Source organism: Nonomuraea sp. NPDC049607 (genome assembly GCF_040675375.1).
In the GTDB taxonomy this organism is placed as follows: domain Bacteria; phylum Actinomycetota; class Actinomycetes; order Streptosporangiales; family Streptosporangiaceae; genus Nonomuraea.
In genome coordinates this window covers 166,903-390,524 of record NZ_JBFAOV010000003.1, presented here as the reverse complement: position 1 = coordinate 390,524, position 223,622 = coordinate 166,903, and the positions used below count along the sequence as shown (strand labels likewise).

Annotated in this window: 216 protein-coding genes (2 of these 216 only partly in view); 91 read left to right on the top strand and 125 right to left on the bottom strand. The window is 71.4% G+C overall.

Annotation, left to right across the window (positions count from 1 at the left end):
• Positions 1–1,063: the 5' portion of an adenosylhomocysteinase gene (locus AB0J97_RS09140; RefSeq protein ID WP_357702714.1), read on the bottom strand. Its footprint begins 173 nt before the window's first position; 1,063 of the gene's 1,236 nt are visible here — the first part of the coding sequence; its start codon is at positions 1,061–1,063; its stop codon lies beyond the left edge, outside the window.
• Between the two features lie 65 nt (positions 1,064–1,128).
• Entirely contained in the window at positions 1,129–2,556 is a 1,428-nt protein-coding gene (gene ahcY / locus AB0J97_RS09135; protein ID WP_364086403.1) for an adenosylhomocysteinase, read from the bottom strand.
• 102 nt (positions 2,557–2,658) lie between these two features.
• Here ahcY and AB0J97_RS09130 point away from each other — a divergent pair, with 102 nt between their 5' ends.
• Positions 2,659–2,994 carry a MerR family DNA-binding transcriptional regulator gene (locus AB0J97_RS09130; protein ID WP_357702710.1) on the top strand — a complete coding sequence of 112 codons (336 nt, stop codon included), beginning with the start codon at positions 2,659–2,661 and terminating at the stop codon, positions 2,992–2,994.
• A 3-nt stretch (positions 2,995–2,997) separates the two neighbouring features.
• Here AB0J97_RS09130 and AB0J97_RS09125 read toward each other — a convergent pair whose 3' ends face one another.
• The 5 genes from AB0J97_RS09125 to AB0J97_RS09105 are packed head-to-tail and all read right to left on the bottom strand — an operon-like array spanning position 2,998 to position 7,002.
• The gene (locus AB0J97_RS09125) at positions 2,998–3,924 is read right to left on the bottom strand and encodes a cation diffusion facilitator family transporter (RefSeq protein WP_357702708.1); all 927 of its coding nucleotides are present in this window, start codon (positions 3,922–3,924) and stop codon (positions 2,998–3,000) included.
• A 48-nt stretch (positions 3,925–3,972) separates the two neighbouring features.
• Entirely contained in the window at positions 3,973–5,079 is a 1,107-nt protein-coding gene (locus AB0J97_RS09120) for an SIS domain-containing protein (RefSeq protein ID WP_364086400.1), read from the bottom strand.
• Positions 5,076–5,243 carry a Trm112 family protein gene (locus AB0J97_RS09115; protein ID WP_352323388.1) on the bottom strand — a complete coding sequence of 56 codons (168 nt, stop codon included), beginning with the start codon at positions 5,241–5,243 and terminating at the stop codon, positions 5,076–5,078. Before AB0J97_RS09115 ends, AB0J97_RS09120 begins: the two co-directional genes overlap by 4 nt.
• The gene (locus AB0J97_RS09110) at positions 5,240–6,592 is read right to left on the bottom strand and encodes a phosphomannomutase/phosphoglucomutase (protein ID WP_364086398.1); all 1,353 of its coding nucleotides are present in this window, start codon (positions 6,590–6,592) and stop codon (positions 5,240–5,242) included. Before AB0J97_RS09110 ends, AB0J97_RS09115 begins: the two co-directional genes overlap by 4 nt.
• Positions 6,593–6,633: 41 nt before the next feature.
• Entirely contained in the window at positions 6,634–7,002 is a 369-nt protein-coding gene (locus AB0J97_RS09105) for a DUF3499 domain-containing protein (protein ID WP_352323386.1), read from the bottom strand.
• 207 nt (positions 7,003–7,209) lie between these two features.
• Between AB0J97_RS09105 and AB0J97_RS09100 the strand changes: the two genes are divergently transcribed.
• On the top strand, positions 7,210–7,509 hold the full coding sequence (locus tag AB0J97_RS09100) for a metalloregulator ArsR/SmtB family transcription factor (RefSeq protein WP_357702702.1): 300 nt from the start codon (positions 7,210–7,212) through the stop codon (positions 7,507–7,509).
• A gap of 133 nt (positions 7,510–7,642) precedes the next feature.
• Positions 7,643–8,002: a metallopeptidase family protein gene (locus AB0J97_RS09095; RefSeq protein ID WP_357702700.1), complete on the top strand. Its 360-nt coding sequence runs from the start codon at positions 7,643–7,645 to the stop codon at positions 8,000–8,002.
• Between the two features lie 24 nt (positions 8,003–8,026).
• Here the strand turns inward: AB0J97_RS09095 and AB0J97_RS09090 are convergent, their stop codons facing one another.
• From AB0J97_RS09090 to AB0J97_RS09075, 4 genes are all read right to left on the bottom strand, one after another.
• Positions 8,027–9,331 carry a DUF5719 family protein gene (locus AB0J97_RS09090; protein ID WP_364086394.1) on the bottom strand — a complete coding sequence of 435 codons (1,305 nt, stop codon included), beginning with the start codon at positions 9,329–9,331 and terminating at the stop codon, positions 8,027–8,029.
• Positions 9,328–12,138, bottom strand: a complete 2,811-nt coding sequence (locus tag AB0J97_RS09085) for a glycosyltransferase family 2 protein (RefSeq protein WP_364086391.1) — start codon at positions 12,136–12,138, stop codon at positions 9,328–9,330. The genes AB0J97_RS09090 and AB0J97_RS09085 overlap by 4 nt, the downstream gene beginning before the upstream one ends.
• Before the next feature lie 104 nt (positions 12,139–12,242).
• On the bottom strand, positions 12,243–12,503 hold the full coding sequence (locus tag AB0J97_RS09080; RefSeq protein ID WP_020546325.1) for a WhiB family transcriptional regulator: 261 nt from the start codon (positions 12,501–12,503) through the stop codon (positions 12,243–12,245).
• Between the two features lie 321 nt (positions 12,504–12,824).
• Positions 12,825–15,485, bottom strand: a complete 2,661-nt coding sequence (locus tag AB0J97_RS09075) for a hypothetical protein (RefSeq protein ID WP_364086388.1) — start codon at positions 15,483–15,485, stop codon at positions 12,825–12,827.
• 182 nt (positions 15,486–15,667) lie between these two features.
• Here AB0J97_RS09075 and cofD point away from each other — a divergent pair, with 182 nt between their 5' ends.
• From cofD to AB0J97_RS09055, 4 genes are all read left to right on the top strand, one after another.
• Entirely contained in the window at positions 15,668–16,606 is a 939-nt protein-coding gene (gene cofD, locus AB0J97_RS09070; RefSeq protein ID WP_364086386.1) for a 2-phospho-L-lactate transferase, read from the top strand.
• Complete coding sequence (locus AB0J97_RS09065; protein ID WP_357702690.1) at positions 16,603–17,874, top strand: coenzyme F420-0:L-glutamate ligase; 1,272 nt, start codon at positions 16,603–16,605, stop codon at positions 17,872–17,874. The genes cofD and AB0J97_RS09065 overlap by 4 nt, the downstream gene beginning before the upstream one ends.
• Positions 17,875–17,974: 100 nt before the next feature.
• Positions 17,975–18,712, top strand: a complete 738-nt coding sequence (locus tag AB0J97_RS09060; protein ID WP_364086383.1) for a lytic polysaccharide monooxygenase — start codon at positions 17,975–17,977, stop codon at positions 18,710–18,712.
• Between the two features lie 15 nt (positions 18,713–18,727).
• Positions 18,728–19,153: a DoxX family protein gene (locus AB0J97_RS09055; RefSeq protein WP_364086381.1), complete on the top strand. Its 426-nt coding sequence runs from the start codon at positions 18,728–18,730 to the stop codon at positions 19,151–19,153.
• Positions 19,154–19,194: 41 nt separating this feature from the next.
• Here AB0J97_RS09055 and AB0J97_RS09050 read toward each other — a convergent pair whose 3' ends face one another.
• From AB0J97_RS09050 to AB0J97_RS09020, 7 genes are all read right to left on the bottom strand, one after another.
• Positions 19,195–20,907 carry a substrate-binding and VWA domain-containing protein gene (locus AB0J97_RS09050; RefSeq protein ID WP_364086379.1) on the bottom strand — a complete coding sequence of 571 codons (1,713 nt, stop codon included), beginning with the start codon at positions 20,905–20,907 and terminating at the stop codon, positions 19,195–19,197.
• Positions 20,908–21,023: 116 nt separating this feature from the next.
• Positions 21,024–23,576 (bottom strand): bifunctional FO biosynthesis protein CofGH, encoded by a 2,553-nt coding sequence (locus tag AB0J97_RS09045; protein WP_357702682.1) that lies wholly within the window; start codon positions 23,574–23,576, stop codon positions 21,024–21,026.
• Positions 23,577–23,627: 51 nt separating this feature from the next.
• Positions 23,628–24,521 carry a DNA-3-methyladenine glycosylase 2 family protein gene (locus AB0J97_RS09040; protein WP_364086669.1) on the bottom strand — a complete coding sequence of 298 codons (894 nt, stop codon included), beginning with the start codon at positions 24,519–24,521 and terminating at the stop codon, positions 23,628–23,630.
• A gap of 74 nt (positions 24,522–24,595) precedes the next feature.
• Positions 24,596–25,687, bottom strand: a complete 1,092-nt coding sequence (locus AB0J97_RS09035; protein WP_357702680.1) for an NDP-sugar synthase — start codon at positions 25,685–25,687, stop codon at positions 24,596–24,598.
• A gap of 20 nt (positions 25,688–25,707) precedes the next feature.
• Positions 25,708–26,826 (bottom strand): glycosyltransferase family 1 protein, encoded by a 1,119-nt coding sequence (locus AB0J97_RS09030; protein WP_357702678.1) that lies wholly within the window; start codon positions 26,824–26,826, stop codon positions 25,708–25,710.
• A gap of 95 nt (positions 26,827–26,921) precedes the next feature.
• A complete protein-coding gene (locus AB0J97_RS09025; protein ID WP_364086376.1) occupies positions 26,922–27,830 on the bottom strand; it encodes a lysylphosphatidylglycerol synthase domain-containing protein in 909 nt (302 codons plus the stop codon).
• Entirely contained in the window at positions 27,827–28,654 is an 828-nt protein-coding gene (locus AB0J97_RS09020; protein WP_357702674.1) for a methyltransferase domain-containing protein, read from the bottom strand. The genes AB0J97_RS09025 and AB0J97_RS09020 overlap by 4 nt, the downstream gene beginning before the upstream one ends.
• Positions 28,655–28,798: 144 nt before the next feature.
• On the opposite strand from AB0J97_RS09020, the gene AB0J97_RS09015 reads away from it, so the two are divergent.
• Positions 28,799–29,758: a lysylphosphatidylglycerol synthase transmembrane domain-containing protein gene (locus AB0J97_RS09015; protein WP_357702672.1), complete on the top strand. Its 960-nt coding sequence runs from the start codon at positions 28,799–28,801 to the stop codon at positions 29,756–29,758.
• Here the strand turns inward: AB0J97_RS09015 and AB0J97_RS09010 are convergent.
• The 4 genes from AB0J97_RS09010 to AB0J97_RS08995 are packed head-to-tail and all read right to left on the bottom strand — an operon-like array spanning position 29,659 to position 34,600.
• Positions 29,659–30,723: a glycosyltransferase family 4 protein gene (locus AB0J97_RS09010; protein ID WP_364086372.1), complete on the bottom strand. Its 1,065-nt coding sequence runs from the start codon at positions 30,721–30,723 to the stop codon at positions 29,659–29,661. The two genes, AB0J97_RS09015 and AB0J97_RS09010, sit on opposite strands and share 100 nt — an antisense overlap.
• 3 nt (positions 30,724–30,726) lie before the next feature.
• Entirely contained in the window at positions 30,727–31,656 is a 930-nt protein-coding gene (locus AB0J97_RS09005) for a glycosyltransferase family 2 protein (protein ID WP_357702668.1), read from the bottom strand.
• Between the two features lie 58 nt (positions 31,657–31,714).
• Complete coding sequence (locus tag AB0J97_RS09000; RefSeq protein ID WP_364086369.1) at positions 31,715–32,542, bottom strand: hypothetical protein; 828 nt, start codon at positions 32,540–32,542, stop codon at positions 31,715–31,717.
• A 33-nt stretch (positions 32,543–32,575) separates the two neighbouring features.
• Positions 32,576–34,600, bottom strand: a complete 2,025-nt coding sequence (locus tag AB0J97_RS08995; protein WP_364086367.1) for a glycosyltransferase family 39 protein — start codon at positions 34,598–34,600, stop codon at positions 32,576–32,578.
• 65 nt (positions 34,601–34,665) lie between these two features.
• Here AB0J97_RS08995 and AB0J97_RS08990 point away from each other — a divergent pair, with 65 nt between their 5' ends.
• The 5 genes from AB0J97_RS08990 to AB0J97_RS08970 all read left to right on the top strand — a co-directional run bounded on the left by AB0J97_RS08990 (position 34,666) and on the right by AB0J97_RS08970 (position 41,158).
• Entirely contained in the window at positions 34,666–36,255 is a 1,590-nt protein-coding gene (locus AB0J97_RS08990) for a hypothetical protein (protein ID WP_364086365.1), read from the top strand.
• Between the two features lie 143 nt (positions 36,256–36,398).
• Positions 36,399–38,021 carry an LCP family protein gene (locus tag AB0J97_RS08985; protein ID WP_357702660.1) on the top strand — a complete coding sequence of 541 codons (1,623 nt, stop codon included), beginning with the start codon at positions 36,399–36,401 and terminating at the stop codon, positions 38,019–38,021.
• A gap of 172 nt (positions 38,022–38,193) precedes the next feature.
• A complete protein-coding gene (locus AB0J97_RS08980; protein ID WP_357702658.1) occupies positions 38,194–39,393 on the top strand; it encodes an acyltransferase family protein in 1,200 nt (399 codons plus the stop codon).
• Between the two features lie 56 nt (positions 39,394–39,449).
• Positions 39,450–40,412, top strand: coding sequence for a glycosyltransferase (locus tag AB0J97_RS08975; protein ID WP_364086361.1), 963 nt, complete (start codon positions 39,450–39,452; stop codon positions 40,410–40,412).
• Between the two features lie 38 nt (positions 40,413–40,450).
• Positions 40,451–41,158, top strand: coding sequence for an acetoacetate decarboxylase family protein (locus AB0J97_RS08970; protein ID WP_357702654.1), 708 nt, complete (start codon positions 40,451–40,453; stop codon positions 41,156–41,158).
• Here the strand turns inward: AB0J97_RS08970 and AB0J97_RS08965 are convergent.
• The 6 genes from AB0J97_RS08965 to AB0J97_RS08940 form a co-directional block, all read right to left on the bottom strand.
• Positions 41,155–42,039 (bottom strand): glycosyltransferase, encoded by an 885-nt coding sequence (locus AB0J97_RS08965; RefSeq protein ID WP_357702652.1) that lies wholly within the window; start codon positions 42,037–42,039, stop codon positions 41,155–41,157. The genes AB0J97_RS08970 and AB0J97_RS08965 overlap by 4 nt on opposite strands.
• Positions 42,040–42,225: 186 nt before the next feature.
• Positions 42,226–42,993: a CDP-alcohol phosphatidyltransferase family protein gene (locus AB0J97_RS08960; RefSeq protein ID WP_357702650.1), complete on the bottom strand. Its 768-nt coding sequence runs from the start codon at positions 42,991–42,993 to the stop codon at positions 42,226–42,228.
• Entirely contained in the window at positions 42,971–44,011 is a 1,041-nt protein-coding gene (locus AB0J97_RS08955; RefSeq protein ID WP_357702733.1) for an iron-containing alcohol dehydrogenase family protein, read from the bottom strand. Before AB0J97_RS08955 ends, AB0J97_RS08960 begins: the two co-directional genes overlap by 23 nt.
• Before the next feature lie 29 nt (positions 44,012–44,040).
• A complete protein-coding gene (locus tag AB0J97_RS08950) occupies positions 44,041–44,775 on the bottom strand; it encodes a phosphocholine cytidylyltransferase family protein (protein ID WP_364086357.1) in 735 nt (244 codons plus the stop codon).
• A gap of 77 nt (positions 44,776–44,852) precedes the next feature.
• Positions 44,853–45,476, bottom strand: coding sequence for a DUF5941 domain-containing protein (locus tag AB0J97_RS08945; RefSeq protein ID WP_357702646.1), 624 nt, complete (start codon positions 45,474–45,476; stop codon positions 44,853–44,855).
• A gap of 52 nt (positions 45,477–45,528) precedes the next feature.
• Positions 45,529–46,944 (bottom strand): CDP-alcohol phosphatidyltransferase family protein, encoded by a 1,416-nt coding sequence (locus AB0J97_RS08940; protein ID WP_364086355.1) that lies wholly within the window; start codon positions 46,942–46,944, stop codon positions 45,529–45,531.
• A 91-nt stretch (positions 46,945–47,035) separates the two neighbouring features.
• On the opposite strand from AB0J97_RS08940, the gene AB0J97_RS08935 reads away from it, so the two are divergent.
• Together AB0J97_RS08935 and AB0J97_RS08930 are read left to right on the top strand one after the other, a co-directional pair.
• Complete coding sequence (locus AB0J97_RS08935) at positions 47,036–47,770, top strand: IspD/TarI family cytidylyltransferase (RefSeq protein WP_364086353.1); 735 nt, start codon at positions 47,036–47,038, stop codon at positions 47,768–47,770.
• Positions 47,771–47,839: 69 nt separating this feature from the next.
• Positions 47,840–49,573: a CDP-glycerol glycerophosphotransferase family protein gene (locus AB0J97_RS08930; RefSeq protein WP_364086351.1), complete on the top strand. Its 1,734-nt coding sequence runs from the start codon at positions 47,840–47,842 to the stop codon at positions 49,571–49,573.
• Here the strand turns inward: AB0J97_RS08930 and AB0J97_RS08925 are convergent, their stop codons facing one another.
• Positions 49,574–50,590, bottom strand: a complete 1,017-nt coding sequence (locus AB0J97_RS08925; RefSeq protein WP_357702639.1) for a glycosyltransferase family 2 protein — start codon at positions 50,588–50,590, stop codon at positions 49,574–49,576.
• 81 nt (positions 50,591–50,671) lie between these two features.
• Here AB0J97_RS08925 and AB0J97_RS08920 point away from each other — a divergent pair, with 81 nt between their 5' ends.
• The 5 genes from AB0J97_RS08920 to AB0J97_RS08900 all read left to right on the top strand — a co-directional run bounded on the left by AB0J97_RS08920 (position 50,672) and on the right by AB0J97_RS08900 (position 55,122).
• Positions 50,672–52,114: an LCP family protein gene (locus tag AB0J97_RS08920; RefSeq protein WP_364086348.1), complete on the top strand. Its 1,443-nt coding sequence runs from the start codon at positions 50,672–50,674 to the stop codon at positions 52,112–52,114.
• 35 nt (positions 52,115–52,149) lie between these two features.
• Positions 52,150–52,497, top strand: a complete 348-nt coding sequence (locus AB0J97_RS08915) for an STAS domain-containing protein (protein ID WP_357702635.1) — start codon at positions 52,150–52,152, stop codon at positions 52,495–52,497.
• A gap of 112 nt (positions 52,498–52,609) precedes the next feature.
• Positions 52,610–53,440, top strand: a complete 831-nt coding sequence (locus AB0J97_RS08910) for a GNAT family N-acetyltransferase (RefSeq protein WP_364086345.1) — start codon at positions 52,610–52,612, stop codon at positions 53,438–53,440.
• Positions 53,437–54,276 carry an LLM class flavin-dependent oxidoreductase gene (locus tag AB0J97_RS08905; RefSeq protein ID WP_364086343.1) on the top strand — a complete coding sequence of 280 codons (840 nt, stop codon included), beginning with the start codon at positions 53,437–53,439 and terminating at the stop codon, positions 54,274–54,276. Before AB0J97_RS08910 ends, AB0J97_RS08905 begins: the two co-directional genes overlap by 4 nt.
• Before the next feature lie 153 nt (positions 54,277–54,429).
• Positions 54,430–55,122 carry a DUF4097 family beta strand repeat-containing protein gene (locus tag AB0J97_RS08900; RefSeq protein ID WP_364086341.1) on the top strand — a complete coding sequence of 231 codons (693 nt, stop codon included), beginning with the start codon at positions 54,430–54,432 and terminating at the stop codon, positions 55,120–55,122.
• A 144-nt stretch (positions 55,123–55,266) separates the two neighbouring features.
• Here the strand turns inward: AB0J97_RS08900 and AB0J97_RS08895 are convergent, their stop codons facing one another.
• Positions 55,267–55,971: a hypothetical protein gene (locus AB0J97_RS08895; protein ID WP_364086339.1), complete on the bottom strand. Its 705-nt coding sequence runs from the start codon at positions 55,969–55,971 to the stop codon at positions 55,267–55,269.
• Between the two features lie 471 nt (positions 55,972–56,442).
• Here AB0J97_RS08895 and AB0J97_RS08890 point away from each other — a divergent pair, with 471 nt between their 5' ends.
• Positions 56,443–56,679, top strand: a complete 237-nt coding sequence (locus AB0J97_RS08890) for a hypothetical protein (protein WP_364086337.1) — start codon at positions 56,443–56,445, stop codon at positions 56,677–56,679.
• A gap of 170 nt (positions 56,680–56,849) precedes the next feature.
• Positions 56,850–57,305: a hypothetical protein gene (locus AB0J97_RS08885; protein ID WP_364086335.1), complete on the top strand. Its 456-nt coding sequence runs from the start codon at positions 56,850–56,852 to the stop codon at positions 57,303–57,305.
• Positions 57,306–57,828: 523 nt separating this feature from the next.
• Here the strand turns inward: AB0J97_RS08885 and AB0J97_RS08880 are convergent.
• Positions 57,829–58,494, bottom strand: a complete 666-nt coding sequence (locus AB0J97_RS08880) for a DNA alkylation repair protein (RefSeq protein WP_364086667.1) — start codon at positions 58,492–58,494, stop codon at positions 57,829–57,831.
• Positions 58,495–58,645: 151 nt separating this feature from the next.
• Between AB0J97_RS08880 and AB0J97_RS08875 the strand changes: the two genes are divergently transcribed.
• Positions 58,646–59,299, top strand: coding sequence for an ankyrin repeat domain-containing protein (locus AB0J97_RS08875; protein ID WP_364086333.1), 654 nt, complete (start codon positions 58,646–58,648; stop codon positions 59,297–59,299).
• Between the two features lie 57 nt (positions 59,300–59,356).
• Here AB0J97_RS08875 and AB0J97_RS08870 read toward each other — a convergent pair whose 3' ends face one another.
• Entirely contained in the window at positions 59,357–60,520 is a 1,164-nt protein-coding gene (locus AB0J97_RS08870; RefSeq protein ID WP_364086331.1) for an acyl-CoA dehydrogenase family protein, read from the bottom strand.
• 123 nt (positions 60,521–60,643) lie between these two features.
• On the opposite strand from AB0J97_RS08870, the gene AB0J97_RS08865 reads away from it, so the two are divergent.
• Complete coding sequence (locus AB0J97_RS08865; protein ID WP_357702612.1) at positions 60,644–61,957, top strand: UDP-glucose/GDP-mannose dehydrogenase family protein; 1,314 nt, start codon at positions 60,644–60,646, stop codon at positions 61,955–61,957.
• A 180-nt stretch (positions 61,958–62,137) separates the two neighbouring features.
• On the opposite strand, the gene purE is transcribed toward AB0J97_RS08865, so the two are convergent.
• From purE to AB0J97_RS08850, 3 genes are read right to left on the bottom strand one after another with little or no spacing between them, the layout of a single operon-like run.
• Positions 62,138–62,614 carry a 5-(carboxyamino)imidazole ribonucleotide mutase gene (purE, locus tag AB0J97_RS08860; RefSeq protein ID WP_357702729.1) on the bottom strand — a complete coding sequence of 159 codons (477 nt, stop codon included), beginning with the start codon at positions 62,612–62,614 and terminating at the stop codon, positions 62,138–62,140.
• A 20-nt stretch (positions 62,615–62,634) separates the two neighbouring features.
• Complete coding sequence (locus AB0J97_RS08855) at positions 62,635–63,783, bottom strand: 5-(carboxyamino)imidazole ribonucleotide synthase (RefSeq protein WP_364086328.1); 1,149 nt, start codon at positions 63,781–63,783, stop codon at positions 62,635–62,637.
• A 42-nt stretch (positions 63,784–63,825) separates the two neighbouring features.
• Positions 63,826–64,599 carry a hypothetical protein gene (locus AB0J97_RS08850; RefSeq protein ID WP_364086326.1) on the bottom strand — a complete coding sequence of 258 codons (774 nt, stop codon included), beginning with the start codon at positions 64,597–64,599 and terminating at the stop codon, positions 63,826–63,828.
• Positions 64,600–64,826: 227 nt separating this feature from the next.
• On the opposite strand from AB0J97_RS08850, the gene AB0J97_RS08845 reads away from it, so the two are divergent.
• Entirely contained in the window at positions 64,827–65,303 is a 477-nt protein-coding gene (locus AB0J97_RS08845; protein ID WP_364086323.1) for a GtrA family protein, read from the top strand.
• Here the strand turns inward: AB0J97_RS08845 and AB0J97_RS08840 are convergent.
• The 10 genes from AB0J97_RS08840 to AB0J97_RS08795 form a co-directional block, all read right to left on the bottom strand.
• The gene (locus AB0J97_RS08840; protein ID WP_357702604.1) at positions 65,287–66,564 is read right to left on the bottom strand and encodes an ATP-binding protein; all 1,278 of its coding nucleotides are present in this window, start codon (positions 66,562–66,564) and stop codon (positions 65,287–65,289) included. The genes AB0J97_RS08845 and AB0J97_RS08840 overlap by 17 nt on opposite strands.
• A gap of 4 nt (positions 66,565–66,568) precedes the next feature.
• Positions 66,569–67,237, bottom strand: a complete 669-nt coding sequence (locus AB0J97_RS08835; protein ID WP_043620820.1) for a response regulator transcription factor — start codon at positions 67,235–67,237, stop codon at positions 66,569–66,571.
• A gap of 318 nt (positions 67,238–67,555) precedes the next feature.
• On the bottom strand, positions 67,556–68,095 hold the full coding sequence (locus tag AB0J97_RS08830) for a hypothetical protein (protein WP_357702602.1): 540 nt from the start codon (positions 68,093–68,095) through the stop codon (positions 67,556–67,558).
• Positions 68,096–68,230: 135 nt separating this feature from the next.
• Positions 68,231–68,716, bottom strand: a complete 486-nt coding sequence (gene bfr / locus AB0J97_RS08825; protein ID WP_357702600.1) for a bacterioferritin — start codon at positions 68,714–68,716, stop codon at positions 68,231–68,233.
• Positions 68,717–68,741: 25 nt separating this feature from the next.
• Positions 68,742–68,918, bottom strand: a complete 177-nt coding sequence (locus AB0J97_RS08820) for a (2Fe-2S)-binding protein (protein WP_125632481.1) — start codon at positions 68,916–68,918, stop codon at positions 68,742–68,744.
• 120 nt (positions 68,919–69,038) lie between these two features.
• Positions 69,039–69,659: an MBL fold metallo-hydrolase gene (locus AB0J97_RS08815; RefSeq protein ID WP_364086319.1), complete on the bottom strand. Its 621-nt coding sequence runs from the start codon at positions 69,657–69,659 to the stop codon at positions 69,039–69,041.
• A complete protein-coding gene (locus tag AB0J97_RS08810; RefSeq protein WP_364086317.1) occupies positions 69,660–70,745 on the bottom strand; it encodes an S-(hydroxymethyl)mycothiol dehydrogenase in 1,086 nt (361 codons plus the stop codon).
• Between the two features lie 15 nt (positions 70,746–70,760).
• Positions 70,761–71,678 carry an adenylate/guanylate cyclase domain-containing protein gene (locus tag AB0J97_RS08805; RefSeq protein ID WP_364086664.1) on the bottom strand — a complete coding sequence of 306 codons (918 nt, stop codon included), beginning with the start codon at positions 71,676–71,678 and terminating at the stop codon, positions 70,761–70,763.
• A gap of 83 nt (positions 71,679–71,761) precedes the next feature.
• Positions 71,762–72,280, bottom strand: coding sequence for a PH domain-containing protein (locus tag AB0J97_RS08800; RefSeq protein ID WP_357702594.1), 519 nt, complete (start codon positions 72,278–72,280; stop codon positions 71,762–71,764).
• A gap of 46 nt (positions 72,281–72,326) precedes the next feature.
• Complete coding sequence (locus tag AB0J97_RS08795) at positions 72,327–73,148, bottom strand: biotin--[acetyl-CoA-carboxylase] ligase (protein WP_364086315.1); 822 nt, start codon at positions 73,146–73,148, stop codon at positions 72,327–72,329.
• 84 nt (positions 73,149–73,232) lie between these two features.
• Here AB0J97_RS08795 and AB0J97_RS08790 point away from each other — a divergent pair, with 84 nt between their 5' ends.
• Both AB0J97_RS08790 and fdhD read left to right on the top strand, forming a co-directional pair.
• Entirely contained in the window at positions 73,233–75,437 is a 2,205-nt protein-coding gene (locus tag AB0J97_RS08790) for an FdhF/YdeP family oxidoreductase (RefSeq protein ID WP_364086312.1), read from the top strand.
• Entirely contained in the window at positions 75,434–76,276 is an 843-nt protein-coding gene (gene fdhD / locus AB0J97_RS08785; protein WP_364086310.1) for a formate dehydrogenase accessory sulfurtransferase FdhD, read from the top strand. Before AB0J97_RS08790 ends, fdhD begins: the two co-directional genes overlap by 4 nt.
• A 64-nt stretch (positions 76,277–76,340) precedes the next feature.
• On the opposite strand, the gene AB0J97_RS08780 is transcribed toward fdhD, so the two are convergent.
• On the bottom strand, positions 76,341–78,155 hold the full coding sequence (locus AB0J97_RS08780) for a hypothetical protein (protein ID WP_364086308.1): 1,815 nt from the start codon (positions 78,153–78,155) through the stop codon (positions 76,341–76,343).
• Between the two features lie 161 nt (positions 78,156–78,316).
• On the opposite strand from AB0J97_RS08780, the gene AB0J97_RS08775 reads away from it, so the two are divergent.
• Positions 78,317–79,396, top strand: a complete 1,080-nt coding sequence (locus AB0J97_RS08775) for an epoxide hydrolase family protein (RefSeq protein ID WP_364086306.1) — start codon at positions 78,317–78,319, stop codon at positions 79,394–79,396.
• A gap of 50 nt (positions 79,397–79,446) precedes the next feature.
• Here AB0J97_RS08775 and AB0J97_RS08770 read toward each other — a convergent pair whose 3' ends face one another.
• The 3 genes from AB0J97_RS08770 to AB0J97_RS08760 all read right to left on the bottom strand — a co-directional run bounded on the left by AB0J97_RS08770 (position 79,447) and on the right by AB0J97_RS08760 (position 84,571).
• Entirely contained in the window at positions 79,447–82,023 is a 2,577-nt protein-coding gene (locus AB0J97_RS08770) for a phosphoenolpyruvate carboxylase (protein WP_364086662.1), read from the bottom strand.
• 113 nt (positions 82,024–82,136) lie between these two features.
• A complete protein-coding gene (locus AB0J97_RS08765) occupies positions 82,137–83,768 on the bottom strand; it encodes a hypothetical protein (protein ID WP_364086304.1) in 1,632 nt (543 codons plus the stop codon).
• Complete coding sequence (locus AB0J97_RS08760; protein WP_357702580.1) at positions 83,765–84,571, bottom strand: ABC transporter ATP-binding protein; 807 nt, start codon at positions 84,569–84,571, stop codon at positions 83,765–83,767. The genes AB0J97_RS08765 and AB0J97_RS08760 overlap by 4 nt, the downstream gene beginning before the upstream one ends.
• Positions 84,572–84,607: 36 nt before the next feature.
• Between AB0J97_RS08760 and AB0J97_RS08755 the strand changes: the two genes are divergently transcribed.
• The 3 genes from AB0J97_RS08755 to AB0J97_RS08745 all read left to right on the top strand — a co-directional run bounded on the left by AB0J97_RS08755 (position 84,608) and on the right by AB0J97_RS08745 (position 87,443).
• Positions 84,608–86,197 carry an acyl-CoA carboxylase subunit beta gene (locus AB0J97_RS08755; protein WP_364086300.1) on the top strand — a complete coding sequence of 530 codons (1,590 nt, stop codon included), beginning with the start codon at positions 84,608–84,610 and terminating at the stop codon, positions 86,195–86,197.
• The gene (locus AB0J97_RS08750) at positions 86,194–86,394 is read left to right on the top strand and encodes an acyl-CoA carboxylase subunit epsilon (protein WP_357702576.1); all 201 of its coding nucleotides are present in this window, start codon (positions 86,194–86,196) and stop codon (positions 86,392–86,394) included. The genes AB0J97_RS08755 and AB0J97_RS08750 overlap by 4 nt, the downstream gene beginning before the upstream one ends.
• Before the next feature lie 107 nt (positions 86,395–86,501).
• Complete coding sequence (locus tag AB0J97_RS08745; protein ID WP_352321648.1) at positions 86,502–87,443, top strand: NYN domain-containing protein; 942 nt, start codon at positions 86,502–86,504, stop codon at positions 87,441–87,443.
• Here the strand turns inward: AB0J97_RS08745 and AB0J97_RS08740 are convergent.
• A complete protein-coding gene (locus tag AB0J97_RS08740; protein WP_364086297.1) occupies positions 87,401–88,399 on the bottom strand; it encodes a DUF5937 family protein in 999 nt (332 codons plus the stop codon). The two genes, AB0J97_RS08745 and AB0J97_RS08740, sit on opposite strands and share 43 nt — an antisense overlap.
• 60 nt (positions 88,400–88,459) lie before the next feature.
• Between AB0J97_RS08740 and AB0J97_RS08735 the strand changes: the two genes are divergently transcribed.
• The 5 genes from AB0J97_RS08735 (at position 88,460) to AB0J97_RS08715 (ending at position 93,226) form a co-directional block, all read left to right on the top strand.
• On the top strand, positions 88,460–89,716 hold the full coding sequence (locus tag AB0J97_RS08735; RefSeq protein WP_364086294.1) for an MFS transporter: 1,257 nt from the start codon (positions 88,460–88,462) through the stop codon (positions 89,714–89,716).
• Positions 89,717–89,793: 77 nt separating this feature from the next.
• Positions 89,794–91,197, top strand: coding sequence for a DNA-3-methyladenine glycosylase 2 family protein (locus AB0J97_RS08730; RefSeq protein WP_364086292.1), 1,404 nt, complete (start codon positions 89,794–89,796; stop codon positions 91,195–91,197).
• On the top strand, positions 91,194–91,700 hold the full coding sequence (locus AB0J97_RS08725) for a methylated-DNA--[protein]-cysteine S-methyltransferase (protein WP_364086289.1): 507 nt from the start codon (positions 91,194–91,196) through the stop codon (positions 91,698–91,700). Before AB0J97_RS08730 ends, AB0J97_RS08725 begins: the two co-directional genes overlap by 4 nt.
• Positions 91,701–91,736: 36 nt before the next feature.
• Complete coding sequence (locus AB0J97_RS08720; protein WP_364086287.1) at positions 91,737–92,660, top strand: hypothetical protein; 924 nt, start codon at positions 91,737–91,739, stop codon at positions 92,658–92,660.
• Positions 92,661–92,794: 134 nt separating this feature from the next.
• On the top strand, positions 92,795–93,226 hold the full coding sequence (locus AB0J97_RS08715; protein ID WP_364086285.1) for a MarR family transcriptional regulator: 432 nt from the start codon (positions 92,795–92,797) through the stop codon (positions 93,224–93,226).
• Here AB0J97_RS08715 and AB0J97_RS08710 read toward each other — a convergent pair.
• The 12 genes from AB0J97_RS08710 to AB0J97_RS08655 form a co-directional block, all read right to left on the bottom strand.
• Complete coding sequence (locus AB0J97_RS08710; RefSeq protein ID WP_357702563.1) at positions 93,223–94,164, bottom strand: hypothetical protein; 942 nt, start codon at positions 94,162–94,164, stop codon at positions 93,223–93,225. The genes AB0J97_RS08715 and AB0J97_RS08710 overlap by 4 nt on opposite strands.
• Positions 94,161–94,781, bottom strand: coding sequence for a hypothetical protein (locus AB0J97_RS08705; RefSeq protein WP_364086280.1), 621 nt, complete (start codon positions 94,779–94,781; stop codon positions 94,161–94,163). Before AB0J97_RS08705 ends, AB0J97_RS08710 begins: the two co-directional genes overlap by 4 nt.
• Positions 94,778–97,510, bottom strand: a complete 2,733-nt coding sequence (locus AB0J97_RS08700) for a hypothetical protein (protein ID WP_364086277.1) — start codon at positions 97,508–97,510, stop codon at positions 94,778–94,780. Before AB0J97_RS08700 ends, AB0J97_RS08705 begins: the two co-directional genes overlap by 4 nt.
• Positions 97,511–97,580: 70 nt before the next feature.
• Positions 97,581–97,967: a pilus assembly protein TadG-related protein gene (locus AB0J97_RS08695; RefSeq protein ID WP_364086275.1), complete on the bottom strand. Its 387-nt coding sequence runs from the start codon at positions 97,965–97,967 to the stop codon at positions 97,581–97,583.
• A 20-nt stretch (positions 97,968–97,987) separates the two neighbouring features.
• Positions 97,988–98,383 carry a TadE family protein gene (locus tag AB0J97_RS08690; protein WP_364086273.1) on the bottom strand — a complete coding sequence of 132 codons (396 nt, stop codon included), beginning with the start codon at positions 98,381–98,383 and terminating at the stop codon, positions 97,988–97,990.
• The gene (locus AB0J97_RS08685) at positions 98,380–98,802 is read right to left on the bottom strand and encodes a TadE/TadG family type IV pilus assembly protein (RefSeq protein WP_364086271.1); all 423 of its coding nucleotides are present in this window, start codon (positions 98,800–98,802) and stop codon (positions 98,380–98,382) included. Before AB0J97_RS08685 ends, AB0J97_RS08690 begins: the two co-directional genes overlap by 4 nt.
• Complete coding sequence (locus AB0J97_RS08680; RefSeq protein ID WP_364086269.1) at positions 98,786–99,013, bottom strand: hypothetical protein; 228 nt, start codon at positions 99,011–99,013, stop codon at positions 98,786–98,788. Before AB0J97_RS08680 ends, AB0J97_RS08685 begins: the two co-directional genes overlap by 17 nt.
• The gene (locus tag AB0J97_RS08675; RefSeq protein WP_357702549.1) at positions 99,013–99,933 is read right to left on the bottom strand and encodes a type II secretion system protein; all 921 of its coding nucleotides are present in this window, start codon (positions 99,931–99,933) and stop codon (positions 99,013–99,015) included. Before AB0J97_RS08675 ends, AB0J97_RS08680 begins: the two co-directional genes overlap by 1 nt.
• The gene (locus AB0J97_RS08670) at positions 99,926–100,774 is read right to left on the bottom strand and encodes a type II secretion system F family protein (RefSeq protein WP_357702547.1); all 849 of its coding nucleotides are present in this window, start codon (positions 100,772–100,774) and stop codon (positions 99,926–99,928) included. The genes AB0J97_RS08675 and AB0J97_RS08670 overlap by 8 nt, the downstream gene beginning before the upstream one ends.
• Before the next feature lie 2 nt (positions 100,775–100,776).
• On the bottom strand, positions 100,777–102,072 hold the full coding sequence (locus AB0J97_RS08665; protein WP_364086266.1) for an ATPase, T2SS/T4P/T4SS family: 1,296 nt from the start codon (positions 102,070–102,072) through the stop codon (positions 100,777–100,779).
• Positions 102,069–102,785 (bottom strand): hypothetical protein, encoded by a 717-nt coding sequence (locus tag AB0J97_RS08660; protein WP_352361875.1) that lies wholly within the window; start codon positions 102,783–102,785, stop codon positions 102,069–102,071. Before AB0J97_RS08660 ends, AB0J97_RS08665 begins: the two co-directional genes overlap by 4 nt.
• A 1-nt stretch (position 102,786) precedes the next feature.
• Complete coding sequence (locus AB0J97_RS08655; protein WP_364086264.1) at positions 102,787–103,464, bottom strand: hypothetical protein; 678 nt, start codon at positions 103,462–103,464, stop codon at positions 102,787–102,789.
• Positions 103,465–103,813: 349 nt separating this feature from the next.
• Here AB0J97_RS08655 and AB0J97_RS08650 point away from each other — a divergent pair, with 349 nt between their 5' ends.
• Entirely contained in the window at positions 103,814–108,499 is a 4,686-nt protein-coding gene (locus tag AB0J97_RS08650) for an FtsK/SpoIIIE domain-containing protein (protein WP_364086262.1), read from the top strand.
• A gap of 30 nt (positions 108,500–108,529) precedes the next feature.
• Here AB0J97_RS08650 and AB0J97_RS08645 read toward each other — a convergent pair whose 3' ends face one another.
• The gene (locus tag AB0J97_RS08645) at positions 108,530–109,093 is read right to left on the bottom strand and encodes a helix-turn-helix domain-containing protein (protein ID WP_357702537.1); all 564 of its coding nucleotides are present in this window, start codon (positions 109,091–109,093) and stop codon (positions 108,530–108,532) included.
• A 79-nt stretch (positions 109,094–109,172) separates the two neighbouring features.
• On the opposite strand from AB0J97_RS08645, the gene AB0J97_RS08640 reads away from it, so the two are divergent.
• Together AB0J97_RS08640 and eccB are read left to right on the top strand one after the other, a co-directional pair.
• On the top strand, positions 109,173–110,795 hold the full coding sequence (locus tag AB0J97_RS08640) for a prolyl oligopeptidase family serine peptidase (protein ID WP_364086259.1): 1,623 nt from the start codon (positions 109,173–109,175) through the stop codon (positions 110,793–110,795).
• Between the two features lie 55 nt (positions 110,796–110,850).
• Positions 110,851–112,254, top strand: coding sequence for a type VII secretion protein EccB (eccB, locus tag AB0J97_RS08635; protein ID WP_364086257.1), 1,404 nt, complete (start codon positions 110,851–110,853; stop codon positions 112,252–112,254).
• Between the two features lie 91 nt (positions 112,255–112,345).
• On the opposite strand, the gene AB0J97_RS08630 is transcribed toward eccB, so the two are convergent.
• A complete protein-coding gene (locus AB0J97_RS08630) occupies positions 112,346–113,083 on the bottom strand; it encodes a hypothetical protein (protein WP_357702531.1) in 738 nt (245 codons plus the stop codon).
• 13 nt (positions 113,084–113,096) lie between these two features.
• Positions 113,097–114,176 (bottom strand): hypothetical protein, encoded by a 1,080-nt coding sequence (locus AB0J97_RS08625; protein ID WP_364086254.1) that lies wholly within the window; start codon positions 114,174–114,176, stop codon positions 113,097–113,099.
• Positions 114,177–114,306: 130 nt separating this feature from the next.
• On the opposite strand from AB0J97_RS08625, the gene AB0J97_RS08620 reads away from it, so the two are divergent.
• Positions 114,307–115,227, top strand: a complete 921-nt coding sequence (locus tag AB0J97_RS08620) for a M23 family metallopeptidase (RefSeq protein ID WP_364086252.1) — start codon at positions 114,307–114,309, stop codon at positions 115,225–115,227.
• Between the two features lie 140 nt (positions 115,228–115,367).
• Here the strand turns inward: AB0J97_RS08620 and AB0J97_RS08615 are convergent, their stop codons facing one another.
• The 9 genes from AB0J97_RS08615 to AB0J97_RS08575 form a co-directional block, all read right to left on the bottom strand.
• Positions 115,368–116,648, bottom strand: a complete 1,281-nt coding sequence (locus tag AB0J97_RS08615) for a hypothetical protein (protein WP_357702525.1) — start codon at positions 116,646–116,648, stop codon at positions 115,368–115,370.
• Positions 116,649–116,655: 7 nt separating this feature from the next.
• Positions 116,656–117,114: a hypothetical protein gene (locus tag AB0J97_RS08610; protein ID WP_357702523.1), complete on the bottom strand. Its 459-nt coding sequence runs from the start codon at positions 117,112–117,114 to the stop codon at positions 116,656–116,658.
• A 10-nt stretch (positions 117,115–117,124) separates the two neighbouring features.
• A complete protein-coding gene (locus AB0J97_RS08605) occupies positions 117,125–118,561 on the bottom strand; it encodes a hypothetical protein (protein WP_364086250.1) in 1,437 nt (478 codons plus the stop codon).
• Positions 118,562–118,570: 9 nt separating this feature from the next.
• A complete protein-coding gene (locus AB0J97_RS08600) occupies positions 118,571–118,975 on the bottom strand; it encodes a hypothetical protein (protein WP_364086248.1) in 405 nt (134 codons plus the stop codon).
• 52 nt (positions 118,976–119,027) lie between these two features.
• A complete protein-coding gene (locus AB0J97_RS08595) occupies positions 119,028–119,342 on the bottom strand; it encodes a WXG100 family type VII secretion target (protein ID WP_364086244.1) in 315 nt (104 codons plus the stop codon).
• Between the two features lie 13 nt (positions 119,343–119,355).
• Entirely contained in the window at positions 119,356–119,682 is a 327-nt protein-coding gene (locus AB0J97_RS08590; RefSeq protein WP_364086242.1) for a WXG100 family type VII secretion target, read from the bottom strand.
• A 126-nt stretch (positions 119,683–119,808) separates the two neighbouring features.
• Positions 119,809–120,252: a YbaB/EbfC family DNA-binding protein gene (locus tag AB0J97_RS08585; RefSeq protein WP_364086240.1), complete on the bottom strand. Its 444-nt coding sequence runs from the start codon at positions 120,250–120,252 to the stop codon at positions 119,809–119,811.
• 46 nt (positions 120,253–120,298) lie between these two features.
• Positions 120,299–121,213, bottom strand: a complete 915-nt coding sequence (locus AB0J97_RS08580; RefSeq protein WP_357702511.1) for a hypothetical protein — start codon at positions 121,211–121,213, stop codon at positions 120,299–120,301.
• Positions 121,210–121,524 carry a hypothetical protein gene (locus tag AB0J97_RS08575; protein WP_357702509.1) on the bottom strand — a complete coding sequence of 105 codons (315 nt, stop codon included), beginning with the start codon at positions 121,522–121,524 and terminating at the stop codon, positions 121,210–121,212. Before AB0J97_RS08575 ends, AB0J97_RS08580 begins: the two co-directional genes overlap by 4 nt.
• A 125-nt stretch (positions 121,525–121,649) precedes the next feature.
• Here AB0J97_RS08575 and AB0J97_RS08570 point away from each other — a divergent pair, with 125 nt between their 5' ends.
• The gene (locus AB0J97_RS08570; protein WP_364086237.1) at positions 121,650–122,078 is read left to right on the top strand and encodes a YbaB/EbfC family nucleoid-associated protein; all 429 of its coding nucleotides are present in this window, start codon (positions 121,650–121,652) and stop codon (positions 122,076–122,078) included.
• A gap of 28 nt (positions 122,079–122,106) precedes the next feature.
• Here AB0J97_RS08570 and eccD read toward each other — a convergent pair whose 3' ends face one another.
• On the bottom strand, positions 122,107–123,543 hold the full coding sequence (gene eccD, locus AB0J97_RS08565; protein ID WP_364086234.1) for a type VII secretion integral membrane protein EccD: 1,437 nt from the start codon (positions 123,541–123,543) through the stop codon (positions 122,107–122,109).
• Positions 123,544–123,645: 102 nt separating this feature from the next.
• Between eccD and eccCa the strand changes: the two genes are divergently transcribed.
• Genes eccCa through AB0J97_RS08550 form a run of 3 tightly spaced genes read left to right on the top strand, consistent with a single transcriptional unit; the run spans position 123,646 to position 128,998 of the window.
• Entirely contained in the window at positions 123,646–127,635 is a 3,990-nt protein-coding gene (gene eccCa / locus AB0J97_RS08560) for a type VII secretion protein EccCa (protein ID WP_364086232.1), read from the top strand.
• On the top strand, positions 127,635–127,919 hold the full coding sequence (locus AB0J97_RS08555) for a hypothetical protein (protein ID WP_364086230.1): 285 nt from the start codon (positions 127,635–127,637) through the stop codon (positions 127,917–127,919). The genes eccCa and AB0J97_RS08555 overlap by 1 nt, the downstream gene beginning before the upstream one ends.
• A complete protein-coding gene (locus tag AB0J97_RS08550) occupies positions 127,916–128,998 on the top strand; it encodes a transglycosylase SLT domain-containing protein (RefSeq protein ID WP_364086228.1) in 1,083 nt (360 codons plus the stop codon). Before AB0J97_RS08555 ends, AB0J97_RS08550 begins: the two co-directional genes overlap by 4 nt.
• Positions 128,999–129,001: 3 nt before the next feature.
• Here the strand turns inward: AB0J97_RS08550 and AB0J97_RS08545 are convergent, their stop codons facing one another.
• The 3 genes from AB0J97_RS08545 to AB0J97_RS08535 all read right to left on the bottom strand — a co-directional run bounded on the left by AB0J97_RS08545 (position 129,002) and on the right by AB0J97_RS08535 (position 132,917).
• A complete protein-coding gene (locus AB0J97_RS08545) occupies positions 129,002–131,314 on the bottom strand; it encodes a protein kinase (RefSeq protein ID WP_364086226.1) in 2,313 nt (770 codons plus the stop codon).
• A 91-nt stretch (positions 131,315–131,405) separates the two neighbouring features.
• Positions 131,406–132,554: a S8 family serine peptidase gene (locus tag AB0J97_RS08540; RefSeq protein WP_364086224.1), complete on the bottom strand. Its 1,149-nt coding sequence runs from the start codon at positions 132,552–132,554 to the stop codon at positions 131,406–131,408.
• 90 nt (positions 132,555–132,644) lie between these two features.
• A complete protein-coding gene (locus AB0J97_RS08535; protein ID WP_364086222.1) occupies positions 132,645–132,917 on the bottom strand; it encodes a WXG100 family type VII secretion target in 273 nt (90 codons plus the stop codon).
• A 123-nt stretch (positions 132,918–133,040) separates the two neighbouring features.
• On the opposite strand from AB0J97_RS08535, the gene AB0J97_RS08530 reads away from it, so the two are divergent.
• The 5 genes from AB0J97_RS08530 (at position 133,041) to AB0J97_RS08510 (ending at position 138,757) form a co-directional block, all read left to right on the top strand.
• On the top strand, positions 133,041–133,760 hold the full coding sequence (locus AB0J97_RS08530; protein WP_364086219.1) for an SDR family oxidoreductase: 720 nt from the start codon (positions 133,041–133,043) through the stop codon (positions 133,758–133,760).
• Positions 133,761–133,787: 27 nt separating this feature from the next.
• Positions 133,788–135,539: a biotin carboxylase N-terminal domain-containing protein gene (locus AB0J97_RS08525; protein WP_364086216.1), complete on the top strand. Its 1,752-nt coding sequence runs from the start codon at positions 133,788–133,790 to the stop codon at positions 135,537–135,539.
• Between the two features lie 106 nt (positions 135,540–135,645).
• Positions 135,646–137,049 carry a hypothetical protein gene (locus AB0J97_RS08520; RefSeq protein ID WP_364086213.1) on the top strand — a complete coding sequence of 468 codons (1,404 nt, stop codon included), beginning with the start codon at positions 135,646–135,648 and terminating at the stop codon, positions 137,047–137,049.
• Between the two features lie 101 nt (positions 137,050–137,150).
• Positions 137,151–137,645: a SigE family RNA polymerase sigma factor gene (locus AB0J97_RS08515; RefSeq protein WP_364086210.1), complete on the top strand. Its 495-nt coding sequence runs from the start codon at positions 137,151–137,153 to the stop codon at positions 137,643–137,645.
• Complete coding sequence (locus AB0J97_RS08510) at positions 137,642–138,757, top strand: hypothetical protein (RefSeq protein ID WP_364086208.1); 1,116 nt, start codon at positions 137,642–137,644, stop codon at positions 138,755–138,757. The genes AB0J97_RS08515 and AB0J97_RS08510 overlap by 4 nt, the downstream gene beginning before the upstream one ends.
• 79 nt (positions 138,758–138,836) lie before the next feature.
• Here the strand turns inward: AB0J97_RS08510 and AB0J97_RS08505 are convergent, their stop codons facing one another.
• From AB0J97_RS08505 to AB0J97_RS08490, 4 genes are all read right to left on the bottom strand, one after another.
• Positions 138,837–139,856 (bottom strand): CU044_5270 family protein, encoded by a 1,020-nt coding sequence (locus tag AB0J97_RS08505; protein WP_364086206.1) that lies wholly within the window; start codon positions 139,854–139,856, stop codon positions 138,837–138,839.
• Entirely contained in the window at positions 139,846–140,499 is a 654-nt protein-coding gene (locus tag AB0J97_RS08500; protein ID WP_364086204.1) for an RNA polymerase sigma factor, read from the bottom strand. Before AB0J97_RS08500 ends, AB0J97_RS08505 begins: the two co-directional genes overlap by 11 nt.
• A 201-nt stretch (positions 140,500–140,700) precedes the next feature.
• Positions 140,701–140,907, bottom strand: a complete 207-nt coding sequence (locus AB0J97_RS08495; RefSeq protein WP_364086199.1) for a DUF397 domain-containing protein — start codon at positions 140,905–140,907, stop codon at positions 140,701–140,703.
• Positions 140,895–141,710 carry a helix-turn-helix transcriptional regulator gene (locus AB0J97_RS08490; RefSeq protein WP_364086197.1) on the bottom strand — a complete coding sequence of 272 codons (816 nt, stop codon included), beginning with the start codon at positions 141,708–141,710 and terminating at the stop codon, positions 140,895–140,897. The genes AB0J97_RS08495 and AB0J97_RS08490 overlap by 13 nt, the downstream gene beginning before the upstream one ends.
• A gap of 209 nt (positions 141,711–141,919) precedes the next feature.
• Here AB0J97_RS08490 and AB0J97_RS08485 point away from each other — a divergent pair, with 209 nt between their 5' ends.
• Positions 141,920–142,366 (top strand): ATP-binding protein, encoded by a 447-nt coding sequence (locus AB0J97_RS08485; protein WP_364086195.1) that lies wholly within the window; start codon positions 141,920–141,922, stop codon positions 142,364–142,366.
• Here AB0J97_RS08485 and AB0J97_RS08480 read toward each other — a convergent pair.
• A complete protein-coding gene (locus tag AB0J97_RS08480) occupies positions 142,344–142,943 on the bottom strand; it encodes a dihydrofolate reductase family protein (protein WP_364086193.1) in 600 nt (199 codons plus the stop codon). The genes AB0J97_RS08485 and AB0J97_RS08480 overlap by 23 nt on opposite strands.
• 179 nt (positions 142,944–143,122) lie before the next feature.
• Between AB0J97_RS08480 and AB0J97_RS08475 the strand changes: the two genes are divergently transcribed.
• The 7 genes from AB0J97_RS08475 to AB0J97_RS08445 all read left to right on the top strand — a co-directional run bounded on the left by AB0J97_RS08475 (position 143,123) and on the right by AB0J97_RS08445 (position 150,481).
• Positions 143,123–144,373 carry a 6-phospho-beta-glucosidase gene (locus tag AB0J97_RS08475; RefSeq protein ID WP_364086190.1) on the top strand — a complete coding sequence of 417 codons (1,251 nt, stop codon included), beginning with the start codon at positions 143,123–143,125 and terminating at the stop codon, positions 144,371–144,373.
• Entirely contained in the window at positions 144,367–145,323 is a 957-nt protein-coding gene (locus tag AB0J97_RS08470; protein WP_364086187.1) for a BadF/BadG/BcrA/BcrD ATPase family protein, read from the top strand. The genes AB0J97_RS08475 and AB0J97_RS08470 overlap by 7 nt, the downstream gene beginning before the upstream one ends.
• A 113-nt stretch (positions 145,324–145,436) precedes the next feature.
• Complete coding sequence (gene ngcE, locus AB0J97_RS08465) at positions 145,437–146,864, top strand: N-acetylglucosamine/diacetylchitobiose ABC transporter substrate-binding protein (protein WP_357702468.1); 1,428 nt, start codon at positions 145,437–145,439, stop codon at positions 146,862–146,864.
• Between the two features lie 3 nt (positions 146,865–146,867).
• Positions 146,868–147,749: a sugar ABC transporter permease gene (locus AB0J97_RS08460; RefSeq protein ID WP_357702466.1), complete on the top strand. Its 882-nt coding sequence runs from the start codon at positions 146,868–146,870 to the stop codon at positions 147,747–147,749.
• Position 147,750: 1 nt separating this feature from the next.
• On the top strand, positions 147,751–148,572 hold the full coding sequence (locus AB0J97_RS08455) for a carbohydrate ABC transporter permease (RefSeq protein WP_357702464.1): 822 nt from the start codon (positions 147,751–147,753) through the stop codon (positions 148,570–148,572).
• Positions 148,573–148,574: 2 nt separating this feature from the next.
• The gene (locus AB0J97_RS08450; RefSeq protein ID WP_357702462.1) at positions 148,575–149,711 is read left to right on the top strand and encodes an ROK family protein; all 1,137 of its coding nucleotides are present in this window, start codon (positions 148,575–148,577) and stop codon (positions 149,709–149,711) included.
• Positions 149,712–149,719: 8 nt separating this feature from the next.
• Complete coding sequence (locus AB0J97_RS08445; protein WP_357702460.1) at positions 149,720–150,481, top strand: PIG-L family deacetylase; 762 nt, start codon at positions 149,720–149,722, stop codon at positions 150,479–150,481.
• A 9-nt stretch (positions 150,482–150,490) separates the two neighbouring features.
• Here the strand turns inward: AB0J97_RS08445 and AB0J97_RS08440 are convergent, their stop codons facing one another.
• Positions 150,491–150,991 carry a carboxymuconolactone decarboxylase family protein gene (locus tag AB0J97_RS08440; RefSeq protein WP_364086181.1) on the bottom strand — a complete coding sequence of 167 codons (501 nt, stop codon included), beginning with the start codon at positions 150,989–150,991 and terminating at the stop codon, positions 150,491–150,493.
• A 65-nt stretch (positions 150,992–151,056) separates the two neighbouring features.
• Positions 151,057–151,950 (bottom strand): RNA polymerase sigma factor SigJ, encoded by an 894-nt coding sequence (gene sigJ / locus AB0J97_RS08435; RefSeq protein ID WP_364086179.1) that lies wholly within the window; start codon positions 151,948–151,950, stop codon positions 151,057–151,059.
• A 167-nt stretch (positions 151,951–152,117) separates the two neighbouring features.
• On the opposite strand from sigJ, the gene AB0J97_RS08430 reads away from it, so the two are divergent.
• Positions 152,118–152,495 (top strand): hypothetical protein, encoded by a 378-nt coding sequence (locus AB0J97_RS08430; RefSeq protein ID WP_357702455.1) that lies wholly within the window; start codon positions 152,118–152,120, stop codon positions 152,493–152,495.
• On the opposite strand, the gene AB0J97_RS08425 is transcribed toward AB0J97_RS08430, so the two are convergent.
• The 3 genes from AB0J97_RS08425 to AB0J97_RS08415 all read right to left on the bottom strand — a co-directional run bounded on the left by AB0J97_RS08425 (position 152,470) and on the right by AB0J97_RS08415 (position 154,334).
• On the bottom strand, positions 152,470–152,781 hold the full coding sequence (locus tag AB0J97_RS08425; RefSeq protein ID WP_357702453.1) for a hypothetical protein: 312 nt from the start codon (positions 152,779–152,781) through the stop codon (positions 152,470–152,472). The genes AB0J97_RS08430 and AB0J97_RS08425 overlap by 26 nt on opposite strands.
• Positions 152,782–153,023: 242 nt before the next feature.
• The gene (locus tag AB0J97_RS08420; protein WP_364086176.1) at positions 153,024–153,413 is read right to left on the bottom strand and encodes a VOC family protein; all 390 of its coding nucleotides are present in this window, start codon (positions 153,411–153,413) and stop codon (positions 153,024–153,026) included.
• A gap of 105 nt (positions 153,414–153,518) precedes the next feature.
• Positions 153,519–154,334, bottom strand: coding sequence for an AraC family transcriptional regulator (locus AB0J97_RS08415; RefSeq protein ID WP_364086173.1), 816 nt, complete (start codon positions 154,332–154,334; stop codon positions 153,519–153,521).
• A gap of 73 nt (positions 154,335–154,407) precedes the next feature.
• Between AB0J97_RS08415 and AB0J97_RS08410 the strand changes: the two genes are divergently transcribed.
• Both AB0J97_RS08410 and AB0J97_RS08405 read left to right on the top strand, forming a co-directional pair.
• Entirely contained in the window at positions 154,408–154,854 is a 447-nt protein-coding gene (locus tag AB0J97_RS08410; protein ID WP_357702447.1) for a hypothetical protein, read from the top strand.
• A 75-nt stretch (positions 154,855–154,929) separates the two neighbouring features.
• Positions 154,930–155,271, top strand: coding sequence for a DUF5713 family protein (locus AB0J97_RS08405; protein WP_364086170.1), 342 nt, complete (start codon positions 154,930–154,932; stop codon positions 155,269–155,271).
• Between the two features lie 14 nt (positions 155,272–155,285).
• Here AB0J97_RS08405 and AB0J97_RS08400 read toward each other — a convergent pair whose 3' ends face one another.
• Positions 155,286–156,113, bottom strand: a complete 828-nt coding sequence (locus AB0J97_RS08400; RefSeq protein WP_364086168.1) for a helix-turn-helix domain-containing protein — start codon at positions 156,111–156,113, stop codon at positions 155,286–155,288.
• Between AB0J97_RS08400 and AB0J97_RS08395 the strand changes: the two genes are divergently transcribed.
• Positions 156,112–156,657: a TIGR03086 family metal-binding protein gene (locus AB0J97_RS08395; protein ID WP_364086166.1), complete on the top strand. Its 546-nt coding sequence runs from the start codon at positions 156,112–156,114 to the stop codon at positions 156,655–156,657. The two genes, AB0J97_RS08400 and AB0J97_RS08395, sit on opposite strands and share 2 nt — an antisense overlap.
• Positions 156,658–156,740: 83 nt before the next feature.
• On the opposite strand, the gene AB0J97_RS08390 is transcribed toward AB0J97_RS08395, so the two are convergent.
• The 3 genes from AB0J97_RS08390 to AB0J97_RS08380 all read right to left on the bottom strand — a co-directional run bounded on the left by AB0J97_RS08390 (position 156,741) and on the right by AB0J97_RS08380 (position 159,708).
• Complete coding sequence (locus AB0J97_RS08390) at positions 156,741–157,247, bottom strand: hypothetical protein (protein ID WP_364086164.1); 507 nt, start codon at positions 157,245–157,247, stop codon at positions 156,741–156,743.
• 184 nt (positions 157,248–157,431) lie between these two features.
• Positions 157,432–158,286, bottom strand: a complete 855-nt coding sequence (gene vph / locus AB0J97_RS08385; protein ID WP_364086161.1) for a viomycin phosphotransferase — start codon at positions 158,284–158,286, stop codon at positions 157,432–157,434.
• 27 nt (positions 158,287–158,313) lie between these two features.
• On the bottom strand, positions 158,314–159,708 hold the full coding sequence (locus tag AB0J97_RS08380; RefSeq protein ID WP_357702436.1) for an NAD(P)H-quinone dehydrogenase: 1,395 nt from the start codon (positions 159,706–159,708) through the stop codon (positions 158,314–158,316).
• A gap of 247 nt (positions 159,709–159,955) precedes the next feature.
• Between AB0J97_RS08380 and AB0J97_RS08375 the strand changes: the two genes are divergently transcribed.
• Entirely contained in the window at positions 159,956–160,381 is a 426-nt protein-coding gene (locus AB0J97_RS08375) for a gamma-glutamylcyclotransferase (protein ID WP_364086158.1), read from the top strand.
• Here the strand turns inward: AB0J97_RS08375 and AB0J97_RS08370 are convergent.
• On the bottom strand, positions 160,378–161,682 hold the full coding sequence (locus AB0J97_RS08370; RefSeq protein ID WP_357702432.1) for an MFS transporter: 1,305 nt from the start codon (positions 161,680–161,682) through the stop codon (positions 160,378–160,380). The genes AB0J97_RS08375 and AB0J97_RS08370 overlap by 4 nt on opposite strands.
• 113 nt (positions 161,683–161,795) lie before the next feature.
• Between AB0J97_RS08370 and AB0J97_RS08365 the strand changes: the two genes are divergently transcribed.
• The 4 genes from AB0J97_RS08365 (at position 161,796) to AB0J97_RS08350 (ending at position 166,647) form a co-directional block, all read left to right on the top strand.
• Positions 161,796–162,776, top strand: a complete 981-nt coding sequence (locus tag AB0J97_RS08365) for an Lrp/AsnC family transcriptional regulator (RefSeq protein WP_364086155.1) — start codon at positions 161,796–161,798, stop codon at positions 162,774–162,776.
• Positions 162,773–164,077 (top strand): M20/M25/M40 family metallo-hydrolase, encoded by a 1,305-nt coding sequence (locus AB0J97_RS08360; protein ID WP_357702428.1) that lies wholly within the window; start codon positions 162,773–162,775, stop codon positions 164,075–164,077. The genes AB0J97_RS08365 and AB0J97_RS08360 overlap by 4 nt, the downstream gene beginning before the upstream one ends.
• A gap of 3 nt (positions 164,078–164,080) precedes the next feature.
• A complete protein-coding gene (locus AB0J97_RS08355) occupies positions 164,081–164,884 on the top strand; it encodes a purine-nucleoside phosphorylase (RefSeq protein WP_357702426.1) in 804 nt (267 codons plus the stop codon).
• Between the two features lie 119 nt (positions 164,885–165,003).
• Positions 165,004–166,647: a phospho-sugar mutase gene (locus tag AB0J97_RS08350; RefSeq protein WP_364086660.1), complete on the top strand. Its 1,644-nt coding sequence runs from the start codon at positions 165,004–165,006 to the stop codon at positions 166,645–166,647.
• A gap of 76 nt (positions 166,648–166,723) precedes the next feature.
• Here the strand turns inward: AB0J97_RS08350 and AB0J97_RS08345 are convergent, their stop codons facing one another.
• Positions 166,724–167,092 (bottom strand): YciI family protein, encoded by a 369-nt coding sequence (locus tag AB0J97_RS08345; protein ID WP_357702424.1) that lies wholly within the window; start codon positions 167,090–167,092, stop codon positions 166,724–166,726.
• A 156-nt stretch (positions 167,093–167,248) separates the two neighbouring features.
• Between AB0J97_RS08345 and AB0J97_RS08340 the strand changes: the two genes are divergently transcribed.
• Positions 167,249–168,754: an MFS transporter gene (locus AB0J97_RS08340; RefSeq protein WP_364086149.1), complete on the top strand. Its 1,506-nt coding sequence runs from the start codon at positions 167,249–167,251 to the stop codon at positions 168,752–168,754.
• 96 nt (positions 168,755–168,850) lie between these two features.
• On the opposite strand, the gene AB0J97_RS08335 is transcribed toward AB0J97_RS08340, so the two are convergent.
• From AB0J97_RS08335 to AB0J97_RS08325, 3 genes are read right to left on the bottom strand one after another with little or no spacing between them, the layout of a single operon-like run.
• Complete coding sequence (locus AB0J97_RS08335; RefSeq protein WP_364086146.1) at positions 168,851–169,336, bottom strand: GyrI-like domain-containing protein; 486 nt, start codon at positions 169,334–169,336, stop codon at positions 168,851–168,853.
• A gap of 14 nt (positions 169,337–169,350) precedes the next feature.
• The gene (locus AB0J97_RS08330) at positions 169,351–170,271 is read right to left on the bottom strand and encodes a sigma-70 family RNA polymerase sigma factor (RefSeq protein WP_364086144.1); all 921 of its coding nucleotides are present in this window, start codon (positions 170,269–170,271) and stop codon (positions 169,351–169,353) included.
• Positions 170,271–171,089 carry a MerR family transcriptional regulator gene (locus AB0J97_RS08325; RefSeq protein ID WP_364086142.1) on the bottom strand — a complete coding sequence of 273 codons (819 nt, stop codon included), beginning with the start codon at positions 171,087–171,089 and terminating at the stop codon, positions 170,271–170,273. Before AB0J97_RS08325 ends, AB0J97_RS08330 begins: the two co-directional genes overlap by 1 nt.
• Positions 171,090–171,206: 117 nt before the next feature.
• On the opposite strand from AB0J97_RS08325, the gene AB0J97_RS08320 reads away from it, so the two are divergent.
• The 3 genes from AB0J97_RS08320 to AB0J97_RS08310 are packed head-to-tail and all read left to right on the top strand — an operon-like array spanning position 171,207 to position 174,050.
• Positions 171,207–171,878: a TetR/AcrR family transcriptional regulator gene (locus AB0J97_RS08320; RefSeq protein ID WP_364086140.1), complete on the top strand. Its 672-nt coding sequence runs from the start codon at positions 171,207–171,209 to the stop codon at positions 171,876–171,878.
• Complete coding sequence (locus tag AB0J97_RS08315; protein ID WP_364086138.1) at positions 171,838–173,325, top strand: AMP-binding protein; 1,488 nt, start codon at positions 171,838–171,840, stop codon at positions 173,323–173,325. Before AB0J97_RS08320 ends, AB0J97_RS08315 begins: the two co-directional genes overlap by 41 nt.
• Positions 173,322–174,050 carry an enoyl-CoA hydratase/isomerase family protein gene (locus AB0J97_RS08310; RefSeq protein WP_364086136.1) on the top strand — a complete coding sequence of 243 codons (729 nt, stop codon included), beginning with the start codon at positions 173,322–173,324 and terminating at the stop codon, positions 174,048–174,050. The genes AB0J97_RS08315 and AB0J97_RS08310 overlap by 4 nt, the downstream gene beginning before the upstream one ends.
• Before the next feature lie 39 nt (positions 174,051–174,089).
• Here the strand turns inward: AB0J97_RS08310 and AB0J97_RS08305 are convergent, their stop codons facing one another.
• From AB0J97_RS08305 to AB0J97_RS08290, 4 genes are all read right to left on the bottom strand, one after another.
• On the bottom strand, positions 174,090–174,716 hold the full coding sequence (locus AB0J97_RS08305) for a PH domain-containing protein (protein ID WP_357702409.1): 627 nt from the start codon (positions 174,714–174,716) through the stop codon (positions 174,090–174,092).
• Entirely contained in the window at positions 174,713–175,786 is a 1,074-nt protein-coding gene (locus AB0J97_RS08300) for an adenosine deaminase (protein ID WP_357702408.1), read from the bottom strand. Before AB0J97_RS08300 ends, AB0J97_RS08305 begins: the two co-directional genes overlap by 4 nt.
• Before the next feature lie 91 nt (positions 175,787–175,877).
• On the bottom strand, positions 175,878–176,228 hold the full coding sequence (locus tag AB0J97_RS08295) for a cupin domain-containing protein (RefSeq protein ID WP_364086133.1): 351 nt from the start codon (positions 176,226–176,228) through the stop codon (positions 175,878–175,880).
• 5 nt (positions 176,229–176,233) lie between these two features.
• Positions 176,234–176,833, bottom strand: a complete 600-nt coding sequence (locus AB0J97_RS08290; protein ID WP_364086131.1) for a hypothetical protein — start codon at positions 176,831–176,833, stop codon at positions 176,234–176,236.
• A gap of 124 nt (positions 176,834–176,957) precedes the next feature.
• Between AB0J97_RS08290 and AB0J97_RS08285 the strand changes: the two genes are divergently transcribed.
• A complete protein-coding gene (locus AB0J97_RS08285; protein WP_364086129.1) occupies positions 176,958–178,613 on the top strand; it encodes a hypothetical protein in 1,656 nt (551 codons plus the stop codon).
• A gap of 49 nt (positions 178,614–178,662) precedes the next feature.
• On the opposite strand, the gene AB0J97_RS08280 is transcribed toward AB0J97_RS08285, so the two are convergent.
• A complete protein-coding gene (locus AB0J97_RS08280; RefSeq protein ID WP_357702400.1) occupies positions 178,663–180,021 on the bottom strand; it encodes an MFS transporter in 1,359 nt (452 codons plus the stop codon).
• 135 nt (positions 180,022–180,156) lie between these two features.
• Here AB0J97_RS08280 and AB0J97_RS08275 point away from each other — a divergent pair, with 135 nt between their 5' ends.
• On the top strand, positions 180,157–180,543 hold the full coding sequence (locus AB0J97_RS08275) for a MarR family transcriptional regulator (RefSeq protein WP_357702398.1): 387 nt from the start codon (positions 180,157–180,159) through the stop codon (positions 180,541–180,543).
• Positions 180,544–180,617: 74 nt separating this feature from the next.
• On the opposite strand, the gene AB0J97_RS08270 is transcribed toward AB0J97_RS08275, so the two are convergent.
• The 6 genes from AB0J97_RS08270 to AB0J97_RS08245 all read right to left on the bottom strand — a co-directional run bounded on the left by AB0J97_RS08270 (position 180,618) and on the right by AB0J97_RS08245 (position 187,482).
• Positions 180,618–181,889: a thymidine phosphorylase gene (locus AB0J97_RS08270; protein ID WP_364086127.1), complete on the bottom strand. Its 1,272-nt coding sequence runs from the start codon at positions 181,887–181,889 to the stop codon at positions 180,618–180,620.
• A gap of 2 nt (positions 181,890–181,891) precedes the next feature.
• Positions 181,892–182,287, bottom strand: a complete 396-nt coding sequence (locus AB0J97_RS08265; protein WP_364086124.1) for a cytidine deaminase — start codon at positions 182,285–182,287, stop codon at positions 181,892–181,894.
• On the bottom strand, positions 182,284–183,573 hold the full coding sequence (locus AB0J97_RS08260) for an ABC transporter permease (protein ID WP_357702392.1): 1,290 nt from the start codon (positions 183,571–183,573) through the stop codon (positions 182,284–182,286). Before AB0J97_RS08260 ends, AB0J97_RS08265 begins: the two co-directional genes overlap by 4 nt.
• Positions 183,570–184,712 carry an ABC transporter permease gene (locus AB0J97_RS08255; RefSeq protein WP_357702390.1) on the bottom strand — a complete coding sequence of 381 codons (1,143 nt, stop codon included), beginning with the start codon at positions 184,710–184,712 and terminating at the stop codon, positions 183,570–183,572. Before AB0J97_RS08255 ends, AB0J97_RS08260 begins: the two co-directional genes overlap by 4 nt.
• Complete coding sequence (locus AB0J97_RS08250; RefSeq protein WP_357702388.1) at positions 184,712–186,319, bottom strand: ABC transporter ATP-binding protein; 1,608 nt, start codon at positions 186,317–186,319, stop codon at positions 184,712–184,714. The genes AB0J97_RS08255 and AB0J97_RS08250 overlap by 1 nt, the downstream gene beginning before the upstream one ends.
• 95 nt (positions 186,320–186,414) lie before the next feature.
• Positions 186,415–187,482 (bottom strand): BMP family ABC transporter substrate-binding protein, encoded by a 1,068-nt coding sequence (locus AB0J97_RS08245; RefSeq protein WP_364086122.1) that lies wholly within the window; start codon positions 187,480–187,482, stop codon positions 186,415–186,417.
• 289 nt (positions 187,483–187,771) lie between these two features.
• On the opposite strand from AB0J97_RS08245, the gene AB0J97_RS08240 reads away from it, so the two are divergent.
• Positions 187,772–189,652, top strand: coding sequence for a Xaa-Pro dipeptidyl-peptidase (locus AB0J97_RS08240; protein ID WP_364086120.1), 1,881 nt, complete (start codon positions 187,772–187,774; stop codon positions 189,650–189,652).
• Between the two features lie 47 nt (positions 189,653–189,699).
• On the opposite strand, the gene AB0J97_RS08235 is transcribed toward AB0J97_RS08240, so the two are convergent.
• Entirely contained in the window at positions 189,700–190,926 is a 1,227-nt protein-coding gene (locus AB0J97_RS08235) for a M20 family metallopeptidase (protein WP_357707707.1), read from the bottom strand.
• Positions 190,927–191,415: 489 nt separating this feature from the next.
• On the opposite strand from AB0J97_RS08235, the gene AB0J97_RS08230 reads away from it, so the two are divergent.
• On the top strand, positions 191,416–192,807 hold the full coding sequence (locus tag AB0J97_RS08230) for a peptide ligase PGM1-related protein (RefSeq protein ID WP_357707709.1): 1,392 nt from the start codon (positions 191,416–191,418) through the stop codon (positions 192,805–192,807).
• On the opposite strand, the gene AB0J97_RS08225 is transcribed toward AB0J97_RS08230, so the two are convergent.
• Positions 192,779–193,009 carry a hypothetical protein gene (locus AB0J97_RS08225; protein WP_357707710.1) on the bottom strand — a complete coding sequence of 77 codons (231 nt, stop codon included), beginning with the start codon at positions 193,007–193,009 and terminating at the stop codon, positions 192,779–192,781. The genes AB0J97_RS08230 and AB0J97_RS08225 overlap by 29 nt on opposite strands.
• 198 nt (positions 193,010–193,207) lie before the next feature.
• On the opposite strand from AB0J97_RS08225, the gene AB0J97_RS08220 reads away from it, so the two are divergent.
• On the top strand, positions 193,208–194,194 hold the full coding sequence (locus tag AB0J97_RS08220; protein ID WP_364086116.1) for a D-alanyl-D-alanine carboxypeptidase: 987 nt from the start codon (positions 193,208–193,210) through the stop codon (positions 194,192–194,194).
• 48 nt (positions 194,195–194,242) lie between these two features.
• Here the strand turns inward: AB0J97_RS08220 and AB0J97_RS08215 are convergent, their stop codons facing one another.
• Positions 194,243–195,256: a YihY/virulence factor BrkB family protein gene (locus AB0J97_RS08215; protein ID WP_364086114.1), complete on the bottom strand. Its 1,014-nt coding sequence runs from the start codon at positions 195,254–195,256 to the stop codon at positions 194,243–194,245.
• A 30-nt stretch (positions 195,257–195,286) separates the two neighbouring features.
• Positions 195,287–196,564, bottom strand: a complete 1,278-nt coding sequence (locus tag AB0J97_RS08210) for an amidohydrolase family protein (protein WP_364086112.1) — start codon at positions 196,562–196,564, stop codon at positions 195,287–195,289.
• A gap of 61 nt (positions 196,565–196,625) precedes the next feature.
• Between AB0J97_RS08210 and AB0J97_RS08205 the strand changes: the two genes are divergently transcribed.
• Complete coding sequence (locus AB0J97_RS08205) at positions 196,626–197,132, top strand: MarR family winged helix-turn-helix transcriptional regulator (protein WP_357707717.1); 507 nt, start codon at positions 196,626–196,628, stop codon at positions 197,130–197,132.
• Here the strand turns inward: AB0J97_RS08205 and AB0J97_RS08200 are convergent.
• A complete protein-coding gene (locus AB0J97_RS08200; RefSeq protein ID WP_364086109.1) occupies positions 197,129–197,992 on the bottom strand; it encodes a haloalkane dehalogenase in 864 nt (287 codons plus the stop codon). The genes AB0J97_RS08205 and AB0J97_RS08200 overlap by 4 nt on opposite strands.
• A gap of 93 nt (positions 197,993–198,085) precedes the next feature.
• Between AB0J97_RS08200 and AB0J97_RS08195 the strand changes: the two genes are divergently transcribed.
• From AB0J97_RS08195 to AB0J97_RS08185, 3 genes are all read left to right on the top strand, one after another.
• The gene (locus AB0J97_RS08195; protein ID WP_364086107.1) at positions 198,086–198,559 is read left to right on the top strand and encodes a MarR family transcriptional regulator; all 474 of its coding nucleotides are present in this window, start codon (positions 198,086–198,088) and stop codon (positions 198,557–198,559) included.
• A gap of 134 nt (positions 198,560–198,693) precedes the next feature.
• Positions 198,694–199,884 (top strand): helix-turn-helix transcriptional regulator, encoded by a 1,191-nt coding sequence (locus AB0J97_RS08190; protein WP_364086106.1) that lies wholly within the window; start codon positions 198,694–198,696, stop codon positions 199,882–199,884.
• 96 nt (positions 199,885–199,980) lie between these two features.
• A complete protein-coding gene (locus tag AB0J97_RS08185) occupies positions 199,981–200,187 on the top strand; it encodes a hypothetical protein (RefSeq protein ID WP_357707724.1) in 207 nt (68 codons plus the stop codon).
• Between the two features lie 35 nt (positions 200,188–200,222).
• Here AB0J97_RS08185 and trpS read toward each other — a convergent pair whose 3' ends face one another.
• Positions 200,223–201,227 carry a tryptophan--tRNA ligase gene (gene trpS, locus AB0J97_RS08180; protein WP_357707725.1) on the bottom strand — a complete coding sequence of 335 codons (1,005 nt, stop codon included), beginning with the start codon at positions 201,225–201,227 and terminating at the stop codon, positions 200,223–200,225.
• 14 nt (positions 201,228–201,241) lie between these two features.
• The gene (locus AB0J97_RS08175) at positions 201,242–202,555 is read right to left on the bottom strand and encodes a hemolysin family protein (RefSeq protein ID WP_364086103.1); all 1,314 of its coding nucleotides are present in this window, start codon (positions 202,553–202,555) and stop codon (positions 201,242–201,244) included.
• Between the two features lie 86 nt (positions 202,556–202,641).
• Here AB0J97_RS08175 and galE point away from each other — a divergent pair, with 86 nt between their 5' ends.
• A complete protein-coding gene (gene galE, locus AB0J97_RS08170) occupies positions 202,642–203,592 on the top strand; it encodes a UDP-glucose 4-epimerase GalE (protein ID WP_364086101.1) in 951 nt (316 codons plus the stop codon).
• A 219-nt stretch (positions 203,593–203,811) separates the two neighbouring features.
• On the top strand, positions 203,812–205,044 hold the full coding sequence (locus AB0J97_RS08165) for an MFS transporter (protein WP_364086098.1): 1,233 nt from the start codon (positions 203,812–203,814) through the stop codon (positions 205,042–205,044).
• A gap of 34 nt (positions 205,045–205,078) precedes the next feature.
• Here the strand turns inward: AB0J97_RS08165 and AB0J97_RS08160 are convergent, their stop codons facing one another.
• Both AB0J97_RS08160 and AB0J97_RS08155 read right to left on the bottom strand, forming a co-directional pair.
• Positions 205,079–206,053, bottom strand: coding sequence for a malate dehydrogenase (locus AB0J97_RS08160; RefSeq protein WP_357707730.1), 975 nt, complete (start codon positions 206,051–206,053; stop codon positions 205,079–205,081).
• A 55-nt stretch (positions 206,054–206,108) separates the two neighbouring features.
• A complete protein-coding gene (locus AB0J97_RS08155) occupies positions 206,109–208,262 on the bottom strand; it encodes a transporter substrate-binding domain-containing protein (RefSeq protein WP_364086096.1) in 2,154 nt (717 codons plus the stop codon).
• A gap of 467 nt (positions 208,263–208,729) precedes the next feature.
• On the opposite strand from AB0J97_RS08155, the gene AB0J97_RS08150 reads away from it, so the two are divergent.
• Positions 208,730–209,110: a hypothetical protein gene (locus tag AB0J97_RS08150; RefSeq protein WP_364086093.1), complete on the top strand. Its 381-nt coding sequence runs from the start codon at positions 208,730–208,732 to the stop codon at positions 209,108–209,110.
• On the opposite strand, the gene AB0J97_RS08145 is transcribed toward AB0J97_RS08150, so the two are convergent.
• Entirely contained in the window at positions 209,085–210,113 is a 1,029-nt protein-coding gene (locus AB0J97_RS08145) for a polysaccharide deacetylase family protein (RefSeq protein ID WP_364086091.1), read from the bottom strand. The two genes, AB0J97_RS08150 and AB0J97_RS08145, sit on opposite strands and share 26 nt — an antisense overlap.
• A gap of 214 nt (positions 210,114–210,327) precedes the next feature.
• On the opposite strand from AB0J97_RS08145, the gene AB0J97_RS08140 reads away from it, so the two are divergent.
• Both AB0J97_RS08140 and AB0J97_RS08135 read left to right on the top strand, forming a co-directional pair.
• Positions 210,328–210,510: a hypothetical protein gene (locus AB0J97_RS08140; protein WP_364086089.1), complete on the top strand. Its 183-nt coding sequence runs from the start codon at positions 210,328–210,330 to the stop codon at positions 210,508–210,510.
• Between the two features lie 100 nt (positions 210,511–210,610).
• Positions 210,611–211,126 (top strand): pyridoxamine 5'-phosphate oxidase family protein, encoded by a 516-nt coding sequence (locus tag AB0J97_RS08135; RefSeq protein ID WP_364086087.1) that lies wholly within the window; start codon positions 210,611–210,613, stop codon positions 211,124–211,126.
• A 16-nt stretch (positions 211,127–211,142) separates the two neighbouring features.
• Here AB0J97_RS08135 and lysA read toward each other — a convergent pair whose 3' ends face one another.
• Positions 211,143–212,378, bottom strand: coding sequence for a diaminopimelate decarboxylase (gene lysA / locus AB0J97_RS08130; RefSeq protein WP_364086084.1), 1,236 nt, complete (start codon positions 212,376–212,378; stop codon positions 211,143–211,145).
• Positions 212,379–212,500: 122 nt separating this feature from the next.
• Between lysA and AB0J97_RS08125 the strand changes: the two genes are divergently transcribed.
• Genes AB0J97_RS08125 through AB0J97_RS08105 form a run of 5 tightly spaced genes read left to right on the top strand, consistent with a single transcriptional unit; the run spans position 212,501 to position 217,312 of the window.
• Complete coding sequence (locus AB0J97_RS08125; RefSeq protein ID WP_357707736.1) at positions 212,501–213,367, top strand: ABC transporter substrate-binding protein; 867 nt, start codon at positions 212,501–212,503, stop codon at positions 213,365–213,367.
• Positions 213,364–214,194 (top strand): amino acid ABC transporter permease, encoded by an 831-nt coding sequence (locus tag AB0J97_RS08120; RefSeq protein ID WP_364086081.1) that lies wholly within the window; start codon positions 213,364–213,366, stop codon positions 214,192–214,194. Before AB0J97_RS08125 ends, AB0J97_RS08120 begins: the two co-directional genes overlap by 4 nt.
• 1 nt (position 214,195) lies before the next feature.
• On the top strand, positions 214,196–214,948 hold the full coding sequence (locus AB0J97_RS08115) for an amino acid ABC transporter ATP-binding protein (RefSeq protein ID WP_357707809.1): 753 nt from the start codon (positions 214,196–214,198) through the stop codon (positions 214,946–214,948).
• Between the two features lie 31 nt (positions 214,949–214,979).
• Positions 214,980–216,563, top strand: coding sequence for an amidohydrolase family protein (locus AB0J97_RS08110; RefSeq protein ID WP_364086079.1), 1,584 nt, complete (start codon positions 214,980–214,982; stop codon positions 216,561–216,563).
• Complete coding sequence (locus AB0J97_RS08105) at positions 216,560–217,312, top strand: serine hydrolase (RefSeq protein WP_364086077.1); 753 nt, start codon at positions 216,560–216,562, stop codon at positions 217,310–217,312. The genes AB0J97_RS08110 and AB0J97_RS08105 overlap by 4 nt, the downstream gene beginning before the upstream one ends.
• Here AB0J97_RS08105 and AB0J97_RS08100 read toward each other — a convergent pair.
• On the bottom strand, positions 217,281–218,204 hold the full coding sequence (locus AB0J97_RS08100) for a LysR family transcriptional regulator (RefSeq protein ID WP_357707743.1): 924 nt from the start codon (positions 218,202–218,204) through the stop codon (positions 217,281–217,283). The two genes, AB0J97_RS08105 and AB0J97_RS08100, sit on opposite strands and share 32 nt — an antisense overlap.
• A 52-nt stretch (positions 218,205–218,256) precedes the next feature.
• Here AB0J97_RS08100 and AB0J97_RS08095 point away from each other — a divergent pair, with 52 nt between their 5' ends.
• On the top strand, positions 218,257–218,838 hold the full coding sequence (locus AB0J97_RS08095; protein WP_364086074.1) for a GNAT family N-acetyltransferase: 582 nt from the start codon (positions 218,257–218,259) through the stop codon (positions 218,836–218,838).
• Positions 218,839–218,887: 49 nt separating this feature from the next.
• Here the strand turns inward: AB0J97_RS08095 and AB0J97_RS08090 are convergent, their stop codons facing one another.
• Together AB0J97_RS08090 and AB0J97_RS08085 are read right to left on the bottom strand one after the other, a co-directional pair.
• Positions 218,888–219,193: a hypothetical protein gene (locus AB0J97_RS08090; protein ID WP_364086072.1), complete on the bottom strand. Its 306-nt coding sequence runs from the start codon at positions 219,191–219,193 to the stop codon at positions 218,888–218,890.
• 355 nt (positions 219,194–219,548) lie between these two features.
• Complete coding sequence (locus AB0J97_RS08085) at positions 219,549–220,355, bottom strand: LysR family transcriptional regulator (protein WP_364086070.1); 807 nt, start codon at positions 220,353–220,355, stop codon at positions 219,549–219,551.
• Positions 220,356–220,499: 144 nt separating this feature from the next.
• On the opposite strand from AB0J97_RS08085, the gene AB0J97_RS08080 reads away from it, so the two are divergent.
• Positions 220,500–221,003, top strand: a complete 504-nt coding sequence (locus AB0J97_RS08080) for an SRPBCC family protein (protein WP_364086068.1) — start codon at positions 220,500–220,502, stop codon at positions 221,001–221,003.
• Positions 221,004–221,254: 251 nt separating this feature from the next.
• Here AB0J97_RS08080 and AB0J97_RS08075 read toward each other — a convergent pair whose 3' ends face one another.
• The 3 genes in view from AB0J97_RS08075 to AB0J97_RS08065 are tightly spaced (at most 53 nt apart) and all read right to left on the bottom strand, a layout consistent with a single transcriptional unit that may run on beyond the window.
• Positions 221,255–222,472: an NADP-dependent isocitrate dehydrogenase gene (locus AB0J97_RS08075; protein WP_364086066.1), complete on the bottom strand. Its 1,218-nt coding sequence runs from the start codon at positions 222,470–222,472 to the stop codon at positions 221,255–221,257.
• 53 nt (positions 222,473–222,525) lie between these two features.
• Positions 222,526–222,825: a DUF3017 domain-containing protein gene (locus tag AB0J97_RS08070; RefSeq protein WP_357707760.1), complete on the bottom strand. Its 300-nt coding sequence runs from the start codon at positions 222,823–222,825 to the stop codon at positions 222,526–222,528.
• Positions 222,822–223,622 carry the 3' portion of a citrate/2-methylcitrate synthase gene (locus AB0J97_RS08065; RefSeq protein ID WP_364086063.1) on the bottom strand. Its footprint extends 321 nt past the window's final position, so only the last 801 of its 1,122 coding nucleotides appear in the window; its start codon lies beyond the right edge, outside the window — the gene reads right to left on this strand; its stop codon occupies positions 222,822–222,824. The genes AB0J97_RS08070 and AB0J97_RS08065 overlap by 4 nt, the downstream gene beginning before the upstream one ends.

Below are 223,622 nucleotides of genomic sequence, written 5' to 3'. Positions count from 1 at the left end.
CCAGCGCCTGCGCGGAGAACGACATGTCCATGACGGCCGCCGGATGCCCCTCGGCGGCGGTCAGGTTGACCAGACGGCCCTCGGCCAGCAGCAGCAGTCGGCTGCCGTCGGGCATGACGTACTCGTCGGTGTTCGGGCGCACCCCCCGGTGCACCTCGTGCGCCATCTCGTCGAGGGCCCGTACGTCGATCTCCACGTCGAAGTGGCCGGCGTTGGCCAGGATCGCGCCGTCCTTCATGACCGACAGGTGCTCGGCCCTGATGACGTCCCGGTTGCCCGTCACGGTGACGAACAGGTCGCCGACCATCGCCGCCTGGGCCATGGGACGCACCTCGTAGCCCTGGAGGGTGGCGTCGAGGGCCTTGACCGCGTCGATCTCGGTGACGATGACCCGGGCGCCGAGCCCCTTGGCCCGCTCGGCCACGCCGCGCCCGCAGAACCCGAACCCGGCCACCACGACCGTACGGCCGGCGAGCATGGTGTTGGTGGCCCGCATGATCCCGTCGAGCGTGGACTGCCCGGTGCCGTACCGGTTGTCGAACATGCGCTTCGTACGGGTGTCGTTGACGGCCACGACCGGGAACCGCAACGCCTGCTCGGCCGCCATCTGCCGCAGCCGGATGATGCCGGTCGTGGTCTCCTCGCAGCCGCCGCTCACACCGTCCAGCAGGTCGGTGCGCTCGGTGTGCAGGATGTTCACCAGGTCGCAGCCGTCGTCCAGCACGAGGTCGGGCCCGAGGTCGAGGGCCCGGTGGATGTGCAGGTAGTAGGTGGCGCGATCGACCCCGGCACGGGCGTGCACGGCGATCCCGTACGCGCGCAGGGCCTCGGCCACGTCGTCCTGGGTGGACAGCGGATTGGAGGCGGCCAGCGCGATCTCGGCGCCGCCCGCCTTCAACGCGCCCATGAGCACGGCCGTCTCGGCCGTGACGTGGAGGCAGGCCGCGATCTTCAGCCCGTCGAGCGGCCGTTCGAGCGCGAACCGCTCGCCGATGGCGGTCAGCACCGGCATCGAGCGCGCCGCCCAGGAGATCTGCCGCTCGCCGCTTTCCCAGAGATCCATGCCCAGCCCCTCGCGAAAGAAGCGGCTCCGGGAGGGACCAGGCCCTCCCGGAGCCGCCCTGCGGATCAGTAGCGGTAGTGGTCGGACTTGTACGGGCCCTCGACGTGCACGCCGATGTAGGCCGCCTGCTCCTTGGTCAGCTCGGTGAGCTTGACGCCGAGCGCGTCGAGGTGAAGGCGGGCGACCTTCTCGTCGAGGTGCTTGGGCAGCGTGTAGACGCCGGTCGGGTATTCGGCCGTCTTGGTGAACAGCTCGATCTGCGCGATCACCTGGTTGGTGAAGGAGTTGGACATGACGAAGCTGGGGTGGCCGGTGGCGCAGCCCAGGTTCATCAGGCGGCCCTCGGCCAGCACGATGATCGAGTGACCGTCGGCGAAGACCCACTCGTCGACCTGCGGCTTGATGTTGTTCTTCACGATGCCGGGCTGCTTGGCCAGGCCGGCCATGTCGATCTCGTTGTCGAAGTGGCCGATGTTGGACACGATCGCCTGGTGCTTCATCTGCGCCATGTGCGCGGCGGTGATGATGTTGAAGTTGCCGGTGGTGGTCACGAAGATGTCGGCGATGCCGACGACCTCCTCCAGCGTGGTGACCTGGAAGCCGTCCATGGCCGCCTGGAGGGCGCAGATCGGGTCGATCTCGGTGACGATGACCCGGGCGCCCTGGCCGCGCAGCGCGTCGGCGCAGCCCTTGCCGACGTCGCCGTAGCCGCAGACCACGGCCACCTTGCCGCCGATGAGCACGTCGGTGGCGCGGTTGAGGCCGTCGATGACGGAGTGGCGGCAGCCGTACTTGTTGTCGAACTTCGACTTGGTGACCGAGTCGTTGACGTTGATCGCCGGGAAGAGGAGCTGGCCGTTCTTGTGCATCTCGTAGAGACGGTGCACGCCGGTGGTGGTCTCCTCCGTCACGCCCTTGATGCTCTCGGCGATGCGGGTCCAGCGCTTGTCCTCGCCGACCGTGCGGGTGAGCAGGTCGATGATGACGTGCCACTCCTCCGGGTCGTCGGCGCCGGCGGGGGGCACGGCCCCGGCCTTCTCGTACTCGGCGCCCTTGTGGACGAGGAGCGTGGCGTCGCCGCCGTCGTCGAGGATCATGTTGGGGGCGTCACCGTTCGGCCAGGTGAGGGCCTGCTCGGTGCACCACCAGTACTCCTCCAGCGTCTCGCCCTTCCAGGCGAACACGGGGACGCCCTTCGGGTCCTCCGGGGTGCCGCCGGGGCCTACGACGACCGCGGCGGCGGCGTGGTCCTGGGTGGAGAAGATGTTGCAGCTCACCCAGCGGACCTCGGCGCCGAGCGCGACCAGCGTCTCGATGAGCACGGCCGTCTGGATCGTCATGTGCAGGGAGCCCATGATCTTCGCGCCGCGGAGGGGCTGGGAGGCCGCGTATTCCTTGCGCATCGCCATGAGGCCGGGCATCTCGTGCTCGGCGAGCCGGATTTCCTTGCGGCCGAAGTCGGCAAGTGAAAGGTCGGCGACCTTGAAGTCCATCGGGATTCCCCTCGCGTCACGATTGGTGTCGCGGACGAGTTTAGGCGGCGCTCGGGCGGCCTCGCATCTCCGAGACGGCGAAACTGACGTAAGAATGTAAGGATGCGCATCACGGAAGCAGCCAAGCGGCTCGGCATGTCCCCACGAATGCTCCGATACCGGGAGGCTCTGGGCCTGCTGCCGCCCGTCCGGGAGCGCGGTGCGCACCGCAGATTCGGTCCTGACGAACTCGCCGCCGTGGCCCAGGGGGTGGAGCTGGAGAAGCGGTTCGACGTCTCGCCCGCCGAGCTGGCCTTCGCGTTGCGCGTGCTGAGCGAGCCCCAGGTGGCCGCGGCCGTGCGCGAGCTGGGCGTGCGCATCGGCCGCATCCAGGTACCGCGCAGGGCCCTGGACTTCGAGAAGGAGAAGGCCCTGAGGCTGCTGCGGCCCCGGGGCTGAGCGTCAGCCGGCCGTCGTACGCAGCCGGTCGAGGTCGGGCTCCAGGTAGATCACCCGCGCGATCGGCACGGCGTCGCGGATGCGTCGCTCGGCCTCGTCGATGCCGCGGGCCACCTCGCCGGCCGTGTCGTCGTGCGCGACCGCGATCTTGGCCGCCACCAGCAGCTCCTCGGGGCCGAGGTGCAGCGTGCGCATGTGGATGATCCTGGTCACCTCGGGGGCGCCCTCCAGCGCGACCCGGATCTGCTCCTCGACCTCGGGCGACGCGCCCTCGCCGAGCAGCAGCGACTTGGTCTCGACGGCCAGCACGATCGCGATGACGGCCAGCAGCACGCCGATCATGAGGGTGCCGATGCCGTCCCAGACGCCGTCGCCGGTGACGACGGCCATCGTCACGCCGAACAGCGCGAAGACCAGGCCGAGCAGCGCGCCCAGGTCCTCCAGCAGGATGACGGGCAGCTCGGGCGACTTGGAACGGCGGATGAAGGCGAACCACGACTGCTTGCCGCGCAGCGGGTTGGACTCCTTGACCGCCGTACGGAACGAGAAGCCCTCGGCGATGATCGCGAAGATCAGCACCGCGAACGCCCAGATCGGCGCATCGACCTCGGCCGGCGAGGAGATCTTGTGCCAGCCCTCGTAGATCGAGAAGACCGCGCCGATGGTGAACAGCACGACGGCGACCACGAACGCGTAGAAGTACCGCTCGCGCCCGTAGCCGAAGGGATGGGCCTTGTCGCTGGCCCGCTGGGCCCGTTTGCCGCCGATCAGGAGCAGGAGCTGGTTGCCCGAGTCGGCGACGGAGTGGATGCCCTCGGCCAGCATCGAGGACGACCCGGTGAAGAACGCCGCCACGAACTTCGCCACCGCGATCGCCAGGTTGGCGCTCAGCGCCGCAATGATTGCCTTGGTGCCACCACTCGCGCTCACCGGTCGTCTCCGCTCATAAGATCACCTGCATGGACCTGACATGGGATCCTATTGCGAAACCCTTGCCCGAAGCTCAGTGATCGTGGCCACAGGCGTCGGATCGAGCGCGTAGCCGAGGGCCAGGTAGGTGGCGGCGTAGTCCGCCAGGCCGACGAGCGCGGCCAGCCGTTCGAGCGGATGCAGCCCCTCCGCGGCCAGCTCGCTGACCGGCACGTCCCGGTCGCGCGCGAGCCGCAGCGACGCCTCGCGCTGCCGCGTCACCTGAGGATGCTCCTCGACGTCGCGCAGCATGACGAGCCTGAGCGTCGGCCCGGCCGTGTCGGCGAAGATGTCCCGCTCGGCCAGCGGCCCCTCCAGGGCGGCCACCTGGTTGTGGCCCGCCTCGGGCAGCTCGCCGAAGACGGCGGGGTACTTGCCGGTCTCGTTGAGCTGGCAGGCCAGCCGGTACGCCGCGGCACGGGCCACGGGCGAGGAACCCCAGATCATCGGGATGCTCTCGGCCAGATCCATGGCGAGGGACTTGCCCGGGTTGACGAAGGACTCGCTGGAGGGACGGCAGCGGTTGGCGATGTCCTCAAGGGTCGCGGCCACCCGCTCGAACACCTCGGGCCCTGCCGTGACCAGCCCGAGCGCGGACGCGGCCACGATCACCGGGATCGTCAGCAGCCACAGGGCGGCCCTGGGCGGACCGTCGGGCCGCACCGGGACGTGGATCGCCGACGCCTGCACGGCCACGGCCTCCAGCGGCGAGCCCGGCGGGCACACGGCCAGCAGCCCGCACCCCCGCCGGACGGCCTGGACGGCGAGGGAGACCGTCTCCTCCTCGTCGCCGGTGGCGGAGACGGCGATGACCAGGTCGGTCGCGCCGATCCAGCCCGGGAGCTGGTAGGACCGCAGCGTCATGATCGGCAGCGGCACGCCGTTGCCGCACACCGCCGCGAGGATGTCGCCGGTCAGGCCCGCCGTGCCCATGCCCGCGACCACGACGGCCCGCGGGCGGCCCTGGCCGACCAGCCGGTCGACGCCGGCCTCGACCGCGGCACGGCGACCCGTGCGCACCTGGGCGGCCGAGGCCGCGACCGCGAGCAGCATGCCGCCCGGATCGGCCTCGGTGAGGTGATGCTGGTCATCGAGCCGCCCGGGCTCCCAGGTCACGGCTTCCTTGCCTCATCGACCAGCAGGACGGGGATGTCGTCGCGCACGGGGTAGATCAGACCGCAGTCCGTGCAGACCAGTTCCTCGGTCTCGGCCTCGGCGCGCAGCGGCGCCTTGCAGGCCGGGCAGGCCAGGATCTCCAGCAGCCAGTCGTCGATCTTCACAGTGACACCCTTCCCACGATGGCGAGGACCTCGTCCTTGATCGCCTTCATCTTGCTCTCGTCGGCCGCCTCGGCGTTCAGCCTGAGGAGCGGCTCGGTGTTGGACGCGCGCAGGTTGAACCACCAGTCGGGGCCGGTGATCGTCAGGCCGTCGAGCTCGTCGACCTCGCCGCGGCCCGCGAAGGCCGCGCGCACGAGCGCCAGCGCCTCGCCCTGGTCGGCGACCGCGCTGTTGAGCTCGCCGGAGGCGTGGTAGCGGGAGTAGGCCGCCACCACCTGCGACAGCGGGCGGTCCTGCTCGCCCAGCGCGGCCAGCACGTGCATCGCGGCGAGCAGGCCCGAGTCGGCGAACCAGAAGTCGCGGAAGTAGTAGTGGGCCGAGTGCTCGCCGCCGAAGATCGCGCCGGTGCGGGCCATCTCCGCCTTGATGAAGGAGTGGCCGACGCGCGTGCGCACGGGCTCGCCGCCGTGCTCGCGGACGATCTCGGGCACGCCGAGCGAGGTGATCACGTTGTGGATGATCGTGCCGCCGGGGTCTTTGGCCAGCTCGCGGGTGGCCACCAGGGCCGTGACGGCCGACGGCGAGACGGACGCGCCGCGCTCGTCGATCACCCAGCAGCGGTCGGCGTCGCCGTCGAAGGCGAGGCCCAGGTCGGCGCCGCTCTCGACGACGGCCCGCTGCAGGTCGAGGAGGTTCTGCGGCTCCAGCGGGTTGGCCTCGTGGTTGGGGAAGTCGCCGTCGAGCTCGAAGTAGAGCGGGACCAGCTCCAGCGGCAGGCCCTCGAACACGGCCGGGACCGTGTGGCCGGCCATGCCGTTGCCCGCGTCGACGACGACCTTGAGCGGCCGGATCGCCGACAGGTCGACGAGGGAGCGCAGGTGGTGGGCGTAGCCGGACAGCAGGTCCTTCTCGATCAGCGACCCGGTCGGGGCGGCGGTGGCGGCGCCCACCAGCTCGGCCGCGCGGTCGCGGATCTCGCTCAGCCCGGTCTCGCCGCCGATCGGCACCGCGCCGCCGCGGCACATCTTCATGCCGTTGTACTGGGCCGGGTTGTGGCTGGCGGTGAACATCACGCCGGGCAGGCCCAGGCTGCCGCTGGCGTAGTAGAGCAGGTCGGTGGAGCCCAGCCCGGCGAACACGACGTCGGCCCCGCGCGAGCGGGCGCCCCTGACGAACGCCTCGGCCAGCGGCACGGACGACTCGCGCATGTCATGGGCGACGACGACGGACACGGCCCCGGTCACCTCGACGAACGCCGCCCCCACGGCCTCGGCGATCGGCTCGTCGAGCTCGCCGGGAACCACCCCGCGAACGTCGTACGCCTTGAAGATCTTGGCGAGGTCGCCCACTCTTCAGCTCCGCCCTAGGTCGTTTGTCGTGTGAAACGAGCCTACCGGTCGCGGTGCTGCTGGGCCGACCGAAGAACGCGCAGGTGGCCCCTGCGCCCGACCTCGACCCCTTGGCCGACCGGCTCGCCGCTGCCGGACGGTGTGGGCCTGGCGGCCTCCCTGACCGCGTTGGCCAGCGCCTCCAGGTCGTCCGAGCTGGGGGAGTTGCCGTCGGTGGGGAGCCGGACGACCTCCCAGCCGCGGGGAGCGGTCAGCCGCTCGGCGTGTTCGGCGCACAGGTCGTAACAGTGTGGCTCGGCGTACGTCGCCAGAGGGCCGAGAACTGCGGTCGAGTCGGCGTATACGTACGTGAGCGTGAAGACGGCAGGCTGGCTGCAAGCGGTGCGGGAACAGCGGCGGACGGGGCTCACGGAGGGACCGTATCTGCTAAGAGTGCGAGGCGCCACTATCTGAGCGCTCTTAACGAGCGTGTCGCCACAATTCGGACACCTGTCGCAGGCTTTCCACCCACATGCACCGATGCGCGCGCCTGAGGGACAACCTTGCCCCGTCGCCGTTGACGCCACACCGGTCGCCTTGTACTTTCTCCATCGGTTAATTAACCACCAAGGAAAGTGATGAGCCGGGACGATCAGCTGAACGCCGTCTTCGCGGCCCTCGCCGACCCGACGCGGCGGGCGATGCTCGCCCGGCTGACCGAGGGCGAGGCGACCGTCGGCGAGCTGGCCGAACCGTTCGACCTCACGCTGCCGGCCGTCTCGAAGCACGTGAAGGTGCTGGCCCGCGCGGGGCTCGTGGAGCAGGGCCGGCAGGCGCAGTGGCGCCCGTGCCGGCTGCGTCCCGAGCCGCTGCGCGACGTGCTGACGTGGATGGAGCAGTACCGCGAGTTCCTCGACCCCCGCTCCGGACCGCGATGACGCGGGGCGGGGGTTCCGGGGGTTCGCGGGCGGGTGCCCTTACACTTGGTCGGTGACTCCAAAGCGCGGTCCCAGACGGCGCGATCGCCACGGTCGTGGCCTGCGCGGCCCCCTCGCCCCCTCCCACGTCCCCATGGCCCGTTCCCGCAGCGAGCGCTTCGACGACCTCGTGCTCGACGCCGTCGACCGGCTCCGGCCGCGATGGGACAAACAGCTGTCGGCCGTGGAGTTCGCGGTCGAGGAGGTGCCGCCGCTCAACGAGCTGGGCGACGGCCCGAGCATGGGCACCGAGCCCATCCCGTTCGGCCGCGCCGACGCGGCCAGCGGCCAGTCGCCCGCCTCCGTGGTGATCTACCGCCGCCCGCTGGAGGCCCGTGCCCGCGACCGCGACACCCTGGGCGCGATGGTGCACGACACGGTGGTCGAGCAGGTCGCCACGCTGCTCGGCCTCGCCCCTGAGACCGTCGACCCGGGCTACGACGACCGCCGCTGACCCGTCCGGCCCGGGTGACCCGGGTCAGGGCAGCACGGCGAGGGGGCTGTCGGTCAGCGCGGGCAGCATCGTCCACATGCGCGCGGGCGCGAGCGGCTGGGCCGTGACGAGCAGCCCGTCCTTCTGCCGCTCCTCGATGACCCGGCCGCCGTAGACCTGGCCCGACACGGGCGTGACGACCACGGCGAACTCGCCCTTGCCGCGCAGCCGCACCTCCTTGGTCCGCCCGGCGGGCACCGCCACGTCGTACGGCCTGCCCGGCTCGCCCTTCACCGGCACCTCCTGCACCCGGACCTCGCCGGGACCGCCGAGCGCGGTGAACAGCAGCCGCGTGCCGGGCCCGTTGCCCGCGACCGCGCTGCCCAGGTCGAGCGGGGGCGTGCCCGCCGTGAACGCCACGTCCTGCCGCACGCCGGTGCCGGCGACGACGAGCCCGGCCACGATCGGCTCCGGCGCGGTGAGCACGAGCGCGGCCGACTCGCCGCCGATCCCGGTGGTCACGTCCATCGCGACCACGCTGCCCGCCGGCACGTCGATGGTCTCGCGGCCCTTCATCGCGTACTCGGCGTCCTGGCTGACCGCCTTGACCTGCACCGACACGTCGTTCTCGCCGGGGGCGGCGACCAGCAGCTCGCGCCTGCCGCCGCCGCCGGGGATGCCGGGCACCACCACGCGGGTGGCCGGGGGCGCGGCGAGCGGCAGCCAGTCCACGCCGCCGGCCTGCATCGACGCCCTGGCCGCCACCGCCAGTCGGCCGAAGACGGTGGTGACGCCGACGGCCATGACGTCCGCCGAGGGCGCGAGCGTCCTGAGGTCGATCTCCTTGTGCTCGCCCGGCGCGAGCTCCAGGCCGCGGCCCTTGTCGCCGGAGACCAGGCCCTCGGCCGCGTACACCTCGACGTCGGCCTGGGCCGGGGCCTTGTCGGCGTTGGTGAGGTGCAGGACCACGTCGGCCACCGCGGGACCGGGGCCGACCAGCCAGGCGGCCTGCGCCGGCTCGGTGCAGCGCACCCCGGACAGCCCGCGGGCCGCGCCTGAGGTCACCCGGGTGGTGTATCCGGCTTCGAGCGCTCCCGGGCCGTTCGTCACGTACGGCTCGGCGTTCTTCATGACCTCGCGGGACAGGCGTCCGGGCAGGTAGACGTTCATCTGCGCGCCCTTGGCACCGGGGCAGACGGCGGTCACCGACTCGACGGCCACCTTCCTCGGCCCCTCCGCCTTGGCCGGGGCGGGGGCCGGACGGGTGACGAACGCGACGCCGTACAGGGCCGACAGCGCCACCACGACCAGCACCAGCAGGCCGAACCTGTTCTCCACGAACGCCTTCATCGCACCCCCGCCGGCGCGGGCACGGGCGCTTCGACGCCCTCGACCGCGCCGCTCTCCCGGCGTCCGGGCGTGGCCAGGGCCAGCACGATCAGGGCCAGCGCCCCCTGGGCCCACAACCAGGGCGTGTGCAGGACGTCGGCCGGCTCGGCGGCCACGCGGGTGACCGGCTCGGCCAGCCGCCACAGGCCGCCCGCCTCCGACAGGCTCATGCGTTCCAACGACGGCTGCGAGTCGAGCGACCTGGCGAGCTCCGGCGGCACCGGCGCGGCCACGGCCACCATGGCGATCCCGTGCTCGGCCAGCGTCGCCGCGTCGGTCCCGCCGCGCCCGCCGACCAGGCCCTGCGCCGCGACCGCGACCTTCGTACGGCCTTCGGACGCGACCGGCAGCTCGGCCTCGCCGATCAACGGGGTACGGCCGTGCAGCACGGTGAAGGCGTGCCCCTTGATCAGCAGCGTGCGCTCGCCGTGCCGGGTGCTCCAGGTGGCCAGCGCGGGCAGCGTATCGGGCGCGTCGCCGGTCAGCGGGCCGCGCACCCCGTACGCCATCCAGTAGCCGGCGGCCAGGATCGGCGTGCTCACGGCGGCGGCCACCACCAGGGTCGCGCCCAGTCTGCGCAGCCCGCCGCCGGCCCGCAGCTCGGCCAGCCGGTGCGCGGTCAGGCCCACGAGCACCAGCAGCCCGGTCCCCGCGAACGCCAGCGGCACGCCGGGCCAGGCCCGCGCCCCTTCGACGCCGATCCGGCTGACCAGGATGGCCGCCAGCACGCCGTACAGCGTGACGCCCCAGCCGATCGCGACGATCATCCGCTGGCGGCGCATGAGCAGCGCGGCCAGCGCGGTCACCACCAGCCCGGCCGTCACCCAGAACGGCGGCAGCCCCGGCCCTCCCGGGCTGAGCGCGAGCAGCGACTCCGGCGCGAGCCCCGCCTCCACCAGGGCGGGATCGTGCAGGCCCGCCTCCAGCAGGATGCGGCCCGGGTCCGCGACCAGCCCGGCCAGCCAGGGGAACAGCAGCACGACGGGCACCGCGAGCGCGACCGCCATGGAGGTCACCACGCCGCGCCGCACCCCGCCGTACGCGACGGCGGCCAGCACGCCGAGCACCGCGAAGAGCGGGTACACCAGCGGGACGAACGCGGTCCCCACGGCCAGCAGCAGCCCGAGCGCCCAGGCCGCGCGCCTGGCGCGGCGCCGCTCGCCGGACAGCAGCGTGGTGCCGAGCGCGGCGTACACCGGGACCAGCACGAACACCACCGCCGTGCCGAGCCGCCCGGCCGCGATCGCGCCGGTGGCGACGGGCAGCAGCGCGTACGTCCCCGCCGCCCAGGCCCGCGCGGGCACCGCCGGGATGATGTGCCTGGTCGCCAGGTACGCCGACGCCCCGGCCAGCGGCACCGAGCCGAGCAGCAGCACGGACACGGCCAGCCACGTCTTGCCCAGCGCCAGCGTCGAGGCCACCGCCAGCAGCGCCACGTACGGCGGCGCCCAGTCGGTGGAGCCGAGCCCGATGTCGTGGAAGCCCTCGGTGTAGAACCGCCACAGGTCCCCCGCGCCGCCGGTCACCGGGACCAGCGCGCCGCCGCCCAGCCGGTCGCCGCCGAGCAGCGACCGTTCGGCGACCAGCGAGATCACGGCGAGGGCGAGCATGAGGACGACGCCCGGACGCCGGAGGAAGCCCTTGACCGCGCCGGTGTCCGCCGGTGTGCTCGCCTCGTCGTCCTCGGTGGCGGAGTGGTGGTGGTGGCGGCCGGTGGAGTCCACGGGGGTCTCGCCGGCGAGGAAGCTCTGCACCATGTCGGTCAGCCGCCGGTAGGCGCCTCCCGGCGGCGTCAGCAACCGCTTTATACGGATAAATCCCTTTTTACGGCCGTCGCGGCGAGCCCTGCGCGCCTTCAGCAGCCGGAACGGGTGCACCAGGATCGACCCCAGCGCCACCATCTCGTCCAGCGCGTTCGCCGGCTGCTTGCCCAGCAGGAACAGCAGCGTGCGCAGGGCCGACCCGGCCAGGTTCCGGACGAGTGCCCACAACATCACGCGGAACGGCAGGTTCGCCATGATGACGAACATCGCGTTCCGCCGGTCGAGCCTGCGCGGATGGTCGCCGCTGACCGTGATCCGCCGTCGCCTGCGCGCCGCCGCCTCGGCGTGCCAGGCCACCGCCGAGGTCACCGCCAGCACCCTGTGGCCGGCGTTGCGTACCTGCCAGCACAGGTCGAGGTCGTCGCGGAAGAGCGGGAACAGCGGGTCGAGGCCGCCGAGCCGCTCCCAGACGTCGCGGCGGACCAGCATGCCCGCCGTGGAGACCGAGAGCACCTCCCGGGTGCCGTCGTGCTGCCCCTGGTCGAACTCGCGCGGCTCCAGCCCGGTGTCCCTGCGCCCGGTGAGGCCGACGGTCACGCCCAGTTCGAGCAGGCGTCTGCGGTCGAGCCAGTCGCGCAGCTTCGGGCCGAGCACCGCCGCCTTGGGGTCCTGCTCGGCCGCCGTGAGCAGGGCCTCCAGCGCCCGCCGGTCGGGGGCGCAGTCGTCGTGCAGCAGCCAAAGCCACTCGTTCTGGCCGCACGGCGGCAGCTTGTCCAGCACCTCCGCCACCGCGTCCCCGAACGAGGCCGAGCGCGGCAGCGCGAGCACGTTGGACGGGCCGAGCGTCTGCGCGAGCAGGTCGCCCGAGCCGTCCCTGCTGCCGTTGTCGACGCCCGCGACGCGCTCCGGCCTGCGGCTCTGACCGGCCAGCGCACGCAACGTCTCCCCCAGCCAGCGCCCGCCATCATGGGCGACGACGATCACGGTGACGAGGGGACGTGTCATGGTCGGGCGACTCCAGCGTTGATCAGGCGCGCCCACCCTACAGGTGTGACCACACGCGAAAAAGGGTCACGCGGGCTACCGCGTGACCCTTTCGCTCATATCCCCTAAACGGCCTGGCGCTTGATCCGTCTGCGCTCCCGCTCCGACAACCCACCCCAGATGCCGAATCGCTCATCGTGTTCGAGTGCGTATTCCAAGCACTCGGCACGGACCTCACACGATCGACAGACCTTCTTGGCTTCTCGGGTGGAGCCGCCTTTTTCCGGGAAGAACGCCTCCGGATCGGTCTGCGCGCACAACGCACGCTCCTGCCATCCGAGTTCTTCAGCGTCAAGCTGATCCTGTGCGATGACCGGATCGGTCACTGCACACCTCCCTGCCGCCCGCCCGCAATGGAGCCCCCCATGGACGCCTTCCTCCTACCCACCCAAGGGAAGGCGTAACAACATGGTTGTAATTACACGCGCGTGCCGTACGTGACGTCAAGCGGCATGACGGTATCCGGGGAAAGACCGACTCTCGCCCCGGTGTGCTCGGCATGTGGTGTTCGCACCAGGCCGAGACCCCCTGCACAGCAAGGCTTCGACCCGGTTCGTTCAACGCTGTCAGCGGTCGGAACCGTAGCAGGGCGGGGTAGACGCCCGCCCTTTGGGCCACCTTCTCTCTAGCCGTCGTTTGCCGGTCCGTTACCTGCGTGGCTCGTTGGGCGTGTATATGGCCGTTGGGTCGATTGGGTCGTCACCCGGGCGGTTCTGGGCGCCGAGGGCGTCCCCGAACTGCGAGGGGTCGAGCCGCATCGTCGACTCGCCCTGCGCCTCGGTCCACCCGGCCGGGGCCTGGTGGGTGGGGCGGTAGGTCTGGGGCTCGTACTGGCCCTGCTGCTGGGGCTCGTACGCGTTCTGCTGCTGCGGGTACGGCTGACCCTGCTGCGGGTGGCCGAACGGGTCGTCGTACGGCCTGGCCGGCTGGCCGCCGTAGTCGGGGACCCTCAGGTCGGGCTGGGTGCCGGAGGCGGCCGTCGAGCTCTGGTAGGTCTCGGCCTGCTGGTAGGCGTCCAGGAGCTGCTGGGAGCGCGGGTCGACGGGCGGGTCCGGCTCCTGGTAGGCGGGGGTGGCGTACTCGTGGCCCGAGTAGCCGGTGAACGGCTGGCCGCCCTGCTGGTCGAAGGCGCTCTGGCGGTCGAGGTACGGCTGCTGCTGCTCCGCCTGCGGGTACGGGACGCTCGGGCTGGTCTCGCCGCTCGGGTACGCCTGGTCGCCGAAGGTGCTCTGGGAGCCGTCCCTCGGGGCGTACGGGTTGTCGGGGGTGGGGTAGCCGGCCTGGCCGTACGCGCTGGGCTGGCTGTCGGCCGGGACGTAGGGCGCGGGGGTGTACTCGCCGGCGGGCGGCTGGTAGCCGGAGTCGGGGAGCGTCTCGGACGGGGTGTAGGCCGGTGGGGCGTACCCCTGGTCCTGGCCGAAGCTCTGCGGCGGGAAGCCCTGGTCTTGCTGCGCGCCCGGCTGCGTACCCGGCTGTGCGAACGGCTGTCCGGCCGGGCCCTGGGGGTGCCCGAAGGGCTGGTCGGCCTGGCCGTACGGGCGCTCGGGCGCCGGGGGGAACGGGGAGTCGGGCTGGCGTCCGGGCTGGTCGGTGGACGCGGCGGGGAGCGCGGCCCTGGCCGGCTGGTAGGGCTGCTGCTGGTACGGCTCGGGCTGCCTGCCCTGCGACGGCCCCTGCGACGGCTGGCCGAACGGCGTCTGGCCGGGCTGCCCGTAGGCGGGCTGCTGGCCTTGAGGCTGGGCCTGGCCGTAGGCGGGCTGTCCCTGAACCTCGCCCTGGCCAAAGGCGGACTGCTGGCCTTGAGGCTCGGCTTGGCCGTAGGCGGGCTGCTGGCCCTGGGGCTCGGCCTGGCCGTAGGCGGGCTGGGCGCCGGGGGGCTGGGGGGCGTAGGGGGACTGGGCGTCGGCCGCCTGCGGGACGGGGGTCTCGGGCTGGTGACCGTAGCCGGGGGCGGTGGCGTCGTGCTGGCCGAAGCCGGGCGCGGGCTGGCCGTAGCCCGAGGGGTCGGACTGGCCGAAGGCGGGCGCGGCGGGGGCGGGCCGGCCGTAGCCGGGGGTGGAGGGCTCGGGCTGGCCGTAGCCGGAGGGCTCCGACTGGCCGCCGTAGCTCGGGGGCTGGTGGCCGTAGCCTCCGCCGGGCTGCCCGCCGGGGTTCGTCGCCTGGGCGCCGTAGCCGGGCTGCTGACCGAAAGCCGACTGCTGGTCCTGCTGACCGAAAGCCGACTGCTGGTCCTGCTGACCGAAGGGGGCCTGCTGGTCCTGCTGACCGAAGGCCGACTGCTGGTCCCGCTGGCCGTAAGGGGCCTGCTGGTCCTGCTGGGCGTAGGGCGCCTGCTGGTCCTGATGGTTGTTGGCCGACTGCTGGCCGAAGGCGACGGTCGACTGCTGGCCGGACGGCGGCTGGGGGGCGTACCCGTTGGAGGCGGGCTGGGGCTCGTAGCCGGAGGAGGGGGGCTGGGGGGCGTAGCCCTGGGTCTGCTGGCCCGAGGGGGGTTGGGGGGCGTAGCCCGGAGCTGCGGGGATCTGGCCCGACGGCGGCTGGGGGGCGTAGCCGGAGGAGGCGGGCTGGGGGGCGGGAGCGGCGGACTGGGCGTCCTGGCCCGGGGGGAGCTGCGCGAGCGCGGGCTGCTGGCCGTAGGGGGTCGGCGCGGCGTGCGGCTGTGCGTACGCGGGCTGGGACGGCTGGTCGGAGCCGTGGCCGGGCTGGTCGGACTGGCCGTAAGCGGGCTGGTCCGGCTGGCCGTAGGTGGGCTGGTCCGGCTGGCCGAACTGCTGGGGGCGGCCGTACTGGGGCTGGTCGGACTGGCCGAACTGCTGCGGCTGGCCGTAGTGGGTGGTCGGGCGGCCGTACCCGTCGAGGGTGGGGATGGCGGAACGGTCGGACATGACCTCGGGGAGCAGGTAGGCCAGGCCGACGACGGTCAGCGCGAGCGTGGGCACGCCCGTGAGGACGTACTCGACCACCCCGCGGAAGCCGCCTCCGGCGAACAGCCCGACAATCAGCGCCAGCGCGCCGAACACGGCGGCGAGCCCGAGGCCGGCGGCCGAGCCGTAGGCGATGGTCCTGGCCTTGGGCGAGCGCTCGCCCGCCCTGGTCACCAGCAGCACGGCACCCACGAACAGCCCGGTCACGACCGGGCTGGTCAGGCCCGGCAGGTTCGCGGCGGCACGGCCGGCGAACCCGCCGTCGAGCGAGCCGCCCGCGCCGATCAGGATGTGGCCGATCGTCAGGACGACGTCCAGCAGCCCGGTGACGAGCATGATCCAGGCTGCCGGCTCCCGTAGTCGGGCGGCATTGAGTTTGCTCATGAGTAACCCCCATCGGACCCTTTGGCCCGAAGGGAGTTTGCCACATTGCCGACTTTCGCGGCGGGCGTCCCAAGAACCTCTTCCATCCCATTTACCCCCATACCTGGAACTTCTCTGCCATGAAGTAGGACAGAACCACTCCCCCCACGGGGATGTCAGAGGCCGGTGGAAGACTGGGACACATGCACATCGTGTCCCTCGCCGGCGGTATCGGCGGCGCCCGTTTCCTGCGCGGCCTGCGCGCCACCGCACCCGACGCCTCGATCACCGTCATCGGCAACACGGGTGACGACATCACCCTGTTCGGCCTGCGCGTCTGCCCCGACCTCGACACCGTCATGTACACCCTGGGCGGCGGCATCGACGAGGAGCAGGGCTGGGGCAGGGCCAAGGAGTCCCACGTCGTCAAGGAGGAGCTGGCCGCCTACGGGGTCGAGCCGCAGTGGTTCGGGCTCGGCGACCGCGACTTCGCCACCCACATCGTCCGCTCGCAGATGCTGGAGGCGGGCTACCCGCTCTCGCAGATCACCGAGGCCCTGTGCGCGCGCTGGCAGCCGGGCGTGCGGCTGCTGCCGATGACCGACGACCGCTGTGAGACACATGTGGTGATCTCCGACGAGCGCGGCAAACGGGCCGTGCACTTCCAGGAGTGGTGGGTGCGCCTGCGCGCCTCGGTCCCGGCCGAGTCGTTCGCGCTGGTGGGCGTCGAGACGGCCAAGCCCGCGCCGGGCGTGCTGAAGGCGATCGAGCAGGCCGACGTGGTCATCCTGCCGCCGTCCAACCCGGTGGTGAGCATCGGCACGATCCTCCAGGTCCCGGGCATCCGCGAGGCGGTCGCGGCCAAGACCGTGGTCGGCGTCTCCCCCATCATCGGCGGCGCGCCCGTGCGCGGCATGGCCGACGCGTGCCTGACGGCCATCGGGGTGGAGACCTCGGCCCAGGCCGTGCTCGACCTCTACGGCTCCGGCCTGGTCGACGGCTGGCTGGTGGCCGAGGAGGACTCCGGGGTGGCGCTCGACGGCGTGCGCGTGGTGTCCCGTCCGATCCTCATGCACGACGCCGAGGCGACCGCCGACATCGCCCGTACGGCGCTCGACCTGGCCCTGGAGCTGGTCCGATGAGCACGCGACGGATCGAGGTCATCGCCGTCACCGGCATCGGCGAGGTCCGGCCGGGCGACGAGGTGGCGGCCCTGCTCAAGGAGGCCGACCTGCGCGACGGCGACATCGTGGTGGTCACCTCGAAGATCGTGAGCAAGGCGGAGGGGCGCGTCCGCCGGGCGCCCGACCGGGCCGGCGCGATCGAGGAGGAGACCGAGCGGGTGGTCGCCAGGGTCGGCGACACGGTGATCGCCCAGACCCGCCACGGTTTCGTGATGGCCGCGGCCGGGGTCGACGCCTCCAACACCGAGCCCGGCACCGTCCTGCTGCTGCCCGAGGACCCCGACGCCTCCGCGGCGCGGATCAGGGCCGGGCTCGACGCGCGGGTGGGGGTGATCCTGTCCGACACGTTCGGGCGTCCGTGGCGCAACGGGCAGACCGACGTGGCGATCGGCGTCTCCGGGGTGCGTCCGCTCGACGACTTCCGGGGCACCTCCGACTCCTACGGCAACGCGCTCAGCGCCACCGTCACCGCGCTGGCCGACGAGATCGCGAGCGCGGCCGAGCTGGTCAAGGGCAAGCTCGACGGCGTTCCCGTGGCGATCGTGCGCGGCCTCGGCCATCTGGTGACCGACGACGACGGGCCGGGGGTCAGGCCGCTCGTCCGTCCGGCCGACGAGGACCTGTTCCGCTTCGGCTCCCGCGACGTCGTGTTCGCCCGCCGTACGATCAGGGGGTTCTCCGACCGGCCGGTCGACGGCGGGGCGGTGCGCAGGGCGGTGGCCGCGGGCATCGCGGCGCCGGCGCCGCACCACACGACCCCCTGGCGGTTCGTGCTGGTCGAGTCGGCGCGCACGCGCACCGAGCTGCTCGACGCCATGCGCGAGGCGTGGATCGAGGACCTGCGCGGCGACGGTTTCACCGAGGAGTCGATCGCCAAGCGGGTCAGGCGCGGCGACGTCCTGCGCGACGCCCCCTACCTGGTGGTGCCGTGCCTGGTGATGGAGGGCTCCCACACCTACCGCGACGACCGGCGCAACGCCGCCGAGCGGGAGATGTTCGTCGTGGCGACGGGCGCCGGCGTGGAGAACTTCCTCATCCAGCTCGCGGTCGAGGGGCTGGGCTCGGCGTGGGTGTCCTCCACGATGTTCTGCCGTCCTGTGGTGAGGCGGGTGCTCGACCTGCCGGAGTCGTGGGACCCGATGGGCTGCGTGGCGATCGGGCACGCCGCGGCGCCGCCGCGCGAGCGCGCCCCCCGTGACCCGCGCGATTACATCGTGACGCGCTGAGCCTCTGACGAGAGTCCGGAATTCTGGTAAGCCGACCGTTTACCGTTAGGAAACTTTCCTTTACATTTGGACTATCCCCCCATGTAAAGGAGCCGCTTCAATGCGAAGGACTCTCACGTTAGTCGCCGTGGCGGTGATCACCATCGCCACGGCGGTGTTCAACACCTCTCCCGCGTTCGCCCACGGCTATGTGAACTCACCCCCCAGCCGGCAGGCGAACTGCGCCCAGGGCAAGGTGGCCGACTGCGGCCAGATCGTCTATGAGCCGCAGAGCGTGGAAGGCCCCAAGGGCCTGCGCAGTTGCAACGCCAACCTCGGCCAGTTCGCCCAGCTCAGTGACGAGAGCAAGCCGTGGCCGGCCACCTCCGTGGGCAGCTCGGTGACCTTCACCTGGACGTTCACCGCCAGGCACGCCACGCTCAACTACGAGTACTACATCGGCGGCACCCGGGTCGCCGTCTTCAACGGCAACGGCCAGCAGCCGCCGTCGACCATCTCGCACACGGTGAACCTGTCCGGCTACTCCGGCCGCCAGAAGGTCCTGGCGATCTGGAACATCTCCGACACCTCCAACGCCTTCTACTCCTGCATCGACCTGCAGATCGGCGGCGGCGGTCAGCCCACCCCCACTCCCACCCCGACCGTGACCCCCACGCCCACCCCGACCCCGACGCCGACGCCGACCACGACGGCCTCGGGCACCTGGAAGGCCGGCACGGCCTACACCACGGGCAGCACGGTCACCTACAACGGCGTCTCCTACCGGTGCCTGCAGCCCCACACGGCCATCGCGGGCTGGGAGCCGCCGAACGTCCCGGCGCTCTGGCAGCGGGTCTGAGGTCTGGACACGTCGATGACCAAGCTTCGTGACGCCGCGCTGTCGCTGTTCCGCATCGTGGTGGGCCTGCTGTTCGCCTGCCACGGGGCCGCCACTCTGTTCGGCGTACTCGGCGGTCCGTACGGCGGAACGACCCCCTCCGTAGGCCAGTGGCCCGACTGGTGGGCGGGGGTGATCGAGCTCGGCGCGGGCGGCCTCGTCCTCATCGGGCTCGCCACCCGTATCGCCGCCCTGCTCTGCTCGGGCACGATGGCCTACGCCTACTTCACCGTCCACCTGCCCAAGGGCTTGTTCCCGTTGCAGAACGGGGGCGAGACCGCGGCCATGTTCTCGTGGTCGTTCCTGATGCTGGCGCTGCTGGGCAGCGGCGCGTGGTCGTTGGACAAGCTCGTGTCCCACCTCCACCATCGCGGCGAGAACGCCACCGTGCAGCACATCTAGGCCAGATCCAGGCCGGGGGGTGCCGGGCGACCGGCATCCCCTCAGGCGGCCGACTTGCAGGTCGGGTGGCAGAGCCTGCGGGCCAGGGCGCCGAGGAAGACGTCGATGATCTCCCCGGGCTCCTGCGCCACGTGCAGCGAGCCGTTCGTGACCGCCGCGATCTGCGACAGGCTGCCGCGGTCCACGTCCTTGCCGAACGCGATGATGACGATCTGGATGGGCTTGTCCGGGTCCCACTCGTTCCGCAGCGTGCCGAGAAGCCGCGGGAGCTTGACGCCCTTGCCGTCGTCCTGGCCGGCCGTGATCACCAGCAGCGTGTTGTTCATGTCGTCGCGGTAGTCGCCGCCGACCCTGCGGAACCCGCTCAGTATCGCGTCGTAGAGCGAGCTGTCCAGGTCGGGGTGGGGGGCGATCGTGCTGGTCAGCTCGTCGAGGACGCTGCGCCGCAGCACCTGGCCCGACTCCGGCTCGCTGATCGGGCCCAGCCTGACGCGCTCCCGGTAGTTCCTGGTGTTCCCCACCTTGTCGGCGAACTCCCACATGCCCATGTGCGTGGAGTTCGGGAAGAGCTGGAGCCCGATCTTGGCCGCGGCCAGCGCGATGCGCACCTTGGTGCTGCCGTTCAGCGGCTCGGCCATGTGCCTGGAGGTGTCGGCCAGGACGAGGATGTTGGTCGGCGGCGCCAGCCTGCTCCAGGCGCGCAGCGCCTCGTCGATGTCCTGCTGCGACACCGACGGCCTGGTCCGCGGCGCCTGCGACGGGATCTGCGGGCCCGGCGAGAGCGGCCCCAGCCTGCCGTCACCCGACCTGAACCCGGCCCGCCGGACGATCTCCTGCGCCTGAGCGCCCTTCAGCCAGTCGGCGAAGGCCGTGGACGCCTCCGCGACGGCCGGATCGGCGGCCGTGACGACGTAGGGGTAGTCGAGGTCGATCGTGCCCTCGCGCGGATGCAACGCCACGACCGGGTCGGACGAGGGCACCCGGTTGTGGTTCCACACCGACTGCTCCGGGACGATGACCACCGGCCGCTGCCAGAACCCGCGGTCGTCCACGGCGTCGAGCATGCTGCGGTAGTCGGGGGCCGACCCGGCCTGCGCCCACCGGACGAACGCGGTCAGCGCCTTGTCGGCGGCCGGCCCGGTGCCCACGACGTCCCTGGCCGCGGCGACGGTCGCGATCCCCGCCCCCACCAGGGACGGGTCGGGCACGCGTACGACGTCGGGCTCGTCGGAGTTGGGCGTCAGCCGCCCGCGCAGGGTCGGCGGGAAGACCATCCGCCAGTTCATCTCGGTCCCGCCCACCGAGAAGCGCCGGGCCAGCGACGACCGCGTGGCGAACACCAGCGGCGAGGTGGCCACCACGGTCTCCCCCGCGGGCAGCGCGCTCGCGCCCTGGCTACGGGCCAGCCTGATCCAGGCGGAGGAGTCGGCGATCCAGCCGTCGGGACGCTCGTGCAGCACGCCGGCCCGGTCGCCGATCAGCGTGCGCAGCACCGTGGCCGACGGCTGCTCGGTCACCTGGACCAGCACGCACCGCCCGCCGACCGACGTCTTGGTCTCGTTGAAGCGCCCGGCGGCCTCCATGACCGCCGGCGCGACGTCCACGGCGGCGGCCACGCTGACCAGAACAGGCTCTCGTGACACGCACAGGGCGGGACCGCCGCCGAGGACCACGTAGAGGCTGCCGGCGGCGACGACCACGGCGGCGAGGCCGGCCAGCAGGCCGCGTTGGAGCGCCTTCCTGCGTCGCTGCACGGGAGGCAGCGCGGCACGGTGTCGACCAAACCGCACGATGAACCTCTCTCCAGTGGAGTGATGATTCTTCCAGTGCCTCCCGTGCCGGGCGCAAGCCTTGTTAGAACTTGTTATAACTACGCCATCGGCAAGATTCTTCTCACGCTCTGGCACACCCCGTCGCTCGCCTGCGCGGCGGCCAGCCGCTCGGCCGTGGGGCTGCCGTACTCGGTGGTGCGCTGGCGCACCGGACGGCCGGTGACCTCGACCATCTCGCGCAGCTCGCTGATCGTCTTGTACGAGCCGTTCTCCGACCCCGCCATCCGGCTGATCGTCTCCTCCATGAGGGTGCCGCCGAGGTCGTTCACGCCGCCCTGGAGCACCTGGCGGCACAGGTCGTCCTGGAGCTTGACCCACGAGCACTGGATGTTGGAGATCGCGCCGTGCAGCAGGATCCTGGCCAGGGCGTGCACCGCGCGGTTCTCCTGGGCGGTGGGGCCGGGACGGGCGATGCCGGCCAGGTAGATCGGCGCGCTGGTGTGCACGAACGGCAGCAGCACGAACTCCGAGAACCCGCCGGTCCGCTCCTGCAACTGCCTGATCAGCTTGATGTGCCTGACCCAGTGCAGGTGGTGGTCCACGTGGCCGTACATCATCGTGGACGTCGTCGGGATGCCGACCTCGTGGGCCGTGGTGATGACGTCGATCCACTCCTTGGCCGGCAGCTTCCCCTTGGTCAGCACCCAGCGCACGTCGTCGTCCAGGATCTCGGCCGCCGTGCCGGGCAGCGAGTCCACGCCGGCCTCCTTGGCGGCCTCCAGCCAGTCGCGTACGGACAGGTTCGTCCGGGAGGCTCCGTTGATGACCTCCATCGGGGAGAACGCGTGCACGTGCATGCCGGGCGTCCTGGCCTTGACCGCCTTGGCGATGTCGAAGTACGCGGTTCCCGGCAGGTCGGGATGGATGCCGCCCTGCATGCACACTTCGGTCGCGCCCGCCGCCCACGCCTCCTCGGCCCGGTCGGCCACCTGGTCCAGGCTGAGCGTGTACGCGTCGGCGTCGGTCCGGCGCTGGGCGAAGGCGCAGAAGCGGCAGCCGGTGTAGCAGACGTTGGTGAAGTTGATGTTCCGGTTGACGACGTAGGTGACCTCGTCGCCGGCGGCCTCCTTGCGCAGCGCGTCGGCGATGGCGGCCAGCTCGTCCAGCGCCTCGCCCTCCGCGCCCAGCAGCGCGACGGCCTCGGCGTCGGTCAGCCCGGCCGGGTCGGCCTCGGCCCGCCTGAGCGCCTGCCGGACGTCGCTCGGCGTCGAGGCCGCGACCGGGCCGAGCCGGTCGCGCAGGGCCGCCCAATCGCCGTAGACGTGGTCGAAGTCGTCGCGCCGGTCGGTCGCGCGGCCGGTGGTGTCCACCTCGACGTGCAGGTCCACCCGTCCGGAGGCGGCGAACCCGCCGTCGGGCTCCTGCCAGGGACGGCCCACCGGCACGGCGTCCTCGCGGGCGAGGCCGGTGGCGGGGTCGGCCAGGGCCTCGACGTGCGCGAACAGCCGGGGGTCCAGCCAGGGTTCGCCGGCCCGCACGTACTCGGGGTAGATCGTCAGGCGCTCCCGCAGGTCGAAGCCGGATTCGGCGGTACGGGCCGCCAGGTCGTCGATCTGCGGCCAGGGGCGTTCGGGGTTCACGTGGTCGGGGGTCAGGGGCGAGACGCCGCCCCAGTCGTCGATGCCGGCGCGGATCATGAGCGCGTACTCGGAGTCGACCAGGTTGGGCGGGGCCTGGAGGCGTACGCGGGGGCCGAGGACCAGGCGCGCGACGGCGATGGTGGCGGCGAGCTCGTGCAGGTCGGCGTCCGGCAGGCCGCGCATGGCCGTGTCCGGCTTGGCGCGGAAGTTCTGGACGATGACCTCCTGGACGCCGCCGTACTCGCGGGCGACCCGGCGGATGGCGAAGATCGACTCGGCCCGGTCCTCGACGGTCTCGCCGATGCCGATGAGGATGCCGGTCGTGAACGGCACGTTGGTGCGTCCGGCGTCCTCCAGGACGCGCAGCCGTACCGCCGGGTCCTTGTCGGGGGAGCCGTAGTGCGGCTGTCCCTTCTCCTCGAACAGCCGCCGCGAGGTGGTCTCCAGCATCATGCCCATCGACGGCGCGACCGGCTTGAGCCGCTGGAGGTCACGCCAGCTCAGCACACCGGGATTGAGGTGCGGCAACAGCCCGGTCTCCTCCAGCACCCTGATCGCCATGGCCCGCACGTAGGACAGCGTGTCGTCGTAGCCGTGCGCGTCCAGCCACTCGCGGGCCTGGTGCCAGCGGTCCTCCGGCCGGTCCCCCAGCGTGAACAACGCCTCCTTGCAGCCCATCGCCGCGCCCTGCCGGGCGATCTCCAGCACTTCGTCCGGGCTCAGGAACACCGACTCCAGCTTGTGCGGTGCGGTGGCGAACGTGCAGTAGCCGCAACGGTCCCGGCACAACCTGGTCAGCGGGATGAACACCTTCCTGCTGTAGGTGATCACCCCTTCCCTGCCGGCGGCCTTCAGCCCGGCGTCGCGCACGCGGGAGGCGTGGTCGAGCAGCGCGTCGAGTTGTTCGCCGCGCGCGTGCAGCAGCACGACGGCCTCGGTGAGGTCGAGCGCCTTGCCGTCACGGGCACGGGCGAGGGCACGGCGGAGCGCGGAATCACTGACAACACTCATAGAGGCACAGTACGCACACCTGAGTTCGTGACACGCACTCAGGGCCGGGTGTCAGAAGGACCTGTAGTCGCGCGCCGGCATCCGCGGCCCCCGCGCGGGCGGACGCACGCCGCTGAGCCAGATGAGCACCGTCGCCCGGTGCCGATGCCCCCGGTACGGCTCCAGCAGCCGCATCATCCCCACGTCGTCGGTCTTCTCCCCCGTCAGCGCGTAGCCGACCAGCTTGGCCAGGTGGAAGTCCCCCACGCTCACCGCGTCGGCGTCGCCGAAGACGCGCTGGCGCACCTCGGCCGACGTCCACACGCCGATCCCGGGCAGGGCCCGCAGCAGCCGGTCGAGCTCCTCGGTGGTGGCCGCGGCCTCCAGCTTGGCGGCGTGCCAGGCGGCGTTGGCTATCGTCCTGGCCCGGACGGCCTCCGCGCCCGCCCGGTGCCAGTGCCAGCTCGGGATCTGCCGCCACACGGCCGGCTCGGGCGCCACCCGCATGCCGTCGGGGGCCGGGCCGGGCGCGGGCTCGCCGTAGTGGCGCAGCAGGTGGCGCCAGGCCCGCCACGCCTCCCGGCCGACGACCTTCTGCTCCAGCACGGCGGGCACCAGCGCCTCCATGACCCGCCCGGTACGCCCGATGCGCAGCCCCGCGTGCTTGCGGGCCACGTCCGCCAGCACGTCGTGCCGGACGCGGAAGCCGGAGACGTCGTCGAGCGCGCCGAGCAGGGCGGGCAGGGTCTCCAGCGACCAGCCGGCGCCAGGCCCCCACGCCTGGGCGTGCACGGATCCGGCCGTCACGGTGACGCGCAGGGTGCTCGGGCCGTCGGGGGTGCGGCAGGTGCGCCAGACCGAGCCGTCGGGGGTGCGGCGCCAGGCGGGGTCGCCGGTGCCGCGCCTGTGGGGGCCCAGGGCCAGCTCCACGTCGAGCGGCCCGTCGGGCTCCCACCTGCGTTCCATCACCCGTCCAGTCTGCCGCGCGGCGGCGGGTGGTCGCTCACCCGCACGGCCCGGCCGAGCGGGTCAGGGCCGGGTCAGACGTCGCTGGAGTAGCGCACCGCGCGCTCGGGCAGCTCGATGCCGGGCCACACGCGCACCCCGCCCTGGAGCTCGTTGCCCGGCCCGACCACCGCGCCGTCGCCGATCACCGCGTCGCGCACGACCGTGCCGGCGCAGATCCGCGCGCCCTTGCCCACGACCGAATCGCTCACGGTGGCGCCGGACTCGACGACGCAGTCGTCGCACAGCACCGACCCCACCACGGACGCGCCCGCCTCGACGACGGCCCGCGCGCCGACGGCGGTGCCGCCCTGGACCTTGGCCTCGGCCGAGATCTCGGCCCCGTCGAGCGCCAGGTGCTCGCCCTGCGGGCCGGGCAGCGCGGGCGAGTCGAGCCGCCCGAGCACCAGGTCGCGCGAGCCCTTCACGAACGCGGCGGGAGTGCCCACGTCGAGCCAGTACGTCCGGTCGGCGTACCCGAGCACCAGCTCGCCGGAGTCGATCAGCCCGGGGAACGTCTCGCGCTCCACGGAGACGACCTCGCCGCGCGGGATCGAGTCGATCACCGAGCGGGTGAAGACGTAGCAACCGGCGTTGATGCGGTTGGTGACCGGGTTGGGGGTCTTCTCCAGGAACGCGGTGACCCGTCCGGACTCGTCGGTCGGGACGCAGCCGAACCGCGTCGGGTCGTCCACCTCCGTCAGGTGCAGCGTCACGGCGGCCTCGCGCTCGCAGTGGGTGCGCACCTGGTCGCCGATGTCGTGCCCGGACAGGATGTCGCCGTTGAGGATGAGCACCGGGTCGGAGGGCCCCGCGGTGAGCGCCTCGGCTGCGTTGCGGATGGCCCCGCCCGTGCCGAGCGGCGTCTCCTCGGTCATGTATTCGAGCGAGAGCCCGAGTGCCGATCCGTCACCGAAGGCGGGCTCGAACATCGCCGCCTTGTACGAGGTCGCGAACACGATCCGGCGTACGCCGAAGGACCGGGCGCGGGCGAGTTGGTGGGCCAGGAACGGCACTCCGGCGGTCGGCAGCAGCGGCTTGGGCGTGCCCAGTGTCAGCGGACGCAGGCGTGTGCCCTGCCCCCCGACCAGGAGGATCGCCTCGAGGTCTGGCAAAGAGCTCTCCATCACTCCGTGAGAGTAGCGAACTATTCGATTGCGCGTTGATAAGAGTTGAGATGCGCCTCCGCGGAGGCCTCCCAGGTGAATTCGCGTGCCCGTGCCCGCCCGGCCTCCTGCAACTGCCGCCTCCGCTCCGAGGAGGCCAGCAGCTCGCCCAGGGCGTCGGCGATGCTGTCCGCGTCCGGTTCAGTGTAGGCGACGGCGTCGCCGCCCACCTCGGGCAGCGAGGTGCGATGGCTGGTCAGGACGGCCGCGCCGCAGGCCATGGCCTCCAGCACCGGCATGCCGAAGCCCTCGCCCCGCGAGGGGAACGCCACGACGAGCGCCCCGCCCAGGAACCCCGGCAGGTCGGGCGCGCGCAGGTATCCCGGCCTGATCACCCGGACGGTGGCCTCCACCTCACGGCAGGCGGCGTCGACGTCGTCCTCGTGCACGCCGCCGCCGAGCACCAGCGCGGGCGGCGTCTCCAGCCGCTTCACGGCGGCGGCGAAGCCGCGGATCAGGTTGGGCACGTTCTTGCGGGGGTCGAGGTTGCCGAGGAAGGCCACGTACGGCCGGCCGTGCAGCCCGCACCTGATGGCCGCCCGGCGGATCTCGTCCTGGCTCGGCGGGTGGAAGTGGGCCACGTCGACGCCGTGGTAGGCGACGTCGATGCGGGTGGGGTCGGCCGACAGCACGCGGACCAGCTCGTCCCTGGTCGCCTTGGACGGCACGATGACCCGCTGGGCGTGCCGGACGGCGGTGCGCGTGGCCGAGCGGAAGAACGCGGCCCTGGCCGGGCTGTGCTGCTCGGGCTCGGTGAACCAGGTCACGTCGTGCACCGTCACGACGGTCGGGACGCCGGAACGCAGCGGCATGGAGTAGTAGGGGGCGTGGATGACCTCGGCCCCCGTCTGGCGGGCGAGCAGCGGCACGCCGGTCTGCTCCCAGGCGAGCCTGGCGGCCCTGTTGGTGATGGCGACGGGGCCGGGGATGACCCGGGCCGAAGGCGCCAGGCGCCGGTACCTTTCCGCGTCCGCACGCTGGCAGACCACGGCCAGATCGTTCCCGGCCCGGTGGAGCGCGGCCACGAGCCCGTCCACGTACCGGATCAACGCGCCACGGTCGGCGGGGACCGCGGCGGCATCGACGAGCACTCGAGGCATTACGTGGATCTTCTCCCCTCAAGATCGACGTGGGACCTGGCGGGCCCCCTCTTCGATTCAGCTTATGACCACCCTCCCCCAAATCGTGGGGCAAATCACACCGAGTCGCGACGTGAGGCGATTCCCGCCAAGCCCGCGCAGATCAGGTCCCCGACGACGATGACGATGCGGGAGCAGAGGGCCACAGCAATGGCCGCGCCGCTGTCGAGCACGGGGGCGAGCACCGCCACCATCGCCGCCTCGCGCACCCCGGCCCCCGCCGGCACGACGAAGGTCACGATGCCCAGACACCACGACAGGGCGAAGGCCCCGACGGCGAACAGCAGGCCGCCCTGCGGGGCGATGAAGAAGAAGTGCACGCCGTAGGCCGTCCAGCCGGCCAGCGCCCAGCCGAGCGCGGTGAGCATGCCACGACGGGTGAGCGGACGTTCCAGGGGCTCCCGCCCGAGCTTGCGCAGGCCGAAGCCGATCACGCCGTTGACGACCTTGGGCTCCAGCAGCACCAGCAGCAGCGGGATGAACAGCAGCACCCAGCCGAACCGGTGCCAGCCGAGCGTGACCAGCGTGACGAGCAGGCCGCTGGCGATCTGGACGGGCATCATCAGGAAGAACGCCGTGGCGCTGCGCGGGCGCGGCACGCCCAGGTCGCGGCCCATCTCCATCTGGGCGAGCACCGGCCAGACAGCGCCGGGGATGTACTTGCCGAGCTGGCCGACGAAGAACACCTTGGCGGCCGGCCGCAGCGGCAGCGGCGAGCCCAGGTCGGCCAGCAGGGTGCGCCAGGTGAGCATGGCCCCGAGCAGCGCGGCGACCACCGCGACGAGCGACCCGGCCAGCGCCGGCCACGACAGCCGGGCGAACCCGGCCACCACGGCGTCCCACTGCCTGGCCACCGCCCACGCGCCGAAGGCGAGCGCGACGGCCAGGAAGCCGAAGCGCAGCAGCCGGCGCGGCAGCGACCGCTTGGGGATCGCGCTCGCGCCGGTCTCCTCCACGAGGCTCACAGCGGCAGGACCCGCTCGGGCGGCTGCGGCAGCGCCGGCCCCGCGGGCCTGCGCGGCGTCTTGGTGGCCACCCACAGGTACGTCGGCACGACGGGCAGCAGCAGCCGCAGCACCTCGCGCGGGACGCGCGCCAGCACGGCCTTGACCAGCCGCCCGGGCAGGCCGGGGAACAGCTCGGAGCCGGCGAACCTGGTCGGCGTGGCCAGCACCGGGAACGTGTAGTCCCAGACGTGGAAGGCCCGCAACATCTTGCGCAGCCCCCGCCGCGTCCTGAACCGCTCGTAGTAGTGGTCGGCCCGGCCGGACGCGCGCACGTAGCGGTCGGCCAGCGCGGGCGGCAGGTACGACAGGAACGGCAGCTTGTAGTGGGGCTCGACGACCCCGAGCCGGTTGCCGAGCCCGAGGTAGAGCACCCCGTCGTCGGACAGCACGCGGTGCATCTCGGCCACCACGGCGTCGGGGTCGACCACGTGCTCGTAGATGTGGTTGAACACCAGCACGTCGATCGACCCGTCGGGGAAGGGCAGCGCCGTGCCGTCGCCGCAGACGAACGCCACCCGCTCGCCGAACCGGTCGGCGGCCTTGCGCAGCCCCGGCACGTCGATGTCGATGCCCAGCGTGTGCTTGGCCCCGGCCTGGGCCAGCTCGTCGGCGATGAACCCGGCCGAGCAGCCGACATCTCCCACGGTCAGCCCGCCGAGCGGCCCCTGGAAGTGCTCCAGCACGGCGATGATCTTCGCGGCCTTGCGGCGGCGTTTGTCCTCGTCGAGCATGGCCGACTGGAATTCGGAGTACTCGAGCTGCGCGACGCGTTGCTTGCCCACGCCGCCCAACAGTACCCGCGCCGCGGGCCCCGGTACGCTGACCTGCCCGACATGCCGGCTCTCCACGACCGCCCGGCAGGCCGGCTCTCCGCGACCTGCCCGGCATGCTGGCTCTCCGCCCGGGCTCCCGCGTAGCCTGGCCTGATGCTGCGCCGCCTGCTGCGCGTCCTGCTCGCGCTGGTCGCCCTCGCCTTCCTCGGCTACGGCCTGGCGAGGAACTGGCACGACACGACGCAGGCCCTGACCAGGCTGTCGCCGTGGGCAGTGCTCGGGGCGTTCGGGGCGGTGCTGGCCGGGCAGGTCTGCATGCTGGTGGCCTGGCGGCAGATCATGGCGGGGCTCGGCACGCGGCTGCCGCTGCGGGTGGCCGGGCGGATCATGTTCGTGGGACAGCTCGGCAAGTACATCCCGGGCGCGGTGTGGGCGTACGCGGCCATGATGGACCTCGGGCGCGACCACGGGAGCCCGCCGCGGCGCACGTTCGCCACGATCTCGCTCGGGCTGGTGGTCAACCTGGGCGTCGGCATCTCGATCGCCGCCGCCACGCTGAGCTCGCACGAGGCCGTCCGCCGGGCCTGGTACGTCGTGCTGCTCGTGCCGGTGATCATCGTGTGCCTGCATCCCAAGGTGCTCACCTGGGGGCTCAACCTGGCGTTGCGCATCGCCCGCAAGGAACCGCTGGAGAGCGTGCTGCCCGGCCGCACGGTCGTCGTCACAGTCGCCTGGACGGCGCTCGGCTGGTTCGTCTACGGCCTGCACACCTGGCTGCTGTCCGGCCGTCCCGACCTCTACCTCGTGTCGACCGGCGCGTACGCGTTCGCCTGGTGCACCGGCATCCTGGCCTTCGTGGTGCCCGCCGGGGTGGGCGTGCGGGAGGGCGCGCTCGTGCTGGTGCTCGGGCCGGTCATCGGCACCGCTCCGGCCATCGCGGTGGCGATCGTGTCGCGGCTGGCGTTCACGCTGGCCGACGCGGTCGCCGCGGGGGTCGCGTTCGTGCTCGGCCGTCAGAGCGCGAGCAGCGCGCCCGCGTACGCGGCCCAGAACGGCTCGGGATCGACCGCCTTGACCCCCGACCGCAACCTCTCCGGCTCGCCCGAGGCGTAGAAGCGCTCGATCGCCGCGCGCAGCGCCCCGGCGTCGCCCGGCTCGACCAGCAGGCCGTCGACGCCGTCGGTCACGTGGTCGGCCAGCGCGCCCACCCGGGTGGCGATCACCGGCACGCCGTGCTCGTGGCCGAGCCAGACGTTCTGGCTGGCGGTCGCGCTCCGGTACGGCAGCACCAGCGCGTCGGCCGCGGCGAACAGCTTGGGCACGTCGGCGGCGGGGACGTACCCGGGCCGCAGCTCGACCCGGTCGGCCAGGCCCAGCTCGTCGATCAGCGCCTTCGTGCCGTCGAGCCCGCCCCAGAACTCGCCCGCGACGGTCAGCGAGACGCCCTCGGGCAACGCCCGCAGCAGCAGGTCGAGCCCCTTGTACGGGCGCACCATCCCGAAAAACAGCAACCGCCCGCGCACCCCGCCCGACTGCTCGGCCGACGTGGACGGCAGATGCGGCGGCAGCCCCGCCACCCCGACCGGCCTGCCCGGCGCGAGCCCCCTGGCCAGCTCGGCCTGCTGCTCGGAGTGGGCCAGCACGCCGTCGACCCGCCGCAACAGCGCCTTCATCAGCGGCTGGTCGTACGGCTTCCGCTCGTGCGGCAGCACGTTGTGGCAGAGCGCGACCGTCCGGACCTTCCGCCCGGTACCGGACAGGATCCCCAGGTACGGAGGAACCTGCACAGGACTCAGCACCGCCAGCACCACAAGGTCGGCCGTGCGCAGCCGCCGCCCCGCCGCGAACCACCCGTCGGGCCGCCGCCAGTCGAGCCGCCGCGCGGTCCTCGGGTACGGCGTGCCCTCGGGCTCGGAGATCGTCTGCTGCCCCGGGTAGAGGAACGACGGGTACTGGGCCCGCCACGACTCGATCACCACGTCGTGGCCCTGGGCCGCCAGCCGGTGCGCCAGCTCGGTGGTGTGCTGCGCCCCGCCCCCCTTGTACGGGTAGGTCGGGCCGACGATCGCGATGCGCACGCGCTATTCCCCCCGCGACCGCACGATCAGGTCGGCCAGCAGCGCCACCGAGCCGATCAGCAGGCCCGACAGGAAGATCATGACCGTGTTGGCCGGGAAGTAGAACGGCTGCCGGATCATGTCCCAGACGCCCTTCACCATGCCGATCGCCACCAGCCAGAGCGCGGGCGGCATGAGCACCTTGAGCGGGTTGAAGTACATGATCATCCGCAGCACCTGCAGGATGTAGCGGTAGGCGTCGGAGACGAAGCTGAACTTCGACTTGCCGGCCCGCTTGGCGTACTCGATGGGCAGGTAGTAGACGTCGTGCTGGTTCGACAGGAACGACAGCGTGATCGTCGTGACGCACGAGAACCCGGGCGGCAGCAGCCGCAGGTACGGCCGGGCCACCGACTTGCGGAAGGCGCGCAGGCCCGAGTTGAGGTCGGGGATCTTCTGCCCGGCGAGCTTCTCGGCCACCTTGCGGATCACCCACTTGGCCGGCACCCGCAGGATCTTGTGCGACCCCTCCTCGCTGGTGCGCGCGCCGACGACCTGGTCGACCGTCTGGTCCTTCTCCAGGATCTGCACCAGCTCGGGGATGCGCTCGTTGGGGTAGGTCATGTCGGCGTCGGTCCAGACGACGATCTCGCCCTTGGCCTCCTGCGTGCCGATCCGGCGCACGGTGCCGGAGCCGCCGTTGCGGTGGAAGGCGCGGATGCGCAGGTGGGGATAGTCGGGCGCGGCCTCCTTGAGCCGGGCCAGGGTCTGGTCGGTCGAGCAGTCGTCGACGGCGACCAGCTCGTAGGTGTAGCCGCTGGAGTCCATCGCCCGCGTGATGCGCTCGACCTCGTCGATGACGTGGTCCTGCTCGTTGTAGCAGGGCAGGACGATCGTGACGTACGGCGCTTCTTCCACGGCAGGTCCACTCTTGGGGGTCTCAAGCGTGCTCACGGGGGTCGAGGGTACTCTGCCCCGCTGGAAGCCGAGTCCACATCGACGGGCTTCAGACTCACTTGATCAGCTGCGACCATCCTACGCCGGGCATCCTGAGCATCTCCTGACCGACGGCCTTGGCCCTCGCCGGGTCGTCGAACCGTACGTACAGCACCTCGGAGACGGCGTCGAGCGTGAGAGCCGGCACGTCGCCCTGGTAGAGCCGGGAAAGGCGCAGGCCGAACGGCTTGTCCTGAAGGAACACCTCGTCCACGCCGTCCAGCTCGCGCAGCCGCGCCACGACCGCGTCGCGCTGGGCCTCGGTCGCCGCGGCCCGGCAGGCGGGGTACTGCCGCCGGCGGCTGCACATCACGACGCTCAGGTCGGCCTTGCCCTCCCAGAAACCGGGCATCCGGGGCATGACCAGGATGCCGGGCTCTCCGGCCAGCCGCCGCCGGACGGCGCCGTAGTCGGCCGGGCCGCGCAGCCCGGCCTCGATCTGTGGGGTCCAGCTCGCCTCGCGGGGCTTGGCCAGCCCCTCGTCGATGATCACCTTCTGGGCCCAGCGCCGCTCGATCTCGTCGGCGGGCACCAGCGTGGGCGCGACCGCCTCGGGAATCTGCCGGACCAGCGCCAGCACCCGCTCGGCGGTCCCCTCCGGGCAGCCCTGGGTCCCCTCGGTGCACAGCGTGACGGTGAAGCCGTCCACGACGGGCAGCGCGCCGACGGGAGGAGGTGAGGGCAGGAGCGAGCGCCGGTACAGGAACCAGCCGCCCCCGCCGAGCGCCGCCACCACCAGGACGGCCGTCACGATCATCGCCGCCGTCCTCTGGTGGGCTCTGATCCAGGGCCGTAACCAGGGCTCCCGGTCGTCGCCGAACGACAGCTCGTCGGTGTCAGACATGTCCAGAACTATCGCGATCTTCCCGGACCGGGGTCAACCCACCGCCATCCACACGTTCACCCGCAGAGACCACGTGCCGTTGGGCGGATCCACGAGCGAGCGCTCGTCCTGGCGGGTCACCAGGCCCATGATCTGGCGCGGGGTTCCGTAGGGGGCTACCTGGGCGGGGTCCGCGGCGAGCACGACAGGCACCCGGCCGGCCGCCCTGACCCGTTCGACGGCCGCCCGGACCGCCGGCTCCTCCGCCAGGTCCTGCGTCGGGGGCCGTGTCACCTGCGCCGCCGGACGGCCGCACATCCCGCGGACGAGCTGGGTGAACCGGTCGCCGGTCACCCGCTCGACGAACAACACCGACGCCTCGGGCGGGATCGCCGCGCACATCGTCCGGACCGCCGCCGCCTCCCCCCGCTCGACCGGCGTGAACGCGGTGCCGATCGAGGTCACCACCGGCGGCGCGAGCACCAGCAGCACCCCCGCGACCGTCGCCCACCGCCGTACCGGCTCGCGCGGCCACGACCGCTCACGCAACCAGCCCAGCGCCCACACCGCCAGCACGATCAGCCCGGGGATCACGACCGGGACCAGCCGCCGCGAGGCCCACGGCTGGTCGGGGGTGATCTCGGGGCGCAGCAGCGTGGTGACCGTCGTCCAGCCGATCACCGCCAGCGGCAGCAGCCAGACGAACGGCCTGCCGTCGCGCAGCAGCCTGCGCAGCAGCACGGCCGCCGCCACCGTGGCCAGGACGACGGCCGGGATGCCGATGTACCAGGTGACCCAGTGGAGTGAGTACTCGAAGTACAGCCGCTCCGGCTGGATGGGCAGGCCGTTGGCCTGCTGGGTCTGGGCGATGAACTCGGCCGTGCGGGCGTCGTCGACGTTCGTGGCCTTCCTGGTCACGGTCTGGAACCAGGGACGGGCGTACAGGGCGGCCATGACCAGCACGACCAGCGCGGCCCCCGCCGTCGGCAGCCACCGCGGCGGCCGGATCCTGGCCAGGACGGGCGCGGCCGCCACACCGATCGGAGTGAGCACGAGCACGACCGCGCAGATGACCAGCAACGGCCGGACGGAACCCGACAGATACTCCAGGTACGGCCGGGCCAGCGCGTACGCCGCCACCAGCCCCAGCCCCGCCCCCGCCACCAGCCCGGCCAGCAGCGGCATCCCCACCGCCCCCTGCGGCCTGCCCGACCGCCGCATCGCGATCAGCAGCCCCGCGTACGCCAGCACCGGCAGCACGTCGCGCAGCCCGTCGACCCTGACCAGCACGGCCAGCCCCAGCACCAGCCCGGCCGGCAGCCCCTGCCGCCAGCCGGGCCGCTCGGCCTCGATCGCGTCCTGCGCCAGCGCCAGGCCGCCGAACAGCAGGATCAGCGACGGGATCTCGCTGAACGTCGTGCGCGAGGTGTAGAGGATCGGCAGGCTCACCGCGAACGCCGCCGCCGCGAGCACCGCCCACCGCCCGCCGGCCAGCCGCGCCGCCACCCCGGCCACCGTCAGCACGGCCAGCGCCCCCAGCACGGCCGGCACCGCGAACGGCGCCCCCAGCCAGTCGCCGATCGCGAACAACATCGGCGGCCCCGGCATGAACTGCGGCACCACGCCGCCGTCCACCGGGTAGGTGCCGACGCTGTGGAAGTACAAGGAAGGGTCGTGGCCGCCGAACGCCGCGGCCTGGTCGGGGATCGGCAGCGAGCCGTGCCCGGCGATCCAGGCCGCGTACTGGGCGTAGGTCGCCGGGTCGCGCCGGACGAGGAGCTGCTCGGAGTGCATGACGACGTTGAACACGCCCGACCCGGCGGCCACCGCCAGGACCCCGGCCACCTGCCACGGCGTGGCCTGGACGCCCTGGCCCGCGCCACGCGCCCCGCGCCGGACGCCGCGCGTGCCCGCCCAGCACAACAGCGCCGCCGCGGTCACCCCGAGCAGCAGCGCGGGCAGCGGCGCGAACCGGCCGGCCAGCAACAGCGGCAGGCCCACGAGCAGCCAGCCCGCCACGGCGAGCGCGGGCGACACCGACAGCGCGGCCAGTACACGGCCCGATCGATCACGTTCCATCGGTGAGCGAGCGTATCCAACGCCGGAGTCACGGCGTCCACGGAAACGCGGGTAGCGTACGCGAGGTGCAGGAGGAGCGGGATGACGCGCAGGTGAAGCCGGGGCCGGGTGCGGGAGCCCCGGCCCGGGACGTCGCGCCCCTCGGCCGACGGCGGCCCACCTCGGACGTCGAGAAGCCCGGTCGGCGGCGGATCGTCGCTCGCGTCAAGGAGCCCGGCTGGTGGCGGATCGTCTTCCGCGTCAGGGAGCCCGGCTGGTGGCGGCGGCACGGCTGGTTCGCGGGCGTGCTGGCGGTCGGCGCGGCGCTGCGCGCGCTCGCCATGCTCGGCTACCGCCCGGCCCTGTGGTTCCCCGACTCCTACACCTACATCGTCACCGTCTTCCACCCACGCCCCGACCTGGTGCGCCCGGCGGGCTACTCGATGTTCCTGAAGCTCCTGCAACCGTTCCACGGCTTCTGGGCGGTCACCGCCGCGCAACACCTGCTCGGCCTGGCCACCGGCGTCATCGTCTACGTGGCCGCGCGCCGGGCCCCCCGCTGGGCGCGCACGCTCGCGGCCGTCCCCGTGCTGCTGGACGCGTACCAGGTCGAGCTGGAGCACCTGCTGGTCTCCGACACGCTGTTCCTGTTCCTGATCGTGGCCGCCGTGGCGCTGAGTCTGACCGAGAGGCCCTCCACCGTCGCCACCATCGGCCTGCTGCTGGCCGCCGCCACCCTGACCAGGACCGTCGGCCAGCCGCTCATCGTTGTCCTGGCCGCGTGGTTCGTGCTGCGCAGGCGCGTGGGCCTGGCCGGGGTGCTGCTCGCCGCCGCGCTGGTCCCGGTGGTCGCCTACGGCGCCTGGTTCTACGTCGCCAACCACCGCGTCGGTCTGGTGGGCGCGAACGGCGTCTTCCTCTACGCCCGCACGATGTCCTTCGCCGACTGCGCCAAGATGGACCCGCCGGCCGACCTGCGGGTCCTGTGCGACCCGCGTCCGCCGGAGCTGCGCCCGCCGTCGCAGGAGTACATCTGGAGCAAGGACTCGCCGCTGGTGAAGCTGCCGGGGATCACGTTCTCGAAGGCGAACGACGACCTGGCCTCCAGGTTCGCGACCCTGGCCGTCACCAGCCAGCCGCTCGACTACGCCGGCTCGGTGCTGTCCGAGCTGGGCCGCACGTTCGCGTGGGGACGTCCGGTCTATCCCGACGCGGAGATCTACGCCTACTACGAGTTCCCGGTGACCCCACCTGGACCACCTGGCCGCTATCCCGCGCAGGTCGGCGCCGACTATGCCAAGCTCTACGAGCAGGGTGCGATCGGTACGGAGATCGTCGAGCCCTACGCAGGATGGCTGCGGGGCTACCAGAGCGTGGTGCGCCTGCCCGGCCCGGTGCTGCTGGTGCTCCTGCTCGCGCCGCCCGTCGCGGCCGCCGTGCGCAGGGCGCGGGGCCTGCGTCACGCCGGTCCGCCGGCGTGGCTGGTGCCCTGGTCGGCAGCCGTTGTGCTACTCGTCACACCACCCGCCGTGGCCGAGTTCGACTACCGGTACGTGCTCCCGGCCGCGCCTCTGGCCTGCCTGGCGGGGGCCCTGAGCGTCCGGCCTGACCTGCGGAGACGGTCAGAAAGCGGGAAAGACTTTGGCAATGATATTCCACGAAATGTCCGGCTCTGAGTATGCTGTGCCGCGGAAACATCACGCCCGGGTCACGGTCGTTTCCGGCGGTCATGGCACCGGGCACGCCGTACGTGACCTAATCTCGTGGCGCGGAGCGACCAAGCCGTCGCGTTGGCGCAAGGAACGAGGCTGGGGGGCGTATGAGTGACTACAGGAGCGCGTCCGTTCAGGACGCCAGAGTCGCCTCCAGCGCTCCGGGCAGCCGGATGGCGCGACGGGCGGCGGGCTCCCCGCCTTCTCCGCCCGACGACCGGCCCGCACGCGGCCACCGCGGCGACGGCGACGGCGGCGGGCAGGGCAAGATGCGGGTGCTGGCCTGGGTCAGCATCGCCGTCACCACGGTCATGGTCGCCGGCGCGCTGACCGGCTACACCGTCTACCGCGACGCCTTCGGCAACATCACCCAGAAGAGCGTCAAAGAGGACATCATCAACCCGCGTCCGCGTGACACGGGCGCGCTCAACGTGCTGCTCGTCGGCTCCGACACCCGCGCGGGCAAGGGCAACGCCCGATACGGCCAGCAGATCGCCAGGACGGCCGACGCCGGCGGCAAGCGCACCGACACGATCATCGTCATGCACATCTCCCCCAACCGGGACAAGGCGCGCCTGATCAGCTTCCCGCGCGACTCGATGGTGCAGATCCCGAAGTGCAAGAACGAGACCACCAAGGCCGAGATGCCGCCCCGCCGGGACATGATCAACTCGGCGTACAACTCCGGCGGCATCGCGTGCACGATCTCCACGATCGAGACGCTCACCCAGATCCGCATCAACCACTTCGTCGAGGTCGACTTCAGCGGCTTCAAGAACATCGTCGACGCCCTCGGCGGCATCGAGATCTGCCTCAAGTCCGGCGTCAACGACAAGGCGTCCCATCTCGTCCTGCCTCCGGGCAAGAGCCTGCTCAACGGCGAGAAGGCGCTCGGTTACGTACGCCTGCGCCACTACGGCGACGGCAGCGACATCCAGCGCATCAAGCGCCAGCAGATCTTCCTGAGCAAGGTCATCGCCAAGGCCACGAGCAGCGAGCTGCTCACCGACATCGGCAAGCTGACCGGATTCATCAAGGCGGCGGCGGGCTCGGTCACCATGGACCCCGAGCTGGCCAACGACACCCAGCAGCTCATCGACATCGCCACCAGCGCCAAGGAGCTGACCGCGGGCGGCGTGCAGCTCACCACGATCCCGTGGCTGCCCGACCCACAGGACCCCAACCGGGTGGTCTGGAAGGAGCCCGACGCCTCCGCGCTGTGGGCCTCGGTCATCAGCGACACCGATCTGCCCAGCCCGTCCCCGAGCGCCGGCGCGACCACCAAGCCCAAGGTCACCCCGAAGCCCGAGCAGGTCAAGGTCCAGGTGCTCAACGGCACCACCACGCCGGGCAAGGCCCGCCTGGTGGCCGACGAGCTGGCCAAGCAGGGCTTCAACGTCGTCGGCGTGGGCAACTACCAGGCCGCCGACGGCGCGAGCCTGCCGGCCAGCGAGATCCACTACGCCAAGGGCGCCGCCACCGGCGCCGACTACGCGGCCGTGCTGTCCGGTGCGGTGCTGCCCAAGCCGGCCCCCACCGCGGGCAAGGTCACCGCGACCAACCCGCAGCCCTACACCTCCGGCCTTTCCGCCGGAACCGGCGGAAAGGGCGCTCCGGTGCTCCAGCTCGTCGTGGGCTCGGACTTCAAGTCGGTCAAGGTGACCAAGCTTCCTGACAGCGTGAACAACAGCACGATCACTGCCTCCGACCAGAAGAACGTGTGCACCTGAGGCTCCAAGTTCCCTGTGGAACCGGACGTCTGGTGAGACAGGGACCACTAGATCGAGATAATGTTTGCGGGTCGGCGACGCAGCGCGACACAGCCGCGGTTAAGGCGGTTGTAAGTATGAAATGTCAGAATTGCGTCGTGCACCCCGGCCCCTAGCGAAGCTGAGCTCCCCAGTGTCTGACACAAAGTTCTCCCCACCGGTCACGACCCCGCGGAGCCCTGACGGCCCCGGCGAGGAAGGCGGGCCGGCGAACACTGGAGCTCGCTGGCCCCTGCCCCAGGAGCCCGTCTGGGGCAACCAGACCGACCCCCACGGCATCGCGACGGCCGAGCGTCCCGCCGAGCAGCAGGAGCCCGCCGAGGAACCCGAGCCGCCCAAGCGCCGGCGCGACCCCTACCTCGACAACGTCAAGTTCATCCTGATCGCGCTCGTGCCGCTGGGCCACTCGCTGGTGCCCACGCTCGCGGCCCATTCCTCCAGAGCGCTCTACATCTACATCTACATGTTCCACATGCCGCTGTTCGTGTTGATCAGTGGCTACCTGTCCAGGAACTTCTGGAACTCGAACGCGAAGACGAACAAGCTCGTCGACACGTTCGTCGTGCCGTACGTGATCGTGGAGATCGGCTACGCCGCCGTCCGCGCCGGGCTCGGCCAGAAGTGGAGCCTCACGATCATCGATCCGGCGTGGCTCAACTGGTACCTGCTGGCGCTGCTGTTCTGGCGGTTGTCCACACCGGTGTGGAAGCGGATGAAGCACCCGGTCCCGGTCGCCATCGTGATCTACATGTTCGCCGGGTTCTCGCAGATCACCGGCGACTTCAGCATGGACCGCTTCTTCGGCCTGCTGCCGTTCTTCGTGATCGGCCTGGTGATGCAGCCCGAGCACTTCGAGATGCTCAACAAGTTCTGGATCAAGATCGCGTCGGGCGTCACGCTGCTGTGCGCGGCGGCCGTGGCCATCGTCATCGCGCCCAAGGCGCCGCTCGCCCCGTTCTACTTCAAGAACAGCTTCCAGGACATGGACCTGTCCTGGTGGATGGGCCTGCTGCTCAAGGCCGGGCTGCTGGTCTGCGCACTTGCGATGAGCTTCGCCGTGCTGGCGCTGGTGCCGCGCGGCGAGACCTGGTACTCCGACCTCGGCACCCGCACGCTCTACTGCTACCTGCTCCACGGCATCCCGGTGCTGATCGCCAAGGACCAGGGCTGGCTGGCCCTGCCGTGGCTGCACGGGCCGCTCGGGGTGCTCGCCATCGCGTGCAGCTCGTTCGCGCTGGCGATCGTGTTGTGCCTGCCGGAGACGCGCACGGTCTTCAAATGGGTGCTCGAACCTCGCCTGACCTGGCTCTATCGCCGCCCCTCTGGAAGTTAAGCGGCACTTCTACCTGAGTTAACGCCTTTGACCTGGTAGACGCGGAGCATCGACACATGCGCGCATGTGTCGCCACCACCGTCCATCATCCCGAGGACGCCCGGATCATGCACCGGCAGATCAGGGCGCTGCTCGACGCGGGCCACGAGGTGACCTACGTCGCGCCGTTCACCTATTACAACGTGACCCCGGCCGTCGGGCTCACGGCCGTCGACGTCGCCCGGCAGGCGCCGTACGGGAAGGCCCGCGCGGCGCTGAGACGCGGCGTGCGGGACGCCGACCTGCTGATCGTGCATGATCACCGGCTGCTGCGCGCGCTGCCCCACCGGCGCCCTCCGGTCGTCTGGGACGTCCGCGAGGACGTCTCCCCCAGGCGGCGGGCACGCGCCGAGAGGCGGCACCACGTGATCACCTCCGCCGTGGTGCCCGAAGCGACCCTGGTGTCGCCCAGCCCGCCTCCTCCCGGCGACACCAGGGTCGTGCACATCGGCCGCCTGGCGGCCGACCGCGGCGTGGCCGAGCTGATCGCCCTGGCCGAACGCCTGGCGCCGCACGGCGTCCGGATGGACCTCATCGGCGGCGCCGACCGCGACGTGCGCCCGCTGCTGCGCGACGCCCAGCGCGTCGGCCTGCTCGACTGGTTCGGGTACGTGCCCAACCGGCACGCCCTGCGCATGTCCGAGGGCGCTCTGGCCGGGCTGTCCCTGGCCGGCGACGCCGTGACCGAGCCGCCGACGAAGATCCTCGACTACATGGGCCGCGGCCTGCCGGTGATCGCCACCCCGCAGGCCGCCCCGCTGGTCAGGGGCACCGGCTGCGGCCTGGTCGTGCCCCTGGACGTGGACGCGCTGCTGGACGCCGTACTGGACCTCAAGGAGGACCCCGTGCGGCGGGCCGACCTGGGGGCGCTCGGGCACGCCGAGGCCCGGCTGCGCCACCACTGGCCCGACCGGGCCGCGGACTTCGTCAAGCTGGCCGAGTCGTGGGCGGCCCTGCCCGAACACGCGCTGGCGGTGTAGGAATGGCCAGCGGGCGCCGGGGTTGATGTACTGGACCCATGGCATCGCATCTGATCCAGGGCCGGACGGTGGGCATGCCTGTGCGAGTGGAGGACGCCGAGGTCTGCAGCGCCTTCTACGCGGTGCGGGCCGACGCGGCGCGGGCGGTGATCGCCTACTCCGGCCTCGACGTGGCCGAGGTGTTGCCCGGCAAGGCCGTGTGCGTGCTGCTGTTCGTCGACTACCGCAGGGGCGACCTCGACGCCTACCACGAGTTCGGGATGGCCTTCCTGATCCGGCGGCCGGGGACGGCGGGCAAGATCGGGCTCGGCGACCTGCGCGGCGCGGGCGTCTTCGTCCACTGGCTGCCCGTCGACCAGCGGTTCACGCTGGAGGCGGGGCGGACGATCTGGGGCTTCCCCAAGGAGCTGGCCGACATCGAGCTGCGGCTCGGGTCGCCGTACAAGCGGTGTGTGCTGCGCAAGGACGGCAGGCTCGTGCTCGACCTGCTGATCAGGCCCGGGGTGCCGGCGCCGGCCGCCATGGCGCCGCTCGACGCCTTCACCCATCTGGAGGGCGTCACCCGGCGCATCCCGTGGTCCGTACGCGCCGAGGGCGCCCGCGTGCGGCCGGGCGGCGCGCTGATCCGCCTGGGCAACCACCCGATCGCCAAGGAACTCAGCGAGCTGGGGCTGCCCAAGCGGGCGCTGTTCGCCTCGACCGTCTCCCGGGCCTCGATGACCTTCGGCGAGGCGGAGGCGGTCTAGACGATCGGCGGACGGCCGAGCTTGACCATGCGCCAGGCGGTGCGCCAGGCCATGGCACGCCGCTCGCCCGCGGGCGTGCGCAACCCCTCGAAGAAGCCGGAGAACCACGCCTTGATCGCGACCCCCGAACGGCGCTCGCGGATCAGGGTGAGCACCACCCAGTTGGTCAGATAGAGGAACGCCAGCGGCCACGGCAGGTTACGACGGGCCAGCCAGACGCGGTTACGGGCGTTGAGCCGGTAGAACTGCGCATGGCGGGTCGGCGGGACCTGCGGGTGGTACATGACGGTCTCGGCGTCGTACTCGATCCGGTAGCCCTCGCCCAGCAGGCGCCAGGCCAGGTCGGTCTCCTCGTGCGCGTAGAAGAACTTCTCCGGCAGGCCGCCGACCTGGAGGAAGGCCGAACGCCGCACGGCCGAGGCGCCGCCCAGGAACGTGGTGACCGGCGAGGAGCGCTGCGGGTCGCCCGCACGCAGCCGGGGCACGTGCCGCCGCTGGCCGACGCCGCCCTCGGGGTCCATCACCCGGAAGGAGATCACCGCGAGGTCGGGCTCGGTGGCGAACCGGTCGCGCACGTGGGCGACGACCTTCTGGTTGGCGTACCAGCCGTCGTCGTCGAGGAACAGCACGACGTCGCCGGAGCACTCCTCGACGCCGCGGTTACGGCCGGCGGGAATGCCGGTGTTGTGGTCGAGCCGGATCGTCTTCACGACCGCGGCCGAGCCCTCGGGTGGCGTCGCCGGCACCTGGGGCACGTCGGCGCCGTTGCCCACAATCACCACTTCGACGTCGCCGTCGATCTGGTTGAGCGCGGACTCGACGGCCCGGTTCAGCTCCGCGACCCGGTTGCCCATGGTGAGGATGACGCACGAAATCTTCAACGGGTCATCGTCCTGACGCGTTGAGGACACGAGCGGAGCATACTTTCATGATCACCGAGTCTGCTGGTCTGCATCTTGTTGACAATGGTGGAGCTAAGCGTATCGGAACCGATGGTGAACCCCCACCGAACAGCGAACGTCCGATCAATACGACGGACGGGAAGCTCCTCCGGTTCCGACATGAGATCACCCAAGCCGCCTCGACGCCATAATGCTGATCAGATGGAGCACGGTCTGCAGCGCGGCGGCGATCACGCAGGCCACGATGAGCACGCGGGAGGCCCCGAGCGTGCCGGTCGCCAGGTCGATCACCGCGGCCGCCACCGCGAGCAGGGACAGCTCGATCGGCTGCATGATCCGATGGAACTTCGTCGCCGCCAGGATTCTCCTGCCCAGACCGAGCAGCCCTGAACGGAACTGCACCGCCGACGCCTCGGAGGAGGCGCCCAGCCCGCCCTTGGCCCGCGCCACCTCCACCAGGTCGGTCTCGGCCTTGATGAGGATCGCGCCGAGCGCGGCGGCGAAGCCGAGCACGGTGTACCAGTCGGGCAGGACGGCCGAGGCCCGCCAGCCGAGCCCGGCCAGCACGGCGGCCTCGGTGAAGTAGGCCCCGACGCGGTCGAGGTAGACCCCGGCCAGCGACGTCTTGCCCGTCCAGCGGGCCAGCTCGCCGTCGGAGCAGTCGAGCAGCAGGTAGACCTGGACCAGCAGGGCGGCCAGCACGGCCGCCCACAGCCCCGGCAGGGCCAGCACGAAGCCCGCCGCGACCCCGGCGACCGTCATCACCCAGGTGAGCTGGTTGGGCGTGACCGACGTCTTGCTCGTCAGCCAGGTGACGTAGATGGACAGGCGGCGCATGTAGAGCACGCCCGCCCAGTGTTCGCCGTTCCTGCGGTCGAGATGGCCCTCTGGCTGGGCGACCCGCCGCAGCTCAGCTACCGAAGGCCCGGACATAGTCCCCCACCCGATCGCGGATCTCGGAGTCCTGCATGCGCAGGTGCTCCAGGATCGTGTAACGGCCGGGACGGGTCGACGGCGCCAGCGCGATGACCTCGGCGAACTGCTCGCCGGTCAGCCCGATGTCGGCGGGCACGACCGGGAGCTCGTGCCGGCGCAGGCAGTCGACCACCTGGGTCACCCTGGCGGCGTCCTCCCGCAGGAAGAAGCAGAAGGCGGCACCGATGCCGGCGAGCTCGCCGTGGTTGGAGGTGCCGGGGAAGAGCTGATCCACGGCATGAAGGATCTCATGATCTCCACCGCTCGCGGGCCGCGACGACCCCGCGACGACCATCGACATGCCGGAAAGGATGAGCGACTCGGCCAGGACGGTCAGGAACGCGTCGGACTCGATGCCGTCGCTCCGGCCGACCAGCGCCTCGGCGGCGGTGCGGGACATCGAGCAGGCCAGGCCGTCGATGGGCTCGCCGCGCTCGACGCTGCCGAGCTGCCAGTCCTCGATCGCCGACAGGTTGCTGACGACGTCGCCGATGCCGGCCCTGACCAGCGACTTGGGTGCGTTGTGCACGAAGTCGAGGTCGACCAGGATGGCCAGCGGCATCGGCACGCCGAACGTGCCCTTGCCGCCCTCGTACACCAGGGAGGCGGTGGGCGAGCAGATGCCGTCGTGGGAGAGGTTGGTGGCCACGGCCACCATCGGGATGCCCGCGAGCGAGGCGGCGTACTTGGTCGCGTCGATCGTCTTGCCGCCGCCGACCCCGACGACGACCTCGTAGGCGCCCTTGCGCAGGTCGGCGCCGAGCGAGACGGCCGCCTCGACCGACCCGTCGCTCACCCTGAACACCTCGGCCTCGCCGAGCGTGGGCGCGATCAGGCTCTCGATGTGATCGCCCTGGCCGGGCCCGACCGCCACGGCCACGCGGCCGGAGGTCGCCACACGGCTGTCGGCCAGCAGGGCGCCGAGCTCTGCGACGGCGCCGCGCCTGACCTCCATGGTCAGGGGCGCCGGCAGCATCCTCGCTAGAAGCGGCATGCGCGCTCCCTCTAGTAGCGAACGGCTATGGTGCGAGCCTTGGCCAGGTCGTCGTGGTTGTCCACCTCGACCCAGTCGACCTCGCCGATGGGCGCGACGTGGACGGCCTCGCCGCGCTCGACCATCTCCTGGTAACCGTCCTCGTAGTAGAGCTGGGGGTCGCGCTCGAACGTCGCCTTGAGCGCGTCGGCCAGCCGCTCGGCCGCGCCGGGCCTGATGAGCGTGGCGCCGATGTACTCGCCGTACGCCTCGGCCGGGTCCATCAGCTTGGTGATGCGGCGCAGCGAGCCCTCCGGGGAGAGGGTCACCTTCATCTCTTCGTCGGCCAGCTTCTTGACGTCGTCGACCGCGAGCAGCAGGTCGCTGGTCTCGGGGGCGGCCAGCAGCGTCTTCTCCACCGAGACGGGGTGGACGGTGTCGCCGTTGACCAGCAGCACGCCCTGGGCGAAGTAGTCGCGGGCGCACCAGAGGGAATAGGCGTTGTTCCACTCCTCGGCCTTGTCGTTGTGCACGAGGGTGAGCTTGACGCCGTGGCGCCGCTCCAGCTCCTCCTTGCGCTCGTGCACGGCCTGCGCCGCGTAACCGACGACGACCACGACCTCCCGCAGGTCCACCTCTGCCAGGTTGCGCAGCGAGATGTCCATGATCGTGGTTTCGCCGTCAACCGGCACGAGCGCCTTGGGCAGCGTGTCGGTGTACGGCCGCAGGCGTCGTCCGGCCCCGGCGGCCAGAACCATTCCCAGCAACGTGCACTCCTCGGTCGAGCATGACTACGTGTGCCCAAAGGTTAGTTGCCTTTGGCCCCTTCGCGGGTAATCCGGCGTTAGTCTTGCGTTCCCATCTCGCTCGCCTCGACGCCCGAGCGGGGCGCGGCCACCCAGCACGTGATGCTCTCCCAGCCGAACAGCGCCCACAGGTAGAGGGTCAGCAGCACGTACCCGGCGGTCATCCAGCCGGCCAGGGCGGCCAGCGAGACCGCCATCATCCGGCCGTCCCAGCCGAGGCCGAGCGTCGAGAGCCAGGGCGGCGGGTAGACGCGCTGGCGCAGCCGGTAGACCAGGTCGTAGTGGTGGAAGGCGAGCGCGCCGAGCAGCAGGAAGGTCAGCACGGGCGGCAGGCCGTGGGCGAAGCCGCAGGCGGCGATGAAGCTGTACTCGATGAGCCGCAGGATCGGCGGCACGAGCCAGTCGAAGCGGCCGTCGTGCGGGTGGGTGCTGCCCGGCCCGGCCAGCAGCAGCGTCACGGCGGGCGCGAACACCGCGAGCCCGTCGGAGCCGGCCACGCCGATCAGCAGCAGCACGCCCGTGACGAACGTGCCGGCGATCACCGGCGGCAGCGGCGGGAGCTGCCCGGCCACGAGCAGGCCCATCGCGCGCGAGAGCGGCCCGTCGTCGCGGTAGGCGACGACCTTGCTCTCTGGCACGGGGGTCATGTGCACGGAGATCACGCTGCCCACCTCGCAATCCGTCGGACGGCCGCCCCGCCGTGCCGGACGCCGCTCACCGGGCCGACCTCGCGACGCGCCCGGCGAGCTGGTAGAGGGCGGCGACCCCGCCCCAGCACAGCAGGGACACGAACGTCACCCTGGCGTTCCACACGGCGGCGGTGACGGCGATCAGCGCGGTCCGCTCGCCGATGGGCAGCACGACGATCTTCCTGAACCAGCGGGCGACCGAGTCGCCCTCGATCCGCTGGGCGAGCCCGAGCACCCCGTGGGCCTGCCGCGCGTCGCCCGGTTCCAGCAGCGACCGGGCCGGCCTGGCCCACAGCGCCCCGACGCGGCCCGCGTCGGCGACCGCCCCGGCGTAGGAGTAGTCGACGGAGTGCCGGACGACCTGCGCGATCATCGCGGCGGCCGCCAGGTACCAGATGGCGGTCCCGCCGTAGCCGAAGGCGAGCCCGACGTAGACCAGGTACTCCTTCAGCCGGTCGGCCATGCCGTCGGCCCAGGCGCCGAGCGGGGAGAACGCGCGGGTGTAGCGGGCGAGCTGCCCGTCGAGGCAGTCGAGCGCGAACGACATCAGGAACAGCACGCCCCCGGCCACCCGTCCGGGCTGGGTGCCGGCCGAGAACCAGACGGCGGCCAGCGCGGCCAGGCCGATCGAGACGCCGGTGACGGCGTTGGGGGTGAGCTTGAGCCGTACGGCCGGCTTGATCAGGTGGCGCGACCAGGTCGAGACGAAGAACGTGGCGAAGAAGCCGTCGTCCTCCTTGACCGAGGTGTCGAGCCTGACCCTGGCCTCGTCGACCTCGGCGAGCCTGGTCAGGGCGCTGTCGGCGGCGTTCTGGCCGGTCACGCGGTCGGCGTGCAGCGGGCCGATCGAGGCGGCGCGCACCCGTACGCCCGCTCTGACCAGGCCCACCAGCAGCAGGTCGACCGCCTCGACGGCGGTCACCGGGCCGAGCTTGCCGAGGTCGGCCAGCTCGGCCAGCTCCTCGGCGAGGTCGGCCAGGGACGCCAGGTCGGCCTCGCCGGTCTGGAGCACGCCCCTGAAGGTCGCGTTGGCCTCCGGGACGGTGTGGAACGAGCTGCCGGCCGCGACGATCCGGCCGGACTCGACGCGCACGGGCGGCCGCATCGGGGCGGCGGCGTCGTCGTGCGAGACGAGCGCCCCGGTGTCGTGCGCGGGATGTTCGAGCAGCAGCGCGAGCGCCTCGGTGTGGGCGACGAGGTCGGCGGGGAGCACCACGACCGTGCCCGAGGCGACCCGGGCGATCTTGGCCACGCCCCGCAGGTCGGCGCCGAGCCCGCCACCGGGGGTCACCACCTGGACGTCACGGACGGGAAGCACGGCGAACTGGTCGCTCAGCCGGTCGAGCAGCGTGCCGTCGGCGCAGGATAGCCGGCACGCCGGGGTCGTGGCGAGCAGCACCACCGAGGTGGTCGTGCCCTCGCGGATGAGTGAGTCGGGCAAAGCGCAGGTCTCCTCCCGGTAGGGAGTGCGTGGACTCAGCGTAGCGACAGGGGGGCGCGATATCACGGAACAGGACCGTTACGCTGCCGACATGGATGCAGCGCGGCGGTCGGTCGGAGTGCTCCTCGCGGGAGGCGTGGGGCAGCGGGTCGGACATGAGATACCCAAACAGCTCATCGAAGTAGCCGGGCGGACGATTCTGGAGCACTCGATCGCGGTGTTCGAGCAGGCGCCGGAGATCGACGAGATCGTGGTGCTGATGACGCCGGGCTTCACCGACCGGGTGAAGGAGATCGTGGCGAAGGGCGGCCACCGCAAGGTCACCCAGATCGTGGAGGGTGGCCGGAGCCGTACGGAGAGCACGTGGCGGGCGTTGCGCGCGCTGGGCACGCAGGAGTGCGACGTGCTGCTGCACGACGCCGTACGGCCCCTTCTGGAGCCGCGGATCATCACCGAGTGCGTGGCGGCGCTGCGTACCCACCGGGCCGTCAACGTGGCGATCCCGAGCTCCGACACGGTCCTGGTGGCCGTGCCGGGCCCCGACGGCGAGGTCATCGGCGAGGTCCTCGACCGGTCGCGGCTGCGCCGCAGCCAGACGCCGCAGTGTTTCCGGCTCTCGGTGATCCGCGAGGCGTACGAGCGGGCCATGGCCGACCCGGGTTTCGCCGCCCGCCCGGCCACCGACGACTGCGGCGTGGTGCTGCGCTACCTGCCCGAGGTGCCGATCCACCTGGTCCAGGGCAGCGAGCGCAACATCAAGGTCACCCATCCGGACGACCTGCGGATCGCCGAACAGCTCTTCGCGATCAAGGGGTCCATCTCCTGACGTGTCCGGGCATGTCGTAGACGTTCGCGTGGAAGGCCCTTGACCTGCGGGTTGTTACCGTGCGGTCGCATGAGAAGACTGCTGGCGATCGGCGCGCTGCTCGGCTGCTACCCCATCCTGCTGGCGTCGGCGCTGTGGCCGGCGCCGCTGCTGTTCGGGCTGGTCGCCGTGGTCTCCTACGCCATGGAGCTCGCCGCCGGACGTCTGGCCGACGGGCTGACCGACCTGCTCAGCCGGATGCACCTGGGGACCACCCTGCGGTTCGCGGCCAGGGAGACGGCCGCGCTGCTGCTGGTGGCGCGGGTGTCGGGGGCCGACTCGCCGTGGTTCGTGGCGCTGGCCGCCGGGCTGTTCGCGCTGCACGGCGCGCGGGCCGCGCACTCGGGCCTGGCCATCCGCCTGCGGCAGACGCTGAGCAGCATGCCGGTGACCACCCGCAACCTCGACGTGTCCGCGCTGCGCATCCCCAAGATGCCGCCCCCGTTCCTGGGCGCCCATCGCGGCCTGCGCTTCCTCGGTCTGGACGCCCTGCCGGTGCTCGGCGCGACGTTCGGCGCGGCGGCCGGCGCGCTCGGCGCGGGCGTGGCCTTGGTGCTCGGCGCGGCGGGCGTGCTGGCGCTCCTCCCGTACGTGCGCCGCACCCGTCCGCTCGGTGACCGGGCGCGGGTGCTGGAGGTCGTGGGCGAGCAGGTCAGGGCCTACGACCCCGAGGTCATCCTGTACTTCTCCGGCGCGACGGCCGCCGCCTACCAGGCCAGGATGTGGCTGCCCACGCTCGAACGCATCGGCAGGCGCGCCATCGTCGTGCTGCGCGAGCGCGGCATGGCCAGGCACCTGGAGTCGACCACGCTGCCGATGGTGTGCATCCCGTCCTCGGCCGACCTGATGAGCTTCCGCGCCCTGTTCGGCGCCAAGCTCTGCCTGTACGTCTCCAACGTCGGCCGCAACGTCCACATGCTGCGCATCCCGACCCTGCGCAGCGTGTTCCTCAACCACGGCGACAGCGACAAGGAGGCGTCGTTCAACCCGTTCTCACGGGTCTACGACGAGGTGTGGGTGGCCGGGCCGGCCGGGCGCGACCGTTACCGCCGGGCCCGGGTGGGCGTCCGGGACGAGAGCATCCACGAGGTCGGCCGTCCGCAGCTCGAAGGCATCTCGACCGAGGGCCCGCGGCTGCCGTACCGGACCGTCCTGTACGCCCCCACCTGGGAGGGCTGGAACGACGACCTGTTCCACACGTCGCTGATCACCATGGGCCCGCGCATCGTGCGCGCCCTGCTGGACCACGACCCGCCGCTGCGGATCATCTACAAGCCGCACCCGCTGACCGGCCACCGGGACAAGAGCGCCGCGCGGGCGCACCGCAGGATCGTGTCCATGATCGAGGCGGCCGAGCTGGCGAAGTCGAAGGCCAGGCATCCGTCGAGCCCCGGCGGGGCGCCGGAGGTCAGGCACCTGATCGTCACCGCCGAACGCCCGCACCTGTACGAGTGCTTCAACGAGTGCGACCTGCTGATCAGCGACATCTCCAGCGTCGTGGCCGACTTCCTGGCCAGCGAGAAGCCGTACGCGGTGACGAACGTCGCGGGAATGCCCGAACGCGCCTTCCACGAGCGCTACCCGAGCACCGAGGCGGGGGTGCTCCTCGGCGAGGACCTCGCGGCCCTCGCCGGTTTCCTGGACGGTGAGGACACCCTGGCCCGAGCCAGGATCAAGCTCAGGAGCTACCTGCTCGGGCCGGAGTACCCGGACGCGCTGACCCGCTTCGACGCGGCCGTCGAGCGGGTCTTCGCGGGTTCGTGATCAGTGTGGCGGCCTGGCCAGTTTCCGTGGGCTGGTGAGGAAGCCCCAGCCCCACGAGACGTGCATCGCCGCGTAGACGAGGGGCAGCCGCAGCTTGGCGGCGCCCGGGAGCCCGCTGCCGGTGACCGCCGAGCCGGCCACGAGGGCCAGCGCGTAGCCCCCGGGGACGACGAGCGTGAGCGGGAAGAACGGCGACAGGACCAGCCCCAGCGCCATGGCCAGCACCGCGGCGGGCGGCGCCAGGTAACGCAGGTTGATCGTGCCCTCGTGGGTGCGCGCGACCACGCGCCGCCAGCGGCCGTAGTGGAAGTACTGCTTGGCCAGGGCCTTCACGTTGGGCCGCGGACGGTAGGAGACCCGCATGCGCGGCTGGAACCACACCAGCCCGCCGGTCTGGCGGATGCGGTGGTTCATCTCCCAGTCCTGGGCCCGCTGGAAGTGCTCGTCGTAGCCGCCGACCCGGTCGAGCGCCGACCGGCGGAAGACGCCGAGGTAGACGGTGTCGGCCGGGCCCGCGGTGCCGCCCACGTGGAAGGCGGCGGCGCCGACGCCGATCTTGGAGGTCATGGCGCAGGCCACGGCCTGCTCGAACGGTGTGACACCTTCGGCCGCCATGACGCCGCCCACGTTGTCGGCGCCGGTCTCGGCCAGCGTCTCGACGGCGACGCGCAGGTAGTCGGAGGGCAGCATGGCGTGCCCGTCGACCCTGGCGATGATGCCGTTGCGTGAGGCGGCGATGGCGGCGTTGAGCGCGTTGGGCGTGCGACCGGTCGGGTTGGGCACCACGGTCACCCGGCGGTCGGCCGCCGCGATGGCGTCGGCGACCTCCTGGGTGCGGTCTTGGGACGGACCCACGGCGAGGACGACCTCGATCTCACCGGGGTAGCTCTGGGCGAGGACCTGGTCGACGGCCTCGCGAAGGTGCCGCTCCTCGTTGAGGACCGGCATGACGACGGAGATGGGGGGCCAGCCGCGCGTCTCCGCGGGCGCGTGCGGCGAGTCGGGGAACTGCTTCATGGCGGGGCTCACGCTACTGTACGACCAGGGGAGAAGGGCAATCGAAAGCCCTACGTCCCCGGCGGATACGAGGAGGAGGGCATGCGCGAACCGGGCGAGGAGGACGGCGGCGTGCTGGTGGGCGGCGACGCCTACGGCGGCGTCAGGCTGACCCCTGCCACCCGTCCCCGCAGGCCCGTCAGGAGTGCCAAGGCGCGCCGCCGCAACGTGATCGTCGCGGGCGTGCTGTCCACGGGCATCCTGGTCACCACCGGCGTGGTCTGGGCGACCCCGCGCCAGATCGGCACGGTCGACGCGGGCGTCACCGCCCCCAAGTCGCAGGGGGCCGAGAACATCCTGCTGGTCGGCATCGACAAGCGCGACGACCTGACCCGGCAGCAGCAGAACCAGCTCAAGCTGGGCCGCGAGTCCGGCCAGCGCACCGACACGATGATGGTCATCCACCTGTCGGAGGACCACCAGCGCGTCACCGTGGTGAGCCTGCCGCGCGACACCTGGACGACGGTCCCCGGCAAGGGCGACCACAAGATCAACTCGGCCTACCAGTACGGCGGGCCGAAGCTCACCATGCAGACCGTCAAGGCCGCGACCGGGCTGGAGATCAACCGCTACATCGAGGTGAACATCCTCGGGTTCATCGACGTGGTCGACTCGCTCGGCGGGGTCACCGTCTGCACGCCCATCCCGATCAACGACCCGAAGACGGGCCTCAACCTGCCCGCCGGCACCCACCAGCTCCAGGGCGCCCAGGCGCTCGGCTACGCCCGCACCCGCGCCACCGCCCGCTCCGACCTCGACCGCATCGACCGGCAGCAGCAGGTCATCTCCGCGCTGCTCAACCGCGCGCTCAGCGCCGACACGCTGGCCAACCCGGCCAAGCTCGCCGCGTTCGTCAACTCCACGCTGAGCACGGTCAAGGTCGATCCCGACGACGGGCTGATCGGGCTGGCCTCCCAGCTCCGCGACGTCTCGCTGGAGGACGTCCGATTCGCCGACGTGCCGCTCGCGAACGTCGACTTCAAGGCCCCGACCGGCGAGTCCGCGGTGTTGTGGGACCGTCCGGCGGCCCGCGACATGTTCCGCCGCATCGACGCCGACCAGGACCTCGCCAAGCCCGCGCCGACCAAGACGGCCACGCCCGCGCCGGTCAAGACGGTGGTCCCGCCGGAGAGCGTCACGGTCAAGGTCATGAACGGCACGCTCATCACGGGGCTGGGGGCGCGTACCAAGTCGGCGCTGGCGGCCTCCGGGTTCAAGGTGCCCGGCGAGCCCGGCAACACCGACAAGAAGGACCACAAGCAGACTCTCGTGCGTTACGCCGCCGGCCAGGAGGCCGCCGCCCGCCTGGTGGCGTCCGTCATCCCGGGCGCGGAGTTGCGGCAGGCCGACGTCGAGGGCGTCGAGGTGATCGCCGGCAGCGACCAGCCGAAGATCAAGAAGCTCAAGCAGCCGGACGCACCGTCCAGCAAGCCGAGCGCCACCCCGACGACCAAGACCGCCATGGAGAACATCTGCAAGAAATAGGCATAACTGGCTAAAGCCCGGGCACGTGAATTGCCATGGTGGTCAAGTCTTGGCGGGAGGACCCCTGTACCGTCCTGCACGTCGTCGGCGATCTCGACGTGGCGGGCGCTCCTCGGCTTCGCGCCGAGCTCGATCAGGCGCTGGCGGCGGCTGATCCGCTCAATCTGGTGATGGACCTGACCGAGGTGCCCTTCTGCGACTCGGTCGGGCTCGGCGTCCTGGTGGCGACGCTCAACCACGTCCAGGACCTGCGCGGACGGATGATCCTCGTCCTCGGGCCGGGCATGATCCGGCACCTTCTGACGATCACCAATCTCGACCGGCACTTCGAGACCAGCGCCACGCTCGGCGAGGCCCGCGCCGCCCTCGACCCGGCCGCCTGACCGCGCCGGCCGCCGGGATCATTGGACGTGATGTCATCCAGGGCACACCTTCCCTGAGCCGCCGGCTCGTAGGCTCATGGGGAGAGCCCCCTCACGTCCGGAGGCTTCCACGTTGTTCGATGAGTTCCCCGAGCCTGCCCGCTCCCAGCTCGCCGCGGCCTTCGACGAGGGCAGGACCCGGCCGGAGTGGTGTTTCGCGGAAGGACGGGCGCGCCTGGCGTTCTGGGCCCCCTTCGCGGGCGCGGACCCGGTGATCGTCTGGCAGTTCGACCCCGGCCCCGACCCCGCGGCCGCCGCCGAGCTGCTGCGCCGCGGCCTGCGCACGACGGGGCTCGACAAGATCATGTACGACATCTCGCTCGCGCACGGCCTGACCCCCGTCGTGGACCGGGCGGTGGAGCACGAGGCGCTGACCGCGGCCGGGTTCGTCATGGAGGTCGAACGGCTGACGCTCGAATGGGCGGCCGGCACCGACCTGCCGGAGGACCCGGGCAGGCTGACGTACCGGCCGGCCCGCGAGATGCGCCCCGACGACGTGCTCGCCCTCCTCATGCGCATCTCCGAGGGCTCGCTCGACCACGACACGCAGGTCGAGGTGGCCACCGCCGGCGCCGCGCACGAGGCCCGCTGGATGTACGACGACCTGCTCAACCGCAGGGCCAAGCCCGGCTGGTTCGTCGTCGGCCACCTGGGCGACTCCCCCGTCGGCCTGGTCGCGCCCGACGACCACTCCATCGCCTACATCGGCGTGGTGCCCGAGCACCGGGGGCAGGGCTACGTCGACGACCTGCTCGCCCACGGCACGCGCACGCTGGCCGAGGCCGGGCTCCAGCGGATCGTCGCCGGGACCGACGTGGGCAACACGCCTACCGCGAACGCCTTCCTGCGTGCCGGATACTCGGAGGTCGGCCGGTTGTTCCGCTATTACTGGAGGGCTTCGTGAGGCTTGGCGTGATGTTCGACCGGGACCTGCCGCCCGAGGAGCTGATCCCGTTCGCCAGGGCGCTCGACGAGACCGCCGTCGACGACCTGTGGGTGGTGGAGGACCTGGGCTGGACCGGCGGCGTCTCCGCGGCGGCCACCGCGCTGGCCGTCACGTCGCGGCTGCGCGTCGGTATCGGCATCACCCCCGCACCGCTGCGCAACCCGATGCTGCTGGCGATGGAGATCGGCAACCTGGCCCGGATGCATCCCGGCCGGCTGGCCGCGGGCATCGGGCACGGCGTGCAGGAATGGATGCGCCAGGTCGGCGCCGCCGTGCCGTCGCCGCTCGCCCTGCTGGAGGAGACGATCACGACCGTACGCGCCCTGCTGCGCGGCGAGACGGTCACCCTGCACGGCAAGGCGGTGCACCTCGACGGCGTGTCGCTGGTGCATCCGCCGGACGTGCCGCCGCCCGTCCTGGCGGGCGTGAAGGGGCCGCGGTCGCTGGCGCTGTCGGGCCGCGTCGCGCAGGGCACGATCGTGCCGGAGGGCGTCGGGCCCGAGCAGCTTCCCGGCATCGTCGCTCAAATCGCCGGCGGCGACGAGCACGAGCTGGCCGTCTTCACCTTCCTGCACATCGGTGACGAGGCGGACCGGCTCGCCCACCCGGTGGTCCGGGACCAGGCGGCCTTCCTGGGCGTGCCGCCGCAGGACGTCGTCATGGCGGCCGGCTCCCCTGCGCAGGCGGCGGAGCAGGTCAGGAGCATGTGGGCGGCCGGGGCGCGCACGGTGGTCGTCCGCCCGCTGGGCCGCGATCCGCTGCCGCACGTGCGCGCCCTGCTGTCGGCGCTGTAGCCCCACCGGCGTCGGGCTGGGTCCCACCGGCGTTCCCTGGCGTCGGGGGTGTGGTTCCAATGGCCGAATGGCGGAGGGCCATCGGTCGAACGGCCGATGGGCCTTCGCCGCCGCTTCGCCACGATCGATTCCATGAGGCTTTTGGTGGTAATCGTGGCAATCCTGGCGGTCACCGGCTGTAGCGTGCGCTTCGACAGCGAAGAGGTGCCGGCCGTCCAGACGTTCCCGTTCACGGGAGCCGAACTGAAGATCGCGTCCTCGCTGGGCGGGCTGCGGGTGCTGCCCGGCACCAGCCCGGCCATCGAGGTGCAGCGCTGGGCGCGCGGCAAGGCCGCCACCAACTCCTCCTGGTCGCTGCGGGACGGCGTGCTGCGGCTCAGCGCCGACTGCACGCTCATCGTCGGCGACTGCGGCGCCCGCTACCACGTGAAGGTCCCGGCCGGGGTGCGGCTGACGATCGACTCCCCCGACGGCGTCATCCTGAACGGACTCACCCAGGACGTCGACGTCTCCAGCGGCGACCGCATCGAGGTCAAGGACGCCTCGGGCAAGCTGCGCCTGCTGAGCGACTCCGGCATGATCGAGGGCGAGGGCCTGCGGTCGCCCAGCGTGCGCGGGCGCACCCTGGACGGCTCGATCTCCCTGGCCTTCGCCACGCCGCCCACGAACCTGGACCTGAAGTCCCGCGAGGGCGGCGTGACCGTCCGCGTGCCGAAGGACTCCTACCAGGTCACGGTCAAGAGCGAGGACGGCTCCGAGCACTCCGACTTCAAGAGCACGAAGTCCAGCCCGAGGACCATCCTCGCGCGCAGCACGTACGGGAACGTCCGCGTCCTGGCCCGGTAGCCGTCGCCGTCGAACCGCCGGTGGCCTCGTCCTGGAGGCCGCCGGGGGGGCGAGTGCCCAGCTCTGGGGCGGGCCGTCCGGCGAGGCCCGCCGTGCGGCGCACGGGTCCGTACCCGCGAATCGCGGCGGACCGCCACACCGCGATCAGCCGGCCTCCGCCTCCACCGCGCCCACGGGCACCTCGGCCTCCCGCAGCATCTCCACCGCCCGCGCCTCCACAGCCGGTACGGACGCCTCCGCCTGCCGGACGGCCTTCCAGAAGTACGTCGAGCTGGGCTTTCCCGCCTCGGCGCACTCCTCGGCCAGGGTCCTGGCCATCGCCGCCAACCGGCGCCCGCGCAGTTGGAAGCCCGCCGCCTCCGGCACCGCGCCGAGCGCCCGGTGGTTCCAGTACGTGGCGAGCCGCCGCCAGTGCTCGGCCTCCTTCCCACCCGCGCCGCACGCCTCGCACGCCAGCAGGACGGCCAGCTCGTGCGCGGCCCTGGCGTCACCTCTCTCCGCCGACCGCAACCGGAACATGCCCAAACGCCCCCAATGCAGGGGAACACGCAGTTCCGTGGGTGACGGCCGCCACGACGACTGCTCACCGGGAACAGGCTCCAGGACGTCCCCGCCGGTCCGATCGGCGGCCGGCGGCCTGTCCCCGCGCCGCACGAACTCGCCCTCCCCTTCCTTGGCCATCTGCCACAGGGCACTGAACTCCCTGGTCAGCTCCTCCGGAGTCTCGATGGGCATGCCGGACTTCACCGCGATCACCTGGCACACCTCGACGATGGTCCGCATCAGCATGAAGTCCGGTACCTTCTGCGACCTGCCGTTCAGCAGGTCGGACACGGTCGAGGTCGGCAACGGCCGGCGCCATCTGTTTCGTTCGGGGTCTTCTTCCAAAAGAGCGAGGGCGACTTTTTCAATCCGTTTCAGCGAGGGGTTTCCGCATTCAACTTTACGCAACCTGTTCAGACGCGCCACAAGCACAGCAAGGTGATCTTCGTCTTGATCGACATCTTTCATGAGCCGCTCCGGTTCGGACACCGTTGTCCGGTTTAAGAGTGGAAGTGGCGCACGAGAAGACAGACGGGCGCCACATCTCATCGCGCTGAGATAAGTAGCCATAGTGCCATAAGTCGGTCTTGTCGGGGTGCCAAGCACAACACACACATCTGCCCCTTCAGCCCCTCTCAGCCGAATCCATCCGAGATCGTCCGAATACGTCCGAGGCAAGCGCGATCATGGCCGGAATGATCAATTGCCAGGACGCGTCCCCGAGCCCCGCTGGTACTCCTACGTCATGAAAAAAGCCCGTACGGCAAGGGGATACGAATGAGCAAGGCAACCCTCATCTGGTCGGCGGTCAGCGGCGCCCTGCTCGCGGTGCTCGTCGGTGTCGTCGCCGGCCTGCTCGCCACCGGGAACGGCAGCACGGTCGCCGGCGCCATCATGGCGGGCGCGACGGCCTCCGGCGGCTTCGCGGCACTCTGGATCACCGGTACCTCGGCCGCGCACACCTGGCTGAACTCCCAGAAGCCCGAAACCCCCTCGCAGAACACCGGCGACTGACCCCGCGCCCGGCCCCGCCCGCCCCCGCAACCACACGCTCCCGCAACCACACGGGACGGCGAACGCCCCAAGGACCGGTCGGAGACCCCGCACCGGTCCACATCCGCCCGGGAAGTCCGGCGAGTTACGCTGACGGCCGTCCTGTGATTCGACAACCCCCGGAGGCGCCCATGACGATGCCCAAGAAGGGCTCCCGGCTCATCACGGTCGACGGCACCGCTTTCCGCTGGCGCGTCAGCCACAGACCCGCCTCTCGCGGCGATTCCCCGAGCCCGCTCACCTTCGTCGTCGAACGCGACGAGAATCCCGGCCGCGTTCTCCACGTGTCACTCCCCTGCGCCCGGCCGGACAACTGGGAGGGAGCGCGGACAATCGCGATCCGTCCGCCGCTCGTCGCCGGATGCGTCCGCCGCGCCCTCGGACAAGGCTGGCTCCCCTCGCGCCCCGGCCCCGCATTCACCCTCCCCGTCACCGAGGACGAACTGACCGAACTCCTGGACGGACCGCCCGCCTATCTGATCCCTTTCCTCTGGGGCATGATCCCGGAAGGCGGCACGATCAGGGATCTCCCCCGGGCCAGGCAGATCTGGAGCCGCGAGAACGCCGGGCCCGACCGGACTCCGTAATTCGACTTCCTCCGGCGACAATTCCGTTGCCCGTCCCACCGGTCGACGGGCAAGGCCGGAAACGTGATCCGACTACGCATCCTGTCCCCCGACGACTGACCGCGCTCACCGAAGCGGGCCGCGCCTTCGGGGCCACACTGGCCGACTGGCAGGGCGAAGGCGAGCGCGAGGAACGCCGGCGGGCACGCCTGACGATGCGCGGCTCGCACAACGTCGTCACCTTCCTCGACGGCCACCCTGCAGCTTTCCGTCAAACCATGCAACGCTCCCGCCATTGCGCTTTACACCCGTCACGGTTACCAGGACTCCGAAATACCCACGCGAATGCCGAGTGACGACGAAGGCCCTTCTCGCCAGGGACGCGGCCGATCATCGAAACCAATGGAAATCCATTGGAAAGGGCGCCAAACGGACCCTCCGAATTGAGCCCGCGCGACATTGGCCAAGAGCTCGATCTCCCGCCACAACTAGAAATGTGAACCAGGCCCGTCCCTCGAACCCTGCCATTCGACGTCATGGCGACTCACTTCGCCTGAGAAGCCACCGTCCCGCCCTGCCCCCGGCGCACCATCTCCGCGATCCAGACGGGCGCGAACGGCGACGTGCACCCCGGGGACGTCGGGTAGTCCTTGAGCACTTCCAACCGCTCACCGATGTCGACCGCACGGGCACGATGCTCGGCGTGCTCGATCCCGATGTGAGCCAGGCAGTTGTTCATCTCCCACTGCAGGCGATCGGGGGCGTCCTTCATCTCCGCCTCGATGACGTCGAGCAGCCTCACCAGGTCGAGCCCCTCGGGCTTCTTCGCCACACGCTCGACGGTCAACGCCCACCCGGCACTCGCGACCACCGGATCCGCATCGCCCGACCAGGCCACACGCAGCTCTTCGGCGTACGGGCTCTTCTTCACCACGTAGTTCACGAGCCAGTCGTGCACCTTGGGCCTACGCGCCTGGCGCACCATGGCGTCCAGCTCGTCACGCCCGAACGCCTTCGGACGGCAGATCAGCATCGCCAGCAGTCTCGCCGCGGTGTCCCCCGTCGCCCAGAGCTCGCACGCGAGCTCCTGCTGCGTCTTCAACCGCTTGGCGAGCGCGCGCAGCTTGCCGAGGTTCACGCCGTGATCGTCGCCGTGTCTCTCGTTCACCTCGCGCGCCCTGGGGTCCTCCAACGCGGCCAGCTCGGCCATCACCTCGGTCAGCGTCACCCCGGCCACCTCAGCCTCCCATCCCTCAGACGCAGCTCCACCCTACGACGACCACCGCCCACGGGCTGCCCGCAGCTCCGGCCCTGACACACTGCTCGGTGTGTCTCCGACGGGCCGATCAGAGGAGTGCCGGATGGTCAACGCTTCCACCTGGGACGGCGTCACCCTGCGGTCGAGCTACCACGATCGGGTGATCGAGGCACGCGACGAACTGGCCGACGCCGCCCGTGACGCTAACTGGCCTGCGGTCTTCGACCTGCTCGAAGAGCACCCCGACTGGATCAACGGCGCCAGAGTCGGCGGCACCAGCGGATACACCCCGCTTCACCAGGCCGCCTGGCACGGCGCCGACGCCGACATCGCTCACCGACTGATCGCCCGCGGCGCCTGGCGCACGCTGCGCACGGCCCAAGGAGAGCAGGCGGCAGCCATCGCCGCCCGCCTGGGACACCATCACCTGCTGGAGCCGCTCACGCCGGTCGTCCACCACCACGTGCCGGCCGAGACCCTGGCCTCGATCCAACTCCACTTCCACGCACTGATCCACGAACGCGCCGACGACCTGATCACCGAACACCAGTTGCGCCTCCCCGAACTGGAGCCCCTCACCGAACAGCGCAACCCGGCCTGCTGGTTCCCCGTCCCCGGCATGTACGGCGGCTTCGGCTACCGACTGGAACAGTCCCGCCTGACCGTGGAAAGCTGGTGCCGCGTCGCCGGCGGATCAGGCCGGCGCCACGTCATCAACGAACACGGCACCCAACTCATCGCCGAAGGCTTCGTCTGACCGACAGCCCAGCCCCGCCATGCCCGACAAGCAGGCGGGGTTTTCGCGAGTCAAGGGTTACTTGAGGAGCTGGCGGGCCATCACCATGCGCTGGATCTGGTTGGTGCCCTCGTAGATCTGGGTGATCTTGGCGTCGCGCATCATGCGTTCCACCGGGAAGTCCTTCGTGTACCCGTATCCGCCCAGGAGTTGCACCGCGTCCGTGGTGATCTCCATGGCGGCGTCCGAGGCGGCGCACTTGGCGGCGCTCGACAGGAAGGTCAGGTCCTTCTGCGGCCGGCCGTGCATGGCCAGTTCGCTCTTGGCGGCGGCGCGGTAGGTCAGCTGCCTGGCGGCCTCCAGCTTCATCGCCATGTCGGCGATCATGAACTGCAAACCCTGGAAGTCGCCGATCGCGCGGCCGAACTGCTTGCGTTCCTTCACGTAGCCGATCGCGTAGTCCAGGGCGCCCTGGGCGATGCCCAGTGCCTGGGCGGCGATGGTGACGCGGGTGTGGTCGAGGGTGGCGAGGGCCGTCTTGAAGCCGGTGCCGGGCTCGCCGATCATGCGGGACGCCGGGATGCGGACGTTCTCCAGGATCACCTGGCGGGTCGGCGAGGCCTTGATGCCGAGCTTCTTCTCCTTCGGCCCGAAGGAGACCCCTTCGTCGGACTTCTCCACCACGAAGGCGGAGATGCCCCGGGCGCCCGCGGACGGGTCCGTCACGGCCATCAGCGTGTAGTACTCGGAGACGCCGGCGTTGGTGATCCACATCTTGGTGCCGTTGAGCACGTAGTGGTCGCCGTCGAGAACGGCGCGGGTCTTCATGGCGGCGGCGTCGGAGCCCGCCTCCGGCTCGGACAGCGCGTACGAGAACATGGCCTCGCCCCTCGCCACCGGCTTCAGGTAACGCTGCTTGAGCTCCTCGGACGCCGAGAGCAGGAGCGGCACGGTGCCCAGCTTGTTGACCGCCGGGATGAGCGAGGACGACGCGCAGGCCCGTGCGACCTCCTCGATGACGATCACCGCGGCCAGCGCGTCAGCCCCTGCGCCCCCGTACTCTTCGGGAACGTGTACGGCGTGCAGGTCGGCGGCGACGAGGGCCTTGTAGACGTCCCAGGGGAACTCTTCGGACTCGTCGGCCGCCGCGGCCTGCGGCGCGATCTTCTCGTCGGCCAGGGCGCGGACCGTCTCCCTGAGCATGTCGTGCTCTTCGGCGGGCGCATAGAGAGGGAAGCTCATGCATAGATACTAGGACGTCCGAGCACTTTGTTACCAGCTAGTACGGTTTGCGAACAGGTGCAGGTGGCACGAAGGAGGTAGCGAAGGCCGGTAGCATGCCTGGCGATCGAAAGGAGCTCGCTCGTGCCATATCGCCTCACGGTGATCGGGACCGGATACCTGGGCATCACGCATGCGTCCTGCATGGCTGATCTCGGATTCGAAGTCCTTGGCCTCGACATTGACGCGGACAAGATCCGCCGGCTGAACAACGGTGAGCTCCCCATTCACGAGCCCGGGCTGGAACCCGTGCTCCGCCGTGGGCTCGACTCCGGACGTCTTCGCTTCACCAGCTCCTACGAAGAGGTCGCCGCCTTCGGTGACGTGCACTTCGTCTGCGTCGGCACGCCCCAGAAGAAGGGCGAGTACGCCGCGGACGTGTCGTACATGGAAAACGCCATCGAATCGCTCGCGCCGCTCCTCGACCGCGAGTGCCTGGTCGTGGGCAAGTCCACCGTGCCGGTCGGCACCGCCGAGCGCATGGCCGACAAGCTCGCCCGCCTGGCCCCCGCGGGCGTCGGCGTCGAGCTGGCGTGGAACCCGGAGTTCCTGCGCGAGGGCTTCGCGGTCGAGGACACCCTCCACCCCGACCGCATCGTGCTCGGCGTGCGCTCGGAACGGGCCGAGAAGGTGCTGCGCGACGTGTACGCGCCGCTCGGGGAGGTCCCGTTCGTGGTGACCGACTTCGCGACGTCCGAGCTGGTCAAGACGGCGGCCAACGCCTTCCTCGCCACCAAGATCTCCTTCATCAACGCCATGGCCGAGGTCTGCGAGGCCGCGCACGCCGACGTCAAGCAGCTCTCCGAGGCGCTCTCGTACGACGACCGCATCGGCGGGCGCTTCCTCAACGCCGGGCTCGGCTTCGGCGGCGGCTGCCTGCCCAAGGACATCAGGGCCTTCATGGCACGGGCCGGCGAGCTGGGGGCCGACCAGGCGCTGACGTTCCTGCGCGAGGTCGACGCGATCAACATGCGCCGGCGTGCCCGCATGGTCGACCTGGCCAGGGAGCTGGCGGGCGGCTCGTTCCACGGGTGCACGGTCGGCGTGCTGGGCGCGGCCTTCAAGCCGAACTCGGACGACATTCGCGACTCCCCCGCCCTCGACGTCGCCGTGACGATCGGCCACCAGGGCGGACAGGTCACCGTCTACGACCCGATCGCGCTCGACAACGCTCGTAAAGCTCATCCGGAGCTGAACTACGGCGAGTCGGCCGTCGACGCGGTCCGTGGAGCGCACGTGGTGCTGCTGCTGACGGAGTGGAAAGAGTTCCTGGAGCTCGATCCGGAGGAGCTGGGCGCGGTGGTCGCGACCCGGCGCATCGTCGACGGCCGCAACGCGCTCAACGCCGAGGTGTGGCGCTCGGCCGGCTGGCACTACCGGGCACTCGGCCGCCCGTAGCCCCTGCGCCCGCCGTAGCTCACCGGGTGCCCGGAGCAGGACCTCCCGGCGCCCGCAAAAGACACCCGGGTGCCCGGAGACAAGACCTCCCGACACCCGCAGAAACACCCCCGGGCGCCCGGAGACAAGACCTCCTGGGCGCCCGTCCTGAAAGGGCCTGTACGGCTCTGAGCTGCATGCTCAGAGCTCAGCGGCCTCCGCGCGCAGCTTCTCGCCCTTGGCGTACGCCTGCTCCTTGAGACGCCCCTGGAACTCCTCCATGCGCTCACGCAGCCCGGCGTCGGAGGCCCCGAGGATGCGTACGGCCAGCAGCCCCGCGTTACGCGCGCCCCCGACCGCGACCGTGGCAACCGGCACCCCGGCCGGCATCTGGACGATCGACAGCAGCGAGTCCATCCCGTCGAGGTACTTCAGCGGCACCGGCACCCCGATCACCGGCAGCGGCGTCACCGAGGCCAGCATGCCCGGCAGGTGTGCCGCGCCGCCGGCGCCCGCGATGATCACCCGGATGCCGCGGGAGGCCGCCTGCCGCCCGTACTCGATCATCTCGACCGGCATGCGGTGGGCCGAGACGACGTCCGCCTCGAACGGCACCCCGAACTCCGCCACGGCCTCGGCCGCGGCCTTCATCACGGGCCAGTCGGAATCCGACCCCATGACGATCCCGATGCGCTCTGTCACGTGTACTCCCCGGTCATGAGGTAGACGGCGGCGTGGCGGGCGCGGGCTCGGACCTTGTCGAGGTCGGAGCCCAGAGCCGTGACGTGGCCGATCTTGCGGCCCGGATGCACTTCCTTGCCGTAGAAGTGCAGCTTGATGCCGGGGTCGTGGGCCAGCACGTGCTCGTAGCGCTTGAACAGGTCGGGGTCGTCGCCGCCCAGCAGGTTGGCCATGACGACGACGGGGGCGGTCATCGACGGCGAGCCGAGCGGCAGGTCGAGCACGGCCCGCAGGTGCTGCTCGAACTGGGACGTGGTCGAGCCCTCGATCGTCCAGTGGCCGCTGTTGTGGGGGCGCATGGCCAGCTCGTTCACCACGAGGCCGTCGGCCGTCTGGAACAGCTCCACCGCCAGCAGCCCGGTCACGCCCAGCTCGTGGGCGATCTTCAGGCCGATGCGCTGGGCGACGGCGGCGTCCTCGGGGTCCATGCCGGGGGCGGGGGCGAGCACCTCGACGCAGATGCCGTCCTGCTGCACGGTCTCCACGACCGGATAGCTGACGCCCTGCCCGTGGGGCGAGCGGGCCACCAGCACCGCGAGCTCCCGTTCGAACGGCACGAACGCCTCGGCCATCAGCTCGACGCCGGTCGCGAACGCCTCGGCCACCTCTTCGGGCGTGCGGCAGACCCACACGCCGCGCCCGTCGTAGCCGCCGCGCACCGACTTCAGCACCACCGGCCAGCCGTGCTCGCCGGCGAACGCCGAGACGTCCTCGGCGGAGGCGACCCGGGCCCAGGCGGGGCAGGGCACGCCGATCGCGGTCAGCCGCTCGCGCATGACCGCCTTGTCCTGGGCGTGCACGAGCGCGTCGGCGCCCGGGTGCACGGCGTGGCCGTCGGCGATCAGGGCCCTGATGTGCTCGGTCGGCACGTGCTCGTGGTCGAACGTGATCGCGTCGCACCCCTGGGCGAACGCGCGCAGATCGGCCAGGTCGCGGTAGTCGCCGACCCGGGTGTCGACGATCACCCGTGCGGCGCTCTCGCCGGCGGCGGCGGCCAGCACCCTCAGCTCGACCCCGAGCGCGATGGCGGGCTGCTGCGTCATCCGGGCGAGCTGGCCGGCGCCGACCACACCCACGACCGGCCCGATGGGACTGTAGGAACTCACGTGAGGTGAGCTTACCGGGACGGAACGACTACCTCGCCGTTGTCAACTCGCGCGGGCCCGGCGCAGCCCGAGCGTCCTGATCCGGTTGCCCGCGCCGACGAGGCTGGCCATCACCACCAGGTCCGTACGCCCGCCCTCGTACGTCAGACGCAGGGCGTCGAAGACCAGGACGGAACCGGCGGCCACCGGGATCGCGAGGGTACGGGTGCCGTACAGCTCCACGTCGGCGCGCCGCGCGGTGACGTCCTTGAGCAGGCCGCGCAGCGGATCGCCGGACGGGAAGCGCACCCCCGCCACCCCGGCCGGGTCGGTGAGGTACGTGAGGTGCCGCTGCGGCACCAGGCGAGCCTGCCTGACCAGCGACGACGGCGCCTCGACGGCCTCCCGCGCCGGCTCGCCGGGCACGGGGACCGGTCCGGCGCCCAGCCGCCAGCGTCCGTCCTCCAGGAAGAACAGGTAGTACGCGGGCGTGGGCTCGCGGGCCAGCGCGGCGAACCAGTCGCCTTCGTCGGGCAGCAGGTGGACGGGGTCGGCGGGGAGGGCTGGACGGCCGTTCCGGGTCGCCTCGCAGGCACGGCCGTCCAGCGTCCGCTCCGCCCACGTGGTCAGCTCCCGTACGGCGGCGCAGTCCCGCCGCCGCCAGGCTTCGTCGACCTGCCGGAGCAGCGAGAACGCCTGCTCGGCGGTCGCCGGGTCGACCCGTGGTGCGGCTGCCGGGGCAGTCGTGCGGTCCTCCTGGAGCACCGGGGCGCCGCCGGTCGTGCCACAGCCCGCTGTGAGCAGGGCCAGCACCAACGCGAGCAGTCGAAGCGGCACAGGTGGCTCCCGGGAGGGCGGCCGTCTGGAGCGGCAGGTCCGACATCGCGGGCCCGCCCGCGATCTGAACGGCAGCGTAATGCCGATCTTTCAGAAATGCCGCCAATAAGACGATATTTCTAGAAGTCGTCTTTGCGGGGTATGTTCCGCCCCCTGACACCGGCCGTACGACATCGCCGGTACGCTGAGTTGGTCAGTCTCGACTAGGGAAAGGACCGAGCGCGGACGTGGAGATTGCCAAGCGCCTCTACCAGCGGTTCGAGTCCCTGGTCCACGAGCTGGCCAAGTTCGGGAGCATCGGGGCCGTCGCCTTCCTGCTCGACACCGGTGTTTACAACCTCTTCCTGCTCGGCTTCGAGTGGGGTCCGCTCACCTCCAAGGTCGTGGCCACCACGCTCTCGGCCACCTTCGCCTACCTGGGCAACCGCTTCTGGACCTTCCGCCACCGCGAGCAGAGCGGCCTCGGCCGCGAATACTTCCTGTTCTTCCTGCTCAACGGCGTCGCCCTGCTGTTCGGCCTGCTGGTGATCGGCTTCACCAAGTACACCCTCCAGCTGCACGACGGCCTCAGCCTGAACATCGCCAACTTCGCCGGCGTCGGGCTCGGCACGCTGTTCCGCTACTGGTCGTACAAGAAGTGGGTGTTCCTGGAGGCCACCGAGCCGATCCCGGTCGAGCTGCCCGAGGTCAGGCAGGACCGCTGACCACGCGGTTCCTGCTGTCCTCCTCCGCCGGGCGCAGGAAGATGGCGAACGTCGCCGGGCGGCGCCGGACCAGTTCCAGCCGCCCGCCGTCGGCCGCGGCCAGCGCCCGGGCGAGGGTGAGCCCGAGGCCGGTGCCTCCGCCGCCGCTGACGTTCCGTTCGAAGATCTTGGGTGCGATCTCGTCGGCGATGCCGGGGCCCTCGTCGGAGACCTCGATCACGATGTAGTTGTCGCCGCTGGTGGTGGTGACGGTGACCGTGCCGCCGCCGTGGCGCAGGGAGTTCTCCAGCAGCGAGGCGATGACCTGGCCGAAGCCGCCGGTGGTGGCCATCGCCTTCAGGCCGCGGGTGCCGTCGAGGTGCAGCGTGCGGCCCGCCTCGCGGAAGACCGGCTCCCACTCGGTGACCTGCTGCACGAGCACCTCGTCGATGGCGACCGGCTCGGCCTGGGCGTGGCGCTGGCGACGGGCCGCCGCCAGCAGCTCGTCGATCACCGCGGTCAGCCGCTCGGCCTGCACGATGGCCGCCTCGCCCTCCTCGCGGACGACCTCCGGCTCGTTCGAGGCGGCGACGATCTCCTCCAGACGCATGGTCAGGCCGGTCAGGGGCGTGCGGAGCTGATGGGAGGCGTCGGTGGCGAACTCGCGTTCGCGGGTGAGCAGGTCGGAGATGCGGGTGGCGCTGCGGTCGAGCACCTGGGCCACGCGGTCGAGCTCGGGGATGCCGTAGCGGTGCTTGCTCGGCCGCGCGTCGCCCGACCCCAGCCGTTCGGCGATCTTCGCCAGGTCCTGCAGGGGCAACGTCAGCCTGCGCGACTGTACGACGGCCAGGCTCACGGCCACCGCGAGTGCCGCGACGGCCAGGGCCACGATCAGCAGCAGCCTGGCCCGCACGTCCCGCTCGACCTGGTCTCTGTCACGACTTATGCGGACATAGACGCCGGTGTTGGTCTGTGCGTCCTCGGTCATCAGGTGGCCCGACGCCGGCGCGGTGCCGACGACGGTCACCCTGAGAGGGGTTCCGCGTTCCCAGATCTGGATGTACCTGCCCGGGTACTTCTGCTCCAGTTGCTGCGGATCGAGCGGGGTCTCCTGGACGCGGGCGTACTCGACCTCGCCCACGAGGCGTTTGGCTTCCGCCCCGAGCTCCTGAGCCGCCTCGTCGACGATCAGGCGGCTGACCACGACGCCCAGGGGGACCCCCAGCAACAGGACCGCGATGACCGCGACGACCAGTGTGGAGGAGAGCAGTCGACGGCGCATGCGCCTACTCGCGTTCGAACCGGAAGCCGACTCCCCGGACTGTCGTGATGTAGCGGGGCTTGGCGGCATCGTCGCCGAGTTTGCGGCGCAGCCAGGAGATGTGCATGTCGAGGGTCTTGGTCGAACCCCACCAGTTGGTGTCCCACACCTCGCGCATGATCTGCTCGCGGGTGACGACCTTGCCCGCGTCGCGGACCAGGACCCGCAGCAGGTCGAACTCCTTGGTCGTCAGGTGCAGCTCCTTCTCCCCCATCCAGGCGCGGCGGGAGTCGGCGTCGATGCGCACCCCCTGCACGACCGGGGTCTCCGACGTGCCGCGCCGCAACAGCGCGCGCACCCGGGCCAGCAGCTCGGCCAGCCGGAACGGCTTGGTCACGTAGTCGTCGGCGCCGGCGTCGAGGCCGACGACGGTGTCGACCTCGTCCACGCGGGCCGTGAGTATGAGCACCGGGGTGCCGTGCCCTTCGGCGCGGATCCGGCGGGCGACCTCCAGGCCGTCCATCTCTGGCAGCCCGAGGTCGAGAACAATGAGGTCGATGCCGCCCGACAGAGCCCTCTCCAGGGCCTGCGGGCCGTCGGGGCTCACCTCTACCTGATAGCCCTCGCGGCGTAGCGCACGCGCGAGTGGCTCGGAGATCGAGGTGTCATCCTCGGCGAGAAGTACGCAGGTCATGGAGCGATCGTAGGTCCTTAGGCGATCGTTTCCCGGGCACAGCGCGCGGTTTGACTTGTCGTTGACCTATCCATTGACCTGGGCAAACGAAGCTAAATAAGGGTTAGTCGTGATTAAATTACCGCGATTGTCGAGGGGAAATCACAAAGCGCTCCAGGCTTTCCGATCACATCACGTAAGCCCGTCCCTGCGGGCAGGATCCGCCGTCCGGCGCGCCGCGCGCCACGCGTACCGGGCTACCGCTGGACGAACCCCGGCACCCCGGACACCGTCGCACGTGACCGGCATCCGGGGCGCGACACCCCGGTCAGGGGCTGCTCAGAGCCAGCTCGCCCGGACGGACGTGGCCGGGCCACCGGCCGGTGCGGTGCCCAGCTCGCCGGCGTGTACCCGGTCGAGCAGGCGGCGGACCGTGTCGACGATCTCGGGGGCGGTCTCGCGCAGGCTCGCCGCGTCGTCCGGGCCGACCTCGGCGGGATCGACGCCCGACTGCCGCAGCACGCCGTCGAGGTCGGCCAGCCGCTCCCCCAGCCACTTCAGCGGCTCGGCCGACAGCTCCTCGTCGAACACCCGCCGGTCGGGCTCCCAGCCGCTGGAGCCGGGGTGGTGGTGCGTACGGTCGAAGCTGCCCGGCGTGCCGTCGACGGACTCCAGCAGGTCGACCCGCCAGACGAGCTGGTCGACGACGATGGGACGGGCCGAGTAGATCGACCCCTTGAGCTCGCCCGGCGCGAGCCTGCGGATCTCCAGGCGCACACCGTGCTCGGCGCCCTCCTGGTGCTCCCCGGGGTCGGGGTCGACGAAGTACAGGTCGCTGACGGCCACGCCGATGCGCTCGAAGCCGAAGAGATAGAGCATGGAGACCACTCCCTCACAGGTGTCCGGGGCTCGCCTTCCCCAGTATCCGTCAGGCCGCCTCGGCCGGCCGGTGGGCGGCGGAAAGGCGACGGCCCCGCTGCCCGTAGGGGCGGCGGGGCCGGAGAGAGCGTGGCTCTAGTCGTCGACCGAGGGGGGTTCGGCGTAGCGGGCGAGGTAGAGCTGCTCGCCCAGGCTGCGCATCAGGCCCAGCTCGGTCTCCAGGTAGTCGATGTGCTCCTCTTCGTCCTCAAGGATGTCCTCGAAGATGCGGGCGGAGGTGATGTCGCCCTTCTCCCTCATCAGCTGGATCGCCGGCCGGAGCCGCTCGACCACCGCCAGCTCCACCTCAAGGTCGGCCTTGAGCTGCTCCTCGACGGTCTGGCCGATGTGCAGCGTGCCGAGGCGCTGGTAGTTGGGCAGCCCCTCGAGGAACAGGATGCGGTCGGTCAGCCGTTCGGCGTGGCGCATCTCCTCGAAGGACTCGTCGCGCGTGTGCTTGGCCAGCCTGGTGTATCCCCAGTTCTCCTGCATCTTCGCGTGCAGGAAGTACTGGTTGATCGCCGTGAGCTCGGCGGTCAGCTGTTCGTTGAGGAGTTCGATGATCTGCTTGTCGCCCTGCATGAACGGGCCCCTCGTCGCGGTACGGCTATGCGGTCGTCAGTTCTTCAGACTGCTTCAGGATCGCACAGATCTTCCGTACACAACGGGCACAGTCCCCACCGGCACCAGTGGTGTCGCGAATCTGCTTCGCACTCTTCGCCCCGGAGGCGATGCAGTCGTGGACCTCGTTCTCGGTCACAGCACGACATATGCACACGTACATCCGGCGACAGGCCTCTCAAAGCGAGCAGAAGGGGATGCCTTTAGGTTAGGCACACCTAAGATAGCTCACTTCGGTAAGGCTTGCCTATGTTAGAGGCGTCACAGTGGGCTCACCCCCAGGTCAGTGGCCTCTCGCCCGCCACTCCTCCAGGTGCGGGGCCTCGGCCCCGATGGACGTGGAGTCGCCGTGACCGGTGTGCACGACCGTCTCGGGCGGCAGGGACAGCAGCCGCCCGGCGATGGACTCGATGATCGTGTCGAACGACGAGTACGACCGCCCGGTCGCCCCCGGGCCGCCCTTGAACAGCGTGTCACCGCTGAACAGCACGCCCGCGTCGGCGGCGTGCAGGCAGACCGCCCCCGGCGAGTGGCCCGGCGTGTGCAGCACCTCCAGCGCCACCCCGCCCACCGAGATCTTCTCGCCGTCGGCCAGCGGCGTGTACGTCACCTCCGGCCCGTACACCTGCTCCCAGAGCACCTGGTCGGCGGGGTGCAGCCGGATCGGCGCCCCGGTCAGCTCGGCCAGCCGGGCGGCGGCGTTGACGTGGTCGTTGTGGGCGTGGGTGCACACGATGGCCTTGACCCGGCGCCCGCCCGCCCGCGCGGCGATGGCCTCGGCGTCGTGTGCGGCGTCGATGATCACGACCTCGCGCGCGTCGCCGACCAGCCAGATGTTGTTGTCGACCTCCCAGGTGCCGCCGTCGAGCGAGAACGTGCCGGAGGTGATGACGCGGTCGATCATCTAGAGGATCACCACCGAGCGCAGCACCTCGCCGCGGTGCATCTTGGCGAACGCCTCCTCGACCTGGTCGAGCCCGATCGTCTCGGTGACGAACCGGTCGAGCGGCAGCCGGTTCTGCAGGAACAGGTCGATCAGCATCGGGAAGTCCCGCGAGGGCAGGCAGTCGCCGTACCAGGACGACTTCAGCGCGCCGCCGCGGCCGAACACGTCGAGCAGCGGCAGTTCCAGCCGCATCTCCGGCGTCGGCACGCCGACCAGGACCACCGTGCCGGCCAGGTCGCGGGCGTAGAACGCCTGCTCGTACGTCTCCGGCCGGCCGACCGCGTCGATCACCACGTCCGCGCCGAACCCGCCGGTCAGGTCGCGGATCGCCTCGACCGGGTCGTTCTCGCGCGAGTTGACCGTGTGCGTCGCGCCGAACCCGCGGGCCCACTCCAGCTTGCGGTCGTCGACGTCGACGGCGATGACCCGGGACGCCCCGGCCAGCGACGCCCCCAGAACCGCCGCGTCGCCGACCCCGCCGCAGCCGATCACGGCCACGGTGTCGCCGCGCGTCACGCCGCCGGTGTTGATCGCCGCGCCGATGCCGGCCATCACGCCGCAGCCCAGCAGGCCCGCGACCTGGGCCGGCGCCTCGGCCGACACCTTCGTGCACTGCCCGGCCGCCACCAGGGTCTTCTCCAGGAACGCGCCGATGCCGAGCGCGGGCGACAGCTCGGTGCCGTCCTTGAGGGTCATCTTCTGGGTGGCGTTGTGGGTGGCGAAGCAGTACCAGGGCCGGCCGCGCAGGCAGGCGCGGCACTGGCCGCACACCGCGCGCCAGTTGAGGATCACGAAGTCGCCGGGCTCCAGCCCGGTCACGCCCTCGCCGACGGCCTCGACCGTGCCCGCCGCCTCGTGGCCCAGCAGGAACGGGAAGTCGTCGTTGATCCCGCCTTCGCGATAGTGCAGGTCGGTGTGGCAGACCCCGCAGGCCTGCACGTTCACCACCGCCTCGCCCGGCCCGGGGTCGGGGACGACCACCGTCTCCAGCGAAACTTCCTGGCCCTTACCGCGGGCGATCACGCCCTGCACTTCGTACGGCATGGCAGCCATCTTGTGTCAGGAGGATGATCTCCGCAAGACATAGGGCTGGACCACGCCGAGACCTCTTGCCGGACGCCTTCTGATCTTGTGGACCTCGATCCCGTCCGGCGCTCCGGCCAGGCCCTCGGCCAGCTCGGAGTCGACCAGGATCGTGCCCGGCCTGGCGATGGCCGTGAGCCGGGCGGCCAGGTTGACGGTGGTGCCGAACACGTCGCCCATCATGGGCACGACGGGCCCGTACGCCATGCCGATGCGCAGCTCCAGGCTGTCGGCGAGGTCGAGCGCGATCGCCGCGGCCTGGGCCGGGGCGGGCGCGGCGAACAGCACCTCGTCGCCGAGCGTCTTGACCAGCCGCGCGCCGTGCGCGGCCACCACGTCGGCGGCGCGCGACTCGAAGCCCTCGACCAGCGAGGCCAGCGCCCGTTCGTCCAGCTCGCGCGACCGCCGGGTGAAGGAGACCAGGTCGGCGAAGCCGACGGCGATCGACACGCGGCCCTGCGCCCGCTCGGCCTGGTCGTCGGCGACGGCCAGCAGCCGGGTGCCCGCGGCGGCGAGCTGGGCGCGCCAGACGTGCACCAGCAGGTGCTCGAAGTCGGGCAGCAGGGCCTTGGCGGTGTCGAGGACGCCGCTCAGGTCGGCGTCGGCGGGCGCGTCCGGGAGCATCGTGCCGATCACGATCTCGGCCTGCCACTGCGCCAGCCTGGCGGTGGTCTGGCCGAGCGCGCGGGCCATGCGGATGACGGCCTGCTCGTCGAGCAGGCCGCCGTCGAGCAGGCTGCGCACCCGGCGCAGCGCGGCCACGTCGGCGTCGCTGAACGCCACGGCGTCGTCGGGGAACTGGGCGAAGCCGAGCGCCCGCCAGATGCGCTGGGCGAGCTCCTGCGACACCCCGGCCCCGGCCGCGACCTGCGCGCGCGTGTGGCGGGCCGGCATGCCGACGAGCGTGCGCTCGATCTGTTCGGCGGTCGGCCTGCCGGGCGGTTGGGTGGCGTTCACGATCAGCAGGCTACGCCAACTCAGCGGCCGTCGATCTCTCCGTCGGACGCGTCCTCCACCAGCTTGAACAGGTCCATGCGGACGTCCTGGATGTGCGGGATGTCGCGCAGCACGATCTGGCCCCTCTCGCCCGCGGACTCGACGGTCAGCGTGCCGCAGCCGAGCATGCGCTCCAGGAACGTCTGGTCGGAGCTGACGGTGTTGACCTTGGCCATGGGGATCTCGTCGGTCGACTTGTTGAGCACGCCCATGCTGATCGTGAAGCGGTGGGTCGTCAGGTTGTAACCGGTGTTCTTCCACTGCAGGTAGGGCACGAACGAGAAGATCGTCAGCAGGATCAGGGCGATGGCGACGACGGCGATCCTGCCGTAGGAGGTGACGCTCTCCCCCCACGTGGTGGGGAAGAAGTACAGGGCCGCACCCGCTGCCGCGGCGATGAGGATCAGCGCGAAGAACGGGCCGACGAGGCGCTTCCAGTGGGGATGGAAGGATCGGACGCGCCGCTCACCCTGCGTCAGATGGTGGTCGGGAAGGGTCATGCCGCACATGCTGCCACCAACCCGGCCGAGCGGCTACGCCGCTGGCCTATCGGGCGGCCCGCACGTGCACGACGTCGCCCGCGCCCAGCGTGTAGCGCTCGCCGCCGGACGTCACCTGCAGATGGCCGGACCCGTCGATGCCGGTCGCCTGCCCGGTCAGCACCTGGTCGCCCGGCAGCTCCACGCGCACCTCACGGCCGACCGTGGCGCTGACGGCCAGGTAGGCGGCGCGCAGCCCGGCGGCCTCGGCGTCGCCGCCCTCCGCCTCCCACTCGCGGTAGTGGCTCTCGACCTCGCGCAGCACGGCCCGCAGCAGCGGGTCGCGGTCGACGCAGGCCGCCTCCTCGATGGCCAGGGACGTGGCCGTCTCGACCGGCGCCTCCTCGGCGCGGAGGGAGACGTTGAGCCCCATGCCGATGACGACGGCGTCGTCGACCCGCTCGGCCAGCACCCCGGCCAGCTTGCGCTCGCCCACCAGCAGGTCGTTGGGCCACTTGAGGCGCACGTCGACCTCGGCCAGCCGGCGTACGGCCGAGGCGGCGGCCACGCCGTACAGCAGCGGCAGCCACCCCTGGGCGGCGACCGGCGCCGTGGGCCTGAGCAGGACGGAGAACGTCAGCCCCGAGCGCGGCGGCGCCGACCAGGCGCGGTCGAGCCGGCCCCGGCCGGCGACCTGCGACTCGGCCACCAGCACCCGGCCCTGCTCGGCCCCGGCCTGGGCGGCCACGGCGAGGTCGGCGTTGGTCGAGCCGGTGGTCTCGACGACGGTGACGCCGGTCCACAGGGTTCCCGGGCGCACGAGGGCGCGGTTGAGCGCGGCCTCCGAGAGCGGCGGGCGGTCGAGGTCGGAGTAGCGCGAGGTGGCCATCCCCCTATCTTGGCCGACCCCGTACCGAGGTCGTGGCACCGCACCGGCTGTCTCGAAGTGCGCCTGAGGGGTAAAGATGGGGGGATGAGCAGACGTCCTGACCCTCGCAACTGGGCATCGTGGCGGCCCTTCGGCCTCGGGTTGCGCAAGCCGAACAACTACCTGGAGCTGTGGAAGGCGTTCAGGTCGGTCAAGGGGAACAGGCGTTACGCCTGGCGCATTCTCAACCAGGGCACCTGCGACGGCTGCGCGCTCGGCACGCACGGCATGCGCGACTGGACGATGGACGAGATCCACCTGTGCAACATCAGGTTGCGCCTGCTGCCGCTCAACACCATGCCCGCGCTCGACGTGTCGCTGCTGCGCGACGTCTCGGGGCTGGCCGGGCGCAAGAGCGCGGAGCTGCGGGAGCTGGGGCGGCTGCCGTACCCGATGCTGCGGCGGGCCGGTGAGCCCGGTTTCACCCGGATCGGCTGGGACGAGGCGCTGCGGGTGGCGGCCGACGGGCTGCGCGGCGCGCGGTTCGGCACGTACCTGACCAGCCGCGGGGTGCCCAACGAGAACTACTACGCGGCGCAGAAGGCGGTGCGGGCGCTCGGCACGAACAACGTCGACAACGCCGCCCGCATCTGCCACTCGCCCTCGACGGTCGCGCTCAAGCAGACCATCGGCGCGGCGGCCACGACCTGCTCCTACACCGACTGGATCGGCTCCGACCTGATCGTCTTCATCGGCTCGAACCCGTCGAACAACCAGCCGGTCGCGATGAAGTACCTCTACCACGCCAAGAAGGCCGGCACCCGCATCGCCATGGTCAACGCCTACCGCGAGCCGGGCATGGACAAGTACTGGGTGCCCTCCAACGCCGAGTCCGCGCTGTTCGGCACGAAGATCACCGACGAGTTCTTCGGCGTGAACGTCGGCGGCGACATCGGCTTCCTCAACGGCGTGCTCAAGCACCTGATCGAGAACGACTGGGTGGACAAGGCGTTCGTGACCGGGCGGACGTCCGGGTTCGAGGAGGCGCGCAAGGCCGTCGAGTCCCAGTCGTGGGCCGAGCTCGAAGCGCTCTCGGGGGCCACCAAGGAGCAGATGTTCCGGCTGGCCGAGCTGCTCGGCAAGGCGCGCTCGGCCGTCCTGGTCTGGTCGATGGGCATCACGCAGCACGCCTACGGCGAGGACAACGTCCGGGCGATCGTCAACCTGGCGCTGGCCCGGGGTTTCGTCGGGCGCGACAAGTGCGGGCTGATGCCGATCCGGGGGCACAGCGGGGTGCAGGGCGGGGCCGAGATGGGGGCGTACGCGACCGGCTACCCCGGCGGCCTGCCGATCACGTCCGCCAACGCCGCCAAGTTCACCGACCTGTGGGGCTTCCAGGTGCCCGACACGCCCGGCCTGACCGCGACCGACATGATCGACGCGGCCCACCGGGGCGAGCTCGACGCGCTCGTCTCCTCCGGCGGCAACTTCCTGGAGGTCCTGCCCGACCCGGCCTACTGCCGCGAGGCGCTGTCCAGGCTGGGGCTGCGGGTGCACATCGACATCGTGCTGTCCTCGCAGATGCTCGTGCCGGGCGAGGGCGACGTGCTGCTGCTGCCCGCCCAGACGCGCTACGAGATGGTCGGCGGCGTGACCGAGACCTCCACCGAGCGGCGGATCATCTTCTCGCCCGAGGTCGAGGGGCCGCGCGTCGGCGAGGCGTGGCCGGAGTGGAAGATCTTCTCCGAGCTGGCCGCGCGCACCCGTCCGGAGATAGCCGACCATGTACGGTTCACCGGCACTCCGCAGATCCGTGCGGAGATCGAGCAGGTCGTGCCGTTCTACCAGGGCATCTCCGGGTTGCGGAAGTTCGGGGACAACGTCCAGTACGGCGGCCGCCACCTCTTCGCCGACGGCCGCTTCCAGACGCCCGACGGGCTGGCCGTCTTCTCCGTGGTCGAGCCGCCCGCCCTGGAGCGCCCCGACGGCACGTTCAAGGTCGCGACCAGGCGCGGCAAGCAGTTCAACAGCATGGTCCACGAGCGGCTCGACGGCTTCAACGGCGCGGCCCGCGAGGCCGTGCTGATGAGCGCGTACGACGCCGACCGGCTCGGGCTGGCCGACGGCGCCCCGGTCGAGCTGCGCGCCGGCGAGCGCTCCTACCAGGGCAAGGTGCTGCGTGCCCCGGTGATGCCGGGCAACCTGCAGATCCACTGGCCGGAGGGGAACGTCCTGCTCGACGAGGCCCGCCGCTCGCCACAGGCGCGCATCCCCGACTACAACGCCCTCGTCACCGTGCGGCCGCTGTGACGGCGCGTCCCGGGCCGACCACCCGCGTCCGCATCACCGAGCTGGCCGGCTCCGGCGCCCGCGACCGGCGCGACGACCTGGCCACGGAGGAGCCGCTGGAGATCCGCCTCACCGGCGACGACGGCACGCGCAAGACGATCGCCATCACCATGCGCACGCCGGGGCACGACTTCGAGCTGGCCGCCGGGTTCCTGAGCGGCGAGGGGCTGGCCGGGCCGGGCGAGATCGCGGCCATCGCGTACTGCACGGACGAGGACCTGCCGCCCGAGGCCCGCTACAACACCGTCACCGTCCGCCTGCACGGCCCGGTGCCCGACCTGCCCGCGCTCGACCGGCACTTCCTCACCTCCAGCGCGTGCGGCGTCTGCGGCTCGGCCGGTCTCGACGCGCTGCACGGCCGGTGCAAGCCGATCCCCCGGGGCTCGCTCGAACTCACCCCCGAGGTCCTCTACGGCCTGCCGGGCGCGCTGCGCGAGGCCCAGGGCGTGTTCGGCAAGACCGGCGGGCTGCACGCGGCGGGCCTGTTCACGGCGACCGGCACGCTGCTGGCGTTGCGCGAGGACGTCGGCCGGCACAACGCGGTGGACAAGCTGGTCGGCTGGGCGGCGCTGGCCGACCGGCTGCCGCTGGCCGGGCACGTGCTCATGGTCAGCGGCCGGGCCAGCTACGAGATCATGCAGAAGGCGCTGGCGGCCGGCATCCCGGCGGTGTGCGCGGTGTCGGCGCCCTCGTCCCTGGCCGTCGATCTGGCCAGGGAGTTCGGGATGACGCTGGTGGGGTTCCTGCGCGGCGAGCGCTGCAACGTCTACGCCGGTCAGGAGCGGGTCGTCACGTCCTGATCATCCTGGGGCTCCTCTCGCGATGACGGGGACCCCAGGATGATCAGGGCGGCTTGTGTGAGGGCTATTCGCAGGTCACCGGATAGGTGCCCTCGATGGAGGGCTTGTTGTGGTTCAGCACTTCGAGCCGGACCACGCCGGAGGTCTTCGTGTCCCGGTTCCAGTAGGCGGCCTGCACCTGGAGGAGCCCGCCGCTGTTGGTCTTGTACGTGACCGCCTCCGTCGGCTTGCCGTCCATGACCCAGCGCCAGGTGATCTCGGTGTCCGGTGCGGCGCGGAAGGCGCCGTGGGCGGTCACGTACGGCGCCTCGGCGCAGTCGCCGAAGTAGTGCACCGGCCAGAACTCGCTGATCCGCACGGTCCCCGGCGACGGGTCCTGCGGCACGCAGGTCACCGTGTACGGCTTCTCCTTGACCAGCTTGTTGTGGTTCAGCACCTCGATGCGGATGACGCCGCCGCCGGACTCCTTGGGGCTGATGTAGAACAGGTCGCCGATCGACTGGGCCCTGCCGGGCTTGGCGTCCTGCGTCCTGACCGGGCCGGGCTTGCCGTCCACGACGATGCGGTAGCGGACCTCGGCGTCGCGGTCGGTGGTGATCCGGGCGTCCGCGCGCAGGCCGATGGAGCCGGTGCCGCAGTCGCCCCGGTAGACGGGCGTCAGCATGTAGGGGATGGCCAGCTTGGCCGGGTCGGGGTCGGTCGTGCAGGAGAGGGCGAAGGTGCGCTCGGCGGCCTGGGCCGAGGCGGGCCGGGTGGTCAGGGCCAGCTTGTGCGTGCCGGTCTTCGACTGGTCGAGGCTCCAGGCGGCGGTGACGTCCTGCGTCCTGGTCTGGCCGGCGGCCGGGAAGCTCACGGTCTGGTGCTGCCACTCGGTGCCGTCCAGGCTCCACCAGTAGCCGACGCTGGCCGCCGGGCCCGCCGGCAGGGTGAGGCGGCCGGTGGCCTGGTAGGCGACGGGCTCGTCGCAGTAGCCCTGGTAGTCGCCGGGCGTCAGGGCGGTGATCGCGGCCTGCGGCTGCTGCGCCGGGGGCTCGGAGGTCGTCGTCGGCCTGGGGGTCGAGGACGTCGTGGGCGTCGGGGTGGGCGTCAGCGTGGGCTTCGGCGTCGGCGTCCTGGTGGGCTCGGGGCCGGGCGTGACGCGGCAGGTCACGTCGTACGAGGCCCGCCCGGAGTCGTGGCCGCCGGCGTTGAGGATCCGTACGGCCCGCCAGCCGGCCGTCGAGGTGCCCACGGCCAGCGGCAGCGTGACCTGCCTGCTGCGCGGACCGCCGCCGGCGAAGTACATCGACTCGACCGCGCCCTCGCCCGTGGCGCTGTCGATCCACTGGTAGCCGACCTTGGCCGGGGTGCGCGAGACCTGGATGGTCGCGGTGAACGTCACGGTGGCCGGGCAGGCGCCGTCGTGGCGGGACGGGCTCGCCTGCACGCTCGCGGCCGCCACCAGCGGCCGGTCCGGCTGGGCGGGCAGCGGGTTGACCACGTCGTACCGCTGCGGGGATCCGGTGCAGGAGACGCGGAAGCGCGCCTTGGCCGACAGGCCGCGCCGGCCGAGCACCTCCACGGCCTGCCAGCCGGACGTGTCGCGGTCGAACGTCTGGCGGTCCCTCACGACGACCTTGCGCGCGCCGTTGACGCGGAAGCTCCTGATGGCGCTCTTGCTGCCGTCACCGCGCACCCAGCGGTAGCGCACGGTGCCCTTGCCCTTGGCGGCCACCGTGGCGGCGAAGGCCACCGTCGTGGGGCACTCGCCCGTGCGGTCGGCGGGGGCGGCCTTGACCCGGGTGACGGAGGTCGCCGGCGCGGCGGCGGCCAGGGCTGGAGGAGCGGCCAGCAGGCTGCCGAGCAGCACCGTGCCCAGCAGCAAGGCTGTCCTTTTCATGAGGGGGTCCCTTTCTGCACTTGTCAAAGCCCCCATGCTGCTCAGTGAGCCTTGGAAGTCACTTGGATCCCTCTTGCGACAGCTTGTGGAATGAAGCATTCCGTTCTGCTATAGTTGGAACAGAACAAGCCGTTCCGCTTCTTCGGTCGAGAGGACCCCTCATGAGCATCCGCCCGTTCCGCATCGAGATCTCCCAGGCCGACCTCGACGACCTGCTGTCCCGGCTCGCACGGACCCGCTTCACCGACGAGATCCCCGGCGCCGACCAGGGCGTGGGCGTCGATCGGGTCAAGCGCCTGGTGGCCCACTGGCAGTCCGGCTTCGACTGGCGGGCCCAGGAGGCCAGGCTCAACGCGTACCCGCAGTTCACGACGGAGATCGACGGACAGAACATCCACTTCATCCACGTACGCTCCGACAACCCCGACGCCCTGCCCCTGATCCTCACCCACGGCTGGCCGGGCACCGTCGCCGAATACCTCGAAGCGATCGAGCCGCTGTCTCGCCACTTCCACGTGGTCGTCCCGTCGCTGCCCGGCTTCGGCTTCTCCGGCCCGACCAAGGAGCTCGGCTGGAACAACCGGCGCATCGCCGGGGCCTGGGCCGAGCTGATGGCCCGTCTCGGCTACGAGCGCTACGGCGCCGTCGGCAACGACGGCGGCTCGATGATCTCCCCCGAGCTGGGCAGGATCGACGCCGAGCACGTCGCGGGCGTGCACGTCACCCAGGTCTTCTCCTTCCCCTCCGGCGACCCGGCCGAGTTCGCGGACCTGAGCGAGGAGGACCAGGCCGGGCTGGCCGTGCTCGACTGGTTCTGGAAGGAGAAGGGCGCGTTCAACGTCCTGCAGTCGCAGCAGCCGCAGACGCTCGCGCACGCCGTCGCCGACTCCCCCGCCGGGCTCGTGGGCTGGCTGGCCCAGCTCTTCGACGAGGACCTGGACGACGACTTCGTGCTGACCAACGCCTCGATCCACTGGTTCACCGGCACCGCCGGCTCGGCCCTGCGGCTCTACTGGGAGAACGCCCGCATGGAGCAGCCGCAGGAGCCGACGACCACCCCGACCGCGCTGGCCATGGCCGAGGGCGACTTCAAGTCGATCCGCCGCTTCGCCGAGCGCGACCACAGCGCGATCGTCTCGTGGAAGACGCTGCCCGCCCCCGCCCATGGCCACTACACGGCCCACACCGCCACGGAGGCGCTCACCTCCGACATCACGGCCTTCTTCGACAGCCTGCGCTGAACTCCCGCGCTTCGGACGGCCCGGCCCCCCGCCGGGCCGTCCGCGCGTGCTCAGCCCGTGTTCTGCAGGCCGGCGGCCACGCCGTTGACCGACAGCAGCAGCAGCGTGGACAGCCGCTCGCGCTCCTGCTCCGACAGATCCTCGGTACGCATCGCGCGCAACGCCCGGAGCTGCAGGTGCGACAGCGCGTCCACGTACGGGTCGCGCAGCTGCACGGCCCGCGAGAGCACCTTGCGGTTCTCCAGCAGCCGCGTGTGCCCGGTCACCCGCAGCACCAGCTCGCGGGTGCGGTCGTACTCCTCCAGCACCTGGCGGGCGAAGTCGTCCCGGCCGCCGAGCGCGAGGTAGCGCTTGGCGATCGAGCGGTCGGTCTTGGCCAGCGACATCTCGGCGTTGTCCAGCATCGCGTTGAACAGCGGCCACTCGGCGTAGGCCGCGCGCAGCTCGTCGAGGGAGCCGACGGCGGCCAGGCCGGTGCCGAGGCCGTACCAGCCGGGCAGGTTGACGCGGGTCTGCGCCCAGGCGAACACCCATGGGATGGCCCGCAGGTCGTCCAGCGAACGCGGCGCGCCCAGGCCGCGGCGGGCCGGGCGGGATCCGAGCCGCAGCGAGCCGATCTCCTCCAGCGGGCTGACCAGCGCGAACCACTCGGGGAACCCGGGAGCCTCGGTGAGCGCCCGGTAGGCCTCCTCCGAAGCCGTCGCGACCTGCTCGGCCAGGCCGCGGAACCGCTCGGCGGCGGCCGCCGTACGCGCGCCGACCGTGGGCGAGGAGGCCAGCAGCACGGCGTTGGTGACCTGCTCAAGATGGCGGCGGGCGATGGCGATGTGCCCGTAACGAGCGAAGATGACCTCGCCCTGCTCGGTGACCTTGAAGCGGCCCGCGACCGAGCCCGGCGCCTGTGCCAGCACCGCCCGGTTGGCCGGGCCGCCGCCGCGGCCGAGCGCGCCGCCGCGGCCGTGGAACATGCGCAGCTGAACGTCGTGCTCGTGCGCCCACACGGTCAGCTCCTCCTGCGCCTCGTACAGGCGCAGGGTGGCGGCCGCCGGGCCAAGTTCCTTGGCCGAGTCGGAGTAGCCGAGCATGATCTCCATACGGCGGCCGGTCGTGGCCAGGCGGTCCTGGATCTGCGGGATCTCCAGCATGCCGCTCAGCACGCCCGGCGAGTTCGCCAGGTCCTGGCCGGACTCGAACAGCGGCACCACGTCGAGCACCGGCGCCCGGTCGCCCAAGGCGTGCCCGGCCAGCTCGTAGACGGCCGCGATGTCGTCGGCCGAGCGGGTGAAGGAGACCACGTAGCGGGAGCAGGCCGTGACGCCGAACCGCTCCTGGATCCAGGCGATCACCCGGATCGTGGCCAGCACCTCCTCCGTGCGCTCCGACAGCTCGCCGCCCGCCCTGATCTCCTCCAGGGCCGCCGCGTGCACCTGCGAGTGCTGGCGCACCTCCAGCTCGGCCAGGTGGAAGCCGAACGTCTCGACCTGCCAGACCAGGTGCTGCAACTCCCCGTACGCCTGCCGCGGCGTGCTGAGCGCCAGCGACTCCTGCGCCAGCCGCAGGTCGGTCAGCAGCTCGGCGGGCGAGCGGTAGGCGAGGTCGAGGTCACGGTGGCGGGTGGCGGCGATGCGGGCGGCCACGAACAGCAGCCACTGGCGGTGCGGCTCGCGCGGCGACCGGGTGGCCAGCTCGGAGACCAGCTCGGGATGCGCGTCGACGGCCGCGGCCAGCGCGCCCTTCAGCTCGGCCGAGCAGGGCGAGAACTGGACGGAGGCGGTCAGCGTACGGGCGATGCGGGTGCAGGCCGTCTCCAGGGCGGTCAGCACGTGCTCGGACTGGATCTGGATGGTGTCGCGGGTGACCTTGGCGGTGACGTTGGGATTGCCGTCGCGGTCGCCGCCGATCCAGCTTCCGTACCGGATGAAGGGCCTGGCCAGCGGCGGACGGGTGCCGGTGCCCGCGTCGAGCGCCGCGTCGAGCGAGCGGTAGACCTGGGGCACCATCCGGAACAGCGTCTCGTCGAAGGCGGCCATGGCCGTGCGGACCTCGTCGCGCGGGTCGAGCTTGGTGGAGCGGAGCTGGGCCGTACGCCACAGCAGGTCGATCTCCTCCAGCAGGCGGCGCCTGCTCTCGGCGCGCTCCGAAGCGCCGCGTCCGGGTGTGTTGTACTCGGTGAGCTGGCCGCTGACCCGCTGGATGGCGGTGACGACCGCGCGCCTGCGCGCCTCGGTGGGGTGCGCGGTCAGCACCGGGTGCAGCTCCAGGCCCTGAAGCAGCTCGCGCACGCGCTCGTTGCCGAGCTCGTGGACGGCCTGCGCCAGCGACTCCCGCTGCACCCTCCCCTCGGCGTCGCGTTCGCGCAGCGTACGGATGCGGTAGTGCTCCTCGGCCAGGTTCGCCAGGTGGAAGTAGCAGGTGAACGCGCGGGCGACGGCCACCGCCCGCTCGATCTCCCATCCGGCGACCATGTCGGTGATCTCGTCAGCGGATATCTCGCCTCTGCGCGCCGCGATGACGGCTTTGCGCAACCGTTCGACGTCTGCCAGCAGGTCTTCGCCACCCTGTTCGGCGATCACCTCACCGAGCAGCTTGCCGAGCATGCGCACGTCATGGCGCAGCTCGTCAGGCATCTCGGTCACGGCGGCACTACGACGCTCGAGCCCCTGGTCAATCATGCTTCGAAGGGTAGCGAGTCGCTTTCGGCGACCGCATGGCGGTCTCGCCCATTGGACTAGACCACTCACTAGCTGGGCTTGGACACCGCCGCCAGCAACTCGGGGAGCCGGGGGAATCCGATCTTGCCGGCGAGGCGTCGGCCCAGCACCTCGATCAGCAGGCCGTAGAAGGGCGCGAGCGCCGACACCCACAACAACCCGAACAGCAGCGGCACCACGATCGGCAGCGACATCAGCACGATCCCGAGCATCGCCCCGATCGACGACGCGAACGCCTGACCGCCCTGGCCGGGCGCGGCGCCGCTGAAGGCGTTCATCCGCTCGGGCAGCGTGTACGGGATCGTCACGCTGGTCACCGAGCCGACCCCGAGCCCGACGCCGAGCGCGCCCAGCCCGGTCAGGAACGCCGGCACGACGGCCTGCGGACTGCCGGTGAACAGCGCCGCGGCGACCGCCACGAGCAGCAGCAGCGGCGCGGCGACCAGGCAGTTGGCCAGATGGCGGCCCGCCAGGTCGCGGCGCAGGTCCTCCTCGGAGCCGAAGGCCACGGCGTTCATCCACAGGGAACGCCCGTCGATGCCGAACGCGTTGCCCGACTGCAGCGAGATCATCAGCGCGCCCATGCCGGTGATCAGCACCGGCAGCACCGGCCCCGCCTGCCCTTGCGTGCCGTTGTTCAGCGAGAACGCCAGGATGACGGTCACCACGACCGAGGAGAACCAGCCCACGCGGAACCTGGGCTCCCGCCTGATGTACTTCAGCTCCTTGGTCACCACGGCCGCCAGCGGCCCGTCGGGCAGGAACCGGTCGGCGAGCCCCCGCCGCCGGCGTACGGAGGCCGCCTGCGTGGAGGCGTCCGGCGACACCAGGGCCCGGCCCAGCGCCTTGATCCACAACCAGGCCAGCACGACCACGAGCACCGCGACGGCGGCCAGCTCCGCCACGCCGACCAGGCCGCCGTCGGCCATGGCGTGCGCGGCCATGCCCGGCGGCGTCCACCGCAGGACGCCGGCCAGCCGGTGGAGCATCGCGGCGGGGTCGCCGATGCCGCGGTTCATCAGCAGGTTGGGCAGCTGCGCCAGCAGCACCACGAACAGGGCGGCCACGGCCAGCACGTCACGACCGCGCCGGCTGCGCAGGGCGCCGGACAGCGAGGTGGTGATCAGCCGCGACGTCACCACGCAGAGCGCGAACTGCAGCAGCACCGCGGGCACGCCCAGCAGCACGCCCCCGACGCCCGTGGGCAGCCCGACCAGTGCGCCGGCCGTGATGACCAGCATGGCCAGCGGCCACGCGCCCGTCGCGGACGCGGTGAACAGCCCGACGGCCAGCTCGCGCGTACGCAGCGGGAACAGCGACAACCGCGCCGGGTCGAGCGTGTCGTCCAGCCCGAACGCCAGCAGCGGCACGATCATCCAGCTCACCAGGAAGACCGCGAACGCGACGATCACCAGCTCGGCGGCGACGTCGGAGGGCGCCAGCCTGAGCAGGCTCATCAGCAGGAACCCGACCACGGCCAGGCCGGCCGCGGCGAGCAGGGTGAAGACGAAGCCGAGCTTGCGCTGGACGTCGCCGCGCAGGTTGCCGGCGAGCAGGCGCAGCTTGAGCCGGGCGAAGAGCGCGGCCGTGGCCGTCGGCGAGCCGGTGACGGCGGCGGACTGCCCGCCGGAGGTCGCCGCGAACGGCCCGGGGGCGCTCACGGGGTGTCCTGGGGGGCGGGCGCGGCCGGGCGCTGCTCGCCGGGCTTGGCGCCGAGCCAGCTCAGGCCCGCCTCGCCGTGGGCGCGGGAGCCGCCGACCAGCCGCATGAACGCCTCGTTGAGGCTGGAGCCGCCGCGCACCTGGTCGAGCGGCCCCTGCGCGACGATGTGGCCGCCGCTCATCACCGACACCCAGTCGCACAGCCGCTCGACCAGGTCCATGACGTGGCTGGAGAAGATGACGGTCGAGCCGGAGGCCGTGAAGCGCCGCAGCACCTCGGTGAGGGTGTTGGAGCTGACCGGGTCGACCCCCTCGAACGGCTCGTCGAGGAACAGCACGGACGGGTTGTGCAGCAGCGCCGCGGCCAGCCCGATCTTCTTGCGCATGCCGGTGGAGTAGTCGACGACGAGCTTGTCGGCGGCCCCGGTCAGGTCCATCACGTCGAGCAGCTCGCCCGCGCGCTGCTCGACGTCGGCCTTGGGGATGCCGCGCAGCCGGCCGTTGTAGAGCAGCAGCTCGCGGCCCGACAGCCGCTCGAACAGCCGCAGCCCCTCGGGCAGCACGCCGATGCGCGCCTTGACGGCGACGGGGTCGCGCCAGACGTCGAGCCCGTCGATCGCCGCCTGGCCGCCGTCGGGCCGCAGCAGCCCGGTGATCATGCTCAGCGTGGTCGTCTTGCCTGCCCCGTTGGGACCGACCAGGCCCGCGAAGCTGCCCGCCGGCACCACGAGGTCGACCCCGGCCACCGCGACCTGGGCGCCGTAGCGCTTGTAGAGGCCGTGGGAGCGAACCGCATCCGTCATGGATCCACTCTAGGAGGACGGGCTAGCCTAACGCGCATGAGCGCTGCCGCCGATCCCATGCCGGAGATGCCGGACATCCACACCACCGCAGGCAAGATCGCCGACCTGGAGCGAAGGCTCGACGAGGCCGTGCACGCCGGCTCGTCGTCGGCGGTGGACAAACAGCACGCCAAGGGCAAGATGACCGCGCGCGAGCGGGTGCTCGCGCTGCTCGACGAGGGCTCGTTCGTGGAGTTCGACGAGTTCGCCCGCCACCGGTCCACGATGTTCGGGCTGGAGAAGCGGCGGCCGTACGGCGACGGCGTCATCACCGGCCACGGCACGATCGACGGCCGGCAGGTCTGCGTGTTCTCCCAGGACGTCACGGTCTTCGGCGGCTCGCTCGGCGAGGTGTACGGCGAGAAGATCGTCAAGGTCCTCGACCTGGCGCTGAAGACCGGCTGCCCGATCATCGGCATCAACGAGGGCGGCGGCGCGCGCATCCAGGAGGGCGTGGTCGCGCTCGGCCTCTACGCGGAGATCTTCAAGCGGAACGTGCACGCCTCCGGCGTGATCCCGCAGATCTCGCTCATCATGGGCGCCGCCGCGGGCGGCCACGTCTACTCGCCCGCCCTGACCGACTTCGTCGTGATGGTGGACCAGACGTCCCACATGTTCATCACGGGTCCCGACGTGATCAAGACGGTGACCGGCGAGGAGGTCACGTTCGAGGAGCTGGGCGGGGCCCGCGCGCACAACACCAAGTCGGGCGTGGCCCACTACCAGGCCGCCGACGAGGACGACGCCCTCGACTACGTCAAGGCGCTGCTGTCCTACCTGCCCTCCAACAACCTGGACGAGGCCCCCGCCTTCGCCGCGGCCGACGACCTGGAGCCCGAGCCCGAGCTCGACCTGATCATCCCCGACTCCCCCAACCAGCCGTACGACATGCACCAGGTGATCGAACACGTGCTCGACGACGGGGAGTTCCTGGAGGTCCACGCGCTGTTCGCGCCGAACATCGTGGTCGGTTACGGCCGCGTGGACGGCCAGCCGGTGGGCGTCGTCGCCAACCAACCCATGCATTTCGCCGGATGTCTGGATATCGACGCCTCCGAGAAGGCCGCCAGATTTATTCGAACTTGTGATGCCTTTAATATTCCGATCCTGACTTTTGTTGATGTACCGGGATTCCTGCCCGGGACCGATCAGGAATGGAACGGAATCATCCGCCGCGGCGCCAAGCTCCTGTACGCCTACGCCGAGGCCACGGTCCCGCTGGTCACGGTCATCACCCGCAAGGCGTACGGCGGCGCCTACGACGTCATGGGCTCCAAGCACCTCGGCGCGGACGTCAACCTCGCCTGGCCCACGGCGCAGATCGCGGTCATGGGCGCGCAGGGCGCGGTCAACATCCTCTACCGGCGCGAACTGGCCGCCTCCGACGACCCCGACGCCGAGCGCGCCCGGCTCGTCACCGAGTACGAGGACACATTGGCCAATCCGTACATCGCGGCCGAACGCGGCTATGTGGACTCGGTGATTCGGCCGTCCGAAACTCGCCCCCAAGTTGTCCGGGCACTTCGCGCCCTGCGTAACAAGAGGGCCTCGCTGCCACCGAAGAAGCATGGGAACATTCCTCTATGAGCGACCACCTGCGTATAGTCCGAGGTGAGGCCACGCCTGAGGAGATCGCGGCCGTGGTGGCCGTGCTCGCCACGCGCAGGAGCGCGTACGCGGAACCCGAGAGACCTCGTAGACAAACATGGCGAAACCCCGCCAGAGGTATGCGTAACCCTGGCCTGCCGGGGAAGGCGGCTTGGCGGATGAGCGCACTACCCTAGATAGATCCCGGGAATCGGGTGTCAAGTTCCCCGGGAGTTGGGACTATCTAGAGAAAGTAGGCGTATATAGTCAGCCGATCAACTAACACCGCGGCCTGGAGGACGACATGGCCATCCCAGACCTCATGCCGCATCCTGTGGCAGCCAAGTACGCCGTCCTAGTGGATGTCGGTTATCTGTACGCTGCGGCAGGTGAGGTGCTGCTCGGCGCGAAGGAACGCAAGGAATATCGGGTGGCCGCCGATGAGCTCATCCAGAGTCTACAGAAACATGCAGAGGAACGTATTTCCGGCGAACTTCTGCGGATCTATTGGTATGACGCAGCCCGCGACCGTGTGCCGACCGTCGATCAGCGGGTCATCGCCCAGCTCCCGTGGGTCAAGGTCCGCCTTGGCAACCTCAACGCCCGCGGCCAGCAGAAGGGCGTCGACGCGCAGATCAGGAGCGACCTGGAGGCACTCGCCCGGCATCACGCGGTGACCGACACGATCCTGCTGGCCGGCGACGAGGACATGGTCCCGGCGGTCGAGGCGGCGCAGGCGTACGGCGTGCGCATCCACCTGTGGGGCGTCGAGCCCCCTTACGGCACCAACCAGGCCGAGCGCCTGGTGTGGGAGTCCGACACGGTGGAAGTGATCTCCGCCGATTTCCTGAGACCCTTTTTCAGTCGCGCTCCGCAGCCGGTTGCGGTCACCCCGCCCGCCGCGGCTCCCTCGCCCGCCCAGGTGTTCGCCGGGCGCGCGCCGGTCAAGCCGCACGCCAAGCCCGGCCAGGTCGCCAAGCTGGGGCCCAGCCGCCCGCGCGTGGAGGACGTCGGCGAGCACGTCGCCCAGAAGTGGATACTCACCCGCGGCCGCGACAACATCCGCGACCTGCTGCCTGGCCCGATCCTGCCGACCGTGATCGACACCGAGCTGCTGATCGAGGCGGAGAAGGAGCTCGGCCACTCGCTGCGGCCCTACCCGGAGGCCCGGGTCTGGCTGCGCGACGGGTTCTGGGCGCGCGTCTACCGGGAGTTCGACCTGGGGGTGGGGGTCTCCTCCAAGTAGAGCAGCGTCTCGGCGACGGCCGAACGGGCGTAGAGCACGTACCGGCCGGTGCGGTGCGCGGTGCACAGGCCGGCCTTGCGCAGCGCCGTCAGGTGCTGGTTGACGCCGGGCTCGGAGAGCCCGGCGCGCTGGGCCAGGTCGCGCGTGGAGGCCGGCTGGTCGAGCTCGGCCAGCAGCCGGGCGCGCGTCCTGCCGAGCACGGCGGCGAGCGCCTCGGGCGGGTCCACCTCGCGGCGCTCCCAGAGCGTCGCGATGCCGCGCGGCGCGTAGCGCACGGTCGGCTGGTACGGCGGCGTCGTGACCGACAGGACCCGCGGCCAGGCGAACACGCACGGCACCAGCAGCAGCCCGAGCCCCCTCAGTGACCGCCGGCCGGTGACGTACAGGTGTTCCAGCCGCAGGGTGCCGCCGTCCCAGGTGACGGCGTCGTCGAGGTCGGCCAGCATGCGCTGGGCGCCGCCCTCGGCCAGCAGCCGGGCGCGGTACAGGATCTCGCCCTCCAGCAGCGATCGGATCCGCGGCCAGTACGGCGCCATCGCCGCCTCCCAATAGTCGGCCACCTCCACGGCCAGGCGTTCGAGGCCCTGTTCCGGGTCGTCGTAGAGGGCCTGCACCCGTTTCGTCCAGGGGCCGCCGATCTTGTCCAGGTCCGTGCGGACCCGTGCGGCCGCGCCCCGCATCGTGGCGAGTTCCAGCTCCAGGTCCGGCATGGACGTCGAGGGCGGCGTGCAGGTGAAGCCCGCGATCGAGACCGTGGGAATCGGGACCAGGTCGGACAGCAGCCCCCAGTCCACGTCCTGGAGGCGGCGGCGCACCTGGTCGGCCCAAGGGCGCAGGAGCGGGTGCGCCGCGGGGTTCTTCACCACGCGCACGCTGGTCACGACCTCGCCGAGCGGCGAGACGGCGAAGCGCGTGTTGGCGATGTCGTGGGCGGTGAACGTCAGGTCCAGGGTCATTGGATTTGCTTGTCACTTAATCGATAGCGGCCTTGAGCGACATTTCAGCATTCTGCCGACATGTCAGCAACCTTGGTGGAAGCTCCACTTCTGCGGCTTCACGCGTTCCGCAACCTGTACGTCGCCGGCACGGTCAGCCAGCTCGGCACCCAGATCGGCTACGTCGCACTCCCGCTGCTCGCCGTGACCGTCCTCGGGGCGGGCGCGGGCGAGGTCGGGCTGCTCTCGGCCCTCGCCACGCTCACGGCCCTGGTGCTCGGGCTGCCCGCCGGGGCATGGGTGGACCGCGTCCGGCGGCGCCGCCTGATGGTCGCGATGGACGCCGCGCGGGCCGCGGCGCTGCTGTCGGTGCCGGTGGCGTGGTGGGCCGGCGTGCTGTCCATGGCGCAGCTCTACGTGGTGACGACGCTCGTCGGGGCGGGGACGCTGCTGTTCGACGTGGCGTCCATGAGCATCGTGCCGGGGCTGATCGGACGCGAGCGGCTGACGTCGGCCAACTCGCTGCTCGTGGGCACGGCGGCGGGCATGGACGTCGCCGGGCGCAGCGTCGCCGGGGTGCTCGTCCAGGTCGCCGGCGCGCCGGTGGCCGTGCTGCTGGACGCGCTGAGCTACGTGTGGTCGGCGGCCTGGCTGCGCGGCGTCCCCGAGCCGGCCCTCGTCCAGGACGGCCCGGCGGGCGACGCGGAGTCCATGCGGGCCCGGATCGCGGAGGGCGTACGGTTCATCCTCGGCAACCGGGTGCTGGTCGCGGCGCTGGTCCAGGGTGCGATGGCGAACCTGGCGTTCCCGCTCTGCTCGGTCCTGCTGCCGGTGCTCATCGTGGGGCAGCTCGGCTATCCGGAGTGGGTGCTTGGAGCGTATCTGGCGGTGAGCGGGCTCGGCGTGCTCGCGGGCTCGTCGTCGGCCCATCTGCTCGGCCGGCGCTTCGGCACCGGCCGCACGGTGTGGCTGGTCAGCCTGGTCACCGCCCCGCCCGCGCTGGTGATCCCGTTCCTGGGGCCCGGGGCGTGGCTGTGGGCCGCGGCTGCGGCGTGGTTCGTGGTGACGTTCCGTACCGGGGTGAACAACGTGCTGCTGGTGAGCCTGCGGCAGCGGGTCACGCCGGACCACCTGCTCGGGCGGATGACGGCCACGATGCGGCTGCTGCTGACGGGCGCGGTCGGCCTCGGCGGGCTGCTGGCGGGGTTGATCGGCGAGCTGTGGGGGGTGCGCGCGTCGCTCTGGACGGGCGCGGTGATCATGGCCGTGAGCTGGCTGCCGATCCACTTCTCAGCCCTTCGCCGGTCGGGTCCGAATACCGCTGGTCAGGCGCTCTGAGCTGGTGACCTGCGTTTTCATGGTCAGGTCCGATTTCCGCCGGTCGGCACCCACGGCGCGCGCATAGTCTCGGAGGCATGTCACCCCTAGAGCTCGACTTCGACTCCTGTTACCGGGCGGTCTCCGCCAGGGACTCCCGGTTCGACGGGCGCTTCTACACCGCGGTGACGACGACACGCATTTACTGCCGGCCGATCTGCCCGGCGCGTACCCCCTCCTCCAGGAACGTGCGCTTCTACCGGCACGCGGCCTCGGCGGAGGCGGCCGGGTTCCGGCCGTGCAAGCGCTGCCGGCCCGAGCTGTCGCCCGGCGACCCCGGCTGGGACCTGCGCGGCGACCTCGTCGGCCGGGCCCTGCGGCTGATCGACGACGGCGCCGCCGACGAGCGGGGCGTGGCGGGGCTGGCCCGGCGGCTGCACATCACCGAACGCCACCTGCACCGGCTGTTCGTGGCCGAGCTGGGCGTCGGGCCGCTGGCCGTGGCCCGGACGAAGCGGCTCCTGCTGGCCAAGCAGCTTCTGACGGAGACCGGGCTGCCGGTCACCGAGGTGGCGTTCGCGGCCGGGTTCGGAAGCGTGCGGCAGTTCAACGCCACGATGCGGGAGACGTACGGCTTCACGCCCAGCGAGCTGCGCGCCACCGCCGGACGTCCGGCCGCGCCGCCCGAGCCCGAGGTCGCCGGGCCGGTGACGCTGAGGTTGCGGCTGCACCGGCGCGAGCCGTACGACGTGGCGGGCGTGTTCGGGTTCCTGACCTCGCGGGCCATCCCCGGCCTTGAGGTCGCGGGCCCGGCGTCGTACTCCAGGGTCGTGCCGGGCGGGACGATCAGCCTCACCCCCCGTCCCGACCACATCGCCCTCGACGTGGCCGTGGCCGACACCCGGCAGCTCGCCCGCGTCGTCGCCCGCTGCCGCCGCCTGCTCGACCTGGACGCCGACCCCGACGCCATCGCCGAGGCGCTCGGCCAGACCTCGCTGGCCCCGCTCGTCCGGGCGCGGCCGGGGCTGCGGGTGCCGGGCACGTTCGACGGGTTCGAGCTGGCCGTACGCGCGGTGGTCGGCCAGCAGATCTCGGTGGCCGGAGCGCGTACGCTGCTCGGCCGCATCGTCGCCAGGACCGGCGGCCCCCTCTTCCCCACCGCGGCCGAACTGCGCGAGGCCGACCTGACGGGCCTCGGCCTGACCAACCGCAGGATCGCGACCCTTTCCGACCTGGCGGGCCGGGTCGCCGACGGCGACATCGACCTCGACGGCGGCCAGGACCCGGCCGAGGCCGTGGCCGAGTTGCTGAAGGTTCCCGGCATCGGCCCGTGGACCGCCAGCTACATCGCCCTGCGCGCCCTGCGCGACCCCGACGCCTGGCCCACGGGCGACCTCGTGCTGAACAAGCGCATGGCCGCCCTGGGCATCCCGCACGACCACATCGAACGGTGGCGGCCCTGGCGGGCCTACGCCGCCCTGCACCTCTGGAGCTCCTCATGATCACCGCTCAGGTCCTGCCGACGCCGATCGGCTCGCTGTCGCTGCTCACCCGCGAGGGCGTCCTCGTCGCGGGCGGCTTCACGGCCGACCCGGCGGAGATGTTCGTCCGCCTCACCCCCGCCCTGCAGGCGGAGGGCCTGGACGTGGTGGACGACCTCGGCGCCCCCGCCGAAGCCGTCCGGGCCTACTTCGACGGCGACCTCGACGCCCTGGACGCCGTCCCGGTCTCCCAGCCCGGCTCCCCCACCCGCAAGCGCCTGCACGAGGCGTTGCGCGAGGTCCGCGCGGGGACGACGGTCTCGTACGCCGAACTGGCCCAGGCCGCCGGCCTTCCGCGCACCGCCGCCCGCGCCGCCGGCTCCGCCTGCGCCCAGAACCTGATCGCCCCGTTCGTCCCCTGCCACCGCGTCCTCCCCAGCACGGGCGGCTACGGCGGGTACTACTACGGCGTCCCGGTGAAGGAGTGGCTCCTCGCCCACGAAAGCGGACAAAAGCACAACTGAGAGTAATCGCTCGACAGCGTTCGGTAATGTGTTCGCATGTCGCCGACCCTGGAACATGAGTTCCTCCTCGAACTCGTCCGGCAACGCCCCTCTCTGGTCGCCACCCTGCTGGCCGAGGCGGGCGTGCCGATCCCCCCATTCGACGAGGCCCGGCTGGAAAGCTCGGACTTCACCGCCTGCCAGCCGACCGAGTTCCGCGCCGACGCGGTCGTCGTCCTCGCCAACGGGAAGCCGCTGGCGGGGATCGTCGTGGAGGTGCAGCGGAGATACCGGAAGGAGAAGACCTGGTCCTGGCCCGTCTACCTGGCCACGCTGCGCGCCCGCATCAAGGGCCCGTGCATGCTGCTGGTCTTCTGCCCGGATCCCGCGGAGGCGCTCAAGTGCGAGCAGGCCATCGAGATGGGGCACCCCGGCTGGATACTCAACCCGATCGTGATCGGGCCCGACCGGATCCCCAAGGTCACCGACCTCCTCCAGGCCATCGCCGAACCGGAGCTCGCCACGCTCTCGGCCATCGTGCACGGCCGCTCGGGCGAGGAGGGCCTCAAGATCCTGCAAACCTTCTTCGACTCTGTCGAGCATCTGCCCAAAGAGCGGGAAATCTACAGTGACCTCGTGCTATCGATGCTGCCCGAGGTCGTCGTCAACAACTTCCTGGAGTTCACTATGGCTATGGGAACACGCGAGCCTAAGAGCAAGTGGGTCCGCCAGTGGGTCGCCGAGAGCAAGGCCGAAGGCGTGGCCGAAGGCGAGGCCCTCGGCGAAGCCCGAGGTGAAGCCCGAGGTGAAGCCCGAGGCGAAGCCAAGGCGATCCTGCGGATCCTGGAGGCACGAGGCATCACGGTGCCGGAGGAAGCGGCCGAGCGGATCGGTCAGTGCACCGACCTCGACGTTCTCGAATCCTGGATCGACAGGGCTCTCACCGTCGAGGCCGCCGAGGAGCTGTTCGACCCGAGCTGAGGCGCGTCGCCCGGTGGCCCCGATGCCGTAGGGCTGGAGGCATAGAATGCTTCTCATACGACGTTAGTAGGCGTAGGCATTATTTGTGCACGCCGACTATCTGTCGGACGCTCGTATGAGGAGGAGGGTGTCACATGCCTCTAGCCGACGACGCCGTGGAGGCGCGCGCCCAGGGGTGGCGTACCCTCGCCGCGCTGCACGCGAAGATCGAGGACAGGCTGGAGAAGGCGCTGCAGAAGGAGCACGGCCTGAGCGTGAGCGAGTACACCGTGCTCGACGTGCTCGCCCGCCAGGACGGCTGGCACATGCGCATGCAGCAGCTCGCCCGTGCCGTCGTCCTCAGCCAGAGCGCCACGACGCGGCTGGTCACCCGCCTGGAGAAGCGCGGCCTGCTCAAGCGCTACCTGTGCGAGGACGACCGGCGCGGCATCTACTCCGAGGTCACCCCCGGCGGCCGCGACCTGCTGACCCGGGCCGGCCCGACGCACGACACGGTGCTGAAGGAGGTGCTGGCCGAGGCGGCCGAGCAGCCCGAGCTGGCCCCACTGGCCGCGGTGATCGCCTAGGGCTTCACGTTGCTCTGGATCTCGCCGACCGGCACGTCCCGGGTCGCGCCCACCTCGACGGGCGCGAACTGGAACGGCACGGCGTCACCGGTCGTCTCCACCGGCCACGACGTGGTCACGGTGAGCCGGTACGCCTCGCGCGGCTGGTCGATCGAGGCCCGCAGGTAACGTACGCCGCAGGTGAAGGAGGCTCCCTTGGCGTACGCGCGTCCGGCGGCCCCGCAGCCCTCCTCGTGCACCTCGGCCCGGTCCTTCGTGGTGCCCGGGTCGATCTTGATGCTCTTCAGCGTGGCCACGACGGTGACGCTCATGACGCCCGGGATCTCCGCGGTCACCGACCTGCGCCGCTCGCCGAGGCCCTCCACCCAGACCCAGGTGGGCAGGTTGACGAAGCTCTTGGCGTCGGGGCTCAGCTTGATCGTGGGCTCGGGCACGGTCAGGGACGCCCTGGCGATCTCGGCCAGCTCCCGGATCGTGATCCCGGCGGGCGGCGTCGTGCCCGGCGGCACGAACACGAACGGGTCGAGCGCCGCGAAGCAGACCTGGCCCTTCGGGTCGGAGGCGTCGTAGGCCGGGCCCCACCAGCGACCGTCCTTGCCGACCTTGTCCTTGAACTGTTTGAGGAACTCCTGGAACTTCTCCTCGGACGCGTCCTTGGTGTACCGGAACCAGTAGTCGCGCACGGACTCCTGCGACTTCAGCATCTCGGCCCCGGTCATGCCGGGCTCGTACCAGCAGGGGCGTTTGAGAACGTATCCGTCGGTGTTGCCGCCCTTGGCGCCGTTGCCGGAGACGACGATCCGGGAGTTGCGCAGCTCGATCCCTCTGGTCCTGCCGTGCTCGATGGGGCTGCCGGCCGTGTCACCCGGGTCGCCCGGGGCGTCGAGGTGCCCCAGCAGCATCAGGGCCGCGGTGGCCAGCGAGATCACGCGGTTCATCGCGCGCATCCTTCCTGGTCGTAGAAGAGTTCCCGGATCCGCCACACGCCGTCGTCGCCGCGGTGCGCGAGGGCCCTCTGCAGGTAGGGGGCGCGCATGATGGAGGGCTGGGGTGAGACGGCCTCGCCGCTGCTCGCGCTGACCACGCGTACCTTCGACTCATCCACGCAGGTGTCGACCTGCGCGCCCTTGTCCAGGACCTTCGTGACGCGCAGGTCGTACAGCCGGGCGACGCCCTTCACTCTTCTGTCCTCCTCGGTGTACCGGCGTACTCCGTCATACGCCTGGCGCACCGCCTGGAGTTCGAGATCCAGATCCTTCAGGTATCGATCGCTTCCCGAGACCATCACCTTGCGGGAGGCGAGGTACCAGTCGGTGATGACGGTCATGAGCGGATCGCGCCGGTCCGGCCAGTCGATGTCCACCCGCAACTTCCCGCCGCCGACCTCGATCGTCTCGACCCCGGGCGCGCCCGCGGAGGGTCGCGCCGAGCCCTCCGTCGCGGTCGCGGGCGCCGGGGCGCTCCCCGCCGTGCCCGGCTGCGGCGTGTACGGCCGCGCCGCCTGCCCGCACCCCGCCACGACCAGGACGAGCGCGATCACCGACATACGTCTCATGCGGACGACTCCCTCACCACGTGGATGCGCCACGAGGGCAGCAGTTCCTCGATCAACGCCTCGGTCTCCGGGGCCATCCCGCCGCCGTACGGGTGGGAGGCGGCCCTGCGGGTCAGGACCTCGACCACGGCCCGCATGCGGACGGCGTCGCCGGTGGCGTGCGTGGCCCGCAGCAGGTCGCGCCAGAGCCCCTCGTCGTCGGTCGCCAGCAGCAACGCCGCGCGTACGGCCGCCACCGCCGCGTCCGGCTCGTCCTGGGCCAGCCGCAGCTCGCACAGCCGGTGGGCCGCGTCGGCCACGCCGGCCGCCACGTCGTACTCCAGGTCGTCGGCCGCCAGCCAGGCGTACCGGCCGGACGGGCGATTGGCCAGGAGCGGGCCGCGTACCAGGCCGAGCGCCTTCTCCAGCAGGACGGTCCGGGCCGTCGCGTCGTGCTGGGAACGGCGGACCAGCTCGCGGAACAGGATCCAGTCCGTACGGACCTCCGGACCGAGCCTGAGCCGTCCGGCCTCGTCGACGTGCAGGTGCTCGGGGCCGAGCCAGTCGGCGACGCGGGCGATCGTGGCGTCCCTGACCATGGTCTGCACGCCGCGCGGCCACAGCACGCCGCCGAGCACGACGGGATGCACGCCGCCGGGATGCGTGGCCAGGTAGACCAGCAGCTCGGTGGCCAGCGCCATGCGGCCCTCTTCGAGCGGCGCGAGCCCCACGATCTGGACGGGCCCGAGCATCTTGATCTCGACGGCGGGCGGGTGCAGGCCCTCCAGCGGCTCCGCCTCGGGATACGCCTCGCCGTCGAGCCGTCCGGCGGTGTGGAAGAGGTCGACCAGCGCCTTGTAGTGGCGGCGCGGCAGGAGCTGGGCCTCGACCTCGAAGCCCAGCTCGGCGATGCGCGCCTTGCCGTCGTCGCCGATCTCCAGCGTCCAGGTGGCGTGCGGGACGTCGCCGGCCAGGACGTACCCGGCGGTGTCCCGGCGGGCCAGCAGCGCCAGGCGGCGGGCCTCCTCGTGCGTGGGGGCCACGGCCGACAGCAGGTAGTGGGCGTCGCGCGGGCTGCCGGAGACGCGTCCGGTGAGCACCTCCCTGCGCGGCGCGGCGGTCGCCTCCAGCTCGGGCAGCACCTCGGCCAGGCTGCCGACGGCCCTGATCCGGTCGGGGGCGATCGCGGTCAGCTCCTCGCCGAACCCGACGAGCGTGATGCGCATACGGTCGGACCAGCGGTTGGTGGCCAGCTCGACGGCGAGCGCGGCCAGCGCCGCGGTGGTCTGCGGGCCGCGTACGTTGATCAGGCCCTGCGCGGCCTCCAGGTCGATCAGCACCCGGCCGCCCGTGTCCGTGCCGATCGAGACCAGCCCCGGGTACGGCGCGCCGACCGCCTGCTCCTCCAGCAGGCGGCCTTCGTGGGCGGGCAGGCGCCACACCTGGCCGCCGTCCTCGGCCGTCCACGGCTCGGGCGGGTCGTCGTCCGGCGGGTGGATCCACAGGTCGAGCGTGCGCGGGGACAGGTGGGCGCCGTAGACGGTGGGCGGGGTGCGGTGCTGGGCGGCCAGCTCGGCGCCGAGCAGCCGCAGCCCGATGTCGAGGATGCGCGCGCCGGGCGCGTCGCCGCCCAGCCTGAGCGCGACCTCGGCCTGGGCGGCGTCGTCGCGCGGCCGGACGATCCTGCGCCCGAACACCCTGCGCCACAACTGCTCCCGCCGCCTCCTGGCCAGCAGGGCCAGCAGCCCGGCGGCGGCCAGCGACGCCCCGGCCAGGTAGTCGATCAGGTCGAGGCTCTGGGCCTCCCTGATGGTGATCTCGGGCTGGTCCTGCCGGACGTCGGGCTTGCGGTGCCTGGCCTGGTCCTTCTCGGTCTTGTCGGCCTTGTCGGCGGTCTTCTTCCCGACGTCGTGCCGGGCGTCGGGCTGGGCGCGCGTGTGGGCCACGCCGGGGTGCTCGCGCAGCGTCTGCTCGCGGGACTGGCCGGCGGGGACGATGTGGGCGTTCCTGGCGTCGTCCGGCATGTCGAGCACCCAGCCGGGCCGGATCAGGTCGGCCATGCGCAGGCGGGTGCCGTCCGGTTGCTCCTTGGCCTGATTGAGTCGGTAAATTTCGGGATATCGGCGGCCGTCTCCCAGGCATTTCTCCGCGATCTCCCACAGGCTCTCGTGGTGACGCCCGTGCGGGGGCTGCACCACGTACACCTTCTTGGTCTTGTGGGTGTCCAGCGTCCGCTCGACGATCGGCGCGGAGTAGGCGACCGCGGTCACCGGCGGCGCGGCGGGCGGGGCGGCCATCCGCGCGATGGGCGCGATCATCGCCCCGGCGGTGAACAGCAGCAGCACCGCGCCGACGAGCTTGTTGGCCAGCGCCTGCGTGCCGCCTGACAGCGGTACGCGGGCGGGCATCCCGACTCTCCGGACACCGGCGTACACCTCGACCAGCACGCACACGAAGAGCTGGAACCAGGCCAGCCAGACCAGCAGCACCAGCACGGCCTGGATCGTGCTCGGCCCGACCTCGGCGGTGAAGAACCGCAGGTCGAGCATCTCGGCCGTGACCGGCGGCCCGGCGAACATGAGCAGCGCGTACGGCACCCCGCCCACCAGCGCCACCAGCGCCACCAGCGCCGCGAGCCCGGCGACCACGTCGCCGAACGTCCGCCTGGCCGGGACGCGCGCAGGCGGCCGCCTGGGCTGGTGCCGCCCCGGGGGACGCGTCGGCTCTCGCGTCGGCTCTCGCGTCGGCATCGCCGCTCCCTTCTTCCGTCCAGCGTCCTGCCTCGTGCGTTGCCCCGGCCACCGAGTGGCGGGAATCGGTCTACCTGGCTTCAGGGGCGGCCGTGGCCTCGCCGTTCATCTCCGAACCCGGGAACCCGAGGGCCCCGAGGAAGAACGCCTCCCACCGCACCGAGACGCTGACCGTCACCCGCTCCTGCTCGACCGAGCAGGAGCCGCGCGCCACGCCGTCGCCGCCCTGGGCCGCGACGATCTCGTCGGCCCTGGCGCAGACCTGGCCCTCGTCCAGCAGGGTGACCTGCCCGTCGGTGCGCAGCCGGTCGACGTCGATCTGGTCCGCGCCCGCCCGCGCGGCCTGCTCGGCGACGTCGGCGGCGCGCAGCCGGGCGTTGATCGCCGCGCCGCCGTCGACCAGCAGCCCGGCCAGGAGGAACACCACGACGGAGAAGAGCACGGTGAACACCGACATGGACCCCCGCTCCCCCTCCTTCACGGCTCCCGCCTGACGAGCTGCTCAAGGGGCACCACGGCGGTGCCCGTCAACCGCTTGGTGCCGCCGAACCCCAGGAACCCGAGGTCGAGTTCGCAGGCCACCTCCGCCTGCACCTGACCGCCCGCCTCCCAGGTGGACCCGTCCAGGTTCACGGTGGTGCCGCCGCACTTGCCCTCCAGCGCGCTCTTCGCGGTGCTCTCCGCCGCGGCGCCCGCGTCGTCGAAGCCGCGCTGCACGGACGCGGCGCGCGCGGCGTCCCTGGCCGCCCCGTTGACCCGCCCCTGCGTCTCCACCAGCACCCCCGCCCCGACCAGGAACATGAGGAACAGCAGGAAGACGGGGGCGAGCATCACCGTCTCCACGGCCATCGAACCGCGCTCGCCCGGCTTCATCGGCAGTCATCACCGCCGTTGTCGGGACGGAAGCACTCGATCGGCCCGCCCGCGGTCGCCGTGATCGTGAACGTGAGCGGCGGCAGCAGCGGCACGACCTGCACGGCGCTGGCCGTCACCGTGACGAAGCGCTGGTCGGGGTCCTGCTCGGAGGTGGTGGCCGCGGCGTTCTCCAGCAGACGCGGGCCGACGGCCTTGACGATGTCGGTGGCCTTCGCCGTGGCCGCGCCCTGCCAGTCGCCCGAGTCGAACGGCGCCGACCGGGCCACCCGCGCGCCTTCCCTGGCCGCCGCCTCGGCGATCTCACGACCGTGGAACCAGAGCGCGACCTGCACGACGAGGAGCGCGACCGCGAGGACGACCGGCATCAGCAGCGCCAGCTCGATCACGGTCGCGCCCCGCTCACGAGTTTCCGCCACCACCGCCGCCGCCGAACGTGCCCTCGATCTCGCTGGACTTCTGCTCGACCAGGGTCTTGATCAGCGTGGCCAGCCCGAGCGCGACGCCCGCGATGATGGCCGTGATGATCACCCACTCGACGGCGGAGGCGCCCCTGCTGGGCGCGGTGCGGGCACGCTGGATCCGCACCCCGAGGTAGGCGGTGAGATAGACGATCCAGGGATGGTTCATCAGGCCCCCAACATCTTCATTGCGGCGGGAAAACTGAGGAAGATCACGAAACCGGCGCACAGGAGGAGCTGGGCCACGAGCATCGACTGCGAACGTTCGCCCGCCCGTCCCTCGATCTCGGCCAGTTCGCGCCGGCGCAGGGTGGCGGCCCTGGCGGTGAGCGAGGCGCGTACCTTGGCGCCGTCGTCGGCCACCAGGCCGAGCGCGGCCGACAGGTCGCGCAGCTCGTCGACGTTGATCTCCTCGCCGAGCTGGCCGAGCGCCTGCCACGGGGTGATGCCGACGATCCGGGCGCCGCCCAGCGCGTCGCGGATGCGGCCCATCGCCCAGTTGGGCTGCTCGCCGCTGACCGAGACGGCCATCATCAGCGCCTCGGGCACGCCGCGCCCGCCCGCCAGGTTCATCGAGACCAGGTCGAGGAAGGCGCCCACGACGTGCCGGAAGTCGCGTCGCATGGCCGCGGCCTCCTTGCGGATCTGCAGGTCGGGCAGGAAGAAGAAGAGCAGCGCCACGAGCACGGCCGACCAGAACGGGACCGTGAACGACACGCCCCACCCCATGAGCGCCAGCCAGCCGAGCAGGATCGGGAAGGCCAGCAGGCCGCTCGCGGCGAGCAGCACCTTGGTGGCCAGGAACGCCTCGAACGAGCGCCCGAGCAGGGCCAGGTCGGACTTGACCGAGCGGGCCTCCCAGCCGCGGGCGCCGTAGAGACGGGCCAGGCGGGCGCCGAGACCGCGGCGGAAGGCGCTGACCTCCTCCTCGGGCAGCAGGAGCTGGATGCGCGGGGCGTCGGCGTCCTCGCGCACGGCGTCGAGCGCCAGCAGCCGCGCCACCAGCCCGGGACGGGCCGGGAACAGCGCGCGCAGCAGTACGAACAGGCCGAGGCCGAGCACCGCTCCGGCCAGCACGCCCTCAACCATGGCCGCCTCCTCCCATGAGCAGCCGGGTCGGCTTGTCGAACCTGGCCAGCCGCCGCATCCACGCGAAGCCGGCGCCGAACAGGCCGCCGACGACCACGAGCACGGCCTGGCCGAGGGTGGAGCCGTACTCGCTGACGTAGGCGGGGTTGAACAGGATGAGCAGCCCGGCGAAGACCAGCGCGGTGATCACCACGATCTGCACGCTGCGCCTGGTCGAGCGGCGTTCGGCCTCGACGCGGCGGCGCATGTCGAGCTCTTCGCGGGCCGAGACGGCGAGCGCGCCGAGCACGTCGCGCAGGCCGGGGCCGCGCAGCCGGGAGTTGAGGATGAGCGCGGCGATCACCAGGTCGGCCGAGGGGTCGTCGAGCTCGTCGGCGAAGCGGGACAGCGCCTCCGGCAGCGCCATCCTGGTGTGCAGGCGGTCGACCATGGCCCGTAGGTGGGGCCGGAGCGACGGCGCGGCGGCCCTGATGGAGGACGGGATCGCCTGCTCCAGCCCGGCCGCCCCGGCGATGGTGTCGCGCAGCGACTCGGTCCAGGCGGCCAGCCCCTCCAGGCGGCGCATGGCGGCGCGTTCCTCGGCCGCGCCGCCGGACAGCCCGCGCCAGGCGAACACGAGCAGCACCGCGCCCACCGCCAGGACCGGCCAGCCCGTGATCACCAGGACCAGGCCGGCGGCCACCACGGCGACGGCGGTGCGGGTGGTGAGCATCTTGACGAGCGGACGTTTCGGCTGGGACGGGCGGCGGCGCAGGCCGTACAGGGCCAGGAAGAACAGGAAGAGGCCGCCGCCGGCGGCCGCTCCGGCCAGCATCGCGAACGGGTCGAGGTCGAAGGCCATCCTCACCAGCCTCCCGGGTTGTAGCCGTGGGCGATGAGCTCCTCCAGGCACGAGACCGGCGCGTGCGGCACGGCCGTGCCGTCGGGGCCCGGCACGAACACCTCGCTCGACAGCACGCGGCCGTCGCAGCCGTTGACCTCTCGGATGCTGGAGACGTAGCGGCGCAGGGTGCCGCCGACGTGGTAGTCGTTGCGCTTCTCGATGAAGACGACGAAGTCGATCGCGCCCGCGATGAGCATGTGGGTGGCGTCGATGGGGAGGCGCTCGCCGGCCTGGAGGGCGTAGGTGGCGATGCGGTTGAAGACCTCCATGCTGGAGTTGGCATGGATCGTCGACAGCGAGCCGTCGTTGCCCTGGGTCATCGCGTTGAGCATGGTGACGATCTCGTCGCCCAGCACCTCGCCGACGATGACGCGGCTGGGGTTCATCCGCAGCGAGCGCCTGACCAGCTCGGCCATGGAGATCTCGCCCTGGCCCTCGGAGTTGGGCAGGCGCTGCTCGAAGGCGACCACGTTGGGGTGGAGCTCGGAGAACTGGTCGAGGCCCAGCTCCAGGGCGCGTTCGACGGTGATCAGGCGCTCGGTGGCCGGGATCTCGTTGGCCAGCGCCCGCAGCAGGGTGGTCTTGCCGGCGTTGGTGGACCCGGCGATCATGAGGTTCTTGCGGGCGGCGACGGCCGCCGTCAGGAACCTCCCGATCTCCGGGCTGATCGTGCCGTTGCCGGTCAGGTCGGACAGGAAGACCTTGCCGAGGCGGGACCGGCGGATCGACACGGCCGGGCGCACGGTGACGTCCATCACCGCGCTCAGCCGGGAGCCGTCGGGCAGCCGCAGGTCGAGCTGGGGATTGGCGGTGTCGAACGGCCTGCTGGACAGCCCTGAGTACGCCGCCAGGATCTGGATCAGCTCGACCAGCTCGTCGTCGGACTCGGCGACCGGGTCGTGCATGATCTCCTGGCCGTCGGCGTAGCTGACGAACACGCGGTCGCAGCCGTTGATGTCGATGTTCTCGACCTCGGGGTCGTCGAGCAGCGGCTGGAGGCGGCCGACGCCGAACAGCGCGGCGTGGATGCCGGCCGCCAGGCCCTCCTCCTCCTCGATGGTGGGCGGCGTGCGGCCGAGGCCGATCTCGTTGCGCGCGTGCTCCTCCAGCACCTGCGAGATCAGCGCCCTGGCGAACTGCCGCTCGTCCTCGCCGGACATCGGCGGGACGCCGCTCGCCTGGTCGATCCGGCGCTGGTGGGCCAGCCGGTCGCCGACCTCCTGGCGGAAGCGTTTGACGAGCGTGTGGTCGATCATCGGTGGCTCACCAGCCTCGCGGCCAGGTCGCGGGCCGTACGGATCAGCAGGGACCGGTCGAGCCGGCCGCCCCACTGGCCGCGCAGCAGCTCCGCGCCCTTGGGATCGTGGGCCAGCCCGTGGACGAACTGGACGATGGGGCCGACGATCCTGCGCACGTCCTCGATGGAGGCCCGGTAGTTGCGCGGGTCGGCGATCACGACGACGCCGTGCGCCTTGGTGATCTGGAGACGTTCGCGCAGGTGGGCGACGTGGTCGAGGGTGGCTCTGGTGAGCAGGAGCACCTGCTCGGCCTCGGCCAGGAGGTCGGCGATCTGGGGGTGGGAGCCCAGCCGGCCGCAGTCGGCGATCACGTCGGCGTCGGGGATGGCGGCCAGCGACCTGCCCAGCGGGCCCCAGAGCCAGGTGAGCCCGGCCGCCTGCTCGCCGTGCGTCAGCCCGGCCAGCACGTCGAGCCCGCCGATGATCTTCTGCGTGTGCTGGTGGATCTGGGCGGGTTCGAGGCCCCTGCGGGCGGTCGCGCCGAGTGTGAGCAGGCCCTTGCCCGGGTTGAGCACGCCGCCGTCGGCGGCCGGCAGCCGGTAGGCGAGGTCGCCTCCGGCCGGGTCGCACTCGGCCAGCAGCACGGGCCGCGGCCACACCGCCGCGAGGGCCGTGGCCGCGGTGGTCACGCCGGGCGCGCCCTTGTCGGCGGCCAGAACGATCAGCGCCACGTCAGCGCGCTCCCGGAAGCTCGGCCACCGCGATCTCTCCGCTGGAGGCGTAGGCGAGTATTTGTGGCGAGTCGGACGAATCAACGATCACGGTGATCTGCCCGGAATTACCGCCGGTTCTGCTCTTGTCGCCCGTGCTGAACACGAGCGCGCTCTCGGCGAGCACGCGGCTTTGCCCCTGAGCCGTACGGTTCGGCACGTACACCACCTGGACGCGGTCGCCCTGTTCAATTCCGGCGGGCATTTGGCCGGGTTTGAGGGCGAGGCCGACGGTGGCCTTCCCCGGGCCGAGCTCGTCGCTGGCCTTGCTGCCCATCCGGTTGGTCAGCAGGGTGCCCGGCAGGATCGTGACCGCCGCGAAGCTCTTGGTCACTTCGCCCCGACGGGACCAGGGGACGTAGTCGACACCCGTGTCCGAGGCGATCTTCACCTCTTCGAGCATGCCGTCCACGAACTTCTGGCCTGCGCCGACCTGCTGGGTGATCCTGATGGCGGAGACGCGGTCGCCGCTGCGCAGGACGAGCAGCGTGGTGGCCAGCGCGCCGCCGAGAATGAGCAGGACGGCCAGCGCAGCGAGGGCCGGCTTGCGTTCGCGTGGGGGCACGGGGAGCTTACGCGAGGCCGGGCCGGACAACCCCGCCGCCGCGTTGTCGGCGACAGGTTTTTCACTGGTCCTCATGGGTGGGGGGCTCCCATTGTGAAATGCGGAATTCACGCCCATTATGTGGGGCGCCCGGGTGAGGCGTGGGCGGAATGCGAGGACCCATGCTTGTTTCGCAGGTGGCGTGATGTCAACCCGGAACAATCGATGCCTATTGTCTCTACCAAGTTGACGAATACCGATTTATCGGCATGGTAGTCACAATTTTATCTTCGGTCACGCTGGTCACAGATTTATCAGAAATGTTCCGGACTGAGCCCGCGAGTTATCCACAGGAACGCGTTCTCATGCCGTTGGCGTCAACCGGGACGCCTACTCTCGCTTCTGGCGCTACCTTGGCGCCCGAGGTCGAGCGAGGAGACGGCACATGCGGATCATGCTCACCGTGCTCGGCGAGCAGGGCGACCGTGACGTGGTGATCGACGGCGACGACGGTGCCACGGTGGCCGGGGTGACCGAGGCGCTGAGCGGGCGCACGTCCATGGCGAAGGTCGTCCACCTGCCGAGGACACGCGCGCCCTACGGCCTGTCGCCCGAGGCCGAGGCTGAGGCCAAGGTGCGGGGCCGGGGCCGGGTCGAGGCGCGCATCCCCCGTCCGCGCGTCCCCGACCGGCTCGACGCCCCCGCCGGCGTGCCCGGTGACTCCGGCGCCCTGCTCTGGCGCGACGGGCGTCCCCTTGATCCGCGTGCCGTGGCGGCGGCCGTCCTGCGCGACGGTGACAAGGTCACGCTCGACCCGCGCCTGGCCCGCGCCACCGTCGTCGAGGAGCCCGGCGGGGTGGCCGAGGTCCGCGTGATCGGCGGCCCGGCGGCGGGCACTGTCCACCGCCTGGGGCTGGGCGTGCACGTCATCGGGTCCGACGCGACGTGCGCGATGGCGGTCGCCGACCCCCTCCTGGCCGCCGAGGCCGTCGCCGTGCGCGTGACGCCCGACGCGATCACCGTCGAGCGGGCGTCCAGACAGGGCCCCGGGCAGAGCTCCAGGCTCAAGCTCAAGGGGCGGTGGGCCGAGGAGGTCGCCGAGCTGACCGCGCGGGTCGCCGAGCGGGAGGCGGCCGAGCTCGCCGCCGAACAGGGCGAGACTCCCGAGCTCGACGGCAGGGCGCTCACCGAGCCCGCCGAGTGGCCCGACCAGGCGGTCCTGACCTGCGGATCGTCGGTGTTCGTGCTGACCTCGATCGAGCCGAAGGACGCCCACCTCGCCCCCAGGAGCGAGGGCGGCCTCGCCTACAACCGGCCGCCCAGGCTGCGCCGTCCGGAGCCCGCGCGCAAGTTCGTCAAGCCCAAGGAGCCGACCAGGGCCGAGGGCATGCGGCTGCAGTTGCTGGCCGCCCTCCTGCCCGCCGTGCTCGGCGTGACGCTGGCCTTCGCCCTGCGCGCCCCCTACTACCTGCTCGTCGCCCTGATGACGCCGATCATCATGATCGGCCAGTGGGTCAGCGACCGCCGCCACGGCAGGAAGAAGCACAAGCAGGCGCTCAAGGAGTTCGGCGAACGGGTCCGGGCCTACGACGAGGAGGTCGAGCAGGCCAGGGTCGCCGACGAGGCCGCGCGCCGGTCCGACGCGCCCGACCCGGCCCAGGTCCTGCTCACCGCCACCGGGCCGCGCAGGCGGCTGTGGGAGCGCAGGATCCACGACGCCGACTCGTTGCGGCTGCGCGTCGGCCTCGCCGACCTGCCCGCCAACCTCGACCTGTCGGAGGAGCAGGGCGGCCCCATCGACCCGCCGCTCTGCCGGGCCGTGCCGGTCGCGCTGGCCATGCGCCGGCTCGGCGTCGCGGGCGTCACCGGCCCCCGTGAGGCCGCGACCAGCCTGGCCGGCTGGCTGATCGCCCAGGCCGCCACCCTGCACAGCCCGCGCGACCTGGCCATCGTGGTCGTGTCCGCGCGCGCCGACGGCGAACGCCGCTGGGGCTGGACACGCTGGCTGCCGCACTGCGCCCCGCGTTCCGGCGACGACTGCGTGGCCCTGGTCGGCACCGACCCGGAGTCGGCCGCCCGCCGCGTCGCCGAGCTGGCCGCGCTCATCGACGAACGCCAGAACACCGCCATCCCCGAGTTCGGCAAGATCCCCACAGGCTGGGACGATCTGGGCGGTCCCGAGAAGCCCAGCTTCTCCTCCTACGACGTGCGTCCCCATGACGTGCTGGTGATCCTCGACGGCGCCCAGATCCTGCGCGGCCTGCCCAACATGCCCCAGGTCCTGCGGCAGGGCCCCCGTACCGGGGTGTTCACCCTGGCCATCGACGACGACCAGCGGCTGCTGCCCGAGGAGTGCCAGACGGTGGCGGCGTGCGGCTCCGACGGCCTCGTCCGCCTGCTCGGCGGAGGTCTCGACGTGATCGGGCCGGTGCTGGGCGACCTGGTCTCGTCCGCCTGGTGCGACCGGCTGGCCAGGGCCCTGTCCCCGATCCGCGACGTGAGCAGGGACGATCCGGCGGGCAACCTGCCCGGAGCCGTCCGCCTGCTCGACCTGATGGGCATGCCCGAGCCCGCCGGCAAGGAACTGGCGAGCCGGTGGCGGGCCCACGGCACGACCCAGGCGCTGATCGGCGTCGGCCCCGACGGCCCGTTCTCGGTCGACCTCAAGTTCGACGGCCCCCACGGGCTGATCGCCGGCACCACCGGCGCGGGCAAGTCCGAGCTGCTGCAGACCCTGATCTGCTCGCTGGCGGTGGCCAACCGGCCCGACCAGCTCACGTTCGTGCTGATCGACTACAAGGGCGGGGCCGCCTTCAAGGAGTGCGTACGCCTGCCGCACACGGTCGGCATGGTCAGCGACCTCGACGGGCACCTGACCCAGCGGGCTCTCGACTCGCTGGCGGCCGAGATCCGGCGCAGGGAGCACCTGCTGCTGGCGGCGGGCGCGAAGGACATCGACGACTACGCCGGCGAGGCGCCCCTGCCGCGCCTGGTGCTGATCATCGACGAGTTCGCCGCGCTGGTGGCCGAGCTGCCCGACTTCGTGGCCGGCCTGGTGGACATCGCGCGGCGCGGCCGTTCGCTGGGCATCCACCTGATCCTGGCCACCCAGCGGCCGGCCGGCGTGGTCACGGCCGACATCCAGGCCAACACGTCGCTGCGGATCGCGCTGCGGGTGACCGAGCCGGCCGAGTCCACCGACGTCATCGACCTTCCCGACGCGGCCGCGATCTCCAAGTCCACCCCTGGGCGGTGTTACGTGCGGTCGGGGGCGGGGGCGGCGATCGCCGTCCAGACGGCCCGGGTCGGCGGGCGCAGCCCCGCCCGCACGCCGTCCGCCGGTGGCCCGGCCCGGCGCGTGCGCGTGCTGGAGGTCGACTGGCGTTCGCTCGGCAGGGCCCTGCCGCCGCCTCCGGAGCCGGAGGAGGAGGCGGCGGGCACCGACCTCGGGCTGGTGGCCGACGCGCTCATCGAGGCCGCCCGGTTGGCGGGCGTCCCGGCCCAGCCGAGCCCGTGGCTGGACCCTCTGCCCACCCAGCTGGTCCTCGACCTGCCCCCCACCGGCCCGCCGCCGCTCGGCGAGCCCATGTCACCGGAAGGCGCGGCCGAGGGGTTCTCCGAGGTGGGGGCGTTGGCGTTCGGGGTGACCGATCGTCCGTGGCGGCAGGATCGGTGCCCGCTGGCGCTCGACCTGGCCAACGGAGGCCATCTGCTGATCGCGGGCGCCCCCCGCAGCGGCCGTTCGACGGCGTTGCGCACGATCGCGGGCGCGATCGCGGCCCGCACGTCGCCCGCCGACGTGCACGTCCATGCCATCGACTGTGGCTCGGGCGCGCTGCTGCCCGTCATGGCGATGCCTCACTGCGGGGCCGTCGTCACCCGCGACCAGATCGAACGGGTCGAGCGCCTGCTCGGCCGCCTGCGCGCCGAGGTGGGCCGCCGCCAGCAGCTCCTGGCCGAGGCGGGCCACGCCTCGCTGGCCGAATACCGCCAGGCCGGGCACCGCCTGCCCTGGCTGGTGCTCATGCTGGACCGCTGGGAGGGCTTCGTCGCCGCGTTCGAGAGCTACGACTACGGGCGTCTGATCGAAGCCCTGCTCCAGCTCCTGCGCGAGGGCCCGGCGGTGGGGTTGCGGGCGGTGGTCACCAGCGACCGGTCGGGCCTGCTCGGCCAGGTCTCGACGGTCTTCGACGACCGCCTTCTCCTGCGTCTGGCCGACCCGTCCGACTACGGCCTGGCCGGTTTCCCGCTCAAGGGCCTGCCCGCGTCCATGCCTCCGGGACGCGCCCTGTCGCTGGGCGAGCACGGCATCACCGAACACCACATCGCCCTCCTGTCCGCCGATCCCGCGGGCCCGGCCCAGGTCGCCGCCCTCCAGGCCCTGGCCCGCTCCGCGAGCCCGCAGTCCGCGGGGCTCGACGGCCGAGGCCGGGAGGGCGAGCGGCCGCTGCGCGTCGACGCGCTCCCGATGCGGATCACCGCCTCCCAGACGATGGACCTCGATCCCGCGTTCACGCCGCCGTCACCGCTGTGGGCGCTGGTCGGCGCGGGTGGGGACGCGCTCACCCCGCTCGGTTTCGACCTGCTGGCCCACGGACCGGGCGCGGTGGTCGCGGGGCCGTCGCGTTCGGGGCGGTCGTCCGTGCTGGTGACGGCCGCGCGGTCGCTCGTCGCCGCGGGCACGCCGGTCATCGCCGTCGCGCCCAGGCGGAGCCCGCTGCGCGAGCTGGCGGACGCCGTGGCCGTGCTCGACGGGAACGCCACGAACCTGCCCGAACTGGTCGCAGACCTGAGCCAGTACGTCGTGGTGGTGGACGACGCCGAGCTGGTCAACCCGGACTCACCGCTGGGAACCGCCTTGGAGGAGGTGCTGCGCTCCGGCCGGGACGGCGATCACGGCCTGCTGATCGCCGGTGCCACCGGGGATCTGGCGGTCGTCTACCGCGGGTTCGTGGCCGAGACGCGCAAGTCCCGTACGGGGGTGCTCCTGTCGGTCCAGGGCCCGACCGACGGCGACCTGTTCGGCATCCGGCTGCCTCGCGGGGCCGGCGGCGGTCCTCCGGGGCGCGGCCTCCTGGTCACCACCGGCAACGTCACCCCTGTCCAGACGGCCCTCCCCGACACCCCCTGACCACTGCCCACTTCCGGGCCGCGCCGGGGGTCAGTCCTCGTCCGCCGGGAGGGTGTACATGCGGACGTACAGCGGGCGGGCGTCGGGTGGGGCTTCGTCCGCCGGGTGGCTGTATTTCAGGAGCAGGGCCACGTAGGCGTCGTGGAACTCCCTCAGCTCGTCCTTGGTCATGCGGGCGAGCCCTCGGGAGCCCTTGACCCAGTCGGGGTCGGCCTGGAAGGCGGCGGGGAGGCGGTCCAGCAGGGCGCGGTCCTCCTCCAGCCCGATCCGGTGGAACTCGATCAGGACGGCCTGCTCCTCCGGCCCGAGTTCGCCCGGATCGGGGAGGCGGATGTCCCTGGGGAGCTGGGCGCGGCGCCACCAGCGTTCGCGGCCGGAGGAGCGTTCGGGGATCTCCTCGATGAAGCCGTACTTCTCCAGTTGGCGCAGGTGGTAGCTGGTGGTGCCGGTCTTCGCGCCGAGCAGTTCGCCGAGGGTGGTGGAGGTGGCGGGGCCGTGGATGTTCAGGTGGGTCAGCATGCGGCGGCGCATGGGATGGGCCAGTGCCTTGAGCCGGTCGGGGTCGTGGAGCACCAGGGGCTCGTCATCCTTCATGAGGAGCAGGCTAGTCCTTGAGAACGATATCTGCAGACACCTCTTTGCCGAGAACTCTCTGCAGACTAACGTCGGCGGCATGCGGAGAATTCTCACGGCCACCGTCGCCGTCTTCCTCAGTGCCGTCGCCGGTGTCCTGTTATGGCTGAACACGCCCGGACTGGCTCGGGCCGCCGCCGTTGACCTCGTCCCCAAGGCCGGGACGACCGTCGCCGGGCGGACCGTGGGAGCCGGATCGGTCCTGGTCGATCGTGCGGGGCCGGCGGTGCCCGGCGACCTGACGGTCCACGACGTGACCTTTCGCGGCAGCGGCGGGCTGGAGCTGCGCGGCAGCGTGATCAGCCCGTCCGGCAGCGGCGCGACGTCCCCGGCCCAGGGCACGGGCGGGCAGGCGGGTCAGAGCGGCAACGGCACGGGCGGGCGGGCCGGGGTCGTGCTCGTGCATGGCGCGGGGACGGGCACGCCCCGCGAGAAGCTGCTGGGCGAGGCCGTCGCCTTCGCCCGGCAGGGCCTGTCGGTGCTGGTCTACGACAAGCGCTCGGAGGGGTACTCGCTGTTCCAGCGGTCGTACGCGCAGCTCGCCGAGGACGCGCTCGGCGCGGTCGCGACCCTGCGGAAGGAGCCGGGGGTCGATCCCGGCAAGGTCGGCATCTGGGGGCTCAGCGAAGGCGGGTGGGTCGCGCCGCTGGCCGCCTCGAAGTCCAAGGAGATCGCGTTCGTGGTGGTGGTCGGGGCCAACGCGCTGCAGCCGTTGCGGCAGCAGACGTGGGCCGTGGCGGCCGGGTTGCGCAAGGCGGGGGTCGCCGGGTCGCTCGTCGATCAGGCCGAGCCGAAGCTGTACCGGGCGATCGCGGACGGCGGCATGTTCCCGGAGCCCTACTACGACTCCGAGGCGGTCCTGGCCCGGCTGCGGCAGCCGGTGCTGGCGATCTGGGGGGTGCACGACCTGCTGACCCCGCCCCGGGAGACGCCGCCCGTGTTCCGCGCGGCGTTGGAGAAGGGGGGCAACAGGCGGTACACGTTCCGGTTCTTCGAGGGGGCCGATCACGCGGCGCACCTGACCCCGGACGGCGGCGTCACGCGGTCGCCCGAGCTCGCTCCCGGCTACGCCGAGCTGGTGGGGAGCTGGGTGGCGAAGGCGGTCTCGGGGCGGGCTCCGGTCGCGGAGGTGTCGGGGCCGGCGCCCGTCCAGGCGAGCGACTCCGTCGGGGTGCCGCCTCCCGCGTGGTGGGAGTCGGCCTTCACGCAGTCGGTGGCGCTGGCGCTGTTCCTCGTGGGGTTCGCCGGGTATCCGCTGGTCGCCGTGGTCCGCAGGATCCGGAGGCGCGGCGGCGACCCGGCGCACGGCACACCTGGGCAGAGACGCGGCGTGGGGTACGGCGCACCTGGGAGGGGTCTGGGGGCGGCTCGGGTGGTCAGTGCCGGTGGGCCGGCGGTGGCGCTCGGCGGGTTCGCGTACCTGTTCTACCTGATCTCGACCGGCGGGAAACTGGCCGCGCCGGGGCCGATGATCCTCGGCAGGCCGCTCCTCTGGCTGGTGCTCCAGGCCCTGGCGGTGGCCACCGTCGTGGCGACGGCGCTCGCCGCGCGCAGGTGGCGGCAGGAGCGCGCGACCGGCGAGCGGGTACGCCTGGGCCTGCTCGTCGCGGCGGGCGTGGCCTTCGTTCCGTGGGCGTTCTATTGGGGTTTGCTGCTTCCGTAGGGGTTCATGACACAAGAGCGTTCTATGCTGATCCCTGCGATACGGGAGAGGTGAGATGCAGACCCGGAAGGACCTCTACCAGGCTCATCGGCTGATGCAGCAGCGCCTGGGCATGGCGTTGCTGCAGGCTGAGCCCGATGTGCCGGAGACGCCCATGCGGCGGCACAACGTGGCGATGTTCTGCGGCGTGCTCGTCGGCGTGCTCATCGCGGCGGTGTTCGGGATCTGGGGGCTGCTCAAGCCGGGCGGGGCGACGAACCTGACCGAGGCGGGGCAGCTCCTGGTCGAGGAGGAGACAGGCGCCACCTACGTCTACAGCCAGGAGCAGGCGCGGCTGCTGCCGACCGCCAACTACGTCTCGGCGCTGCTGCTGCTCGACGCGACCGACTTCAAGGTGCGCAACGTCTCCGCCGCCTCGCTGGCGACGCTGCCACGCGGGCCGCTGGTGGGCATCGCGGGGGCGCCGGACAGCCTTCCGGCCCGCGAGAAGCTGATCAAGGGCCCGTGGTCGGCCTGCGTGACCGAGCCGACCCAGGCGGGGGTGCGGGGACCGTACGTCACGCTGGTGGGCGGCCAGGACGTCGGCGGCACACCCGTGGGCGGCGACGCGCTGGTCGTCACGGACGGCCAGCAGGGCTGGGTGATCTGGAACGACCACCGTATGAAGGTGTCCGACACCGGCGTGCGCGCGCTCAACGCGCATCCCAGAAAAGTGCCCTCGACCTGGATCAACGCCATTCCCCCCGGCCCCGACCTCATGCCGCCGGGGATCACCGGCCTGGGCCGGCGCGCCGTCGCCCCCGCAGGCGGGAAGGGCGCGGTCGGTCAGGTCTACACCGTGAAGGGCATGGGCGGGGCCCCCGACCGCTGGTACGTGCTGCTCGCCGACGGGCTCGCCCCCGTCAACCTCACCCAGGCCACGCTGCTGCTCGCCGACCCCAGGACCAAGACCGCGTACGGCAGGCGCGCCGCCGTCCCGATCGAGATCGACGCGGCCACCGCGAACGGCAGGACCTCCCGCCAGAACCTCACGGTCGGCGGCCTGCCGACGAGCCTGCCGAAGACGGTCACCTCCGCCGCGGCGCTGTGCGCGGTGTACGCCGACACCCAGAACGGCTCGGCGCAGGCGAAGATCACGGTCGGCGCGACGATGGCCATCCCCGTGCCCACCGCCCGGGGCGACCAGGAGCACTTCGACCAGGTGCTGCTGCCCGCCGGAGGGGCCGCGCTGGGCGGCCTGCTGCCGGGTGACGGCCAGAAGGCGTTCGTGCAGACCTACTTCCTGCTCACCGACCAGGGCAGGAAGTTCCCGCTGCAGTCCGGGGACCAGATCAACAAGCTGGGGTACGGCGCCGAGGACGTCGCGCCGGTCCCCTACAACCTCGTCCACCTGATCCCGGAGGGCCCGGCGCTCGACCCGACGGCGGCGCGCTCGCCGGTACAGGTGACGGCCCAGTAAGCACAGCCCGGCCCGGCGGCGCGCACAGGCGGCCGGGCACCCCGGCCGGGCGCCCGGCGGCGCATGGGCCGCCGGGCGGGATGAGCAGGGGCTAGATGAGGCCGCCGCCCAGGTTCATGCTCGGCATTCCGCCGTTCTTCCGCTGAAGAGTGCCGACACTGTCGCTCCCCCTGTCGACGTACTCCAGGTCGCTGGGGGCGAAGTCGGCCTTGGGACGGCCCTTGTCGATGGACTGGGTCATCATGGCGCACATGCCGTTCACGGTGGCCAGGATGCCGGCGAGCATCGCGGCGGACTTGACGTTCTTGCCGACGACGCCTCTGAGGATCTGGCCGAGCGCGATCAGCATGCCGTTGATCTGCCCCCGCAGCACCACCGCGGCGAAGACGGGGACGATGAAGGTCATCCATTTCGCCACGGCGAGGGCCGTCGTGATGGTGGCCGCCAGGCAGGCGACGTAGACGGCGTAGTGGTAGAGGGTGCCGATCGTGTCCATGCCGCCGGAGACGCTCTTGAAGTAGGTCGACGACGCCTCCACCTGCTTGGCGAAGGCGTGCGCGGAGTCCTTGAACACCTCCCAGGCCGGCCCCGTCCAGTACTCCTTGGTGGCGATCTCCTCGGAGAGCTTGGCGACGTCCCTGGCCACGGCCTCGAAGTCCATCGAGGCCCAGTCCTTGGCCGCCTTCATCAGGGTTTCGGGGTGCGAGACGAGGGAGATGACCAACATCGCGACGTTCCTGGCCACCGGATACTCGAAGAGCACCGCCGCGTTCGCGCTCGTCACACCGGCCGCGGCGAGGATGAGATAACGATCCGCTTCGTATGCCATGTCGTTCCCCTTCTCACTCGCCGAGGACCGGCGGTGCGATGTCCATGTCGTCGAGCCAGTCGTTCTCGTCGCCGCGTACGTACTCCGCCTTGTCCCGATCGCGGTTCTGCTCGTTGCCGGCCGCGCCGCCCGACATGGGCATGAAGGGCATGCCCGACATGCCGCCCGCGCCAGCGCCGCGCAGGCCGCCCGCGCCGGCGCCTGCCCCCGCCGTGGTCCCGCCGCCCGCGGAGCCGCTTCCGTAGCCGCCGGACGTGGGGTAGTCGGTCGGGATACCGGTCATGTTGCCGGTGCTGGGGATGGCGGAGTTCAAACCGGTGGGGTCGAACCCGGACAGCTTGGTCGCCGAGGGGTCCGGGACGGTGTTCTTGAGGTCCGGGACGCCGGTGTTGTGGTTGAGCTGGTCCTCGATGGACGGCGTCTTGGGGAGGTTCGCGTTCACCGCGTTGGGGTCGGGCAGGTTGGAGTTGGGCAGGTTGGAGTTCGGGAGGTTCTGGTCGGGCAGCTTGTCGTCCGGCAGCTTCTGGTCAGGGAGCTTCTGGTCGGGGAACTTGTCGTCCGGCAGCTTCTGGTCGGGGAACTTCTGGTCGGGCAGCTTGTTGTCCGGCAACTTGTCGTCCGGAAGCTTGTTGTCCGGCATTTCCATCTTCGGCATACCGCCACCGCCACCCAGATTGGTGTCGATGGGGCCGGGACCGCCCGGACCGCCGGGGCCGCCGGGACCGTCGTCGCCGATCTCGTTGATCAGGCCGTCGTTGTCCTTGTCGGCCTTCTCGTAGTTCTTCTCGAGCTTCTCCAGCGCGGTCTTGTAGTCCTTCAGGACGGTCCTCGCCATGGCGACCGTGCCGCTCGCGCCATCCTTGATCTGCTCGTGGGCGTACGAGAGGCCGAGGCCGACAATGCCGAACCCGGGGGATTCGATGGTGATCCCCTTCGTGTTCGTCTCGATCTTGCCCATGTTGGGTTCCTGGTCGGCGATGTCGCTGCCCAGCTTGCTGATCTTCTTGTCGGTGAACCGGATCGTGACGCCGCCGCCGAGGGCACTCGCCGAGGATTGCCCCAGGTTAGGGGCGGAGTTCTCCCCTGCGCCCATCTGACCCTCCCTGTCCGAAAACTGCGTTTTGCACAGTCCTGGCTACGATATCGACAAATATCGACTTTTAGCGTGAACACTTTGCGAATGATCTAGACTCGCCGTCGATCAGGATGGCAGCCTTTCCCATATGCGGATCAAGACCCTGATTGTGGGCGTGTGCGGCATCGCCGCGCTGCCCTTCGCCGGCACGAGCGCCGCCAGCGCCAGCGCTGCCGTCGTCCACCAGCTTCCTTTCCCGTGCGGTGAGACCTGGACCGGCGACAGCAACGACAGCAGCGCGCACACCGCCGGCTACGAGATCGACTTCAACGGCAGGTACAACGACGGAAACGCCGACCTCGGCCGTACCGTGGTGGCCTCGGCGGCCGGCAAGGTGATCATGTCGGAGTACCGGACCACCGACGGCTTCGGCAACGTGGTCAAGATCCGGCACGCCGACGGCAGCGTCTCGTTGTACGCCCACATGAAGTCGCGGGCGGTCTCCGCGGGCGCGAACGTCGCCCAGGGCCAGCAGATCGGCCAGGTCGGCAACACCTCGGCCAAGTACAAGGGCATCATCGCCCACCTGCACTACGAGCAGCGCACGTCGTCCGGCTCGATCGTGGCGGCCAAGTTCAACGGCTCCACCTTCGGCTACAGCCACCAGACGCTGACGTCGAAGAACTGCGGCGGCGGCGGCACGCCCGCCCCCGGCAACCCGGGCAAGCCCACCGGCGGCGGCAGCGGCAACCCGTACTCGGCCGAGCAGGTCTGCGGCGCCGGCTTCAAGCAGATCGACTCCGCGCCGCTCGGCAGCCAGGGGCGCGTCGTGCTGCTGTACTCGGCCTCCACCGGCCAGAACTGCGTCACCACGCTGCGCAACAGCGGCTCCGGCAAGGCGGCCGTGCGGGCCTACCTGGAGGTCAAGGGCAAGGCCCGGACCACCGACGCGGGCAGCTACCAGTACTACGCCGGTCCGGTCCGGGCCAAGGCGTCGCGTACCTGCGTCAAGTGGGGCGGCGCGGTCGGTTCGGCCGCGTACGACAGCCCCTTCGAGCACTGCGGCTGACGCGACCGCACGTCCGTGATCGGGGTGGCGCCTCCGGGCGCCACCCCGATCAGCGCGGGCGGCCCGGTCACGAGGGCTGAGCCGGAAACGTGGTGCGGTGGCTCCGGGGGCCGGAGCCGGGTGAGGGGGCAGGGTGGGCCTCAGGCGAGGGTGCTCGGCGTGGTGCCTTCCGGGCCGCCCCACACGTCGTCGTCCTCGGCGAGCCAGGTGGTGTTCTCGTCGGTGTGCTTCTCGCCGCCCTCGCCGCCGCGGGCGGGCGCGCCGCCCATCATGCCCGGGGCGACGAAGCCCGAGCCGCCGTTCACACCGCGCATGGCGGCGGCGTTGACCGCGACGCCCCCCTGCCCCGTCCCCATGCCGCCCGCGCCGGACCCCGTTCCCGAGCCGTAGGGCGAGCCGCCGGTCGTGGACGTGGACGTGGGGTAGCCGCTGTTGTTCATGCCGGACAACGACGGGTCGTACCCGGCCAGCTTGGTGGTCCCGTCGTTCGACCCCGGGGGCAGGGAGGTGGACAGGTTGGGCGACGTCCCGTTGGGCGCGGAGCCCAGCGAGGAGCCGTTCAGGGCCGAGGAGTCGGCGCCCCCGTACGGGTTGTCCCCGCCGTCGTAGCCCGGGACGCCGCCGACGTTCGCGCCGGAGCCGCTGGTGCCGTCGGGGTACTGAACCGTCGGGTAGGTCCCCGTTCCGCCGTCGCCGGGCAGCTTGCCGTCGACGTACCCGGGCCCGCCGGGCACCGCGTTCGGGCCGAACGAGGCCGTGGGGTACTTGTCCGGGAGGCCGTCGCCGTTCAGGTCCGGACCGGGCACGCCACCGCCGCCGTTGTTGAAGTCCGGCAGCTCGGGGACGCTCGGGTCGGGCAGCGCGGTCTGGATCTCGGCGGGCAGCTGCTTGTAGTGCTCGACGATGCGCTCGTTGACCTTCTTGAGGTGCTCGACGGCCCGCTTGTCCCCCCGGTAGAGCCGGTAGAACGGCACCCGTCCGGCCCAGTCCACGTCGCGGTCCGTGCGCGAGTCGTGGTCCATCGACTCGACCACGTTGGCCTGCGCCCAGTGCAGCGTCTCGCCGTACCCCTGGAGGGGCCGGCCCATCTCGCCGAGCTTCCTGGCCAGCTCGCGCACGCTGGCGTGCAGCGTCTGGAGCTGCTTCTGCGTCTCGACGGCGGCCGGGCCCGTGTAGTTCTTGGCCAGCTCGGCCGCCTTGGTCTTCAGATCGCCGGCGAACCCGTTCAGCAACGCCTCGGCGTGCGAGTAGTAGAGACCGGCCAGCTTCACCGAACCCGGGTCGGTGGCGTCGATCCAGTCCCTGACCTTCGAGAGCGTGTCGGTGAACATGCTGCCCATGAACGACACGTCCGGGGTGGAGGTGTCGACGGGACCGGTGTTGTAGACGAGCTTGAACGTCTGCTTCCTGGGCTCGGCCATGGCTGTCTCAGACCTCCCGCCGCGCGGCGGCTTCCTCGGTCGCCTGCTCGGCGCCGTCCGACGCCTTGGAGATGTCGAGCAGCGCCTCGACCGTGCTGCCGGCCTGCTCGACCATGGAGGCGTACAGGCCGCTGGCGGAACCCTGCTCGCCGATCAGCTGGGAATAGGCCGAGTTGACCGCCAGCGCGAAGTGCATGGCGGCGGGCCACTCGCCCATCTGGTTCTGGCTGAGCGCGCAGTACCGCTGGAGGTCGGGCAGCGCGCCGGCCCCCTCGGGCAACTGCGGCTCGGGGGCCTTGGCCCCCGGCGCGGTGAGGAACTCCGTGACCGGTGGACGCGTGGGCGTCTTGAGCTTCTTGAGCAGCTCGTTCACCTCGCCGGCGATGCGCTTGATCTCCGTGCGGTTGGTCAAGTTGTCCTTGTCCCCGTCGAGCCCGGGCCAGTTGGGGTCCAGTTCGAGCGCCATGGCCGCCTCCCTAACCGATCACCGGTGAGATGGAGCCCTCGTGGTGGCTCCACACGTCGTTGTCCTCCTTCAGGAGGGTCGAGGTCTCGACCTGTCCCTGCTCGGCGCCCTGCCCGCCGCCGCCGGTGAAGGGCATGAACGGCATGCCGCCGCCCGCCGCGCCCGCCCGTGCCGCCGCCGCCGCGGGCGCGCTCCCCTGGGTGTACGACCCGGGGCCGCCGATCACCGCGGGAGTCCCCGAGGCCGGTGAGGGGTAGGTCGGCTGCGTCACGAACGACTGGTTCGGGGGCGTGGGGTTGGTGGGCGTGATGGTCGGGTGGTAGCCGGCCGTCTCGGTGGCGCGCGGGTCGCGGGCGTCCACGTCCTGCGGCTGGGTGGCGCGGTCGCCGGTGGTGTTGTTGTCGAGCACGGGGGGCGTGGTGCCGTCGCCGGTCGAGGACGAGCCGCCGGTGCCGGATCCGGTGCCCTGACCGCCCGAGGGGTCGGTGCCCGGGGTGTCCGTCCCGGGGGTGTCCGGGCGGTCCGTGCCGGGGGTGTCGCCGCCGGGGGTCTGGTCCCCGGGGCGGGGGTCGGTGCCGCCGTTACCGCCGTTGCCGCCGTCCTGGCCGCCGTTACCGCCGCTGCCCGATCCGTCCGATCCGCCTGACCCACCGGAGCCGCCGGTTCCGCCGTGGGCGCCGCCGCCGCTCCCGGAGCCGTTCGAGCCGCCGCCGGAGTCGCCGGAACCGCCGCCGTTCCAGTACGTGCCCTTCGTGTACGGCGTGTGCTGGTCGAGCGGCATGTCCCGTTCGGGGGCCGGCGTCTCGGCCGGCTTCACCTCGGGCAGCTCGACGACGACGCTGGCCGGGATGCGGAAGTCGTACAGGTCGACGATGTGGTTGTTGAGCTTCTCCAGCGCCCGCCGGGCCACGTCGGCCTGCATCTCGGTGGGCGACTTGGTGAGGCCGGGCTTGGGCTCCGGGTAGTTGTGCGACGTCTGGGGCCCGAGCACCGGCGGCGTGTACGACGGCGACGGCGTCGAGGTCGGAGCCTTCGGCGGCGGGCCCGCCGAGGGCTTCGGGGTGGCCGTCTGCGCGTTCTTGGCGGCCTCGACCTCCTCGATGGCCGTCGGCAGGTAGTCACGCCCGTACAGGATCAGCGCCTCGGACATCTTGTCCATGGCCTCGGCGATCTCCTGGCCGGAGGCGTTGAGCAGCTGCAGCGCCCGCTGCGCCTGCGCGGACGTGTCCGACCGCCACGCGCCGGACAGATCCTTGCCGATCTGGGGCAGCGCCTCGGCCACCCCGCGGATGATCTTGGCTACCTGCTTGTAGGACAGCCCCCGGTCGTGCACCTCCATGGCGGAGGTGGCCTTGAGCCATCCTTCGATCTGTTCCCGCGACGCGGTGACGGGCCCGGTCGTCGGACGCCGGGACTCGTCACGGATGTCGACCTTGCGCTCAGCCAACGCTGCTGCTCACTCTCGGCCCGGGTTGGTCTTGGCGTAGCTGTCGGCGCTGTCCCTGATCGCCTTGACCAGTTTCTGGCAGCACTCGACGTAGTCCTGGTACAGGCCGGCCAGCAACGCGCCGCGGCCCTCCAGCGACACCTGGCCGCCGGGGTCCGCGCCGGTGCTGCCCACGCTGTGCGCGAGGGCGCTGGCCGCCGGCCACCGCCCTATGTGCTCCTCGCCCAGCGTGAAGTACCTGGTGAGGGTCTCCACAGAGCCGGTGACGCCGTCCCTGTTGCCGCCGGCGCCCTGGGTGAGCGCGAGAGCGATCTCCAGGTCCTCGGCTATGGCGCGCATCCTGCCCACGTCGTAGTAGAGCTCGGCGTCGGTGTCGTCGAGCCCAGGCCACGGTTCGGGTTCGAGCCCGGCCATGATCCTCCCCTTACAAGGCTCGGCCACCGCGGGGGTGGCCGACCCGAAAACGTCAGCCGTCGTACCAGATGGACTTGTTGCGGTTCTCGGCCGCGCGGTAGTTCTCGTTGGCGATCTGGACGGCCTTCTGCAGCTCGTCCAGCTGCCCGCGCATCTGGGTGGCCGCGCCCTGCCACTTCTTCTCGCGCTCCCGGAACCACGTCTCGGCGCCGTCCGGGCCCTCCCAATGACCTTTCAGGTCGGTCTGCAACCGGGTCATCAGGTCCTGGGTGGCCTTCTCGAAGGAACCGAGGATCTTGATGAAGTCCTCCTGGGCGAGCTCCATGTGCCCAAAGTTGACTTTGGTGAAGTCGAGCTCAGCTGACACCGCGTTCCCCCTCCTACTTGATGTCGACGTTGATCAGGGACTCGACGCGGCCCATACCGGCCTGGACGTCCTCGTCGGCCGCGGAGTAGACGACCGCGTTGACGCCCATATTGTCGGCGATGAGCTCCAGGTCGGTCCGTACGGCCCGCATGGATTCGTCCCAGCTGGTCATGGCCTTCTGGAACCTGGCCGCCGCCGGGCCGAGCCAGCCGGTCGTGAGAAGGCCATTGGCGGTCGTCTCAACCGCCGTCCTCAGACCCTCGATGTACTGGGCGGTGTCCACCACGTGGCCAGAGGCCACCTTGATCTGGCTCGGGCTTGCCCCAAAGAAGTCAACCACTCGCCACCTCCGTAACGATCATTTCGGTCGCTAACCCATATAAGCACCAAAGGTCCCATGAGTAACAGCGGACTCAGTGGCCTAGATGTAACAACTTCTCGACATGCCAGCAAACGCCCTGGTCAATCACAGGTCCAGTTCGCGGCGGATTCTGTCGAACTCTTGCATGGTGCTCTCGAAGGCCCGTTCGTAGCTGGCTTCCGCCTTGCGGATCTGACGCAGCGCCTGGTCGGGGTTCTCCAGCATCCGCATCGGGTTGCCGCTCTCGCCGAACATCTGGGTCAGGAGCGCGTCGGCCTGCCGCTGGAGGTCGACGGTCGCCAGATCGACGGCCACCTTGATCCTCTCCGACAGCTCGACCGCGCTCAGCCGCATCGCCTTCGGCTGGATGTCCAGCGTGCGCAGGCCCTCCTGGCCGTACTCGACGAGGATCAGGTGTCCGTCGTCCTCGCCCCGGCCCACCAGGGCGGACATGGCCTTCTGCAGCTCCTCGGACTTGCTGAGCTGCTCGTCCATGTTGTTCAGGAGCCGGTCCATGTCGATGTCACCGAGGTCCCCGAAATCCGCCATCGACTCCATCCCTCCCCTAGGGCATATCCCGGCGATCTAACCACAATCACGGCTTTGTGGTACTCACCTCAGGGACGACCCAGTCGAAGCCCTGGTACCCGGCGGGCAACTGCCCGGGCGCGGCGGGCTCCTGGAAGGAGGGCAGGTTCTTGGCGTCGATCGTGGCCCGGCCGAAGTCGACGGCGGCCGCGCCCCCCGGCAGCACGAAGCCGAACTGGTGCTGCTTCCTGATCAGCGTCCCGAGCACCTGCATGCCGCCTCTGAGCAGCTGCGCCAGCATCCCGGTCATGATCGCGGCGGCGCTGATCAGCGCCGAGCCGACGAGGTGCTCCAGGATCATCCCGGCCGCCGCGACCTGCGGGACCGGCGCCAGTTTCATCCGCACGGCCGTGAGCAGCAGCGTGATCCCGGTCACGACCGTCGAGCCGATCTGCATCCAGTAGTTGCGCACCCCGGCGGCCACCTCGTCCAGCACGCCGCCGATCTCGCCGAACGAGTTGCGCAGCGCGCCGATCTCCTGGTGGAACAGCGCCTGCACGCGGCCGAACTCCGTCTGGTCGGCGGCGATCCAGCCGGTCCTGGACGTGGCCAGGATCTGCGGCATGAGGTTCTTCACGCCGTCGTCGAGGCGGGCGCTGATGCCGTACTTCCAGACGTTGGCCGCCTCGGCCATGGCGAACTCGTCGGCCGCGCCCACCGCAACGATGGCGGTCACGGCCACCAGGTACGGCGAGAACCGGCCCGCGCGCTTCAGCAGGTTCAGCACCCGCGTGCTGAGCGACTCCGCCGAGCCGGCGCCCACCGGGCCGAGCTTGCCGGTGGCGGGGTTGAGCGGGATCGACGGCGAGCGCGGCGGGCCGACCGAGCCGCCCTTGTTGACCGCCTTCAGCAGGGACGAACCGCCGCCGCCGCGCGAGGCGCCCCTGCCCTTGTTGATGGCGTCGAGATAGGGGTCGCTCATGCGCGGTACTGGATGATGCTGGCGTCCTCTGCCGCCCGCCAGTTGCGCTCGCACACGGTCAGCGCGCCGGACCAGCCGTCCAGGGCGCCCTCGGCCTCCCCCATCAGGCCGTCGGCACGGTCCATGACGGCCTCGTACGTGCTGCCGATGATCATGTTGCCCAGGATGCCGAAGCCCAGGCCGTCCACGGCCGTGAGCGGGATCAGGCCTTTGACGAAACCGACGATCCCCGTCTTCAGCTCGGACTCCACCCGTTGGCGCGTCTTGCCGATGGTCGTCGAGGTGATATGGATTTCCCGATTCGTTGCCACGACGTCCGATTGTTGCGGCGGTTTGCCCCTATTTCAGTACCCATAGCGCGGTTTTCGTGATCACTTCAGGGGACGGAAAACCACCGCTCCCCGTTCGTTAACCTACGGGCGGTGGCGTGCAGGCCATGGACCCCATCGACTTCAACCCCGACGACCTCGACCGCGTGATCAGCGAGAGCGAACGCTCGGTCCGCAACCTGGCCGGCATGCTGGACGAGCTCAGCCTGGTCACCGGCCAGGGCGAGAGCCGCAGCGGCGCGGTCACCGCGCGCGTGGACGCCGACGGCCGCCTGGAGGACCTGAGGCTGGCGCCCAGGGCGAGCCGCCTGGAGCTGGACGAGCTGACCGAGGAGATCGTCCAGGCCGTCCGCGCCGCCCAGGACGACCAGTCGCGCAGACTCAGGGACGTGATCCCGCCCGCGTCGTTCGGCGGCCTGTCGGCCGAGGCGGTCACCCGGCAGTTCCAGGACCTCCAGGACGGCCTCTCGCGGGAGCTGAACGACCGCTTCGACGCCCTGGAGGCCATCCGCCGCCGCGTCCTGTCGGACGACTGAGCCCCGCCCCCCTCCCAGGCCGGTACGGCTAACCGGCCAGGCCGCGCACCCAGGCGTAGACCTCCAGCACCCCGAGCGCCAGCGGCACCAGCGCGACGATCAGCGCCCACTCCGTGATGTCGGCGGCCCTCCCCCAGAACGGCGAGGGCCTGCCGCCGGGCAGCCACACGCCCATGCCGACGACCACCATGGCGGCCCACAGCAGCCCGAGCACCACGGCCACCGAGGCCACGCCGCCCATGCCGATCCCGACGGACACGGCCACCGCGCCGAGCGCGGTCAGCCCGACCAGCAGCAGCCACAACCGCTGCCCGACGCCCTGGAACACCCGGGCCCGCATGATCTGCGTGAACGCCAGCACCAGGGACATGGCCACCGAGACCCACCGGCCGTCCGCGACGAACAGCGCGTGCGCCCCGGCCCCGACCAGCGCGACGCCCACGATCATGCCGGTCGCGTACCGCCGCGCCGCGCCCGTGCGCTCCAGCACCGAGGCGCTGTCGAGCCGCTGGTTGTCGCCGCGCAGTTCCTCGGCGTTGGTGGGCATGGACGGCAGCGGCACGCGGGCCAGCCGGAACGACAGCACGGGCACCAGCGGGCTGAACGCCATCACGACGGCCGCGCCGACGGCCGCCACGCCCGCGGGCGACGCCCCGGTCACCATGATCACGGCCGCGCAGATCGCGCCGGCCATCGAGGCGATGGCCGTGCCGAGGAAGCCCGGCACGCCGTCGGCGATCGCGGTGCCGCCGAGCGTGGCCACCAGCGCGGTGCAGGCCAGCGCCCCGAGGAGCTGCGGCGCGCCGACGGTGGCCAATCCGCCGCCGGCGGCGGGGGCGAGCAGCCCGGCCAGGAACGCGTACGGCAGCGCGGCGTACCCGATCAGCGCGCCCGAGCCCGAGTCGCCGACCGCCCGCGAGATCGCCATCCCCACGCCGATGATCAGCAGCGCGAGCGCCCCGGCCACGATCGCGGTCACCATGGGGGTGAGCCCGCCGAACGCCAGCGCCACCGCGCCGGCGACGAGCAGCCCGCAGGCCGCGCCGCCGCCCATCCCGCGGGTCAGGTCGGCCGACCACTTGCCCTTGCCCTCGCGCACGCCGGTGGCGACCACGTCGGCCACGTCGTCGAACCTGGCCGGCGGCAGTGCGACCGCGCGCGGGCGCAGGTAGAGGATCTCGCCGTCCAGCACGCCCAGCGCGCCGAGGCTCTGACCCAGGTCGAAGGGGGGACCGCCGAGGCGCTGGAGCGTCCAGCCGGGCGCGGTCGCGATGTCGCCGCCCAGCTCGCCCATCGCCCTGAGCAGCCCGGGAAGCACGTGCGGCAGCGGGATGTCGGCGGGCAGCGCCAGGTCGGCCTTCCTGCGCGGCCCTACAACCGTCACGTGGCACAGCGGCGGGAGCGGAGCGGGCACCTGGTGCAACGCGCCCTGCTGTGGAGGCGGGATCTCGGCCAACGATGTCACAAACACAACATAGCGAGACAGTGTTAACTCAGACCTCAACTCGGACGTAAGGCACATCTGGTAAGAAGGTTCTTCCGAGCACCAGAAGGGCCTGTCACTAGGGTGAGCATCGTCGTAGTACGGCGCCCGGAGCGCCGCCCCAGCCCGAAGGCTCCGCGCGGGGAGATCCTGCTGGAGTCTCCACCGGAGATCCCCGAGGTCCAGTCACAAGGCATGATGGCGGTGCTGACGTACCTGCCGATGGTGGCGGGCGCGGCGGCGATGGGTCTGATGTTCACCGCCGGCGGCACCAACGCCAACCCCATCATGTACGTGGCCAGCGGCCTGTTCGCGTTCTCCATGGTCGGCATGACGGTCGGTCAGATGGGCCGCCAGGCGGGCGAGCGCAAACAGCGGCTCAACGGCGCCCGGCGCGACTACTTCCGCTACCTGGCGCAGATCCGCAAGAAGGTGCGCAAGGCCGCCATCCAGCAGCGCGAGGCCCTGGAGTGGAGCGGCCCGTCCCCCGACACGCTCTGGTGGACCGCGATGGGCCCGCGCCTGTGGGAGCGCCGCCCCCGCGACGAGGACTTCAGCACGGTACGGCTCGGCACCGGCATCCAGAAGCTGGCCGTCCAGCTCATCCCCCCGGACTCCAAGCCGGTCGAGGACCTGGACGCCCTGTCGGCCGGCGCGCTGCGCCGCTTCATCCGCACCCACTCGACCGTCGAACGCCTCCCGGTCGCCGTCGCGCTGCACTCCTTCGCCCGCATCAAGCTGGACGGCGACCCCGCCCTGGTCCGCGACCTGGTCCGGGCCATGATCGCGCAGATGGCCGTCTTCCACTCCCCCGACGACATGCGGATCATGGTGTGCGCGAGCAAGGAGTGGATGAGCCACTGGGAATGGGTCAAGTGGCTGCCGCACGCGCTGCACCCCGAGGAGACCGACGGCGCCGGCCAGGTCAGGCTCATGGCCGAGAACCTGGCCCAGCTCGACCGCCTGGTGGGCGGCGAGCTGAAGGAACGGGCCCGGTTCAAGCCGGGCGCCTCGCCGGACGCGCTGCCGTACCACGTGCTCATCCTGGACGGCGGCCACGTGCCGCAGGACTCGCAGCTCGGCGCGGACGCCATCGACGGCGTGACCGTGATCGACCTGACGAACTCGGCCGGCACCGTCGAGGAACGCAGCACGCTGCGGCTGCGCATCGACGCCGCCGGCTTCCACATGGTCAAGCTGGACCACGCGGGCCGCGAGAACACCAACCGGCTCGGCGACCCCGACTCGCTGGACTACCTGCGCGCCGAGGGGCTGGCCCGCCAGCTCGCGCCGCTGCGCGCGTCCTCGGCCAAGGGCGGCGACGCCCAGGACGTGCTGGCGGTGAACACGACCCTGACCGAGCTGCTCGGCGTCGGCGACCCGACCCGGCTGGAGCCGTCGGTGACCTGGCGTCCGCGCGCGGGCCGCAACCGGCTGCGGGTGCCGATCGGGCTCGGCGCCGACGGCCGGCTGGTCGAGCTGGACATCAAGGAGTCGGCGCAGGGCGGCATGGGCCCGCACGGCCTGGTCATCGGCGCGACCGGCTCGGGCAAGAGCGAGCTGCTGCGCACGCTGGTGCTCGGGCTCGCGGTCACGCACTCCTCGGAGATCCTCAACTTCGTGCTCGTCGACTTCAAGGGCGGCGCGACCTTCCTCGGCCTGGACGGCCTCTCGCACGTCTCCGCGGTCATCACGAACCTGGAGGACGAGCTGCCGCTCGTGGACCGCATGCACGACGCCCTGCACGGCGAGATGGTGCGCCGCCAGGAGCTGCTGCGCGCGGCCGGCAACTACGCCTCCCTGCGCGACTACGAGAAGGCCCGCGAGCAGGGCGCCAACCTGCGCCCGCTGCCCACGCTGTTCGTCATCCTGGACGAGTTCAGCGAGCTGCTGACGGCCAAGCCCGAGTTCATCGACCTGTTCGTGATGATCGGCCGGCTCGGGCGTTCGCTCGGCGTGCACCTGCTGCTGGCCTCACAGCGGCTGGAGGAGGGACGGCTGCGCGGCCTCGACACGCACCTTTCGTACCGGATCGGCCTGCGGACGTTCTCGGCCATGGAGAGCCGGGTCGTGCTGGGCGTGGCCGACGCGTACGAGCTGCCGTCCGCGCCGGGCAACGGGTACCTGAAGTTCGACACCACCGGCATGACCCGCTTCAAGGCCGCGTACGTGTCGGGCCCCCACCATGTCGACCTGCGGCACGTCGCCACCCACGACGGCTCGGTGACGGTCAGGGAGATCGTCGAGTACGGCCCCGACTTCGTGCCCGTCCCGATGGTCGACGAGCAGCCCGAGGACCCCGCGGCGCAGGAGGAGAGCAACAAGGCGCAGCAGAGCCTCCTGGACATCGTGGTCGGCCGCCTGGTGGGCCAGGGGCCGGCCGCGCACCGCATCTGGCTGCCGCCGCTGGCCGAGCCGCCCACGCTGGCGCACCTGCTGCCGCCGCTGTCGGTCACGCCCGAGCTGGGGCTGGCCACCGCCGGCTGGCCGGGACGCGGCCGCCTGCAGGCCGTCGTGGGGCTCATCGACCGGCCGTTCGAGCAGCGGCGGGACCCGTACTGGCTGGACCTGTCCGGCGCGGCCGGGCACGTGGGCGTGGCCGGCGGCCCGCAGAGTGGCAAGAGCACGATCCTGCGCACGCTGATCACCAGCATGGCGCTCACGCACACGCCCGCCGAGGTGCAGTTCTACTGCCTGGACTTCGGCGGCGGCGCGCTGTCCTCACTGGAGGGGCTGCCGCACGTCGGCGGCGTCGCCTCCAGGCTCGACGCCGACCGGGTGCGCCGCACGGTCGCCGAGATCGCCTTGATCCTGCGCGACCGGGAACGCGAGTTCACCGAGAACGGCGTCGACTCCATGGGCACCTACCGCAAGCGGGTGGCCGACGGCTCCCTCCAGGGCGACGGCTGGGGCGACATCTTCCTCGTCGTGGACGGCTGGCTGACGATCCGGCAGGACTTCGAGACCCTGGAACCGGTGATCACCGACCTGGCGGCGCGCGGCCTCGGCTACGGCATCCACGTGGTGGCGGCCACCGGCAAGTGGTCGGAGTTCCGGCCGGGCATCCGTGACCTGTTCGGCACGCGGGTGGAGCTCAAGCTCGGCGACGCCTACGAGTCCGAGATCAACAGGAAGAAGTCCCTGGCCGTGCCGGAAGGCGTGCCCGGACGCGGCCTGACCAAGGACGGCCTGCACTTCCTCGGCGCCCTGCCCAGGATCGACGGCGTGCAGGACTCCGACGACCTGGCCACCGGGCTCCAGGGCCTGGTGCAGGCGATCGGCGACTCCTGGCAGGGGCCGCCCGCCAAGCAGGTCAGGCTGCTGCCGTCGGTGCTGCCCGCCGCGTCGCTGCCGGGCGTGGAGGAGACCGGCAAGGAGCGGATCGCGATCGGCGTGGACGAGGCCGCGCTCGCGCCCGTGCTGATCGACTTCGACGCCGATCCGCACTTCATCGTGGTCGGCGACACCGAGAGCGGCAAGTCCAACATGCTCAAGGTGATCGCCGAAAACGTCGTCGCCCGGCACACGCCGCGCGAGGCCATGATGATCGTGATCGACTACCGCCGGTCGCTGCTGGACACGGCGGTCAGCGAGAACCGCATCGGCTACGCCGCCTCCAGCGCCGCCGCGCTCGAACTGGTCAACGACGCCCGCAACGCCCTGCTCAAGCGCCTGCCGCCGGCGAACCTCACGCCCGAGCAGCTGCGCGCCCGCGACTGGTGGAAGGGCTCCGACCTGTACATCGTGGTCGACGACTACGACCTGGTGGCCACGTCCAACAACCCGCTGCTGCCGCTGGTCGAGCTGCTGCCGCAGGCCCGGGACATCGGGCTGCACCTGATCATGTCGCGGGCCATGGGCGGCCTGGGCCGGGCCATGTTCGACCCGGTGATCCAGCGCATCAAGGACATGGCCAGCCCCGCGGTGATCCTGTCCGGCAGCAGGGACGAGGGCTTCCTGTTCGGCAACGTACGCGCCCAGCCGCAGCCTCCGGGACGCGGCTTCGTGGTGGACAGAAGGTTCGGCTCGCGGCTGGCGCAGACGGCGTTCTGGCCGCCCCCGGAGGAGGAGTGATGGCAGGACTCGACATCCACTTCGACGCCCTGGACGACTGCCGCATCGCGGCCCATGCCGTGGCGAACAAGTTCGGCGACCTGGCCGACGGCTTCCCCGCCACGGCCGTCGACTCCTCGATCTTCGGCAAGCTGGCCGACTCCTCGGCCCTCGCGACCGCCGTGGGCCGGGTGGAGGGCGTCGCCGACAGCGAGTGCGGCAAGGCCAAGAGCCTCGTCCAGAGCGTCGAGCGGGCCCTGGACCTGGTGGAGAGCAACGTGCGGAAGGCGAACGACCCGTCATGAGCGCACCGGAGGCGATCAACAGCCTGCCCGGCGGTCCCACTCTGGCCGCGCTGGCCGAGCAGGTGACCGGCAACCCGAGCTCGATCCGGGGCATCGCCGCGCGCTGGCGTACGGCCGCGGGCGAGGTGCTCGCCGGAGCGGGCGAGCTCGGCAGCGCCGTCACCACCGTGGACCTGGCCTGGGAGGGCGCCTCGGCGGACGCGTTCGTCCGTTACATGTGGGACTACGGCAGGGCCGGCCAGGGCCTGCACGACGCGTTCGACGCCTGCGCGGACGCGCTCGACGCCGCCGCCGACGCGCTGGAGAGCTCACAGCGCCAGGTGGACGGCATCTGCGACCGCCTGCTCACCCGCGTGCAGACCTACAAGGACGCCAACCCCGACGCCAAGCCGGAGGACCTGAACGCCGAGATCGGCCGCCTGGTGCGCGAGGAGACCGAGAACGCCGGGCAGCCGGTCAAGGACGCCAAGACCGCCGTCTCCGACGCCAAGAAGGCCATCGACACCGCGCTGGCCGAGCGCAAGATGACCTTCGCCAAGATCAAGGCGGCGGGCGAGCAGGAGGGCGAGCACAGGTTCGTGCCGGACGCCGATCACCGGCTGGACTGGCGGCGTACCCAGAGCTACACCTCGCCCTATTCGGGCAGCGGCGGCAGCCCCATCATCGGCGGCTACGGCTCCAGCGGCCCGCCGCCCGCCGCGGGCGGCGGGCCGGCGCCCTCGGGCAAGGTGAAGGAGTGGATCGAGGAGGCCGTCGCCATCCTCAAGGCGAACGGCTACCCGGCCGACAAGATGAACGTCAACGACATCTGGATGATCATTCAGCACGAGTCCGGCGGGAACCCGCACGCGATCAACCTGTGGGACTCCAACGCCGCGGCCGGGCACCCCTCCAAGGGGCTCATGCAGACGATCGACCCCACCTTCAACGCCCACGCCATGGACGGCCACCGGAACATCTACAACCCGGTGGACAACATCATCGCCGGCGTGCGCTACTCGATCGATCGCTACGGCAGTGTGTCCGCGGTGCCGGGGGTCGTCGGGACGAAGACCGGATCCGGCTACCGCGGATACTGAGCCCTAGCCGCAGTTGGCCCAGTCGGCGCCGCCCTTGACGGAGCCCGCGCTGCCCGAGTACCGCACGCACTTGCCCTTGGCCGGAAGCTTGACCGGGCCCGCGTAGTACTCGTAGTTGCCGCTGTCGGTGCTGCTCGGGCCGCCCTGAACCTCCAGGGTCGCGCTGACGGGGCTCGCCTTGCCGACGTCGGCGCCGGACTTGAGGGTGACCACGCAGTTCTGGCCCGTGCTGCTGTTGTAGAGCTGGTACGTCGTGCCGCCGCTGAACGTGGACGACCGCTGGACCACGAAACCGGACCCGCACACCTGCGTCGCCGTGTAGGGGTTCGGCTTGGCCGGGGGCTCGGAGGTCTTGGTGGGCTCCGGCGCCTGGGTGGGCTTCTGGGTGGTGGGCTCAGGAGCCTGGGTGGGCTTCTCGGTCGGCTTCTGCGTCTCGGTCGGCTTCTGCGTCGGCGTCGGGGTCGGAGTCGAGGTCGGCGTGGGCGTCGGGGTGGGCGTCTCCGTCGGCTTCTGCGTCGGCTTCTCCGTCGGCTTCGGGGTCGGCTCCTCGGTGGGCTTCTCCGTCGGCTTCTGGGTGGGCGTCTCGGACGGGGTCGGCGTGACCGTCCTGGTGACCGTGGCCGTCGGCTCGGGCTCCTTGTCGGTCTTCTTCGCCTGCGCGGTCGGCTGGGCCGTCGGCTGCTGGTACGTCGGGACCACCATCTGCTGGGTCACCGTCGGCGTCGGCACCGAGGTCAGCACCGGCACCTGGCGGGTGTCCGTGGAGTCGTCGTCGTCCGGCAGCACCAGCGGGCCCACGCCGTCGTCGTCCGGGGACGGCGTGGTCGCCCAGGGGGCGGTGACCTCGGGCTGGGGCTGCGTGGGCGCGGCGGTCATGGCCTGCTGGGCGGCTGCCGCGCCCGAGCTGGCCGAGGCGGAGGCCGCCGCGGCGGCGGGCTCGAAGGTGACGTTGGAGGAGTAGCGGCTCGCGCCCCACAGGCCGAGGGCCGACAGCAGCACGACCGCCATCACGCCGGCCGCCAGGCCGATCGGGAACGGCTTGCGTGCCGGGGCGGCGCCGGCCGCGCCCGCCGCGACGGGCCGGCCCGGCTCCACGGGCGGGTTCTGCGGTCCGGGCGGCGGTCCCCACGCGGCCTGCACGGGCACCGGCGGGTACTGCACCGGCACCCCCTGCACCGGCTCCTCGTGCGCGGGAAGGTGCTGCATCGGACCAGCCTGCATCGGACCGGCCTGCATCGGGTCCTGCCCCATCGGGACGGGAGGCAGTGCGCCGGGCGGGATCGGGCCCTGCTGCATCGGGTCGTGCGGGAACGCGCCCGGCGGGATCGCGCCCTCCGGCAGGAATCCCGGGGGTGCGGGCTGCGGGGGCACCGGGCCGTACGGGGCCGGCGCGCCCTCGATGGCCAGGGGCAGCACCGGAGGCCGGCCCGGCACGGGCGGCTGCCCCGGCATCGGAGGCTGACCCGGCATCGGGTACTGGCCGTCGATCAGGGTGACCAGGGCCGCCGGGTCGGACGGCAGCTGGACGGGCACGCCGTCGATCGGCGCGGCCGGCATGGGGGCCTTGTCGTCCCCCAGCAGCCGCAGCAGCGCCGTGTACGTCGTGGGCCGTCCGGACACGTCCTTGGACAGCGCCGCGAGCACGGTCTGCCGCAGCGGGTCCGGCAGCCCGTCCACCACGGGCTCGTCCGTGAGGACGGCGTGCGCGTCCTGGCCGAACGGCGCGGAGCCGGTGGCCGCGAACACCACGGTCGCCGCCCAGGCGAAGACGTCGGCGTAGGGGCCGTACTGGAGGCCGTTGAGCTGTTCGGGGGCGCGGTAGCCGATCTCGCCGGCCGGGTCGCCGATCTCGATGTCGGTGACGCGCAGACCCTCGCCGGTGAGGATCACGTTGTTCGGGGTGAGCCCGCGGTGCGCGAACCCGGCCAGGTGCACCGCGGTGAGCGCGGTGAGCATGCCGACCGCCACGCGTTCGAGCGCGTCACCGGTCAGCGGGCCGTCCTCGGCGACGGTCTCGGCCAGCGAACGTCCTTCGACGTGCTCACGTACGACGTAGAGCCGGCCGTCCTGGACGCCGGCGTCGAGCGTGCGGGCCACGTACGAGCTGGACACGCGGGCGACGTCCTTGAGCCGGGTCACGAAGTCCGGGTCGGTCGCCGGGTCGACGGTCAGCGTCTTGATCGCGACCGGATCGGCGTCCTCGGACTCCTTGCCCAGATGAACGGCGCCACGCGGGCCCTGCCCCAACTGGCTCACAATGTCGTGGTCGCCGAAGCGCTCCGGTACAGGCGCCTGGGGGGAGTCCTTCTCCACCATGACCGTCCTTTCAGGAGTCTGTCATGATCGAGAGACATTTAACCAAATAAGCCCCATAAGCATCAGCAGTTTCGGTCGCTCGTTCTTACCGTTAACCGTCAATTCGCCCAAGATCCGGCGGCGAGCCGGGCCGCCAGCGCCGCCTGCGTCCCATGGGCACGACCACCCAGGCCGCCATCACGACCCCGGCCAGCGACAATCCGCCCACCGCGACCACCGTCGCGACCTCCATCGACCGCTGGTCCGGCGGCACGGCCTTGCGCACCACGGTCGCGGGCAGCGGCGGCGGCACCGGCGGCGCCACGGCCACCTGCTCCGACGGCAGGACCGCCGTCACCGCGAGCAGCGGGTTCACCATCCCGGCGCCGGTGCCCGTCCCCGACGCGCCGTCGGCGGTCATCGTGATGCGCCTGCGCACCTGGAGCTGCGTCAGCCCGGGATGGCGGGACCGGACGAGCGCGACCACGCCCGCCACGTAGGGAGCGGCGTAGCTGGTGCCCTTCAGGGCGGACTGGTAGCCCTTGAGCGGCCAGGTCGAGCTGATCCCCTCCCCCGGGCCGAGCACGGCGACCGCGTTGGGGTTGGAGAACGTCGAACGCCCCCCGTCCGGGGTCGCCGAGCCCACCGACAGCACCCCGTCGTAGGCGGCGGGATAGGAGGGGGCCGACGTGCCGTCCTCCTTGGTCAGGTTGCCGGCGGCGGCGACGATCACCACGTCCCGCTCCAGCGCGTAGGCGACGGCCGCCCTCAGGTCGGCCGTGTCGGGGGCGTCGATCGAGAGGTTGATGACGGTGGCGCGCTCGTCCACGGCCGTCTTGATGGCCTTGGCCAGCAGGCCCACGTCGCCTCTGTCGCCGTTGACCTGCTTGATCGACAGCAGCCTGACCCCGGGGGCGACGCCGTGGAAGGGCACGTCCTTGCGCGGCTGGCCGGCGATGATCCCGGCGACCGCCGTGCCGTGGCCGACGCAGTCGCGAAAGCCCGTGTTGGTGAGGTCGGCCTTGCCGCTCAGGCGGATCTGCGGGTGCGTCTCGTCCACGCCGCTGTCGATGACGGCGACCGTGACGCCCCGGCCCGTGGTCAGCGGCCACACCCGCTGCACGTTGAGCCGCCGCTGCGCCCAGCTCTCGGCGATCGCCATGGTGGCCTTCTTGGGCGTGCACCGCTCGGGCGCGGCCTGCGCCGGCGCCGCCGCGAACTGCAGGGCGAGCACGCTCGCCGCCAAGGCGCGACCAATCATGAAGAAAGAGCGTAGCCTGCCCGATCCGGGAGGAACGCTCCCCTCAGGACGGAAGAAGCCCCGGCGCCCGGCCAGGGCCCCCGTCCGTGCTCATTGCGTGGCGGACTCGATGTTCTGCCGGTACGTGTTGATCACCCGCGAAGCCTCCCGCAGCTCCTCGGTCATGCGCGTGAAGGCCGTGCGGTACTGCTGCCAGGCCTCGCCGAACCGCTTGGCCCCGTCGCCCGTCCACGCGGTGCCCACCTTGGCCGCCTCGCGGTCGAGCGCCGCCGACACGTTCTGGAGCGCCTCGGCCTGCTGGGTGAACTGGCTCGCCATCTGCTGCATTTCAATGGGGTTGCCGCCGAGCATACTCTGGCTCATGCATACCTCCTGGGACTGGTGAAAGCGCCCTCACCTTAAAGCGGGCCACCGCCCATCGCCCCCGTTATGCCGAGCGGCTATGGTCGTCCAGAGGATTATTCGGATCAAAGGGGTGATCCATTCATGCGCGAGGTCGTGGTGACGGGTGGCGGCACCGGGATCGGCTATGCCGTCGCCGAGGCGTTCGTCTCCCTCGGCGACCATGTCACGATCACCGGCCGGCGCGAGCAGGTGCTGAAGGCGGCGGCCGGGCGGCTGGGGGCGGCGTACGTGCCGTTCGACGCCGCGAGCCCCGCCGCCGTGCAGGGCGCGCTCGACAGCCTGCCCGCGCACGTCGACGTCCTGGTCAACAACGCCGGGGGCAACACCGATCTGGACCGCGGGCAGTCCGGCGACCTGGCGGACGTCGCCGAGGCGTGGTGGGCCAACCTCAACGCCAACCTGCTGTCCGCCGTCCTGGTCACGACCGCGCTCGCGCCGCGCATGGGCGAGGGCGGCCGGATCATCTCCATCGGCTCGATCGCCGCGCGCGGCACCGGGTCCGGCTCGTACGGGGCCGCGAAGGCCGCCGTCGAGTCCTGGACCGCCGACCTGGCCGCCGAGCTGGGCCCCCGGGGCGTCACCGCCAACGTGGTGGCTCCCGGGCTGGTGATGGAGACCGAGTTCTTCCGCGGCAGGCTCACGGAGGAGGGCGTCAAGGCCCGCGTGCAGAAAACGCGCAACGGGCGCCCTGGCACCCCCTCTGACGTGGCCGATACCGTTCTCTTTCTGGCATCCGCGGGAGCCGGGCACATGACGGGGCAGGTGCTGCATCTCAACGGCGGCGCGTACCTCGGCCGCTGAGCACTCACGAGGAAGGGACGAAGGTCGGTGCGGAAGGTTCTGATCGCCAATCGCGGCGAGATCGCCGTACGGGTGGCCCGCGCGTGCACGGACGCGGGGATCGGCAGCGTGGCCGTCTACGCCGACCAAGACATCGACGCCCTGCACGTCAGGGCGGCTGACGAGGCGTACGCGCTGGGCGGGCAGTCCCCCGCCGAGACCTACCTCGACATCGCCAAGCTGCTCGACGTCGCCGCGCGCTCCGGCGCCGACGCCGTGCATCCCGGCTACGGCTTCCTGGCCGAGAACGCCGCCTTCGCCCAGGCCGTCATCGACGCCGGCCTGATCTGGATCGGCCCGCCCCCGGCCGCCATCGCCGCGCTGGGCGACAAGGTGCAGGCCAGACACATCGCGCAGAAGGTCGGCGCGCCGCTGGGGGCCGGCACCAAGGACCCGGTCTCCGGCGCGGAGGAGGTCGTGGCGTTCGCCGAGCAGCACGGCCTGCCGATCGCGATCAAGGCCGCGTACGGCGGCGGCGGGCGCGGCATCAAGGTCGCGCGCAGGCTGGAGGAGGTCGCCGAGCTGTACGAGTCCGCCGTCCGCGAGGCGGTGGCCGCCTTCGGCCGGGGCGAGTGCTTCGTCGAGCGCTACCTCGACCGCCCCCGGCACGTCGAGACCCAGTGCCTGGCCGACCGCGAGGGCAACGTGGTCGTGGTCAGCACCCGCGACTGCTCGCTCCAGCGCCGCCACCAGAAGCTGGTCGAGGAGGCCCCCGCGCCGTTCCTGTCGCCGGAGCAGATCGACCTCCTCTACACCAGCTCCAAGGCCATCCTGAAGGAGGCCGGCTACGTCGGCGCCGGCACCTGCGAGTTCCTCGTCGGCCAGGACGGCACGATCTCCTTCCTGGAGGTCAACACCCGCCTCCAGGTCGAGCACCCGGTGAGCGAGGAGGTCGCGGGCGTCGACCTGGTGCGCGAGATGTTCAGGATCGCCGACGGCGAGCTCCTGGGCTACGACGACCCGGCCCTGCGCGGCCACTCGATCGAGTTCCGCATCAACGCCGAGGACGCCGGGCGCAACTTCCTGCCCGCCCCCGGCACGCTGACCGCCATGCGCACCCCGTCCGGGCCCGGCGTGCGCCTCGACTCGGGCTACGAGGCCGGGATGACGGTGCCGCAGACGTTCGACTCGCTGGTGGCCAAGCTGATCGTGACCGGCCGCACCCGCCGCGAGGCCCTCGACCGGGCCCGGCGGGCGCTGGCCGAGTTCGAGATCGACGGCATGCCGACCGTGCTGCCCTTCCACCGGGCGGTCGTGACCGATCCGGCGTTCACGTCCGAGCCGTTCGCCGTGCACACGCGGTGGATCGAGACCGAGTGGGACAACCCGGTCGAGCCGTACGCGGGCGAGGTCGCCACGGCTCCGTCCGCCCCGGCGGTGCGCGAGACGGTGACGGTCGAGGTCGGCGGCAAGCGCCTTGAGGTGGTGCTCCCGGCCGGGCTCGGCATGGCGGGCCCCGCGCCCGCCGCGGGCAAGGCGCCGCGTCGCGCCGGCGGCGCGCGGAAGCACGCCTCCGCGGGCGGCGACGCGCTGGTCAGCCCGATGCAGGGCACGATCGTCAAGGTCGTGGCGAACGACGGCGACGTGGTCGGCGAGGGCGACACGGTCGTGGTGCTGGAGGCCATGAAGATGGAGCAGCCGCTGACCGCCCACAAGTCGGGCACGGTCACGGGCCTGTCGGCCGCCGTCGGCCAGACCGTCACCTCGGGCGCCACGATCTGCGAGATCAAGGACGCCTGAGCCCGCTCCCCCCGTGCTTCCGCGCCGTCGCGGGCAGGTAACGTGCCCAGTGAGGAACTTTGCCGACCGCCCGTTCGTCCTCATGGGCGAAGGAGGCTTGCTGCCAATGACCCATTCGCTGCGCCGAGCAGGGGCCGCGATCGCGGCTCTGATCGCCGGGCTGTTCGTCGTTCTTGCGCTGTCCCCTGCCGCCAACGCGGCGGCGCCACCTGACGCACAGACTGTGGTGCAAAACTGGAAGAAGGCCCCGCTCTACGTGGTGTCGGGCTCCCCCTTGAGCTCCAGCCAGCAGAGTGACATCAACGACGCGCTGAAGGACGCCGACAGCAAGATCTACGCTGTCGCGCTGCCCGACGGCACCTTTGACAACTCCACCGTCGGGCCGTACCTGTCATCGCTGGGCAAGGCGCTGGTGGAAGCCGGTCGTCCCAAGGTGACGGTGGTGGTGTTCGACGGCGAGACGATGTTCGCCGGGTCCAACGCCCTGCGCAACAACCTCGCCGGCCAGCTGGTCAAGCTCTCGGTGAACGCCAACTCGGGCGACATCGTCGCGGGCGTGAAGGACTTCACGAACCGGGTCGACGCGGCGGGCAAGAACGACCGCAGCGGCGCCCTGAGCACCAGCAGCCAGGCCAACCCCGGCGCCGGGGGCCAGTTCGCGCTGGTGGCCCTGCTCGGCCTGCTGGTGGTCGGCGGTGGCGGCTACTTCCTGTACTCCAAGAACAAGAAGAAGAAGCGCGCCATCCAGGAGGCCAAGGACCTCGCCGCGGTCAAGCAGACCGTGGAGGAGGACGTCACCAAGCTGGGCGAGGAGATCACCGAGCTCGACACCGACGTCACCCTCGCCGGCCAGGGCGGCGGCCACATCACCGAGTGGCAGCAGGCGCTCGACTCCTACGAGAAGGCCAAGGTCCAGCTCAACGCGGTCCAGCGGGCCGACCAGGTCCGCGAGGTCACCCAGACCCTGGAGGACGGCCGTTACGCGCTGGCCGTGGTGAAGGCCAAGGTCAACAACCGGCCGATCCCCGAGCGGCGTGCCCCCTGCTTCTTCAACCCGCAGCACGGCCCGTCGGCCCGTGACGTGCGCTGGGCCCCGCCCGGCGGCGCGGTGCGCGACGTGCCGGCCTGCGCGATGGACGCCGAGGCCGTCGAGCGCGGCTTCGACCCGCAGATGCGCGAGGTCATGGTCGACGGTCACCGTCGCCCCTACTACGACGCGGGCCCGGCCTACCAGCCGTACGCCTACGGCTACTACGGCGGCTTCGGCGACATCATGACCGGCATGTTCATCGGCACGATGATGGGCAGCATGTTCCACGGCGGCTGGGGCGGCGGCGGCTACGGCGCCGGTTACGCCGAGGGCTACCAGGACGGCGGCGGCGGGGGCGACCTCAGCGGCGGCGACTTCGGCGGCGGAGGGGACTTCGGCGGCGGTGGCGGCGGCTGGGGCGACTTCGGCGGCGGCGGCGGAGACTTCGGCGGCGGAGACTTCGGCGGCGGAGACTGGTAACCCTGCGCCGACCCTGACGGGCGCGCCCTCCCATTCCGGGGGGCGCGCCCTTTTCGTGTTCCGGGGTAAACCTTCCCGGCCCACTTCCGCGTTGAGGCCGTGTGAGTGAATCCGACGACGCCTCCTACGCCGCCTTCGTGGCGGCGGCCTGGGACAGGCACATGGCCGTCGCCATCCTGCTCGCCGGCGACCGGCACCGGGGCGAGGAACTGCTGCAGGACTGCCTGGTGCGGCTGTACGTCCATTGGCGGCGCGTGCGGTCCGCCGACCCGCACGCCTACCTGCGGCGCATGCTGGCCAACGGCAACGTCAGCCGGTGGCGGCGGCGACGGCGGGAGGTGCCCACCGCCAGTCCGCCCGAGCACACCGATCCCCGTCAGCAGCTTCACGAGCCGCACGAGGACCTGCGTCGCGCCCTGCTCGCCCTGTCACCCAGGCAACGGGCGGTGGTCGTGCTGCGGCACTACGAGGACCTGACGGAGAAGGCGGTCGCGGCCGTACTCGGTTGCTCGGTCGGCGCCGTCAAGAGCCAGCACTCCAGAGCGATGGCGCGCCTGCGTACGGCTCTGCGCGAAGATCAGGAGGCAGCACGATGAAGGACGACCAGGAACTCCTGGCGCGGGCACTGCGTGTTCTCGCCCGGCGCGAGGGGCCCGCGCTCGCGCCCCCGCCGGTGCCTGCGCTGCTGCGACGAGGGCGCCGGGCCAGGCGGATCCGCACCGCGACGCGGGCCGCCGCGGGCGCGCTGCTCGCCTCGGCGGCCGCCTTCGTGATCCTCGGCGGCACCGGGCTCGGCGCTGGGATCGGCCCCGGGATCGGCCCCGGGATCGGCCCCGGGATCGGCACTGCGGGCGCGCCGCCGAGCGCCGTGCCGGCCGGTACGCCGACGTCCTCGGAAGGAGCGCGCCAGGCTCTGGACGCGCGGTCCGTGCTGCTGGCCGCGGCCGAGTCCGCCGCCGGGCACGGGCCCGCCGCCGCCGGCCGGTACTGGCACGTCCGCGCGCGCACCACCCAGCCGGTGAGCCACCCGCAGGCGAAGAACCCGCCGTTCTCGGCCAGGGTGACGAACACCCAGGACACCTGGTACGCGGCCCGCCGGGGCGCGCCCAGCCGGACCATGACCCGCCAGGACCCGAAGGTCACCTTCGCCTCCCCCGAGGACGAGGCTCGATGGAGGCGGCTCGGCTCCCCCGACCTGAGCGGGGGAAAGCCGTCGAGCAATGACTACGCCATGCAACTCCGCTTCCTGATCGGCAGCCACCGCTACACGCTCCGCCAGCTGCTGGCCCTCCCGGCCGACAAGGAGAAGCTGGCGAGCCTGCTGCGGCGGCTGTTCGACGAGGAGGAGCCCGGCGACTGGTGGCCCGGCAAGCCGACGTTCACCTCCTATGTGTGGGCGACGGCGCAGGACCTGCTCGCCGGTCCCATCAGCCCGGGAACCCGTTCCTCCCTGTATCGGCTGCTCGCGGAGCAGCCCGCGATCAGGTCGCTGGGCGAGGTCACCGACCCGCTGGGCCGCACCGGCGTCGCCCTGACGCTGACCACGCCGGGCACTGGTGAGGGTGCGGGCGAGTCGCGCCTGGTCGTGGACGTTGCGACGGCGCGGTTGCTCGCCTACGAGCTCCGCCCGCCCGGGCGGTCCGAGCCGCTGATCCAGACCACGTACGAGGAGACGGGCTGGGTCGACCGCCTGGGCGAGCGTCCGTAGCGTGGCCTGCGGCTCGAACGGTCTTCCGGTCGCGCGGCCTGCGAGCGGCCCGCCCGCTCGCGGGCCGCTCCGGGGTCGGTCAGGGGATCTGGCCTGGTTCGTCCACTACGCCCGTCGCCAGGTCGGCGCTCGCGTAGAACGTGCCCCTGCGGGCCGTCACCTCACCGCCGATGACCTCGTCCTGGAGGGTGTCCACGCGCCTGCCGAGGAAGCGGTAGGTCGCGGCGTCCAGCACCAGGTACGACCGCGAGACGATCCGGCCCTGCGCGTCCCGCACCGGCCCCCCGGGGACGGAACCGGCGGGCTCGTAGGCGATGCCGATCCCCGCCCGGCCCGCCGCGTCCCGTACGCCGAGGTCCACCCGCACCCCGGGGAGCTCCGCGAGCGCGCGGAAGATGGCGGCCTCGACCTGCGGCGGCATGGGGACACCCGCGTCGAGGTAGACCGACAACACGCGGAACGCCCGCGCGTCCGGCTGCTCGGCCTCCGCCCCCTTCGGCAGGGTCGACCAGTGCCGGTCGCCCCTGACGTGGTCCAGCAGCGCGGCGGGATCGGTGGGCAGGTCGGCGAACTTGGCCGCGTACTGCCGGGGTGTCAGGTCGTCGTCGTCCGGGTCGGGGGTGATGTCCAGGGATTCCATGGAGCCGCCGTTCTGGCGGTACGCGTACCGGGTGCCGTCGTACCGGGTCCAGGATTCCCCGACCGTGCCTCGCTCCTCGGAGGGCTGCTTGACCAGATCCTTCCGGTACAACCACTGGTCGGGGCGCGGCTCGTGGTGCTTGCGGCGTCCCTCGGCCACCAGGGCGGCTTGGCGCAGCACCGTCTCGGCCCGTACCGGCATGGTGGTCACGGCGCCCGGCGGAGCGGGGGCCGGGGTGTGGGAACCGTTCACCGCCACGACGACGACGGCGGCGGCTGTCGCGGCGGCCAGCAGCGACGGCACCGCCCAGAACCGGCGCCGCTTCCGGGCCGGGGCCGGGGCGAGGACCGGCGGCGACGCCGGGGCCAGGGCTCGGGCGCGCACGGCGCGCAGGCGGGCGGCGTCGGGCTCGGGGGCGTCCGCGCGCAGCTCGCGCAGGAGCGTGAGGTCATCGTCCACGGCCGGGCTCCTCCTCGTCGGTGTCGTGGATGGCTGACGGCGCGGCGTCGTGGGTGGTTGAGGGGGCGGTGTCGTGGATGGCTGACGGGTCGATGCCGCCCAGGGCCGCCCGGGTCTTTCTCCTGGCGCGGTGCAGGCGCGAACGCACGGTCCCGATCGGGACGCCGAGCGCGCGGGCGACCTCCTCGTAACTGAGGTCGGCCCAGGCAATCATCAGCAGCACCTCGCGGTCCTGCGGCGACAGCGTCGCGAGCGCCCCCGCCAGCTCGCGGTGCGCCGCCCCGGCCGACACGCGGGCCTCCACCCGGTCGGCGTAGCTCTCGGCCACCGCGTCGAGGCCCGTCCTGGCCAGGGCGCGGTAGGCCCTGATCTCGGTACGGCGGTGCTTGCCGATCAGGTTGGCGGCGATGCCGTACAACCAGGGGCGGGCGTCGCGGTGGGTGGTGTCGTAGCGGGCCAGGCGGCGGAAGGCGTCCAGGAACGTCTCGGCCACGATGTCGTCGGCCAGCGAATCGCCCAGGCGGCGGGTGACGTATCTGTGGAGCGCGGGGGCGTGCCGGTCGTACAACGCCGAGAAGGCGGCGGGGTCGCTGCGGGCACGTCTGATCACCTCCGCGTCGTCCACCTCGGTGTCCTGCGTCAAACTCTCGGCTCCGTTCTTCGGGCTGAACACCCCCTTTCACCCGATAGGACGGATCCGGTTCTCGCGTGGGCCATGAAGGGCTTCGCCGATGGGCGCGGTGAGCTCAGGCTGTGTCGGGGAAAGCCCCCACACCCCCGGCGGGGACCTGCCGGTCCCCGCACCCCTCGGACGAACCCGACTCCGAAGCGACAGACGTCTGCCTCAGATGGCGAACTCGCCCCGATTGGCGCCATGCAGGAACGCCTTCCACTCCTCAGGAGTGAAGATCAGCGCTGGGCCCTGCGGGTTTTTGCTGTCACGGACGGCGATGATCCCCGGGAGGTTGGTCGCGACCTCGACACACTGCCCTGTGTCGGCGCTGGCGCTGGACTTGCGCCATTGCGCATCATCAAGGTTCAGCTGGTCCATTTGGCTATCGCACCCTCTATCGCCTGTCGAGTGACATTCTTCGGCTGTGCGTGCGCTCTGATGCTGTCATACCTCTGCTTCAAACGCGCGACTGCGTCGTGGTCGCCTGACACCTGTCCGGACAGAAGCGAGTCCGCCGAAACCACCTCGGATCCGTCGCGCAGCCGCGCCAGCGCGAACGCGCTCACCATGCCGGCTATGCAACCAGCCGTGTGCGGAAGCATCTGAACAGTGATCTGGGGATGCTCGGTGAGCTCCAGCAGAAAACGCAGTTGCCCGACCAGGACACCGGCCCCGCCGAAGGGCCGATGAAGGACTCCCTCCTCAATGACTGCGAGAAGGGATGGCGGGTTGGATGCCTCGAAGACGCCGATGCGCCGGATCCGCGCCTGGACCTGCTCTTCCACCTGATCGGATGAGCCTGTACCCGCGAAGACGGCACGGGCGTAGTCCACGGTCTGGAGCATGCCGGGGATCACGAGCGGATCCCACGAGTACATGATGACGGCTTGCGGTTCGATCTCCTCGACCCACCGTGCGAACCAGCCCAGAGCGGGTGACTGAGAGATGCGCTCGTGGAGGCCGGTGAAATGGCCGTCGGTGCCGAACGCCCTGTCCACTTCGCGAGCGAATACCAGCGTGGGGACCCGTCGGCCTTTTTCGACATGACTGACGAGTGATTCGCGACAGAGAATGCGTAGAGCAAGTGCGGATTGTGTCATTCGAGCCGCTTTACGTCGTTCTGCGAGGTCACGAGCGAAACGCGCCCTGGGTGACAAATGATCGCTGACATCGGGAGTCATGGCGTCTCCGCAGGTCAAGAGCAGGGGGATTGCCTTCCGGAAGGCTACTGCGACGTCCTTCCGACAATCAATACATGCCAGGCGTCATTCCTTGTCGGCCAGGTTTCGCGAGGTGTGAGTGCTATGCCATCGCGCACCCCTTCATGCTGGATCCCGGGCGACAGCGCTTTTGTCGCAAGAAACGTCAGGATTCGCTTTGGAGGGAATTCATGTCACTTCTCCAGACCGTCTCCAGCTGGAAAGGCATGACGCTGAGGCGCGGGGACCGAGCCCCCGGAGAAAGCCGGCAGACGATTCGGCGCCGGCTGGACGAGGTCGATCCACTGCTTAGGGACGATGCGCTGACGGTCGTCTCAGAGCTGGTCACCAACGCGGTCAGGCATGTGCCGCCGGGGCCCGAGCGTGACTGGGTCACGGTGCTGCTCGGGGTCGGGGACGGGTTCGTACGCCTCGAAGTGGTCGACCCCGGGACGGCGGAGCGAGAGCCGCGCTTCGCCCCCCTGGACGCCGGGTCCCTGCGGGAGTCAGGTCGCGGCCTCGGTCTGGTGGCCGCACTGTCCGTCAGGAGCGGCACGCACGTCGCCGAACCGTACGGCCACCGTGTCGTATGGGCCGACCTGGAAAGGAACGTCCCTAGCGGACCACCCGGTACGTGAGATGTGTGACCAGGTCGGTGCCCGTGGGCGGGGCCGCCGGGGTGAGGGTGATGTCGCCCGCGTCGGCGAGGAGGCGTTCGCCGCGACCGAGGATCACGGGCGCGACGTGCAGGCGCAGTTCGTCGATGTGACCGGCGGCCAGGTACTGGTTGACGGTGGCGGCGCCGCCGGCGATGGAGATGTCGCGGTCCCCCGCGGCCTCGCGGGCCCGGGTCATGGCGGCTTCGATCCCGTCCGTGACGAAGAAGAACGTCGTGCCGCCCTTCATGGGCAGGGGCTCGCGCGGGTGGTGGGTGAGGACGAACACCGGCGCGTGGTACGGCGGCTCCTCGCCCCACCAGCCGGTCCAGTCCGGGTCCCAGTCGCCGCGGCCGGGGTCGAACATGTTGCGGCCCATGATGAACGCCCCGGCCGCCGTGATGGCCTCGATCACCTCGGCGTGCCGCTCCGGCTCCTCGAACATCCACTGGTGCAGCCGGTCGCCCACACCGTCGCCGAACGGGTTCTCCAGGCTCTGGTTGAGCCCCGCCACGTAGCCGTCGAGGGACGTTCCCATGTCGCAGGTGACCTTGCCCATCTCGGTTCGCCTCCTGTCTCGTGGCGCCCTGGCGGCGCCATCACCAGGGAGTCGGAGCCGGGGACGGGTTCTCTACACGGCGCGGGGAAACTTTTCGCGAACGGGGGCGGGAGGAGTCGGGCGGGCGGCGGTCGGGTAGGTTCGCCGGTTAGGAAAGTTTCCTAATTCAAGGAGTGCACATGAAACTCGCCGTGATCGGGGGCGGTTCGACCTACACCCCCGAGCTCATCGACGGCTTCGCCCGGCTGCGCGACGAGCTGCCGCTCACCGAGATCGCCCTGGTCGATCCGGACGCCACCCGGCTCGACCTGGTGGCGGGCGTGTCCCGCAGGATGTTGCGCAGGGCCGGGCACCTGGCCGAGGTGGTCGCCACCGCCGACGTGGCCAAGGGGGTGGCGGGCGCGGACGCCGTGCTCTTCCAGCTCAGGGTGGGCGGCCAGGCCGCGCGGAACGTCGACGAGACGCTGCCGCTGCAATGTGGCTGCGTCGGGCAGGAGACGACCGGCGCGGGCGGGCTGGCCAAGGCCCTGCGCACGGTCCCGGTCGTGCTCGAACTGGCCGAGCAGGTACGCGCCCACGCGCCCGACGCCTGGATCGTCGACTTCACCAACCCCGTCGGCATCGTGACCAGGGCGCTGCTGGACGCCGGGCACCGCGCGATCGGCCTGTGCAACGTGGCCATCGGGTTCCAGCGCCGCTTCGCCCGGCACCTGGGCGTGGCGCCGGAGAGCGTCACGCTCGGTCATGTCGGGCTCAACCACCTGACGTGGGAGCGGTCGGTCCTGGTCGACGGCGTGGACGTGCTGCCGCGACTGCTCGCCGAGCACGGGCAGGAGCTGGCCGACGACCTGGGCCTGCCACTCGGGCTGCTGCGCAGGCTCCAGGTGGTGCCGTCCTACTACCTGCGCTACTTCTACGCCCACGACCTGGTGGTGTCCGAGCAGCGGGCCAAGCCGTCGCGGGCGGCGGAGGTCGCGGCGATGGAGGAACAGCTCCTGAAGCTGTACGCCGACCCGGCCGTGGACACCAAGCCGGACCTGCTGGACAAGCGCGGCGGCGCCTACTACTCGGAGGCGGCGGTCGCGCTGATCGCCTCGCTGCTCGGCGACCGGGGCGACGTGCAGGTGGTCAACACCCGCAACGACGGGACGCTGCCGTTCCTGCGCGACGAGGCGGTCATCGAGGTCCCGGCCAGGATCTCGGCGTCGGGGGCGGCGCCGCTGCCGGTCGATCCGGTGGAGCCGCTGTACGCGGGCCTGATCGCGAACGTCTCCGCGTACGAGGAGCTGGCGCTCGACGCGGCGCTGCGCGGCGGCGCGGACCGGGTGCGGAACGCCCTGCTCGCCCACCCGCTGATCGGCCAGGAGGCCGTCGCGGACGAGCTGACCGGCCTGCTGCTGGCGGCGAACGAGCGGTACCTGTCATGGTGATCATCGCCGTGGACGCGGGCAACAGCAAGACCCACGTCGTCGTGCTCTCGGACGACGGCACGGTCCTGGCCCAGGGCGACGGCGGGCCGTTCGAGCCGCAGACCGTCGGTGTGCCGGCGGCGGTGGACGTCGTGGAGGAGGCGGTCAGGCGGGCGCTCGGCCCGGCGGCCGCTCCCCCGTACGCCGACCAGCTCTACGCCTATCTGGCCGGGGCCGACCTGCCGGTGGAGGAGGAGGCCCTCGCGGCCGAGTTCCGCGCGCGCGGGATGGCGGCCGACGTCGTCGTGGGCAACGACAGCTTCGCGCTGCTGCGTTCGGGGGCGTCCGGGCCGAGCGGCGTCGCCGTGGTGTGCGGCGCGGGCATCAACGCGGTCGGCGTCTCGCCCACCGGTCAGGTGGCCCGCTTCCCCGCGCTCGGGAAGATCAGCGGCGACTGGGGCGGGGGCGGCGGCCTGTCCGAGGAGGCGTTGTGGCACGCCGTCCGCGCCGAGGACGGCCGGGGCGTGCCGACCGCGCTCGCCGACCTGGTCAAGGCGCACTTCGGCACGCGGACGGTCGAGGAGGTGGTGCTCGGCGTGCATTTCGGGCAGATCGAGCGGCATCACCTGACCGCGCTGGCCCCCGGGGTGTTCGAGGCCGCCGCGTCGGCTGACGCGGTCGCGTTGGCGCTGGTCAGCCGGCTGGCCGACGAGATCGTCGTGATGGCCGAGGTGTGCCTGCGCCGGCTGGACCTGCTGGAGACGCCGACGGAGGTCGTGCTCGGCGGGGGCGTGCTGCACGCGCGCATCCCGCTGCTGGTCGCGATGCTGGAGGAGCGGTTCGCCGCGCGGGCCCCGCTGGCCAAGCAGGTCATCCCCGACCAGCCGCCGATCGTGGGCGCCGCGCTGAACGGTCTGGACCGCGTCGGGGCCTCCGAGGAGGCCAAGGCTCGACTCCGAGCGCAGTTCTAACGGTTCCGAGCGCAGTTCTAGAAGGTATTGACGCACGTGGGGCGGTAAGTCTAGAGTCAGCCGCCAACCGTCTGGAAGGTATCCGGACGGTTGGCGGTTCAAGGAGGCCACCCATGTCCACCAACCCCAGCCGACGTGAGGTTCTTCGACGTATCGGGCTCACCGCCCTCGCGACAGGCCCGGGCGCCGGGCTGCTCGCCGCGTGCGCCACCGGCCGATCCGCCGCCCCCGTCGCCTCCACTTCGGCCGCCCCCACCTCGGCCGCCAACCCCCTCGGCGTGGACGCCGCCCGGCAACTGGAAGTCGTGATCTTCAGCGGCGGCAACGGCGACGGCTACGCGACCGACCTGCACGAGGCCCTGTACAGCAAGGCGTACAAGACCGCCAAGATCAAGCACGTGCCGACGCAGAAGGTGGGCACGCAGCTCCGCCCCCGCTTCATCAGCGGCGACGCGCCCGACGTGGTCAACAACTCCGGCCCCGACGCCCTCGACCTGCAGTCGCTCGTCGCCGAGGGGCACCTCGCCGACCTGACGCCGCTGTTCGACGCACCCTCCCTGGTGGACCCGGCCAAGAAGGTGCGCGACACGCTGGTCGGTGGCGTCTACGACAACTCCCTGATCGACGGCGTGCCGCGGGTGCTGCAGTACACGGTCGCCCACCGCGCCCTGTGGTACAACGCCAAGCTGTTCGAGAAGCGCGGCTGGCAGGTGCCGAAGACGTGGGCGGAGTTCAACGCCCTCGGCGAGGAGGCCAAGAAGGCGGGCATCGCGCTGTTCGCCTACCCCGGCCAGGTCGGGCCCTTCTACCAGCTCTGGAACCTCGTCTACAGCGCCGCCAAGGTCGGCGGCAACAAGGTGATCGTCGACATCGACAACCTCGCCGACGGCGCCTGGCAGGCCGAGCCCGTACGGCAGGCCGTCGCGGCGTGGGCGCAGGTGCAGCGCGACTTCGGCGACAAGGCGTACTTCGGGCTCGACCACACCCAGACGCAGGTCAAGCACCTGCAGGACAAGGTGCTGTTCTACCCCTGCGGCTCCTGGCTGGAGAACGAGATGGCCAAGGACCGGCCGGCCTCCTTCGAGTACGCGATCGCCCCGGTGCCCAGCATCACCGCCGCCGACGCGATGCCGTACGAGGCGATCATGATCGGGGTGAGTGAGGCGTTCTTCGTGGCGGCCAAGGGCAAGAACCCGCAGGGCGGCCTGGAGTACCTGCGCCTGATGTTGTCGCGGGAGGGCGCGCGCGGCTACACCGAGATGACCAAGAACCTCACCGTCGTCAACGGCGTGGTCGACGGCCTGGACCTGACCTCGGCCGTGCGCAGCGCGGCCAAGGCCCAGGAGGCCGCCGGGACGAACATCATCACCGACGCCCGCTTCGAGGGCTGGTACAAGGAGCTGTTCGACCACGGTCAGGTCCAGACGAACTCGGTGATGTCCGGACGGATCACTCCGGAGCAGTTCTGCGCGAACATGCAGAAGAAGGCGGACGAGCTCAAGGCCGATTCGTCGATCGCCAAGCAGACCCGGAGCGTCTGACCGATGAGGCGGCACGGCTTCGTCGCGGGCTTCCTCGCCCTGCCCGTGATCCTCTACGCGGTCTTCGTGATCAGCCCGTATGTCCAGGCGTTCCAGATCGCGCTGACCGACTGGCGCGGGGTCTCGGCGAACCTGAACTTCGTCGGCCTAGACAACTTCCGGCGGATGCTCGGCAACGACACGTTCTGGCAGGCGGTCCGCAACCACGCGGTCCTGCTGGTCACGGTGCCGTTGGTGACCATCGCCCTCGCGCTGGTCTTCGCGTACCTGCTGGGGGACTCGGCGGGCACGCCGGGCGCCAAGGTCTACCGGGTGATCTTCTTCCTGCCGCAGGTGCTGGCGGTCGCGGTGGTCGGGGTGCTGTTCAAGGCCGTCTACCGGCCGGACGCGAGCGGCGTGCTGAACGGCGCGCTGACGAAGCTGGGCGTCGAGCCGGTCGGCTGGCTGACGGACCAGAACCTGGCGCTGTGGTCGATCATCGCGGTGATGGTGTGGCAGGCGGTCGGCTTCTACGTCGTGCTGTTCTCGGCCGGTATGGCGGCCATCCCGAAGGACGTCTTCGAGGCGGCCGCCCTCGACGGCGCCGGACGGCTGCGCATGTTCTTCTCCATCACGCTGCCCCTGGTCTGGGACACCGTCCAGGTGGCCTGGGTCTATCTGGGGATCGCCGCGTTCGACGGGTTCGCGCTGGTCAACGTGCTGTCGGTGGAGCAGGGCGGGCCGGACGGCGCGACCACCGTGCTGGCCACGGAGATCTACAAGAACGCCTTCTCCTACTCCCGTTTCGGCTACGCCTCGGCCATGGGCGTGGCGCTGTTCTTCCTGACCCTCACCTTCGCCGCGCTGACGTTGCGCGTGACCCGTCGCCAGAAGGTCGTCTACTGAAATGTTCCGAAAAATCAGCATCCAGGCCGTTCTTGGCCTCTGGGCGCTGCTCATCATCGCCCCGCTGCTGTGGACCCTGCTGGCCTCGTTCAAGAGCAACGCCGAGATCTTCGGCGACGCCCTGCAACTGCCCGGCGAGCTGCGCTGGGACAACTGGGCGCGGGCCTGGGAGCGGGCCAACATCGGCCGCTACATGCTCAACACGGTCATCGTGGTCTTCTTCGGCGTCGCCGGGACGATGCTGCTCAGCTCGATGGCCGCGTACGTGCTGGCCCGCTACCGCTTCCGGGGCAACCGGCTGGTCTACTTCCTGTTCGTCTCCGGCATGGCCTTCCCCGTCTTCCTGGCGCTCGTGCCGCTGTTCTTCGTGGTGGACGGGCTCGGGCTGCTCAACAGCCACGTCGGCCTGGTGCTGGTGTACATCGCCTACTCGCTACCGTTCACGGTGTTCTTCCTGACGTCCTTCTTCAGGGCCCTGCCGGACGCGGTCGCCGAGGCGGCGATGATCGACGGCGCCTCGCACACCCGCACGTTCTTCCAGGTCATGCTGCCCATGGCCCGGCCCGCGCTGGTCAGCCTGACCATCTTCAACGTGCTGGGCCAGTGGAACCAGTACCTGATCCCGCTGGTCCTGCTGCCCGGCGACAAGAGCCTGTGGGTGATCACCCAGGGCGTGGCCGACATCTCCACCATCGCCGGGTACGAGGCCGACTGGCCCGGACTGTTCGCCGCTCTCAGCATGACAGTGCTTCCCGTCGTGCTGATCTATATCGTCTTCCAGCGACATATCCAGTCCGGGCTGACATCAGGAGCGCTGAAGTAGGCATGTCTTCGGGAAACCCCACCGTCTTCCGCACGCTCAACGAGCGCGCCGCGCTGACCCTGCTCCTGGAGCACGGCGGCCTCACCCGTGCCGAGCTGGAACTGCACACGGGCCTGTCCAAGGCGTCGGCGGCCGAGGTGCTGCGCAGGCTGGAGGGCAGCGGGCTCGCCAGGAAGGCCGGCCTCAAGCCCGGCAACGCCGGGCCGGCCGCGCAGATGTGGCAGCTCGACGGCGCGGCGGCGCGCGTCGCGGGGGTCGATCTCACCACCAGCTCGATCGAGGTGTCGGTCGCCGACCTGACCGGCCGGGTGCTCGGCAGCCACCGGACCGAGGCCACCGGCGACGCCCGGCGGCTGCTGGCCGAGACGCTCGGCGCGGCCGGCTTCGACCTGGACGAGCTCGACCAGGTCGTGGTGGGCGTGCCCGGCGTGGTGGAGGCCGACGGGCGGCGGCTGCGGCAGGCCGTGCAGCTTTCCGGCTGGTCCGGCCTGGACGAGCTGCCGGGCAACGTCCGCCTGGAGAACGACGTCAACCTGGTCGCCATCCGGGAGCTCCAGGAGCACGAGGACAGTAGTTTCGTCCTGCTCTGGGTGGGCGGCGGGGTCGGCGCGGGAGTCGTGCTGAACGGCGGGCTCTGGCGTGGCGTCACCGGGCGCGGCGGCGAGGTCGGCTCGGTCATCGTGCCCGACCCGGTCACCACCGGCCGCCGCTACGGACAGGACGGCGGGCCGCTCGGCGCGCTGCTCGGCGCCGAGCCGCTGGCCGCGCTGGCCGAGGCGCACGGCCTGGCCGGCGAACCCACGCTGACCGCCGTGAGCCGGACGCTGGCGGGCGCCGACCCGGGCTTCCTCGACGACGCCGCCGCACGGGTGGCGCTCGGCGTGACGGCCGCGATCGGCGTGCTGGACCCGGGCCTGGTCGTGCTGGCCGGGCCGTTGTGCGTCGCGGGAGGCGAGCCGCTCAGGGCGCGGGTCGCCGACCGCCTGGCCTCGACACCCCTGGTGCCGGTGACCGTCGCCCTCAGCGCCGCGCGCGGCAACGCCGTGCTCGACGGCGCCCTCTGCTACGCCCTGGACCTGACCCGCGAGCGGGTCTTCCAAGCCGGTACGGCCGGCCGTACCGGCGAATCCAACCCCTAAGGACGCACATGTTGAGAACCCTCGTGATCGCCGCTCATCCCGACGAGCCCGAGATCTACGCGGGCGGCACGGCCGCGCTGCTGGCCCAGGCCGGCCACGCGGTGAAGTTCCTGACGCTCACCAACGGCGACGCCGGGCACCACGTGCTGGAACGCGGTCCGCTAGCCCGCCGCCGCGCCCAGGAGGCCTGGCGCGCGGCCGACGCCCTGGGCGTGGTGGACTACGAGATCTTCGACGTGCACGACGGCATGCTGGAGCCCACCGTCGAGCTGCGGTTGCGGGTGCTGGCGGAGATCCGCGCCTGGCGTCCCGACCTGGTGATCGCCCTGCACGCCGACGGTGGCGGCCATCCCGACAACCGCGCCGCCGGGCAGCTGGCCGCGCACGCGGTCGAGTTCGCGATGACGCGCAACCTGGAGGTGGGCAAGCCGGCCCTGGAGCGCATGCCGGTGTGCCTGCTCATGACGGACTACGCCTCCGCCCCCGTGCACCGCCCCGACGTGGTGGTGGACGTGTCCCCCGTGCTGACGGCCAAGCTGGACGCCTGCCTGGCCCACGCCTCCCAGTTCCTGGAGTTCGCGCCGTGGCAGCGGGGCTTCCTGGACCAGGCGCCCGAGCCCGGCGACGTCGCGGCCGGACGGGCGTTCGTGCTCGAACACTGGGCGGACTTCGCGAAGGAGGAGACCTTCCAGCTCGCCGGCTACGGCAGGAGCACCGACGTCGAGGAGGTCAGGCGCCTGCTCGCCGGGAACCGCGAACCGGCCGCGTAGCCGCCCGCCTCAGCCGGTGTAGTTCTTGCCGGGGGCCTTGCCGGGGATCGGCTTGGCGACGACGGCGACGGGGATGAAGAAGCAGATCTGGCTGATCGCCAGGATGAGCGTCCACATGGCCTTGTCGTCGTAGTGGGCCGCCGCCCTGGCGTACAGCTCGTCCGGGACGCGTTCCCCGGACGGGTTCGCGGTGAGGACGGCCTCCACCAGCTCCAGCGCCACCCGTTCGGCGCCGGAGAAGTAGGGGGCGTCCCGCCAGGACGCCACGGCGGCCAGGCGCTCGTCCGGCTCCCCCGCCCTGCGCAGCAGGTCGGCCTGCCGGACCGTGTGGTACGTGCTGCCGACGATCTGCCCGGCGCGCAGTTGCACCAGGCCGACGGTGGTCCCCGGGATCGCGCCGTTGCGCGTGGCCTTGGTCATGGCGACGGCGATCTCTCCCAGTTCGGGGAAGAACCGGGAGGGATCGGGCAGACGCGACTGGAGGTTCTCCTGCTCGGTCGTCGTGGACATCGGCTTCCCTTCTTCTGCGATCGTCTCTCGGCGGTCCGACGACGCAGCGTCCGGGAATGTGAGGGTCAGGCCGCCGTCCAGGGGTGGAGCTTGTCGGGATTGCGTACCGCCCACAGGCGCTTGATCCGGTCGCCGGCCACGTCGAAGGCCACGACCATCACGATGACGCCGTCCCGCTGGGCCACCAGGCCGGGCCGGCCGTTGACCGTGCGCTCCAGCAACGTCATGGACGGCGCCCGGACGCCGATCTCGATGGCGAAGCGGGCGAGCCGGTCCGCGCCCTCGACCGGCCGGAGCACCGCGCTGACCACGCCGCCGCCGTCGGCGACGCCGACCGCGTCGGGGTCGAGGAGGGCGATGAGGGCCTCGATGTCCTTGGCCTCCCACGCCTGCTTGAACTCGCGGACGATGCCGGCCTGCCGGGCCGTCGGCGTCACCGAGGTCCGCGCGGCGTCGATGCGGTGGCGGGCGGAGGAGGCCAGCTTGCGGCAGGCGGCCGGGGTGCGGCCGACGATCTCCGCCACCTCGGCGAAGGGGTAGCGGAAGACATCGTGCAGGACGAACGCGACCCGCTCGGCCGGCGTCATCGACTCCAGCACGACGAGGAAGGCCATGTTGACCGACTCGTCCAGGGTGACCCGGTCGGCCGGGTCGTCACCGGCCCATTCCGTACGGCCGGGCAGCGGTTCGGGGATCCACTCGCCCACGTACCGTTCGCGGCGGGCACGGGCCGAGCCGAGCAGGTCCAGGCAGACACGGCCGGCGACCCTGGTCAGCCACGCGCCCGGCGACTCGATGGCCTCCTGCTGCCGCCGCGACATGGCGTACCAGCGGGTGTAGGTCTCCTGGACGACGTCCTCGGCGTCGGCCAGCGAGCCCAGCAGCCGGTAGGCCAGGTTGATGAGCTGCCTGCGCTCGCTCATGATCGCGTCCAGGCTCGGGTCGGATGCGGTGGTCATGGTGGACGACTCCCTTAGTCGCTTTTGCCCTATCGTGTCCGACGAGACAGCGCCTCTGATCGTGAGGTCACCGCGCCGACCTCACATTTCCGGCGGTCACGTCGTCGGACTCTTGAAGGCAAGCCCCAGAAGCGGGCCGCCACCACCCGGCGGCCGAGGAGTTCCCCATGTTGCTGCGTGTCGCGATCACCCTGCAGACCCTGGCCCTGTTCGCCGCGCCGGTCACCGCCGGACTGCTGCTGTCGGTGCCCAACGGGCAGCCGTTGCACAGTGCCGCCGCGTACACGGTGTTCGGCGTGGCGGTGCTGCACCTGGTCGCCGCGATCCTGGCGTGGCGGCCGGGCGGCGGCTCCCCGAAGCCCATCATGCACGCGGCGGGGTTCCTGGTGCTGGTCAGCGCCCAGGTCGCGCTGGGCATCGCGCACGTGACGACCGTGCACGTGCCGCTGGGCGTGCTGCTGTTCGCCGGCAGCGTGCTTCAGCTCAGCCGGGTCTGGACGGCGCGGTCCAGCGACCGGGTCAGCCGCACGCCCTCCTCGGTGTAGCCGAGAGCCGCGTAGAAGCGGCGGGCGGTCGCGTTGTCCGCTGCCGGTCCACCGAGACGACGCCGACGACCCGGGTCCCCCGTACGGCGACGAAGACGGCTCCCCGTCGTTCCCCCGCCGAGGCGACGGACCCGGTGAGCCACCGCTCCGCCGCCCGTGCGGCGGCTTCGGCGTCCCGCCAGGACGCCACCCCCTCCGCCAGCCGTGGAGCCAGCGCCAGCACCCCCGGACGGTCCTCCTCGCGGAAGGGCCGCACACGGACGTGCGCCTGATCCGGATCCTCCATGCCGAGCAGCATGACAGGCCGGACCATCAGGAAAAAAGCCTCGGGTACGCGGGTCAGGCCCGCTGCTGGATCCGGACCATGTTCCCCGACGGGTCGCGGTAGAAGGCGAGCGACTCGTCCAGGTCGTCGACGGTGATGTGGCAGTACTGGAGTGCGATGGTCATGCCGCCCAAGCCAGGCGTCGCCCGCCTCCGGCCGCTTCTCCGTTCCTGACCGCTCTGCCGCGGCCCGGCGCGGGTGCTTCAGCGCAGGTCGCCGGTGATGATCCAGAGGTGGCCGTAGGGGTCACGGAGGCGGCCCGAACGTTTGCCGTAGGGCCGGTTCTCGATCGGCACGACCGTCTCCGCCCCCTGGGCGGTCATGCGTTCGCCGACGGCGTCGGGGTCGCCGACCTCGACCTCCAGGAGCACCGGGGAGCCGCCCAGGTCGTCCGGCGAGAGCCAGCCCCACGCGGCGACGGCCGGTGAGACCCGGAAGGCGGCGCGCCCGAGGCGGTGCTCGATGACGGCGGGCCGCCCGTCCTCGCCCTGGTCGGCGCGGAACACCTGCTCGGCGCCCAGGGTGTCCTGGTAGAAGGCGGAGGCCCGGTCGGGGTCGGGCACGATGAGACGGGGAATGAGGTTCAGGTCCATACGGCCATCGTGGCTTCGCGCGGCGACGGCGGTCTTGAACATCTGGGAACGCCCCGCGACGGGCCACCGGCGCCCGTGGGCGCCGGTGGGGCGGCGCGACGGGCGTCAGCGCGGGGGCTGGGATGGAGGTTGGGGGGTTGGGCCTTCGGTGCGCAGCCATTCCGTGGGGGTGCAGCCGGCCATCGCGCGCCACTCACGGGTGAGGTGGGCCTGGTCGGCGAAGCCCGACGCGGCGGCCACGTCCGCCAACCCGGCCGCGCCGGACCGCGCGGCGGCCACGAGCCGGGCCCGGGCGGCCTCGAACCGGACGAGCCGCTGGTACTCCTTCGGCGTCACCCCCAGCTCGGCGCGCACCGCGCCGCTCAGGTGGCGCCGCGAGCACCCGAGGAGCCGGGCGGCCTCCTCGACCCGGCCGGTCCCGGACAGGGCCGCCAGCGCCGCGCGGGGTGTACGGCGGGCGGCGCGGTCGCCGTGGCGGGCCAGGCCGGCGAGCAGGCGGCGTTCGACGAGGGCGCGGCGCTGGGCCCAGGACCGGCAGGCCGCCAGGCGCTCGGGCAGGTCGGCCAGCGCCGGGACGACGTCCGCGAGCTCGGCCACCTCCCCCGCCAGCGCCGACGCGGGGACCCCGAGCAGCGCGGCGGCGCCCGGCGGGGTGAGCGTCAGCCACAGCCCGCGCGTGCATCCCCGCTGCCGCAGCTCGGCCGCGTCCAGGTGCAGCCCGGCCACGGCGGCCCGCAGCCGCCGCCCCGGGCCCGGCCGCCCGACCCATGCGATGTCGACCGGGTCCGCCTCCGGGATCGTGATCGACAACGTGGACGACGGCAGCCCGCGATGAACCCCGCCAGAACCGGGCCCGAGGTCGTAGGCGGCCAGCGTCGTCACGTACGGCGACAGCGCGGCGGGCATCCCATCAGCGCTCACCCGGCCACAGTACGTGCCGCCACCGGTTCGACGTGCGGGTGAGGGGCAGGCAGGGCGGGGTAGCGGCCAGGGCATGCACACACTCGTCAAGGGACTGATCGCGGGAGCGGCAGGCACCACGGCCCTCAACACCGTCTCCTACCTGGACATGCTCGTCCGGGCGCGGGCCGCGAGCAGCACGCCGCGCCAGGCCGTGGAGAAGCTGTCCGGCCTGACCCACACCGACCTCGGCGACGGCGACCGGGGCGCCAACCGCGTGGAGGCGCTGGGCTCGCTCATGGGGTACGCGACCGGGATCGCCTCGGCCATCGCCTACGGGGTCCTGTCGGGGCGGCGCAGGTCGTGGCCGGTCGGGGTGCTGGCGCTCACCGCTCTGGCCATGTCCGGCTCGAACGTGCCGCTGACGCTGCTCGACGTCACCGATCCGCGCGAGTGGCCGGCGGGCGCGTGGGTCTCCGACGTGATCCCGCACCTGGCGTACGGGGTCACGGCGTACGCGGCGTACGAGCTGATGCGCTGACCTCGGCCCGGCGGATTCTGTCGGTCGCGCGGTGCATGATCGAGCCGTTCGACCGCGACCGCGAAGGAGCTCGGGATGTCCCCCACACATCAGCAGGTGACCGGCCACCCCTTTCTCAAGGCCATGTACGACGACGGCTACTACCCCGATCACGTCGTCGACAAGGGCCGGGCCGTCCTGCTGCGGCTGTGCGAGCGCATCGAGACCGAGCAGCCCGCCGACCTTGCGGCCCTCTACGCGCTCACGCATGCCGCGACGGAGGAGTTCAACGAGCTCGACGCGGAGTTCCACGAGGCCGGCAGCGAGATCGAGACCGTCGCGCGCGACGCGATCGGCGAGGAGTTCTGGTTCGTTGCCTCGACCTACGGCTTCCCCGAGGCGGACGTGGAGGAGCTGATCGCCCCCCGCGAGTGGTGATCCGCCCGCAGGCGTCAGGTCCGGGGGTTGAGGCGGGCGTAGGCCGCGGGCGTCATGCCGACGGCGGCCGTGAAGTCGCGGGTCAGGTGGGCCTGGTCGGTGTAGCCGAGCTCGGCGGCGAGCGTGGCGAGGTCGAGGCCCTGCTGCACGCGTTCCGCGGCCTCGTGCAGCCGGAAGCGGCGGATCACCCATTTTGGGCCGATGCCGACATAGTCCCGGAACAGTCGTTGCAGCGAGCGCACCGACCGGCCCGCTCTGGCGGCCAGTTCGTCGACCCTGGTCACGGTCACGTCGTCCTCCACCATCCCCACCAGCGCCGCGGCCTCCTCGGCCAGCGGGTCCGGCTCGGGCCCGAGCTCCAGCAGGAACGCCTCCACCAAGGCGATGGCGGCGCCCGGGTCCTGCTCGGCCAGCACGCCTTCGACCAGGGCCGGGCCGGAGGCCGCGAACATCTCGCCGATCTCCACGAACCGGCCGGTGAGCTCCGACACCGGGGCGCCGAGCAGTGTCCGGAAGCCGCCGGGGCGGAAGCGGGTGCCGAGCGCCCGGCCGCTGCCCCGCATCGTGTACGAGAACCCACCGTCGATCACGCCCGCGATCTGGTGGAAGTCCTGGACGATCGTCATGTTCACGGTCGGGTGCGACAGGATGCGCTGCTCGTACGGCTCGGCCAGGTCGGTCCAGGTGACGACCCAGAAGTGGTCCACGTACGCGGCCAGCTCCGGCGACGGCGCCTGCCGCGCGAAATCGAAGGCGGCGAGCCCCGCGTACGGGTTGACCCAGCCGCGCTGTCGCGTTTCTACAAGCCGTGCCTCGGGCAGGCGGGACATCATGTCTGCCATGGAAGACATGATGCCGCTGATGGCGCGGGCCACCGACCGGACCGCGGGTCTGGTGACCGGGGTGCGGCCCGAGCAGTTCGATTCCCCGACGCCCTGCGCGGAGTTCGACGTCAAGGCGCTGGTCAGCCACCTGGAATGGGTGGCGGAGATGTTCGAGTCGCTGGCGCGCGGCGGGGAGCGCACCGAGCAGGGCCCGTACGCGGGCGACTTCCCCGAGCGGGCCGGGCGCATGCTGGACGCCTGGTCGCGGCCGGAGGCGTGGGAGGGCACCTGCGACGCGCTGGGCGGCCTGCCGATGACCGTGGTGGCCCACCTGTGGCTGGTCGACATGGTCGTCCATGGCTGGGACCTGGCCAGGGCCACCGACCAGGCGTACGAACCGGACGCGGAGGCGGTGTCCCGGGGGCTGCGGTTCACCGAGGAGACGGTGGAGATGGGCCGGCGGCAGGGGGCGTTCGGGCCGCCGGTGGCGGTGCCGGACGACGCCCCGCCGTTCGACCGCCTGCTCGGCCTGATCGGCCGCGACCCGGCCTGGAAGCCCTGAGAGTGGGCGCTGCGGCAGCTCCACATGCGCGCAGCGCCCCCGCGGGGCCCGTCAGCAGGCCCCTGGTTGGGTCAGGCAACGAATCAACGCCCGGCAGTGACGGGCTCCGCGCCCTCCCGGGCAGGGACGGCACGCCGCCCGACGGCGACGAGCGCCGCGGCGATGTACAGGACCTGCTCCGGAACGCGCTGCCACAGGGGCGACGCCTCCCCGCCCGCGAACGGCACGTCGGAGACCGCCGCGTAGATGTTCGCCGGGAGCAGGAGGACGAACAGCAGGGCCAGGCAGAGCCCGGCGGCCCGGCGCGTGCCCGGCAGCACCAGCCCGAGCGCCCCGGCCAGCTCGAACACGCCGGTCAGGTAGACCATCGCGGCCGGGAACGGCACGAAAGGCGGCACCATGCGCACCAGGTCGCCATGGTTCGGCATGAAGGTCACACCCTCGGGGACGAAGTGCGCGCTTCCCGTCATGACCAGCATCACCGCCAGCCCGTGCGCCACGGACACCTGCCACGTGCCGAACCGCCGCACCCCGAGCACGCCCAGCAACCGGAAGCCCACCGTTGCCACCAAGAGAACGATCACAGTCACCGGGAACACCTCATTGGATAGTAGCATTATCTGAATATTGGATAATGCTACTATCCAATGAGTGTCATGGCAAACGGGCCGGCGAGACGTCCCCGAGCCGCAGGTCGTCCTTGAAGACCAGGTCCGGGTGCCCCGGGACGACGAGGAAACCGCGCAGGTCGGTCCGTCGACGACGGGGACGGCTTCAGCGGTAGCCGGTCAGGCCGTCCGCCAGTTCTTCCTCGTCACCGTCCCGGTGCGCGGACAGGGCCTGTTGCAGGGCGAAGGTCGCCCGGATGACGGCGATGCGGCCGGCCGTCCCGCTGTCCGACCAGCCGCCCAGCGCGAGCACCCGATCCAGGAACCTCGTGCCGTAGCCGGCTCCGACGGCCGCGAGGTCCTCGGCGGGATCGCCGATCGTGACCTCGTCCCAATCGATCACCCCGCCCAGCACGGGCAGTCCGTCCGCGCACTCCCACAGGACGTTCTCGGGGCCGAGATCGCCGTGCACCACCGCGTCGGCGACGTGCGGAAGGCCGTCGAGCGCCGCGAGCTCCCGCTCGGCCCGCCGGCGCCCGCCGTCGGACATGAGCTCGAACAGCTCGGCGCGGACGTCCGCCGCGAACTCCCGCCATCGATCGCGCGGCGCCGGCAGGGCCGCTCGCACGCTCTCCTCGGCGCCGATCCTGGCCAGTTCGGTGAGCAGCGTGACGTACTGAGCCGCCGCGGCCTCGGCCACCCGGGCATCTTCGAGCGCCTCGGCCTCCAGCGGGGCTCCGGGAACGCGGCTGAGCACCAGGAACCGCGGCTGGTCCGCGCCGTGGCCGCCGCCCTCCGACAGCGGCCGGGGCGTACGGAACCCGAGCTCGAACCCGGCGAGCAGGCGCAGGACGGCGGCCCGCTGCGGCAGCCGGGTGGCGGCGGCCTCGGTGCGAGGCAGGCACACGACCCGGTCCGCGCCGATCACCACCTGGTGGAACTGCCCCTGACGGACGGTGAGGTCCTCCAGGTCGACGCCCGGCAGCAGCCGGCTCAGCAGAGCACGATTCACCCGCGACATCTCCTCAGGGCGTCATCGGCCACGGCGCTAGATGCCGATGGCGGCCTCGGGCTGCATGAGACGGCGGGCCGCCTCGGTGATCGAGCCCGACAGCGACGGGTAGACCGCGAACGTGTGGGCGACCTGGTCGACCGTCAGCCGCTGCTGCACGGCCAGCGACACCGCGAGGATCAGCTCCGAGGCGCGCGGGGCCACGATCACGCCGCCGAGCACGATGCCGGTGTGGGGGCGGCAGAACAGCTTGACGAAGCCGTCGTTGAAGCCCTGCATCTTGGCCCGCGCGTTGGTGGCCAGCGGCAGCTTGACCACGTTCGCGTCGATCTCGCCCGCCTCGATCGAGCGCTGCGCCACGCCGACCGCCGCGATCTCTGGGTCGGTGAAGATGTTGGAGGCCACCGTGGCCAGCCGCAGCGGCTGGACGGCCTCGCCCAGCGCGTGCCACACGGCGATGCGGCCCTGCATGGCGGCGACCGAGGCCAGCATGAGCACGCCGGTGCAGTCGCCGGCCGCGTAGACGCCGGGCGCGGAGGTGCGGGAGACCTTGTCGACCTTGACGAAGCCGTTGCGGTCGAGCTGGACGCCGGCCTCCTCAAGGCCCATGCCGCCGGTGTTGGGGACCATGCCGACCGTCATCAGCGCGTGGGAGCCCTCGGCCGTGCGGCCGTCCTCCAGGGTCACCACCACGCCGTCGGCCGTGCGCTTGACGGAGGCCGCGCGCGAGCGGCCCATGACGTTCATGCCGCGCCGCCGGTAGACCTCTTCGAGCACCTCGGCGCCGTCGGCGTCCTCGTTGGGCATCATCCGGTCGCGGCTGGAGACCAGGGTGACCTCCGCGCCGAGCGAGCGGTAGGCGCCGGCGAACTCGGCGCCGGTCACGCCGGAGCCGATCACGATCAGGTGCTCGGGCAGCTCCTCCAGGTCGTAGAGCTGCCGCCAGGTGAGGATGCGCTCGCCGTCGGGCTCGGCCCCCGGCAGCACGCGCGGCGTCGCGCCGGTGGCCACCAGCACCACGTCGGCCCTGATCGTACGGTCGCCCGCGCGGACGACCTGCGGATCGACCAGCCGCCCCCGCGCCTTGATGATCTCGACGCCCTCTGCCTCGACCCGGGTCGCGATGTCGGCCGACTGGGCCTGGGCCAGCTCCTTGACCCGCTTGTTGACCAGCGGCAGGTCGACGCCGACCACGCCCGCGTCGCCGTCGGGGCCGCCCGAGAACGACACGCCGAGCGAGGGCGCGTCGAGAAGTGCCTGCTTGCGGACGGAGGTCGCGATCAGCGTCTTGGACGGCACGCAGTCGGTGAGCACGCAGGCTCCGCCCGGGCCGTCCTGCTCGACCATCGTGACTTGCGCGCCTAGCTGGGCCGCCACCAGCGCCGCTTCGTAGCCGCCTGGTCCGCCACCAATGATCACGATCCTCGTCACGTGTCCCATTCTCCCGCACGTGCCCCCGGAAGCCGCAACCGGGCCATGGCGGGATGACGCTCCCGTGGACATGGGGGACACATGGGCCTTCCGTGCCCGGCTTGATGGACCGACACGCCGGGTCAGCGTGGCAGGATGGCGCGGTAGCTGGATGACGAGCGGCACCCGGCGAGAGGGGTGGATCGTGGCGTGGCTTTCGGATCAATCAGGGAAGCCGAATGATCTACGGCTGTATGCCTCCTACGGGATGAACATGGACCCCGAGCAGATGGCCATGCGCGCCCCGCACTCCCCGATCTGGGGGGTCGGCTGGCTGACCGGCTGGCGGCTGACCTTCGGCCGCACCGACAGCAAGTGGGAGAGCTCGCTCGCCACCATCGTGGAGGATCCCGACGAGCACGTCTTCGTCGTGCTCTACGACGTGCCCGAATGGGAGGAGACCTCGCTCGACCAGTGGGAGGGCGCGGTCCGCGGGGCGTACCACAAGGTGCGGCTGCGGGTGCAGACCCTCGACGGCGAGGCCGTGGCCTGGTTCTACGTGCTCGACGGCTACGAGGGCGGCCTGCCCTCGGCCCGCTACCTGTGCAACCTGGCCGACGCGGCCGAGCGTGCGGGCGCCCCCGACGACTACGTCAAGGAGCTGCGGGAGCGCCCCTGCACCTCGGCGCCCTAGCGCAGCGGCTCGTCCTTGGTCTCACGCAGCACGAAGACGTAGACCAGCGTGGAGATCAGGGCCAGAGCGGACATGTACCACGGGAACATCCCGGGGTTGCCCGCCTTCTGGAGCGCGGTGCCGATCAGCGGCGCGGTGCCACCGAAGATCGCCACGGTCAGCGAGTACGGGAACCCGGCCCCCGCCGCCCGCACCCGGGTCGGGAACAGCTCGGAGTTCACCGCGGCCGAGACCGAGGTGAAGCAGCCCAGGAACACCATGCCGATCATCTGCACGACGAGCAGGCTCGCGAAGGAGTCGGTGAGCAGCCCGAGCAGCGGTACCGGCAGGATCAGGAAGCCGAGCCCGAACGCGATCAGCATCGGCTTGCGCCCGATCTTGTCCGACAGCAGGCCGAGCAGCGGCTGCAAGAACATGAAGAACACCAGCGAGATCGTGCCGACCTGCAGCGACTCGGCCTTGTCGAACGAGACCGTGATCTGCGCGTAGGTGGGCAGGAAGCTGGTCCAGGTGTAGTACGCGACGGTGCCGGCGATCGTGATGCCGACGATGGTGAGCGCGGACTTCGGGTGGAGCCTGAGGAACTCGAACATGCCCGGCCGCTTGACCTCACCCCGCTGGATCTCCTCCGCGACCGCCGAGGTCTCGTCGGCGCCCTTGCGGATCCACAGGCCGACGAGGCTGAGCAGTGCGCCCACCAGGAACGGGATGCGCCAGCCGTAGGAGCTCATGTCCTCCTTGACCAGCGTCGCGGTGAGCACCGCGGCCAGTCCGGAGGCGATGAGCTGGCCGATGGTGGTGCTGACGTACTGGAAGGAGGAGAACAGGCCGCGACGGCGCGGCGGGGCCGACTCGACGAGGAACGTGGTGGCGGCGGCGAACTCACCGCCCACGGACAGGCCCTGGACGAGCCGGGCCAGCGTCAGGATGACCGGTGACAGCAGCCCCACGGCCTCGTAGGTGGGGGTCAGGCCGAGCAGCAGCGAGCCGCCGCCCATCAGGACGATGGTGAAGGTCATGGCGGACTTGCGGCCGTACCGGTCGGCGAAGGCGCCCACCAGCAGGCCGCCGAGGGGCCGCATGAAGAAGCCCACCGCGAAGACCGCGAACGAGCTCAGCAGCGGCACCAGGCTGTTGCCCGAGCTGTCGGGGAAGATCTGCGCCGAGAAGACCGTGGCCAGGAAGGTGTAGGCGTACCAGTCGTACCACTCGACCACGTTGCCGATGCTGGCCGCCATGAGCTGACGGACCCTGCTCTTGGGTATGCCGAGCGGCGATTGCGCGACGGGGGAGGTCGACACGGCATGTCTCCTTTTGCTGACACGTGGGGTGATGGCTTACTGTGCATTCGGAAGACCGAAACAGTCAAATGTCTGGGCAATTATTTACAAACCCGACACGGAAGCGGTTGCAGGTGGACGTTCTCGACCGACGGCTCGTCGCCGCGCTCCAGGTCAGCCCGCGCGCCACGTGGGGCGAGATCGGCCGGGCGGTGGGCGAGCACGAACGCACGGTCGCCCGCCGGCTCCAGCGGCTCATCGCCGACGGCGTCGTCCGTGTCACCGCGATCTACGACGACCTGCGCACCCGCCACGGCCGCCCCGCGCACCTGCACGTCCAGGTGCGGCCCGGCACGGCGGCCCAGGTGGCCAGGTCGCTCACCGACCGGCGCGACACGCGGTCGGTCTACGCGCTGACCGGGGCCGCCGACCTGGCCTGCGAGCTGGTGCCGCCGTCCCGGCAGGACCTGCACACCATCCTGTCCCACGACATCAGCGACATCGACGGCGTGCTCCAGACGCAGACCCAGGTCGTGCTGCACACGTTCACGACCGTGGCCGAGTGGCACGCGCCCTTCCTGACCGAGCGGGAGGTCGCCGAGCTGCGCCCCGCGCCGCCGCCGCCCGACCTGCCCGACGAGGACGGCCTGTCGCCGCTGGAGAAGGAGATCGCCGAACTGCTGGCGGCCGACGGCCGGGCCGCCTTCACCACGATCGCCGAACGGCTCGACCTCTCCGTGCCGACCGCCCGGCGGCGGGTCGGCTCGCTCATCGACCGGCGGTTACTGCTGCCGCGCGCCGAGGTCGAGCCCGCGCTGCTCGGGCTGGAGGTCGAGGCCATGCTGTGGCTGAAGGTGCGGCCGTACGGGCTCGGCGAGACCGGCCGGCGCCTGGCCGCGCACCCCAACGTGCGTTACTGCGCCGCCACGTCGGGCACCCACTCCCTCATCGTGCAGGTGGCGGTGGCCCATGAGGCGGACCTCTATCGTTTCATGACCGACGTGCTCGGCCGGCTCGACGAGATCACCGACAGCGACCTGACCCTCATCACCCGCGCGTACAAACGCGGCCACCTCCACAAGTCCGGACTGCTCACCCTGGAGAAGACGCCATGACACCTGCCGAGAAGGAAGTCGCCGACCTGTGCGTGGAGCTGATCCGCGTCGACAGCAGCAACTACGGGGACGGCAGCGGCCCCGGTGAGCGGGCCGCGGCCGAGGTCGTCATGGCCCGGCTGGACGAGGTCGGCATCGAGGCGACGTACGTCGAGAGCGAGCCGGGCCGTGGCAACGTGGTCACCCGCGTCGAGGGCACCGACCCGTCGCTGCCGGCGCTGCTCGTCCACGGCCACCTCGACGTGGTGCCCGCCAACGCCGCCGACTGGTCGGTCGACCCCTTCGCCGGCGAGGTCAGGGACGGCTATATCTGGGGCCGCGGCGCCGTGGACATGAAGGACATGGACGCGATGATGCTGGCCGTGCTGCGCCAGCTGAAGCGCGAGGGACGCCGCCCGCGCCGCGACATCGTCTTCGCCTGGGTCGCCGACGAGGAGGCCGGCGGCGTGTACGGCGCCAAGTACCTCACGGCCCACCACCCCGAGCTGTTCGAGGGCGTGACCGAGTCCATCAGCGAGGTCGGCGGCTACTCGCTGGAGGTCGACCCGTCGCTGCGGCTGTACCTGATCGAGACGGCCCAGAAGGGCCTGGCCTGGATGAAGCTGGTCGCCGACGGCACCGCCGGGCACGGCTCGATGCTCAACTCCGACAACGCGGTCACCGAGGTCGCCAAGGCCGTGGCCCGGCTCGGCGGGCACGAGTGGCCGCTGACCTACACGCCGACCGTGCGCCAGTTCCTCACCGAGGTCGCCGACGCCTTCGGCCTGCCGTTCGACGAGGACGACCCGGCCCCGCTGCTGGACAAGCTCGGCCCGCTGGTGCGGTTCGTCGGCGCGACGCTCCGCCACACCACCAACCCGACCCAGCTCGACGCCGGCTACAAGTCCAACGTCATCCCCGGCCAGGCCACGGCCGTCGTGGACGGGCGCTTCCTGCCCGGCTTCGAGGACGACTTCTTCAAGACCGTCGACTCGCTCATCGGGCCGAACGTGCGCCGCGAGTTCGTGCACCACGACATCGCGCTGGAGACGACGTTCGACGGCGCGCTGGTCGAGTCGATGATCGCGGCGCTGAAGGCCGAGGACCCGACGGCGCGGGCGGTGCCGTACTGCATGTCGGGCGGCACCGACAACAAGACCTTCTTCGCCGACCTCGGGGTGCGCGGGTTCGGGTTCGTGCCGCTGCGGCTGCCCGGCGACATGGACTTCGCCTCGATGTTCCACGGCGTGGACGAGCGGGTGCCGGTGGACGCGCTGCAGTTCGGGGTGCGGGTCCTGGACAGGCTGCTCCTAAACTACTGAGATGTGAGCAACGACGCATACACCCTGGCCGTAGAGGCCGCCGCCGCCCTGACCGGCGCGGCCGGCCTCGACACCTTCGACGTGGCCCTCGTCATGGGGTCGGGGTGGGTTCCCGCCGCTGACGCGATCGGGCAGACCGTGGCCGAGATCCCGTTCACCGATCTGCCCGGCTTCCGCGCCCCGGCCGTGGCCGGGCACGGTGGCAAGATCCGCGTCGTCCGCACCCCGTCCGGGCGGCACGCGCTGGTCTTCCTCGGCCGCACCCACCTGTACGAGGGCCTGGGCGTCGACGCGGTCGTCCACGGCGTGCGCACGGCGGCCGCGGCGGGCGTGCGCACGATCGTCCTGACCAACGCGGCGGGCGGTCTGCGGCCGGAGACCCAGAACGTCGGCGACCCGGTCCTGATCAGCGACCACGTCAACCTGACCGGCGCCAACCCGATCACCGGCACCACCTTCATCGACCTCACCGAGGTCTACTCGCGCCGCCTGCGCGCCCTGGTCCGCGAGATCGACCCGACCCTGGCCGACGGCGTCTACGTGGCCTTCCGCGGCCCGACGTACGAGACGCCGGCCGAGATCCGGATGCTGCGCACGCTCGGCGGCGACCTGGTGGGCATGTCCACCGTGCTGGAGGCCATCGCCGCCCGCGAGGCGAACCTGGAGGTGCTCGGCGTCTCCCTGGTCACCAACCCGGGGGCGGGCTTGTCCGGCGAGCCGCTCAACCACGAGGAGGTCCTGGAGGTGGGCCGCGCCACGGCCGCCCGCATGGGCGTGCTGCTGGCCAAGGTGGTGGACCGCCTGTGACCCCCGGCCTCCCGCCCGAGTCCGGCGGTGACCTGATCCCGCCCGAGTCCGGCGGCGACCTGATCCCGCCCGAGTCCGGCGGTGACCTGATCCCGCCCGAGTCCGGCGGTGACGTGCCGCTGCCGCCCGTCGACGCCGACCTGCTGCGCCGCGCCCGTCAGTGGCTGGCCCAGGACCCCGACCCGGACACCCGGGCCGAGCTGTCCGGCCTTCTGGAGGACGACGACCTGCCCGCCCTGCGCGAGCGGTTCCAGGCCAAGCTGGAGTTCGGCACCGCCGGCCTGCGCGGCGAGCTGGGCGCGGGCCCCAACCGGATGAACCGGGTCACCGTCATGCGCGCCGCCGCCGGTCTGGCCGGTGTGCTCGGCCCCGGCAAGCACGTCGTGATCGGCTACGACGCCCGGCACAAGTCCGACGTGTTCGCCAGGGACACCGCCGCCGTCCTGACCGGCGCGGGACTGCACGTCTCGCTGCTGCCGCGCCCGCTGCCCACGCCGGTGCTGGCCTTCGCCGTGCGCCAGCTCGGGGCCGACGCGGGCGTGACGGTCACGGCCAGCCACAACCCGCCCAGGGACAACGGCTACAAGGTCTACTGGGGCGACGGCTCGCAGATCGTGCCGCCGGTCGACCGGGAGATCTCGGCCGCCATCGACGCCGCGGGCCGGGTCGACCAGCTCCCCCTCGACGGCCCCGGCACGCTCACCGAGCTGGGCGAGGACATCGTCGACGACTACATCGACGCGGTGACCGCCCTGCCGCTGGGCGAGGCGCGCGACCTGCGGGTGGCGTACACGCCGCTGCACGGGGTGGGCTCCGGGACGCTGACGGGCGCCTTCCTCGCGGCCGGCTTCGAGACGCCGATGGCCGTGGAGGAGCAGCGCAACCCCGACCCCGACTTCCCGACGGTGGCCTTCCCCAACCCGGAGGAGCCCGGGGCGATGGACCTGGCCGTCGCGCTGGCCGCCAAGCTCGGCTCCGACCTGATCCTGGCCAACGACCCCGACGCCGACCGGTGCGCGGTCGGCGTGCCGCTGCCCGACGGCACGTGCCGCATGCTGACCGGCGACGAGGTCGGCGGTCTGCTGGCCGAGCACGTGATCACGCTCACCACGGGCGACCGCCTGGTGGCCACCACGATCGTCTCCTCGACGCTGCTGAGCAAGATCGCCCAGGCCCACGGCGTGCGCTACGGCGAGACGCTGACCGGGTTCAAGTGGATCATGAAGGCGGGCGAGGGCCTGGTCTTCGGCTACGAGGAGGCCATCGGCTACAGCGTCGGCTCCGACGCCGGCCTGCCGGTCCACGACAAGGACGGCATCGGCGCGGCCCTGACCGTGGCGGCCGTCGCCGCCGCCGCCAAGCGCGACGGGCGCACCCTGCTCGACCTGCTCGACGACCAGGCCGTCCGGTACGGCCTGCACGCGACGTCCCAGCTCAGCTTCCGGGTCGCCGACCTGTCGCTGATCTCCGGGGCGATGGACCGCCTGCGCGCCGCCCCGCCGTCCCGGCTCGGCGACCACGCGGTGGAGGCCGTCGACGACCTGAGCCGCGGCGACGGCGGCCTGCCGCCGACCGAGGGCCTGCGCTTCCGCCTGTCGGACGGCGGCCGCGTCGTGGTCCGCCCGTCGGGCACCGAGCCGAAGCTGAAGTGCTACCTGGAGGTGGTGGTGCCGGTGGCGGGCGAGGTGTCGCAGGCCCGCGCGTCCGCCGCCCGCGACCTCGACGCCCTGAAGGCCGACCTCACCACCGCCCTGGAACTCTGAGCGCCTCCGGTCCCGCTCGGGCCAGGGGTTTCCGGGGGCCGGGCCCGCGTCGCGTCGCGGGCCCGGGGTCTCGGGGTCACATGTCGGCGCCGGCCGAGAACATGATCGGCCGGACCTCGACGGCCAGGCCCTCGATCCGGCTGTCCGGGATCATCCCGGCCAGCTCGATCGCGCGTTCGCGGCTCTCGCAGTCGACGATGTAGTAGCCGCCCATGTACTCCTTGGCCTCCAGGTAGGGGCCGTCGGTCACGGCGGGCAGCCCGTTGCGGGTGCGGACGACGGCGCTGGTCGACGGGTCGCCGAGCGCCTGCGTGCCGATCATCTCGCCCGACTCCTGGATCGTCTTCATGAACGCGCCGTGGCCGTTCATGATCAGCTCGCGCTGCTCCTCGGTCAGGGTGTCCATGACCTGCTGGTTCACCTGCATGATCAGCAGAAACTTCATCGTCTCTCCTCGTGGTCGTGCGAGTTCCGTCGTGCTGGAGTCGGAGCCGGCGCGGCCCTCTCGACATCCCCGCGGAACTTCTCCGGAAAGCATGTCGAGCGCGCGCCCCCCGCTCCGACCTCCTGGCGGAACCGATGACACCAGGAGGGTGCCGACATGCCGAATCTCACCGAGACCGCCGCCGAGCCCCGGGCCGGGCGGCGCGAATGGGCCGGGCTGGCGGTGCTCGCCCTGCCGACCCTGCTCGTCGCGGTCGACATCAACGCGCTGTTCCTGGCGCTGCCCCGGCTGAGCGTGGACCTGGGGGCCGGCGCCGTCCAGCAGTTGTGGATCATCGACATCTACGGGTTCATGGTCGCCGGGCTGGTGATCACCATGGGCGGCCTCGGCGACCGGATCGGCCGCCGCCGGCTGCTGCTGACCGGCGCGGCGGCCTTCGGCGTCGCCTCCGTCGTGGCGGCGTACGCGACCGGCCCCGCCATGCTGATCGCCGCCCGTACCGTGCTGGGCGTGGCCGGGGCCACGCTCATGCCCTCCACGCTCGCGCTCATCACCAACATGTTCCGCGACGCCCGGCAGCGCGGCACGGCCATCGCCGTCTGGGCCACCTGCCAGTTCGCCGGGGCCGCGCTCGGGCCGGTCGTCGGCGGGCTGCTCCTGGAGCACTTCTGGTGGGGGTCGGTGTTCCTGCTGGCCGTGCCGGTGATCGTGGTGCTGCTCGTGGCCGGCGTCCTGCTGCTGCCGGAGTTCCGCGACCCGGACGGCGGGCGCATGGACCTGGTCAGCGTGGCGCTGTCGATGCTGGCGATCCTGCCGGTGGTCTGGGGCGTCAAGGAGCTGGCCGCCTCGTCGGTGTCGGCCGGGCCCGGCGTGCCGCTCGCGGTGATCGCGGTCGGTCTCGCGTTCGGGGCGGCGTTCGTACGGCGGCAGCTCACGCTCGACGCTCCCCTGCTCAACCTGCGCCTGTTCGCCCAGCGGCCGCTCACCCTGATCCTGACCGCGCTCGTGCTCGCCGGGATCGCGATGGCGGGCACCGGTCTCCTGGTCACCCAGCTCCTGCAGTCGGTGCTGGGGTACACCCCGGCGCAGTCGGCGCTGTGGTTCGCGCCCATGGGGCTCGGCGTCGCGCTGGGCACCACGCTGACCCCGGCGCTCACCCGTCGCCTGGCCCCCCGGACGGCCGTCGTGGGCGGCCTGACGCTGTCGGCCGCCGGGGCGGCGCTGCTCACGCAGGCCGGGTCCGGGCTGCCGGTGGTGATCACCGCCATCACCGTGCTGGCGCTGGGCACCGGCCCGCTGTTCGCCCTGGGCACGGGGATCGTGGTCGGTTCCGTGCCGCCGGAGAAGGCCGGGTCGGCGGCCTCGCTGGCCGAGTCCGGCAACTTCCTCGGCGGCACGCTCGGCCTGGCCCTGCTCGGCACGGTCGGCGCGGCCGTCTACCACCACGCCCTGCCCGCGGACGTGCCCGAGGCCGCCAGGGAGACCGTGGCGGGCGCGGCGGCCGTGGCCGCGCGGCTCGCCCCGGCGCAGGCCGCCGAGCTGCTGCGGGCCAGTCACGCCGCGTTCGTCAGCGGGCTCGTGACGATCGGCCTGGCGGGCGCGGCCCTGTTCGTGCTGGCCGCGCTGCTGACCTCACGGCTGCCCCGCACCGAAGCGGCGTGACGGGCCCGATGACTGGCCCGGTGAGGGGCCGGATGACAGGCCCGGTTTCTGGCCGGATGAGGGGCCGGATGAGGGGCCGCGTCATCCGGCCGAGTGTCAGGCCAGGCGGAACTGCAGGTCGATGTCCCACTTGTTCAGGTCGGGCTCGACCCGCGGGTCCGTCCGGTACAGCTCCAGCCGGCAGCCCCAGTGCTCGGTCCCGCCCTTCTCGGTCATGTCCCAGGTCAGGCCCTGTTCGGCGGCCCACGTCAGCACCGACTCGATGACGCCGGAGAGCTGGTCGGGGTGGCCGTGGTGGGTCTCGGTGACGAAACGGCCCGCGGGCAGCGTGCCCGCGTGGAACTCGCCCTCCCCCGCCACGGGCGCGGTGACGGGCACGCCCGCCTCCACCACCAGCCGGTCCTGCGGCAGGTCGATGCTGTCGTACCGGAAGAACGGGGCTCCGGCGAGCGTGTGCCCGCGCTCGGCGAGCCAGCCGATCATCTCCGCGATCCGGTCCCCGACGAGGCCGAAGCTGGTCATCGTGATGGTCTTCCGGATCCCGATGTAAGGACGCTCGGGAAATTCGACGATCTGTGGCATGTGTCTGTCCTCCTTCACCTGTCAGTACGGAGCGCGCCCCCGAAACTCATCGGCAGGCCGAAGGACGACACGAGCCCGGGATCGAGAAAGGTGGTCATGCCGGTGACGACTCCGCCGCCGATCTCCAGGACTACCAGGGCGAACGCCTTCCCGTCCCGGTACTGGGCGAAGGCGGGCGCGCCGTTCGCCCTGGCCGGCAGCAGGCGGGTGCCGTCGCAGGGCGCCGCGGCGGCCACCAGGACCGCCCTGATCGCCTCCCGGCCGCGCAACCACCACGCGAACGGCGGCATCGACATCGTCGCGTCCTCGCGCAGCAGCGAGACCAGCGCGTCCACGTCGTACCGCTCGAAGGCCGAGACGTAGCGGTCGAGCAGCCTCTCGTCCACCTCGGCGTCCTCCGGGGTGACGGCGGGCAGGCGGGCGCGGGCGCGCTGCAACGCGCTGTTCACGGACGCGACGCTCATCTCCAGCAGGCCCGCCACCTCGGCGGCCTGCCACTTCAGCACGTCACGCAGGATCAGCACGGCCCGCTGCCGCGCCGGCAGCCGCTGCAACGCGGCCACGAACGCCAGCCGCACGCTCTCCCTGGCCACCGCCAGCTCCGCCGGGTCGGCCGGGAGCACGCGGTCGTCGGGGACGGGCCACACCCAGGCGTCCCCGGGCAGCGGCTCGCCGAGCGGGTCACCCGGACGCGCCGCCGGCCCGAGGTCCATCGCCCGCGCCCGCCGCTGCGGCCCGCGCAGCATGTCGAGGCAGACGGACGTGGCGAGCCGGAACAACCACGGGCGCAACGGCCCCCGCCCGGCCTGGTACGTGCGCCAGGCCCGGACGAACGTCTCCTGCACCGCGTCCTCGGCCTCGAAGCCCGAGCCGAGCATGCGGTAGCAGTAACCGGTCAGCTCGACCCGGTGGTGTTCCAGCTCGGTCGCCTCCACTAGATCGGGGCCACCTCGATCTGCAGCTCGTGCACCCATTCCGCGCGGTCGTCCGGGCAGTGCAGCGACACCTCGCGCGCCAGGTCGAGCGAACGGTAGCCGTTCTCCTCGATCCAGTGGGCCAGGGCCTGGAAGGTCGGCCCGACGGCCTCCATCGGGCCGTGGTGGATGATCGTGGCCGCCGTGCCGATGGCGGGCAGGTCTCTGATCTCGAAGTCGTGGCGGGGGTCGGGGTCGGCGTTGACCGGCAGGCAGGCGTGGACCATGACCGAGCCGTCGTCCTCCTGGCGGTAGTGGGCCAGGCCGGGGCCGACCACCTTGAGGCCGGCCTGCTCCACGCGGGCGCAGATCTCGGCGAACAGCGGCTGGATCACCGGGCCGACGTCCTCGCCCTCGTAGCTGGCGGCTCTGGCGCTGAGCTGGGCGACCCGTACCGGGCTGACCTTCTTCAGCATGACTTCCGCGGTTCTCATCTGACCCTCCGTCTCGATGCTGCGGAGTCTCGCCTCGACGCCGCGCAGCCTGGCCAGGTCGGCGCTGATCTGCGCCTCAAGCTGGGCGCGGCGCAGCCGTACCATGCCGTGGAGCTCCTCGGTGCTGACCTTCTCGTCCAGGATCGCCCGGACCTGGTCCAGCGTGAAGCCGAGGTCCTTGATGGCGACGATGCGGTTGAGCCTGGCCAGTTGCGCGGCCTGGTAGGACCGGTAACCGGTGAGCGGGTCCACCTGCGCGGGACGCAGCAGACCGATGGCGTCGTAGTGGCGGAGCATGCGTACGGACACGAGCCCCAGCCTGGCGAATTCTCCGATGCTGAACATGTCCGCTCCAGGAGTAGGGGCTCACACGGTGTCAGAGTCAACCTATGGCGGTTTCTACAGACATGGGGTAATTTCCAGCGTAACAAGCAACCGAACGTTCGGTAGGTGGCCATGGACGTGGACGCACTGCTCCGGATCAGGACGGCGGCCGTGCGGCTCTTCGCCCGGCAGGGCTTCGCCGCCACCGGCATCAGGGACCTGGCCAGGGCGGCGAACCTGACCAACGCCGGCATCTACCACCACGTCCCCAGCAAGGAAGCCCTGCTCGCCGACCTCATGCGGACCGGCCTCCAGGGCCTGATCGACTCGACCGCCCGCGTCCTGGACGGGGCCACGCGTCCCGCCGACCGCCTCGCCCTGCTGATCACCTCGCTCACCGCCCTGCACGCGCGCAGCCCCCTGACCAGCCGCGTCATGGACGGCGAGCTCCGCTCACTCACCCCCGGCTCCCCCGCCCACACCGAGGTCATCGCCCTGCGCGACGCCTACGAGAGCCACTGGAGGAGCGCCCTGGCCGACGGCGTCGCCGAGGGCGTCTTCCACCTCGCCGACCAGAGGCTGACCCGCCTCGCGCTCATGTCCATGTGCACCGGCACCAGCGAGTGGTACCGCCCCGACGGGGACTCGACGCTGGAGCAGGTGTGCGCGGAGTTCGTCACGATCGGCCTGGCCGCCGTGCGCGCCGCCGTCCCGGTCGTGGCGCCCCTCGATCCACGCCTGCTGCCCGACTTCCCGTGGGAGCCGCCGGATGCACACCACGATCCCCGACCTGCTGAGGACCGCCGCTAGCACGTACGGCGAACGCGAGTTCCTCCGCTTCCCCGCCCCCTCACCGACCGTCCCCGCGACCTCGCTGAGCTTCGCCGAGGCCGACGCCGAGTCCGACCGCCTGGCCCGCGCGCTGGCCGCCCGAGGGGTACGCCCCGGCGACCGGGTGGCCGTCATGCTGGACAACGAGCCGTGGTGGCCGTTGAGCTGGTTCGCCGTCCTGAAGGCGGGGGCGGTCACCGTCCCCGTGAACGTGCGGTACCAGGCCGCCGACCTGGAGCACGTCCTGCGCGATTCCGGCGCGGTCGCCACCCTGGCCGGACGGGCCCACGCGGCGCGCGTGCCCGGCGTGGTGCACCTCGTGGACACGCTGACAGATGGCCCACCTATCGACATATCCCCTAGCGCGGACAATGTCGCTAATTTCCAGTACACGTCGGGGACGACGGGCTTCCCCAAAGCCTGCCTGCTCACCCACGACTACTGGGTCAGGACCGCGCGGGTCATCGCCGACCTCGTACACCTGCGCGACGACGACGTCCTGCTGATCGCCCAGGCGTACTCCTACATGGACCCGCAATGGACCACCCTGCTCTGCCTGGCCGGCGGCATCCCGCTGGTGGTCCTCCCGCGCTTCTCCGCCTCCGGCTTCTGGCCCGCCGTCCGCGAGCACGGCGCGACCCTCACGTACGTGCTGGGCACCATGCCCCTGCTGATGCACAAGCAGCCGCCGAGCCCCCTCGACCGCGACAACCGGATGCGGCTCGTGCTCTGCTCCGGCATCGTCCCGGGCCTGCACCGCACGTTCGAGGAGCGCTGGGGCGCACCCTGGCGCGAGCTGTACGGCTCCACCGAGAGCGGCTGCGACCTGATGGCCGCCCCGGACGCGGACGACACGGTCGGCACCGGTGCGATGGGCACGCCGCCGCCCGGCAAGGAGGTCCGGCTCGACGACGAGACCGGCGAGATCCTGGTCCGCGGCGCACCCATGATGAACGGCTACTGGAACCATCCCGAGGCCACCGCGCACGCCTTCCGCGGCGGCTGGTACCACACCGGCGACCTGGGCGTACGCGACGAGCTAGGGCGTATCCGACATGCCGGGCGGCTGACGGACATGGTTCGCAGGGGCGGTGAGAACATCTCGTGCGCCGAGGTCGAGAGCGTGCTCGCCGGGCATCCCGCGGTCCTGTCAGCGGCCCTGGTCCCCATCCCCGACGACCTCTTCGGCGAGCTGCCCAAGGCGTTCATCCAGCTCCGCCCCGGACACGCCGCCGACGCGGGCACGGCCGCCGCCGTCATCGCCCATGCCAGGGAACGCCTGGCCCGCTTCAAGATCCCGGCGTACGTGGAGTTCGTGGAGTCGTTCACGCTCACCCCGTCCGCCCGCATCGAGAAGCGCCACCTGCTCCGCCCCGGCCGCGACCAGCGCGCCGCCCCCGCCATCCCCACGGAGGACCCGGCATGATCGACGTGACCGTACGCGACGAGGTGGCCCTGATCACCCTCACGCGCCCCGAGAAACTGAACGCCCTCACCGCCGGCATGCGCAGGGACCTGGCCGCGGCCGTCCGCGCGCACGGCCGTACGGCGAGGGGCATCGTGGTGACCGGCGCCGGCCGGGCGTTCTCGGCGGGCGAGGACATCGCCGAGGCGGCGGGCAAGCCGCTGGAGGCGGAGGTGGAGCTGTTCCACGACATGACCAGGGCCGTGCTGGAGACCGAGGTGCCGGTGGTCGCCGCGGTCAACGGCCTGGCCGTCGGCGGCGCCGCCGAGTGGACGCTCTGCTTCGACACGCGCCTCGGCGCCCCGGCCGCCGAGTACTTCTTCCCCGAGAACCACCTCGGCCTGTCGATCTCGAACGCCGCCGGTCACCTGCTGCCCCGGCTGGCGGGCGGCCGGGCGCTGCGACTGGTGCTCGACTCGGCCCGCCTGGACGCCGCCGGCGCGCTGGCGGCCGGGCTGCTGGACGAGCTCGTGCCTGCCGAGAAGCTGGTGGAGACGGCGATCGCGCGGGTGCGCCACTGGACGCGGCCGGGCACCGCCACCGCCACGCACCTCCGGCTGCTGCGCCCGGCGCTCGCCGACGTCGAGCGCGCCTTCGAGGCCGAGACCGAGGCGGCCCGGCAGGTCGAGCGGGCGGGCCTGGCCCAGGCAGGCATGACCCGCTTCCTCACCCGCCGGACCTCCTGACATCGCGCCGTCCGCCCGCCCACCCGGGCCGGCGGACGGTCAGGCGATGACGACGGCGGCGACGATCAGGGCGACCGCGGCCACGAGGACCGCGATCGAGTCGTAGGACCAGGTGACCCTGGCCGGGGTCGCCGGCTCCTCGCGGCGGCGGGCGGCCTCGGCGCGGTCGCGGATCTGGTCGCCCACGAAGTCGGCGTGCGTCTTGCCGGTGAACGCCTCGGCGGCGGCCTGCTCGGCCTTGCTCACCGTGGTCTCGACCCGGAACCGGCCGCCGCGCTCGGGCTTGGGCACACCGCGCCGCTGCGCCTTGGACCGCTCGCGGGCGCTGCTCATCGGCGTCCACAACCGCAGCACCTGCTCGTCGGCGCCCTCGCCGCCGTGGCGGACCGCGATGGAGTGGGTGACCGTCACCTCGCCGACGGACGCCCACGGCAGGAACGTCGTGCGCAGCGGGTTGCGGGCCAGCAGGCCCTCCTCGCCGACCACGGTGGCGGGCCTGATCGCGATCGCGTAGACGAGCGCCGACATCGCCCCGAGCACGGCCAGCGCCACCATGGACGGCTTGCCGTTGTAGTGGGCCGTCAGGTCCCACACGTTGAACGCCACGAAGACCAGCCACGCGCAGCCCAGCACGAAAGCGGTCTTGGACCGGTAGGTGTGCTTCACGGCTGCCACTTGATCTGCGCGAACCCCGGCTTGATCACGCCGTTGATCAGCGCCAGCCGCTCGTCGAACGGGAGGAAGGCCGACTTCATCGCGTTGACCGTGAACCACTGGAGGTCGTCCCAGTCGTAGCCGAACGCCTCGACCAGCTTGGCGAACTCCAGCGACACGCTCGTGGAGCTCATCAGCCGGTTGTCGGTGTTGACGGTGACCCGGAAGTGCAGCCTGCGCAGCAGCCCGATGGGATGCTCGGCGATCGAGGCGGCGGCCCCGGTCTGGAGGTTGGACGTGGGACACATCTCCAGCGGGATGCGCTTGTCGCGCACGTACGCCGCCAGCGGCCCCAGCTTGGCCGACCCGTCGCCGGCCACCGCGATGTCGTCGATGATCCGCACGCCGTGGCCCAGCCGGTCGGCGCCGCACCACTGGATGGCCTGCCAGATCGACGGCAGCCCGAACGCCTCGCCGGCGTGGATCGTGAAGTGCGCGTTCTCCCGCTGGAGGTACTCGAAGGCGTCGAGGTGCCGGGTGGGCGGGTAGCCGGCCTCGGCCCCGGCGATGTCGAACCCCACGACGCCGGCGTCGCGGTAGCGCACGGCCAGCTCGGCGATCTCCATCGAACGCGCCATGTGCCGCATCGCGGTCAGCAGCGTGCCGACCCGGATGCCGCGCCCCTGCGAGCCGAGCGTGAACCCTTCGAGCACCGCCTCCACCACCTGGTCGAGGCTCAGCCCCATGGTGGTGTGCTGCTCGGGGGCGAAACGCACCTCGGCGTAGACCACGCCGTCGTCGGCGAGGTCTCGGGCGCACTCGGCGGCCACCCGGACCAGGGACTCGCGGGTCTGCATGACCGCGACCGTGTGGTCGAAGGTCTCCAGGTAGCGCTCAAGCGACCCGGAGTCGGCGGCCTCCTCGAACCACAGGCGCAGGTTGTCGGGGTCGGTGGAGGGCAGCCGCCCGTAGTCGATCTCCCGTGCGAGCTCGACGATCGTCTCGGCGCGCAGCCCGCCGTCGAGGTGATCGTGCAACAACACCTTGGGAGCCAGCCGGATCTTGTCAAGCGTGGGGCTCATCTGGCCATGATATGAGCACACTCCTCCGCCGCCGCACACGTCGCGCCCGCCTGTGGACGACCCCTCCGGCACACCCGCGCGGCCTCCCGGGTCAGTCGCGGCCCGCGGCCTCCGGCGCGAAGGCGGGCAGGCACACGGCGACGTACTCGGCGCCGTCGGGGCCCGCGCTGTAGCGCACCTTCTCCCCCGGCGAGGTCACCACCGACTGGCCGGCGGCGATCTCGACCGTGCCGCCGTCGTGCTCGACGAGCACGCTGCCGCGCAGGACCACGGTGTACTCGGTGAACGACGGCGTCTGGGCGGGCTCGGCCCAGCCGGGCGGGGCGGTCATGTGGGCGATCGAGACCTGCTCGTCGCCACTGTTGACGCGCCCCACGTGCTCGTCGATGAGCTTGCCGCCGGGGACGGGGATGCGGGTCGGGCCCTCGATCTTTCTCACCACGGGGATCAGTGTGCCACGTCGAGCACCAGCCGGCTCGGCGCGGACTGCTCCTTCACCCGGAAGCCGGCCTTGTGGGCGAGCGCCAGGCCGATGCCCACGCGTCCCTCGAAGTCGCCGGTCCTGACGACGTCGGAGACGTTCTTGAGGTTGGCCGGGTAGACGGGGCCGCCCTTCCAGGTGGGATAGCCGTCGTCGTCGTGCGCGTTGGCGGGGACCAGGGTGAGCTGCAGGTACGCGCCGCCGCGGACGCCCATGGGCTCGCCGGAACCGTCCTCCAGGAACTCGTCCACCCATTTGACCTTGTATCCGGGAATGTCGCCCTTGAGGTCGATGACCACCCGGTCGTAGCCGTCGTGGGTGGCGTACCGGACGCCGGTCACCACGGCCGGGTCGAGGCCGTCGCGCTCGACGTCCACCTCGGCGGTGCTGGTGGGGACGTCGGAGGGGGTGCTGCGTGGGGTGGCGGCCGGGCTGGTCTCCGCGGGGGTGTCCAGCCGGGCGGTCTGCGTGACGGTGCCGCACGCGGTCAGCACGGCGAGGCAGGCGAGCGGCGCGACGAGGCGAAGGCGCGACGACCGGTCGCAGGTCGGGGATGACGGGCGCATGCCCGGTAGATGCCCAGCCCACGGGCCTGCAAGCGGCTCCACGGCGGATCGGTCCGGGTTTCCGGGGCACTTCCGCGCGGCCGGGACTGCCTCTACGCTGATCAACCTCCAAGGAGTCATACAAGTGAGCAAATCCCACGACTTATCGGCTTTTCTGGCGTCCTATGAGCCCTCGTTCGCGCGGACGGCGTACCTGCTGACCGGCGACGTGGACAAGGCGCGCGAGCTGACCGTCCACGCCCTGCTCGCGGCCTGCCGCCGGTGGTCCGCCATCCGCTACCACCGCCCGGCCGACGCGGTGCTGCGCGAGCTGTACGGACGGTTCCTGGGCGCGACGGGCGAGCCCTGGCCGCTGCCGGAGGGCCACCTGTTCACCGGGCTCGCCCCGACGACCCGCGCGGCCGTCGTCGTCACCTTCCACGACGGGCTGAGCCTCCCGCACGCGGCCGCGGTCACGGGCCTGTGGACCGGCGCCCTGGACGACGAGCTGCGGCGGGCCCGCGCCCGGCTCCGCGCCTCCCACCCGCATCTGTTCCCGGACGAGCCTCCCCGGACCGACACGACGCCTTCCTCCCCCTGGACGCTCGGCGCCGCCCCCGAGCCCGCCGCCCCGGCGGAGGAGGGTCAGGACACGGATCCGGCCCTGCGCGCCGCCCTGCTCTCCCTGGCCGCCGAGCTGCCGCGCACCGACCTCGCCGGCACCGTCCTGCGCCGGCTCACGACGCGGCGCAGGGTACGGGCGTCGGTGTGGACGCTCGCCTCCGCCGGCCTGGTCGCCGCGCTGGTCGCGACGGTCGTGGCGGGCCTGTCCGCGGTGGCCGACAACGTGAACGAGGCGATGGCCCGCTCCCCCTTCGACCCCGGGGCGGCGGGCGCCGCCGAGGAGACCCGCGACCCGCTGCCCGCCGCGCTCCCCGACCCGGTCCGCTTCGCCTATCCGGGCTACTGCCGCGACGCCGAGGTGGACGCCCACGACCCCCGGCCCTGCGGCCAGTGGGTGCTCACGACCCGATCGGGCACGGAATGGCGGCTGCCGGGCGCGCGGGCCGGCTACGACCCGGCCACCGGCGACTCCATGCCGCTCGCCCTCAGCCAGGACGGCCACCGGCTCGCCTACCAGAACCCCCAGGGCCGCTACCTGGTCCACGACCTGCCCACGGGCGCGGTCAAGCGCATCGAGGCGACGGCCGGGGACGGCGAGGCGCACATCTCATCGTCCCCGGACGGCCGCTACTTCTCGCTGTCCTTCGGCGCGTCCGACGACGGCGCGGTGCTCGACTTCCGGACGGGCACGACCAGCACCGTACGCGGCGAGGACGTCGAGATCCTGGCCGTGGACGACGACGGCACGCGCGTGGTCGCCGAACGCCGGGACACCACCGACGTGCCCGGCCACGCCTCCGTCAGCACGCTCAGGCTGGACGGCGCGCGCACCCGCACGAAGGGGTTCCGGATCGACCCCGCCCTCGTCGAGCACGGCGCCGCGCTCTCGCCCGACGGCCGCCTTCTGGCCCTGGTGACGGCCGACGCCCGGCTGGTCACCATGGACGCCCGCACCGGCCGCGTCGCCGGCCCCCGCACCCGCCTGGACGACGACGACCTCGAAGTGATCAGGGTGGAACGCTGGCTGGGCCCCGGCAAGGTCCTCGTGCGCCTGTGGGACCGCGAGGACGTGTACCTGATCCAGGTGGACGTCCGCACCGGCGAGGCCACCGCCTTCGACGACTCCGCGACGGAGTGGATCGACTACTCCGACCCGATCGGCGCGCTGGAGGAATGAGGAAGAGGGCCCCGCTTCGAGCGGAACCCTCTTCCCTGCCGCGCGGAGGTCAGACGGCTTCGAAGACCTTCGCGTCCTCCTGCTCGACCGCGGCGGCCTTGCCCGAGCGCAGGCCGGTGGCCGAGATCACCAGCCCGACCAGGGCCAGCACCAGCGCGACCACGATCGCCGAGCGCAGCGCGCCGATCGACAGCGTCTCGCCGCCCGAGGTGAGCACGGCGGTCACCACGGCCAGCACGATCGCGCCGCCGACCTGGCCGGAGGTGTTGAGCAGCCCGGAGGCCAGGCCCTGCTCGTCGTCGTCCACGCCGTTGGTGGCCTGGATGTTCAGCGCGGGGAAGGACAGGGCGAAGGCCACGCCCAGCAGGACCATGCCGGGGATCACCAGGCCGCCGAGGCTCGGCGTCTCGTCGATGCCCAGGAAGACCGCGTACCCGCCGGCCAGGGCCGCGGCGCCGATGACGATCAGCTTGCCGGTGCCGAACCTGTCGGCGAAGTCGCCCATCTTGGTCGAGGTGACCGCGACGAGCAGGCCCGCGGGCAGGAACGCCAGGGCCGTGCCGAGCGCCGACCAGTGCAGCAGGTTCTGGAAGTACTGCATGGCCACGAACTGGAAGGCCACGTACGAGCCCATCAGGATGAGCAGCCCGAGGTTGGCCCGCACGATGTGACCCGAGCGCAGGATGCCGAGCCGCACCAGCGGGTGCTTCAACCGCAGCTCGGTGAAGACGAACAGGCCGAGCAGCACCGCCACGGCCACCAGCGAGCCGATCGTCCGGAACGAGGCCCAGCCGGCCTCGGGAGCCTGCACGACGGTGAAGACCAGCAGCAACATCGAGGCGGTGATCAGCACGGCGCCGATGAGGTCGTGACCGCCCTCGGCGCGCTCCTCCTGGCCCTTCGGCAGCACCTTCAACGCGGCGATCAGCGCGATGACCGCGACCGGCACCGGCATGAGGAGCGTCCACTGCCAGCCGAGCCCGGTCAGCAGGCCGGAGAGCACGAGGCCGAGCGAGTAGCCGCTGGCGGCGCAGGCGGTGAAGATGCTCAATGCCTTGTTGCGCTCCGGCCCCTCGGGAAACGTGGTGGTGATGATCGACAAGGCGGCGGGCGCGGTGAAGGCGGCGGCCACCCCCTTGACGAACCGGGCGGCGATCAGCAGGCCCCCGTCGTCCACGACACCACCCAGCAACGACGCGACGGCGAAGACGCCCAGAGCGACCAGGAAAACCCTGCGCCGCCCGAGCAGGTCGGCGGTCCTGCCCCCGAGCAACAGAAGACCGCCGTAGCCGAGCACGTAGCCGCTGACCACCCACTGCAGGGAAGAGGTGCTGAGGCCCAGGTCGTGCTGGATGGCCGGCAGGGCGACACCGACCATGGAGACGTCAAGGGCGTCAAGGAAGATCACTGCACAGAGCACGGCGAGCGCGCCCCAACGGGATGAGGAAGAGGACATGAGTCAGAACAATACATGCGCTCGCATCTAATGCAAGCGCATTTAATGCCGTTGCATGAATCTTCCCGAGATGGTAACCTCCGCGACATGGACGAGGAGTTCGTGGTCGAGACCTGGCATTACGTCCTGGCCAAACACGCCAAGGCCATGTGCGCGCTGGAGCGGGAGCTCGGCGAGCGGCACGGGCTCGGGCCCAGCGAGTTCGAGGTGCTCGACCGCATCGTCCACAACGACAGGAAGCTGCGCATCCAGGAGCTCTGCGAGGAGGTCCACCTGAGCCAGAGCGCCCTGTCCAGGGTCGTGGCCAGGCTGGAGAAGAGCGGGCTCGTCACCCGCGACACCTGCGTCTCCGACCGCCGGGGCGTGTTCGTCTGCATCACCGACGAGGGGCGCGAGCGGTACACCGAGGCGCTGCCCACGCAGCGCGCCGTGCTCGCGGACGTCTTCACCGACGTCCCCGCCGTCACCACCTAGCCGGCCCGCGAGAAAGACCGGCGGCGGCCGTCCCCGGCAGGGGTCCGGCCGCCGCGCACGAGTGTTCCCGGTGGTCAGCCGATGCGGTCGATGACCAGGGGCAGCAGCTCGCGCCCCGACTCGGCGACCTCGTAGCCGCCCGCCAGCGCCTCCAGCGCCCGCTCGAACCTGGCCGTCTCGTCCGCGTGCAGCGTCATCAGCGGCTGCCCCTCGCGGACCAGGTCGCCGGGCTTGGCGTGCAGCACGATCCCGGCCCCGAACGACACCGGGTCCTCCTTGCGCGCCCGTCCGGCGCCGAGCCGCCAGGCGGCCAGCCCCACCGCGTACGCGTCGAGGTGGGCCAGCACCCCGGACGACGGCGCCGCGACCGTCATGGTCTCGGCCGCCCTCGGCAGGACCGCGTCGGGGTTGCCGCCCTGGGCGGAGATCATCCGCCGCCACGCGTCCATGGCCGAGCCGTCGCGCAGCGCGTCGGCCGGGTCCTTGCCGGAGACCCCGGCGGCCGCCAGCATCTCGCGCGCCAGCCGTACGGTCAGCTCCACCACGTCGGACGGCCCGCCGCCGGCCAGCACCTCGATCGACTCCTCGACCTCCAGCGCGTTGCCCACGGCGCGGCCGAGCGGCCGGTCCATGGCCGTCAGCAGCGCGACCGTGCGCACGCCCGCGTCACCGCCGAGCGCGACCATGGTCTCGGCCAGCTCGCGGGCCGTCTCGGTCGTCTTCATGAACGCCCCGGAGCCGACCTTCACGTCGAGCACCAGCGAGCCGGTGCCCTCGGCGATCTTCTTCGACATGATCGAGGAGGCGATCAGCGGGATCGACTCGACCGTGCCGGTGACGTCGCGCAGCGCGTAGAGCTTCTTGTCGGCCGGGGCCAGCCCCGAGCCCGCCGCGCAGACCACCGCACCGGCCGTGCGCAGGACGTGCAGCATCTGGTCGTTGGAGAGCGAGGCCAGCCAGCCCGGGACGGACTCCAGCTTGTCCAGGGTGCCCCCGGTGTGCCCGAGGCCGCGCCCGGAGAGCTGGGGCACGTACGCCCCGCACGCCGCCACCAGCGGGGCCAGCGGCAGCGTGATCTTGTCGCCGACGCCGCCCGTGGAGTGCTTGTCGGCCGTGGGCCGGTCGAGCATCGACCAGTCCATCCGCTCGCCCGAGCGGATCATGGCCTGCGTCCAGTCGGCGATCTCGCGCCGGTTCATGCCGTTGAGCAGGATGGCCATGGCCAGGGCGGACATCTGCTCGTCGGCCACGTCACCGCGGGTGTAGGCGGCGATCACCCAGTCGATCTGGGCGGTGCTGAGCTCGCCGCCGTCGCGCTTGGCGCGGATGACCTCGATGGCGTCCATGGTCACGAGCTCCTGCTGAGGTCGTCGGGGCCGAACGCGTACGGCAGGATCTGCGCCATGCGCTTGGGGCCGTCGACGGTCTCGACCAGCAGGTCCTCACCGCCGAACTCGTACAGGAGCTGACGGCAGCGCCCGCACGGCATGAGCAGCTCGCCGTGGCCGTCGACGCAGGTGAAGGCCACCAGCCGGCCGCCGCCCGACATCTGCAACGCCGACACCAGGCCGCACTCGGCGCACAGGCCGAGCCCGTAGGAGGCGTTCTCGACGTTGCAGCCGGTGACGATCCGGCCGTCGTCGACGACCGCCGCCGCCCCCACCGGGAACTTGGAGTACGGCGCGTAGGCGTTGCGCATGGCCGTGGCGGCCTCGGCGCGCAGGCCGTCCCAATCGATGTTCAATGTTGATCCCCCCGACGGAAGCGTACGCCGTCGGCCTTGGGCATCCGCAGACGCTGCGAGGCGACCAGGAGCACGAGCAGCGTGAGCACGTGTGGCGTGATGAAGACGAACTCGCCCGGCAGCGTCTCCACGGTCCGCCAGAGCCAGAACAGCACGAGCGCGCCCACCGCCGCGGCGGCGATCACGGTGTAGTCCTTGACGCCCCTGGTCACGACCTCGGCCGGCTGGCTCGGCGCGACCAGCTTGCGGATCTGGAGCGCGATGTAGATCACCAGCAGCAGCGAGCCGAACAGGAAGAACGTGGTGACCGCGTTGGCGTCGCCGGAGCTGCGCAGTTGCAGGCCGCTGGCGTAGCCGAACAGCGACGAGCCGGCCGCGAGCCCGCCGGGCCGCCAGTTGCCGAAGATCATGGCCGCCAGGCCGATGAAACCGCGTCCCTGTGTCTGGCCCTCGACGTACTTGTTGGAGACGAAGACCAGGAACACGCCGCCGAGCCCGGCGAACGCGCCGGAGACGACGACCGCGAGGTACTTGATCCGGTAGACGTTCACGCCCAGCGACTCGGCCGCCCACGGGTTCTCCCCCGCCGAACGCAGCCGCAGCCCGAACGACGTGCGCCACAGCACCAGGTACGTCACCGGCAGCAGCAGCACGGCCAGGATGATCAGCGCGTTCACGTCGTGGGTGAGGCCGCGCAGGATGCCGGCCAGGTCGGAGAGCAGGAACCAGTGGGTGTTCTCCAGCTTGCCGAGCAGGTCGGGGCCGGACGACAACACGGGCAGGCTCACCTCGGGGGCGCCCGAGCTGATCGCCGGCGAGGTGGTGATGCCGGCGCCCTTCGCGCTGGCCGAGGTGCCCTCGCCGTAGAGGACCTCCGACAGGAAGCGGGTGATGCCGGGGCCGAGCAGGTTGATGGCGACGCCGCTGATGATGTGGTCGACGCCGAACGTGACGGTCGCGATCGCGTGGATGAGCCCGCCGAGCGCGCCGCCGAGCAGCCCGGCGAGCAGCGCGGCCACGGCGCCCCACTGGTATCCGGCCCAGCCGGCGAACCAGGTGCCGAGCACCATCATGCCTTCGAGGCCGATGTTGACCACGCCGGCCCGCTCGGCCCACAGGCCGCCGAGACCGGCCAGCCCGATCGGCACCGCGAGCAGCAGCGCCGCGTTGAACGTGCCGGAGGAGGTCAGGTCGTCCTGGCCGGAGATGATCCGCACCAGCGACAGCAGCAGGATGAGCGCGGCGACGCCGAGCAGCGCCAGATGGTATTTGCCGACCCTGCTCATGCTGCCACCTCAACCGGTCTGTTCGTGTCGAGCTGCCGGGCGGCCCGCTGCTCCTCAAGCCGCATGGCGATGCGGTTGGTCACCTCGTTCGCGATGACCACCAGCAGGACGATGACGCCCTGGATGATCGTGATGACCGACGACGGCACGTCCGCGATCTGCAGCGCGCCCTGCGCCCGGTCGAGGAAGGCGAACAGCAGCGCGGCGATCGCGATGCCGACGGGCTTGTTCCTGCCCAGCAGCGCCACCGCGATGCCGAGGAAGCCGAGGCCGGCGGTGAAGTTGGAGTTGAAGGCGCCCTTGTCGCCGAGGATCTCGGGCAGGCCGATGAGCCCCGCGATCGCGCCGGACAGCACCATGGCCGCGATGACCATCTTCTTCGGGTTGACGCCCGAGGCGAAGGCGGCCGGGCCGTTGAGCCCGCTGGCCTTGACGTTGAAGCCGAAGCGGGTGCGCTCCAGCACGACCCAGACCACCAGGCCGAGCACGACGGCCACGAGCAGGAAGCCCCACACGCCGCCGCCGCGGGTGGGCGGCAGCAGCCCGAACCAGTCGAAGACGAAGTTCAGGTTGGGGAACATGGCCGACTCGGGGAGCTGCGGCGTGGTCGTGGTGAGCTGGCCGGCGGCCCGCTGGCCCGCGAACGGGCCGCGTACCAGGTAGGAGGCCAGCGAGATCGCGATGTAGTTGAGCATGATCGTGGAGATGACCTCGTTGACGCCGCGGGTCACCTTCATGACCGCGGGGATCAGCGCGTACGCGCCGCCCACGACCGCCGCGACGACGATGATCACCAGGATCTGGATCGGCTTCGGGGCGGTGAACGTCGAGCCGACGTAGGCCGCGCAGATGGCCGCGATCCGGTACTGGCCCTCGACGCCGATGTTGAAGAGGTTCATGCGGAAGCCGACCGCCACCGCGAGACCGGCGATGAACAGCGGCACCGCCCGGTTGAGGAACGCCGCGATGCCGTTGGACACCGAACGCGCGGTCTCGCCGAAGTCGAAGAAGGCGGCGAACGCGTCGATCGGGCTGGCGCCCGCCGCGATGATCGCCACGCTGGAGATCGCGATCGCCAGGACGATGGCGACGATGGCGCCTGCGACGGTGAGCAGCGCCCGGTTGAGCCCGGCGGGCATCACGTCTCCTCAGTACCGGCGATGGCGCCGGTCATGTAACCGCCAAGCCGCTCGGGCGTGACGTCGGACGGGTCGAGTTCGGCCACGAGCCGGCCGCGCAGGATCACGCGGATCGTGTCGGACAGGCCGATCAGCTCGTCGAGGTCGGCCGAGATCAGCAGCACGGCCAGACCGGCGGCCCGCGCGTTGCGCAGGTGGTCCCAGATGGCGGCCTGGGCGCCGACGTCCACGCCGCGGGTGGGGTGGGCGGCGATGAGGAACGACGGCTCGCCGCTCATCTCGCGTCCGACGATCAGCTTCTGCTGGTTGCCGCCGGACAGGGCCAGGGCCAGGGTGTCCACGCTGGGGGTGCGCACGTCGTACTCCTTGACGATGCGCTCGGTGTCGGCCTTCGAGGCGCGGCGGTCCACCCAGATGCCGCGGCGCGCCGGGGACCTGGTCTGGTGGCCGAGCACCCGGTTCTCCCACAGGGACGCCTCCAGCAGCAGGCCCTGCCGGTGGCGGTCCTCGGGGATGTAGCCGATGCCGGCCTCCCTGCGCTTCAGCGTGGACCAGGCGCTGACGTCCACGCCGCCGAGGGTGATCGTGCCGTGGGCGGGACGCATGCCCATGATCGCTTCGATCAGCTCGGACTGGCCGTTGCCCTCGACGCCGGCGATGCCCAGGATCTGGCCCGCGTGGATGTCGAAGGAGACGTCGTCGAGGATCAGGCGCTTGCCCTCCTCGCGGAGCTTGTCGACGTACAGGCCGACGGAGGTGCCCTTGGGCACGGGACGGAAGCCGTCGGCCTCCATCGTCAGCCGGGACACGCTCAGCGTGACGCTCTCCCGCACGGTGGACTCGCGGGTCTCCGGCGTGGGCAGCTCGCTGCCGACCATCAGCTCGGCGAGCCTGCGGGCGGTGACCTCGGCGGGGTTCACGCTGGCGACGGTGGTGCCGCGGCGGATCACGGTGATCGCGTCGGCGATGTTCAGCACCTCGTCGAGCTTGTGCGAGATGAAGATGACGGTCAGGCCCTCGGCCTTGAGCTCGCGCAGGTTCTCGAACAGCTCCTCGACCTCCTGCGGCACGAGGACCGCCGTCGGCTCGTCGAGGATGAGGATGCGGGCGCCGCGGTAGAGGACCTTGAGGATCTCCACCCGCTGGCGGTCGCCGACGCCGAGGTTCTCCACCAGCGCGTCGGGGTCGACGCGCAGGCCGTGGCTGCTGGCCAGCTCGGCGATGCGGGCCCGCGCCCTGCCGGTGTCGAGCACGCCGGCCTTGGTGGGCTCGGCACCGAGGACGATGTTCTCCAGCACGGTGAAGTTGTCGGCCAGCATGAAGTGCTGGTGGACCATGCCGATGCCGACGTCGATGGCGTCGCTGGGGGTGCGGAAGGTGACCTCGCGGCCGTTGACCCGGATCGTGCCCTCGTCCGGCTTCTGCATGCCGTAGAGGATCTTCATCAGGGTCGACTTGCCGGCGCCGTTCTCGCCGACGATCGCGTGCACCGTGCCGGGTTCGACGGTGATGCGGATGTCGTGGTTGGCGACGACGCCGGGGAAACGCTTGGTGATGCCCTCCAGCTCTACGGCGGGTTGCACCGCGGCGAGGGTGTCCGAGCTCATTTCGCCTCTCCTAGAGCATGGGGGGCGGACGGGGCGGATAGCGAGAAGGCCCGAAGTGGGGACTCCGGGCCCTCGGTCGTCCGTTCCTACCCAGATTACGGCTTGGACGGAACCGTGATTTTGCCGTCGACGATGTCCTTCTTGGCAGCGTCGAGCTTGTCCTTGATGTCGTCGATCTCGCCACCGGTGGTGGACAGACCCACGCCGTCGACCTTGAGGTCGTAGACGGTGTTGCTGCCGCCCTTGGCGCCGCCCTGGAAGGCCTTGACGAACTCGAAGACGCCGACGTCCACGCGCTTGAGCATCGAGGTCATGATGACCGACTGCAGGTCGGTCTCCTTGACCGTCTGCCGCTGGTCGGAGTCGACGCCGATGGCCTTCTTCTTGGCCGCGGCGGCCGCCTGGAACACGCCGAGGCCGGAGTCGCCGGCGGCGTGGTAGACGATGTCCGCGCCGTCCTGGTACATCTTCTCGGCCGCGACCTTGCCCTTGTCGGGGGCCTTGAAGCCGGAGAAGTCACCGTCGGGGGTGAGGTACTTGATGTCGATCTTGATGTCCGACTTGACCGACTTGGCGCCCATCACGAAGCCCGCCTGGAACTTCTTGATCAGGTCGTTCTCGACGCCGCCCACGAAGCCGACGTGGCCGGCCTCCGACTTGGTCGCCGCGGCGACGCCCGCCAGGTAGGAGCCCTGCTCCTCGGCGAACAGCAGGCCGGTCACGTTCGGGCCGTTGGAGGCCGAGTCGACGACGGCGAACTGCACGTCGGGGTACTCGGCGGCGGTCTTCTTGATGTCGTCGCCGTAGGCGAAGCCGACGCCGATGATGGGGTTGTAGCCCGCGTCCGCGAGCTGGCGCAGCAGGTCGCCGCGGTTGGAGCCGTCGGCCGCCGGGCTGAGCTCCTTGATGTCGGCGTTCAGCTCAGTCTTGGCCTTCTCCAGGCCGGCGTAGGCGGCGTCGTTGAACGACTTGTCGCCACGGCCGCCGACGTCGAACGCCAGACCGACCTTCAGCCCGCCCTTGGGGGCCTCGCTGCTCGCGCCGGAGCTCGGCTGCGTGCTCGCCGAGGTGCCTCCACCCTCGCTGCCACAGGCCGCGACTGCCATGAGCATGACGCCGGCTACCGAGCCGACGGCAATCCTGCTGAATCGCTTGCCGAGCAAGGCGACTCCCTTCCATTTCCTCGCCGTCGAACTTCATCGCAGGCGCGAAGAAACGTACGGCACCTGCACGGAAGATAGTTGCTTGACCAGGGCAGACCAAACCGGCACACAGGGTCGCAACCGCTCCGTTATCGACATCAAGCGCGTCCGTGACCTGAATCTGGGTTCAGGCACTTGGGACGGTGTCCGCAAGATTTTGCCCAAGTTTGGTAGGGAAGGGGCCCTTGCCGAGCGGTCGATCATGGCAGAGATTCCGATCAACGGTGGAAATTTCGTATCGGAGCCCCGTATGCAGCCTTGGAAGACACTGGCCGTACCGCTGGTCGCGATCCTCGCCGTGACCTTGGGCGGCCCCACCCCCGCGACGGCGGACACCCCCGCCCTGAAGATCGAGAACAACGCCACCCAGCCCGTCTTCTCCCGTGCCGACGCCGTCAAGCAGACGGTGTTCGTGGAGGTCGCCGGGACCGACAGCGACGACGACGGGAAACCCGACCGCGTCGCCATGGACATCCTGCGCCCCAAGGAGACCGACCAGGGACTCAAGGTCCCGGTGATCATGGAGGCCAGCCCGTACTACGCCCCGGGCAACGACGTCCCCAACCACCCCGTGGACGTGGACGAGAACGGCAACCCGCTGCCCACCCTGAAGTCGCCCTCGAACAAGCTCGCCAGTGAGCCGTTCGACGGCTACTACGACAACTACTTCCTGCCCCGCGGCTACGCCATCGCCCTGGTCGAGAACGTGGGCAGCGCCCGCGCGACCGGCTGCCCGACCTCTGGCGACCGCAACGAGACCGCCGGCCCCAAGGCCGCCATCGACTGGCTGAACGGCCGCGCCCGCGGCTTCGACGCCGACGGCAACGAGGTCAGCGCCACCTGGTCCACCGGCAAGGTCGGCATGATCGGCGTCTCCTACAACGGCACCCTGCCCAACGCCGTCGCCTCGACCGGCGTCGAGGGCCTGAAGACGATCGTCCCGATCGCCGCCATCTCCAGCTGGTACGACTACTACCGCGCCAACGGCGGCGTCCTGGCCCCCGGCGGCTACCAGGGCGAGGACCTGGACGTGCTGGCCAAGTTCGTGCTGACCAGGGACAAGGGCTTCGAGGTCTGCGGCGCCAAGATGGACGCCCTCGCCGCGGCCCAGGACCGGATCACCGGCGACTACGGCCCGCTCTGGGACGCCCGCAACTACCTCAACGACGTGAACAAGGTGAAGGCCAGCGTCTTCCTCGTGCACGGCCTCAACGACTGGAACGTCAAGACCAAGCAGTTCGCCCAATGGTGGAACGCCCTGGCCGAACGGCACGTGCCGCGCAAGATCTGGCTGCACCAGGGCACCCACATGAACCCCTTCAACCTGCGCACCGCCGAGTGGCTGCGCCAACTGCACGGCTGGTTCGACTACTGGTTGCAGGGCATCGACTCGGGCATCATGCGCGAGCCGCAGGCCGACGTGGAGATCGGCGTCGGCGAGTGGCAGCAGCACGCCTCCTGGCCGCTGCCCGGGGCCACGACGGTCTCGCTGCACCCGGCCGCGGGCGAACGGCTCGGCCTGCTGCCCCGGCCGCTGTCGCCCGAGGAGTCCTTCGTGGACCAGAGCGCCAGGAGCGCCGAGCAACTGGTGGAGGCGACCGGGGCCGATCCGAACCGGCTGGCGTACCGGACCGGCGAGCTGCCCGCCGACGTGCGGATCTCCGGCACGCCGACGGTGTCGGTGCGGGCCTCGTTCAAGGACGGCGCCTCGCCGTACCTGACGGCGTTGCTGGTGGACTACGGCACGGACGTGCGCCCGGACGGCAGCCTGCTCTCGACTGGCCAGAGCTACTGCTACGGCGAGGGCGTCCCGGGTGACACGGGCTGCACGACGCTGCGGCGGCTCGGCACGGCGACGACCGCATACAAGATCGTTTCCAGGGGATGGCTGGACGTGCGCAACCGCCATCGCGCCGACCGCACCGAACCGCTGCGCCCCGGCAAGGAGTACACCTTCACCTGGGACTTCCAGCCCAAGGACTACCTGTTCAAGAAGGGCCACCGGCTGGGCCTGGTGATCATCTCGACCGACCGCGACTACACCCTGCGCTACCCGGCGGGCACCCGGGTCACCGTGTCGCCGGGGCACTCGTCCCTGCGGCTGCCGGTGGTCTTCGGCAGGCTCTCCTGACACGCCGACGGCCCGCCGCGTCGCGCGGCGGGCCGTCGGACCCGGGCTCAGGCCATGGCGTTGTTGCTGATCGAGTCGAGCGGGCCGACGTCCCACAGCGCGGTCAGCGCCGTGGCGGCCATCACCCGCACGCCCATCGCGATCGCCTTCTCGTCGACGTCGAAGGTGCCCTGGTGGATGTCGTACGTGACGCCGTCGGGCGAGCGCGTGCCGAGCCGGGCGAAGGCCCCGGGGATCGACTCCAGGTACCAGGCGAAGTCCTCGCCGCCGAGCGACTGCTGGGTGGGCACCACCGCGCCGGCCCCGAGGGCCCGCTCGGCCGCCTCGGCCAGCATCTCGACGCTGACCTCGTCGTTGACGACCGGCGGCACGCCCCGCGTGTAGTCCATCACGGCCTCGACGCCGTACGCGCCGGCGACGGACTCCAGCAGGGCCTTGATCAGGTCGGGCGCGGCGTGCCAGGCGTTCTCGTCGAGGCAGCGGATCGTGCCCTCGGCGATGCCGTCGTCGGGGATGGCGTTGGCCGCCGAGCCCGCCTCGACCCGGCCCCAGACGAGGCTGAGCGACGAGCGCGGGTCGACCCGGCGGGAGAGCGCGGCGGGCAGCTCGGTGAGGATCTTGGCGAGGGCGAAGACCAGATCGGCCGTCAGGTGCGGACGGGCGGTGTGGCCGCCGGGGCCGGAGACCCTGACCACGAGCTTGTCGCAGGCCGAGGTGATGGGACCGCTCCGCAGGCCGAGCTGGCCGACGTCGACGCGCGGGTCGCAGTGGAGGCCGAAGATGCGGTCGACGCCGCTGATGCCGCCGTGGGCCATGACCTCCAGGGCGCCGCCGGGCAGCTCCTCGGCGGGCTGGAAGATCAGCCGGACCCGGCCGGGCAGCAGACCGGCCGCGGCCTGCTGGGCCAGGAAGATCGAGGTGCCGAGCAGGACCGTGGTGTGCACGTCGTGGCCGCAGGCGTGGCACGCGCCGGGGACGGTGGAGCGGTAGGGCACGTCCTTCTCGTCCTGGAGCGGGAGCGCGTCGATGTCGGCCCGCAGGGCGATGGTCGGGCCGTCGCCACTGCCCACCTCGCAGACGAGGCCGGTGCCGCGCGGCAGCACCGACGGGGTCAGCCCCGCGGCGGTCAGCCGGTCGGCGATGCGCTGGGTCGTGCGGTATTCGGCGAAGGCCAGCTCAGGATGCATGTGAAGGTCGCGACGGAACGCCACCAGCTCCTGCTCGATCTCCGCCAGGAACGCGTCCAGCTCTCCCCGCAGCTCACGTCCCCGCATATGTCACCATCCATCCCGTCGAGGCCGCGCGTCCCACGCGGCGACGGCGGCTCATAACGCTCTCGAAAATCATCCATCCTGCGGTAGCCACCTGGTTGAGGCGGCCGCTCGGCGAATCAAAAGCCACACCCGGAGGTTTCGGTGCGCGAGATCGTCAGCACGGGCTTCGCGTTCATCGGTCGCAGCAGCCCGGGTGCACGGCGGTAAGCCGTGAGCCCGATGGCGATGCTTCTGACTTTATCGCTCCCGTGCGCCTTCGCGCCGACAGATACACCAAAAGTTGGCCGACGGCATGCCCGTAACCGCAGGTGGTCACGTTCCGCACATGTCCGCCTGATCCGGAAAATAGTCACAAGGGATCATTAGATGGTGACCCGATGTCGCCACTTCCAAACGTGCTCACCGATTTTGAATCCTGTCACCTTCTGTCATGGTCATGACACTTTGTCGCTTGCTGCATTTGTGAAGAATGCGTGTTTCACTCGCTATATGATCACTAATATCCCGTTCGGGGAGAAGTATGCCGGGTTGAGCATCTTCGAGCCGAGTGAGGGGACCCTGGTGGTCGTACCCTCGCTCTCCCTGCCGCAGGACGAGCTCCGCCGCATCACGGCAGCCCGATCGTACGAGGAGCGCCTTCTCTTCCTCCTCCTGACGCTCCGGGAACCCGGGGTCAAGGTGATCTACCTCTCCTCCGCGCCGATCGATCCCGACATCATCGACTACTACCTCAGCTTCCTCCCCGACCCGGACGACGCCGCCAAGCGCCTGGAGCTCATCAGCCTCGACGAGCCCTGGTCGCAACCCCTCACCCGGACGCTGCTGCGCCGACCCGACGTCCTCGACCGGTTACGGTCGGCGATCGACGCCGACGCCTGGCTGGTGCCGTTCGTCCTCAGCGAGACCGAGGAGGAGCTGGCCGCGTCACTCAACGTCCCCATCTACGGACCCGCCACCTCGCTGGCCTACTACGGCTCCAAGAGCGGAGCCCGCGAGGTCGGGCACGAGGCCGGCGTGCCCATGGCCCGCGGCTTCGGCGACGTGCACAGCATCATCGCGATCGACGAGGCCATCGACTCGCTGCCCGGCGAACGGGTGATCGTCAAGCTCAACGACGGCTACTCGGGCCTGGGCAACGCCATCGTCAGCAAGGCCGACCGCTCACTGACCCGATTTTCGGCGGCCGGGGAGACCTGGACCAGCTTCACGACGAAGATCAGGGAGCGCGGCGCGGTGGTGGAGGAGTTCATCGAACATCGCCCGCTCTACTACCCGAGCGCCCTGGCTCGAATCACGCCAGGCGGGCACGCAGCCGTGCTGGCCACGCACGACCAGGTGCTCGGCGGCCCCAACAACGACGTCTACCAGGGCTGCACGTTCCCCGCCGCCCCGGAGTACCGGCACGAGGTGGGCGAGTCGGCCGAGCGCATCGCCGGCATCCTGGCCGAGCGCGGCGTGGTCGGCCTGTTCGGCATGGACTTCTTCGCCCTCAAGGCCGACGCCGGGTACGCCGCGCTGCTGTGCGAGATCAACCTGCGGATCGGCGGCACCACGCACCCGTACGGCGCCGCGGTGCTGACGACCGGAGCCAGGTACGACCCGGCCACCGGCCTCCTCATGGCCGGGAACCAGCCGAAGTTCTACACCGCGACCGACAACTGCTCCTCGTCCTGCCTGCGTGGCCGCACGCCGGGCGAGGTCATGCGCACCGCCCGCCGGCTCGGGATCGGCTTCGACGCCGACCGGCGCACGGGCAACGTCTTCCACCTGCTCGGCGCACTCCCCGAGTACGGGAAGCTGGGCTTCACCACCATCGGCGACTCGCGCGAGGAGGCCGACGAGCTGCACGCGCTCACCCGGCGCCTTCTTTGCGACGCCTGATCCCGGCCTCCCGCAGACCGCGCCACCCGATCACCGCCAGCACCGCGCCGAGGATCACGTTGACCGCGATCAGGATGCCGTGCACGACGTAGAAGCCGGTGGGATGTCCGTCGGCCAAGTTAAACCCCAGGTTGATCCACTCGACGATCATGAACACGCCGAGGATGACGAGGAAACCGGCGATCTTTGGTGACATGGTCATCTCTCCAGTATCGAAGGCGGATCATCCGGGGAATGTGTCGCCACATGGGCATTCACACGGAGCTACGCTGAGACCGCCATGTGGACGAAATTTGTGCCGGTTACGGCACTTCTCGCAGCGGTCACACTCACGAGCGGGACCGCATCCGCCACGCCGACGACGCCTGTCGGCGGTGACGCGCTGGGAAGCCGTGGGCTGGTGCAACCCCAAGGCGTCAAGGCGCCCCCCGAGAGCAAGGCTACTTCCTACGTCATCGCGGACGTGGAGACGGGTCAGGTGCTCGCCGCGAAGGACGCGCACGGTCGCTACCTGCCGGCGAGCACCCTCAAGACGCTCACGGCGCTGACGCTGCTCCCGAAGCTCGACAAGAACCGCAAGGTCCGGCCGAGCCAGAACGCCTGCAACCAGGAGGGCACGGCGGTCGGGCTGACGCCCAAGATGACGTACAAGGTCGACGACCTGTTCCGGGCGCTGATGATGTCCTCGGGCAACGACGCCGCCATGGCGCTGGCCGAGACGAACGGCAGCGTGGCCCAGACCATGCGCGACATGAACGCCGAGGCCAAGCGGTTGCAGGCGTACGACACGGTGGCCAAGACCCCGAGCGGCCTGGACAAGCCCGGCCAGAGCAGCTCGGCGTACGACTTGGCGCTCATCGCCCGCGCCGGCCTCGCAAACCCCGATTTCCGGCGATATATCAGTACAAAGGTTGCCAAGTTTCCGGCGCCCAAGGACTACTACGAGATCAGCAACCACAACAAGCTGCTCTGGCGCTACCAGGGCATGATCGGCGTCAAGAACGGCTGGACGTCGAAGGCGCAGGGCAGCTTCGTCGGCGCGGCCACGCGCGGCGGCCACACGATCCTCGTCACGATCATGCGGCACGAGGGCTACTTCTGGGACGAGGTGGCCAAGCTGCTCGACTGGGGCTTCTCGGTCAGGGGCAAGGCGGCCCCGGTCGGGCAGCTCGTCGAGCCGGTGCCCGACCGGGTGCAGGCCGCCCCGCAGGCGCCGGTCTCGAAGGTGACGCCGGCCGCCCAGCCACCGCTGCTCGACGCCGCCGCCTCGAAGCAGACCGACTCCACCCGCACGGTCGGGTCGGCCGTGATCGGCGGCGGCCTGCTGTTCGGGCTGGTGTGGCTCGGCTTCGGCATCCGCCGCAAGCGCAACAGGTCCCGCCTCTGACGACAGGGCGTGGCGGGGTCCGGACTGGGCCCCGAGGAGGGGGCCGGGTCAGGGTTCCGAGGTCGGGCGCGGGGTCGCGCCCTTGCACTCGGGGCCGGGCGCCGGGCCCTGGTCGGCCGCCGGCACCTCCGTCGGGTCCCCCAGCGACGGGATCGGCGACGGGGACGGCGGCGGGCACAACCCCGTGGTGGACGTCCAGGCGGCGGCCAGCAGCACGAGCCGGGCGGAGAAGTTCATCCACACCAGCAACCCCACGGTGGCGGCGAACGCGCCGTAGACCGGGTTGCTGAGCGTGTGGCTGAGCAGCAGGCTCGCCAGCTGCTTGAGCAGCCCGAACCCGATCGCGCCGAGCAGCGCGCCCCTGACGATGACCTTGAAAGGCTCGGCGGGCTTGGCCACCCAGCCGAGCATGATCACGAACAGCACCCAGTCGGCCGCGACGCTCGCCACCACCGCGAAGATCCGGAACGCCTCGGTGCTGAGCAGCGAGTTGTCGCCGAAGACGCGATCGAGCACCTTGTCGGTGACCGTGGTCGCGGCCCCGGACACCAGCGCGGACACGACCAGCGTCGCCCCGAGCAGGATGACCGAGACCAGGTCGCGCAGCTTGCCCAGGAAGTAGTTGGGCGGCGGCACGGTGGTCATCGACATCTCGCGCAGCGCCGCGCGCAGGGCGTCCATCGCGCCGAGGCCGGCGTACAGGAGGCCGAGGAGGCCGATGATGCCCGCGGTGGTCCGGGCGCCGGCGATCTGCTCCAGGTTGAGGTCGGCCGCCATGCCCGGCAGCCGTTCGGTGATGGCGGTCTCCAGCGCCTCCCTGGTCGCGCTGCTGGCGTCGAGGGTGAAGCCGAGCACCGCGTACCCGAGCGCGAGCAGCGGGAAGAAGGACAGGAAGCAGAAGTAGGTGACCGAGCCGGCCAGCCGGTCGCCGCCCTGGAGCTGGTAGCGGCGTACGGCCCTGACCAGGTGGTCGATCCACAGCCGGCGGACCCGCCAGTGGTCGAGCGTCCTGCGGCCCCAGGCGCGTATCGACGCGATCCGCTCGGTCAGACTCGCCTTCACGCCCTCACACCCCCTGCCGGAGGCGAACGATCACCTCGTCACGGCGTCGGCCGATTCTGTCAGTGACGCCAGGACCGCCGCCAGGTCCTGGTGGAGCATCTGCCCACCTCGCTTGACGGCACGCCCGCCGACCAGCACGGTTTCCACCGCGCTCGGGTCGGCGTTGAGCACGACGGCGCCGATCGGGTCGTGCGCCGCCGCCATGCCGAGCGTGTCCGTACGCAGCAGTTGCAGGTCGGCCTGCTTGCCCGGCCGCAGCGAGCCGACGACGTCGCCCAGGCCCACCACCTCGGCCCCCTCGACGGTGGCCATGCGCAGCACGTCGCGGGTGGTGAAGCCCATGCCCCCGCCGCCCGGCCGGCCGCGTTCCAGCAGGTACGCCGCCCGCATCAGGCTGAACATGTCGCCCGGCGCGCAGCTCACCGTGTCGATGCCGAGACCGGTCGGGATGCCCGCCGCCCTGGCCCGTCCGGTGACCGGGTAGCCCATCCCGAGCGTCATCTCGTCCACCGGCGAGACCGACACGCTGCCGCCGCTGCCGGCGACGCGCTTGAGGTCGTCGTCGCTGTAGCTGGTGGCGTGCACGTACGTGGTCCGGGGCCCGAGCAGGCCGTTCGTCTCCAGGAAGGCCAGGCCGCGGGCGGCGCCGTCCGGGCCCCCGACGCCCATGTGCACGGTGACCGGCAGGTCGAGCTCGCGGGCCAGACGCCACTCCGCCAGCGCGTGCTCCTCGCCCACGATCTCCGGCCCGAGCGCGGCGACGACCATGGTGACCCGCCCACCGCCCGCCCCGAAGTGCTCCCCGTGCACCCGCAGCCCCTCGCGGACGAGCCCGCCGGGCTCGCCTCCGTGGCACCAGCCGAGCACGGCCCTGATCCCCGAGTCGCGCAGCGCCCGCACGGTCGCCTCGGTGTGGGCGGGCGAGAGCTGGATGTGGGACCAGTCGAGCAGCGTGGTGATGCCGGTGTCGAGGCATTCCAGCGCGCCGGCCAGGTTGCCCGTGTAGACGTCGGCCGGGCGGTAGCCGGGGGCCAGCTCGTTGAGCACGCGGCGCAGGTAGCCGTCGAAGGCGAGGTCGGGGGCGACCGCCCTGATGCCGGCCTGCCAGGTGTGCCGGTGGGTGTCGACGAACCCGGGCAGCACGATCCGCCCGGTCGCGTCGATCACCTCGGCGCCGGGGACGTCGGGCAGGCCGGGGCCCACCTCGGCGATCAGGCCGTCCTCGACGCGCACGTCCACCTGGCCGAGCACCACGGGCTCGGGCTCGGTGTCGATCACGGTGCCGTTCTTGATCAGGAGAGTTGTCATGCCGAAAAGCTTAAGAGGAAGCTTTTCAGAAAGCAATCTGGCGATGGGTATTCTCGATGGCGTGAAACCGGATGAGATCGACGCGATGGTGCCGCGCTGGACGGAGTCCGGGCTGTCGTCATCGCTGATCGCCGGTCTGGAGCTGAGCAAGCGCCTGTCCCGGCTGCACCTGGTCTTCGAGCAGGCGATCAAGGCCGAGCTGGCCGAGCTGGGGCTGACCTACGCCGAGTTCGACGTGCTGGCCGCGCTCACCCGTACGCCGGCGCCGCACCGGATGAAGCCGAGCGAGCTGTCCAAGGCGCTGCTGCTCACCTCGGGGGGCACCAGCAACGTGCTGCAACGCCTGACGACGGCGGGCTACGTCGAGCGGGAGGCCAACGCGGGCGACGCGCGCAGCCGATGGGTACAGCTCACGGCCGAGGGCCTCCGGGTGGCCCTGACGGCGCTCGACGCGTCGTCGCGGGCGCACGAGGAGGTGCTGGCCGGGGTGCCGGAACAGGACGTCAGGGCGGCGGCCGACGCGCTGCGCGAGGTGCTCGGCCTCGTCGGCCGCCGCCGCTTCCGCTAGCTCGCACGCAGGGCGTGGCGGTCGGCCCACGAGCGGATCGCCGCCGCGATGCCCTCCGGCTGGTCCTCCGGGGCGTGGTGGCCGGCCGGGCCCAGGTGCTCGATCTCCAGCGCCGAGATGTTGCCGGCGCACCAGTCGAGCACCTCGCCCTGGATGAGCAGGGTCGGCGAGGAGTCGAAGGTGAGCAGCAGCTTGGGCACGTCGCCGCTGCTCGCCAGCCACTTGTCGTAACGCTCGACCGCCTCGGTCACGTCGGCGGGGTCGCCGTCGAGCGGGATCGAGCGCGCCCACTGCAGCAGCGGCCGGCGGCTCTCCCTGGTCGCGTACGCCTCCAGGTACGGCCGCATCTCCTCCTCGCTCAGCGGGTTCAGCACCCCGCCCGTGTAGGCCGTCCGCACCAGGAAGTCGTCGTCGAGCACCAGCCGCTCGCCCTCCTCGCTCCTGATCAGCTCGCCGCGGGCGCGCGGCCCCTCGCCCAGTTCGCTCCAGCTCATCGGCCGCACGATGGTCTCGAAGAAGGCCACTCCGCGCACCCGGTCCGGATGCCGCGCCGCCCAGTCGAAGGCCAGCGCACCACCCCAGTCGTGCCCGACCAGCACCACGTCCTCCAGGCCGAGCCGGTCGAACCAGGCGTCGAGGTAGCGGGCGTGGTCGGTGAAGCGGTAGGCCAGGTCGGGCTTGCCCGAACGGCCCATGCCGATCAGGTCGGGGGCCAGCAACCGGCCGGGCCCGCCCACCGCGGGGAGCACGTTGCGCCACAGGTGGGAGGAGTTCGGGTTGCCGTGCAGGAAGACGATCGGGACACCCTCGCCCCGGTCCTCGTAGTACATGGTCGAGTCCAGCACATCGACAACAGGCATGACACGCCTCTTTCGTTTGTCTCTCTAACGTTCGCTGCACTAACGAAAGTACATCGTTAGTGCCACTAACGCAACCGGGATAGGATCGCCGGCATGAGCCACGACATGACCGACGCCGGCGACCAGGCCGCCCCCGCTCGCCTGCGCAGCCTGCCGAGCCGCCTGCTGGCCCACGTCGCGATGCAGGCCGACCGTCTGGTCACCGAACGGCTCGCGGACGCCGACGCGCGCAAGTGGCACTACGCGGTGCTCGTCGCGCTGCGCGAGGCCGGCCCGGCCAGCCAGGCGGAGCTGAGCCGGCGCACCGGGATCTACCGCAGCGACATGGTCGCGCTGCTCAACGAGCTGGCCGAGCGCGACCTCGTCGAGCGCGCGCCCGACCCCGCCGACCGCAGGCGCAACGTGATCTCCATGACCGAGCGCGGCCGCGACCGGCTCACCCGGCTCGACGCGCTGGTCGACACCGTCCAGGACGAGCTGCTGGCCCCCCTGACCGGCCCCGAGCGCGATCAGCTCACCGGGCTGCTCGCACGGCTGCGCGACCACCACTCCCAACCATCCCAATAGTGGGCAAAAACCAGTAAAAGCCGAGGCGCGGGAGCTTGCCGACATACCTCCTGACCAGGGAGAACGCATGGCAGCGCCGGTCCGGTGACCCTAGCCTGTGCTGTGTCGGGACCTAGCCAGGAGGCGTCACCCCCATGACCGAGATCAGCACCGGGCAGATGGTGCGACTCCAGCGCGAACGAAGGGGCATGAGCACGACCGCGCTGGCGACCCAGTCCGGCTGCACCACCCGGCACATCGAACTGATCGAACACGGCAAACGCACTCCCTCGCTGCCCCTTCTCCGCGAGATCGCCAAGGTCCTCGGCGTACGCACCGCCGTGCTCCTGGGCGAGACCCCCCGCGACTCCCACGAGCCCAGCAGGCCGCAGATCCGCGACATCGAACGGGCCCTGTTCTCCTGCCGGGCCGGCGAGCCCGACCTCGAACCGCCCGACGCCGGGCAACTGACCGAACGCGTGGCGGCGGCGCGCAACGCCTGGTTCACCTCGGCCCGCCGGTACTCGATCCTGATGGCCGCGCTGCCCTCGCTGGTGGCCGACGCCGAGAGCCTGGCGGCCGAGCGCACGCCCACGGCCTACAGGGCGGCGACGGACGCGTACATGCTGGCCAGAGGGGTGCTCAAGCACCTGCAGCGGGTGGATCTCGCGCACCTGGCCGCCGACCGGGCCATGCGCTACGCCGAGGAGTCGGCCGACCCGCTGATGCTCGCCTGGGCCCACTGGAACCTCGGCCAGTCGATGCTCTCCGACGACATGCACCAGATCGCCCACGACGTGGCCCGGCGCGGCATCGAGATCCTCGAACCCCACGTGGCCGACGGCGACGTCCGGCACATCAAGGCCCTCGGCGCGCTGCACCTGCTGGCCGCCATCAGCGCGGCCCGGGGCGGCGACGACGACCAGGCCAGGGAGACCGTGCGCGGCACCGCCGCCCGGCTGGCCGAACACGCCGACGACCACTCCGGCGCCTACGACCTGGCCTTCTTCGGCCCCACCAACGTGGCCATCCACATGGCCAGCATCGAGAACGACACCGGCCACCCCGAGGCCGTGCTGCGGCTGGCCGACGACATCGACATCCGCAGGACGCCCTCCATCGAGCGGCGCACCACGCACCTGTGCCACGTCGCCCGCGCCTGCGAGGACCTGGGCGACGACGCCGCGAGCCTGGTCTACCTGCTGCGCATCGAGCGCGAGAGCCCCGAGGAGCTCGACCACAAGCTGCTGCTGCGGGAGATGGTCCGCTCGCTGGTGCGCCGCGCGCGGCCGTCGTGGGCGCCGGAGGTGCGCTTCCTCGCCGAACGGCACAACATCGACGTCTGAGGCCGGCGACCGAACTCCGAGTTCGCTCCGGCCGAACAGGGAGATCTGTCACCGCGGTTCGTCACGGAGAGGCGCCGGGGTGGCACTGTGCGTCCCATGACCACAACGCCGAGTGCCGCCGTCGTCATGGAACGTCTGCTGGAGGAGGCGATGCGCGAGTTCCCCGGCTGGGCGTTCAGCCGGGGACGAGCGGGATGGACCGCCGTGTCGGGCGACGTCCGGCTCACCGGCCGGAGCCTGGCCGCGCTCCGCGCCCGCCTGCGCGTACGCCCGCTCGACCGGTCAGGCGCGCGCCCCGGATGACCCGTGAAGGGCGGCGACCCGCCGCCCTTCCGGCCTCAGAGCTTGGGCAGGAAGCCCACGCGGTCGCGGACCTCGGCCATCGTCTGCCGGGCCACGGTCGCGGCGCGCTCGGCGCCGACGGCCAGCAGGCGGTCGAGCTCGGCCTCGTCGGCCAGCAGCTTCTCCGTGCGCTCCCGGATCGGCGTGAACGTCTCCACGACCGCCTCGGCGACGTCCTTCTTGAACGTGCCGTAGCCCTGGCCCTCGTAGCGGGCGACCAGGTCGGGGATCGGGGTGCCGGTCAGCGCCGACTGGATGCGCAGCAGGTTGGAGATGCCCGGCTTGTTCTCCTCGTCGAACAGCACCTCCGAGCCCGTGTCGGTCACCGCGCGCATGACCTTCTTGCGCAGCGGCCCCGGCTGCTCCAGCACGTCGAGGATGCCCGCCGGGCTGGAGGACGACTTCGACATCTTCGCCGTCGGGTCCTGGAGGTCGGTGATCTTCTCGACCTCCTTGAGGATGTACGGGTCGGGCAGCGTGAACGTGTCGCCGAAGCGGTGGTTGAAGCGCTGACCGAGGTCGCGGGTGAGCTCCAGGTGCTGCTTCTGGTCGGCCCCCACCGGGACGGCGTTGGCCTGGTAGAGCAGGATGTCGGCGGCCTGGAGGATCGGGTAGGTGAACAGCCCGACGCTGGCCGCGCTCTCGCCGAACTTGGCCGACTTGTCCTTGAACTGCGTCATCCGGGCCGCCTCGCCCATGCCGGTGAGGCAGATCAGGATCCAGGCGAGCTCGGTGTGCTCGCGCACGTGCGACTGCACGAAGACGGTCGAGCGCTCGGCGTCGAGCCCGGCGGCGAAGAGCTGCGCGGCGGCCACCCGGCTGCGCCTGCGCAGGGCGGCGGGCTCGGTCGGCACGGTGATCGCGTGAAGATCGACCACGCAGTAGAAGGCGTCGTGGGTCTCCTGCATCGTGACCCACTGACGGACCGCACCCAGGTAGTTGCCCAGGTGGAATGAGTCCGCGGTGGGCTGGATGCCGGAGAGAACACGAGGTCTGGCCATAGCAGGCAATTGTGTCAGGAATCCTGGTCGGGCGGCGACTCGACGGCGGCCCGGCGTTTCACCCTCACCCGCGCGATGCGGCGCACGTCCAGCTCGGTGACCGTGAGCTCGAAGCCCTGGACCTCCACCTGCTCGCCGACGGCCGGCACGTGCCCCAGCATGGCCATCACGAACCCGCCCAGCGTCTCGTACGGGCCGTCGGGCAGCCGTACGCCGGTCTCGACGGCGAAGTCGTTGAGGTTGGTCAGGCCGTCGATCTCGATCTCGCCCGCGGGCAGGACGACGACGTCCTCCTCGACGTCGTACTCGTCCCTGATGTCGCCGATCAGCTCCTCGACCAGGTCCTCCATGGTGACGATGCCCGCGGTGCCGCCGTACTCGTCGACCACGATGGCCAGGTGCTGGCCCTCGTCGCGCATCTCGTTCAGGGTGCTCAGCAGACGCTTGGAGGCGGGCACGAACTTGGCGGGCCGGACCGGCACCACCGCGCTGATGGGCTCGGTGCGGCCGATCAGCTCGGGGTCGAGCAGGTCGCGCACGTGCACGAAACCGATGACCTCGTCGTATGACTCGCGGTACACGGGGAAGCGGGAGTGCGGCAGCGTGGCGGCCAGGTGCGCGGCCTCGGCCAGCGGCGTCTCGGCGTCCATGAACTCGACCTCGGTGCGGGGCAGCATGACTTCGCGGAGCTGGCGCTTGCCGGCGGCGAACACCTCGGCGATGAGCTTGCGCTCGTCGGCCGTGAGCTCGGCGTGCCCGACGACCATGTCGCGCAGTTCCTCGGTGGTGACCTCCTCCCGGTCGGCCTCCGGGTTGCCGCCGAGCAGCCGGACGACCAGGTCGGTCGACTTCGACAACATCCAGATGATCGGCCGGGACAGCGAGGCGATGCGGTCGAGGAAGGGCGCGACGAACAGCGACAGTCCCTCGGTCCGTTGCAGGGCCAGCCGCTTGGGGGCCAGCTCGCCGAGCACCAGCGAGACGTACGAGATGGCCAGCGTCACCAGCACGAGCCCGAGCACGGACGCGACGCCCTGCGGCACCCCCCAGCGTTCGAGCACCGGGACGAGCTGCATCCCGAGCCGGTCGGCGCCGAAGGCGGCCGAGAGCATGGTGGCGACGGTCACCCCGATCTGCACCGCCGACAGGAAGCGGTTGGGGTCGCGGGCGAGCTTGGCCACGCGCTCGCCCCTGCGGCCGCGCTCGGCGAGCTTGCGGACCTGGCTCTCGCGCAGGGAGACCATCGCGATCTCCGCGCCCGCGAAGAACCCGCCGACCAGGATGAAGAGCAGGACCAGGGCGATGTTCGCCCCGAGGGTGTCAAACATGGTGGTTGGCAGCGTACTCGGCGGGTTTCCCGCGTATGCTGAACGGCAAGCCGTACAAAATCAAACATATGTAAACAGGAGTGAACATGAGGCTGTTGGTCACCGGAGGCGCCGGGTACGTCGGCAGCGTCGTCGCCGCGCAGCTCGTCGAGGCGGGGCACGAGGTGACCGTGCTCGACGACCTGTCCACGGGCCACGAGGACGCGGTGCCCGAGGGCGCCCGGTTCGTCCGCGAGTCGATCACGAACGCCCACGACGCGCTCGACGGCATCGACGCCGTGCTGCACTTCGCGGCCAAGTCCCTGGTGGGCGAGTCGGTGGCGAAGCCGGGCCTCTACTGGGCCAACAACCTCGGCGGCACCCTGGCCCTGCTCGACGCCATGCGCGACAAGGGCGTGCGCAGGATCGTCTTCTCCTCCACGGCGGCCACGTACGGCGAGCCCGAGCGCTCCCCCGTCGAGGAGAGCGACCCGACGCGCCCGACCAACCCCTACGGCGCCTCCAAACTGGCCGTGGACACCGCCCTGAGCGCCTACGCGGGCATCCGCGGGCTCGGCGCGGTGAGCCTGCGTTACTTCAACGTGGCCGGCGCCTACGGCCGCTTCCGCGAGCGGCACACGGTCGAGACCCACCTCATCCCGAACGTGCTCAAGGTCGCCACCGGCGAGCGCGACTCGGTGAGCGTGTTCGGCACCGACTACCCCACTGCCGACGGCACCTGCGTGCGCGACTACGTGCACGTCAGCGACCTGGCGCGGGCGCACCTGCTGGCCCTGGAGGCGATCGCCGAGGGCGAGCACAAGATCTACAACCTGGGCAGCGGCACCGGGTTCAGCGTGCAGGAGGTGATCTCGGTCTGCCGCGAGGTCACCGGCCACGAGATCCCGGTCGTCGTCGGTGACCGGCGGCCCGGCGACCCGGCCGTCCTGGTGGCCTCGTCCGCGCGCATCCAGAGCGACCTGGGCTGGAAGGCGGAGCGGGCGGCGCTGCGCGACATCGTCTCCGACGCGTGGACGGCACTTTCCGGGAACGCCTGATGTGGGTGGCGAGTATGTGCTGTGATACCCAAATGTGAGGAGCTTTTCACCAAGGGTCACGAAGCTGGTCTTTGGTGCCCTCATCCTGCTGGGCAGCCTCGCCGCGGCAGCCGGGGTGATCTTCGCGACCTCCCAGCCCGCGCCGGCCGCCCAGCCCGTCCCCTCCTGCCCGGGGGTGGACGAACAGGAGATTCCGGGTGACCAGTAGCGTGTTCCGCCGTGTCACTCCTCCCCGAGAGCCGGCCCGTCCGCGCGCTCACCTACGCCACACTCCTGCGTTCCGTCGGCCGCGGCCTGTTCGTCACCGTGAGCGTGCTGTTCTTCAAGCTCTCGGTCGGCCTGTCGGACGGCGAGATCGGGCTGGGGATGACGATCGCCGCGGCCGTCGGGCTCACCGCCGGGCTGCCCGCAGGGCGGCTGGCCGACCTGGCCGGGCCGCGCCGGGTGCAGATCGCCTTCTCCGCCGCGGGTGGGCTGCTGGTGCCGGTGTACGCGCTGGTGTCGGGGTTCGCCGGGTTCGTCGTGGTGGCCGCCCTGGTGACGTTCGCCGAGGCCGCGGAGGGCACCGCGCGGGCGGCGCTGGTCGGGGGCGCGGTGCCGGGGCCCGACCGGGTGCGGGTGCGGGCGTACCTGCGGGCGGTGACCAACGTCGGCTGGTCGGTCGGCGGGCTCGGCGCGGGCGCGGCACTGCACTTCGACAGCAGGCCGGTGTACCTGGGGATGATCTTCGGCTGCGCGCTCTGCTACCTCGGGAGCGCGGCCCTGACGCTCCGGGTGCCGTCGGTCGCGCCGGTCCGGCGGAAGGCGGGCGAGCCGGTCTGGATCGTGCTGCGCGACCGGCCGTACGCGGTGCTGGCGCTGCTCAACGCCGTGCTGTTCATGCAGAACGGGCTGCTCACCATCGCGATCCCGCTCTGGGTGGCCGGCCGCACGTCCGCGCCCACCTGGACGGTCGCCGCGGTCGCCATGGTCAACACCGTCACCGTCACGCTCCTTCAGGTGCGGCTCAGCCGCGGCACCGACGACGCGGCCGGCGCGGCCCGCGCCCAGCGCCGCTCGGGCGTGTTCCTGCTGCTGGCCTGCGTGCTGCTGGCCCTGGCCGCCGGGCAGCCGGTCTGGGTGGCGCTGGTCGCCCTGTTCGGCGGCGCGCTGCTGCACGTCTTCGGTGAGCTGCTTCAGGCCGCCGGCTCCTGGGGCCTGTCGTACGAGCTGGCCCCGCCGCAGGCCATCGGCCAGTACCAGGGCCTGTACGGGATGGGCCAGCAGGTGGCCAACATCGTCGTGCCGGCCGTCATGACCACGGTCATCGTGGGCTGGGGGCTGCCGGGCTGGCTGCTGTTCGGCGGGCTGTTCCTGGCGGCCGGGCTCGCCGTGCCGCCGGTGGCCCGCTGGGCCGAGCACACCCGCGCCGCCGCCCTCCCCCTCATGACGACGGACGCGCGCCCCCGCTGAGCCGGGGACGCGCGTCCGTGGTGTCGCGCCGGGTTCAGATGAGGCCGAGCTCGCGGACCGCGTCGCGCTCCTCGGTCAGCTCGCCCACGCTGGCGTCGATGCGCTCGCGGGAGAAGGAGTCGATCTCCAGGCCCTGGATGATCTCGTACCGGCCGTTGACCGAACGCACCGGGAAGGACGAGATGAGCCCCTCCGGCACGCCGTACGAGCCGTCGGAGACGACGGCGGCCGAGGTCCACTCGGTGCCGTTGACCCAGTCGTACACGTGGTCGATCGCGGCGTTGGCGGCCGAGGCGGCCGAGGAGGCGCCACGGGCCTCGATGATGGCGGCGCCGCGCTTGGCGACCGTCGGGATGAACGTCTCGCGCAGCCACTCGCCGTCGACCTGCTCGGCCGCGACCTTGCCGCCGACCTCGGCGTGGTACAGGTCGGGGTACTGGGTGGCGGAGTGGTTGCCCCAGATGGTCATCTTCTTGATCTCGGTGACCGGGACCTGGAGCTTGGCGGCGAGCTGGGACAGCGCGCGGTTGTGGTCGAGGCGGGTCATCGCGGTGAAGCGCTCGGCCGGGACGTCGGGCGCGTTCTGCTGGGCGATGAGCGCGTTGGTGTTGGCCGGGTTGCCCACGACCAGGACCCTGATGTCGTCGGCGGCGTGCTCGTTGATCGCCTTGCCCTGCGGGCCGAAGATGCCGCCGTTGGCGCCGAGCAGGTCGCCGCGCTCCATGCCGGCCTTGCGCGGCATGGCGCCGACCAGCAGGGCGACGTTGGCGCCGGCGAAGGCGACGTTGGCGTCGTCGGTGATCTCGATGCCGGACAGCAGCGGGAACGCGCAGTCGTCGAGCTCCATGGCGGTGCCCTCGGCCGCCTTCACCGCCTGCGGGATCTCCAGCAGGCTCAGCTTGACCGGGACGTCAGCGCCGAGCAGCTGTCCCGACGCGATGCGGAACAGCAGTGCGTAGCCGATCTGACCGGCGGCCCCGGTGACGGTTACCTTGACGGGCGTGGCCATGGCCTTCCCCTAACTCACAGGATGAATTCGTTGGACTTTCGGATGTTACCGCTCGTCATCCGCAGGGCTCCATCGCGGGCACCTTCAGCTCGGGCTGGAAGTCGACCTTGTCGAAGTGGCTGTTCAGGAGCTTCTTGATGGTGCCCGTGCGGTAGAGGTCGGCGATGACCCCCTTGACCGCGGCGCAGGTCTTGGTGTCGCCGCCCCGTATGCCGACCGCGTACCGCTCGTTGTCCAGCTTGGCACCGATGATCTTGTAGCGCAGGTTCTCCCGGCTGGCGAACCCGGCCAGGATCAGGTCCTCGCCGGGCACCGCGTCGACCTTGCCGTTCCTGAGCAGGTCCATGCATTCCGCGTAGTTGGCGGCGGTCACGGGCTCGACCTTCACCCTGTCCTGCACCTCGCCGACCGTCGGGGTGTCGAGCGCGCAGATCTTCCTGCCCTTGAGGTCGTCCAGCGAGTCGATGCCGGTGCCGGCGCGGACCAGCACGTCGCGGTGGGCCACGTAGTACGGCCCGGCGAACCGGGTCTCGCTCTTGTCCACCGAGTACGTGGCGACGACCAGGTCGACCCTGCCCTCGGCCAGCGCGGCCGCCCGGTCGTTCCGGCCGACCCGGGCGAACCTGGTCTCCTCCGCCCCGAGCGCCGCGGCCACCAGCTTGGCCACCTCGACGTCGAAGCCGGTGAACTCGTCGCCGTTCTGCAGGCCGACGCCCGGCAGGTCGGCCTTCACACCGATGACGATCTTGCCGGTCTGGGCGACCTTGTCCACCACCGAGGCGAACGTGGGGGGCCGCTGGGTCTTCTTGCCCGTCGTCGAAGGGGTCACGACCTCACCCTTGAACGCCAGCGGCGACCAGCCGTTCGCCATCGCAGCGACGGCGACGACCACCAGCATGACGAGCGCGGCGGCCAGCGCGAGCCACACCTTGAGCCGCCGCCGGCCGCCGGACGGCACGGGCTCGTCAAGGGGCCGCGGCGCGGGGCCCTGGCCGGGGGGCGTCGTCTCCACCTGCCCCGCGCCACCGGTCCCGGTCGCGTGGCTCCCGGTCCCGGTCATGTGACCCGCCGCCGAGCCGGTCATCGGGCCGCTCGCCGAACCGGTCACCGAACCGGTCACCGGGCCGGGGGGCGCGGTCACCGGCGGGCCCGACCGGCTCTGCCCGGTCATGCGGTCATGGCGGACCTGCTGCCCGGTCGTACGGTCGTGGCCGGGGGCCGTGCCGGTCGGCGGACGGCCGGAGGCGGCGGGGTCGGCGGGGTGGACGGGGTGACCCGTGGCCTGCGTGACGGGCCGTTCGGTGATGGACGTCGCCGACACCCGGGTGAACGGCGTGGTGTCGTCACCGGCCACCTGCACGCCCCTGGTCAGCACCGCCGTCGAGGCGCCGGCGGCCGTGCCGGTCTGGCCGAGCAGGCGCAGCAGGAGCTGGTCGGCCGAGGGCCGCTCGTCGGGCGACTTGGCCAGCGCCGAACGCACCACCCCCCGCAGCGGCTCGTGCATCATCTCCACGTCGACCTCGTGGTTCAGGATGCGGTTGAGCACCACCGCGATCGACTTGCCCTCGAAGGCCGCCTTCCCGGTGGCGGCGAAGGCCATGGTCGCCCCCCAGGCGAACACGTCCGTGAAGGGCCCGATGTCGTCGCCGGCGATCTGCTCGGGCGCCATGTACGCGGGCGTGCCGATCGCGCGGCTGGTGATCGTGCCGGTCGAGTCGATGATGCGGGCGATGCCGAAGTCGACCACGCGCGGCCCGTCGGCGGCGATGAGCACGTTGTCGGGCTTGAAGTCCCGGTGGACGATCGAGGCGTGGTGGATGGCGGTGAGCGCGGTGGCGGTGCCGATGGCCAGCCGGTCGAGGACCGTGCCGCTGAGCGGGCCGTCGGTCTCGACGATGTCGCGCAGCGCCCGCCCGTCGATGTACTCGCTCGCGATGTACGGCGTGTCGCCGTCGAGGTCGGCCTCCATCACCCGCGCGGTGCAGAAGGAGGCCACCCGCTGCGCCGCCTTCAGCTCCCGGGCGAAACGCGACCTGGCGATCGTGTCACCGCTGAACTTCACGTGCAGCAGCTTGATCGCGGCGCGCTCACCCTGCTCGTTGACGCCCAGGTAGACGATCCCCTGGCCGCCTTCGCCGACCCGTCCGGACAGCCGGAACGAACCCAGCAGCGCTGGATCGCCGGCCACCAGCGGCGCGATCTGCGGCATTCGTCTTCCCCACGTTCACTGAACCCCAACCACGCAAACTTTACGACGCTCAGCAACTTCCCAGGGATCCGTTAACCGTTCGTGACTCACCGGTTTTTACACAAAGCCCGTACACAGCGTCCATTCGGACCCTGTAACTACAGTCTTGACTGCTTATGGATCAGGCCGCCGACGGCCTCCCGCCGGCATCGGGTCCATCAGGAAATCCTGCTTCCAACCTGGCATCCCGACTCTGCCGATCGCTACGGTTGATCAACGGGAGAGTGCACGTTCCTGGTCGCGGCCGAGGAGATCACGTGGACGGAGTGGCGTGCCGCCTTCCTGAGGGACAGTGACAACACCCACGTCGTGGCCGACCTTCGGACGGGAACCGTCGAACGGCTCCCCGTCAGGCAGCCGCGCGCAGCACGGCCACCCGCCTCCCGGGTCGCGGGCAGGTGGCCGGATGGACGTCGGAAGGCCTCGTCATGAAGAGCGGCGAGCCCTCCCGCCGCTCCCCGGGACACCTCAGATCGGTCTGGTTCGCCGTCTACTCGCCCAAGGGCCACCTGCTGCGCAGCTACACCATGCCGGGCAACGTGGAGTGGACCATCGAGCCGTCCCCCTCCGGCCGCCTGATCGCGTCACGGCACCGGGAGCTCACCCCCGACGGCGTGCTCCAGCAGGGCGTCGCCCTGTTCGACACGAAGACGGGCGAGCACGTGCGCACGGTCGCCCCGCGGCTGGCCACCGGCTGGCGGCTCGCCGCCCTCCTGCGCCGGGAGGACGAGGACACCCTCACGGTCAGCCCGCCGAGCTGGGCGTGGTGCTCGGGCGCGTCCGTCAGTAGGGCAGGCTCCAGGTGGTGAAGGACTTGCGCAGGTACGGGTTCTTGAACTTCGGGTACGCGACCGTGCTGACGTCGCCGTCGGAGGTGTAGCGCATGTCCGGGTTGTTCTTGAGCCAGTCGAGCCAGGCCGCCGAGCAGAACTGGGCGCAGTCGCCCTTCTTCTCCATGACGCGGATCCGCGGGATGCCGCCCGGGTCGAACGCCTTGCTGAACGGCGAGGGCGCGGGCGTGTACCCGGCCAGGAACGCGCCGGCGTGGTTGTAGAACTTGCCGTGCAGCGCCCACTCCTTCTTGCTCGGCTGGTTGCCGTACGGCAGGGCGATGGAGTTCGGCTTGACCTTGGTCAGGTCGTCGATCTGCTTGGCGATGCCGCCGATCTGGTCCTCGACCTCCTTCTCCGAACGTCCGCGCAGGTTGACGTGGTCGCGGGTGTGGTTGCCGATGTCGAAGCCGTTGTCCTTGAGCCAGCCCAGCGTCTGGGCCTGCTCCTCGCGCACGGTCTTGCCGAACATGTCGCGGGTGACGTAGAAGGTGGCGGCCGGCCGGAAGCCCGGGTGCTTGGCGGCCACCTCGCGCAGGATCGCCACGGCGGTGTCCGGCTGCGGGACGCCCATCTCGTTCAGGGTGAGCTGCGAGGGCGACGAGTCGTCGAACGTGAGCACCACGGGATGCTTGCCCGCCGGGACGTTGATCTTCCCGGTCACCATCTCCGAGGCGCTGATCGGGACGTAGTCCTCCTTGACCAGCCGTTCGAGGTCCGAGCGGAACTGCTGCGGAGTCCTGTCGTCGGTGGTGGCCGGGTTCTTGATGACCCGGTGGAACATCAGCACCGGGATCTGGCCCAGCTCGTTCGCCTTGACCTTGCGCGCCAGCGCGATCTTGGCCGCCTTGCTCTGCTTCAGCCTGGCCGCGGCCTCGGCCTTGCTGTCGGTGATCTTGGCTGTGTCGGGCGGCGAGTCGCACCCGGTCAGGACGACGGCGACCGCGAGCAGCCCCGCTCCTGTCAAAATACCCAGTCGCATCCGAACCCCCCGAGACGCGTACGACTGTTACAGGTTGGGCCTTACCCAGATGATCAACTGCGCCACGCCGCGACCTCGTCAAAGAAGCGTCAGGGATTGCGAAAAGGTCATTCCCTGCCGAGGCCGAACCGGCGGGCGATCCGGGCCATCAGCTGCGACATCCTGGACGGAACGCGTCCGGCTCCGGGACGGTGACCGGCCGGACCCGGCCGTTGTGGATGGCGCGACCGACGCCGCCCGCGCCGCCGAGACCGAGATCTTCGTCCCGGTCGGCCTGGCGGGCGCGCGGGCGCTGGACGGCTACGGGCCGGACGAACTGGCGGTGATCCTCGGCTTCCTGCGCACCGCCCGCGGGGTCCAGGAGGAACAGGCCGCCCGCGTCAGAGATTCGTCCTGAGTCCGGAAAACATGACACAGGGTGTCGGGTTTCCGGCCGAGCATGGTCCTGCCGGCCCAGCCGAACGGGGGCCGGTGCGTACGGACAGACAAGGACCTCAATGCGTGAAACCCCGCAGGAGCTCGAAGAGCTTCAGGCGCTCCTCGACGCCTCACTCTCCCGCTCCACCTCGCACCTGCGCTCGATCGTCACCGAGCGCACCCTGGACGCCGAGCAGCTCACCCGCGTCCTGACCGGCATGTGCGTCCTCGCCCTGTCCACCGTGACGGCGAAGGGCGAGCCCCGCATCAGCGGCGCGGACGGCCACTTCCTGCACGGCAGGTGGGTCTTCGGCACCGCGCGCGGGGCCGCCAAGGCACGCCACCTGGCGGCCCGTCCGGTGGCCAGCGTCGCGCACATGCGTGGGGAGGACCTGGGCGTGTTCACCCACGGCACGGTGGAGATCCTCAACCCGCAGGACGGCGAGCCGGCCGCCGACTGGCCCGACCTGCTCGCCTACCTCAAGGACTTCTACGGCGAGAACGCCTTCGACTGGGACAACGACGTCGTCTACTTCCGGCTGCACCCGCACTGGATGACCGCCTACGCCCCCGATCTCGCCAAGCTCACGTCCTGACCGGCCGGCGCGGCTCTCACAGGTAGAGCCGCAGCAGGTCCTCCTCGCTCTCCCGGCGGACGACGGCCCGCGCCTCGCCGTCCCGCACCGCCACGACCGGCGGCCGGGGCACGTGGTTGTAGTTGCTCGCCATCGAGCGCTGGTAGGCGCCCGACACCGGTACGGCGAGCAGGTCCCCGGGCCGCACGTCGCCGGGCAGCGCGATGTCGCGCACCAGCACGTCGCCGCTCTCGCAGTGCTTGCCGACCACGGTGAAGGCACCGGCAGGGGCGTCGGAGGCGCGGTTGGCCAGCACGGCGGTGTAGGCGGCGCCGTACATGCCGGGGCGGGGGTTGTCGCTCATGCCGCCGTTCACGCTGACGTACCGGCCCTTGATCGTGCCGATCTCGTAGAGGGCCACCGTGGACGGACCGGCGATGGACCTGCCCGGCTCGACGGCCAGGTGCAGGCCCTGGGTCTCCTTCCTGAGCACGGCGACCAGCTCGGCGGGCGTGGGCGGGGTGGGGTCGTCCGGCGTGTAGGCGATGCCGAGGCCGCCGCCCAGGTCGAGCCTCGTGACGCCGGTCTCGGCGGCGAAGGCGGCCATCCGGGCCGCGGCGGTGGCGAAGCCGTCCAGCTCGAAGATCTGCGAGCCGATGTGGGAGTGCAGGCCGTACAGCTCCAGCGAGGGCTCGGCGGTCACCTGCGCCACCGCGAGCGCCGCGGCGCCGGCGCTGAGCGAGAAGCCGAACTTGGAGTCCTCGCCGCCGGTGGCGATGAAGGCGTGGGTGTGCGGGTCCACGCCCGGCGTCACCCTGATCATCACCCGTTGCCGCACGCCCAGGGAGGCGGCGATCCCGGCCAGCCTGCCGATCTCGGTGAAGGAGTCGACGACCACGCAGCCGATGCCCCAGGCCACGGCCCGGCGCAGCTCGTCGGCCGACTTGTTGTTGCCGTGGAAGACGACCCGCTCGGGCGGCATCCCGCCGGCCATGGCCACGGCGAGCTCGCCGCCCGTGCAGACGTCGAGCGACAGGCCCAGCCGGTCCAGCCAGCGCACCACCTCGGGGCAGAGGAACGCCTTGCCGCCGTAGTGCACGTCGCCGTCGGGGAGCGCGTCCAGCCAGGCGCGGGCGCGGGCGGTGAAGTCGGCCTCGTCCAGCACGTACGCGGGCGTGCCGTGCACCCGGGCCAGTTCGACCGCGCCGATCCCGCCGAGATGCAGCTCCCCGTCGTGCCATGCGGCGGTCTGGGGCCAGATGTCCAAACTCATGAGGGGCGAGCGTAAGCAACCCCGAGGGCTCACGGGGTCGAGCATCGACGGATTCGTTGCTGAGGGTCGCATGCCTTCACGAGGCTTGGTGGCGCCTGACGGCCTGGCCACGATGACATGCCATGCGAACACACCTGGTCATCGCCCTGGTGGCGGCCTGCGCTCTCGGCGCGGGATGCGGGAGGTCCACCTCGGGTACGGCGACCCCCACGCCGCCCTCCTCGACCGGCAAGAGCGCCAGCGATCTCGTCCCCGATTCCATCAGGAAGTCGGGCGAGCTCCGCATGGCGACCTCGGAAGGTTATCCCCCGATGGAGATGTACAAGCCGGGCACCCAGGAGATGACCGGCGTCGACGCCGACCTGGCCGTGGCCGTCGGGCAGCGACTCGGGCTGAAGACCCGGATCATCAACGCCTCCTTCGACGGTCTCATCCCCGGCCTCCAGGGCGGCAGGTGGGACATCGCCATGGCCGCGCTCAGCGACCTCGAACAGCGCCGCAAGGCCGTCGACTTCGTCGACTACTTCAACGCCGGCGGCTCGATCATGGTCAAGAAGGGCAACCCCGAGGGCATCAAGACCCTCGAAGACCTGTGCGGCAAGAAGGTCGTCCTGGCCAAGGGCAGCTCCAACCTGGAGATCGGCAAGCGCCAGAACGAGAAGTGCGCCCAGAAGATGGAGATCATGCAGAGCGAGGACGCCCCCACCGGCCTGCTCACCATCGACTCCGGCCGCACCGTCGCCACGATCGTCGACTCCCCCGTGGCCGCCATGTACGCCAAGGAGACCGGCAAGTACGAGGTCCTGGCCGAGCAGTACGACGCCGGCCCCTGGGGCATCGCGATCGACAAGAAGCAGACCGGCCTGCGCGACGCCGTCGCCAAGGCGCTCCAGGAACTGATCGACAGCGGCGAGTACGGCAAGATCCTGGAGAAGTACGGCACGACGGCCAACGCCGTGCCCAAGGTCACGATCAACACCGGCGCATGATGGAGCTCCCGATCGAGGCGGTGAAGCCGCCCAGACCGGGGCGGCTCGTCGCGGCGGTGGTCGCGGCGCTGCTGATGGCGTGGCTGGCCTACACCGTCATCGTCAACCCCAACCTCCACTGGGACGTGATCTCCGAGTTCCTGCTGGACGGCCGCGTGCTCGGCGGCCTGTGGATCACGATCGCGCTCACCGCGCTGTCCATGGTCATCGGCGTCGCCCTGGGCGTGGTCGCCGCCGTCATGCAGCTCTCCGACAGCCCGGTGCTGCGCGGCGCGGCCGGCCTCTACACCTGGTTCTTCCGGGGCACGCCGCTGCTGGTGCAGCTCATCTTCTGGTTCAACATCGGCCTGGTCTTCCCCGAGATCGGGATCGGCGTGCCGTTCGGCGGGCCGATGTTCCTCCAGTGGCCGGCCAACGAGCTGATCACGCCGTTCACGGCGGCGCTGCTCGGGCTGACCATCAACGAGGGCGCGTACATGGCGGAGATCGTCCGCGCCGGCATCCGGTCGGTCGATCCGGGGCAGCAGGAGGCGGCCGAGTCGCTGGGCATGTCCCACCGGCAGATCCTGCGCAGGGTCGTGCTGCCGCAGGCGATGCGGGTGATCATCCCGCCGACCGGCAACCAGTTCATCTCCATGCTGAAGACCACCTCGATGGTCTCGGTCATCTCCGGCGCGGAGCTGCTGACCGTCTCCCAGCGCATCTACCTGGACAACTTCGAGGTGATCGCGCTGCTGGTGGTCGCCTCCACCTGGTACTTGCTGCTCACCAGCGTGGCCACCGTCGGCCAGCGCTTTCTGGAGAGGAGGTTCAGCCGTGGCCACTAGCATGGTGAAGATCGAATCGGTCCGGAAGCGCTTCGGCCAGCTTGAGGTGCTGAAGGGCGTCAGCCTCGACGTGCCGGCCGGCGGGGTGGTCTGCGTGGTGGGCCCGTCCGGGTCCGGCAAGTCGACGCTGTTGCGCTGCGTCAACCGGCTGGAGACGATCGACGCGGGCCGGGTGTGGGTCGACGGCAAGCTCATGGGCTTCAGCGAGCAGGGCGGCAAGCTGCACCTGCTGCGGCCCGACGAGCTGTGCCGCCAGCGCCAGGAGATCGGCATGGTCTTCCAGCGCTTCCACCTGTTCCCGCACATGACCGCGCTGGAGAACGTCATGGAGGGCCCGTGCACGGTCAAGCGCCTGCCGAAGGCGAAGGCGGCCGAGCGGGCGAAGGCGCTGCTCGACCGGGTGGGGCTGGCCGACCGGGCCGGCCACTACCCGCGGCAGCTCTCGGGCGGCCAGCAGCAGCGGGTCGCGATCGCGCGCAGCCTGGCCATGGACCCCAAGCTCATGCTGTTCGACGAGCCGACCAGCGCGCTCGACCCCGAGCTGGTGCAGGAGGTGCTGCAGGTCATGCGCGACCTGGCGGCCAGCGGGATGACGATGATCGTGGTGACCCACGAGATGGGCTTCGCCAGAGAGGCGGGCGACCACCTGGTGTTCATCGACGACGGCGTGATCGTGGAGGAGGGGCCGCCCCGCGAGGTGCTGTCCGCGCCACGTCACGAACGCACCCGGGCCTTTCTCGGGCAGGTGCTGTGAACGGCTCGCCACTCGGGAAGGGTTCGGCCACGTGAGCCTCGACATGCTGATCAGCGGCGGCCTCGTGGCCGACGGGACGGGCTCGCCGCTGCGCCGGGCCGACGTCGGCGTCCGCGGTGACCGCCTCGTCCTGCTGCCCGGGGGCGGCCCGTCCGACGGCGGCGGAGGGCGGGTGATCGACGCCGCCGGGCTGGTGGTCGCGCCCGGTTTCATCGACGTCCACACCCACTCCGACGCGGTCACCCTGCTCGGCGAGGCGGGCCGGGAGCTGGCCGCCGCGCCCGTGCTCATGGGCGTCACCGTGGAGATCTGCGGCAACTGCGGGTCGAGCCTGTTCCCGGCGCTGCCCGAGCGGGTGCCGGCGTTGCGCCGGTCCAGCAGGGCCGGCTTTGGCGGCAACATCCCCATTTTTCAGGACTACGAGGGGTTCGTGGAGGCGCACGAGCGGGCTCCCCGGTCGAACCACCTGACCTCCCTCGTCGGCCACGGCACCCTCCGGGCCGGTGTGCTCGGCTACGAGGACCGCCCGGCCACCCCCGCCGAGCTCGACACCATGTGCGCGCTGCTGGACGACGCGCTCGCCGCCGGGGCCGCCGGGCTGTCCACCGGCCTCATCTACACCCCGGGCACGTACGGTGACACCGCCGAGGTGGTCGCGCTGGCCCGTGTCGCGGCCAGGCACGGCAAGCCGTACGTCACCCACCTGCGGGACGAGATGTCCCGCGTCGAGGAGGCGCTGGAGGAGGCCGTCGAGATCGCCCGCCGGAGCGGGGCCGCGCTGCACGTCAGCCACCACAAGACCGCCGGGAAGCACGCCTGGGGCAAGACCCTGCGCACGCTCCCCCGCATCGCCGCGCTGCGCGCCCAGGGCATGGACCTCACCTGCGACGTCTACCCCTACACCGAGGGCAGCACGTCCCTGTCGGCGATGTTCCCCCCGTGGGCCAACGACGGCGGCACCGAGGCGCTGCTCGACCGGCTGCGCGACCGCGGCCAGCGCGACCGGATGCGCACGGCCATCGAGACGGGCGTGCCGGGCTGGGAGAACACGGTCGGCAACGGCGGCTGGGACCGCATCTCGGTCGCCTGCGCCACCCGTCACCCCGAGGCCGAGGGCCGTACGATCGCCGAACTGGGCGGCGACCCCGTGGACGCGGCGGCCGAGCTGCTCCTCGCCGAGGAGGGCGAGGTGACGATCATCAGCCACTCCATGCGCGAGGACGACGTCCAGCGGGTCCTGTCGAGCGAGTTCGCCATGATCGGCTCGGACGGCGTGCCCAAGCCGGGCCACCCGCACCCCCGTCTGGCCGGCACCTTCCCCAGGGTGCTCGGCCGCTACTCCCGTGACCAGGGGCTGTTCCCGGTGGAGACCGCCGTCCACAAGATGACCGGCATGGCGGCCGACCGGTTCGGGCTGGAGGACAGGGGCGTCGTACGCGACGGGGCGCACGCCGACCTGGTGCTCTTCGACCCCGGGACGGTCGCCGACGGCGCGACCTACGCCGACCCGCTGCTGCCCCCCGTCGGCATCAGGGCCGTCGTCGTGGCCGGACGGCTCGCCGTACAGGACAACAGGCTCACCGAGGACAGACCAGGAAGGATCATCGGGCGGTGAACGACATCACGCTCGCCGTCGCGACGCGCGATCTGGCGACGGGCGAGTTCCACGGCGTCAACGAGGACGCCGAGCTGCCGTTGGCCAGTGTCGGCAAGCTGCTGCTGCTGGCCGAGGTGGCGATGAGTGTCGAGGGCGGCATCCTGGCCCCCGACACGCCGGTGACACTGCACGACGACGACTACTGCGGCGGCTCCGGGCTGCTCACGGCGCTGTCGGCGCGCAGCTGGACGGTCGGCGACCTCGCCGTGCTGACCGCCGCCGTCAGCGACAACACCGCCACGAACGCGCTGCTGCGCACGATCGGCCTGGACCGGGTCAACGCCGCCGCCGCGGCGCTCGGGCTGTCGCGGACCAGGCTGCTCGACCGCATCAGGGAGCCGCGCACCCCCCAGGACCCGCCGACGTTCGCGATCGGCACCGCGGCCGAGCTCTCCGGCCTGGCCGCGCTCCTCGCCGGTCCGGGCGGGTGGCAGGCGCTCATGCGCGGCTGGATGCGCAGGAACACCGACCACGGTCTCGTCCCGGCCCTGCTCAGGCACGATCCCGAGGGCGACTGGCTGGCCAACAAGACCGGCACCGACGACGGCGTCCGGTCCGACGTCGGCATCATGGACGGCCGCATCGCCTACGCCGTCCTCGCCCACGGCCCGGCGGGCAGCGAGCACGACCTGACCTCCGCCGTACGGCGAGCCGGCCTGGACGTCGCCGCCCGCCTCAGCGCAGCGAAGGCTCCAGCGAGTTCCTGAGCTGGGCCGAGGCCGTACGCAGATAGGCCAGGAACGACCGGGCGGCCGGGTTCGGATTGGTCGGCCGCCTGGCCACGCCGATCCTGCGGAACAGGTTGGGCGTGGTCAGGCGGCAGGTGTGCAGCCCGGTCGCGCCCTGCAGGCCGAGGCTCGGCACCAGCGCGACGCCGAGCCCGGCCCGTACCAGGCCGATCGTGACCTCGTAGTGGTCGCTGCGGCAGCGGATGCGCGGCGAGAAGCCCTCCAGCGTGCTGGCCCGTTCGAGGATCGACACCGGGTGCTCGGCGCCGAACGTGGTGATCCACGGCTCCTCGGCCAGGTCCGCGAGCCGGATGCCGGAGCGCTGGGCTGCGGGGTGGCCGGTCGGCAGCACCAGGAGCTGCGGCTCGTGGAACAGGTGGACCACCTCCACCCCCTCCGGGCACTGCCACGGGTCGAGCGCGTGCTCGAAGACCACCAGCACGTCGAGCGCGCCGCGTTCCAGATCGGGCAGCAGCTCGTACGGCTGGCCCTCCACCAGGTCGAGCGCCACCTTGGGATACCGGGAGGCGAACCGCGACAGCGCCAGCGGCAGCAACCGGTACCCGGCGGAGGCGAAGAAGCCGATGCGCAGCTCGCCGGCGTCCACCCTGGCCTGGGCGAGCAGGTCCTTCTCGGCCGCCTCGATGATGTCGACGACCTCCTGGGCGCGGATGGCCAGGCGGCGTCCGGCCTCGGTCAGCCGCAGGCTCTGGGCGTTGCGCTCGACCAGCCCGACCCCCGCCTCCTGCTCCAGCCGCGACAGCTGGTGGGACACGGCGGACGGCGACAGCTTCAACACCCGGGCCGCACCGGCGATGCTGCCCGTCCGGAACACCTCAAGCAGGACACGCAGCCGGTTACTACTCAACACGGGACCAAGCGTACGAGCTCCCCCACCTCGCTCGGCGCATAAGATGTCACCGGTGATCGACTCCACCCTTCTGCCGCCGGTCGAGCTGCGCACCGAGCGGCTCCTGCTGCGCCCCTGGCTGCCCGCCGATCGCGGGCCCTTCGCGGCGCTCAACGCCGATCCCGAGGTCATGGAACACTTCCCCGCCACGCTCAGCCGCGAGCAGAGCGACGCGTTCGCCGCCGCCAGCGACGAGGCGATCACCCGGCAGGGCTGGGGACGCTGGGCGCTGGAGAGGCTGGACACCGGCGAGTTCATCGGCTTCACCGGCCTGAACCAGCCCACCTTCGAGGCCGACTTCATGCCGGCCACGGAGATCGCCTGGCGGCTGAACCGGGCCTCGTGGGGCCACGGCTACGCGAGCGAGGCGGCCGCCGCCGCGCTCGGCTTCGCCTTCGACCGCCTCGGGCTGGCGGAGGTGGTCTCCTTCACGGCCACGGTCAACACGCGTTCCAGCGCCGTCATGCGACGACTCGGCATGGTCCACGACCCTGGCGGGGACTTCGACCACCCCGTCCTGCCCCCCGGGCACCGACTGCGCCGCCACGTCCTGTACCGCCTCGCCGCGAGCGACTGGCGCCGGGCGAGCAGGTAGCCCGCCTCGGCGGCGGGTCAGCCGCCGCCCGGAGGCGGCCGCCCGCGTCTCAGCGCTTGTTGGCGCGGATGGAGATGATCGTGCCGGGCGGGATGGTGGCCGCGGAGACCTGGCCGGGAGAGACCCATGGGCCGACGTTGTAGACGTACCCGACGCTGGGGTTGACGTGCAGGACGGTGATCGCGATCTGGTGCTGCCCCGTGCCACCGGTGCAGCGGCTCTCGGCCGTCGAGCCGTTCACGCTGGTGGTGCAGCCGTCGGGGACGGCGTGCGCGGCCGGGGCGAGGCCCGCGAGCAGCGCGGTGGCGAGCAGGGTCGCGGCGGGCAGGCCGGTGGCCCACTTCCTGGACAGCACGAGGACGCCTCCTGAGGACCGAGGGATGCTTCTTTTAGGAAACTTTCCTAAATGGACCCTAATCGCCCCTGCCCGGACGTCAACCCCCGCGAACGACGCCCCGCCGGCCAAGACGGCCCCTACCGTACGACGAAGCCGCAGATAGAGGCCGTTCTCCCGCAAACAGACATCTTCTTGAGGGACTGCAAGCCCCTTTCCCCGACCTGCGGACTCGCCGACTGACTGCTGTGATGAGTGGATGCGCTCTCCGCCGGCAGGTCCTTCAGCGCCGCGAGCCTGGACGCGGCAGGGTGTCGACGGCCTCGGCGAGGGCACGGATGAGCGGGTTGGTGTCGGTGGCGCGCCAGGCGAAAGCTCATCGAAGGGGCGGGGCATCGGTCACGGGGACATAGGCGAGGTCCGGTCGAGGATAGAAACGGGTGGCCTCGGCGGCGGCGGCACCGACGGCTTGTCCAGTGCTGATGACCTTGAGCTCGTCCTCCCAGTTGGAGATGACCGGGCCGCGGGCGACCGGGCGCCCGGACGGGGTGTGAAAGGGCTGGAACGCCTCTTCCATGGATGCCGGGATCGGTGATCGGTGTCCCATGAAGGTCAGGTCCCCGTAGTCCTCCAAGCTCAGCGACTCCCGGTCGGCGTACGGATGAGTGGCGGCCATGACGACGACGACCGGTGAGGTGTGGGTGACCGGACCGGTGGTGACGTCGGGTTCGCCGACCGGCAGCCACAGGTGGGCCACGTCGACCTCACCGGCTCGAAGCGATGTGAGCGGGTCGACGACGTTGAGTTCGCGATGCACGAGCCGGACGGCCGGACATCGGTTGCGGAACCGATCGACGATCTCGCGGATCATCCAGCCCTGCGGGCCCATGCTGCCGAGCGTGAGCACACCGGCGACGCCTTCGGCGGCCATTCGCGCGCGTTCCAAGCTGTCGTTCAGGCTCGTGTAGATCGGTCGAAGGTCGTCGCTGAGTTGCCGGCCCAGCGGGGTGAGGCGGATCTGGCGGCGGTTGGAGCGGTCGAACAGTTCCCCGCCCAGCCGGCGTTCCTGCTGACTGATGGCCTGGCTGACACGGGCCTGGGACACGTGCAGCCGTTCGGCCGCCCGCCCGAAATGCAACTCCTCGGCCAGCGTCAGGAAGATCTCGATGTCCCGAAGTTCCACAAGCCCCGCCCCTAGTCATAACCCGTGCGTTATCGGCACGGGCGTGAAGTCTACGTTGATCCAGGCCAGGGTCTTGACGAGAGTGGACGGAGCAAACGGCTGGCGAACGCCCAGCCCACTCGTGATCACGCATGGGGGACCCAGATGTTGCGGGAGATTCGCTACCGCGGACCGTCGCTGGATGAGCTGCACAACAACTACGCCAAGCGGCACCGGATCGACGAGGAGGCGCCCATCCGCTCCGCGCACGAGGTGGTGATCGACGCACCGGCTGAGCGGGTCTGGGGCCTGCTCGCCGACCCCACCGCATGGTCGGCATTCGACCGAGCCATCCGCGACGTGCGCGTCGCGGGCGACGGCGGCGTCACGGTGGATACGCCGTTCACCTGGGTCAACGGCCGTACCACCATCAGCTCCCGGTTCGCCGTCGTCGAGCCGCTCCGCGAGATCACCTGGACCGGCAGCGCGATGGGCTCGCGCGCCGCGCACCGCCACCTCATCACCACCCGGCAGGACGGAACCACGCTCCTGCGAACCGAGGAGTCCATGGCCGGCTCCCTGCTCGGGCTCTTCTACAACAGCGCGAAACTGCACGCCGAGCTGACGCGCCGGCTCGGCTCGATCAAGACCGCCGCCGAGCAGCCGTGACCCTGGCAGTCACGGCAAGGAGATCGCCTGCTGCGAGGCGACCGTCATAAGGAGGCGTCTTTGATCCACAGGGTCAGAGACACCTCTCTCACGCGGCGTGCAGCGCGGACATCGACGTGCCGGCCGAGCTTCAACAACGTCCCCTGGAAGACGGCCCTCGTACGAGCAGGTGTCATCCCGAAGCTCAGACTGCCAGACATGCGAAACGGCCCCTACCGTACGACGAAGCCGCAGGTAGAGGCCGTTGTCTCTCAAGCAGACATCTTCTTCTTGAGGTTCTCGTCCAGGGCGGCCAGGAAGTCCTGGGTGGTGAGCCACTTGGCGTCGCCGCCGACCAGCAGGGCGAGGTCCTTGGTCATCTGACCGCTCTCGACGGTCTCGATGCAGACCTGCTCCAGCTTGTTGGCGAAGTCGGTCACGGCGGGGGTGTTGTCGAGCTTGCCGCGGTGGGCCAGGCCACGCGTCCACGCGAAGATCGAGGCGATCGGGTTCGTGGAGGTGGGGTTGCCCTTCTCGTGCTCGCGGAAGTGGCGGGTGACGGTGCCGTGGGCGGCCTCGGCCTCGACGGTCTGGCCGTCGGGGGTCATGAGGACGGACGTCATCAGGCCGAGCGAGCCGAAGCCCTGCGCGACGGTGTCGGACTGCACGTCGCCGTCGTAGTTCTTGGCGGCCCAGACGTAGCCGCCCTCCCACTTGAGCGCCGCGGCGACCATGTCGTCGATGAGGCGGTGCTCGTAGGTGAGCCCGGCCTTGTCGAAGTCGGCCTTGAACTCGGTCTCGAAGACCTCGGCGAAGATGTCCTTGAAGCGGCCGTCGTACGCCTTGAGGATGGTGTTCTTCGTCGACAGGTAGACCGGGTAGTTGCGGGCCAGGCCGTAGCGCATGGAGGCGCGGGCGAAGTCGCGGATCGACTCGTCGAGGTTGTACATCGCCATGGCGACGCCGCTGCCCGGGAAGTCGTACACGTCGATCTCGATCGGCTCGGAGCCGTCCTTCGGCGTGTACGTGAGGGTCAGGGTGCCCTCGCCGGGGATCTTCAGGTCGGTGGCGCGGTACTGGTCGCCGAACGCGTGACGGCCGACGACGATCGGCTTGGTCCAGCCGGGCACGAGCCGCGGCACGTTCGACATGATGATCGGCTCACGGAAGATCACGCCGCCGAGGATGTTGCGGATGGTCCCGTTGGGGGACTTCCACATCTTCTTGAGCCCGAACTCCTCGACCCGCGCCTCGTCCGGGGTGATGGTGGCGCACTTCACACCGACGCCGTACTTCTTGATGGCGTTGGCGGCGTCGATGGTGACCTGGTCGTCCGTCGAGTCACGGTACTCGATCCCCAGGTCGTAGTACTTCAGGTCGACGTCGAGGTAGGGAAGGATCAGCTGGTCCTTGATGAACTGCCAGATGATCCGGGTCATCTCGTCGCCGTCGAGCTCGACGACCGGACCCTCCACCTTGATCTTGGGCATGCGAATGGTTCCCCTTCAATGAATGGATGCGTTGAGGCTATCGGACCGTCCCGTCAACCGGCCAAAAGGGACAGAAGCCAGGCCTTGAACGCGTTGTTGTACAGCGCCAGCGAGGTCAGGGCCATCAGGAAGCCGAACGCGGTCAGCGTGATGACGTCCGTCCTCCTGTCGCGGACGGCCAGTTGCCCGTCGAATCCGGCGAACCGGAGCGCGGCGGCGACCATCAGCACGCCACCCAGCGCGAACCCGCCCCAGCGCGGGTCCACCAGCAGGATCACGAGCACGGTGACGACCGCTCCCGCCAGGATCAGCGGGAACGGTCCCCAACGTTCGCGTTCGTTCTCTCGGCTCAACGCTCTTCTATTGGCTTCCACTTCTGATCGCGCTCGCCAATGTATTCACTGTCGGGCCGGATCAGCCTGTTGTCGGCATGCTGCTCGATCACGTGCGCGGTCCAGCCGGACATGCGGCTGATCGAGAAGACGGGGGTGAACAGGTCCGTCGGAATGCCAAGGTAGTGGTAGACGGACGCCGCGTAGAAATCGACGTTCGGATAGAGGCCCTTCGTCTCGAAGACGACCTCCTCCATCTCCTTGGACATCCGGTAGTAGGTGTCGTCGCCGGTGGACTCGGCCAGCTCGGCCGACATCCGGCGCAGATGCGTGGCGCGCGGGTCCTCGGTCTTGTAGACGCGGTGGCCGAAGCCCATGATCTTCTCGCCCGCGGCGAGCTTGTCGCGTACGGCCTGGGCCACCCCGCCCGGCGAGATCGACTCCAGCGTCTTCATGACCTGCTCGTTCGCGCCGCCGTGCAGGGGGCCCTTGAGCGTGCCGATGGCCGCGACGATGGCCGAGTGCATGTCCGACAGGGTCGCGGCGCAGACGCGGGCGGCGAACGTCGAGGCGTTCATCGTGTGGTCGGCGTGCAGCACCAGGCACTCGTCGAAGATCTCGACCGCGCGCGCCTCGGGGGCGCGGCCGGTGACCTGGAGCAGGAAGTTCCCGGCGATGCTCAGCCCGGGGTCGGCCTCGGGGACCGCGCCGCCGGTGCGCGCGGCGTGGTAGCGGGCGACCAGCACGGGCTGCTGCGCGGTCAGGCGCGCCGCCTTGCGCAGGTTGGCGTCGGGGGCGGTGGAGTCCTTGTCGGGGTC

Bases quoted from the DNA above. Each gene is read 5' to 3' on its own strand.
- AB0J97_RS08115 (WP_357707809.1), top strand. From the start codon at position 214,196: ATGGTGAAGATCGAATCGGTCCGGAAGCGCTTCGGCCAGCTTGAGGTG.
- AB0J97_RS08580 (WP_357702511.1), bottom strand. From the start codon at position 121,213: ATGAGCGACCCCTATCTCGACGCCATCAACAAGGGCAGGGGCGCCTCG.
- AB0J97_RS08530 (WP_364086219.1), top strand. From the start codon at position 133,041: ATGCGCGAGGTCGTGGTGACGGGTGGCGGCACCGGGATCGGCTATGCC.
- AB0J97_RS08875 (WP_364086333.1), top strand. From the start codon at position 58,646: ATGGTCAACGCTTCCACCTGGGACGGCGTCACCCTGCGGTCGAGCTAC.
- AB0J97_RS08800 (WP_357702594.1), bottom strand. From the start codon at position 72,280: ATGACCCTTCCCGACCACCATCTGACGCAGGGTGAGCGGCGCGTCCGA.
- AB0J97_RS08740 (WP_364086297.1), bottom strand. From the start codon at position 88,399: ATGACCCTGGACCTGACGTTCACCGCCCACGACATCGCCAACACGCGC.
- AB0J97_RS09075 (WP_364086388.1), bottom strand. From the start codon at position 15,485: ATGAGCAAACTCAATGCCGCCCGACTACGGGAGCCGGCAGCCTGGATC.
- AB0J97_RS08570 (WP_364086237.1), top strand. From the start codon at position 121,650: ATGGACCCCATCGACTTCAACCCCGACGACCTCGACCGCGTGATCAGC.
- AB0J97_RS08255 (WP_357702390.1), bottom strand. From the start codon at position 184,712: ATGCCCGCCGGGCTCAACCGGGCGCTGCTCACCGTCGCAGGCGCCATC.
- AB0J97_RS08250 (WP_357702388.1), bottom strand. From the start codon at position 186,319: ATGAGCTCGGACACCCTCGCCGCGGTGCAACCCGCCGTAGAGCTGGAG.
- eccB (WP_364086257.1), top strand. From the start codon at position 110,851: ATGCAGACCCGGAAGGACCTCTACCAGGCTCATCGGCTGATGCAGCAG.
- AB0J97_RS08915 (WP_357702635.1), top strand. From the start codon at position 52,150: ATGGTGGTCAAGTCTTGGCGGGAGGACCCCTGTACCGTCCTGCACGTC.
- AB0J97_RS09060 (WP_364086383.1), top strand. From the start codon at position 17,975: ATGCGAAGGACTCTCACGTTAGTCGCCGTGGCGGTGATCACCATCGCC.
- AB0J97_RS08815 (WP_364086319.1), bottom strand. From the start codon at position 69,659: ATGATCGACCGCGTCATCACCTCCGGCACGTTCTCGCTCGACGGCGGC.
- AB0J97_RS08630 (WP_357702531.1), bottom strand. From the start codon at position 113,083: ATGGCATACGAAGCGGATCGTTATCTCATCCTCGCCGCGGCCGGTGTG.
- AB0J97_RS08200 (WP_364086109.1), bottom strand. From the start codon at position 197,992: ATGCCTGTTGTCGATGTGCTGGACTCGACCATGTACTACGAGGACCGG.
- AB0J97_RS08705 (WP_364086280.1), bottom strand. From the start codon at position 94,781: ATGAGACGTATGTCGGTGATCGCGCTCGTCCTGGTCGTGGCGGGGTGC.
- AB0J97_RS08230 (WP_357707709.1), top strand. From the start codon at position 191,416: ATGATCACTAATATCCCGTTCGGGGAGAAGTATGCCGGGTTGAGCATC.
- AB0J97_RS08790 (WP_364086312.1), top strand. From the start codon at position 73,233: ATGAGCAGACGTCCTGACCCTCGCAACTGGGCATCGTGGCGGCCCTTC.
- AB0J97_RS08540 (WP_364086224.1), bottom strand. From the start codon at position 132,554: ATGATTGGTCGCGCCTTGGCGGCGAGCGTGCTCGCCCTGCAGTTCGCG.
- AB0J97_RS08725 (WP_364086289.1), top strand. From the start codon at position 91,194: ATGATCACCGCTCAGGTCCTGCCGACGCCGATCGGCTCGCTGTCGCTG.
- AB0J97_RS08960 (WP_357702650.1), bottom strand. From the start codon at position 42,993: ATGTCCGGGCCTTCGGTAGCTGAGCTGCGGCGGGTCGCCCAGCCAGAG.
- AB0J97_RS08835 (WP_043620820.1), bottom strand. From the start codon at position 67,237: ATGACCTGCGTACTTCTCGCCGAGGATGACACCTCGATCTCCGAGCCA.
- AB0J97_RS08450 (WP_357702462.1), top strand. From the start codon at position 148,575: ATGTCTTCGGGAAACCCCACCGTCTTCCGCACGCTCAACGAGCGCGCC.
- AB0J97_RS09100 (WP_357702702.1), top strand. From the start codon at position 7,210: ATGAGCCGGGACGATCAGCTGAACGCCGTCTTCGCGGCCCTCGCCGAC.
- AB0J97_RS08645 (WP_357702537.1), bottom strand. From the start codon at position 109,093: ATGAAGGATGACGAGCCCCTGGTGCTCCACGACCCCGACCGGCTCAAG.
- ahcY (WP_364086403.1), bottom strand. From the start codon at position 2,556: ATGGACTTCAAGGTCGCCGACCTTTCACTTGCCGACTTCGGCCGCAAG.
- AB0J97_RS08475 (WP_364086190.1), top strand. From the start codon at position 143,123: ATGAAACTCGCCGTGATCGGGGGCGGTTCGACCTACACCCCCGAGCTC.
- AB0J97_RS08715 (WP_364086285.1), top strand. From the start codon at position 92,795: ATGCCTCTAGCCGACGACGCCGTGGAGGCGCGCGCCCAGGGGTGGCGT.
- AB0J97_RS08780 (WP_364086308.1), bottom strand. From the start codon at position 78,155: ATGAAAAGGACAGCCTTGCTGCTGGGCACGGTGCTGCTCGGCAGCCTG.
- trpS (WP_357707725.1), bottom strand. From the start codon at position 201,227: ATGGCCAGACCTCGTGTTCTCTCCGGCATCCAGCCCACCGCGGACTCA.
- AB0J97_RS08440 (WP_364086181.1), bottom strand. From the start codon at position 150,991: ATGTCCACGACGACCGAGCAGGAGAACCTCCAGTCGCGTCTGCCCGAT.
- AB0J97_RS08700 (WP_364086277.1), bottom strand. From the start codon at position 97,510: ATGCCGACGCGAGAGCCGACGCGAGAGCCGACGCGTCCCCCGGGGCGG.
- AB0J97_RS08175 (WP_364086103.1), bottom strand. From the start codon at position 202,555: ATGTTTGACACCCTCGGGGCGAACATCGCCCTGGTCCTGCTCTTCATC.
- AB0J97_RS08340 (WP_364086149.1), top strand. From the start codon at position 167,249: ATGCCGAATCTCACCGAGACCGCCGCCGAGCCCCGGGCCGGGCGGCGC.
- purE (WP_357702729.1), bottom strand. From the start codon at position 62,614: ATGGGGTCGGATTCCGACTGGCCCGTGATGAAGGCCGCGGCCGAGGCC.
- AB0J97_RS08400 (WP_364086168.1), bottom strand. From the start codon at position 156,113: ATGGCAGACATGATGTCCCGCCTGCCCGAGGCACGGCTTGTAGAAACG.
- AB0J97_RS08290 (WP_364086131.1), bottom strand. From the start codon at position 176,833: ATGCGCCCGTCATCCCCGACCTGCGACCGGTCGTCGCGCCTTCGCCTC.
- AB0J97_RS08885 (WP_364086335.1), top strand. From the start codon at position 56,850: ATGACGATGCCCAAGAAGGGCTCCCGGCTCATCACGGTCGACGGCACC.
- AB0J97_RS08345 (WP_357702424.1), bottom strand. From the start codon at position 167,092: ATGAAGTTTCTGCTGATCATGCAGGTGAACCAGCAGGTCATGGACACC.
- AB0J97_RS08870 (WP_364086331.1), bottom strand. From the start codon at position 60,520: ATGAGCTTCCCTCTCTATGCGCCCGCCGAAGAGCACGACATGCTCAGG.
- AB0J97_RS08075 (WP_364086066.1), bottom strand. From the start codon at position 222,472: ATGCCCAAGATCAAGGTGGAGGGTCCGGTCGTCGAGCTCGACGGCGAC.
- AB0J97_RS08080 (WP_364086068.1), top strand. From the start codon at position 220,500: ATGTTGCGGGAGATTCGCTACCGCGGACCGTCGCTGGATGAGCTGCAC.
- AB0J97_RS08695 (WP_364086275.1), bottom strand. From the start codon at position 97,967: ATGTCGGTGTTCACCGTGCTCTTCTCCGTCGTGGTGTTCCTCCTGGCC.
- AB0J97_RS08145 (WP_364086091.1), bottom strand. From the start codon at position 210,113: ATGCGACTGGGTATTTTGACAGGAGCGGGGCTGCTCGCGGTCGCCGTC.
- AB0J97_RS09085 (WP_364086391.1), bottom strand. From the start codon at position 12,138: ATGACACGTCCCCTCGTCACCGTGATCGTCGTCGCCCATGATGGCGGG.
- AB0J97_RS09095 (WP_357702700.1), top strand. From the start codon at position 7,643: ATGGCCCGTTCCCGCAGCGAGCGCTTCGACGACCTCGTGCTCGACGCC.
- AB0J97_RS08395 (WP_364086166.1), top strand. From the start codon at position 156,112: ATGGAAGACATGATGCCGCTGATGGCGCGGGCCACCGACCGGACCGCG.
- AB0J97_RS08755 (WP_364086300.1), top strand. From the start codon at position 84,608: ATGAGCGCTGCCGCCGATCCCATGCCGGAGATGCCGGACATCCACACC.
- AB0J97_RS09130 (WP_357702710.1), top strand. From the start codon at position 2,659: ATGCGCATCACGGAAGCAGCCAAGCGGCTCGGCATGTCCCCACGAATG.
- sigJ (WP_364086179.1), bottom strand. From the start codon at position 151,950: ATGACCACCGCATCCGACCCGAGCCTGGACGCGATCATGAGCGAGCGC.
- AB0J97_RS08550 (WP_364086228.1), top strand. From the start codon at position 127,916: ATGAGCGCACCGGAGGCGATCAACAGCCTGCCCGGCGGTCCCACTCTG.
- AB0J97_RS08735 (WP_364086294.1), top strand. From the start codon at position 88,460: ATGTCAGCAACCTTGGTGGAAGCTCCACTTCTGCGGCTTCACGCGTTC.
- AB0J97_RS08270 (WP_364086127.1), bottom strand. From the start codon at position 181,889: ATGGACGCCATCGAGGTCATCCGCGCCAAGCGCGACGGCGGCGAGCTC.
- AB0J97_RS08880 (WP_364086667.1), bottom strand. From the start codon at position 58,494: ATGGCCGAGCTGGCCGCGTTGGAGGACCCCAGGGCGCGCGAGGTGAAC.
- AB0J97_RS08325 (WP_364086142.1), bottom strand. From the start codon at position 171,089: ATGTTCAGCATCGGAGAATTCGCCAGGCTGGGGCTCGTGTCCGTACGC.
- lysA (WP_364086084.1), bottom strand. From the start codon at position 212,378: ATGAGTTTGGACATCTGGCCCCAGACCGCCGCATGGCACGACGGGGAG.
- AB0J97_RS08820 (WP_125632481.1), bottom strand. From the start codon at position 68,918: ATGTACGTGTGCATATGTCGTGCTGTGACCGAGAACGAGGTCCACGAC.
- AB0J97_RS08690 (WP_364086273.1), bottom strand. From the start codon at position 98,383: ATGAAGCCGGGCGAGCGCGGTTCGATGGCCGTGGAGACGGTGATGCTC.
- AB0J97_RS08770 (WP_364086662.1), bottom strand. From the start codon at position 82,023: ATGCCTGACGAGCTGCGCCATGACGTGCGCATGCTCGGCAAGCTGCTC.
- AB0J97_RS09000 (WP_364086369.1), bottom strand. From the start codon at position 32,542: ATGTCTGACACCGACGAGCTGTCGTTCGGCGACGACCGGGAGCCCTGG.
- AB0J97_RS09055 (WP_364086381.1), top strand. From the start codon at position 18,728: ATGACCAAGCTTCGTGACGCCGCGCTGTCGCTGTTCCGCATCGTGGTG.
- AB0J97_RS08460 (WP_357702466.1), top strand. From the start codon at position 146,868: ATGAGGCGGCACGGCTTCGTCGCGGGCTTCCTCGCCCTGCCCGTGATC.
- AB0J97_RS08310 (WP_364086136.1), top strand. From the start codon at position 173,322: ATGATCGACGTGACCGTACGCGACGAGGTGGCCCTGATCACCCTCACG.
- AB0J97_RS08485 (WP_364086195.1), top strand. From the start codon at position 141,920: ATGTCACTTCTCCAGACCGTCTCCAGCTGGAAAGGCATGACGCTGAGG.
- AB0J97_RS08425 (WP_357702453.1), bottom strand. From the start codon at position 152,781: ATGGAGGATCCGGATCAGGCGCACGTCCGTGTGCGGCCCTTCCGCGAG.
- AB0J97_RS08970 (WP_357702654.1), top strand. From the start codon at position 40,451: ATGGCATCGCATCTGATCCAGGGCCGGACGGTGGGCATGCCTGTGCGA.
- AB0J97_RS08795 (WP_364086315.1), bottom strand. From the start codon at position 73,148: ATGGCCACCTCGCGCTACTCCGACCTCGACCGCCCGCCGCTCTCGGAG.
- AB0J97_RS08125 (WP_357707736.1), top strand. From the start codon at position 212,501: ATGCGAACACACCTGGTCATCGCCCTGGTGGCGGCCTGCGCTCTCGGC.
- AB0J97_RS08750 (WP_357702576.1), top strand. From the start codon at position 86,194: ATGAGCGACCACCTGCGTATAGTCCGAGGTGAGGCCACGCCTGAGGAG.
- AB0J97_RS09040 (WP_364086669.1), bottom strand. From the start codon at position 24,521: ATGGAACGCAGGTGGGAGCCCGACGGGCCGCTCGACGTGGAGCTGGCC.
- AB0J97_RS09045 (WP_357702682.1), bottom strand. From the start codon at position 23,576: ATGAGTGTTGTCAGTGATTCCGCGCTCCGCCGTGCCCTCGCCCGTGCC.
- AB0J97_RS08890 (WP_364086337.1), top strand. From the start codon at position 56,443: ATGAGCAAGGCAACCCTCATCTGGTCGGCGGTCAGCGGCGCCCTGCTC.
- AB0J97_RS08995 (WP_364086367.1), bottom strand. From the start codon at position 34,600: ATGGAACGTGATCGATCGGGCCGTGTACTGGCCGCGCTGTCGGTGTCG.
- AB0J97_RS08260 (WP_357702392.1), bottom strand. From the start codon at position 183,573: ATGAGCAGGGTCGGCAAATACCATCTGGCGCTGCTCGGCGTCGCCGCG.
- AB0J97_RS08775 (WP_364086306.1), top strand. From the start codon at position 78,317: ATGAGCATCCGCCCGTTCCGCATCGAGATCTCCCAGGCCGACCTCGAC.
- AB0J97_RS08535 (WP_364086222.1), bottom strand. From the start codon at position 132,917: ATGAGCCAGAGTATGCTCGGCGGCAACCCCATTGAAATGCAGCAGATG.
- AB0J97_RS08710 (WP_357702563.1), bottom strand. From the start codon at position 94,164: ATGAACCGCGTGATCTCGCTGGCCACCGCGGCCCTGATGCTGCTGGGG.
- AB0J97_RS08810 (WP_364086317.1), bottom strand. From the start codon at position 70,745: ATGCCGTACGAAGTGCAGGGCGTGATCGCCCGCGGTAAGGGCCAGGAA.
- AB0J97_RS08650 (WP_364086262.1), top strand. From the start codon at position 103,814: ATGCGGATCATGCTCACCGTGCTCGGCGAGCAGGGCGACCGTGACGTG.
- AB0J97_RS08405 (WP_364086170.1), top strand. From the start codon at position 154,930: ATGTCCCCCACACATCAGCAGGTGACCGGCCACCCCTTTCTCAAGGCC.
- AB0J97_RS08745 (WP_352321648.1), top strand. From the start codon at position 86,502: ATGGCCATCCCAGACCTCATGCCGCATCCTGTGGCAGCCAAGTACGCC.
- AB0J97_RS08195 (WP_364086107.1), top strand. From the start codon at position 198,086: ATGAGCCACGACATGACCGACGCCGGCGACCAGGCCGCCCCCGCTCGC.
- vph (WP_364086161.1), bottom strand. From the start codon at position 158,286: ATGTCGCGGGTGAATCGTGCTCTGCTGAGCCGGCTGCTGCCGGGCGTC.
- AB0J97_RS08925 (WP_357702639.1), bottom strand. From the start codon at position 50,590: ATGAAGCAGTTCCCCGACTCGCCGCACGCGCCCGCGGAGACGCGCGGC.
- AB0J97_RS09065 (WP_357702690.1), top strand. From the start codon at position 16,603: ATGAGCACGCGACGGATCGAGGTCATCGCCGTCACCGGCATCGGCGAG.
- AB0J97_RS08955 (WP_357702733.1), bottom strand. From the start codon at position 44,011: ATGCTGCCGGCGCCCCTGACCATGGAGGTCAGGCGCGGCGCCGTCGCA.
- AB0J97_RS08655 (WP_364086264.1), bottom strand. From the start codon at position 103,464: ATGAGGACCAGTGAAAAACCTGTCGCCGACAACGCGGCGGCGGGGTTG.
- AB0J97_RS08920 (WP_364086348.1), top strand. From the start codon at position 50,672: ATGCGCGAACCGGGCGAGGAGGACGGCGGCGTGCTGGTGGGCGGCGAC.
- AB0J97_RS08135 (WP_364086087.1), top strand. From the start codon at position 210,611: ATGCGTGAAACCCCGCAGGAGCTCGAAGAGCTTCAGGCGCTCCTCGAC.
- AB0J97_RS08210 (WP_364086112.1), bottom strand. From the start codon at position 196,564: ATGACAACTCTCCTGATCAAGAACGGCACCGTGATCGACACCGAGCCC.
- AB0J97_RS08760 (WP_357702580.1), bottom strand. From the start codon at position 84,571: ATGACGGATGCGGTTCGCTCCCACGGCCTCTACAAGCGCTACGGCGCC.
- AB0J97_RS08495 (WP_364086199.1), bottom strand. From the start codon at position 140,907: ATGGACCAGCTGAACCTTGATGATGCGCAATGGCGCAAGTCCAGCGCC.
- AB0J97_RS09090 (WP_364086394.1), bottom strand. From the start codon at position 9,331: ATGAAGGCGTTCGTGGAGAACAGGTTCGGCCTGCTGGTGCTGGTCGTG.
- AB0J97_RS08840 (WP_357702604.1), bottom strand. From the start codon at position 66,564: ATGCGCCGTCGACTGCTCTCCTCCACACTGGTCGTCGCGGTCATCGCG.
- AB0J97_RS08730 (WP_364086292.1), top strand. From the start codon at position 89,794: ATGTCACCCCTAGAGCTCGACTTCGACTCCTGTTACCGGGCGGTCTCC.
- AB0J97_RS09015 (WP_357702672.1), top strand. From the start codon at position 28,799: ATGCTGCGCCGCCTGCTGCGCGTCCTGCTCGCGCTGGTCGCCCTCGCC.
- AB0J97_RS08445 (WP_357702460.1), top strand. From the start codon at position 149,720: ATGTTGAGAACCCTCGTGATCGCCGCTCATCCCGACGAGCCCGAGATC.
- AB0J97_RS08805 (WP_364086664.1), bottom strand. From the start codon at position 71,678: ATGCCGGCCCGCCACACGCGCGCGCAGGTCGCGGCCGGGGCCGGGGTG.
- AB0J97_RS08670 (WP_357702547.1), bottom strand. From the start codon at position 100,774: ATGGCCTTCGACCTCGACCCGTTCGCGATGCTGGCCGGAGCGGCCGCC.
- AB0J97_RS08150 (WP_364086093.1), top strand. From the start codon at position 208,730: ATGAAGAGCGGCGAGCCCTCCCGCCGCTCCCCGGGACACCTCAGATCG.
- AB0J97_RS08555 (WP_364086230.1), top strand. From the start codon at position 127,635: ATGGCAGGACTCGACATCCACTTCGACGCCCTGGACGACTGCCGCATC.
- AB0J97_RS08300 (WP_357702408.1), bottom strand. From the start codon at position 175,786: ATGAGCCCCACGCTTGACAAGATCCGGCTGGCTCCCAAGGTGTTGTTG.
- cofD (WP_364086386.1), top strand. From the start codon at position 15,668: ATGCACATCGTGTCCCTCGCCGGCGGTATCGGCGGCGCCCGTTTCCTG.
- AB0J97_RS08615 (WP_357702525.1), bottom strand. From the start codon at position 116,648: ATGGCCGAGCCCAGGAAGCAGACGTTCAAGCTCGTCTACAACACCGGT.
- AB0J97_RS08610 (WP_357702523.1), bottom strand. From the start codon at position 117,114: ATGGCGCTCGAACTGGACCCCAACTGGCCCGGGCTCGACGGGGACAAG.
- ngcE (WP_357702468.1), top strand. From the start codon at position 145,437: ATGTCCACCAACCCCAGCCGACGTGAGGTTCTTCGACGTATCGGGCTC.
- AB0J97_RS08315 (WP_364086138.1), top strand. From the start codon at position 171,838: ATGCACACCACGATCCCCGACCTGCTGAGGACCGCCGCTAGCACGTAC.
- AB0J97_RS08185 (WP_357707724.1), top strand. From the start codon at position 199,981: ATGACCACAACGCCGAGTGCCGCCGTCGTCATGGAACGTCTGCTGGAG.
- AB0J97_RS08455 (WP_357702464.1), top strand. From the start codon at position 147,751: ATGTTCCGAAAAATCAGCATCCAGGCCGTTCTTGGCCTCTGGGCGCTG.
- AB0J97_RS08520 (WP_364086213.1), top strand. From the start codon at position 135,646: ATGACCCATTCGCTGCGCCGAGCAGGGGCCGCGATCGCGGCTCTGATC.
- AB0J97_RS08190 (WP_364086106.1), top strand. From the start codon at position 198,694: ATGACCGAGATCAGCACCGGGCAGATGGTGCGACTCCAGCGCGAACGA.
- AB0J97_RS08160 (WP_357707730.1), bottom strand. From the start codon at position 206,053: ATGGCCACGCCCGTCAAGGTAACCGTCACCGGGGCCGCCGGTCAGATC.
- AB0J97_RS08155 (WP_364086096.1), bottom strand. From the start codon at position 208,262: ATGCCGCAGATCGCGCCGCTGGTGGCCGGCGATCCAGCGCTGCTGGGT.
- AB0J97_RS08470 (WP_364086187.1), top strand. From the start codon at position 144,367: ATGGTGATCATCGCCGTGGACGCGGGCAACAGCAAGACCCACGTCGTC.
- AB0J97_RS08985 (WP_357702660.1), top strand. From the start codon at position 36,399: ATGAGTGACTACAGGAGCGCGTCCGTTCAGGACGCCAGAGTCGCCTCC.
- AB0J97_RS08335 (WP_364086146.1), bottom strand. From the start codon at position 169,336: ATGCCACAGATCGTCGAATTTCCCGAGCGTCCTTACATCGGGATCCGG.
- AB0J97_RS08625 (WP_364086254.1), bottom strand. From the start codon at position 114,176: ATGGGCGCAGGGGAGAACTCCGCCCCTAACCTGGGGCAATCCTCGGCG.
- AB0J97_RS08680 (WP_364086269.1), bottom strand. From the start codon at position 99,013: ATGAACCATCCCTGGATCGTCTATCTCACCGCCTACCTCGGGGTGCGG.
- AB0J97_RS08240 (WP_364086120.1), top strand. From the start codon at position 187,772: ATGCAGCCTTGGAAGACACTGGCCGTACCGCTGGTCGCGATCCTCGCC.
- AB0J97_RS08490 (WP_364086197.1), bottom strand. From the start codon at position 141,710: ATGACTCCCGATGTCAGCGATCATTTGTCACCCAGGGCGCGTTTCGCT.
- AB0J97_RS08930 (WP_364086351.1), top strand. From the start codon at position 47,840: ATGAGAAGACTGCTGGCGATCGGCGCGCTGCTCGGCTGCTACCCCATC.
- galE (WP_364086101.1), top strand. From the start codon at position 202,642: ATGAGGCTGTTGGTCACCGGAGGCGCCGGGTACGTCGGCAGCGTCGTC.
- AB0J97_RS08235 (WP_357707707.1), bottom strand. From the start codon at position 190,926: ATGCGGGGACGTGAGCTGCGGGGAGAGCTGGACGCGTTCCTGGCGGAG.
- AB0J97_RS08375 (WP_364086158.1), top strand. From the start codon at position 159,956: ATGAACATGGACCCCGAGCAGATGGCCATGCGCGCCCCGCACTCCCCG.
- AB0J97_RS08410 (WP_357702447.1), top strand. From the start codon at position 154,408: ATGCACACACTCGTCAAGGGACTGATCGCGGGAGCGGCAGGCACCACG.
- AB0J97_RS08275 (WP_357702398.1), top strand. From the start codon at position 180,157: ATGGACGAGGAGTTCGTGGTCGAGACCTGGCATTACGTCCTGGCCAAA.
- AB0J97_RS08975 (WP_364086361.1), top strand. From the start codon at position 39,450: ATGCGCGCATGTGTCGCCACCACCGTCCATCATCCCGAGGACGCCCGG.
- AB0J97_RS08620 (WP_364086252.1), top strand. From the start codon at position 114,307: ATGCGGATCAAGACCCTGATTGTGGGCGTGTGCGGCATCGCCGCGCTG.
- AB0J97_RS08585 (WP_364086240.1), bottom strand. From the start codon at position 120,252: ATGGCGGATTTCGGGGACCTCGGTGACATCGACATGGACCGGCTCCTG.
- AB0J97_RS09030 (WP_357702678.1), bottom strand. From the start codon at position 26,826: ATGCCTCGAGTGCTCGTCGATGCCGCCGCGGTCCCCGCCGACCGTGGC.
- AB0J97_RS08600 (WP_364086248.1), bottom strand. From the start codon at position 118,975: ATGGCCGGGCTCGAACCCGAACCGTGGCCTGGGCTCGACGACACCGAC.
- AB0J97_RS08545 (WP_364086226.1), bottom strand. From the start codon at position 131,314: ATGGTGGAGAAGGACTCCCCCCAGGCGCCTGTACCGGAGCGCTTCGGC.
- AB0J97_RS08420 (WP_364086176.1), bottom strand. From the start codon at position 153,413: ATGGACCTGAACCTCATTCCCCGTCTCATCGTGCCCGACCCCGACCGG.
- AB0J97_RS09035 (WP_357702680.1), bottom strand. From the start codon at position 25,687: ATGGAGAGCTCTTTGCCAGACCTCGAGGCGATCCTCCTGGTCGGGGGG.
- AB0J97_RS08225 (WP_357707710.1), bottom strand. From the start codon at position 193,009: ATGACCATGTCACCAAAGATCGCCGGTTTCCTCGTCATCCTCGGCGTG.
- bfr (WP_357702600.1), bottom strand. From the start codon at position 68,716: ATGCAGGGCGACAAGCAGATCATCGAACTCCTCAACGAACAGCTGACC.
- AB0J97_RS08510 (WP_364086208.1), top strand. From the start codon at position 137,642: ATGAAGGACGACCAGGAACTCCTGGCGCGGGCACTGCGTGTTCTCGCC.
- AB0J97_RS08720 (WP_364086287.1), top strand. From the start codon at position 91,737: ATGTCGCCGACCCTGGAACATGAGTTCCTCCTCGAACTCGTCCGGCAA.
- AB0J97_RS08675 (WP_357702549.1), bottom strand. From the start codon at position 99,933: ATGGTTGAGGGCGTGCTGGCCGGAGCGGTGCTCGGCCTCGGCCTGTTC.
- AB0J97_RS08665 (WP_364086266.1), bottom strand. From the start codon at position 102,072: ATGATCGACCACACGCTCGTCAAACGCTTCCGCCAGGAGGTCGGCGAC.
- AB0J97_RS08830 (WP_357702602.1), bottom strand. From the start codon at position 68,095: ATGCTCTATCTCTTCGGCTTCGAGCGCATCGGCGTGGCCGTCAGCGAC.
- AB0J97_RS08430 (WP_357702455.1), top strand. From the start codon at position 152,118: ATGTTGCTGCGTGTCGCGATCACCCTGCAGACCCTGGCCCTGTTCGCC.
- AB0J97_RS08120 (WP_364086081.1), top strand. From the start codon at position 213,364: ATGATGGAGCTCCCGATCGAGGCGGTGAAGCCGCCCAGACCGGGGCGG.
- AB0J97_RS08360 (WP_357702428.1), top strand. From the start codon at position 162,773: ATGACACCTGCCGAGAAGGAAGTCGCCGACCTGTGCGTGGAGCTGATC.
- AB0J97_RS08935 (WP_364086353.1), top strand. From the start codon at position 47,036: ATGGATGCAGCGCGGCGGTCGGTCGGAGTGCTCCTCGCGGGAGGCGTG.
- AB0J97_RS08480 (WP_364086193.1), bottom strand. From the start codon at position 142,943: ATGGGCAAGGTCACCTGCGACATGGGAACGTCCCTCGACGGCTACGTG.
- AB0J97_RS08640 (WP_364086259.1), top strand. From the start codon at position 109,173: ATGCGGAGAATTCTCACGGCCACCGTCGCCGTCTTCCTCAGTGCCGTC.